General features: G+C 56.5%; 212 protein-coding genes, 3 tRNA genes and 6 pseudogenes (1 of these 221 cut by a window edge). 113 read left to right on the top strand and 108 right to left on the bottom strand.

The window, feature by feature from the left end; translation table 11 throughout:
- Positions 1-18: 18 nt before the first annotated feature.
- From nifK to RRF56_RS04795, 17 genes and pseudogenes are all read left to right on the top strand, one after another.
- On the top strand, positions 19-1,596 hold the full coding sequence (nifK, locus tag RRF56_RS04875; RefSeq protein WP_317036505.1) for a nitrogenase molybdenum-iron protein subunit beta: 1,578 nt from the start codon (positions 19-21) through the stop codon (positions 1,594-1,596).
- A gap of 62 nt (positions 1,597-1,658) precedes the next feature.
- Complete coding sequence (locus RRF56_RS04870; protein ID WP_317036504.1) at positions 1,659-1,961, top strand: nitrogen fixation protein NifZ; 303 nt, start codon at positions 1,659-1,661, stop codon at positions 1,959-1,961.
- A 291-nt stretch (positions 1,962-2,252) separates the two neighbouring features.
- Complete coding sequence (locus RRF56_RS04865; protein WP_317036503.1) at positions 2,253-5,129, top strand: bifunctional nitrogenase iron-molybdenum cofactor biosynthesis protein NifEN; 2,877 nt, start codon at positions 2,253-2,255, stop codon at positions 5,127-5,129.
- A 188-nt stretch (positions 5,130-5,317) separates the two neighbouring features.
- Positions 5,318-5,743 (top strand): nitrogen fixation protein NifX, encoded by a 426-nt coding sequence (gene nifX, locus RRF56_RS04860; protein ID WP_317036502.1) that lies wholly within the window; start codon positions 5,318-5,320, stop codon positions 5,741-5,743.
- Positions 5,740-6,210 carry a NifX-associated nitrogen fixation protein gene (locus RRF56_RS04855; protein ID WP_317036501.1) on the top strand — a complete coding sequence of 157 codons (471 nt, stop codon included), beginning with the start codon at positions 5,740-5,742 and terminating at the stop codon, positions 6,208-6,210. The genes nifX and RRF56_RS04855 overlap by 4 nt, the downstream gene beginning before the upstream one ends.
- A 4-nt stretch (positions 6,211-6,214) precedes the next feature.
- Positions 6,215-6,436, top strand: a complete 222-nt coding sequence (locus RRF56_RS04850; protein ID WP_317036500.1) for a CCE_0567 family metalloprotein — start codon at positions 6,215-6,217, stop codon at positions 6,434-6,436.
- A complete protein-coding gene (gene nifW, locus RRF56_RS04845; protein WP_317036499.1) occupies positions 6,433-6,750 on the top strand; it encodes a nitrogenase-stabilizing/protective protein NifW in 318 nt (105 codons plus the stop codon). The genes RRF56_RS04850 and nifW overlap by 4 nt, the downstream gene beginning before the upstream one ends.
- A gap of 111 nt (positions 6,751-6,861) precedes the next feature.
- Complete coding sequence (locus tag RRF56_RS04840) at positions 6,862-7,647, top strand: HesA/MoeB/ThiF family protein (RefSeq protein ID WP_317036498.1); 786 nt, start codon at positions 6,862-6,864, stop codon at positions 7,645-7,647.
- Positions 7,648-7,876: 229 nt separating this feature from the next.
- A complete protein-coding gene (locus RRF56_RS04835) occupies positions 7,877-8,851 on the top strand; it encodes an IS110 family transposase (protein WP_317033747.1) in 975 nt (324 codons plus the stop codon).
- Positions 8,852-9,101: 250 nt separating this feature from the next.
- On the top strand, positions 9,102-9,470 hold the full coding sequence (locus RRF56_RS04830; protein WP_317036497.1) for an iron-sulfur cluster assembly accessory protein: 369 nt from the start codon (positions 9,102-9,104) through the stop codon (positions 9,468-9,470).
- A gap of 109 nt (positions 9,471-9,579) precedes the next feature.
- A complete protein-coding gene (locus tag RRF56_RS04825) occupies positions 9,580-9,882 on the top strand; it encodes a 2Fe-2S iron-sulfur cluster-binding protein (protein WP_317036496.1) in 303 nt (100 codons plus the stop codon).
- A gap of 95 nt (positions 9,883-9,977) precedes the next feature.
- A complete protein-coding gene (locus RRF56_RS04820) occupies positions 9,978-10,232 on the top strand; it encodes a ferrous iron transport protein A (RefSeq protein WP_317036495.1) in 255 nt (84 codons plus the stop codon).
- Between the two features lie 166 nt (positions 10,233-10,398).
- Positions 10,399-10,926: a flavodoxin gene (locus RRF56_RS04815; protein WP_317036494.1), complete on the top strand. Its 528-nt coding sequence runs from the start codon at positions 10,399-10,401 to the stop codon at positions 10,924-10,926.
- Positions 10,927-11,256: 330 nt separating this feature from the next.
- The gene (locus tag RRF56_RS04810; RefSeq protein ID WP_317036493.1) at positions 11,257-12,231 is read left to right on the top strand and encodes an IS110 family transposase; all 975 of its coding nucleotides are present in this window, start codon (positions 11,257-11,259) and stop codon (positions 12,229-12,231) included.
- A gap of 400 nt (positions 12,232-12,631) precedes the next feature.
- A pseudogene (locus tag RRF56_RS04805) lies at positions 12,632-12,799 on the top strand (cysteine synthase A); the annotation flags it as partial.
- A gap of 99 nt (positions 12,800-12,898) precedes the next feature.
- Positions 12,899-13,312 carry a hypothetical protein gene (locus tag RRF56_RS04800; RefSeq protein WP_317036491.1) on the top strand — a complete coding sequence of 138 codons (414 nt, stop codon included), beginning with the start codon at positions 12,899-12,901 and terminating at the stop codon, positions 13,310-13,312.
- Positions 13,313-13,409: 97 nt separating this feature from the next.
- Positions 13,410-14,009 (top strand): class I SAM-dependent methyltransferase, encoded by a 600-nt coding sequence (locus tag RRF56_RS04795; RefSeq protein WP_317036490.1) that lies wholly within the window; start codon positions 13,410-13,412, stop codon positions 14,007-14,009.
- Between the two features lie 7 nt (positions 14,010-14,016).
- Here RRF56_RS04795 and modB read toward each other — a convergent pair whose 3' ends face one another.
- Together modB and modA are read right to left on the bottom strand one after the other, a co-directional pair.
- A complete protein-coding gene (modB, locus tag RRF56_RS04790; RefSeq protein WP_317036489.1) occupies positions 14,017-16,107 on the bottom strand; it encodes a molybdate ABC transporter permease subunit in 2,091 nt (696 codons plus the stop codon).
- 4 nt (positions 16,108-16,111) lie between these two features.
- Positions 16,112-16,903 carry a molybdate ABC transporter substrate-binding protein gene (gene modA / locus RRF56_RS04785; RefSeq protein ID WP_317036488.1) on the bottom strand — a complete coding sequence of 264 codons (792 nt, stop codon included), beginning with the start codon at positions 16,901-16,903 and terminating at the stop codon, positions 16,112-16,114.
- Positions 16,904-17,025: 122 nt separating this feature from the next.
- On the opposite strand from modA, the gene RRF56_RS04780 reads away from it, so the two are divergent.
- Positions 17,026-17,463: a molybdopterin-binding protein gene (locus RRF56_RS04780; protein WP_317036487.1), complete on the top strand. Its 438-nt coding sequence runs from the start codon at positions 17,026-17,028 to the stop codon at positions 17,461-17,463.
- 94 nt (positions 17,464-17,557) lie between these two features.
- Here the strand turns inward: RRF56_RS04780 and RRF56_RS04775 are convergent, their stop codons facing one another.
- The 8 genes from RRF56_RS04775 to RRF56_RS04740 form a co-directional block, all read right to left on the bottom strand.
- Positions 17,558-17,890 carry a P-II family nitrogen regulator gene (locus tag RRF56_RS04775; protein ID WP_317036486.1) on the bottom strand — a complete coding sequence of 111 codons (333 nt, stop codon included), beginning with the start codon at positions 17,888-17,890 and terminating at the stop codon, positions 17,558-17,560.
- 187 nt (positions 17,891-18,077) lie between these two features.
- On the bottom strand, positions 18,078-19,280 hold the full coding sequence (locus tag RRF56_RS04770; protein WP_317036485.1) for a sodium-dependent bicarbonate transport family permease: 1,203 nt from the start codon (positions 19,278-19,280) through the stop codon (positions 18,078-18,080).
- A 549-nt stretch (positions 19,281-19,829) separates the two neighbouring features.
- On the bottom strand, positions 19,830-20,075 hold the full coding sequence (locus tag RRF56_RS04765) for a hypothetical protein (protein WP_317036484.1): 246 nt from the start codon (positions 20,073-20,075) through the stop codon (positions 19,830-19,832).
- Positions 20,076-20,547: 472 nt separating this feature from the next.
- Positions 20,548-21,243: an ABC transporter ATP-binding protein gene (locus RRF56_RS04760; RefSeq protein ID WP_317036483.1), complete on the bottom strand. Its 696-nt coding sequence runs from the start codon at positions 21,241-21,243 to the stop codon at positions 20,548-20,550.
- Positions 21,230-22,159 carry an ABC transporter ATP-binding protein gene (locus RRF56_RS04755; protein ID WP_317036482.1) on the bottom strand — a complete coding sequence of 310 codons (930 nt, stop codon included), beginning with the start codon at positions 22,157-22,159 and terminating at the stop codon, positions 21,230-21,232. Before RRF56_RS04755 ends, RRF56_RS04760 begins: the two co-directional genes overlap by 14 nt.
- Before the next feature lie 180 nt (positions 22,160-22,339).
- Positions 22,340-23,200 (bottom strand): ABC transporter permease, encoded by an 861-nt coding sequence (locus RRF56_RS04750; RefSeq protein WP_317036481.1) that lies wholly within the window; start codon positions 23,198-23,200, stop codon positions 22,340-22,342.
- The gene (locus RRF56_RS04745) at positions 23,197-24,198 is read right to left on the bottom strand and encodes an ABC transporter permease (RefSeq protein WP_410510535.1); all 1,002 of its coding nucleotides are present in this window, start codon (positions 24,196-24,198) and stop codon (positions 23,197-23,199) included. Before RRF56_RS04745 ends, RRF56_RS04750 begins: the two co-directional genes overlap by 4 nt.
- Positions 24,183-25,823, bottom strand: a complete 1,641-nt coding sequence (locus RRF56_RS04740; RefSeq protein WP_317036479.1) for an ABC transporter substrate-binding protein — start codon at positions 25,821-25,823, stop codon at positions 24,183-24,185. Before RRF56_RS04740 ends, RRF56_RS04745 begins: the two co-directional genes overlap by 16 nt.
- 621 nt (positions 25,824-26,444) lie before the next feature.
- Between RRF56_RS04740 and RRF56_RS04735 the strand changes: the two genes are divergently transcribed.
- Positions 26,445-27,569 (top strand): fatty acid desaturase, encoded by a 1,125-nt coding sequence (locus tag RRF56_RS04735; RefSeq protein WP_317036478.1) that lies wholly within the window; start codon positions 26,445-26,447, stop codon positions 27,567-27,569.
- Positions 27,570-27,702: 133 nt separating this feature from the next.
- On the opposite strand, the gene RRF56_RS04730 is transcribed toward RRF56_RS04735, so the two are convergent.
- The 6 genes from RRF56_RS04730 to RRF56_RS04705 all read right to left on the bottom strand — a co-directional run bounded on the left by RRF56_RS04730 (position 27,703) and on the right by RRF56_RS04705 (position 34,087).
- Positions 27,703-28,095: an SCO5389 family protein gene (locus tag RRF56_RS04730; protein ID WP_317036477.1), complete on the bottom strand. Its 393-nt coding sequence runs from the start codon at positions 28,093-28,095 to the stop codon at positions 27,703-27,705.
- A gap of 185 nt (positions 28,096-28,280) precedes the next feature.
- On the bottom strand, positions 28,281-29,126 hold the full coding sequence (locus RRF56_RS04725) for an ABC transporter substrate-binding protein (RefSeq protein ID WP_317036476.1): 846 nt from the start codon (positions 29,124-29,126) through the stop codon (positions 28,281-28,283).
- 111 nt (positions 29,127-29,237) lie between these two features.
- Positions 29,238-31,781, bottom strand: a complete 2,544-nt coding sequence (locus RRF56_RS04720; protein WP_317036475.1) for a TonB-dependent hemoglobin/transferrin/lactoferrin family receptor — start codon at positions 31,779-31,781, stop codon at positions 29,238-29,240.
- Between the two features lie 296 nt (positions 31,782-32,077).
- Positions 32,078-32,911 (bottom strand): ABC transporter ATP-binding protein, encoded by an 834-nt coding sequence (locus RRF56_RS04715; protein WP_317036474.1) that lies wholly within the window; start codon positions 32,909-32,911, stop codon positions 32,078-32,080.
- Position 32,912: 1 nt separating this feature from the next.
- Entirely contained in the window at positions 32,913-33,959 is a 1,047-nt protein-coding gene (locus RRF56_RS04710) for an iron ABC transporter permease (RefSeq protein WP_317036473.1), read from the bottom strand.
- Positions 33,953-34,087, bottom strand: coding sequence for a hypothetical protein (locus RRF56_RS04705; protein WP_317036472.1), 135 nt, complete (start codon positions 34,085-34,087; stop codon positions 33,953-33,955). Before RRF56_RS04705 ends, RRF56_RS04710 begins: the two co-directional genes overlap by 7 nt.
- 340 nt (positions 34,088-34,427) lie before the next feature.
- Here RRF56_RS04705 and RRF56_RS04700 point away from each other — a divergent pair, with 340 nt between their 5' ends.
- Positions 34,428-35,102, top strand: a complete 675-nt coding sequence (locus RRF56_RS04700) for a Fe2+-dependent dioxygenase (protein ID WP_317036471.1) — start codon at positions 34,428-34,430, stop codon at positions 35,100-35,102.
- A gap of 254 nt (positions 35,103-35,356) precedes the next feature.
- Here the strand turns inward: RRF56_RS04700 and RRF56_RS04695 are convergent, their stop codons facing one another.
- From RRF56_RS04695 to RRF56_RS04680, 4 genes are all read right to left on the bottom strand, one after another.
- Positions 35,357-36,199, bottom strand: coding sequence for a DUF3598 family protein (locus RRF56_RS04695; RefSeq protein WP_317036470.1), 843 nt, complete (start codon positions 36,197-36,199; stop codon positions 35,357-35,359).
- Positions 36,200-36,287: 88 nt separating this feature from the next.
- Positions 36,288-36,782: a MogA/MoaB family molybdenum cofactor biosynthesis protein gene (locus tag RRF56_RS04690; RefSeq protein ID WP_317036469.1), complete on the bottom strand. Its 495-nt coding sequence runs from the start codon at positions 36,780-36,782 to the stop codon at positions 36,288-36,290.
- Between the two features lie 11 nt (positions 36,783-36,793).
- A complete protein-coding gene (gene psb28, locus RRF56_RS04685; RefSeq protein WP_317036468.1) occupies positions 36,794-37,129 on the bottom strand; it encodes a photosystem II reaction center protein Psb28 in 336 nt (111 codons plus the stop codon).
- Between the two features lie 86 nt (positions 37,130-37,215).
- Positions 37,216-37,863 carry a hypothetical protein gene (locus RRF56_RS04680; RefSeq protein ID WP_317036467.1) on the bottom strand — a complete coding sequence of 216 codons (648 nt, stop codon included), beginning with the start codon at positions 37,861-37,863 and terminating at the stop codon, positions 37,216-37,218.
- Between the two features lie 133 nt (positions 37,864-37,996).
- On the opposite strand from RRF56_RS04680, the gene RRF56_RS04675 reads away from it, so the two are divergent.
- Positions 37,997-39,424, top strand: a complete 1,428-nt coding sequence (locus RRF56_RS04675; protein ID WP_317036466.1) for an MFS transporter — start codon at positions 37,997-37,999, stop codon at positions 39,422-39,424.
- 232 nt (positions 39,425-39,656) lie between these two features.
- Positions 39,657-40,241: a fasciclin domain-containing protein gene (locus tag RRF56_RS04670; RefSeq protein ID WP_317036465.1), complete on the top strand. Its 585-nt coding sequence runs from the start codon at positions 39,657-39,659 to the stop codon at positions 40,239-40,241.
- Positions 40,242-40,340: 99 nt separating this feature from the next.
- Here RRF56_RS04670 and plsY read toward each other — a convergent pair whose 3' ends face one another.
- Positions 40,341-40,988: a glycerol-3-phosphate 1-O-acyltransferase PlsY gene (plsY, locus tag RRF56_RS04665; protein ID WP_317036464.1), complete on the bottom strand. Its 648-nt coding sequence runs from the start codon at positions 40,986-40,988 to the stop codon at positions 40,341-40,343.
- A 226-nt stretch (positions 40,989-41,214) separates the two neighbouring features.
- On the bottom strand, positions 41,215-41,532 hold the full coding sequence (locus RRF56_RS04660) for a hypothetical protein (protein ID WP_317036463.1): 318 nt from the start codon (positions 41,530-41,532) through the stop codon (positions 41,215-41,217).
- Between the two features lie 297 nt (positions 41,533-41,829).
- On the opposite strand from RRF56_RS04660, the gene RRF56_RS04655 reads away from it, so the two are divergent.
- Entirely contained in the window at positions 41,830-42,900 is a 1,071-nt protein-coding gene (locus tag RRF56_RS04655) for a D-alanine--D-alanine ligase family protein (RefSeq protein ID WP_317036462.1), read from the top strand.
- Between the two features lie 8 nt (positions 42,901-42,908).
- On the opposite strand, the gene RRF56_RS04650 is transcribed toward RRF56_RS04655, so the two are convergent.
- The gene (locus tag RRF56_RS04650) at positions 42,909-43,319 is read right to left on the bottom strand and encodes a tellurite resistance TerB family protein (protein ID WP_317036461.1); all 411 of its coding nucleotides are present in this window, start codon (positions 43,317-43,319) and stop codon (positions 42,909-42,911) included.
- A 513-nt stretch (positions 43,320-43,832) separates the two neighbouring features.
- Positions 43,833-45,338: a S10 family serine carboxypeptidase-like protein gene (locus RRF56_RS04645; RefSeq protein ID WP_317036460.1), complete on the bottom strand. Its 1,506-nt coding sequence runs from the start codon at positions 45,336-45,338 to the stop codon at positions 43,833-43,835.
- 240 nt (positions 45,339-45,578) lie between these two features.
- On the opposite strand from RRF56_RS04645, the gene RRF56_RS04640 reads away from it, so the two are divergent.
- From RRF56_RS04640 to RRF56_RS04630, 3 genes are all read left to right on the top strand, one after another.
- Positions 45,579-46,055 carry a DUF411 domain-containing protein gene (locus RRF56_RS04640; RefSeq protein WP_317036459.1) on the top strand — a complete coding sequence of 159 codons (477 nt, stop codon included), beginning with the start codon at positions 45,579-45,581 and terminating at the stop codon, positions 46,053-46,055.
- A gap of 79 nt (positions 46,056-46,134) precedes the next feature.
- Positions 46,135-46,743, top strand: coding sequence for a 2OG-Fe(II) oxygenase (locus RRF56_RS04635; RefSeq protein WP_317036458.1), 609 nt, complete (start codon positions 46,135-46,137; stop codon positions 46,741-46,743).
- A gap of 115 nt (positions 46,744-46,858) precedes the next feature.
- Complete coding sequence (locus RRF56_RS04630) at positions 46,859-47,107, top strand: hypothetical protein (RefSeq protein WP_317036457.1); 249 nt, start codon at positions 46,859-46,861, stop codon at positions 47,105-47,107.
- A 22-nt stretch (positions 47,108-47,129) separates the two neighbouring features.
- Here RRF56_RS04630 and RRF56_RS04625 read toward each other — a convergent pair whose 3' ends face one another.
- A complete protein-coding gene (locus tag RRF56_RS04625; RefSeq protein WP_317036456.1) occupies positions 47,130-48,731 on the bottom strand; it encodes an NAD(P)/FAD-dependent oxidoreductase in 1,602 nt (533 codons plus the stop codon).
- 443 nt (positions 48,732-49,174) lie between these two features.
- On the opposite strand from RRF56_RS04625, the gene RRF56_RS04620 reads away from it, so the two are divergent.
- A complete protein-coding gene (locus tag RRF56_RS04620; protein WP_317036455.1) occupies positions 49,175-50,404 on the top strand; it encodes a sodium:proton antiporter in 1,230 nt (409 codons plus the stop codon).
- Positions 50,405-50,610: 206 nt separating this feature from the next.
- Here the strand turns inward: RRF56_RS04620 and RRF56_RS04615 are convergent, their stop codons facing one another.
- Entirely contained in the window at positions 50,611-54,600 is a 3,990-nt protein-coding gene (locus RRF56_RS04615) for a PAS domain S-box protein (RefSeq protein WP_317036454.1), read from the bottom strand.
- Between the two features lie 419 nt (positions 54,601-55,019).
- Between RRF56_RS04615 and RRF56_RS04610 the strand changes: the two genes are divergently transcribed.
- Positions 55,020-55,604, top strand: coding sequence for a DUF1176 domain-containing protein (locus RRF56_RS04610; RefSeq protein ID WP_317036453.1), 585 nt, complete (start codon positions 55,020-55,022; stop codon positions 55,602-55,604).
- Positions 55,605-55,757: 153 nt separating this feature from the next.
- Here RRF56_RS04610 and RRF56_RS04605 read toward each other — a convergent pair whose 3' ends face one another.
- Positions 55,758-56,504 carry a methyltransferase domain-containing protein gene (locus RRF56_RS04605; RefSeq protein ID WP_317036452.1) on the bottom strand — a complete coding sequence of 249 codons (747 nt, stop codon included), beginning with the start codon at positions 56,502-56,504 and terminating at the stop codon, positions 55,758-55,760.
- 133 nt (positions 56,505-56,637) lie between these two features.
- Between RRF56_RS04605 and RRF56_RS04600 the strand changes: the two genes are divergently transcribed.
- Together RRF56_RS04600 and RRF56_RS04595 are read left to right on the top strand one after the other, a co-directional pair.
- A complete protein-coding gene (locus RRF56_RS04600) occupies positions 56,638-58,281 on the top strand; it encodes an ArnT family glycosyltransferase (protein ID WP_317036451.1) in 1,644 nt (547 codons plus the stop codon).
- Between the two features lie 361 nt (positions 58,282-58,642).
- Positions 58,643-59,020, top strand: coding sequence for a hypothetical protein (locus RRF56_RS04595; protein WP_317036450.1), 378 nt, complete (start codon positions 58,643-58,645; stop codon positions 59,018-59,020).
- A 179-nt stretch (positions 59,021-59,199) separates the two neighbouring features.
- On the opposite strand, the gene arsB is transcribed toward RRF56_RS04595, so the two are convergent.
- The 3 genes from arsB to thrC all read right to left on the bottom strand — a co-directional run bounded on the left by arsB (position 59,200) and on the right by thrC (position 62,573).
- Positions 59,200-60,360, bottom strand: coding sequence for an ACR3 family arsenite efflux transporter (arsB, locus tag RRF56_RS04590; protein ID WP_317036449.1), 1,161 nt, complete (start codon positions 60,358-60,360; stop codon positions 59,200-59,202).
- A 497-nt stretch (positions 60,361-60,857) separates the two neighbouring features.
- Positions 60,858-61,133, bottom strand: a complete 276-nt coding sequence (locus RRF56_RS04585) for a MoaD/ThiS family protein (RefSeq protein ID WP_317036448.1) — start codon at positions 61,131-61,133, stop codon at positions 60,858-60,860.
- Between the two features lie 135 nt (positions 61,134-61,268).
- A complete protein-coding gene (gene thrC / locus RRF56_RS04580; RefSeq protein ID WP_317036447.1) occupies positions 61,269-62,573 on the bottom strand; it encodes a threonine synthase in 1,305 nt (434 codons plus the stop codon).
- A gap of 361 nt (positions 62,574-62,934) precedes the next feature.
- Here thrC and ntcA point away from each other — a divergent pair, with 361 nt between their 5' ends.
- The 4 genes from ntcA (at position 62,935) to RRF56_RS04560 (ending at position 66,379) form a co-directional block, all read left to right on the top strand.
- Positions 62,935-63,606, top strand: a complete 672-nt coding sequence (ntcA, locus tag RRF56_RS04575) for a global nitrogen regulator NtcA (RefSeq protein WP_073607508.1) — start codon at positions 62,935-62,937, stop codon at positions 63,604-63,606.
- Between the two features lie 157 nt (positions 63,607-63,763).
- Complete coding sequence (locus RRF56_RS04570; protein ID WP_317036446.1) at positions 63,764-65,176, top strand: DUF3084 domain-containing protein; 1,413 nt, start codon at positions 63,764-63,766, stop codon at positions 65,174-65,176.
- 208 nt (positions 65,177-65,384) lie between these two features.
- Entirely contained in the window at positions 65,385-65,774 is a 390-nt protein-coding gene (locus RRF56_RS04565) for a PadR family transcriptional regulator (RefSeq protein WP_317036445.1), read from the top strand.
- Between the two features lie 74 nt (positions 65,775-65,848).
- Positions 65,849-66,379, top strand: coding sequence for a cofactor assembly of complex C subunit B (locus RRF56_RS04560; RefSeq protein WP_317036444.1), 531 nt, complete (start codon positions 65,849-65,851; stop codon positions 66,377-66,379).
- A 106-nt stretch (positions 66,380-66,485) separates the two neighbouring features.
- On the opposite strand, the gene RRF56_RS04555 is transcribed toward RRF56_RS04560, so the two are convergent.
- The gene (locus tag RRF56_RS04555) at positions 66,486-66,809 is read right to left on the bottom strand and encodes a DUF3155 domain-containing protein (protein ID WP_317036443.1); all 324 of its coding nucleotides are present in this window, start codon (positions 66,807-66,809) and stop codon (positions 66,486-66,488) included.
- A gap of 243 nt (positions 66,810-67,052) precedes the next feature.
- Here RRF56_RS04555 and RRF56_RS04550 point away from each other — a divergent pair, with 243 nt between their 5' ends.
- Together RRF56_RS04550 and RRF56_RS04545 are read left to right on the top strand one after the other, a co-directional pair.
- Complete coding sequence (locus tag RRF56_RS04550) at positions 67,053-68,588, top strand: HAMP domain-containing sensor histidine kinase (protein WP_317036442.1); 1,536 nt, start codon at positions 67,053-67,055, stop codon at positions 68,586-68,588.
- Between the two features lie 214 nt (positions 68,589-68,802).
- Positions 68,803-69,969, top strand: coding sequence for an alanine--glyoxylate aminotransferase family protein (locus RRF56_RS04545; RefSeq protein ID WP_317036441.1), 1,167 nt, complete (start codon positions 68,803-68,805; stop codon positions 69,967-69,969).
- A gap of 205 nt (positions 69,970-70,174) precedes the next feature.
- Here RRF56_RS04545 and glyQ read toward each other — a convergent pair whose 3' ends face one another.
- Positions 70,175-71,062 carry a glycine--tRNA ligase subunit alpha gene (gene glyQ, locus RRF56_RS04540; RefSeq protein ID WP_317036440.1) on the bottom strand — a complete coding sequence of 296 codons (888 nt, stop codon included), beginning with the start codon at positions 71,060-71,062 and terminating at the stop codon, positions 70,175-70,177.
- A gap of 1,205 nt (positions 71,063-72,267) precedes the next feature.
- Between glyQ and RRF56_RS04535 the strand changes: the two genes are divergently transcribed.
- Positions 72,268-74,346 (top strand): ATP-binding protein, encoded by a 2,079-nt coding sequence (locus RRF56_RS04535; RefSeq protein WP_317036439.1) that lies wholly within the window; start codon positions 72,268-72,270, stop codon positions 74,344-74,346.
- Positions 74,347-74,565: 219 nt separating this feature from the next.
- Entirely contained in the window at positions 74,566-75,864 is a 1,299-nt protein-coding gene (locus RRF56_RS04530) for a hybrid sensor histidine kinase/response regulator (RefSeq protein WP_317036438.1), read from the top strand.
- A 183-nt stretch (positions 75,865-76,047) separates the two neighbouring features.
- Here RRF56_RS04530 and RRF56_RS04525 read toward each other — a convergent pair whose 3' ends face one another.
- The 3 genes from RRF56_RS04525 to RRF56_RS04515 form a co-directional block, all read right to left on the bottom strand.
- A complete protein-coding gene (locus RRF56_RS04525; protein WP_317036437.1) occupies positions 76,048-77,172 on the bottom strand; it encodes a sensor domain-containing diguanylate cyclase in 1,125 nt (374 codons plus the stop codon).
- A complete protein-coding gene (locus tag RRF56_RS04520; protein WP_317036436.1) occupies positions 77,169-77,852 on the bottom strand; it encodes a PAS domain-containing protein in 684 nt (227 codons plus the stop codon). The genes RRF56_RS04525 and RRF56_RS04520 overlap by 4 nt, the downstream gene beginning before the upstream one ends.
- A gap of 549 nt (positions 77,853-78,401) precedes the next feature.
- Positions 78,402-81,398, bottom strand: a complete 2,997-nt coding sequence (locus RRF56_RS04515; protein ID WP_317036435.1) for a chemotaxis protein CheB — start codon at positions 81,396-81,398, stop codon at positions 78,402-78,404.
- A gap of 466 nt (positions 81,399-81,864) precedes the next feature.
- Here RRF56_RS04515 and RRF56_RS04510 point away from each other — a divergent pair, with 466 nt between their 5' ends.
- A complete protein-coding gene (locus RRF56_RS04510; RefSeq protein ID WP_317036434.1) occupies positions 81,865-82,164 on the top strand; it encodes a P-II family nitrogen regulator in 300 nt (99 codons plus the stop codon).
- Positions 82,165-82,462: 298 nt separating this feature from the next.
- On the opposite strand, the gene RRF56_RS04505 is transcribed toward RRF56_RS04510, so the two are convergent.
- Positions 82,463-82,855: a YidH family protein gene (locus tag RRF56_RS04505; RefSeq protein WP_317036433.1), complete on the bottom strand. Its 393-nt coding sequence runs from the start codon at positions 82,853-82,855 to the stop codon at positions 82,463-82,465.
- Positions 82,856-82,932: 77 nt separating this feature from the next.
- Between RRF56_RS04505 and RRF56_RS04500 the strand changes: the two genes are divergently transcribed.
- On the top strand, positions 82,933-83,364 hold the full coding sequence (locus RRF56_RS04500; RefSeq protein ID WP_317036432.1) for a YidH family protein: 432 nt from the start codon (positions 82,933-82,935) through the stop codon (positions 83,362-83,364).
- Between the two features lie 92 nt (positions 83,365-83,456).
- Here RRF56_RS04500 and RRF56_RS04495 read toward each other — a convergent pair whose 3' ends face one another.
- The 5 genes from RRF56_RS04495 to RRF56_RS04475 form a co-directional block, all read right to left on the bottom strand.
- A complete protein-coding gene (locus RRF56_RS04495; RefSeq protein ID WP_317036431.1) occupies positions 83,457-83,828 on the bottom strand; it encodes a YidH family protein in 372 nt (123 codons plus the stop codon).
- 144 nt (positions 83,829-83,972) lie between these two features.
- Positions 83,973-85,439 (bottom strand): MFS transporter, encoded by a 1,467-nt coding sequence (locus RRF56_RS04490; protein ID WP_317036430.1) that lies wholly within the window; start codon positions 85,437-85,439, stop codon positions 83,973-83,975.
- 484 nt (positions 85,440-85,923) lie between these two features.
- Positions 85,924-85,995, bottom strand: a tRNA-Thr gene (locus RRF56_RS04485).
- A gap of 141 nt (positions 85,996-86,136) precedes the next feature.
- Positions 86,137-86,658 (bottom strand): NYN domain-containing protein, encoded by a 522-nt coding sequence (locus tag RRF56_RS04480; protein ID WP_317036429.1) that lies wholly within the window; start codon positions 86,656-86,658, stop codon positions 86,137-86,139.
- Positions 86,659-87,279: 621 nt separating this feature from the next.
- A complete protein-coding gene (locus RRF56_RS04475; RefSeq protein WP_317036428.1) occupies positions 87,280-88,302 on the bottom strand; it encodes a DNA/RNA non-specific endonuclease in 1,023 nt (340 codons plus the stop codon).
- Between the two features lie 402 nt (positions 88,303-88,704).
- On the opposite strand from RRF56_RS04475, the gene sodN reads away from it, so the two are divergent.
- From sodN to RRF56_RS04460, 3 genes are all read left to right on the top strand, one after another.
- Entirely contained in the window at positions 88,705-89,178 is a 474-nt protein-coding gene (sodN, locus tag RRF56_RS04470; RefSeq protein ID WP_317036427.1) for a superoxide dismutase, Ni, read from the top strand.
- A 108-nt stretch (positions 89,179-89,286) separates the two neighbouring features.
- A complete protein-coding gene (gene sodX / locus RRF56_RS04465; protein ID WP_317036426.1) occupies positions 89,287-89,661 on the top strand; it encodes a nickel-type superoxide dismutase maturation protease in 375 nt (124 codons plus the stop codon).
- A gap of 610 nt (positions 89,662-90,271) precedes the next feature.
- Positions 90,272-90,805, top strand: coding sequence for a DUF4149 domain-containing protein (locus RRF56_RS04460; RefSeq protein WP_317036425.1), 534 nt, complete (start codon positions 90,272-90,274; stop codon positions 90,803-90,805).
- 183 nt (positions 90,806-90,988) lie between these two features.
- Here the strand turns inward: RRF56_RS04460 and RRF56_RS04455 are convergent, their stop codons facing one another.
- The 3 genes from RRF56_RS04455 to mdh all read right to left on the bottom strand — a co-directional run bounded on the left by RRF56_RS04455 (position 90,989) and on the right by mdh (position 94,742).
- Positions 90,989-91,969: a DnaJ C-terminal domain-containing protein gene (locus RRF56_RS04455; protein ID WP_317036424.1), complete on the bottom strand. Its 981-nt coding sequence runs from the start codon at positions 91,967-91,969 to the stop codon at positions 90,989-90,991.
- A gap of 328 nt (positions 91,970-92,297) precedes the next feature.
- Positions 92,298-93,650 (bottom strand): cytosine deaminase, encoded by a 1,353-nt coding sequence (locus RRF56_RS04450; RefSeq protein WP_317036423.1) that lies wholly within the window; start codon positions 93,648-93,650, stop codon positions 92,298-92,300.
- A gap of 126 nt (positions 93,651-93,776) precedes the next feature.
- Positions 93,777-94,742, bottom strand: coding sequence for a malate dehydrogenase (mdh, locus tag RRF56_RS04445; RefSeq protein ID WP_317036422.1), 966 nt, complete (start codon positions 94,740-94,742; stop codon positions 93,777-93,779).
- A 327-nt stretch (positions 94,743-95,069) separates the two neighbouring features.
- Here mdh and RRF56_RS04440 point away from each other — a divergent pair, with 327 nt between their 5' ends.
- On the top strand, positions 95,070-96,371 hold the full coding sequence (locus RRF56_RS04440; RefSeq protein WP_317036421.1) for an EAL domain-containing protein: 1,302 nt from the start codon (positions 95,070-95,072) through the stop codon (positions 96,369-96,371).
- Positions 96,372-96,454: 83 nt separating this feature from the next.
- Here RRF56_RS04440 and RRF56_RS04435 read toward each other — a convergent pair whose 3' ends face one another.
- The 3 genes from RRF56_RS04435 to RRF56_RS04425 form a co-directional block, all read right to left on the bottom strand.
- Positions 96,455-96,970, bottom strand: coding sequence for a host attachment protein (locus RRF56_RS04435; protein ID WP_317036420.1), 516 nt, complete (start codon positions 96,968-96,970; stop codon positions 96,455-96,457).
- 602 nt (positions 96,971-97,572) lie between these two features.
- Positions 97,573-98,442: a hypothetical protein gene (locus tag RRF56_RS04430; protein ID WP_317036419.1), complete on the bottom strand. Its 870-nt coding sequence runs from the start codon at positions 98,440-98,442 to the stop codon at positions 97,573-97,575.
- Between the two features lie 100 nt (positions 98,443-98,542).
- Positions 98,543-98,782, bottom strand: a complete 240-nt coding sequence (locus tag RRF56_RS04425) for a helix-turn-helix transcriptional regulator (protein WP_317036418.1) — start codon at positions 98,780-98,782, stop codon at positions 98,543-98,545.
- Positions 98,783-99,166: 384 nt separating this feature from the next.
- Here RRF56_RS04425 and RRF56_RS04420 point away from each other — a divergent pair, with 384 nt between their 5' ends.
- The 3 genes from RRF56_RS04420 to RRF56_RS04410 all read left to right on the top strand — a co-directional run bounded on the left by RRF56_RS04420 (position 99,167) and on the right by RRF56_RS04410 (position 100,698).
- Positions 99,167-99,415: a hypothetical protein gene (locus RRF56_RS04420; RefSeq protein ID WP_317036417.1), complete on the top strand. Its 249-nt coding sequence runs from the start codon at positions 99,167-99,169 to the stop codon at positions 99,413-99,415.
- Between the two features lie 136 nt (positions 99,416-99,551).
- Positions 99,552-100,253 (top strand): DUF5671 domain-containing protein, encoded by a 702-nt coding sequence (locus RRF56_RS04415; RefSeq protein WP_317036416.1) that lies wholly within the window; start codon positions 99,552-99,554, stop codon positions 100,251-100,253.
- Positions 100,246-100,698, top strand: a complete 453-nt coding sequence (locus tag RRF56_RS04410; RefSeq protein WP_317036415.1) for a hypothetical protein — start codon at positions 100,246-100,248, stop codon at positions 100,696-100,698. Before RRF56_RS04415 ends, RRF56_RS04410 begins: the two co-directional genes overlap by 8 nt.
- Positions 100,699-100,705: 7 nt before the next feature.
- Here RRF56_RS04410 and RRF56_RS04405 read toward each other — a convergent pair whose 3' ends face one another.
- From RRF56_RS04405 to bchD, 4 genes are all read right to left on the bottom strand, one after another.
- Positions 100,706-101,827, bottom strand: a complete 1,122-nt coding sequence (locus RRF56_RS04405) for a DUF389 domain-containing protein (RefSeq protein WP_317036414.1) — start codon at positions 101,825-101,827, stop codon at positions 100,706-100,708.
- Positions 101,828-101,864: 37 nt separating this feature from the next.
- The gene (locus RRF56_RS04400) at positions 101,865-102,857 is read right to left on the bottom strand and encodes a pentapeptide repeat-containing protein (RefSeq protein WP_317036413.1); all 993 of its coding nucleotides are present in this window, start codon (positions 102,855-102,857) and stop codon (positions 101,865-101,867) included.
- A 16-nt stretch (positions 102,858-102,873) separates the two neighbouring features.
- Positions 102,874-104,832 (bottom strand): adenylate/guanylate cyclase domain-containing protein, encoded by a 1,959-nt coding sequence (locus RRF56_RS04395; RefSeq protein WP_317036412.1) that lies wholly within the window; start codon positions 104,830-104,832, stop codon positions 102,874-102,876.
- A 128-nt stretch (positions 104,833-104,960) separates the two neighbouring features.
- Positions 104,961-107,015 (bottom strand): magnesium chelatase ATPase subunit D, encoded by a 2,055-nt coding sequence (bchD, locus tag RRF56_RS04390; protein ID WP_317036411.1) that lies wholly within the window; start codon positions 107,013-107,015, stop codon positions 104,961-104,963.
- 313 nt (positions 107,016-107,328) lie between these two features.
- On the opposite strand from bchD, the gene RRF56_RS04385 reads away from it, so the two are divergent.
- Positions 107,329-107,937, top strand: a complete 609-nt coding sequence (locus tag RRF56_RS04385; RefSeq protein ID WP_317036410.1) for a hypothetical protein — start codon at positions 107,329-107,331, stop codon at positions 107,935-107,937.
- A 114-nt stretch (positions 107,938-108,051) separates the two neighbouring features.
- A complete protein-coding gene (locus RRF56_RS04380) occupies positions 108,052-108,450 on the top strand; it encodes a gamma-glutamylcyclotransferase (RefSeq protein ID WP_317036409.1) in 399 nt (132 codons plus the stop codon).
- A 261-nt stretch (positions 108,451-108,711) separates the two neighbouring features.
- On the opposite strand, the gene selD is transcribed toward RRF56_RS04380, so the two are convergent.
- Positions 108,712-111,048: a selenide, water dikinase SelD gene (gene selD / locus RRF56_RS04375; protein WP_317036408.1), complete on the bottom strand. Its 2,337-nt coding sequence runs from the start codon at positions 111,046-111,048 to the stop codon at positions 108,712-108,714.
- A 200-nt stretch (positions 111,049-111,248) separates the two neighbouring features.
- Here selD and RRF56_RS04370 point away from each other — a divergent pair, with 200 nt between their 5' ends.
- Positions 111,249-111,926, top strand: coding sequence for a PRC-barrel domain-containing protein (locus tag RRF56_RS04370; protein ID WP_317036407.1), 678 nt, complete (start codon positions 111,249-111,251; stop codon positions 111,924-111,926).
- Positions 111,927-111,932: 6 nt separating this feature from the next.
- Here the strand turns inward: RRF56_RS04370 and RRF56_RS04365 are convergent, their stop codons facing one another.
- Positions 111,933-113,063, bottom strand: a complete 1,131-nt coding sequence (locus RRF56_RS04365; protein WP_317036406.1) for a cob(I)yrinic acid a,c-diamide adenosyltransferase — start codon at positions 113,061-113,063, stop codon at positions 111,933-111,935.
- Between the two features lie 186 nt (positions 113,064-113,249).
- Between RRF56_RS04365 and fraC the strand changes: the two genes are divergently transcribed.
- The 3 genes from fraC to RRF56_RS04350 are packed head-to-tail and all read left to right on the top strand — an operon-like array spanning position 113,250 to position 115,656.
- Positions 113,250-113,840, top strand: a complete 591-nt coding sequence (gene fraC, locus RRF56_RS04360; RefSeq protein WP_317036405.1) for a filament integrity protein FraC — start codon at positions 113,250-113,252, stop codon at positions 113,838-113,840.
- Positions 113,834-114,847, top strand: coding sequence for a DUF5357 family protein (locus RRF56_RS04355; protein WP_317036404.1), 1,014 nt, complete (start codon positions 113,834-113,836; stop codon positions 114,845-114,847). Before fraC ends, RRF56_RS04355 begins: the two co-directional genes overlap by 7 nt.
- A 29-nt stretch (positions 114,848-114,876) precedes the next feature.
- Positions 114,877-115,656, top strand: coding sequence for an ABC transporter permease (locus tag RRF56_RS04350; protein WP_317036403.1), 780 nt, complete (start codon positions 114,877-114,879; stop codon positions 115,654-115,656).
- Positions 115,657-115,839: 183 nt separating this feature from the next.
- On the opposite strand, the gene RRF56_RS04345 is transcribed toward RRF56_RS04350, so the two are convergent.
- The 6 genes from RRF56_RS04345 to RRF56_RS04320 all read right to left on the bottom strand — a co-directional run bounded on the left by RRF56_RS04345 (position 115,840) and on the right by RRF56_RS04320 (position 121,314).
- On the bottom strand, positions 115,840-116,418 hold the full coding sequence (locus RRF56_RS04345; RefSeq protein ID WP_317036402.1) for an HdeD family acid-resistance protein: 579 nt from the start codon (positions 116,416-116,418) through the stop codon (positions 115,840-115,842).
- 477 nt (positions 116,419-116,895) lie between these two features.
- The gene (locus tag RRF56_RS04340; protein ID WP_317036401.1) at positions 116,896-117,984 is read right to left on the bottom strand and encodes a succinylglutamate desuccinylase/aspartoacylase family protein; all 1,089 of its coding nucleotides are present in this window, start codon (positions 117,982-117,984) and stop codon (positions 116,896-116,898) included.
- Positions 117,985-118,003: 19 nt separating this feature from the next.
- Complete coding sequence (locus RRF56_RS04335; protein WP_317036400.1) at positions 118,004-118,807, bottom strand: cyanophycinase; 804 nt, start codon at positions 118,805-118,807, stop codon at positions 118,004-118,006.
- Between the two features lie 107 nt (positions 118,808-118,914).
- The gene (gene glsA, locus RRF56_RS04330; RefSeq protein ID WP_410510569.1) at positions 118,915-119,898 is read right to left on the bottom strand and encodes a glutaminase A; all 984 of its coding nucleotides are present in this window, start codon (positions 119,896-119,898) and stop codon (positions 118,915-118,917) included.
- An 88-nt stretch (positions 119,899-119,986) separates the two neighbouring features.
- Complete coding sequence (locus RRF56_RS04325) at positions 119,987-120,151, bottom strand: hypothetical protein (RefSeq protein ID WP_317036398.1); 165 nt, start codon at positions 120,149-120,151, stop codon at positions 119,987-119,989.
- An 86-nt stretch (positions 120,152-120,237) separates the two neighbouring features.
- Complete coding sequence (locus tag RRF56_RS04320) at positions 120,238-121,314, bottom strand: hypothetical protein (protein ID WP_317036397.1); 1,077 nt, start codon at positions 121,312-121,314, stop codon at positions 120,238-120,240.
- A 560-nt stretch (positions 121,315-121,874) separates the two neighbouring features.
- Between RRF56_RS04320 and RRF56_RS04315 the strand changes: the two genes are divergently transcribed.
- On the top strand, positions 121,875-122,552 hold the full coding sequence (locus RRF56_RS04315) for a hypothetical protein (protein WP_317036396.1): 678 nt from the start codon (positions 121,875-121,877) through the stop codon (positions 122,550-122,552).
- A 22-nt stretch (positions 122,553-122,574) separates the two neighbouring features.
- On the opposite strand, the gene RRF56_RS04310 is transcribed toward RRF56_RS04315, so the two are convergent.
- The 7 genes from RRF56_RS04310 to RRF56_RS04280 form a co-directional block, all read right to left on the bottom strand.
- Positions 122,575-123,132, bottom strand: a complete 558-nt coding sequence (locus RRF56_RS04310; protein WP_317036395.1) for an LURP-one-related/scramblase family protein — start codon at positions 123,130-123,132, stop codon at positions 122,575-122,577.
- 154 nt (positions 123,133-123,286) lie between these two features.
- Complete coding sequence (locus tag RRF56_RS04305) at positions 123,287-123,784, bottom strand: hypothetical protein (protein WP_317036394.1); 498 nt, start codon at positions 123,782-123,784, stop codon at positions 123,287-123,289.
- A 217-nt stretch (positions 123,785-124,001) separates the two neighbouring features.
- Complete coding sequence (locus RRF56_RS04300; protein WP_317036393.1) at positions 124,002-124,496, bottom strand: DUF1269 domain-containing protein; 495 nt, start codon at positions 124,494-124,496, stop codon at positions 124,002-124,004.
- 118 nt (positions 124,497-124,614) lie between these two features.
- Positions 124,615-125,004: a response regulator gene (locus RRF56_RS04295; RefSeq protein ID WP_317036392.1), complete on the bottom strand. Its 390-nt coding sequence runs from the start codon at positions 125,002-125,004 to the stop codon at positions 124,615-124,617.
- Between the two features lie 219 nt (positions 125,005-125,223).
- Positions 125,224-125,595 (bottom strand): response regulator, encoded by a 372-nt coding sequence (locus tag RRF56_RS04290; RefSeq protein WP_317036391.1) that lies wholly within the window; start codon positions 125,593-125,595, stop codon positions 125,224-125,226.
- Positions 125,588-128,242, bottom strand: a complete 2,655-nt coding sequence (locus RRF56_RS04285) for a PAS domain S-box protein (RefSeq protein ID WP_317036390.1) — start codon at positions 128,240-128,242, stop codon at positions 125,588-125,590. Before RRF56_RS04285 ends, RRF56_RS04290 begins: the two co-directional genes overlap by 8 nt.
- A 50-nt stretch (positions 128,243-128,292) precedes the next feature.
- The gene (locus RRF56_RS04280) at positions 128,293-129,390 is read right to left on the bottom strand and encodes a response regulator transcription factor (protein ID WP_317036389.1); all 1,098 of its coding nucleotides are present in this window, start codon (positions 129,388-129,390) and stop codon (positions 128,293-128,295) included.
- Positions 129,391-129,797: 407 nt separating this feature from the next.
- Between RRF56_RS04280 and RRF56_RS26365 the strand changes: the two genes are divergently transcribed.
- Positions 129,798-130,046: a transposase gene (locus RRF56_RS26365; RefSeq protein ID WP_410510534.1), complete on the top strand. Its 249-nt coding sequence runs from the start codon at positions 129,798-129,800 to the stop codon at positions 130,044-130,046.
- 68 nt (positions 130,047-130,114) lie between these two features.
- Here the strand turns inward: RRF56_RS26365 and RRF56_RS04275 are convergent.
- Positions 130,115-130,201, bottom strand: a tRNA-Ser gene (locus RRF56_RS04275).
- A 173-nt stretch (positions 130,202-130,374) separates the two neighbouring features.
- Here RRF56_RS04275 and RRF56_RS04270 point away from each other — a divergent pair.
- Entirely contained in the window at positions 130,375-131,679 is a 1,305-nt protein-coding gene (locus tag RRF56_RS04270; RefSeq protein ID WP_317036388.1) for a TldD/PmbA family protein, read from the top strand.
- On the opposite strand, the gene nei is transcribed toward RRF56_RS04270, so the two are convergent.
- The gene (gene nei, locus RRF56_RS04265; protein ID WP_317036387.1) at positions 131,669-132,496 is read right to left on the bottom strand and encodes an endonuclease VIII; all 828 of its coding nucleotides are present in this window, start codon (positions 132,494-132,496) and stop codon (positions 131,669-131,671) included. The genes RRF56_RS04270 and nei overlap by 11 nt on opposite strands.
- A 3-nt stretch (positions 132,497-132,499) precedes the next feature.
- Positions 132,500-133,666: a tetratricopeptide repeat protein gene (locus RRF56_RS04260; RefSeq protein WP_317036386.1), complete on the bottom strand. Its 1,167-nt coding sequence runs from the start codon at positions 133,664-133,666 to the stop codon at positions 132,500-132,502.
- 219 nt (positions 133,667-133,885) lie between these two features.
- Here RRF56_RS04260 and RRF56_RS04255 point away from each other — a divergent pair, with 219 nt between their 5' ends.
- On the top strand, positions 133,886-134,053 hold the full coding sequence (locus RRF56_RS04255; protein WP_317036385.1) for a hypothetical protein: 168 nt from the start codon (positions 133,886-133,888) through the stop codon (positions 134,051-134,053).
- Between the two features lie 342 nt (positions 134,054-134,395).
- Here RRF56_RS04255 and RRF56_RS04250 read toward each other — a convergent pair whose 3' ends face one another.
- From RRF56_RS04250 to RRF56_RS04210, 8 genes and pseudogenes are all read right to left on the bottom strand, one after another.
- Positions 134,396-134,722 carry an RNA-binding protein gene (locus RRF56_RS04250; RefSeq protein WP_317036384.1) on the bottom strand — a complete coding sequence of 109 codons (327 nt, stop codon included), beginning with the start codon at positions 134,720-134,722 and terminating at the stop codon, positions 134,396-134,398.
- 443 nt (positions 134,723-135,165) lie between these two features.
- The gene (locus tag RRF56_RS04245) at positions 135,166-135,645 is read right to left on the bottom strand and encodes a T3SS (YopN, CesT) and YbjN peptide-binding chaperone 1 (protein WP_317036383.1); all 480 of its coding nucleotides are present in this window, start codon (positions 135,643-135,645) and stop codon (positions 135,166-135,168) included.
- Between the two features lie 139 nt (positions 135,646-135,784).
- Positions 135,785-136,564 carry an ATP-binding cassette domain-containing protein gene (locus tag RRF56_RS04240; protein WP_317036382.1) on the bottom strand — a complete coding sequence of 260 codons (780 nt, stop codon included), beginning with the start codon at positions 136,562-136,564 and terminating at the stop codon, positions 135,785-135,787.
- Entirely contained in the window at positions 136,561-137,733 is a 1,173-nt protein-coding gene (gene devC / locus RRF56_RS04235) for an ABC transporter permease DevC (protein WP_317036381.1), read from the bottom strand. Before devC (RRF56_RS04235) ends, RRF56_RS04240 begins: the two co-directional genes overlap by 4 nt.
- Before the next feature lie 224 nt (positions 137,734-137,957).
- Positions 137,958-139,121 (bottom strand): ABC transporter permease DevC, encoded by a 1,164-nt coding sequence (gene devC / locus RRF56_RS04230; protein ID WP_317036380.1) that lies wholly within the window; start codon positions 139,119-139,121, stop codon positions 137,958-137,960.
- 9 nt (positions 139,122-139,130) lie between these two features.
- Positions 139,131-140,303, bottom strand: coding sequence for an efflux RND transporter periplasmic adaptor subunit (locus RRF56_RS04225; RefSeq protein WP_317036379.1), 1,173 nt, complete (start codon positions 140,301-140,303; stop codon positions 139,131-139,133).
- Positions 140,304-140,430: 127 nt separating this feature from the next.
- Positions 140,431-140,922 (bottom strand): annotated as a pseudogene (locus tag RRF56_RS26360) (WD40 repeat domain-containing protein).
- A gap of 48 nt (positions 140,923-140,970) precedes the next feature.
- Positions 140,971-141,945 (bottom strand): hypothetical protein, encoded by a 975-nt coding sequence (locus RRF56_RS04210; RefSeq protein WP_317036377.1) that lies wholly within the window; start codon positions 141,943-141,945, stop codon positions 140,971-140,973.
- A gap of 123 nt (positions 141,946-142,068) precedes the next feature.
- Here RRF56_RS04210 and RRF56_RS04205 point away from each other — a divergent pair, with 123 nt between their 5' ends.
- Positions 142,069-142,269, top strand: coding sequence for a hypothetical protein (locus tag RRF56_RS04205; protein ID WP_317036376.1), 201 nt, complete (start codon positions 142,069-142,071; stop codon positions 142,267-142,269).
- Between the two features lie 147 nt (positions 142,270-142,416).
- Entirely contained in the window at positions 142,417-143,907 is a 1,491-nt protein-coding gene (locus RRF56_RS04200) for a sodium-dependent transporter (RefSeq protein WP_317036375.1), read from the top strand.
- A gap of 37 nt (positions 143,908-143,944) precedes the next feature.
- Here RRF56_RS04200 and RRF56_RS04195 read toward each other — a convergent pair whose 3' ends face one another.
- The 3 genes from RRF56_RS04195 to RRF56_RS04185 all read right to left on the bottom strand — a co-directional run bounded on the left by RRF56_RS04195 (position 143,945) and on the right by RRF56_RS04185 (position 147,882).
- Entirely contained in the window at positions 143,945-145,231 is a 1,287-nt protein-coding gene (locus tag RRF56_RS04195; protein ID WP_317036374.1) for a HAMP domain-containing sensor histidine kinase, read from the bottom strand.
- Positions 145,232-145,710: 479 nt separating this feature from the next.
- Positions 145,711-146,718, bottom strand: coding sequence for a thiamine-phosphate kinase (thiL, locus tag RRF56_RS04190; RefSeq protein ID WP_317036373.1), 1,008 nt, complete (start codon positions 146,716-146,718; stop codon positions 145,711-145,713).
- A gap of 21 nt (positions 146,719-146,739) precedes the next feature.
- Positions 146,740-147,882, bottom strand: coding sequence for a peptidylprolyl isomerase (locus RRF56_RS04185; protein WP_317036372.1), 1,143 nt, complete (start codon positions 147,880-147,882; stop codon positions 146,740-146,742).
- 275 nt (positions 147,883-148,157) lie between these two features.
- On the opposite strand from RRF56_RS04185, the gene efp reads away from it, so the two are divergent.
- The 3 genes from efp to pyrF all read left to right on the top strand — a co-directional run bounded on the left by efp (position 148,158) and on the right by pyrF (position 150,069).
- Positions 148,158-148,715, top strand: a complete 558-nt coding sequence (efp, locus tag RRF56_RS04180; RefSeq protein WP_317036371.1) for an elongation factor P — start codon at positions 148,158-148,160, stop codon at positions 148,713-148,715.
- Between the two features lie 110 nt (positions 148,716-148,825).
- Positions 148,826-149,317, top strand: a complete 492-nt coding sequence (accB, locus tag RRF56_RS04175; RefSeq protein ID WP_317036370.1) for an acetyl-CoA carboxylase biotin carboxyl carrier protein — start codon at positions 148,826-148,828, stop codon at positions 149,315-149,317.
- A gap of 20 nt (positions 149,318-149,337) precedes the next feature.
- On the top strand, positions 149,338-150,069 hold the full coding sequence (pyrF, locus tag RRF56_RS04170) for an orotidine-5'-phosphate decarboxylase (protein ID WP_317036369.1): 732 nt from the start codon (positions 149,338-149,340) through the stop codon (positions 150,067-150,069).
- 574 nt (positions 150,070-150,643) lie between these two features.
- On the opposite strand, the gene cofH is transcribed toward pyrF, so the two are convergent.
- Positions 150,644-151,900, bottom strand: a complete 1,257-nt coding sequence (gene cofH, locus RRF56_RS04165; RefSeq protein ID WP_317036368.1) for a 7,8-didemethyl-8-hydroxy-5-deazariboflavin synthase subunit CofH — start codon at positions 151,898-151,900, stop codon at positions 150,644-150,646.
- Positions 151,901-152,153: 253 nt separating this feature from the next.
- On the opposite strand from cofH, the gene RRF56_RS04160 reads away from it, so the two are divergent.
- A complete protein-coding gene (locus RRF56_RS04160; protein ID WP_410510533.1) occupies positions 152,154-154,154 on the top strand; it encodes a protein-arginine deiminase family protein in 2,001 nt (666 codons plus the stop codon).
- Positions 154,155-154,332: 178 nt separating this feature from the next.
- Here the strand turns inward: RRF56_RS04160 and RRF56_RS04155 are convergent, their stop codons facing one another.
- Positions 154,333-155,748, bottom strand: a complete 1,416-nt coding sequence (locus tag RRF56_RS04155; protein WP_317036366.1) for a NupC/NupG family nucleoside CNT transporter — start codon at positions 155,746-155,748, stop codon at positions 154,333-154,335.
- Positions 155,749-155,990: 242 nt separating this feature from the next.
- Here RRF56_RS04155 and RRF56_RS04150 point away from each other — a divergent pair, with 242 nt between their 5' ends.
- The 4 genes from RRF56_RS04150 (at position 155,991) to RRF56_RS04135 (ending at position 158,672) form a co-directional block, all read left to right on the top strand.
- Positions 155,991-156,269, top strand: a complete 279-nt coding sequence (locus tag RRF56_RS04150) for a hypothetical protein (RefSeq protein WP_317036365.1) — start codon at positions 155,991-155,993, stop codon at positions 156,267-156,269.
- A gap of 97 nt (positions 156,270-156,366) precedes the next feature.
- Positions 156,367-157,302 carry a ribokinase gene (gene rbsK / locus RRF56_RS04145; RefSeq protein ID WP_317036364.1) on the top strand — a complete coding sequence of 312 codons (936 nt, stop codon included), beginning with the start codon at positions 156,367-156,369 and terminating at the stop codon, positions 157,300-157,302.
- A gap of 83 nt (positions 157,303-157,385) precedes the next feature.
- Positions 157,386-158,237, top strand: coding sequence for a TIGR02587 family membrane protein (locus RRF56_RS04140; protein ID WP_317036363.1), 852 nt, complete (start codon positions 157,386-157,388; stop codon positions 158,235-158,237).
- 60 nt (positions 158,238-158,297) lie between these two features.
- Positions 158,298-158,672, top strand: a complete 375-nt coding sequence (locus tag RRF56_RS04135) for a hypothetical protein (RefSeq protein WP_317036362.1) — start codon at positions 158,298-158,300, stop codon at positions 158,670-158,672.
- Between the two features lie 12 nt (positions 158,673-158,684).
- On the opposite strand, the gene RRF56_RS04130 is transcribed toward RRF56_RS04135, so the two are convergent.
- The 3 genes from RRF56_RS04130 to RRF56_RS04120 all read right to left on the bottom strand — a co-directional run bounded on the left by RRF56_RS04130 (position 158,685) and on the right by RRF56_RS04120 (position 164,503).
- Positions 158,685-161,204, bottom strand: coding sequence for a hypothetical protein (locus RRF56_RS04130; protein WP_317036361.1), 2,520 nt, complete (start codon positions 161,202-161,204; stop codon positions 158,685-158,687).
- Positions 161,205-161,889: 685 nt separating this feature from the next.
- Positions 161,890-162,447: a sugar O-acetyltransferase gene (locus RRF56_RS04125; RefSeq protein ID WP_317036360.1), complete on the bottom strand. Its 558-nt coding sequence runs from the start codon at positions 162,445-162,447 to the stop codon at positions 161,890-161,892.
- Positions 162,448-162,601: 154 nt separating this feature from the next.
- Positions 162,602-164,503: a transketolase C-terminal domain-containing protein gene (locus RRF56_RS04120; protein WP_317036359.1), complete on the bottom strand. Its 1,902-nt coding sequence runs from the start codon at positions 164,501-164,503 to the stop codon at positions 162,602-162,604.
- Positions 164,504-164,899: 396 nt separating this feature from the next.
- Here RRF56_RS04120 and RRF56_RS04115 point away from each other — a divergent pair, with 396 nt between their 5' ends.
- Positions 164,900-166,132 (top strand): glycoside hydrolase family 10 protein, encoded by a 1,233-nt coding sequence (locus RRF56_RS04115; RefSeq protein WP_317036358.1) that lies wholly within the window; start codon positions 164,900-164,902, stop codon positions 166,130-166,132.
- 33 nt (positions 166,133-166,165) lie between these two features.
- Here the strand turns inward: RRF56_RS04115 and RRF56_RS04110 are convergent, their stop codons facing one another.
- A complete protein-coding gene (locus RRF56_RS04110; protein ID WP_317036357.1) occupies positions 166,166-166,387 on the bottom strand; it encodes a hypothetical protein in 222 nt (73 codons plus the stop codon).
- Between the two features lie 416 nt (positions 166,388-166,803).
- Positions 166,804-167,103: a hypothetical protein gene (locus RRF56_RS04105; RefSeq protein ID WP_317036356.1), complete on the bottom strand. Its 300-nt coding sequence runs from the start codon at positions 167,101-167,103 to the stop codon at positions 166,804-166,806.
- 367 nt (positions 167,104-167,470) lie between these two features.
- Between RRF56_RS04105 and fusA the strand changes: the two genes are divergently transcribed.
- Positions 167,471-169,564 (top strand): elongation factor G, encoded by a 2,094-nt coding sequence (gene fusA / locus RRF56_RS04100; RefSeq protein ID WP_317036355.1) that lies wholly within the window; start codon positions 167,471-167,473, stop codon positions 169,562-169,564.
- Between the two features lie 113 nt (positions 169,565-169,677).
- Here fusA and fni read toward each other — a convergent pair whose 3' ends face one another.
- Together fni and pyrR are read right to left on the bottom strand one after the other, a co-directional pair.
- A complete protein-coding gene (fni, locus tag RRF56_RS04095; RefSeq protein WP_317036354.1) occupies positions 169,678-170,721 on the bottom strand; it encodes a type 2 isopentenyl-diphosphate Delta-isomerase in 1,044 nt (347 codons plus the stop codon).
- Positions 170,722-170,830: 109 nt separating this feature from the next.
- Entirely contained in the window at positions 170,831-171,376 is a 546-nt protein-coding gene (gene pyrR / locus RRF56_RS04090) for a bifunctional pyr operon transcriptional regulator/uracil phosphoribosyltransferase PyrR (protein ID WP_317036353.1), read from the bottom strand.
- 81 nt (positions 171,377-171,457) lie between these two features.
- Between pyrR and RRF56_RS26355 the strand changes: the two are divergent.
- Positions 171,458-171,601: pseudogene (locus RRF56_RS26355) on the top strand (response regulator); the annotation flags it as partial.
- 459 nt (positions 171,602-172,060) lie between these two features.
- Here RRF56_RS26355 and infC read toward each other — a convergent pair.
- The 5 genes from infC to RRF56_RS04065 form a co-directional block, all read right to left on the bottom strand.
- The gene (gene infC / locus RRF56_RS04085; RefSeq protein WP_317036352.1) at positions 172,061-172,588 is read right to left on the bottom strand and encodes a translation initiation factor IF-3; all 528 of its coding nucleotides are present in this window, start codon (positions 172,586-172,588) and stop codon (positions 172,061-172,063) included.
- 385 nt (positions 172,589-172,973) lie between these two features.
- Positions 172,974-173,927: a BsuBI/PstI family type II restriction endonuclease gene (locus tag RRF56_RS04080; protein WP_317036351.1), complete on the bottom strand. Its 954-nt coding sequence runs from the start codon at positions 173,925-173,927 to the stop codon at positions 172,974-172,976.
- The gene (locus RRF56_RS04075; protein ID WP_410510568.1) at positions 173,924-175,303 is read right to left on the bottom strand and encodes an Eco57I restriction-modification methylase domain-containing protein; all 1,380 of its coding nucleotides are present in this window, start codon (positions 175,301-175,303) and stop codon (positions 173,924-173,926) included. Before RRF56_RS04075 ends, RRF56_RS04080 begins: the two co-directional genes overlap by 4 nt.
- A gap of 135 nt (positions 175,304-175,438) precedes the next feature.
- Positions 175,439-176,467 carry an adenosylcobinamide-phosphate synthase CbiB gene (gene cbiB, locus RRF56_RS04070; RefSeq protein WP_317036349.1) on the bottom strand — a complete coding sequence of 343 codons (1,029 nt, stop codon included), beginning with the start codon at positions 176,465-176,467 and terminating at the stop codon, positions 175,439-175,441.
- On the bottom strand, positions 176,445-176,888 hold the full coding sequence (locus tag RRF56_RS04065; protein WP_317036348.1) for an RrF2 family transcriptional regulator: 444 nt from the start codon (positions 176,886-176,888) through the stop codon (positions 176,445-176,447). Before RRF56_RS04065 ends, cbiB begins: the two co-directional genes overlap by 23 nt.
- 492 nt (positions 176,889-177,380) lie before the next feature.
- Here RRF56_RS04065 and RRF56_RS04060 point away from each other — a divergent pair, with 492 nt between their 5' ends.
- From RRF56_RS04060 to RRF56_RS04045, 4 genes are all read left to right on the top strand, one after another.
- Positions 177,381-177,785, top strand: coding sequence for an AbrB family transcriptional regulator (locus tag RRF56_RS04060; protein ID WP_317036347.1), 405 nt, complete (start codon positions 177,381-177,383; stop codon positions 177,783-177,785).
- Between the two features lie 283 nt (positions 177,786-178,068).
- The gene (locus RRF56_RS04055; protein WP_317036346.1) at positions 178,069-179,538 is read left to right on the top strand and encodes a hypothetical protein; all 1,470 of its coding nucleotides are present in this window, start codon (positions 178,069-178,071) and stop codon (positions 179,536-179,538) included.
- A gap of 88 nt (positions 179,539-179,626) precedes the next feature.
- Positions 179,627-180,322, top strand: a complete 696-nt coding sequence (locus RRF56_RS04050) for a C40 family peptidase (protein ID WP_317036345.1) — start codon at positions 179,627-179,629, stop codon at positions 180,320-180,322.
- Positions 180,323-180,413: 91 nt separating this feature from the next.
- Complete coding sequence (locus RRF56_RS04045) at positions 180,414-181,445, top strand: glycosyltransferase family 2 protein (protein WP_317036344.1); 1,032 nt, start codon at positions 180,414-180,416, stop codon at positions 181,443-181,445.
- A gap of 8 nt (positions 181,446-181,453) precedes the next feature.
- Here RRF56_RS04045 and RRF56_RS04040 read toward each other — a convergent pair whose 3' ends face one another.
- Positions 181,454-183,073: a cation:proton antiporter gene (locus RRF56_RS04040; RefSeq protein WP_317036343.1), complete on the bottom strand. Its 1,620-nt coding sequence runs from the start codon at positions 183,071-183,073 to the stop codon at positions 181,454-181,456.
- 274 nt (positions 183,074-183,347) lie between these two features.
- On the opposite strand from RRF56_RS04040, the gene RRF56_RS04035 reads away from it, so the two are divergent.
- From RRF56_RS04035 to RRF56_RS04025, 3 genes and pseudogenes are all read left to right on the top strand, one after another.
- Positions 183,348-184,721, top strand: a complete 1,374-nt coding sequence (locus RRF56_RS04035; protein ID WP_317036342.1) for an AAA family ATPase — start codon at positions 183,348-183,350, stop codon at positions 184,719-184,721.
- The gene (locus RRF56_RS04030; protein WP_317036341.1) at positions 184,714-189,741 is read left to right on the top strand and encodes a hypothetical protein; all 5,028 of its coding nucleotides are present in this window, start codon (positions 184,714-184,716) and stop codon (positions 189,739-189,741) included. The genes RRF56_RS04035 and RRF56_RS04030 overlap by 8 nt, the downstream gene beginning before the upstream one ends.
- Positions 189,742-189,906: 165 nt before the next feature.
- Positions 189,907-190,190, top strand: a pseudogene (locus RRF56_RS04025) (hypothetical protein).
- A gap of 187 nt (positions 190,191-190,377) precedes the next feature.
- On the opposite strand, the gene mtnC reads toward RRF56_RS04025, so the two are convergent.
- The 4 genes from mtnC to RRF56_RS04005 form a co-directional block, all read right to left on the bottom strand.
- A complete protein-coding gene (mtnC, locus tag RRF56_RS04020) occupies positions 190,378-191,085 on the bottom strand; it encodes an acireductone synthase (protein ID WP_317036339.1) in 708 nt (235 codons plus the stop codon).
- Positions 191,086-191,191: 106 nt separating this feature from the next.
- Positions 191,192-191,743 (bottom strand): cupin domain-containing protein, encoded by a 552-nt coding sequence (locus RRF56_RS04015; protein WP_317036338.1) that lies wholly within the window; start codon positions 191,741-191,743, stop codon positions 191,192-191,194.
- Positions 191,744-191,808: 65 nt separating this feature from the next.
- Positions 191,809-192,426 (bottom strand): methylthioribulose 1-phosphate dehydratase, encoded by a 618-nt coding sequence (locus RRF56_RS04010; protein ID WP_317036337.1) that lies wholly within the window; start codon positions 192,424-192,426, stop codon positions 191,809-191,811.
- A gap of 243 nt (positions 192,427-192,669) precedes the next feature.
- Complete coding sequence (locus RRF56_RS04005) at positions 192,670-192,819, bottom strand: hypothetical protein (protein WP_317036336.1); 150 nt, start codon at positions 192,817-192,819, stop codon at positions 192,670-192,672.
- A 151-nt stretch (positions 192,820-192,970) separates the two neighbouring features.
- On the opposite strand from RRF56_RS04005, the gene RRF56_RS04000 reads away from it, so the two are divergent.
- Positions 192,971-193,327, top strand: coding sequence for a rhodanese-like domain-containing protein (locus tag RRF56_RS04000; protein ID WP_317036335.1), 357 nt, complete (start codon positions 192,971-192,973; stop codon positions 193,325-193,327).
- 358 nt (positions 193,328-193,685) lie between these two features.
- Here the strand turns inward: RRF56_RS04000 and RRF56_RS03995 are convergent, their stop codons facing one another.
- The 7 genes from RRF56_RS03995 to RRF56_RS03965 form a co-directional block, all read right to left on the bottom strand.
- Entirely contained in the window at positions 193,686-194,075 is a 390-nt protein-coding gene (locus tag RRF56_RS03995) for an AbrB family transcriptional regulator (RefSeq protein ID WP_317036334.1), read from the bottom strand.
- 429 nt (positions 194,076-194,504) lie between these two features.
- Positions 194,505-195,209, bottom strand: coding sequence for a DNA alkylation repair protein (locus RRF56_RS03990; RefSeq protein WP_317036333.1), 705 nt, complete (start codon positions 195,207-195,209; stop codon positions 194,505-194,507).
- Entirely contained in the window at positions 195,209-196,825 is a 1,617-nt protein-coding gene (gene abc-f, locus RRF56_RS03985; RefSeq protein WP_317036332.1) for a ribosomal protection-like ABC-F family protein, read from the bottom strand. Before abc-f ends, RRF56_RS03990 begins: the two co-directional genes overlap by 1 nt.
- 466 nt (positions 196,826-197,291) lie before the next feature.
- A tRNA-Ser gene (locus RRF56_RS03980) sits at positions 197,292-197,414 on the bottom strand.
- A gap of 114 nt (positions 197,415-197,528) precedes the next feature.
- On the bottom strand, positions 197,529-198,080 hold the full coding sequence (locus RRF56_RS03975) for a hypothetical protein (protein ID WP_317036331.1): 552 nt from the start codon (positions 198,078-198,080) through the stop codon (positions 197,529-197,531).
- Positions 198,041-198,589 (bottom strand): hypothetical protein, encoded by a 549-nt coding sequence (locus tag RRF56_RS03970; protein WP_317036330.1) that lies wholly within the window; start codon positions 198,587-198,589, stop codon positions 198,041-198,043. The genes RRF56_RS03975 and RRF56_RS03970 overlap by 40 nt, the downstream gene beginning before the upstream one ends.
- A 732-nt stretch (positions 198,590-199,321) precedes the next feature.
- The gene (locus RRF56_RS03965; RefSeq protein WP_317036329.1) at positions 199,322-199,714 is read right to left on the bottom strand and encodes a monooxygenase family protein; all 393 of its coding nucleotides are present in this window, start codon (positions 199,712-199,714) and stop codon (positions 199,322-199,324) included.
- Positions 199,715-199,939: 225 nt separating this feature from the next.
- Here RRF56_RS03965 and RRF56_RS03960 point away from each other — a divergent pair, with 225 nt between their 5' ends.
- The 35 genes and pseudogenes from RRF56_RS03960 (at position 199,940) to RRF56_RS03785 (ending at position 230,128) form a co-directional block, all read left to right on the top strand.
- Positions 199,940-200,581: a TetR/AcrR family transcriptional regulator gene (locus RRF56_RS03960; protein WP_317036328.1), complete on the top strand. Its 642-nt coding sequence runs from the start codon at positions 199,940-199,942 to the stop codon at positions 200,579-200,581.
- A gap of 433 nt (positions 200,582-201,014) precedes the next feature.
- A complete protein-coding gene (locus RRF56_RS03955; protein WP_317036327.1) occupies positions 201,015-201,623 on the top strand; it encodes a GNAT family N-acetyltransferase in 609 nt (202 codons plus the stop codon).
- A 56-nt stretch (positions 201,624-201,679) separates the two neighbouring features.
- On the top strand, positions 201,680-202,255 hold the full coding sequence (locus RRF56_RS03950) for a dihydrofolate reductase family protein (protein WP_317036326.1): 576 nt from the start codon (positions 201,680-201,682) through the stop codon (positions 202,253-202,255).
- A gap of 95 nt (positions 202,256-202,350) precedes the next feature.
- Positions 202,351-202,827 carry a GNAT family N-acetyltransferase gene (locus tag RRF56_RS03945; protein ID WP_317036325.1) on the top strand — a complete coding sequence of 159 codons (477 nt, stop codon included), beginning with the start codon at positions 202,351-202,353 and terminating at the stop codon, positions 202,825-202,827.
- Between the two features lie 156 nt (positions 202,828-202,983).
- Positions 202,984-203,385: a VOC family protein gene (locus RRF56_RS03940; protein ID WP_317036324.1), complete on the top strand. Its 402-nt coding sequence runs from the start codon at positions 202,984-202,986 to the stop codon at positions 203,383-203,385.
- 246 nt (positions 203,386-203,631) lie between these two features.
- Positions 203,632-204,144 carry a DUF1579 domain-containing protein gene (locus tag RRF56_RS03935; protein WP_317036323.1) on the top strand — a complete coding sequence of 171 codons (513 nt, stop codon included), beginning with the start codon at positions 203,632-203,634 and terminating at the stop codon, positions 204,142-204,144.
- A 169-nt stretch (positions 204,145-204,313) separates the two neighbouring features.
- Positions 204,314-204,817 (top strand): AAA family ATPase, encoded by a 504-nt coding sequence (locus tag RRF56_RS03930; RefSeq protein WP_317036322.1) that lies wholly within the window; start codon positions 204,314-204,316, stop codon positions 204,815-204,817.
- A 228-nt stretch (positions 204,818-205,045) separates the two neighbouring features.
- Positions 205,046-205,825, top strand: a complete 780-nt coding sequence (locus RRF56_RS03925; protein WP_317036321.1) for a helix-turn-helix domain-containing protein — start codon at positions 205,046-205,048, stop codon at positions 205,823-205,825.
- A 34-nt stretch (positions 205,826-205,859) separates the two neighbouring features.
- Positions 205,860-206,270 (top strand): VOC family protein, encoded by a 411-nt coding sequence (locus RRF56_RS03920; protein ID WP_317036320.1) that lies wholly within the window; start codon positions 205,860-205,862, stop codon positions 206,268-206,270.
- An 18-nt stretch (positions 206,271-206,288) separates the two neighbouring features.
- Positions 206,289-206,432 (top strand): annotated as a pseudogene (locus RRF56_RS03915) (glyoxalase); the annotation flags it as partial.
- A 109-nt stretch (positions 206,433-206,541) separates the two neighbouring features.
- Positions 206,542-207,729 carry a transposase gene (locus RRF56_RS03910; protein ID WP_317033614.1) on the top strand — a complete coding sequence of 396 codons (1,188 nt, stop codon included), beginning with the start codon at positions 206,542-206,544 and terminating at the stop codon, positions 207,727-207,729.
- A gap of 15 nt (positions 207,730-207,744) precedes the next feature.
- A pseudogene (locus RRF56_RS03905) lies at positions 207,745-208,005 on the top strand (VOC family protein); the annotation flags it as partial.
- Between the two features lie 61 nt (positions 208,006-208,066).
- Positions 208,067-208,462 (top strand): VOC family protein, encoded by a 396-nt coding sequence (locus RRF56_RS03900; protein ID WP_317036317.1) that lies wholly within the window; start codon positions 208,067-208,069, stop codon positions 208,460-208,462.
- A gap of 193 nt (positions 208,463-208,655) precedes the next feature.
- The gene (locus tag RRF56_RS03895) at positions 208,656-209,531 is read left to right on the top strand and encodes a DUF4037 domain-containing protein (protein ID WP_317036316.1); all 876 of its coding nucleotides are present in this window, start codon (positions 208,656-208,658) and stop codon (positions 209,529-209,531) included.
- Positions 209,532-209,964: 433 nt separating this feature from the next.
- Positions 209,965-210,141 (top strand): hypothetical protein, encoded by a 177-nt coding sequence (locus tag RRF56_RS03890; RefSeq protein ID WP_317036315.1) that lies wholly within the window; start codon positions 209,965-209,967, stop codon positions 210,139-210,141.
- A gap of 210 nt (positions 210,142-210,351) precedes the next feature.
- Positions 210,352-210,849 carry a DUF1772 domain-containing protein gene (locus tag RRF56_RS03885; RefSeq protein ID WP_317036314.1) on the top strand — a complete coding sequence of 166 codons (498 nt, stop codon included), beginning with the start codon at positions 210,352-210,354 and terminating at the stop codon, positions 210,847-210,849.
- 48 nt (positions 210,850-210,897) lie between these two features.
- On the top strand, positions 210,898-213,654 hold the full coding sequence (locus tag RRF56_RS03880) for a LuxR C-terminal-related transcriptional regulator (protein ID WP_317036313.1): 2,757 nt from the start codon (positions 210,898-210,900) through the stop codon (positions 213,652-213,654).
- Between the two features lie 103 nt (positions 213,655-213,757).
- Positions 213,758-214,141, top strand: a complete 384-nt coding sequence (locus tag RRF56_RS03875; RefSeq protein WP_317036312.1) for a VOC family protein — start codon at positions 213,758-213,760, stop codon at positions 214,139-214,141.
- Between the two features lie 45 nt (positions 214,142-214,186).
- Positions 214,187-214,813 (top strand): type 1 glutamine amidotransferase family protein, encoded by a 627-nt coding sequence (locus RRF56_RS03870; RefSeq protein WP_317036311.1) that lies wholly within the window; start codon positions 214,187-214,189, stop codon positions 214,811-214,813.
- Between the two features lie 11 nt (positions 214,814-214,824).
- The gene (locus tag RRF56_RS03865; RefSeq protein WP_317036310.1) at positions 214,825-215,169 is read left to right on the top strand and encodes a DUF3703 domain-containing protein; all 345 of its coding nucleotides are present in this window, start codon (positions 214,825-214,827) and stop codon (positions 215,167-215,169) included.
- 539 nt (positions 215,170-215,708) lie between these two features.
- Complete coding sequence (locus RRF56_RS03860) at positions 215,709-216,188, top strand: VOC family protein (protein ID WP_317036309.1); 480 nt, start codon at positions 215,709-215,711, stop codon at positions 216,186-216,188.
- 78 nt (positions 216,189-216,266) lie between these two features.
- On the top strand, positions 216,267-216,695 hold the full coding sequence (locus RRF56_RS03855) for a VOC family protein (RefSeq protein ID WP_317036308.1): 429 nt from the start codon (positions 216,267-216,269) through the stop codon (positions 216,693-216,695).
- Positions 216,696-216,744: 49 nt separating this feature from the next.
- The gene (locus tag RRF56_RS03850; protein ID WP_317036307.1) at positions 216,745-217,437 is read left to right on the top strand and encodes a dihydrofolate reductase family protein; all 693 of its coding nucleotides are present in this window, start codon (positions 216,745-216,747) and stop codon (positions 217,435-217,437) included.
- 18 nt (positions 217,438-217,455) lie between these two features.
- Positions 217,456-218,193, top strand: a complete 738-nt coding sequence (gene arr, locus RRF56_RS26350) for an NAD(+)--rifampin ADP-ribosyltransferase (RefSeq protein WP_410510532.1) — start codon at positions 217,456-217,458, stop codon at positions 218,191-218,193.
- Between the two features lie 136 nt (positions 218,194-218,329).
- Entirely contained in the window at positions 218,330-218,752 is a 423-nt protein-coding gene (locus RRF56_RS03835) for a YciI family protein (RefSeq protein WP_317036306.1), read from the top strand.
- A 30-nt stretch (positions 218,753-218,782) separates the two neighbouring features.
- Positions 218,783-219,586, top strand: coding sequence for a phytanoyl-CoA dioxygenase (locus RRF56_RS03830; protein ID WP_317036305.1), 804 nt, complete (start codon positions 218,783-218,785; stop codon positions 219,584-219,586).
- Positions 219,587-219,678: 92 nt separating this feature from the next.
- Positions 219,679-220,068 (top strand): hypothetical protein, encoded by a 390-nt coding sequence (locus RRF56_RS03825; protein ID WP_317036304.1) that lies wholly within the window; start codon positions 219,679-219,681, stop codon positions 220,066-220,068.
- A 20-nt stretch (positions 220,069-220,088) separates the two neighbouring features.
- Positions 220,089-221,021 carry a hypothetical protein gene (locus RRF56_RS03820; protein ID WP_317036303.1) on the top strand — a complete coding sequence of 311 codons (933 nt, stop codon included), beginning with the start codon at positions 220,089-220,091 and terminating at the stop codon, positions 221,019-221,021.
- A gap of 88 nt (positions 221,022-221,109) precedes the next feature.
- Positions 221,110-221,583, top strand: coding sequence for a cupin domain-containing protein (locus tag RRF56_RS03815; RefSeq protein WP_317036302.1), 474 nt, complete (start codon positions 221,110-221,112; stop codon positions 221,581-221,583).
- 8 nt (positions 221,584-221,591) lie between these two features.
- The gene (locus RRF56_RS03810; protein ID WP_410510531.1) at positions 221,592-222,497 is read left to right on the top strand and encodes a helix-turn-helix transcriptional regulator; all 906 of its coding nucleotides are present in this window, start codon (positions 221,592-221,594) and stop codon (positions 222,495-222,497) included.
- Positions 222,498-222,661: 164 nt separating this feature from the next.
- Entirely contained in the window at positions 222,662-223,402 is a 741-nt protein-coding gene (locus RRF56_RS03805; RefSeq protein ID WP_317036300.1) for a dienelactone hydrolase family protein, read from the top strand.
- A gap of 565 nt (positions 223,403-223,967) precedes the next feature.
- On the top strand, positions 223,968-224,510 hold the full coding sequence (locus RRF56_RS03800; RefSeq protein ID WP_317036299.1) for a hypothetical protein: 543 nt from the start codon (positions 223,968-223,970) through the stop codon (positions 224,508-224,510).
- Between the two features lie 15 nt (positions 224,511-224,525).
- Positions 224,526-225,071: a hypothetical protein gene (locus tag RRF56_RS03795; RefSeq protein ID WP_317036298.1), complete on the top strand. Its 546-nt coding sequence runs from the start codon at positions 224,526-224,528 to the stop codon at positions 225,069-225,071.
- A gap of 877 nt (positions 225,072-225,948) precedes the next feature.
- Positions 225,949-226,380: a hypothetical protein gene (locus RRF56_RS03790; RefSeq protein WP_317036297.1), complete on the top strand. Its 432-nt coding sequence runs from the start codon at positions 225,949-225,951 to the stop codon at positions 226,378-226,380.
- 10 nt (positions 226,381-226,390) lie between these two features.
- Positions 226,391-230,128, top strand: coding sequence for a tetratricopeptide repeat protein (locus tag RRF56_RS03785; RefSeq protein WP_317036296.1), 3,738 nt, complete (start codon positions 226,391-226,393; stop codon positions 230,126-230,128).
- Positions 230,129-230,212: 84 nt separating this feature from the next.
- Here the strand turns inward: RRF56_RS03785 and RRF56_RS03780 are convergent, their stop codons facing one another.
- Positions 230,213-230,668 (bottom strand): hypothetical protein, encoded by a 456-nt coding sequence (locus RRF56_RS03780; RefSeq protein WP_317036295.1) that lies wholly within the window; start codon positions 230,666-230,668, stop codon positions 230,213-230,215.
- A gap of 5 nt (positions 230,669-230,673) precedes the next feature.
- A protein-coding gene (locus RRF56_RS03775; protein ID WP_317036294.1) for a hypothetical protein crosses the window boundary here: on the bottom strand, positions 230,674-230,686 show its end. It continues 992 nt past the right edge of the window; 13 of the gene's 1,005 nt are visible here — the last part of the coding sequence; its start codon lies beyond the right edge, outside the window; the stop codon is at positions 230,674-230,676.

Genomic DNA, 230,686 nt, shown 5'->3' with positions numbered 1-230,686 from the left:
TCCCCCAAGGAGAGCACCATGACTGACAATCTCGACAACACCATCCCCACCCCCTCCTGCGGGGGCGAAGACCTGGGCCAGGTCAAGGACCACTTTGAACTGTTCCACACCGCTCCCTATCAAGACCTGTTTGAGTACAAGCGCCAGTTTGAAGGAGCCCACAGCCGCGACCTGGTGGCCGAAACCGCCGAATGGACCAAAGGCTGGGAATACCGGGAAAAGAACTTTGCCCGCGAAGCCCTGACCATTAACCCCGCCAAAGCCTGCCAACCTCTGGGGGCGCTATTTGTGGCCGCCGGGTTTGAAGATACGCTGCCCTACAGTCATGGTTCCCAGGGCTGCGTGGCCTACTTCCGCAGCCACCTCACCCGTAACTACAAAGAGCCCTTCCAGGCGGTGTCCTCGTCGATGACTGAAGATGCGGCGGTGTTTGGCGGCCTCAGCAACCTGAAGTCGGGTCTGGAAAACTCCTACACCCTCTACAAGCCCAAGATGATCGCCCTCTGCACCACCTGTATGGCCGAGGTGATTGGGGATGACATTGGCGCGTACATTACCACCGCCAAGAATGAAGGGCACATTCCCGAAGACCTGCCGGTGCCGGCGGCCCACACCCCTAGCTTTGTGGGCTCCCACATCACCGGCTACGACAACATGCTGAAAAGCATTCTCAAAACCCTGACCAAGGACGAAAGGTCGGAAACCACCAACGGCAAGTTCAACTTCAACCTGGGTTTTGACCCCTACATCGGCAATATTCGCGAACTGAAGCGGATCTTGGGCCTGTTTGGCATCGACTACACCGTCCTGTCAGACAACTCGGACACCTTTGACTCTCCCAACACGGGCGAATTTAAGATGTACAACGGTCTCACCACTTTGGCTGAGACCGCCGACAGCATCAACGCCGAGGGCACGGTGTTCTTCCAGAAGTACACGACGCCCAAGACCCAGGAGTACATCGCCAAGGAGTGGGGGCAAAAGACCTACAATTTCCGGCCCTTTGGCATTAAGGGCACCGATGAGTTCTTGATGACCCTGTCGGCGATTACCGGCAAGCCGATTCCGCTGGAACTACAGCAGGAGCGGGGCCGGGCGGTGGATGCTCTGACCGACTCTCAAGCCTGGATCCACGGCAAGAAGATCGCCCTCTACGGCGACCCCGACCATGTGCTGAGCCTGATCCAGTTCCTGCTGGAGATGGGGGCGGAGCCCACCCACATTGTGGTCACCAACAGCAACGACGAGTTTGAGGCCGAAGCCCGCGAGCTGCTGACCAACAGCCCCTACGGCCAAAACGGCACCGTCTGGGGCGGCAAGGACCTGTGGCACCTGCGATCGCTGATGTTCACCGAGCCCGTGGATCTGCTGATTGGCAACAGCTACGGCAAGTACCTGTGGCGCGACACCGGCACCCCCCTGGTGCGGATTGGCTACCCGATCTTCGATCGCCACCACATGCACCGCTACGCCACCCTGGGCTACCAGGGCGCGATCAACCAGTTCAACTGGATTGTGAACACCATTCTGGAAGAACTCGATCGCAAGACCATCGTGCCTTCGAAGACGGACATCTCCTTTGACCTGATTCGCTAGGTTCCCCCTGGGGGCGCACCGCAGTGCGCCCCTACCCCTCGACCCTTCACCCCCCAGTTCCCATGCGCCTTTCTGAAGAGATCGAAATCGATTCCCCCCCTGTGTTTGAGATGGGCGATCGCGTCCGAGTGCTGAAGCTAATCCGCAACGATGGCACCTTCCCCGGCCAGGAGGTGGGGGCTCACCTGGCGAAGAAGGGCGACATCGGCTACATCGTCGGCCTCGGCACCTACCTGCAACGGGCCTACATTTACTCAGTGCATTTTTTGGAGAGCAACTACGTCGTCGGCTGCCTCAGCCGCGAACTGGAACTCACCGAACCCCGCCCACCCCTCATTCCCCAAGACGACGACGACACCTGGTAATCCTCCTGTAGGGTGGGCACCGCCCACCATCACCCTTTGCCGTTGCCCTCAACCTCAACCCCGTAGGGGGGCACTGCCCACCATTCACCTCGGCCCAAGAGTAATGGTGCATTGCTTCGCGAATGCACCCTACGGCCCTCACCAACCAAGAAAAGACCATCATCCCCTCCTGGGAGGGGTAGGGGTGGGTCTCCCCAAACCCTGCAACCCACCCCGCCCTCCGGGCACCCCTCCCAGGAGGGGACGACACCCTTCACTCTTCACTCCCCACCCCTTCACCCCCTCCCTGCCATGCCTTCCACCAAAGCCACCATGACAGACCTCCTGACCCAGCCGGGTTGCGAGCACAACCACAAGAAAAGTGGCAAAGGTCACAACAAGGTGTGCCAGCAGCAAGCTAAGCCTGGTGCCGCCCAGGGGGGCTGTGCCTTTGATGGGGCCAGCATTGCCCTGGTGCCGATTACCGATGTCGCCCACCTGGTGCACGGGCCGATCGCCTGTGCGGGAAACTCCTGGGGCGGGCGGGGTAGCCTGTCATCGGGCGACACGCTCTACAAAATGGGCTTCACCACCGACCTGAGCGAAAACGACATTATCTTTGGCGGCGAGAAAAAGCTGTACAAGGCGATTCAGGATGTGCAGGAGCGCTACAGCCCCGCCGCCGTGTTTGTCTACTCCACTTGCGTGACGGCGCTGATTGGCGATGACCTGGAGGCGGTGTGCAAGGCGGCAGGGGAGGCTCTGGGACTGCCCGTGGTGCCGATCCAATCCCCCGGCTTTGTCGGCAGCAAGAACCTGGGCAACCGCCTGGCCGGGGAAGCCCTGCTGGAGCATGTGATCGGCACGGCAGAGCCCGAAACCACCACCCCCTACGACATTAATCTGATTGGCGAGTACAACATCGCCGGGGAGCTGTGGGGCGTGCTGCCCCTGTTCGAGAAAGTGGGCATTCGGGTGCTCTCCAAAATTACCGGCGACGCCCGCTACCAGGAGGTGGCCTACGCCCACCGGGCCAAGCTCAACGTGATGATCTGCTCCAAGGCGCTGATCAACCTGGCCCACAAGATGCAGGACCGCTACGGCATTCCTTATATAGAGGAGTCGTTCTACGGGGTGGCAGATATGAACCACTGCCTGCGGGCGATCGCAGCCAAACTCGGCGCCGCCGCCATGCAGGCCCGCGTGGAAACCGTGATTGCCGAAGAAACCGCCAAATTAAACGAACAGCTCGCGCCCTACCGGGAAAGACTTCTGGGCAAGCGCGTTGTCCTCTACACCGGTGGCGTCAAAAGCTGGTCGATCATCTCGGCGGCCCAAGATTTGGGCATTAAAGTGGTCGCCACCAGCAGCAAAAAGAGCACCGAAGAAGACAAAGCCCGGATCAAAACCCTGCTGGGCCAGGACGGCATCATGCTGGAAAAAGGCGGAGCCGCCGAACTGCTGAAGGTGATCGAAAAAACCAACGCCGACATGCTGATCGCCGGAGGCCGCAACCAGTACACCGCCCTTAAAGCCCGCATTCCCTTTCTGCACATCAACCAGGAACGCCACAACCCCTACTCTGGCTACGGCGGCCTGCTGGAGATGGCGAAGGAACTGGATGAGAGTCTGCACAGCCCGGTGTGGGCGGAGGTGCGGCGGGAAGCGCCTTGGGAAGGTGAAGGGGTGAAGGTTAAAGAAGTGAAGGGTGAAGAAGTGAAGGGTGAAGAAGTAAAGGGTGAAGAAGTAAAGGGTGACGGCGATAACTTACCTCAGCACCTCTTTACCTCTTTACCTCTTCACGCATCCACCCATCCACGCATCCACGCATCCACCCACCTACCCGCCGACCCTCCCACCAAAATCATCGCTCGCCGCAAGGCGGTGGCTGTCAACCCGCTGAAGCAGAGTCAACCCCTGGGGGCGGCCCTGGCCTTCCTCGGTATTCAGGGGGCGATGCCGCTATTCCACGGGTCCCAGGGCTGTACCGCCTTTGCCAAGGTGATGCTGGTCAACCACTTTCAGGAGGCAATTCCTCTGGCCACCACGGCGATGAGCGAGGTCAGCACCGTGCTGGGGGGCGATGACAATGTGCACAGCGGTCTGTTGACGGTGATTAAGACCTCTCAGCCGGAGCTAGTGGGCCTGTTTACCACCGGCCTGACGGAAACCCGAGGCGATGATATGCAGGGCATTCTGCGCGACTTCCACCAGGCGAATCCTGAAGTCACCGTGCCGATCGTGTTGGCCTCCACCCCCGACTACAAGGGCAGCTTGGAGGATGGCTTTGCGGCGGCGGTGGAGAGCCTGGTGCAGACCCTGCCGGAACCAGGGGACGTGAACCCCAAGCAGGTAACCCTGCTGGCCAGTGCCGCCTTTGGCCCTGGGGATGTGGCGGAGCTGAAGGAGATTGTTGAGGCGTTTGGTTTGAGGGCGATCGCAGTCCCCGATCTTTCCACCTCCCTAGACGGCCACCTAGAAGATGCCGACTTCGCCACCACCGCCACGGGCGGCACCACCGTGGCCGAACTCAAGGCCGTAGGCCGCTCCGCTCTCACCCTGGCCCTGGGCGGCAGCATGACCAAAGCCGCAGAAATCCTCACCGATCGCTTCGGCACCCCCGCCCAGACCTTCCCTCAGCTCAGCGGCCTTGGTGCCGTGGATGAATTCCTCCACACCCTCGCCCAAATCAGTGGCCAGCCCGTACCCGCCAAGTACCTGCGCCAGCGTCGCCAGGTGCAGGATGCCATGCTTGACACTCACTTTTTCTTTGGCCGCAAAAAGGTGGCGATCGCCCTCGAACCCGACCTGCTGCACAACGTCGCCTGGTGGCTGCACAGCACCGGAGCCGAAATTCAGGCCGCCGTCACCGCTGCCCCCTCGCCCCTACTGAAGGATCTCCCCATCGAGCAGGTTTACATCGGCGACTTTGAAGACCTCACGGATATGGCCGCCACCGCCGATCTGTGGATCACCAACTCCAAAGCCCGCCCGATCGCCCGTCGCCTGGGCATTCCCCTCTACCTGCACGGCTTCCCGATGCTAGGGCACTTGGGCAACGGCCACCGCTGCACCGTCGGCTATCGCGGCACCCTGGATCTGCTGTTTGCGATCGGTAACCTGCTGCTTGAAGCCGACGAAGAACGCACCCATGCACTGGTGCATCAGTGGCGGGAGGGGAAGGGATAGAGGGGATTGGGTGTCGGGTTTCAGGTTCACGGGGCACGGTTTACGGTTCACGGGGCAGCCCAAAACCTAGACCCAAAACCCAAAACCGTTAGCTGCAAACCGCAAACCGTAGACCGCAAACCGCAAACCGTAGACCGCAAACCGTAAACCGCAAACCGTAAACCGCAAACCGTAAAAGGAGCCTACCCATGAAAATAGCCTTCGCAACCAAAGACAACGTTCATATCAACGCCCACTTTGGCTGGGCCAGCCAGATCGACGTTTACGACCTCACCCTCGACGGGTACACCTTCCTCGAAACCCTCACCTTTGGCGGTGAGCTCAAGGAAGACGGCAACGAGGACAAGCTAGAACCCAAGCTCAAGGCGCTGGCGGGCTGCACCATCGTCTACGTAGCCGACATTGGTGGCAGTGCGGCAGCCCGGTTAATCAACCACCGCATTACCCCAATGAAATCCAACTCCGAAGAAGACGAAATTGAGGCCATGCTGGCCCAGCTCATGCGGACCCTCCAGGGCAGCCCGCCGCCCTGGCTACGCAAAGCCCTGGGCCAAAAGACCACCCCCAACTTTACCGACGCCTACGTTGAAACCGAAGAGGAAGTAACCCTATGACTACCGCCGCTACCCTTGACTCTGCCCTGGTGATAGATAGCTCGCCCTTTCTCAAGGCCATGGTGCAGCAGATCCGCGCCAACGACCCCTACGGCACCTTTCGCCACTGGGCCGATGGGCTACTGCTCAAGCCCTACGTCCTCACCAAGGCCCAAAAGCGCCAAATTTCTGTAGAAGGCGAGGTAGACCCTATCACCCAGAGCCGAATTATGGCGTTCTATCGGGCGATCGCCTACCGCATTGAAGCCGAAACCGGCCAACTCTCCCAGGTGGTAATCGACCTCAGCCACGAAGGCTTTGGCTGGGCGCTGATCTTCTCAGGACGACTAATTTTGGTCAGCAAAACGCTGCGCGATGCCCAGCGTTTTGGCTTCGATTCCCTCGAAACACTCAGCGCCGAAGGCGAAAAACTCGTCGCCAAAGGCATTGATTTAGCCCGCCAATACCCCACCGTCTGCGACCTGTAATGCCATGCCTCCCATCACCGATCCGATCACTATTGATGCCCTCAAAACCCAGATTAAGCGGCTCAACAGCAAAGCCGGTCAACTCAAGATGGATCTCCACGACGTTGCCGAAGGCCTACCCGCCGACCTGGATTTGTTACCCGATATAGCGGCCCACACCTACGAGATTTACTGCCAACTCCGCGACCTCAGAGCACAGTTAACCACCCTGGAGCAAGCCCCATGAAATCCACCATCACTAACTTCAACCAAATCACCCAGGCCGAAGACTACTTTGCCTTTTTTGGCCTCCCCTACGACCCCCAATTTCTCAACGTTAACCGGCTGCACATTCTGCAAAAGTTCTCCCGGTTAATGAAAGAAACGGGCGTTGATTCCCCAGATATGGATGACACCGCCACCTTCAACCAGTATCGGGAACTGCTGCAAGAGGCCTACAGCCTGTTTCAGTCGTCGTCACCCCAGGCTCAAAAGTTGTTCAAAGTGTTCAACCAAAAGCCCAGCAATGTAGTGCTGATGTCTGAAATTGAGGTGGAGTAGGAAGGTTTTGAATTTTGAACTTTGAATTCAAAGTTCAAAATTGAAAGTTCAAAATTGGTTCCCTTCATCCACCCTCCAACCCATCCACCCATCCACCCCCCCCCATTTCCCATGCCCCTCTCCCCCACAGAACTCGATCGCTACCGCCGCCAAATGCAGCTCCCTGGCTTCGGCCCGGCGGCGCAGGAACGGCTAAAGGCGACCACCGCCCTGGTGACGGGGGTGGGGGGGCTGGGGGGCACCGCTGCGCTGTACCTGGCGGCGGCGGGGGTGGGGCGACTGATCCTGGTGCGGGGCGGCGACCTGCTGCGGGAGGACATGAACCGCCAGATTCTGATGACCGATGACTGGGTGGGCCAGCCCCGGGTGTTTAAGGCCCAGCAGACTCTGGCGGCGTTTAACCCGGATATTCGCATCGATACGGTGTGCGACTACGTCACCGCCGAGAATATCGACGCTCTAGTACAGCAGGCCGACATTGCCCTCGATTGCGCCTTTGATTTCAAAGAGCGGGATCTGCTGAATGCGGCCTGTGTGCGATCGCGCAAGCCCATGGTCGAATCTGCCATGAATGCCATGGAGGCCTACCTGATCACCGTGGTTCCGGGCGAAACGCCCTGTCTGTCGTGCCTGTTTCCCGAAAAACCCGAGTGGGATCGCTGGGGGTTTGGAGTGCTGGGGGCGGTGTCGGGCACCCTGGCCTGTCTGGCGGCTCTGGAGGCGATCAAGGTGATCACGGGCCTGGGCGAACCCCTGCTGGGGCAATTGTTGACCATGGATTTGGCTCGGGCGGAGTTTGCCAAACGTCGCGCCTACCACGACCCCGATTGCCCAGTGTGCAGCGGGGTGAAAGTGGGGGGCGATCGCACCCTGTCTCTAACCCTAGCCCGGAGGTGAACCATGCTCTATCCTCGCTATCCCCCCTGAGATGGTGGTGGGCAATGCCCACCCTTGTATCTTTAGAGGTGTGTGGCAGACCGTCCCACCCTAGGTTGTCCAAAACCGAACGTAGCATGGGTCGCTGCACACCTCTGAAGTTAACTCGCAAAATCGCCAGGAGCTTAGACTCCGTATCGAGCAAGGACGAGTGATGTCAGATTAACCTCCTACACGGGTGGATACAACCATGACTGAACTATCACAAGCGCATCAATGGGTTGGCATTGACGTATCCAAGCGCACCTTAGATGTGTACGTCCGTCCACTTGGATTAAGCGTTCAGGTGGCCAACAGTGACTCTGGTTTAAGAGAGTTGCTACAGGCGTTAACGGCGTTTCGTCGCGAGACGAGTCTGATTGTGCTGGAAGCGACCGGGGGCTATCAAGCCCTGGCGGCGCGAACGTTGATGGCGGAGGGCTGGCCCGCCGTTGTGGTGAATCCACGTCAAGTGCGTGATTTTGCCCGGGCCACGGGGCGCATGGCTAAAACAGACAAAATTGATGCCGAGGTGTTGGCTCACTTTGCCGATGCCATCCGTCCAGAGGTACGGGCGATGGCGAGTGAGGCCAGTCAACACCTTCAAGACCTCGTCACGCGACGGCAGCAACTCGTCGAGATGATGAGTGCCGAAAAAGCCCGGCAACGCTCAGCACGAGCCAGGACGGGTCAGAGCATTGAGCAGCATATTGACTGGCTCAAGCAACAGATCCAAGACCTCGATACCCAGATTGAGCAGCTCATCGCCCAGAGCGATCAGTGGCAGCGCACCCGCGAGATCCTCACCAGTGTGCCGGGTATTGGGGCTGTGACGACGGGGCTCCTCTTGGCCTCACTCCCCGAGTTAGGACAGATCTCAGCGAAGCGCCTAGCCAGCTTGTGTGGCCTCGCCCCGTTCAACCGCGATAGCGGCCAGATGCGGGGTAAGCGGATGATTAGCGGCGGTCGAGCCACCGTGCGCACAGGCCTCTACATGGCCGCGTTAGTCGCCACTCGCCATAATCCGGTCATTCGCGATTACTACCAGCGCCTGCTGCAGCGGGGAAAACTCAAAAAGGTTGCCCTGGTGGCCTGCATGCACAAACTGGTGATTATTCTCAATGCCATGGTAGAACATGACACCCTCTGGCAGGCTCCGGCTTGCTCCCTGCCCGCCGCCACATAAGGAACAGCAAGACTCTGTCTGATGCAGGCAGGGCTCCTGGCTTGATTTCCGCTGCCATCCCGCCGAGGCTAATCGCATAGCAGGATGAGCTTGACAAAGAAGATAATCGCTACGGGATAGACCCACCCCTGCCCCTCCCAGGAGGGGATGACGTCCTTCACAATCGCTAACTCATCCCTATCCACCCCCTACCCATCCACCCCCTACCCATCCACCCCCTACCCATCCACCCCTTACCCATCCACCCGCCATGACCATCACCATTACCGAACTCGCCGAACTGCGCCTGCGGACCTTCATTCGCGGCACCCCAGACTATACCCCTAGCCGGGGCGTGCGCCTGGCGGTGAAAGATGGCGGCTGCAACGGCTACGAGTACGACATCAAAATTGCCAACGCCCCTAAACCCGACGATGAAGTTGTGGAGTCGGGCAGTCTCAAAGTTTTTATTGACCCCAAAAGTGCCCCCCTGCTGGAAGGCATTGTGGTGGACTACATCGAGAGCCTACTAGAGAGCGGCTTTAAGTTCACCAACCCCAACGCCACTGACACCTGCGGCTGCGGCAAATCCTTCCAGGCGGCGGGCGATTGCAGCCCAGCCGGAGTGCCCTGTTCTTAGGAAAGAGGTGATAGGGAAGGGGGAAGAGGAATATCCCTGCTACCTGTTACCTGTCACCTATTCCCTGTCCCCTATCCCATTCACCTCTCCACGCCAAAGGAGTCCCACCATGACTACAACCTATCAAGTTCGACTGATCAACAAAAAGCGCAATATCGACATCACCATTCCGGTGGATGAAGACACCTACATCATTGATGCGGCGGAAGAAAATGATATTGAGTTGCCCTTCTCCTGCCGGTCGGGGGCTTGCTCTAGCTGCGTCGGCAAGCTGGTGGAAGGCGAGATTAATCAAGACGATCAATCCTTCTTAGACGATGACCAAATTGCTAAGGGTTTCATTGTGTTGTGTTCGTCCTATCCGCGATCGGATTGCACGATTAAGACCCATATGGAAGCGTATTTGGTGTAATTGATACTTGCCACAATGGCTTTGGTGCATCGCTGCGCGGATGCACCCTACGGTTAGCTTCTGGTTGGCTAAATCTTCTCTTTTGGAGTGGTGTTATGTTTAGCGGTTTTACGATTTCGGGAGCGTCGTTGCAGGTGCTCAATGTGGGCGATCGCGGCACCATTTCCCGCTTCACCCGTACCGATCCATCGACCCTTTCCCATCTGCAATCTCTGGGGTTGGATCAGGGCAAAGCGATCGCTGTCACCCAGCGCTACCCCAATTTTATGGTCAGTACCGAAGATGGCCATTTGACCCTACCGCCATCGCTGGTTAGCGTGATCTATGTGCGTTTGACAGGCCCAACCTGAGATGCCAGAGAGCATCTAGTTTCTGTAAAACAGTTTTCTCATGGTGGGCAGTGCCCACCTTACCCTGGACACCCGGAATCACCCACCCCTACCCCTCCCAGGAGGGGATGCCGACACCTGGTACCTGACACCTAAAACCTGACACCTATTTCCTAGGAGTAAACCCATGGCAACCATTGGACTGTTCTACGGCAGCACCTCCGGCGTCACCGAAGAAATTGCTGAAAAAATCCGGGATGCGATCGGTGAAGACAATTGCGATCTCTACAGCATGGAAGCTGATTTTGACGATGTAGATGATCTGCTCAAGTACGACTACCTGATTTTGGGTTGCTCTACTTGGGGCGCGGGCGAGTTGCAAAACGACTGGCGCGAACCGATGTTTGACATGGAAATGGACAAGCCCGACTTTTCGGGTAAAACCATTGCCCTGTTTGGCCCCGGCGACTGCGAAGGCCATAGCAAGCATTTTGTCGGGGCTCTGGGCCTGATGTACGACCAGTTCAAAGCGCTGGGTGCCACCATCGTGGGGGCCGTTTCGGCGGATGATTACTCCTTTGAAAAATCCACCGCCATTCGCGATGGCAAATTTGTCGGCCTGCCCCTCGATGAGGTGAACGAAAGCGAGAAAACCGACGATCGCATTGCCAATTGGCTAGAGATTCTGAAGGCGGATTTTCCGGCGATCGCCTAACCCGTAGGGTGGGCATTGCCCACCTTAACCTCTCGCCAGTAAGCAGACTATCCTGCCATGGGAGACTGAGCTGCTTCTTACCTCAGAGCCGTCTAACCAGATCGGCAGACGCAACTCGCTTGATTGCCCGAGCAGGCGGTGGGCAGTGCCCACCCTTGTATCTTTAGAGGTGTGTGGCAGACCGTCCCACCCTAGGTTGTCCAAAACCGAACGTAGCATGGGTCGCTGCACACCTCTGAAGTTAACTCGCAAAATCGCCAGGAGCTTAGACTCCGTATCGAGCAAGGACGAGTAATGTCAGATTAACCTCCTACACGGGTGGATACAACCATGACTGAACTATCACAAGCGCATCAATGGGTTGGCATTGACGTATCCAAGCGCACCTTAGATGTGTACGTCCGTCCACTTGGATTAAGCGTTCAGGTGGCCAACAGTGACTCTGGTTTAAGAGAGTTGCTACAGGCGTTAACGGCGTTTCGTTGCGAGACGAGTCTGATTGTGCTGGAAGCGACCGGGGGCTATCAAGCCCTGGCGGCGCGAACGTTGATGGCGGAGGGCTGGCCCGCCGTTGTGGTGAATCCACGTCAAGTGCGTGATTTTGCCCGGGCCACGGGGCGCATGGCTAAAACAGACAAAATTGATGCCGAGGTGTTGGCTCACTTTGCCGATGCCATCCGTCCAGAGGTACGGGCGATGGCGAGTGAGGCCAGTCAACACCTTCAAGACCTCGTCACGCGACGGCAGCAACTCGTCGAGATGATGAGTGCCGAAAAAGCCCGGCAACGCTCAGCACGAGCCAGGACGGGTCAGAGCATTGAGCAGCATATTGACTGGCTCAAGCAACAGATCCAAGACCTCGATACCCAGATTGAGCAGCTCATCGCCCAGAGCGATCAGTGGCAGCGCACCCGCGAGATCCTCACCAGTGTGCCGGGTATTGGGGCTGTGACGACGGGGCTCCTCTTGGCCTCACTCCCCGAGTTAGGACAGATCTCAGCGAAGCGCCTAGCCAGCTTGTGTGGCCTCGCCCCGTTCAACCGCGATAGCGGCCAGATGCGGGGTAAGCGGATGATTAGCGGCGGTCGAGCCACCGTGCGCACAGGCCTCTACATGGCCGCGTTAGTCGCCACTCGCCATAATCCGGTCATTCGCGATTACTACCAGCGCCTGCTGCAGCGGGGAAAACTCAAAAAGGTTGCCCTGGTGGCCTGCATGCACAAACTGGTGATTATTCTCAATGCCATGGTAGAACATGACACCCTCTGGCAGGCTCCGGCTTGCTCCCTGCCCGCCGCCACATAAGGAACAGCAAGACTCTGTCTGATGCAGGCAGGGCTCCTGGCTTGATTTCCGCTGCCATCCCGCCGAGGCTAATCGCATAGCAGGATGAGCTTGACAAAGAAGATAATCGCTACCAATGCTTAATCATTTAATCGATTTATCGCTTTATAGATATAGATAGGTGATACTCTTGAGCTAGCGATCGCCGTTCGGCCCTTAGATTGTCCCAAGCTGTCTAGGCCTGTCCTGCAAAAGGGCATTGGTGGGCACTGCCCACCCTTCACCCCTTCACCCCTTCACCCCTTCACCCCTTCACCCCTTCACCCCTTCACCCCTTCACCCCTTCACCCCTTCACCCCTTCACCCCCATGACCATCGCCCACGACATCACCGATCTAATTGGCCGCACCCCCCTGGTGCAGCTGCCATCCAGGTGGGCAAACGGCCTGAGAATGCTGACAAGCTAATTGTCGCCATTCAGCCCAGCTATGGCGAACGCTACCTCAGCACCGTTCTGTTCAAAGACTTGGACCCCCCGGCTCCCTCGTTGTTGGCCGATCTAGGGCCAGTGGCTCTTCAACCGGTGTAGGAATCGCGGCTATGCCCAGTCCCAGTCCCGCTACCCGTTTGAGTCCGATCCGTTCTTGCTTAGCCGTTTTAGTGTCAAGCCCTTCAAGGAGGTTGCCCCATGGCCACCGTCACGTTCTACGAAAAGCCCGACTGCATCAACAACACCCGCCAAAAGCGGCTGCTAGAGGCCGCCGGGCACCAGGTGATAGCCCGCAACTTGCTGCTAGAACCCTGGACCTGCGATCGCCTCCGTCCCTTCTTTGCTGGGCTGCCGGTGCCCCAGTGGTTTAACACTACTGCCCCGGCCATCACCATCGGCCTAGTGGTACCGGGCTGGCTCGACGCCGATATGGCCCTAGAGCTGATGGTGCTCGACCGCTGCTTAATTCGTCGCCCGCTGCTAGAGGTGGGTGACCAGCGCTGTGCAGGGTTTGACCTCGCTTTGATTGACCAGTGGCTTGGGTTAACGCCTGGGGCATTGTCCCCAACAATTCCCCTCGATCTAGAAACCTGCCCCGCCACCATCCGCTAAACTTTCGCTACGGAGGGGCTAGCCTAGCCCAAACCCCATGTGTGATTTTTTGAACCGCTGGCCTCTGTCTGACCCACCTCCACCAGCGCGCCTAGCCATGAACTTTGAACCTAAGTGGAATCAGTACTATCAGGCGGTAGAAGGCCGCCCCCCCCGCGACACCCTACTCCAAGCGTTAGGGTTTTATGCCCAGGCCACATCTCTACCGCCGTTTGCAGTCGATCTGGGCTGTGGCGATGGCCGCGACACCGCCGAACTGCTGCGTCAGGGGTGGCGGGTGCTGGCCATTGATGGCGAACCCGAGGCGATCGCCCGCCTACGACAGCGATCGGATATCGATCGCACCGGGCTTGAAACTCGGGTGCAGCGGTTTGAGACGCTCACCCTACCGCCCGATGTCAGCCTGATTAACGCCAGCTTTTGCCTGCCGTTCTGTCCACCGGAGCATTTCCCCCGCCTGTGGGAAGAAATTGTGCTGGCCCTGGCCCCCGGCGGGCGCTTCTGCGGCCATCTTTTTGGCGATCAAGACTCTTGGGCCGTCTATGGGGATATGAACCACCACCGTCGAGATCAGGTAGACCAACTGCTAGCCCCTTTCGAGGTGGAATGGCTAGAAGAAGAAAATCACCCCGGCAGAACTGCCCTGGGTGAAGAGAAACACTGGCATATTTTCAATATTGTCGCCCGCAAGCGGTAGCCTACGCTTAGTCCGTAGCCACGATGAGTTCGTCATCACTGAGTAGTAGAAGCTTCTCAGGGGCTAAGTAGACATACCAGGGCATCGGGTTTTGCTCTAGAGCTTGCCACTTCTCTCTGAATAACTCTGCTTGTAGCGGGTATACCTGGTCACAGGGGATATTGACGGAGGAGTGAGGATTGCGATCGCCATTACTGGATGGCGGCTGGAGCCTGAGAAACAGGGTGATGCGGTGGGGCGTTTCGCTGGCGGCCATTACCCAGGCAGGAAAGGTATTGGGGCGATCGCAACCCTCTACTAGCTCAATGTGGTGAGCGCGAAACCCCACATGGGTGAGGTTTTGGGGGATGGGGCCAGATGCCTCAAGGGTGCAGCCCCAGGCGGGTACGTCAATTGTGGTTGCCGAAGCTGGAGTAGCCCTAGCGATATTTTTGCAGCCGGTGATCTGAGCTGCGATCGCACTCCCCGGCTGCTCAAACACCTGGTGGCGATTGCCTGCCGCCACCGCTCGGCCCGCCGCCATCACCATGATCTGGGGGCACACCCGAAACACCTCCTCCAGGTTGTGGGTGACGAACAGCGTCACCCCCTGGTACCCCGCTAGGGTGGCGATCAACTGCTGCTCCACCTGGCTGCGCAGGTAGGTATCGAGGGCCGAGAGGGGTTCATCCAGTAGTAGCACCTCTGGTTCTGGGGCCAGGGCGCGGGCCAGGGCCACCCGCTGCTGCTGCCCACCACTGAGCTGCTGCGGGTAGCGATCGCCCAGCCCCTGCAACTGCATCGCCCCCAGCCAGATGCTCACTCGCTGCGATCGCTCCACCCTAGGCAAATGCTGCAAGCCAAAGCCAATATTCTCAGCAATGGTGAGGTGGGGAAACAGCGCGTAGGTCTGAAACAACAACCCCACCCGCCGCTGGTAACTGGGCAGGTTAATGCCGCGATCGCTGTCAAACAGCACCCGTCCATTCAGCACAATCTGCCCCCGCTCGGGCGTCTCTACCCCGGCAATGCACCGCAGCGTCATCGACTTGCCCGACCCAGAGGAGCCGAGAAGGCCCAAGGCGTCAGCGCCAGCGGTGAAGGCTGTATCCAGCGGGAAGGTGGCGAGGGGCTTGTGGATCGTGACGGAGAGGGAAGGGGAAAGGGGTGGATGGGTGGATGGGTGGATGAGTAGGGGGTGTTCGGTGTTCGGTGTTCGGTGTCCGGTGTTCGGTGTTCGGTTCCCCTCATGGGAGGGACTAGGGGTGGGTCTATGGGAGTTGTAGATTGGCGATTGCGGATTTGGGATTGTCCAATTCCCCTCTTGGGAGGGGCTAGGGGTGGGTCTGTAAGGTGCATTAGCGAAGCAATGCACCGCTGGTAAGCCATGTTCCTCAACCAACTGACCCGCAGACAGGGAACCTTCGTTTTTTGTTTTTTGTTTTTCGCTCTTGCCTCCCCGCCGCTGCTGTCCCTGCCAGACATTTGCGGCCAAAATTCCCGACAGCGACACCGTCAGAATGATCGCCACCCAGCCCCAGGCTTCGGCCATCGCTCCCGCCTCCACCGCAAAATAGATCGCCATTGGCATAGTCTGGGTGCGGCCCGGAATATTCCCCGCCACCATCAGCGTCGCGCCAAACTCCCCCAGGGCGCGGGCAAAGGAGAGCGTCAGCCCCGCCAGCAGCCCCGGCCCCGCCAGCGGCAGCAAAATTCGCCAGAAAATCCGCCCCTCCCTGGCCCCCAGGGTGCGCGCCACCTGTAGCAAGGCCGGGTCAATCTGCTCAAAGGCTCCCAACGCGGTGCGATACATCAGCGGAAACGCTACCACCGTCGCTGCGATCGCCGCCCCGTACCAGGTAAAGATGATCCGCATTCCCAGAGATTGCAGCAGCTGCCCCAGGGGACCATTGCGGCCAAACACCAGCAGCAGTAAAAACCCCACCACCGTCGGCGGCAGCACCAGCGGCGCAACAAAGATGCCTTCCAGTAACGATTTGCCAGGGCCGCGATCGCCCAGCATCCAGTAGGCGACGGCAACGCCGGTGAAGAAGGCAATCAAGGTCGCCAGGCTGGCAACCCTGAGGGAGATCCAGAGAGGAGAGAGGTCGGTGGGCATGGGGTTACTCCCAAACCGTAAAGCCAAAGTCGGCGAATACTGCCTGGGCCGCCTCGCTGGCCAGGTAGTGGGCAAAGGTCTGGGCTGCCTCGGGGTGGGTGGCCTGCTGTAATTGGGCGATCGGGTAGGTAATGGGTTTGTGCCACTCGGGGGCAGCGGTGGCCACTAGTCTGACCCCAGGGGCTAGGGCCGCATCGGTGGCGTAGACCAGGCCCGCCTCCGCATGGCCCGCCTCGACGGCGGCCAGCACCGCCCGCACGTTGTTGGCATACACCAGCTTGGGCTGCACTGTGGGCAACAGGCCTAGATAGTTGAGCACCTGTTCGGCGTACTGTCCAGCGGGCACACTGCGAAATTCCCCAACGGCGATCTGCTTAAAAGCATCGGCGGACAGATCTTGAAACGTCTTAAGCTCCGGGGCCGACCCGGCGGGGGCAATCAGCACCAAGCGATTGCCAATCAGGGTTTGGCGGCTGTCGGGCACCAGCAGCCCCTTAGTCGCCAGGGCATCCATCTGGGCGACCCCCGCCGAAATGAATAGGTCCACGGGGGCACCCTGTTCGATCTGCTGTTGCAAGGCCCCGGAGGAGCCGAAGGTGAAAGTGACATCAATGGTGGGATGCTGGGCCTCAAAGTCGGTTGCTACCGCCTGGAGGGCTTCTTGGAGACTAGCCGCTGCCGCGACCAGCACGGGGGAGGGGCTGGGGCTGGGGTCTGGCAGGGCCTGAAGGGCTCTAACCATAGCCAGGCTGAGCCCGACTGTGCCAGCCAGGAGCAAAAAGTTTCGTCTTTTCATGATCTTTAGGGAGAATTGGGGATGGGTTTACCGTTCTGCAGCGTGGGTAAACCTTGTGCCCAAGCATAACCCAACTATACCAACTGGGTTGGTATAGTCAATTACCCTACTCTGGTTTTGTCATGCCGCGAAAAAGCCAAGGCTGGATCACGTTTCAAGCCTCTGAGGACGAGCGCAAAATTCTTGACGACTATTGCCAGCGCACCCAGCGCAGCAAAACCGATATTCTGCGGGAGCTAGTACGCAGTCTGGAGCAGCGACAGTCTGATACCGCCGTGCCAGAGAGTCCTGCGCCGTTTGCCAGCGATCGCGAAGCCCAAGAGTTTTTGCAGGTGCAGCGCGATTTTGCCATCAGCGCCCGCAACCTGCTGCGGGGCAAGATCGCTGCGATCGCCATCGATGGCGTCAACGCCGAACTCACCCTGGCCGTCGCCCCCGGTGTGGAGCTAGTGGCAATCATCACCGTGTCGTCGGTGGAACGCATGAGGCTGGCCGTGGGCAAGGAGGTCTATGCCGTGGTCAAGTCTAACAGCGTGATGATCGCGGCGATCGCGCCCTAGAAAAATTCCTACAGTCTCACGAACCGTGTTCCAACATCAGGCAGACAAAAAAGCGGGGGCATGCCCCCGCTTTTTCGGTTTTCGTCATCTCAATTCAACAGCCGTCTGGGCCACAGAACTGGTGCGCGTACAGTACCTCCGCATCACAGATATAGGCGATGCCCGCATAGTCGTTGAAAAACTCGGCGGCTACTCGATCCGAAATCTTCATGGCCATATCCTGATTTTCGGTGAGCACCTCGAACTTTATATTTGAGGTCGTGTCGGAAACGCTGGGTTGCCCCGACGATCGCACGCTGCGGCTGCCTTTACCGCCAGTTTCTAACACTGTATAACCGGTAGCTCCGGCTTCGTCGATGATTTGGGCGACCTTTTTCAGCAGCAATTTCTCTGTGATGATCACGAGCTTTTTGGCTGGCTTGGCCATATTGATTACCTCCTTACAACTGTATTCATTGAACTACTTAGACCGTTTCTCGAAAAGAACGTCTCTGCATTGGGCAAACAACCGTTTTCCCCTACGGTAAGAACGTCTCTGTATTGGCAAACAACCGTTTGCCCCTACGGGTGTTTGCCGGGTTAGGAGAGCACCGGCAGACCGAAGCCGTTTGGACTTAGCCACCTGTCATGGCCTGGGCCAGCCCAACGAAGAGCGGTATGCAGAGGGCGATCGCAACGGGTGTGCCAATGGCCGTAGACGCACCGATGTAGGCGGATGGATTAGCCGACGGGATGCCAGCCCGCAGGGTGGGCGGCCCTGAGATGTCTGAACTGGAGGCAGCAATGATGGCCAAGAGTGCGACGCCGCCAGCACTGAACCCCGTTGCATAGTGGGCAACCATGCCAAGACCGAAGGCAATAAACCCATGCAGAAAGGGTGCCACAAAGGCGTAGAGGGCGTACCACTGAGCTACCTTGCGCAGCTCGTTGGCCCTTGCCCAGGCCTCCATACCCATGATCAGCATCAGAATCGAAAGCAGACCACGGAAGAGGGGATCGTAGAAGCTCTCGTAGACACTTTCAGGCCGGGTGAGAATGCCGAGGGCGAGACCGAGCAGCAGTGCCGACAGGGCAGATCCCTGGAGGCTTTCCTTCACGATGGGCCAAATTTTGACTCGGTTACTAGAGGCACCGCCTGGCCCCTTGGCATACCCGCCTGAGCTACCGCCCGACTCGCCTGAGTACCCGCCAGAACTGCGTTGATCGCTGGTGGAATACCCACCGGCGGCAACCGGTTGGTCGATGGCAGCCCCGCCTGCGGCAACCGGCTGCATCCCGATATACTCCTCTTTGCCGAGATATTTCTCGTTTTTGAGATACTTTTCGCGCTTCTGCCGGCTGGTATAGATGCTGGCTACGACGATCGCCGTCACCAGCGCCGGAATGTCCATGAAAGGATAGAGGGCACCGGCCCAGGCTTCGTATTCGAGGCCTTGCCCTTCCAGTACCGTGATGCCGGCGACCATGGTAGAACCACTCACGGCACCGAACAAGCCTCCGGTCGCAACGGCATCCACGACTCGGATGCCCGGCAGTTTGGCAAACACGTAGCGCCCAATTAGCACGATCACGATTCCCGTCACCATGGCGAACAGCGCGGGCAGCAGCATTTCCGCCAGGCTAGCATTGCGAATGGCCATGCCGCCGGTCAGACCGACTTTGATCAGCAGCATGAAAACGATGAACTTATAGATTGCATCGGGAATGGCCAGTTCGCTACCGAGAGCGGCAATGACGATACCGCCAATCAAAAAGCCGAGCGTCGGCGACTGCAACTGCGCCCCAAATCTCGCTAAAAAATCAGACAAGAAATCCACGAATACCTCCTTCCGCCCCCTCTAACAAGGGGTGATTACTGGGATAGGTGAGCTTTAAAAAGTTGGAGAAAGTGGGGATGTAGCGCTTCATCCCCACAGCACAGGTGTTACGGGAGAACCTGTCGACAGGGTGCCTAGAGATTACCGCTGACCGAATGGAGCTTGAGGGTGTCGCTGGCCTGCACCACCCTTCATAGACCCCTTTCTATCAGTAACCGAATCTCTATGTGCTTAAGTCTATCCTGAAAATTTTAGGATTTTTCGCTCTGCAACATGGATTTCCAATGCAATGTCAAATCCATGTCATAAGTTTTTCTTTTTAATGAGCAATTTCGGCATAGACATGGCTAATGTAAATCGCGATCGCAGAGTTTCCTCAATGCACCTGTCGTTGGCCCCAATCGCATCCGCAACCGCTTGTCCCTGGACAATCGGAGGCCGATCCAGGGTTTGTGTGTATTGGGTAATGGGAGGATCGCCGTAGGAGCAAACGGCCGTTTGCTCCTACCCAAATTCATGCGTCAAGTCAGCAGCGTCACCAATTGAGAACTAATCAATCCACATCTCGGCAGGCGTTGACGCCGGTACATGGGTTGTGGACGCACTGGCAGTGGCGAGGTTAAACCACCCCACCGCCAACAGGAGCCCGAACCCACAGCCCAACAAAAAAGTCCAGGCGTGGGACGGCTCCAGCACGCAGAGCAGGCGGCGATCGCCGCTATAGACCTGCACTAACCAGCCTTCGCTGGTGTTGTTAAATCTGGTTTGCAATTGAGTTGAGTCAAACTTGTTCATGGTGTCCGCTCCATGCTGATCGAATGTGTGTGATGGTGGCAGGCCAGAGCCCGCCGCTACGAAAACACCTGTTAGCAATTCATCCCGAATCCGAGTTCCATACCCCCGATACCCAACCGGTCAACCTGTAGGGGCGTTGGCATAGCCTGGCCAGAGGCCTTACCGCCGTTCGCCCAGTGGACTTGGGGGTAGCCAAGTAGAATTTAGCATCACCTGTAATAGAGCCTGTCTCAAGGAGAGAGACTGATCGCTCAAGCCTGCCATTGATGGCGAGCAAAAGATAGAAGTCTATGCTTTTGCCTTGAGCGATATTATTAAGTCTATATGTAGATTTACGGGTTGAGGGGTGGTGATCGCGCCAGAGGGATAAGTGTTTTTTATGGCAGCCTTCCAAGAATCTGCGCCAGGCTTTCTCAGCCGAGGGTGGTGATTCACCGACCCTCGGCATAAAGAGGTGGGGTAAGGCCAACGGTTAAAGCACCCTTTCCAGGCTAGTGTCATGGGTTTGGACCGGGTCGCCAGCCAGGTCTAGAATGCGATGATTTAAGCCCGGCTTGGCGGGGCCACGGTCTACTTGAGTGCTTTGATCGCCGTGGCACAACCGCTCTAGTAGGGGTTTGTCGTGGCTAATGGCGATCACCCCCACCTGATTTTGGCGGGCAAACTCTAGAATCACCTGCCAGATCAAAGCCTGGGTATTGGCGTCTAGCATCGCCGTCATTTCGTCGGCAATCAGGTAGCGGGTCTGGCGGTTGAGCACCCGGGCGATCGCGACTCGCTGCAACTCTCCCCCGCTCAGCTCGTGGGGGTAGCGGGTTAGCCAGCCGGGGTGAATGCCCAGGGCATCGAGGTGGTGCATCTGGGGCGGGTGCCCTTCGCGCAAGATGCGATCGATGCGCCAGCGGGGGTTCACTGCCAGTTCTGGGTTCTGAAAAACAAGCTGCACCGGGCAATAGCCACGGGTGGGGAGTGGCTGTTCATCCAGGGTGATCTGGCCGCGTGTGGGGGCCAAATAGCCTGCCAGCAGCTTGCCCAGGGTGGTTTTGCCGTAGCCCGATGGGGCCATCAGCCCCACGACCTGCCCTGGGGCCACCGACAGCGAACGATCTTGCACCACCCAGGGCAAATGAGCCCCGTAGCGAAACCAAAGCCCATTACCCTTCAGCATGAATACACCTCACCCAACCTTGACGGACTAATCGTGATGCAGGACGATCCTGCCTGCACTCAGCGGTGACCCAGGGGCAGCGATCGCTAAACAGACACCCCCCGGGCAACTGCTCTGGACTTGGCTGATTTCCTGGCACCGGCACAAACTCGTTCTGCGGTAGCGATCGCCATAGCGCCTGAGTATAAGGGTGGCGCAGATTGCCGGTAGCGAAGTCTTTAGCCGCCGCAATCTCCACCGTAGTGCCCGCATAGAACACCGCCACCCGATCGGCCACCTGAAGCGCTGCTTCAATATCGTGGGTAATCAAAATCACTCCCCGCCCACCCTGGGCCAGTTCCCGCAGGTGGTTGAGGGTCTCGGTCACCACATCAGGGTGCAGCCCTGGCGTCGGCTCATCGGCAATTACCAAGTCGGCCTGGGTCACCACCGCCGTTGAGACCAGCACCCGCCGCGCCATTCCCCCCGATAGCTGAAACGGGTAGCGCTGCCGGGTCGTGGCGGGCAACTCGTAGCGGGCAAAGGTGCGATCGACCGCCACCCGAGCCGCCCCTGCTGACAGCCCATTCAATCGCCCCACCCGCTGCACCTGCTGACCCACCGTCATCAATGGGTCTAAGTAACCCACCGACTGAGGCACCAGCGCGATCGCCTTGCCCCGCAGCGCTCGACACCGCTCTGGGGTCAGGGGTGCCCCCTGAAACTGCATCGTCCCGCTCAGGTGAGCGTTCTCCGGCAAGATCCCCAGTAGGGCATGGGCCAAGAGGCTCTTCCCCGACCCGCTGGCCCCGACCACCGCCACCACTTCCCCGGCCTCTACGGTCAAATCTAGATCAGTAATCACCGTCAACTGCTTGCGGCGCAGCCCCTGGTCGTACTGGGTGAAGGTGATGCTGAGGTTGGCGATGGAGAGCATGGGGGAGTGAAGGAGTGAAGGAGTGAAGGAGTGAAGAAGCGAAGGAGTGAAGGAGTGGATGGGTTTCGGGTATCAGCAGCCGTAGGGTGGGCATTGCCCACCAGCAACTTTGGTACGATGCACCGTTTCCGGTAACCGGAATGCCCACGAGCGTTGCATCCGGCAGCACAGGTTCTCTCGCTACCCCTGACTCGTCTTCGGATCGAGCAGCGATCGCACATTTTCCCCCAGCCAGTCGAAGGCTTTGACCGAGAGCAATAGCAGCAGCCCCGGCATTACCCCCAGCCACCAGTAGCCGGTCGAGAGGTGGCGCATTGACTCGGCCAAAATAATGCCGATCGCCGGAATGTGGGGCGACAGGCCAATGCCAATAAACGACAGCGCTGCCTCGTGCAAAATCGCGTGGGGGAACAGCAAAATTAGCCCCACCAGCAGCTGTGGGATCACGTGGGGCACCATGTGGTGGCGGGCAATCCACAGCGACGACTGGCCAAAGCGGCGAGACAGGTGCACATAGTCAGAACTGGTCACCTGCAATACTTCGGCGCGAATCACCCGCGCCAGGCTGGTCCAGTGGGTCAGGGCCACGGCGATAATCACACCCTGGGTGCCGCCCCCCACCGCAAAGGCGATCAAAATCAGCAGCACCAGGTGGGGCAAGCTGAAGAAAACATCGACAATCCAGGTGATGACGGCATCGATCCAGCCGCCGAGGGTGCCCGCCGCCAAGCCCAGACCGGTGCCAATCAGGGCGCTGATGCCCGCCGCCAGCAGGCCCACCTGCAAACTCAGCGACATGCCGTGGAGCGAACGGCTGAGCATATCTCGACCCAGCCAGTCGGTACCGAAGGGATGAGCAAAAGACGGCGGCTGGTTGCGCTGAATCAGCACCGGGCTGAGGCCACTGTCGCCGATTACCCAGGGGCTGACGATGATGGCCAGCAGCACCAGGGCACAGAGGGCAATGCCCCAGAGGGTCCGTTGTCGCCGACTGCCTTGGGAGCGTAGAACCGGGGTTGAAACCGGAGCTGTAGTAGTCATGATTGCCAACCTCCTAGCCGAATACGGGGATCGACGAGGGGGTAGGCCAGATCGGCCAGGGTGTTGCCGGTGTAGACAAACAGGGCACTAAAGAACACAATGCCCACCAGCAACGGCACATCGCTACGCAGGGCCGCCTGTACCGTTGCTGCCCCCAGCCCTGGGTAGGCAAACACCTGTTCCACCAGTACCGAGCCGCCAAACAGTTCGCTCAAAGAGGCAAATTGCAGGGTCAGCGCCGGCAGAATAATGTTGCGGAGGCCGTGGTGGCGAATGATGCCCCCCAGGCTCTCGCCCTGGGCGCGGGCAAACAGCACGTAGTCACTATTTAAGATGTCAATCAGCTTTTGTCGGGTGTGCAGAGCAATGTTGGCAATGCCGATGATGCTGAGGGTAATGGCGGGCAGCAGTAGATGGTGCAAGTGCTGCCCGAGGGTAATGTCTGCGGCCAGCACACCGGGGGGGGCGGCGCAGCAGATCGGGGTCAGCCTGAGCGATACCGAGAAGGTAATCAGCAGCAGCAGCGCTACCCAAAAGGTGGGGGCCGAGGCCAGGGTGTAGGCATAGAGGCGAATGGCGCGATCGCACCAACTCCCCGCTAGCGCCCCGGCTAAAATACCCATGCCTAGCCCTAACAGGCCCGAGAGCAACCAGGCGATCGCCAGCATCTGCAACGACGCCTGAAACCGGGTAGCAATCACGGTGGCCACCGGCTGATTAAACACCAGCGAGGTGCCCCAGTTGCCCTGCATCAGCTGCCCCAGCCAGTCCCAAAACCGCACGATCATCGGCTGGTCTAGCCCCCAGCGCTCAGCGATCAGCTCGCGCTGCTCGGGGCTAATTTGCATCATGTCGGCCCCAATGTAGGCTTGCAGGGGGTCGATGGGCGACAGGCTGAGCAGCACAAAGGTAAACACCGCCACCGCCAGCAGCAGCAGCCCCAGCCGCAGTAACTTTTGCAGAGCGAAGAGCAAAATGGCTCTTAATTGCATGTCCATCTCCACTCGGCAATGTTGGCGGTAATCGGCCAGCCGTGGCCGTGGGGTTCAACCTGGGGTTGGCCAATATCTAGACAATCGCTGACGAAGTAGGTGTGGTCGAGGTTGACCAGCCAGGCCCAGGCGGCATCGCCCTGAGCTGTAAAGCCCTGGTTGCCATCCCACTGAGCGGCTTGCCAAAATGCGATCGCCTCTGCCTCCGTCGGTGCGCCCATGGCCAAATCTAGGGTGCTGTCAATGACCGAGTTGGCGTAGTACCCCGCGTTGTTAAAATCTCCCTGGGCAGATTGGCTGTGGTAGAGGTTGTAGATTTCGGTCTGGTCGTGGCTGCCCCAGCCAAACAACACCACATTGCTGTGCATCGCCGGGGTAATTTCACTCCAGCCCTTGCCCTCCACATTGGCTTGAATGCCGATGGGCTTGATCATTTCTGCCGCAGACAGGGCCAGGGCCTGCCGGGTGCTGTCGTTGGCCGGGTAGAGAATGGTGAACTCAGCTCTGAGCCCCTCTTTCTCTAGCACACCGTCGCCATTGCTATCGGCCCAGCCCGCTGCCGCTAAAATCTCCTTGGCCCGGTCTGGGTCACCATCCTTAATGGCGGCCTTGGGTTCGTCCCAGGCCAGCCCGCTCACCGGTCCGTAGGCGGGCGAGCCGTAGCCTTCTAGCACGCCGTCTACCAGCGCCTGGCGGTCAATGGCAAAGTTTATCGCCTGCCGAATCGCCAGATCGGCGGTGACGTCGTTACCAATCGGGTCGCCGTTGGGGGTCGTGCGGCCTGTGGCCGGTTCGTAGGGAAACATCAGCCCCCGGTTATCGACGCTGGTCACGTTGTATAGGGTCATGCCCTCAATGCTTTGCACTGCTAGCGACTGCGGCACACTTGCCACCTGAGACTGCCCCGAGCGCGCTGCCGCAAAGGCCCCATCTTCTTCCACAAACAAAAACACCAGCCGCTGAATGCCTGGGGCATCGCCGTAGTAGTTGGGGTTGGCTTCAACAATCAGCTGCTGCCCCTCACTCCACTGCACTAGTTGGTAGGGGCCAGACCCAATGGGGTTGCGGGCGTAGTCGGGGCCGTGGGCGTGCTCGGGCACAATGCCCAGGGTAATCAGCCGATTCACAAAGGTGCTCTGGGGCTGCCTGAGCCGGAGTTCAACGGTGGTGTCGTCGGTGGCAACGGCCTCCTCTAGCATGGTCACATCGGTCAGACCGCCGCTTTCGGCGGCTTTGTTAAAGGTATAGGCGACATCGGCGGCAGTCAGCGGTTCGCCATCAGAAAACACCACGTCATCGCGAATTGTCACTGTCCAGGTCAACCGATCCTCGCTGACGGTGTAGTCGGTCGCCAGGTCATTGACAATGTCGAGGTTTTCGTCGCGTCTCAGCAGCGTGCTCTGAAATAGGGGCGACCCGTAGCGGCCCCAGCCCAAGGTCGGGTCATAGCCCTCGTCGCTTTCGCCGCCAATGGTCAGCACAATTTGCTCGGCTGAGCCGGTCTGCGATCGCCCGGCAGTGTTTGAAACCTCAGCGGATTCCTGAGAGCCAGAGCCGCACCCGACTAACATCTGACCCAGCAAGACGGCTCCTAAGGATAGCCTTGACAGGCTCAGTCTTCGATTCATCATGGTTCAAGATCCACTCGGTGCAAGTGCTTTACTGGCACTTTGAGACCCGGAGCCTACCACTTGTCTTGGAATCAGAGCAATGCGGGGGAGAGGGATAGCCGCCACCGCAATTGGCTCTTGCCGGAGCTGTTTACCCCCCGTTTACCCGTGGGGCCGACCCGGTACCCGGCTGGGTCGTTTCGGTCACCCTATCCTTGCAAGGCTGCAGATCGCCAGCACCCAGAAACCAACTCGATCTTGCTGTTAGAATCGGATGACTATGCCCTATCGCCTAACCCCACAAACTTGCCAATCACACCTTCCTACAGCCATGCTTGTCTTTTTCAAAAACAGGCCCCAAAACGGGAGGAGTTCTCCATTGCAGAGGCATAGCACGTCAAAGCTAAGCGCTTTCAAGGCGATCTACAGCATTTTTGAAGTTAGTCGGGTACGTGGCTCGCCGCAAAACCACTAATTTCTAAGCATCGAACTGTACCTCACGCAGCAAGATACTGCTGCAATCTCTCATCGGCGATCGCAGATACCCTCTAGCGGCTCGCTGACCGGGGTTCCTGGAGATTTACTTAGGGACAGGTATTTAGATGCCCAACAAAAATGCCATCCATAGCAGAATTTTACCTAATGAAAACCCAAATCAAAAAATCTGATTTTATCCTCAAGCCCTACATGGAGAGCAATGACTGGCTGGCAACCTGGCAAATTCTCAATACCCTAGTTCCTTATCTGGTTCTGTGGGTATTAGCCATCAAAGCAGCCTCCATTTCTCTGTGGTTGCTGCCGCCGATTGTGGGTTTAATTGTGCTTTTTGCCCTCCGCAGCTTTTCGCTGATGCACGACTGCGGCCACTACTCGCTCTTTCGGTCAAAACGAGCCAACCGAATTGTTGGTTTTATGCTGGGCCTAATCAACGCTATTCCCCAGTACGGTTGGTCTAGGGATCACGCCTATCATCACAAAACGAATGGAGACTGGGAGCGATATCGGGGCGTTGCCGATTTTCTCTCTACTGATGAGTTTTCTAAGCTCAGCCCATCAGACCAAAAGCTCTATGAAAGGCTACGGCAGCCCCTCATGGCTATTCCTGGAGGGTTTTTCTATCTGGCCATTAAGCCGAGACTCACCCTGGTGGCTGGCATCTATGAATTTGTGAGCTATGCCTGGACGACCTGGCGGCAAAACCCTGACCTTAGCTGGTCAGACATTGTCGCCAAGCATCGATCGCGACACTGGCTGTCAGCCGCAGAATTTTGGGATTTGCTGCTGAACAATGTCTGCGTCATTGGGGGTTGCCTGATGTTGGGATATTGGCTAGGGTTTGGGCTCTTTTTGGGCCTATATTCCATTGTCCTAACGCTCTCTGCCACTATTTTCATTTGGATCTTTTTTGTTCAGCATATTTTTGAAGATGCCTATGCCCATAAAACTGAAACCTGGGACTATGTTTTGGGGGCCGTTGAAGGCAGCACGTATCTTCAACTGCCACCTGTTCTAAACTGGTTTACCGCAGATATTGGCTATCACAACATTCACCATCTCTCAGAGAGAATTCCTAACTATTACATCAAGGCCTGCTACCACAAAAATAGTCACCTCCTGACGCAGGTTAAAACGCTCCGTCTGGTGGATATGCCCAACTGTGCAAGGTTCATTCTTTGGGATGCTGCTGCCAGCCGTTTAGTCTCCGTTGACTCTTTTCGCGCCGCTGCCCTGGCGGAACCCGTGGGGGCTAAGTCGGTGACCGTCTAATGCCAAGCAGGTGCTCTCGCTCGACCAGCTAGACGATCCCCTGAGGGTACCGTCTAGAAGCTCTACCTAATCTGAACTACAGAACCCCGATTCCCAACAGGAACCCCCTAGGGGGTTCCTGTTGGGAATCGATCTAGCAGTCTCGCATCTCGGGGGTTTGGTTCAAAATTTGGCTACGAACAGAGACAAAGTCGCGGTAGATCTCAGACTCAAGGGCCTCCGGGCGAAAGACCGCTAGCCGATGGCAATTTTGGAATGCGAGTTTGAGCTGGAAGTGACGCTCTACGGCTCCCCGAATGGCGTCTCCGCCAACCATCCGCAGCAGTTGCCCCCGTGCCTGTTCACTGGGTGGAGCCACGGCATGATCGGCCCAGTCTGCCCCTTGGCTATCGACGGTGTGCGCTAGTTGCTCAACAATGCCCCAGGCGTAGGGCAGAGACTGACGAATGCTCTCTACAAAGGCGGCCTCATCAATTTGATTACGCTCAGCCTGATCAATCAACAATGCACCAACCATTAAAGACATAGAGGTTTTACAAATCACTACCCCAGCAAGATAAAATACTAAATCGCTTAGAAATGATAATCATTATCAAACTTAGTAATCGTCCCACTGGCCGTCTCCTCGGTGGGCTCTAGCGGTTTGTGCCGTTATGGCAGCAGGCCTAGCGCCATAGGCGACCCATCATCGCTTGTGACAGAGGTACCACTCTAAAATAGTGCGCCGAGCTGGGTGCAGGTCTGCTCAATGCTGGCCAGGCTGCCGGGGTTGACCAGGCCAAAGTAGTCAAAGCTGTACACCTGGTCTTGCTGGGTGGCCTTGAGCTGGCTCCAGAAGGGTTCACCCTTGAGCTGATCGAGCAGGTTTTCGCCCGCATCGACCACAAGTAAAACCTCTGGATTGGCATCTAGCACCTTTTCTTCGGGTAGCGTGATGTAGCCCTGGAAGGGGCTGTCGCCCTGGAGGTCGGCGGCGACGTTAGTCACGTTGAACTGGGCTAAAAAATCGCCGGCCCAGCTGCTGTTGTTGGGCGTGAGCAGGGGCTGACGGCTGACCAACACTAAGGTGGTGGGGCTGGTGTCTGGGGCCATGGCCAAGCAGGCATCGTAGCGATCGCGCAGGGGTTGGGGGTCAGCTTCCACCAGGGCGGATAGGGATTCGGTCAGCGATCGCAGATCGTCCCAGCTATTTACTTCGGTGGTGAGGGTGGCAATGCCCAGTTCGTCGAGTCGTTGCAGGGTGCGATCGTGAAACCCTGCGGCACCGATCACCAGGGTGGGCTCTAGGGCCACAATCTGCTCCAGGTCAGGTTCGGTGCGCCCCTCGCTGACGGTAGGCAGGCCCTCAAACCGGGCATCATCCCGCAGCAGGGTGTTGCCAGGAATGCCCACCAGGGCATCGTCATCCAGGGTCTGTATCAGATCGGCACTGAGAGAGGTAAGGGCGACAATCCGATTGTCAGTGGTCTCGGGTGCAACCGCCGCTGAGGGAGCGTTTTGACCGCTACAGGCAGCGAGGGGGAAGAGGATGAGGGGGAGGAGAAAGGGATGTTTCATGGGTGGATGGGTAGGGGGTAGATGGGTAGGGGGCATTTGCGGCTATGGACGAGGCTTTGGCGGCCAATCCTGCGCCGCAATGCACCCTAGTTCTCCTAGGCAAAATAATTTTTAAAACCGGTAATTTAACCCCAGGCGCACATTGGTGCCTGCCTGGCTAAATTGAGAGATCGCTTCGTTGTTGGGGCGATCGCGCACTTCAGAATACTGGTAGTACTCGGTATTCAGCAGGTTGTAGAGGCCGAGATTGAGGCCCAGGGCCGGGGTGACATTGTAGGCGGCGATCGCATCTACCAGGGCGTAGGCATCGGGCACAAAGTTAGTGTTACCATCGGGCACTCGGGCACGACCGACAAAGGTGCCGATCAGCTCGGCCCGCCAGCGGTCTTCGGGGGCCTGGTAGCGCAGCCCCGCTACAGCGCTGAAGGGGTCCACCGTGGTCAGAGGCCGATTTGTGGTGAGGTCATCGCCCTGGGCAAAGGCGAGGCTGGCCAGCAGGCTAAAGCCGCTGGGGTCAGGGCTAAAGCGATATTCGCCACCAAACTCGACGCCGTAGATGCGAGCGCTGCCAATGTTGATCGCCTGAAACTGGCTGACTCGCTGGGTGGGCGGGCAGAAGGCGGCGGCAATTAGGCAGCGGGTGCCCACCTGCTGTTCGGCGGCGATGAAGTTGTTGTAGGTGTTGTAAAAGCCGGTCAAGCGAGCATTCCACTGAGGGAAGTTGCCCCGCACCCCCACTTCAAAGCTGTTGCTCGACTCGGGCTGGAGATTGGGGTTGGAGAGGGTTTCATACTTAAAGAAGGCCCCGGCCAGGTTGGTAAAGCTGCCGGTAATCTCGCTGTAGAGCGGTGCCCGAAAGCCCCGTGCATACTGACCGTAGAAGGAAATTTCGGGGGTAGCTTCGTACAGCACCGCCACTCGCGGCGACAGGGCCGAGGCGGTCAGGTCTACGGTTTGGCCACGAAAGATGCCGTCGTCAATGGTTTGCAGGTCGTAGTGGTCAAAGCGCAGCCCAGCGATCACATTCAGCGGCCCGATCGCCATCTCATCCTGCACGTAAAAGCCCAGGCGCAGGGTGTTGGCATCGGCAAAGTCTTTAATTGGAAAAATTTGGTCGGCCCCGGTGCCAAAGACGTTGGTGACGGCTCCCGTCACTAGGTTGGTCTGGATGCGATCGCGCGGCCTAGAGTTAAAGGTCTGTGACACATCGACCCCGTAGGTAAGGCGGTGATCGACATTGCCCGTGGCAAAGTCACTGCGCAACTGCACCTCGCCGCCGTAGGTGTTGGTGATGAACTGGTTGTTGCTGTTGCGCCGTACCGGCGAACCGGCAAACCCCGGCCCGGTGCCTGTGGGCCGTAGCTCCTGCACCACTTCGGTCGTGTTGGCCACCTGGTAGTAGAGTTGTCCCCGAGCAAATTGTAAGAATGACTCGCTGTCAAGGTCGTCAAACTCGTAGGACAGACTGAGGCGGGTGCGATCGATCCGGTTTTCGCCGCTAGAACTCAGGGCCAGGGGGTCGACATTGCCGGGGGCCAGCCCGTAGGCGGTGCGACGGTTCACGTCTTCGAAAATCAGGCTGAGGGAGCTGACCTCATCGGGGAAATAGACCACGTTGCCGTAGAAGTTGGTATCACCAATGTCGATGCTATCGGTGAACCGGGAGGGGGCAAAGTTGCTCAGTTCGCGCCCGTCGCGGCGGCTCAGCACAAACACGCTTTCTACGTCCTCATTTCTAAAGGCGATGCGCGCTGCCGACTCTAGGCCGCCCACGGCGCTGCTGTAGGTGCTAAACACATCCCCGGCCACGCTGTCGTCTGGCCCCAGCAGATCGCTGGGTTGCAGCGAGCGAAAGCTGATCACCCCGCCGAGGGCATCGCTGCCGTAGAGGGTGGAGGCCGGACCGCGCAGCACTTCTACGGCTTGTAGGGTGGCAAAATCGACATAGTCACCCCGTCCTACCCGAAAGCCGCGCGGCGGCGCATTGCCGAAAGAAAACTGGTCAGGCAGGCGAATGCCGTCGAGCTGAAACAGAATGCGGTTGCCCCCAATGCCGCGAATGGTCACGTCTTGGGTGCCGTAGCGCTGGAGCGCCCCCGCCGCCGACACCCCCGGCTCGTAGCGCAGCAGGTCGTCGAGGCCCTGAATTTGGTAGAACTCAAAGTCTTCCAGTTCAAACACGGTGACAGTCGCGGGCAGCGCGTCCACAGCGCGAGGGGTACGGGTGCCGGTGACAGTAATGCGCAGGGTGCCGCCGGGGGTGAACTCGACCTCGGGTAGATCGTTGGCGGTTTGGGCGAGGGTGTCGGGTGTTTGGGGCAGGGTGTCGGGTATCGGGTATCGGGTGTCAGGGGCAGGTAGTAGGGCAGCGCTGGTGACCTCCGAGGTTTCGACTTCTGAGAGCAGCGGGGGGAGCGCGGGCTGGGCCGCGAGGGGGGCTGGGCTAGGCTCAGCGGCAGCAACCGGTGCATGTTCGGCTAGGGGTTGGGCCAGAGACTGATAGGAAGAGTCGTCATTAGCTAAGTGAGAGAGTTCGCCCGACTCCTGGGCTCCCTTAGGTTCGACAGACGCTGCATGGGCTACATCCCAGAGCAGCACTAGTAACAGTGGCGTACTACAAACAAGAAAAATTCTCAATAAAAATTGCTTAAACATCTCTACACTCCTCACGGAAAAACAAAAGCTAGGGCTTGAAAGGGAAACTCAGGGGCCAGAAACCGGGCTTCTAAAGCGACATCTGCATCCCCTCCTCGGAGGGGCAGGGGTGGGTTGCATCCCCTCCCAGGAGGGGTAGGGGTGGGTTATATCCCCTCCTGGGAGGGGCAGGGGTGGGTTTATATCCCCTCCTGGGAGGGGCAGGGGTGGGTTCGTCCAGATTCCGCAACCCACCCCGCCCTCCGGGCACCCCTCCGAGGCGGGGATGGGTTTGGGGGAGAAACCAGGTGTTTGGCCTAGGGCTGAGCTAAAGACGGCGGGCGATCGCTGCAAAAACCGGGTTCTGCACTCCGATCGCTAGCGGCGACAGGAAACACCTGCTGGCCGAAGGGGGTCGCCAAAATCTCCACCTCTACCTGAAACACCTGTCGCAGGTTCTCAGGCGTCAGCACTTCAGGGGGCGGGCCGATCGCCCAGAGAAAACCCTGGCGCAGCATTGCCATGCGATCGCAGTACCGCGCCGCCAAATTAATGTCGTGCAGCACGGTGATGATTGAGAGCGATCGCTCTCGGTTCAACCGCTTCAGCAGTTCCAGCAGCTGAAGCTGGTAGTGAATATCTAAAAACGTAGTCGGCTCATCTAGCAGCAGCACCTGGGGGTTTTGGGCCAGGGCCAGGGCGAGAAAGGCCCGCTGGCGTTCGCCGCCAGAAAGCTCGGCCACGGGGCGATCGCGATACTGCTCGATCTCTGTCCAGGCCAGCGCCTGGGCCACCTGGTGCTGGCCTTTGGCATCGAGATCCCACTGCCACCAGGGCTGGTGGGGCGATCGCCCCAGGCTGACCAACTGCTGTACGGTCAACCCCTCGGGTAGAGTTTGCTGCTGGGGCAGCAGGGCTAGCCGCTGGGCCACCGCCGTGGGCGACAGACTGTGCAGGTCTCGACCTGCCAGAATAACGCTACCCCCCTGGGGTTTAAGCACTCGGCTGAGCAGCCGCAGCAGGGTAGACTTGCCCGAGCCGTTGGCCCCCACCAGGCATAGCCATTCCCCCGGCTCCACCGCCAAATTAACGCTGTGGACTATAGGGCGCTGGTCGTAGCCACCAGACAAATTACGGGATTCTAAAGGCATCTCAGCGTCCTCCTGCCAGGTTATTGCGGCGAGATAGCAGCCAAATAAATACGGGTGCCCCCAGAAAGGCCGTCACCACCCCCACCGGCAGTTCTACCGGGCCAGAGCGCGCCGCCAGGTCTGCCGCCGCCAGCACCAGGGCACCCCCGAGCGCCGAAAACGGCAGCACCAGCCGGTAGTCGGTGCCCACCAGCAGCCGCACGCCGTGGGGCACAATCAGTCCTACAAAGCCCACCAGCCCGGCAATGCTGGCGGCCCCGGCGGCCAGAAAGGTAGCGGCAGCCCCGATTAACAGGCGCGATCGCACCAGCGACGTACCCAAGCCCACCGCCAGGTCATCCCCCAGGTTCAACAGGTTCACCTGGCGGGCCAGCAGACAGCCGGCTACCAGAGCCACCACCAGCCCCGGCCCCACCAGTCGCACCTCTGCCCAGCCCCGGCCGTTAAAGCTGCCGATCAGCCAGTTCAGCGCCGCCTGAATGCGGCTATCCTGCGCCATCAGCAGCATCAGTGACTGAATGGCCCCAAAGAATGAGCTAAAGGCGACCCCGCCCAAAATTAACCGCTCCACTGACAGCCTGCCTCGGCGGTAGGCCAGCAGGTAGACCAGGGCCGTGGTGGCGATCGCCCCTAGCCAGGCCCCCAGGGGCACCCACACCTGCCACAGACCCAGGGTGACCACCAGCACCACCACCAGCCCCGCCCCCGACGATATCCCCAGCAAAAACGGACTGGCCAACCCATTGCGCAGCATGCCCTGAAGCAATGCCCCCGAAACGCCCAGGGCCGCCCCCACCAGCAGTGCCGCCACTAGCCGAGGCAGCCGCAGATCCCACAAAATCACTTGGTGAGTAGCATTGCCCTGGCGCAGCAGTGCCGCCCACAGCTCTGGCCCCGTCATGGCCACCGAACCCTGAGTCAGGGACAGCCCTACCACCAGGGCCAACCCCAGCAGCAGCAGCCCCAGGGCCAGAGTTAGCCGGTATGGCCCCTGCGCCGCTCGAACAGTCTGTATAGAAGGTTTGGAAGGTTTTTCCAGCGTCACCATTCGCTCAAGTCCCGCAGCATTGGCTCGATTTTCAAGGTATGCAACGCCGCCTGGCCAATGGTGGCGTGAGCATAGTTTTTCAGGTAAAGGTTTGCCTGTTCCACCAGGCCCAACCGGCGATCGCCCATCGCTAACCCCTTGCGTCCCAGGGTGAGGCGCTGTTATTGCCAGTCACACAAGCGGTGCCGGTGGGTTGTTTTAATCGAGTACCCATAGGTCTTTATTGCAAAACACTATCAAGAAGCATTCACTCGTATTTGCGATCCATTGTCAAGCTTAAGCGGGAGCAAATTATACAAAGCCTGGTTTGGTGAGGGTTGACTCACCGCTGGTCAGTGCCGTCTGGTATGGCTTATGCTAATCATTCCTGATATCTATAGCCCTGTGGGCACGCCCTAACCCACTGGTTTCTGAAACCCAGTCCCCAAAACCCAGTCCCCTTCCCCCACGCTTGTTTGTTAACCCCCTATGATTCTCTGCATTGGCGACGTTCTCTCTGCTGATGATCTGCAAACTATCGCCGCTAGCCTAGCCAAGGCGGCCTTCGTAGACGGTAAAACCACCGCAGGCTGGCATGCCCAAGCGGTCAAGCACAACCGCCAACTGCCCAGAGAGGCCCCAGAACTAGAGCCGATTCGAGCGCTGATTTTGGCTGCCCTCCAACGCCATCCCCTATTTCAAATTGCCGTGCGGCCCCGGCTCATTCACCCAATGTTGATCAGCCGCTACGACCCGGGGATGGCCTATGGAACCCATACCGACAATGCTCTGATGGTTGCTCAGGGCCAACCGATGCGATCGGACGTATCGTTGACCCTCTTTCTCAGTGACCCAGCCACCTACGACGGTGGCGAACTGGTGATCGATAGCCCCCAGGGGGAGCAGGCGTTTAAGCTCGATGCTGGAGCTATGGTGGTGTATCCGTCCTCCACCCTGCACCGGGTCGAGACCGTGACCAGAGGCGTGCGCCTAGCCGCCGTGAGCTGGGTGCAGAGTCTAGTGCGCGACCCCGCCGAGCGGGAAATCTTGTTTGATCTAGATACCGTCTGCCAAACGCTGTTTGAGCGCTGTGGTAAAACCCGCGAGTTTGACCTGCTGGCAAAGACTCGGGCTAATTTGCTGCGGCAGTGGGCGGAGGTTTAGCGGGGCCGGTGTCAGGATCAGGATGTCACAGCAAGCTATCATTCCCACGGAAGTGGGCATCCATGGTGGATACGTGACTCCAGGATGGATTTTCGTCTCTGCGGGAACGACAGGCAGGCCGTTTTCTGTAAGTTATAGCCATGATCACCTGGGTTAGGACATCCAGAAGCCCAAAAAACGTTTGAACGTTCAAACGTTCTTAAGGGAGATGTCTTAACCAGGCTGGCCACAGCTATAAGTAATCGGACTTCAGATTACGGGAGTTTCTGCTCAATGACTAGGGTGAGGCTTTCCCAGGTACCTTGGGCATTGTAGGTGCGGATTAGTCGCTGCCGCAGGGTGGAACTAATCAGCCAGCCCACTTCTAGAAAAAACGGCTGACCCGACTGAAGAGAGGAGGGAAAGGTGGCTGAGGCCCCGCCCGGCAATAGCAGCACCGTGACAGGCTGGCGGCCCTGGTCAAAGCGCAGGGTAGCCCCCACCGCCTGCCCCTGGGTTTGCAGCGGTGGGCTGTCACCAAAAGTGAGCTGTTGGATGATGCCATTGCCCCCGGCTGGCTGAATCTCTAGGCGAGTCGCCATGGTCTGCGGAGGTTGCCAGTCGGGAAACACGGTTTCTGCCTGGCCCACCCAAGTCCCCAACAGCTGATTTACCGATAGATCGGGGCGCATAGTCGGGGCGCTGCCCTGACACTGTTCACGAATTAGCGTCAGGCTGCCCAGGGTAGGCTGTTTAGGAAAAATCTGAGCTAGCCGCAGCCGCTCGGTTCCGTGGATGAGGCCCAGCTCGGCTCCAAACTCGCTCACCGGGCTGCGCTGAATCGAGCCCTGGGAAAAGGCCCCGGTTTCACAAAACAAGACCCCTCGCCCCAGGGAGCTATACTCCAGGACGGTTTCGCTTAGGGGCTGGTCGGGGGGATATTTGCGAATAGTTTGGCGCAGGGTGTTGCCTCCGTTGAGGGGCAGCAGAGCCACCTCCGACGGGATATCTTGCTGCACCTCGCCAGTGGGAGAAAGCTGGGTAAACGACCCCACCCAGGTACCCTGATTTTTGAGCAGGCGCGCCCACTGGGATGAGGGAGCCGAGGCAGAGGTCATAGCGTTGGGTAAAAAAGGGACAGGGGGTGTAAAGGCTCGGAGTCTGACCCTCTACACCAAAATCTTGCTCTTTGGATTGACCGCCCCCTTAGGTTTGCAGCACACTCACCAGATGGGGAAGCTCTGGCAAAATCAGCGCCTCCATGGCCAGGGTGACGGCTTTGCTAGAACCAGGCAAAGAAAACAGCAGTTTGGCCTGATAAACCCCCGCCACCGCGCGGGAGGCCATGGCGCGAGAACCAATTTCGGCAAAGCTGAGCTGACGAAACAGTTCGCCAAACCCCGGCAGGGTTTTTTCTAGCAGGGCCGCGACGGCATCGTAGGTGGTGTCGCGGGAGGCAATGCCGGTACCGCCTGTGAGCAAGATGCAGTCTATGTCGGCCCGCTGGGCCAGGGTTTGGCAGAGTGCAGCAATGCGATCGGGCTCGTCGGGCACGATGCGGTAGTCGTGGACCAAATGCCCCGCCGTGGTGAGCAGGGTTTGCAAGATCTGCCCGCTGCGATCGCTCTCGACTGTACGGGTGTCGCTCACTGTGACGACCGCACAACCCACCGGTCGCGATAAAGGCTGGGGATGGGCCATAGTCAGGGCAACTAGCTCTTGGTGAAACCCAGACCGTTTTGTTCAGCGTAGCGGTTCATAAACCGCATAAAGCGATCCCAATCGGCTTCGCTTTTCATCACGTAGATCGCTTCAATGCCTGCGGGTTCGCCATTGATGAACTTGCCGTTGACGTCTCGGGTCACCAGTTCCCCTTCTTCGTCAACGAGATACATGCCGGTGATCTCCACCCCTTCCTGCTGCGAGAGCGCCTGGGGATAGTCGAAATAAAAGGTGGCCGTACCGTCTGAACCATCCTTAGCGCGGGTGAGGCGAACATCGGGAATTACGGGTTCTGCAATGCCACGGGCAAACTGAATTTCGGCCATGCCAAACGTCCTAAGCTGAGAGTGCAATTTATAAAGATTTATTCTCTCACGATACCGGGATCAGCGCAGGGGACTGGCGCTGTCTCCTAGTCGGCCCCCATCGGGTCAGCACTCAGCACCGTAAACGATTCGGCCAGGGCCACGGCCACCTCGGGGCTGACGTCTTCGCAGTTGCCCAGAGACTCAAACAGGTCGCCAATGTAGGTGGCCCCAATCAAGCGGTAGGCACCGGAGGGGCCTAGCATCCAGTCGGTGAAGAGGTTGGGTTCAGGGAACTGGCTCTGCATATCGGCTTCGGCAAAGGGGCCGTAGTTGAGGCCGTAGCCCTGATCGCCAAACAGCGGCGGCTGAAGGGGAAGGCGGTTTTCGGTGGGTAGCGGGTCACCAATGCCATCGGCGGCAAATTCGACGGCAAAGCACTGGTTAAGATCATTTTGGTAGACCACTAGGTAGGCGGGGCCAGGGTCGCCCTGGTCAATCCGCATTTCTACGATCGCAAAGGCGGGCGGCACCTCGCCGGGCACCACCACATCTACCCCCAGGCTAGTGAGCTGGCTGGTTTGGTCGGGGGCCATTTGCGCTAGAAACGCTCCGTCTGGGGGCGGTGGCGGGCCGGGAGCATTAAGGGGAGCAGAGGGGGGCGGGTCACCCGTTAAACTCTGGCGATCGCAGGCGACCCCGGTAGCTAGCACTAACCCAATGATCAGCAATTTGAGTCCTATTGCCCTGGCCAAGGTGAGCCTCTCCACTTGGTATCGCCGCTATCTTATCGCGGCGACTGGCCAACGATTCTAAAGCCCTACATCTGGATGAAACCTGTGGGATGATGAGGCCCTAATGCTCTTAGTCTCTCCTGGAGTTACCCCGTTGTCTAAGCTACCGCCGCTGCCGTTTTCGGTAAAAGTGTTCTACGGCGTAGGTGAGCTGGCGGCGGCGGTGCCGGCCAGCCTGTCTGCGTTTTTTGTGCTGTATTTTTTTACTACGGTGGCGGGGTTAAGCCCGGCTCTGGCGGGGGCAGTGCTGCTGTTTGGCCGCTTTTGGGATGCGATTAATGATCCGTTAATTGGCTGGCTGAGCGATCGCACCGTGTCGCCGTGGGGCCGCCGCTACCCCTGGATGCTGGGGGGGGTGATTCCGCTGGCGATCTCGTCGGTGCTGCTGTGGACGGTGCCGCCCTTTGCCAGTCAGTGGGGCATTTTTGCCTACTATATTGTGCTGTCGCTCTTTGCCTTTGCCGCCTTTACTACCGTGCAGTTGCCTTATACGGCCCTGGCGGCAGAACTGGCCGACGACTACGACGAGCGCACCGATCTGATCGGCATGAAGTCGGCCTTTAGCATTGGCGGCAGCATTGTGGCGCTGCTGATGGCCCAGGCGGTATTTGCCCGAGTGGCCGACCCGGCCCGCCAGTACATTATTTTGGGGGCGCTGTCGGCGAGTTTGGCGGTGGTGATTATTGGCCTGTGCGTGGCGGGCACCTACCGCCGCTACTGGCAGGTGCAGGCTGGACGGCCTCGGCTGGCTACCGACACCCAGAGCCCAGCCCTGCTGCCCCAGCTGCGCAGCGTGTTTAGCAACTCGGCCTTTCGCCAGGTTTTGGGCCTCTATCTCTGCGGCTGGATGAGTGTGCAGGTGACCGCCGCCATGCTGCCCTACTTTGTCGGGGCCTGGATGGGGTTGCCCGCCACCCACTTTGCCCAGATGGCGCTGGCTGTGCAGGGTACTGCGATCGCCATGCTCTGGGGCTGGGACTGGGTGGCCAAGCGCACCGGTAAGCGTACCGTGTTTCTGATGGGGGCTCCCCTGGCGGCTTTGGCCCTGGGCGGGTTGGCCACGGTGCAGCCGGGGCAGGTGGTCTGGATGTATAGTCTCGGCGTGATTGCCGGGATTGGGGTGGCCACGTTGTATATGGTGCCCTTTGCCATGCTGCCCGACGTGGTTGACCTAGACGAACTCAACACCGGCCTGCGGCGGGAGGGGCTGTACTTTAGCGCCCTGGTGTTCTTGCAAAAGCTGGGGCTGGCGATCGCTCTGTTTATCTCGGGGCAGGTGCTGGGCTGGACTGGCTATGTCGCCAACGCCGACAGTCAGCCTGCCGCTGCGCTCAACGCCATCCGTCTATTGATTGGTCCGCTGCCCGCACTGCTGCTAGTAGTAGGGCTGTGGTTTTGCTACCGTTACCCGATTAGCCGCGATCGCCACCAGCAGATCTTGCTAGCTCTGCAAACCCAGCGCCAGCAGCGGATAGCCGCCGAAGCGGGGCCAGAGTTAGACAGCACCGCTTCAGACCTGTGAGGCTGGTTGTCAGAAACTGTGCGACACCCCTCCCTCCACCCTAGGGTAGATTGTTGCCCCCTGCGGGAACAAGCGGGTTCTAACTTTGGGGGGAGGGACGCTTTAGGCGCGATCGTTAAGGTACGTTAAGTGCTCTTGCGGGGTGACTCCCGACTTAGTTTTGTACTTTGCACCCTGGTGCATGCAGTTTCGAGTGTAAGGACTATTCCCGATGATTAATAAGCGTTCGTCCATGGCTAAGCGTTGGGCTGTTGGGTTTGCCAGCGTTGGTGCTGCGGCTCTGCTAGCAGCCTGCGGTACCGACACCACCGACACCACCGCCGGTACTACGCCTGCTCAGGATTCAGCCACGACCGAAGCGCCTGCTGCTGGCTACGAGACCGCTGGTGACGGCAACAGTGTTCTTGACGTGGCTGCCAGCGAAAGCGACTTTAGCACCCTAGTCGAGGCTGTTGAGGCTGCCGGGCTGACCGAAGCCCTGGCCACCAGTGGCCCGATTACTCTGTTTGCGCCCACCAACGCCGCCTTTGACGCGCTACCCGACGGTACCCTAGACCAGCTGCTGCTGCCTGAGAACCAAGACGTGCTGCGCCAAGTCTTGACCTACCACGTAGTCGATGGGGAAGTGCCTGCCTCTGCGGTGACCACTGGGGATGTACCCAGTGCTTCGGGTGAAACTATTGCCCTGCAAGTTGACGACGCTACGGGCGATGTGATGGTCAACCAGGCCATGGTGACTGAAGCCGACATTCAAGCTAGCAACGGCATCATCCACGCCATTGACCAGGTGATTTTACCCCCCGGCTTGGCGCTCTAGGCCTGACTCGGCTCTGAGAGTTTTTCGACACCTTCGGAATTCCTGACTTCTCTTAAACCTCCAGAGCTTAGCCCTGGAGGTTTTTTTGTGGCTTAGCCCCTAGCTGAGGTTAGAGGGCTGCTGCCCAAGGCGGGGTTCGGTGCCGGCCAGCATGCGATCGATGTTGCTGCGGTGGCGCAGAATTACATAGACCGCGCCCAGGGTGCCCAACACGGCGTAGGGCAGCGGCTGGCCGGTGACTACCATCAGCACTACGGTGGCGATCGCGGCCGCGATCGACCCCAAAGACACCATGCGGCTAAGGGCTAGGGTAATTGCAAAGGCTGCCGCTGCCCCTAGGGCTACCGGCCAGGCCAGGCCGATTAAGACTCCCAGCCCCGAGGCAGCCGACTTACCGCCGGTAAAGTTAATCCAGACCGATTTGCTGTGGCCCACCAGGGCCATGAGGCCAGCCAGCATGGTGAGCCAGGGTTGCCATGCTGCCGCCTCGGGGAGTAGGGCGGCGAACGTCGGCCACACGGCGGCCACTAACAGCACCGCCAGTAGCCCCTTGAGCAGATCGATCGCCAGCACGGCGATCGCCGCCCCTTTGCCGACCGTTCTCAGCACGTTGGTGGCCCCGGTGCCTCCCGACCCGTGCTGGCGAATGTCGATGCCTTTGAGCCACTTGGCTACCAAATAACCAGTGGGAATGGAACCTAAGAGGTAAGCTGCCACCAGCAGCAGCACAATTGCTAATACCGCCAACGCCCTATGTCCTTAACTACGGTGAGAGATAAATGAGGTGAAATGGGTGATGCAAATAGTTTGGTGCAAACGGAGGGTATGCAACCGACCGACAAGCGATCGCCCCAGCTTGTCATGCCTAGGGCGATCGCTTGTCGGTATCTAGTTGCTATATCTAGTCTAGGAGGATTGGGGCCTCAGGTTAGCAAAGACGTTAGCAATCCTCACCTAGCTATGGAGACCAGCCCTAGGCCTTTTCGTGCAAATTTTCGTTGGCCATGTCGCTGTTGGCGGCGCAGAGGCGATCAATCACCTGCTCGGCCGTGATCAGCCGTTTGAGCACCACCTGCCCAATGGGGCTACCGATTTCATTTTCGGGTTTAACCTCGACCATTAGCACGGTCTCTTCGACCTGATAGAGCCAAAGGGTTTCGCCCTGTTCTTGAATCGACAGATTTAGGCGACGCATGTGGGGCTTGCGCTGCCAGCCGATCTCATTCCACAGACCACCAAACTCCCACACTCGGCCTGTCACCCAACCGTCAGAAAGAAAAAAGTATTTCACCGCTCACTCTGCCACACCTTGTATCAATGGCATTATGCACTGTGATGACCGATCGACCGCAGCCCTGGACCATTTAATTCTTCCCGGAGCAAACCTAGCGACCCAAAAAATAAATAACTGTCCGGATGGTTAGCTTCCTCAACGTATTAAGGAAAGGTAGATGCACCCTGATTGTTAAGCCTTGAGATACCTGGAGGGATCTCAAGGCTTTTTTTTGCGCCGGGATGGCTTGGGCCATGGGGCAGGCGATCGCTTCTGTGATACCTTATCCGCAATTGGCGCGAAGGTAGGCAAGCTATGGCAACCGTAACGGTAGGGTTAGTGTTTGGCGGCTGTTCGGGGGAGCATGAGGTGTCGATTTGTTCGGCGATGGCGATCGCCCGCGCCCTGGCCAGCGGCACCAACGCCGACAAGTACACTGTGCTGCCCGTCTACATTCGCAAAGATGGTGTTTGGCAGGCCGGGGCTGAGGCGGCAGCGGTGTTGGCCGCCGGAGTGCCCCCCCAGGCCACGACCCCAGCCGCAACGCCTCGCCTGCGCCTGCCCCAGTTTGACCAGGTCGATGCGATCGACATTTGGTTTCCGGTACTCCACGGCCCCAACGGTGAAGATGGTACGGTGCAGGGCCTGTTTACCCTAATGCAGCAGCCCTTTGTTGGCTCTGGGGTGCTGGGCTCGGCAGTCGGCATGGACAAAATTGCCATGAAAACGGCCTTTGCCCAGGCCGGTCTGCCCCAGGTCAAGTACCTGGCCGTAGATCGGGCTGAGGTGTGGTCAAACCCCTGCGTATTTCCAAAATTGTGCGATCGCATCGAAACCGAGCTGGGCTACCCCTGCTTTGTCAAACCTGCCAACCTGGGTTCGTCGGTGGGCATTGCTAAGGCTACCAGCCGCAAAGAACTCGAAGCGGCCCTCGACAGCGCCGCCAGCTACGATCGCCGCATCATTGTCGAAACTGGGGTGGTGGCCCGCGAAGTTGAGTGCGCCGTGCTGGGCAACCACAATCCCCAAGCCTCTCTGGTGGGCGAAATTACCTTTCAGAGCAGCTTCTACGACTACGAGACCAAATACACCAGCGGCCAGTCTCAGCACACCATCCCGGCCCAGGTGCCCGAGGCGATCGCCCAGCGCATTCAGTCGATGGCGGTAACGGCCTTTCAGGCGGTAGATGCCACCGGCATCTCTCGGGTAGATTTTTTCTACGTGGAGGCCACCGGGGAGGTGCTGATCAACGAGATCAATACGTTCCCCGGCTTCACCGCCACCAGCATGTACCCCATGATGTGGGAGGCCAGCGGGGTTTCCTTTGAGGCGTTAGTAGACAGGCTGATTCAGCTGGGGTTTGAGCGGGCTGAGGCGGCAACTTAGGGTGCCATCTAACCGCGATTTTTGATCGTCATGACCTGCACTATCTGCTGGGCCAGGGCACTGGGAATATCTAGAATGCGGTAGAGGTCTTCTAAAAAGGCCTGCTCTTGGGGGGTGACGGTGCGATCGGAGAGCACCAGATCGGTGGCGATCGCAAAGGCTGTCTCTCGCAAATCTTGGGGCAGGGCGGCCTTGGCCTCGTTGACTAGCACCCCTGGCCCCTCTTGCTTGAGGCGGTTGAGCACCAAATTAAACAGACGCTGGAGGGCATCGGCGGAGTAGCTGCTAAACAGCGCCATGCGCGACAGCAACATAGTCATGTCTTGCCCTTCCTGGTGGGCCAGGTAGCCATCGGCGGCGATCGCCACCATGGCGATACTGGCTAGGGCTTCGGCTGGCTCCATGGGTAATTTGGTCATGGTAGTGTTTCCCTTCGACTTAGCGTTTGCCCCTCTATGCCCTATTTTTGCTTCAAAGTCGCTACGGTGCAATCGAGTCATGGGGCGGCGCTACTATGTATTGAATTAATTGGGGTATTGGCATCAGTTAAATTGCTGAACTTTGTGATCAATCTCACCGCCGCACGTGACAAATTGGCTAGGTTTCCGGGAACCTTCCAGCAATACTGAGGTTGACTCAACTTTAGCCGAGTCATCTACAGGGAACACACAACCAAACCGACAAGCCCGCCAGGGTCTGTCGGTTTTTTTTGGCAACTTCCATAGTTAATAGGCAATCTCACCCACAAAACCCTGATTTGAAACCGATACCTCGTGGGGGCATTGCCCCTACAAATCGAGGGTATACAGATAGGATTGGGTATAAGCGGGTTAAGGAGACTTTTGGAAAACTTTCTCCCTAATGGTGGGCACCGCCCACCATTAGGGAGCTAAATTCGGTTTGATGACTGCAAGTGTTCAGCCGAGGGATGTCTATTTGCCCATTGCCTGGTGATAAAACCTCTGCATGTTGTCAAACCACTGTCGCCGCGACTCCTCCCAGGTATAGAACATGTGGCCCCCCTGAAAATGGCGCAAAGTGAGGTTGGGGCGCAGCTCATCGTTGAGGTTCATCAAATCCTTCAGGTGCTCTGAGGAAAAATAGGGCGTTACCAGGTCGTAGATGCCGTGGGTAATGTAGACCTGGAGGTAGGGGTTGAGGGCCATGCCCACCCGCAGGTCATCCACAGAGCCAGCAAAGCCCTGGCGGTAGTCGCTCTCGGGCAAAAACTCCCAGGCTTTGAACACCTCAAAGCTGAGCAAGTTGTAGGTAAGGCTGGTATCGACCCCCAGGGTAGAGCGCAGATGGCTGTTGATCGCGCCGGTAAACATGCGATCGATCCCCTCCAGGGTGGGGTCGGTGCCTTCGCTCAGCAGGCGATCGGGGAAGGGGTCAATGGCGGTGACTGAGCCATCGTAGAGGCCCAAAATTCGCTGTTGTTCTCTCAGCAGCTCGCGGGCAAATATAGTAATGTCGATGCGGCCCCGGTGGCGCTGTACGATCTCAGGCGCGAGGCCAATTAGGGCAGCCAGTTCGCCAAACACGCGTTGCTGGTCTTCGGCGGGGGCTGTGCTGCCCAGGGCCAGCAGAGGAATTAAAGTCTTGCGGGCAAAGTCGGCGGCTTTAGCCCCGTGGGCGGCGGGGCTGTCGGTAGTGTTGACCCGCCCGTGGTAAGCTGCCGTCGCGGCCATCGACGGAATCACCGTTGCCCAGCCGCTGAGGCTGTAGTCATTGCCCTCCAGCAGCATAAATTCCATCACTGGTGAAATCAGAATGGCCCCACACAGACCCACGCCGTAGTCTTGCTGAAGCTTGCGACAGAGTTTAGCCACCCGAAACCCGCCGTAGCTTTCGCCAGCAATGAATACGGGCGACAGCCAGCGGTGGTGGGCTGACAGGTAGGTCTGAATAAATTCGCCCAGGCTATTGAGGTCGCGATCGACCGCCCAGAATTTTTTGGCTTTTTCGTCGGGCTTGTCGTCTGATTTGTCAGCCTCTTTGTCGGCCTTGGCCGATTTTTCGTCAGACGCATCGGCTTTTTCACCCTCCTTGGGCAAGGTGCGGCTGAAGCCAGTACCCAGGGGATCGATAAACACCAGGTCGCTAAAGCTGAGCCAGCTCTCGGCGTTGTCGGCCACTTGCACCGGGGGGCGAGGCAGGCTGCCGTCGGGGTTAAACACTACCCGCCGTGGCCCCAGAGCGCCCATGTGCAAGTAGGCCGAGGCCGCCCCAGGACCACCGTTGAACACAAAGGTAATGGGGCGCTTGGCCGGGTCTTGCTCGGCAATGGTGTAGGCCACATGGAATAGCTCAGCCACCGGCTTATCGTTTTCGTAAAGGGTTTGCCACTGGGCGGAGGCGGTGTAGGGGTGACTGCCTTGGGGGGTGGTCAGTAGGTGCTCAGTGGTGTTGCCCTGACGTTGAAATGAATCTGCCATGGAAGTAAAGCCGAGATGAAGACTCCCTTGTTATAGCGCGGAGTTATCCGGCGGAGACCGTCGCTTGAGACGACCAGCACCACGCGTTCCCCTGCAGATCGGCTTGCCCCAGGGCCGGGTGAGGCCCCTTTGGTGAGCTGGCGCTGAGCCTGCGATCGCTCAATGATGACGACCGTAGCGATGGGCTAAGCTAGTACTCTTCAGACCCTTAATTCAGGCGACTTAGGTGGGGAGAGCAATGTGGTAAGGACTTGGCGTGGCTGGCTGACTCGATTGCTAACAGTGGCGCTGGTGGGGGCGATCGCGCTTTTGCTGTGGCCAAGCAGCCCGGCCCTAGCGGCAGAGTCAGCGCTGACGGTGTACCGTAGCCCCAGCTGTCGCTGCTGCGGTCACTGGGTCGAGCACATGGAAGCAGCTGGGTTTGAGGTGCAGTCGATCGTCACCGACGACATGGCGGTGATCAAAGCCCAGTACGGTGTACCGGAGGAGTTGGCCTCTTGCCACACGGCCATCTTAGAGAACTACCGGATTGAAGGCCATGTGCCAGCGGCAGACGTGCAGCGCTTGCTCCGGGAGCGCCCCGACATTCTCGGCATTGCCGCCCCCGGCATGCCCGTGGGCGCACCGGGGATGGAAATGGGCAACCGGGTAGACCCCTACACCGTGGTTACCTTTGCCGCCGACACTCCGCCCACCCCCTTTGCCGAACATCCCTGAGCAATCTAGATTCAGATCCGAAACCAGATAAGACCGAAAAACCTGTGACTTCGATGCTCGCCGCTGGCGATCGCCAGCCATGACCTACTACCGCTGCCAGCCCGACGCCTTTGCCCAACCCTACCTGCACAACCTGCGGGGGGCAATTCAGGCCTGCCGCTACTTTGCCACCAATAATCTCAACCGTGATTTTGTGGGTACCAAAGGGTTCTCGGTCGTGTTTACCCCAGCGGGGCGGGCCGAGGTCGATCGCCAGTTTCCCTTGTTTAAGCCCTACCTCGACCGGGCGTTGCTGCCCGACTGCAACGCCTTTTATCTCAACCCGCTGCTGCTGAAGCAGGGGTCACGGGTTGATCCCCATATCGATCGATCGCTCAGGTCGTACTGCAAAACCATTGACCCGCCTCAGCAGGTGAGCGTGCTCTACGTGCAGGTGCCCGCCGACTTGGACAGCGGCGAACTGGTGTTGCAGCGAGGGCGGCAGCGAGTGGCGCAGATCAAACCCCAAGCGGGCATGCTGCTGCACTTTCAGGGTGATCTGACCCACTCGGTCAACGCCATGGCCAGTGGCGGCAACCGCCTCAGCCTGGTGTGTGAACAGTACGCCCTTGAGGCGGCGGCCCTCGACGATATTCCCGAGTTTTTGATCGAGTCGCGGGCGGTGGCCTCGGCCAAACCCAAGCGTTAGGGTGCAGGTCAATGGCGGCTGGAGCCGGTCTAAGCTGGGCAAAAACCACCTATTTCTCGGCCATAGCACCCATTTAAGGTCAGAATCAGTACAGTGGATGTCGTTGAGCGAACCTATGAGTTTGATCCAGGAAATATTTCTCGAAACCGACTGGGAAGAAGTGGAACAGGCCGAGGCCGCCTGCACCGAACGGGCTACCGAACTGAGGGCTGAGGGGCACACCTGCACCTGCACCACCCTCTACCGCATCACCGATGGGCGGCGGGTCTTTTTGCTAGAGGCTCAGCACCCCGATACGCTAGAGCCTGAGCACCGCCCCTCTCGCCGCAAGCCTCCCTCACGGCGTTCTACCCCCAGAACCTAAGTGCCGCCTCTCGATGCCCACCTCACCCGTTAACTAAGCTCAGGGCGACGGCCTCCGCCACCCGAATGCCGTCGATGCCCGCCGACAAAATGCCCCCCGCATAGCCTGCCCCCTCGCCCGCCGGGTAGAGCCCAGCGGTATTGAGGCTCTCAAAGCGGTCGTTGCGCTTGATGCGAATGGGCGACGAGGTGCGGGTTTCGATGCCGGTGAGCACCGCGTCGGCCATCGCAAATCCACGAATTTTGTGATCAAAGGCGGGAATGGCTTCGCGTAGAGCGGCGATCGCATAGTCGGGCAAACTCGCGCTCAAATCCCCCAGCTTTACCCCCGGCTTGTAGGAGGGCGTCACCTGGCCAAAGGCGGTAGACGGACGGTTCGCCAAAAAGTCGCCCACTAACTGCCCCGGTGCCTCGTAAGTGCCGCCCCCCAGGGCAAAGGCCCGTTCTTCGATCTGCCGCTGGAGGGCAATGCCCCCTAACGGCCCCGGTGGGTAGTCTTCAGGGGTAATGCCAACCACGATCGCACTATTGGCGTTGGATTCATCGCGGGCGTATTCGCTCATACCGTTGGTCACTAGCCGCCCTGGCTCGGAGGCTGCCGCCACCACCTTGCCGCCGGGGCACATGCAGAAGCTATAGACCGATCGCCCATTTTCGCAGTGGTGCACCAGCTTATAGTCGGCGGCCCCCAGTCGGGGGTGCCCGGCCTGGTCACCCAGACGGCAGCGATCGATCAGCGATTGGGGATGCTCGACCCGAAAGCCGATGGAAAAGGGCTTGGCCTCAAGGTAGACCCCTCGCTCGTGCAGCATCTGAAACGTGTCGCGGGCGCTGTGGCCCACCGCCAGCACCACATGGTCGCTGGCCAGGTAGTCGCCATTCTCTAGCCGCACGCCGCGCACCTGGCCCTGGTCGATGTCCAGATCGACCACCCGCGTTTGAAAGCGGATCTCGCCGCCCAAGGCTTCGATATTCGCGCGCATGGTCTGCACGATTTTGACCAGGCGGTAGGTGCCAATGTGGGGCTTATTGATATAGAGAATTTCGGGGTTGGCCCCAGCATTCACCAACTCGGTGAGCACCTTGTGGCCATAGTGCTGAGGGTCGCTCACCTGGCTGTAGAGCTTGCCGTCGGAGAAGGTGCCCGCGCCACCTTCGCCAAACTGCGCGTTTGACTCGGGGTTGAGAGTTTTCTTCAGCCAAAAGCCAAAGGTGTCAACGCTGCGATCGCGCACCGACTTACCTCGCTCTAGAATAATCGGCCTAAACCCCATTTGCGCTAGCATCAACCCCGCAAACATGCCGCAAGGCCCCATGCCAATCACAATCGGGCGGTGCTCAAACCCTTCGGGAGCGTGGGCCACCGGGCGGTAGGTTGTATCGGGCGTGGGCACCACGGTGGCGTCTTGCCTAAACCGCTTGAGCAGGGCTTTTTCCTTGGGCGTGTCTACATCCACAATGTAGACCAGGGTGATGTTGCCTTTTTTGCGGGCATCGTAGCTGCGCTTAACGATAGTGAAGCCGCTCAGGTCTGCCGCTGCTAGATGCAGCTTTTTAAGAATTGCCTTTTCTAGGGCAGCTTCAGGGTGGTCGAGGGGCAGTTTGATTTGGCTAAGGCGCAGCATAGGGTAGGGTGAGGCCAGGGCTCAAGGGGCACAGACGATCAATCATGACATATGGGCCTGCCCGATGGGCTGAGGGCTTACCCTGCCGGTAGACCGTCCCCCAGCGGCGATCGCACTGAGGTCGCCGCCGTAAATCACCTTGCGATTTACGGCGGCTGGGCAAAGATCTACCGGAAGTGGCTGTTAAGCCCTAAGGCTAGCTTTTAGAGTGAAGAAACGAAGATTTATGGGTCTTATACCAAATCCGATTTGGTAAACCCCGGTTCATAGTCAGGAACCTCGTAGGGGCGTAGCATGCTACGTCCCTACAAATCGGGGGTATTCATTCAGGATTCAGTATTAGACCAAGCCCATGTTGAGCACTTATAGTCTTGCCTCTCACCCCGTCGGGCTGCACTTAAATCGGGGTTTTTGCACTTAAATTAATTGGGTACTCAACACCTGTGGATATTTATATTCTCGATCTGCTGGTAATTGGCATATTGCTACTGGCGGTAACTCTGGGATCTGGGTGGATCGAAAAGTTGCCCCTATCCTACGCCTTGATTTATTTGATTGTGGGGGTTTTGCTCAGCCCCTACGGTTTTAATCTGGTGCAGGTGCGGCCCGATACTGAGCTTTTAGAACGCTTGACAGAGTTTGTGGTCTTAGTTTCTCTGTTTAGCTGTGGCCTTAAAATGAACCGCCCGCTCAATGCCTTAGCCTGGAACTCTACCATTCGATTGATTGGCTTTTTGATGCCGATTTCCATTTTTGCGATCGCGGCCATCGGCCATTTCTTCTTAGCTCTAGACTGGGGAGCCAGCATTTTGCTAGGGGCAATTTTGGCCCCCACCGACCCGGTTTTAGCCTCTGAAGTGCAGCTCGACGACCCCCAAGACTACAACGAATTGCGCTTTGGACTTACCTCCGAGGGTGGCCTCAACGATGCCCTGGCTTTTCCGTTTGTCTACTTTGGGCTGCACTGGATAGAAAACGACAACTGGCAAAGCTGGTTTGGGCAATGGGTGGCCGTCGATCTGATCTGGGCGATCGCGGCTGGTTTGGTGGTGGGCATTGGTGTAGCCCGAGGCATTTGCTGGCTAGAGCAGCATTTTGCCAAACACCACACCGTTGACGAGCTCATGGAAGACTTTGTCGGCCTCAGCACCATTTTGATCAGCTATGCTCTGGCTGAGCTAGCGCACGGCTACGGGTTTTTAGCGGTGTTTGTTGCCGGGGTGGTGATGTATCGCCAGGGTCTTAGCCCAGAGCAATCAGCCTCCCGGCTGCGGTTTATGGAGCGACTCGAAAAACTGACCGAAGTCGGCACTATCTTACTGCTAGGGTCGCTGCTGCGCATTGAGCCCATCCTGCGGTTCGCGGCTCCAGCGTTGCTGATTGCCGGTTCACTGCTGTTTGTAATTCGTCCGCTGGGAGCCTGGGTGAGCACCCTGGGGTCGTCGCTCCACCCCTCCACCCGGTGGTTCTTTGGCTGGTTTGGCATTCGCGGTGTGGGGTCGCTCTACTACTTAACCTATGCCCTGGGGCAGGGGCTTGAGGGCGAGACGGGAGAACTGATCGCCTGGGTTACCTTTATAACCGTGGCCATTTCGGTCACGCTGCACGGTATTAGCTCAACCCCGTTGCTGAATTGGTATGAGCACCATGTTGAAAACAGTAACGCCCGCTAACGGCACTATACCGAATGCGAATTCCATACCCCCGATACCCAAAAGGCCAATCTGTAGGGGTGCACCGCTGTGCGACTGGCTGAACCAGGGGTATAGCTGTAGCCAGTCTGGTTAAGACATTTTCCCTAAAAACGTTTGAACATTCGAACGTTTCTAAGGTATCTGGATGTCCTAACCCAAGTGACTATGGTTATATCTAATGTAATTCAGGCTAGGTCAGCCACAGCCCTGAGCAGCTGATCGGGTTCAATCGGCTTGGAGAGATGCTTTTGAAAGCCATAGTCTAGGGCGCGTTGCTGATCGTCTGCTCGGGCATAGGCGGTGACGGCGATCGCCGGTATTTGTCCCCCTTGCTCCGTGGGCAAGCGGCGAATCTGCTGGATCAGCGTATAGCCATCCATATCGGGCATGCCAATATCACACACCAGCACATCGGGCCTCCAGCGGGTGAGCTGGGGTAAGGCCGCCGAGGCCCCGGCCTCGGCTCTGACCTCCGCGCCATACTGTTCGAGCAGGGTGACGAGCAAGTCGCGGGTGTCGGGGCTGTCGTCAACGGTGAGCACCTTAATGCCGCTCAGATCAATGGTCCTAGGAGCATTCGGGGCCACTAGCGGTCCCTGGGCAGAGTCTTCCATTAGCGGTAGCTGGAGGGTAAAGGTGGCCCCGAGCCCCTCGCCTGGGCTGCTGGCAACAATGTTGCCGCCGTGGGCTTCGACCAGATATTTAACAATCGAGAGGCCCAGGCCCAGACCGCCGTACTGGCGAGTAATCGACACATCTTCCTGGCGAAAGGAGTCAAATAGCTGCGGCAAAAACCCTGGACTGATACCTTTGCCGGTATCGGTAATGGTGATCTGGGCACAGTAGTCGACCGGTTCTAGCTGAATGTCGATCTGTCCCCCCTGGGGGGTGAACTTGACCGCATTCGACAGCAAATTCCAAATGATCTGCTGTAGGCGAACGCTGTCGCCCCGCACCAGACAGTCCTCGTTGAGGGTAGTCTTTAACCGAATGGCCTTGGCCTGAATCGCGGTTCTTACCACGTCGATGGCCGCTTCGATCACCGAGGCAAGATTGATCGAGCGATCGCTGATTTCGAGCTTCCCTCGCAGAATTTTGGCCACATCTAACAGGTCGTCGATCAACTCTGCCTGAAGTTTGGCATTGCGCTCGATAGTAGCCAAGGCCCGATTGGTTTTGGCCTCGTCGAGGGTTTTAGTCTGGAGCAGCTTAGCCCAGCCTAAAATTGGGTTGAGGGGCGATCGCAACTCGTGGGACAGAATCGCCAAAAACTCATCCTTAGTGCGATTGGCCCGCTCTGCCTGTTGCCGAGCGGCCTGTTCGCGTTCTAGCAACTGTTTGCGCTCGGTGACATCGCTTGCCGCCCCAAACCATTCCACAATCTCGTTGTACTCATTTAGCAGCGGCACAGCCCGCGACAGCGTCCACCCCACGGTGCCATCTGTCCGCTTGATCCGGTGTTCTAACTCAAAGGAGCATTTAGCGCGAATCGCGTGGTCAATGGCCGCCATCACCTGGGGCTGGTCATCAGCAGGAACCCACTGCTCCAGCCAGGTTCGCTGGGACTGGTCAGGGACGGCCAAAAAATCTTGACCGTCGAGGGTGCATCGCTTGCTCCAGTCGGCACTCATCTTGTACAGCGTATCGGAACTGGTGGTGACCAGTAGCCGAAACTGGGCTTCGCTGTTGCTCAAGCGCGTCTCAGCCCGTGCCCGCGCCACGGCGGCCCAGGTGCGTTCTGCCGTCTCTTGAATGAAGGCAATTTCTAAAGGAGTCCAATCGCGGGGTGACGACTGCCCAACATTGAAGACCGCCACCAGGCGGCGGCGCTTGACCAGGGGCACACTGGCCAGGGCGGCCAACCCCAACTGGTGGAGCCGGGCGCGCTCCTGAGAAGGCAAGACTGCTGCATTGGCAATGTCAGGCAAAACCAGCAGCTGGCCGGTGTTGAGCAACGTATGGGTAGCGGGGAAATCTGCAAACTGGTATGCCCCCACCAGGGAATTTTCACCGGCTTGTTGATAGGTATCTTGCACAATGCCTGAGCCAGCGTCTTCGTTGTACTCGTAGTAATAGACTTGACTGGCGTTCAACGCTTCTCCCAACAGTCGACAAGCCGTCGCCTGCACGCTAATGGGGTCGCTCAGCACTCGTAGGGCATCGAATAGGGTGACGCGAAAGGCATCGAGTTGGGCAGAGCGATGCAGCTGCTCAGCGGTCTGCTTGGTCTCAGTAATATCGTTGAAGAGAACGGCGACCCGCCGCTCGTAGGGCTTGCCAATGCGGAAGGCATTGACGTCAAACCACCGCCCCATCGACTCGGCATAATCTTCAAACCGGGTGGGTTCTCCTGTGAGGGCTACCTGACCGTAGGTGTCAAACCAAAACGGCTCTATATTGGGCACCAGCTCGCGAACAGATTTACCCAAGGCATTGCTCAACCCAGTCTGGTGCTCAAAGGCGGGGTTAATTTCGACATAGCGATAGTCGATCGCCTGTTGCTGCTCATCAAAGATGACTTCCAAAATACAAAAACCTTCGTCCATAGAGTTGAACAGCGATCGATATTTAGCTTCTGACGTGCGTAGGGCCGCCTCGGCTAGCTTCAGATCGTGAATATCGACTAAAGTGCCAAACCATCGCCGAATTTCGCCTCCCTGGGGATCGCGATAGGGCTCGGCCTGCACCAAAAACCAGCGATAGAAGCCCGCCGCCGATCGCAGCCGGTGTTCAACCCGAAACAACTCCCCGGTCTGAAGTGCTTGATTGAAGGCGTCCAGGGTCAGGGGCACATCGTCAGGATGCACAAAACTGACTAGAGCTTCCACTGCGGTGGTTGGTTCGTAGGCCGCGCCCGTGTAGGCACTCCACTGCTGATTGACAAACTCAACCTGCCCACGGTGGTCGGTAATCCAAATGATTTCTGGCACGGTGTTAGCCGTCAGCCGAAACCGTTCTTCACTGGCTTGCAGCGCCGCTTCATCGCGTTTGCGATCGGTAATGTTGCGGGTCGAACCTACCACGGCCTGAACGACCCCCGCTGGTTCGATCAGGGGCATAAAAATATACTCGTAAATGCCACCGACGCCCGTGGGGCTGGTATAGGCTGTTTCATCTTTGACGATCTCAGCGGTGGCAAACACCCGCTCAATCTCCGCCTGATGTTTGGCCGCTAGCATCTCGGGGTAATGGAGGTCGTAGAAGTTCTTGCCGACGACATCGGCTAGGGTGAGGCCCCACAAGTCGAGCAAAGGTTGGTTGGCAAAAACAAAGCGGCCCTCGCGGTCAAACAGGTAAACAAAGTCGCTAATAGTTGACAGCATGGCTTCGAACCGGTGGGATTGCTCTTCTAGAAGGTGGTGGCTTTCGTTGAGGGCGACTTCCGATTGTTTGAGCGCGCTAATGTCTACGGCGGTGCCATAGCTGACCTGCTGATCGATGTCCCACTGGCAGCGCCACAGCAGCCAACGATAGGTGCCGTCTTTGTGGCGATAGCGGTTTTCAAAGGCCAACACTTCACGGCCCGCCAGCAGACGTTCTGCCTCAATCACCGAGAGTTGTATGTCGTCGGGGTGCAGAAACTCCACCCAGGGACGAGCCGTCATTTCGGCCGGTGTCCAGCCCAAAATACGCTCAAAGGTAGGGCTTACCCAGTGAAAATAGCCGTCGCGGCCTGCGATCGCCTCTAGATCTGACCCTACCGCCAAAAACCGGTCTCGCTTATAGTGCTCTTGCTCGTAATACTCGGGCTCGCTCGGTTGATCAGCCGCCTCCGGTGCCGGTCGCAGCGCCTGCCGGAGTTGGTCAGCCGTAAACTGGCCTCTGACGAGATAATCGGTCGCTCCCGCCTTGATGGCCGCCATGGCTAGGTAGGCGTCGTTGCTGTCGATGGCAATCAGGGGTGGGCACTGGTCGCCCAGCTGGGTGTTGATGTGGCGAATCAACTCCAGACCTCGGCGATCGGGGGCATAGCACTCGACTAAAATGCCCTCTACTACTTGAGTCTGACAATGCTCTAGGATGGGGCCATCGTAAGACTCGCTCACCACCCCAGCGGTCATCCCCGCTAACTGCAAGAGCGATTCGTAGTGTTCGCCTTCGCCATTAACCCGATTGACAATGAGAATGATGCCAGGGTAATTGGTCGTCCCTTGCAGACTATCGGAATTTGCCATAATCAACATTGCTGACCCCGGCGATCGCAGGTAAGACTGCTCGCATCCGGGCTGAGCTGTCCATAGAGCAATGTTTGCCTAAAGGGGCCACCGAACCAAGGATGACTGATCTGAGGCTGATGTCGAATCGTAGAGCAGGAAGACTGCCTGAACAGCATGGGCTCAGCCGTTGATAACGTTAGCTTTGGCTCAAACTCTAAGGCCTCTTAACTCCCAATCAATCCATCTATAGCAGTACTTTAGAACCGTTTTTGCTGTGCAGGAGGAGGGTTTAGCAAGGCAAGCGTGGGCCTTTAAGGACAGTTCTGGTTTCGTCTACAAAGCCTGGCCCAAAAGTCAGGGTCGTAGGATGATGGCAAAATAATGGCTAGCCCACCAGAGGCGGCCCCAACTGGCGATCGCACCCCGGAGATCTACCCGTGAACCACACCCAGCGCCTGACCCTTGCGACCTTGGCTATGTTTGCGATCGCCGCCTGCAATGCCCCGGCCCCCCCCGCCCCCGCCGAGCCCGAGTCGGGCCAACTGCCCGCCGATGAGGTGATCTTTCAGACCGTCTACGACCAGGTCGAAAGCCTCGATTTGTGCGACGGCTTCTTTCAGCCCGAGGTCACCCAAGCCGAGTCTCAGGTCTATGCCCTGGGCGATTGGGCCTTGGTCGAACTGGTCTGCGCCCAAGCGGCCTACCAGCTGGTCTATGCCTACGTCGCCTACCAGGCCGATGGCTCGTGGCAACCGCTGAGCCTAGACGGCTTCGCCCCCGACGAAACTGGAGCCTTTGGGCGCACCAGCGAAACCACCGTGGGAGGATTGGCTACCTTTGATCCTGAGCCGGGGGTCTTGACCATCTTTAGCAAGGCGCGCGGCCTAGGAGACTGTGGCTCTCTCGCCGACTATCGCTGGTCTGAGGGCAGGCTAGAGCTAGAAACCTTTCGCTATCAAGCATGCAGCGCCACCGCAGAGGAGTTTGTCGAACCCGGCGACTATCCGCAGATTTACCCCTAATACCAAATGGTGATGGTTACCCCAGCCTGGGCGACTCGCTGGGCATTGATGTCGTTTGCCCTCGTCATCGTTGGGTTTGCCCAGGTCATAGAAGGCGGGCCAATAGCCTTTGGCCATCACACAGTCTTACCCTCACCCATTGGCGATCAGGGGCTAGACGGGCTTCTCTAGAACGACCAGCAGGCGGGTAGCCAAGATCCAGGGGACATGGTTACAGAGGCGATCGATCGCCGCCATCAGCGGCATCCAATCGTTGGGATACAGCTGGGGTTTGGAGTAACCACCCGAGGCCACATAGGAAATTGCCGCATAGCGCTGGGTTTTGATCAGGTGAAAACCTTGCAGATCGAACTTTAGATGTGCTCGAAGAAAAATTCGGCTGGCGTTGCCCTGGGCAGCATAGTAGTCGAGCTGATTGGCTTGCCAGGCTGGGGGAGCCTGCCACTCAATCGCCTGGTTCAGCGCCAGCGGCTCGGGATGCAGTACGCCGTAGACCAATAGCCCGAGCAGGCTGACGCAGGGTTCAAACAAAATTACTCGCCCGCCGGGGGCCAGCACCCGCCAAAATTCTTGCAGAGCAGTGCCAGGGTAGCGCAGGTGATGAAACACATCAAAGAGAATCAGGTTGGCCAGGCTATCTGCGGCAAAGGAGAGCGCGTAGGCATTTTCCACTCGATCAATCCAGGGGTTCGGAAAAATGTCAGTGCGGATACAGCCCGGAATCACCCGTTGAATGTCGGCTACGCCCGAGCCCAGTTCGACAGTGGGCTGGGAAATCGGGGCCAGGTGGGCAGCGATCGCCCGGTGGAAGGTCTGGTAGATGGCCCTGAGGGCTGGCTTTTGCTGCCAAGCCTCAGCATTCTTGAGCATTTCTTGATTGTGCCGATCGATGCTTGCCAACCCTATATCTCCCTCTGAGCTGTAGCCTGGGCCTAATTTTAGGCAGTCATTGCCGCTGGCGAAACCGCTGGGGCAGCCCCTGGCCCCGACTCACCCGTCCATAGTATGGGATATGGGAGGATGGGGGTTAACGTTGTCCAGCCTATCTATGCGATCGCTCCCCAACCCCCCAACCCAGCGGTTTAGCGCCACCTTGAGTAAATCGGCGCTGGCCCCCTACCTGGTGCTCAGCCTGTGGGTGGGTCTGCTGCTGCTGCTGCGCAGCCCCTTGCAAAGCCTGATGCCCCACGATGAGGGGTGGTATGCCCAGCAGGCCCGGTGGATCGTGACGACGGGGGATTGGGTTACTCAACAGTGGTGGGGCGAACCGATACACGATCGCATGATGGGCATTCAGTGGCTGATTGCAGCCTCCTACAAGCTGTTTGGGGTCAGTGAATGGGCGGCGCGACTGCCCGGCGCGATCGCCTGCTGGGGGGCGGTGATGCTCACCTACCGCATTGGGCGGCAGTGCCTGACGGCATCGATTGGGTTTTGGGGGGCCGCCATTCTTGCCGCCACCCCGATCTGGATGCAGGCCTCGCGGTTGGCCATTCAAGATGTGCCCCTGACCGCTCTCGAACTGCTGGGCATTTGGGCTTTGCTGCAAGCCGAAGCCAGCCCCCGCCGGCGCTTTGGCTGGGGGCTGCTGGCGGGCACCACCGTGGGCCTGGGCTTTATGCTCAAGAGCATTATGGTAATTCCGGTGGTGGCAGCCCTGGTGCCCTACCTGGTGTTAGACCATCGCCGCCACCGTCATTTGCTTAACCCCGGCCTCTATCTAGGCTTGGGGTTGGGTCTGGTACCGGCGATCGCCTGGCTAGCCCTCAGTGTTCAGCGCTACGGTTCCCTCCCCCTAGAGCGCACCTTTGGTCTGTTGCTCAACCTCGCCCAGGAAGCGTTTCACGACGCTGGGCCTTTGTATTATTTCTGGAATATTCCAGCCAATGCTTTTCCCTGGCCATTTTTGGCGGTGCCGGGGGTGTGGCTGGGGTGGCGATCGCCCTACCGGCGCAAGGGGCTGTGGCTGGGCTATCCCCTAGTGCTATTTGGGCTGCTGACCCTGTTTAAAACCCGCACCTGGTACTATCCCCTGCAACTGCTGCCCTTTGTCGCTCTGCTGGCCGCCTTGACCCTAACCACCCTGGGGCAGAGCTATGCTGCGCGCCCTCAGCCCCAGTGGGTTAAGGGGTTGAGCCTAGGTTTGGGTGGCCTGGGCGCGGTGCTCGTAGGGGCTGCTGGGGTGGCCCTGCTATGGCCCCAAAGGTTTCCCTTAGATCACCTCAGCAGCTATGCCCTGTTAGCCCTGGCTGGGGGGTTGGGCTGGCTGGTGCCCCTGGGGGTCTACTGGCGCGATCGCCGCACTGATCAGCGCCATCCGGCCCGCTGGCAGGGGGGCTGGCTACTGGGGCCGTGGGGGGTAATTGCTATGCTCTATGCCACCGGGCTGTGGGGCAACTACAACCCCGATGTCAAACTGGCGATGATCACGCCACCGCTGCAAGCGATTGTGGCAGAACACCCCATTAATGCGGTGTTTCGCTCGGTCAGCGGAGCCGATGAAGATGCGGTGCTGCTCACGTTTTACACCCCCCAGCCCGGCGTCGCGACCGACGACTGGCGCACGCTGCCCTCTGGCAGCTACGCCTGGGTAGCCTCGATCGATTTGGCCGAGCTGCCTGCCGACACGGCCCGCCTGGGGCAGGTGCGCGGCTGGGTGTTGGTGCAACTGCCTTAGCCTGCATGGTTTATAACCCTAGGGCAATGCCCATTATTCCCGCGAAAACGGGCATCTATGCAAAGCAACCCACTCCTGGCTAGAGTCCCGTCCTACGCTTTCGCGGGAATGACTCTACGCAGCAATGACTCTACGCAGCAATGACGGCCTTTAACGTCTGTTCTCGAGAATAATTCGGGCTAGAGCACTCCCCTAGAGCACCTAAGGACAATTTTTCTAAAGCTAATTGTAAATACTCTGTAGAGATTGGTCATTTTAGGGTTCTATTCGCTGCTTTTGAGGGAAATTTAGCTCTATAGCCTCAGAGCGATAGGTGACATCTTGCTCTGGCGCACACCTTGATCAATTGGAGAGACACACTATGGCGCATGAACGGGCTCAGTATGGAGTAAAGCTGGCGGCAGCCATGACCCTAGGGGCGATCGCGATCGCCAGCACAGCACCTTTGGCCCAGGCCCAATCTCGAGTAGATTGGCTGAGCAGTGGTGAAGAGATTGTCTACGACGGCTACCTGCTAGCCGATGAAGTGGTCCATGCCATCTGCGACGACGACTGCTACGACCTAGACATGTTTCTCTACGATGCTGTCTCTGGCGAACTCGTGGCGTCAGACACTTTAGACGATGCTATTCCTGTAGTCGTCGCCCCCTACGAGGGCGAGTTTTTAATTCAGCTGGTGATGGTGGGCTGTAGCATAGAGCCCTGCGAAATCTGGACCGACTCCGACGCTGGGTTTTAACCTCACGAGCTAGTAGTCTGCCAAGCCAGAGGTAATAGGCTATAGGGTTCAAGGTGTCAGATGTCGGGTCTGCCATGAACCTGATACCTGACGCCTGACACCCCACGTTTAGTGAATCTGCACCTGAAAGTGGACACCCACTAACTGTCCCCGATAGGTGCGCCCAGAGGAACTCAGGTTTACCCGAGGGGTCTGAGGCAGCGGGGATCGGGGAGAGTAGCCTTTTCAGGCTCTCGGGGAAACCAAAAGGCGGTACGCTTGCACACCTCCACCAGCATGAGCATGACCGGCACTTCGATCAGTACGCCAACGACGGTGGCCAGGGCGGCTCCAGAGTTGAGACCAAACAGGGTAACGGCGGTGGCGATCGCCACCTCAAAGTGGTTACTCGCCCCAATCAATGCCGCTGGGGCTGCATCCTCATAGACCAGCCCGAGCTTTTGCCCAGTCACATAGGTGATCAGAAAAATGAAGTTGGTCTGAATAAACAAGGGCACTGCGATCAGCAGAATATGCAGCGGGTGACGAACAATCAAATCGCCCTTAAAGGCAAACAGCAGCACCAGGGTGGTCAACAGCGCGATCGTCGCCACTGGGCTCAGGTATTTGAGAAACACCTGGTCAAACCAGGCCCTTCCCCGGTGGCGCAAAATCCAGCTGCGGGAGACCGCCCCCGCCAGCAGGGGCAACCCCACATAAATCAGCACCGATAGCACAATGGTCTGCCAGGGTACCGCCAGATTGTTGGCGGCCAACAGCCACCGTCCCAAGGGCGCATAGAGAAACAGCATAGCCAGAGAGTTGATGGCTACCATCACCAAGGTCAGCCCCTGGTTGCTAAACGAGAGATAGCCCCACATCAGCACCATGGCGGTGCAGGGGGCAATGCCTAACAAAATTGTCCCGGCAATGTAGGAATCGGCTAAGGCAATTTCGCCACCGCGAATCATTTCGGTGCTCGTTAGTAGAGGACGAAAGATCCCCCCCAAAAAGAACTGAGCAAACAGCACCATAGTGAAGGGCTTAATCAGCCAGTTCACCACCAGGGTCAATAGCACCGGTTTGGGGGTTTGGGCGGCCCGCTGCGCTTGAGAAAAATCGATCTTCACCATGATGGGGTACATCATGAAAAAGAGACAGACGGCAATGGGCACCGACACCTGGTAGACGCTCATTCGATCCAGGGCGACGGCTACCCCCGGAAACAGGCGTCCGAGGGCGATGCCTGCCAGAATGCAAAGCGCCACCCACACCGTCAGGTAACGTTCAAAAAAGCTCAACTGTCCCCCAGCGTTATAGGCTTTTGGGTTGGGGGTGGCATGGGGTTGATTCGTTGACATGGTTCACGTCGAAGCAAGGGACGGCGGATGGCTGTAACCCGTCTGGCTAAGGCATTGCCAAAATCAGCGTTTAAATGTTTGGACGATTTTGGGACTGCTTGATGCCTAACCAACCTAACGACAGCTATCCTGAAAACACTATATTTCAAATAAAGTTGATACGTTAATCATAGGGGGTTTCAGCAGTCCTAGAGTAAGCACTCTGGGGCAATTACCTGGCGATCGCCGCGATCCAGGCCAGTCCGATCCACCTATTTCCCAGGCCAGATCGCCATAGATATAGCCGTAGTCACTTGGGTTTAGGACCTCCAGATACCTTAGAAACGTTCGAACGTTCAAACGTTTTTAGGGAAAATGTCTTCACCAGACCGGCTACAGCTATAGATCACCAGCGATCGCAAGCCCAAAAAAATCCTACAAAAACCCCCAAGAGATTGATTCTCTTGGGGGTTTACAATGCAGTCCAACTTAAGTTGCCATCGGTCTAGTCAGGGAGATCAGCCGCCCGCCACAGCAGGTACGATGCTGACCTCGTCTCCATCGCTCAGGGCGGTGTCTTTGCCGTCGAGAAAACGAATATCTTCGCTGTTGACGTAGAAGTTGACAAACCGGCGCAACTCGCCAGAGTCGTCGCAGAGCCGGGCCTTAATGCCAGGACAGTTGCTCTCTAGGTGATCGAGTAGCTCAACAATATTGCCGCCATCGCACTCGATGGTGGCCTGCTCTTTAGTGAACTTTTGCAGCGGGGTAGGAATGAGTACTTTTACAGCCATAGGTGTGAATGAATGAATCGGGAAAAACTAATTTGCGGTGGCGCTCAGGGCTTTAGGTGCAGGGTCTGACGGGAGGTACAGCCCCCACCTTAAACCCTAGACCTAAAGCCTGAGACCTTTATAGGTGGACGGCACCTAAACGGACACTTGCTGCCATTCCAGGCGCTCAAGGGTGCGCGAACGCTCTAGGGCACGCTCAAAGCTGTCGAGCTTGGGCTCAATGGTGAACGGTTCGCCAATATAGCCCTGCACCGCCTCCTGCGTCTTCAGACCGTTGCCGGTAATGTAGACAACAGTCGATTCGTCGGGATCAATCTTACCGGCTTCTACGAGCTTTTGTAGCACCGCAATGGTTGTGCCCCCGGCGGTTTCGGTAAAGATGCCTTCGGTTTCGGCCAGTAGCTTCATGCCAGCGATCACTTCGGCATCGGTGACCGACTCAATATTGCCGTTGGTCTTGCGGGCAATATCGAGGGCATAGATGCCGTCGGCGGGGTTGCCAATGGCGATCGATTTAGCAATGGTGTTGGGCTTCACCGGGGTGACAAAATCTCGACCTTCTTTAAAGGCTTGGGCAATGGGCGAGCAGCCTTCAGCCTGGGCACCGCTAAAACGCACGGGCTTGTCATCGACTAGGCCCACCTTGACGAACTCCTGGAAGCCCTTGTAAATCTTGGTGAACAGCGACCCTGAGGCCAGGGGAGCCACAATGTGGTCAGGCAAGCGCCAGCCCAACTGTTCGGCCACTTCATAGCCCAAGGTCTTAGAGCCTTCAGAGTAGTAGGGGCGCAGATTAATGTTTACAAACCCCCAGCCGTGGGTGTTGGCCACCTCAGAGCAGAGCCGGTTGACCTGGTCATAGTTGCCCTGCACGGCCATTACCGTGGGGTTGTAGATCAGGGTGCCCAGCACTTTACCGGCTTCTAGATCGGAGGGGATGAAGACACAGCAGTCGAGACCAGCATGGGCAGCGATCGCCGCAGTAGAGTTGGCCAGGTTACCGGTGCTAGCGCAAGAGACCGTGGTAAAGCCCAGTTCCCGAGCCCGAGTCAACGCCACCGACACCACCCGATCTTTAAAGCTCAGGGTGGGCATGTTGACAGCGTCATTCTTTATATAGAGTTCTTTGAGCCCTAGGCGTCGCGCCAGACGGTTGGCCCGCACCAAGGGCGTCATGCCCGTACCGACATCGATGGGGTTGCTGCCCTCAACCGGTAGAAAGTCTTTGTAGCGCCAGATCGACAAAGGACCCGCCTGAATCGTTTCGCGGGTAACCCGCTGGCGAATCGCGTCGTAGTCATAGGCTACTTCTAGGGGACCAAAGCACACGTCTTCGCACACGTGCCTGGCACCTAGATCGTAAGTTTCACCGCACTCACGGCATTTGAGGGCTGAAAAAGTGGGCTTTGCAGCGATGGAGCGTTCAATGGACTGCGTCATGGCGTTTTCTCTAGGGCTTCTCGATGGACAGTAGTTGGTCTGCTTAAGTTATTCAGAACGTAACACTGGTGACAAGCGTTGGTCAAATATACCCGACTTTTTTGGTCGGGTATAGGGATGAGCGCAAATTCTGGCTCAGAGGTCAACAAAGTAGTGTGTTATACAAACGCGCCCCGGGGAGTTGAGGTTAAGTGTTTTAAAGTCATGGAACGTTTGCATTATTTAGATGTCCCAGACCGCTCAAACTGCTCTATGCTTGGTGCCCAAGTAGCGCTCTGTAATTGGGGCCTGGCGCTCGGTTTAGGGCTGTAGTTGTCTGGTTCAGTACAGGTGATTTCTGTGACGCTCTTAGCAGAACAATATGGTAGTGACTCAAGATAAGCCCCTTGCCAATGTTTTTCGCCAGCTATCTGGGGGAGCCTTTCCTCCGGTGGTTGAGTCCTACGAACGGGGCAAAACGATTTTTTTCCCCGGCGACCCGGCAGAACGGGTTTACTTTTTGTTGAAAGGGGCGGTTAAGCTGTCGCGGGTGTATGAGGCTGGCGAAGAAATCACCGTGGCTCTCCTGCGTGAAAATAGCGTGTTTGGGGTGCTGTCGTTGATTACGGGCAACCGTTCCGATCGCTTCTATCACTCCGTTGCCTTTACACCGGTTGAGCTGCTGTCGGTGCCCATCGAGCAGGTTGAGCAGGCCCTAGAAGAAAACCCTGAACTGGCGCTGCTGATGCTGCGAGGTCTCTCGTCTCGCATTTTGCAGACTGAAATGATGATTGAGACCCTGGCCCACCGCGACATGGGCTCTCGCCTGGTCAGCTTTCTGCTGATTCTATGCCGTGACTTTGGGGTGCCTAGCCAGGATGGCATTACCATCGATCTCAAGCTGTCTCACCAGGCGATCGCCGAGGCCATTGGCTCTACCCGTGTGACCGTAACCCGCCTGCTGGGCGATCTGCGCCAGGAGGGCATGATCTCCATATATAAGAAGAAGATCACCGTCCACGACCCCGTCAACCTCAGTCAGCAGTTTACTTAAGCTCCGTTTGAGCTTGCAGCTGCCGGTCTAAGCCGGCGGCTCAGACCGGCAGCTTAGGTAAACCGATTAGGTAGACAGGTCGCCGTTGACACGATTAAGGCGTACAAGGCCTTAACCCATGCAGTAGAGTAAATGCAAACTCCCCTGTGGCAGGTGCATGGTTTCTGGTTACGTACTAATTTTGGCGGTGTTAATGCTGGGGGGCATGATTGCGACCATTGGCGATCGCGTGGGCACCCGGGTTGGTAAAGCCCGCCTGAGTCTATTTAACCTGCGTCCCAGGCAAACCGCTACCCTTGTCAGCATCGCGACCGGCAGCGTCATCTCAGCATCTACCCTAGCGCTGCTGTTTGGGGTGAGTAGTCAACTGCGCACCGGGGTGTTTGAGCTGGGTAGAATTCAGGCCGACCTGGCCAATGCCGAAGCTGATCTGGCCCAAGCCCAGGCCACCCAATCAAGCGTTGAGGCCGATCTGGAGTCGGCGACCGACGAGCGACAGCGGGCCTTGAGCCGGCTGCAAGAGATTAACCAGTCGCTCAATCAGGCCGTAGCTCAGCAGGAAGCCACCGAGGGCCAACTGCGCCAGACCCAGAGCCAACTCGACGCGGTTTCGCAGCAGGCCGCCACCCTGCGCCAGTCTACCGATGTGCTGCGGGTGCAGCGCGATAACCTGCTCCAGCAGCAGGCCGCCATTGGTAGCCAGATTGCCCAGCGCGATCGCGCGATCTCTGAACTAGACCAACAGATTGCCCAGCGCGATCAGCAAATCGCCCAGCGAGAGCAACTCCTGGCCGATCTCGAAGTTGAACAAGACTTTTTAGAGCAGCAGGTTGCCGATCTGCAAAACCAATTTCAGGGCCTCTTTCGCGGCAACATTGCCCTCAATCGCAACCAAGAAATTTTGGTAGGCCAGGGGCGGGCTGAAAATCGAGCCCAGGCCGAGGAGTTTGTCGCCAGTTTTCTAATCGAGGCCAATCGGCTGGTGGCTCGGGCCATTGCCCCCGGAGCCTTTATCGACCAGCAAATTTTGTTGATTGGCAATCGGGAAGTAGAGGCGCTGATTAGCCGTTTGGCCAGTGGTGAAGATTATGTGGTGCGCCTGCTGTCTGCGGCCAACTATATTACGGGTGAACCCTGTGTAGTGCAGGGGGGCGAGCCCTGTGTCCAGGTGTTTATTGACGCTACGCCCAATCAGCAGGTTTACGCCCAGGGAGAGCGGTTAGCCACCGTCGCTCTAGAGTCGCCGCCCTTTGGCGATCGCCAGCTAGTCGAGCGGCTCAACCTGCTGCTGGCCGCCGCCCAGTTTCGGGCCCGTCAAGACGGTGTGGTCAGCGATACCCTGCAAGTGGCTGACAATCGCCCTGAAACTATTCTGAGCTTTCTCGAAACTGTCCAGCAGCTGGGCCAGACCGTAGACCTACAGGCCATTGCCGCGACCGATATTTTTACCGCCGGGCCGGTGCAAATTCACCTGGCGGCGGTGAGCGATGGCCGTATTCTATTTCAAACCAATCGTCCTGCCTTGCCCTTAGAAAACAGTACTGGATTGCGCGATCGCGATCGCCGCTAGGCCTTTGAGGATCCAGTCCAAATTATCCTTGGTGGCGAATATTTAATAATGTCTAAAAAAATTTGCAGATAGTTACCATATGGCCCTACTTCGATACCGTGGGGATCACCTGTGTTTAGAATTAGCCTATTCGTTGGCGGCTAAATCGGTTGCTTTTAACCCTGGCCTGCATAAAGCAGGCAAAATTTAACATATCTGGAGCGATCCCATGAAATTTGAGGATATTTATCAGTTCTTCGAGGATCCACCGCCCATCTATCTAAATAAAGAGCTTGCTGTTTGCTATGTGCTATCGGTGTTGCTCCAGCAAGACTCCTACGGCACCGAGCTGATCCAGTGGTTAACCCTGCACTACCCTCATTATCGTCTATCTGACACAGTGCTTTACGGGGCGCTTAAGTTTCTGGAGGACGAAAAGGCCATTGATGGCTACTGGAAAAAAGTAGAGGGTCGAGGCCGCCCCCGCCGTATGTATCGCCTGAACCCCGACTGGCGACTACAGGCTGAAGAACTGGCCGAATTCTGGAAAACCTATATGGGCGATCCAGTGCGGCCAGCCTACAACCAAAGCCCAGCCTTTTCATCTCCTAGGCTCTAAGTTCGGCTGGCCAGGCCGATCGGAATGTCTCAAGATTCCGTACCCTAGAAAGGTACCTCTGCTTTGGCCCAGCCGTGACCGAAACCGTAACCTATTCCACCTTAGTTCTAACCCTGCTGATGATGGTGGGGTTAGTCTTTTTTATTCGGGCCTCTACCAAAGCTCGCCTCGAAACGCGAACGCTGGTGAAACCTATGGAGCCTTTGGCATTACTCCAAGAGTTAACCACCTATTTTGAGGGGCGGTCCTACGCAGTTGCTGCTGCTGAGGCCGAGGCCCAGCGCATTGTGTTGCGAGGGCGGGTTCGCCCCAGCCTCTTCCTTGCAGGGTTCTTAACGCTGTTAGCCGCCGTCGGTGCCCTGTGCTTTGCCCTGGTGCTGACCAATCTGTGGCCGGCTTACAGTACGGGGTTTCTCGCGTTGTTAGGGCTGGCCCCAGCGGCAGGATGGTTTTACTGGCGTGGCTCCGATCGCGATGAAGAGATTATTTTAGCGGTGCAGCCCAACGCGGCCTCAGCGTCACCGGTACCAACAGCCACGGTGACGATTACGGCCCACCGCGACGAACTCATTGCCCTAGAGCAGACCCTAGGTCGCCAAGGCTAAAAAAAAGCCAGCCTACTATAGGCTGGCTTTTGTCCTATTTAGACTACTTTAGACTGCGGGTTTTGCTGACGTCGTTAGCGTCGGTGTTCCCTGCAACCCGTGCAATCTAGTGAGTCAAGGTCTCCAGGGCTGAGGCATCCTCTTCCTCTTCGCCCAGCAGCACCCTCAGACTGGGAAAGAGAAAATGATTCTCTTCCACATACTGGGCACCAAACAAACCCTTTTCGGCCCAAAAGTACCGGTCGGTAGTATGCTCATTCCGTTTGACCAGCAGCAGGGCTGGGGGGGCGATGCCCTCGGAATGAATAAAATTCCGAGCTGCGGTAACGGGTTTTTCGTTGCCGCTCTCAATACTATACTGAGGAACAGCTTCTAAAATTCGACGGCCTTCTAAGCGACGACGACTCTTACGCTTGCGTCTCCTTGCCAAGTTGCCTACCTCCCTCTCAGTGGATATTTGGATGTAGTTTCGGTTACAAAATTTGTTAACCAGGCCAAGTATATAGGCTCAAAATAAGAATTTCAACTTCTCTTAAAAAACTGGCTAAAGGCCCTACACACCAGGGCTTGTAAAGGATACAAGGGTATTTGCAGGCGATCGCCCTGAACAGAATTGTTAAAAAATTGACAAAACTTTAATTTTTATTCCGTCAGACTCTTATGTTGCTCCGCCATGCTTGGCTCTCCTAGTTCCGAATTTATCACCCTGTGCCAATCCCAGGTGCTCTTGCTAACTCAGGCCTTGGGGGCCGTTTCGACGGTGGTATACCTGGCTGAGGCCACGGCAGAATCCCTCAGCCCTACCCTGGTGCCCCTGGTGGCTTACCCAGAGAACGCCGACCTGTGGATCGGCCTGAGAGATGGGCTGGCGGCGGTTTCCGAAATTGGCGATGAGCCTAAAGATGGCTTATCGTCGCCTCAGGCGGCTGTACAGCCCCAAGGTTGGCTCCACCGGGCGTCAGGTCTAGATCAGGCGTTACCGGTTTACCCCCCTCAGCTCTACGAGGCCTTTGGGGATGTTGAGGTGTCACTGTCCCCAGGGTTGGATCCGGCCCCCGCTTCGGAGTTAGACTCTGAACCAGCGGCGTACCCGCTGGTCTTGCCCCTGGCCCACGAAGGGGTGGTGCTAGGTATGCTGGTCAGCACCCGTGAATCTAGCCCCTGGACCCCCGACGACTACCAGCAGGCGGAGCAGGTGGCCAGCACCCTGGCGATCGCCTGCGTGATGGACCAGCGCAGTCAGTGGCTCCAGCGCCAGCTCAACCAGCGCCAGCTCAGCCAGGCCGATCAGTCAGAAACCTTCCACGATCTGCTCCACCAGTTTCGCAATCCGCTGACGGCGCTGCAAACCTTTGGCAAGCTGATGGTCAAACGCCTCCCCGCCGAAGACACCAACCGCCCCATTGCCGAGGGCATTGTGCGCGAGAGTCGCCGATTGCAAGATCTGGCTGAGCACTTTGACGCCGCCGTGGCTGAGGGCGATGAAGCTCTGGGTAAGGCAACCATGCCCCCGGTTAGTGGGTTGCTTTTGCCGGGAGAGGCGGCTGCGAATGCGGCGTCGGGCGAGGGAAAAAATTGGTCAGGCTCAGCCGAAGTGCTGGCGATCGCCCCTGCCCAGGGCCATGGTCTAGGGCGATCGCTCATCGTCAAACCAGGGGCGATCGCCGATGTCGCTCTACCGCTGATGCAGTCTACGCTGCCCTTGGCCCAGGAGCGGGGCCTGCACCTGGTGCACCACATTCCAACCCCCTTGCCCCAGGTTTGGCTTGACCCCGCCGCCCTGGGCGAAGTGCTCCATAACCTGCTCGACAACGCCCTTAAATATTCGCCGCCGGGGGCGTTGATTTGGGTGACAGCGGGGTTGTTGCAGCGTTTAGATGACCAGGTTTTCCAAGGCATTGCTGTCGGCGATACGGGAGCGGGCATTCCGGCAGCAGATCAGCCCCAGCTCTTTACCCGTCACTTTCGCGGCATTCAGGCCCTGGGCGATATTCCCGGTACGGGTCTGGGGTTGGCGATCGTGCAAGACCTAGTGTTGAGCATGGGCGGTCACCTCGATTTGATCAGCCCTGTGCAGGGTACTCCCTGGGTGCCACCCGAGGCCGCCGCCTACCCCCCTGGCCCTGGAGCATTGTTTGTGGTGTGGCTGCAAGTTTCTCCCGGAGAAGCCCTGTCAACCCTAGAGGCTACGCCCAAACCGTTAGGGTAAGGGTAACCCAGCGCTCGTCAGCCACTGTAGGGTGGGCAGTGCCCACCATTAGTGAGAAGTTGTTCGGAAGTCCCCTTAGGGTAAAGCAGCCCATCAGTGATGCTGACCGCCACCAGCGGTGTTTGACGCTACAGAATACCGCATCCATAGGAGAATGAAACCAGGCTAGCCCCGCCGACCAACCCCTTTGTCCTATTCATGTTCAGTGTTACTCATGGCAACCACCCTTTCCCCCAATGGCTCTGTCCGCCTGGCTCCACCAGCCTCTATTGCTCCCTTAGCCGTACCCCGGCGACTGTTGCTTGGGCCTGGCCCCTCCAATGCCGACCCCCAGGTGATCGCCGCTATGAACCAGCAGCCGATTGGCCACCTCGACACGGCCTACTTAGCCATGATGGATGAGGTGCAAGACCTTTTGCGCTATACCTGGCAGACCGCCAACCCGCTCACCTACGCGGTAGCTGGCACCGGGTCGGCGGCTATGGAAGCTACCCTGGCCAATGCGGTGGAACCGGGCGATCGCGTTCTTGTCTGCGTTAAGGGCTATTTTGGCCATCGCCTCGTCGATATGGCCCAGCGCTACGGGGCTGACGTTGTCACTATTCACCGCCCCTGGGGCGAAGCCTTTACCTTAGAGGAGTTGACCGCTGCCCTAGACCAACATCGGCCCGCCGTACTGGCGATCGTCCATGCTGAAACCTCGACCGGTGTGCGCCAACCCCTCGAAGGGCTAGGGGCCGCCTGCGCCGCCCACGACTGTCTGCTGGTGGTCGATACCGTCACTAGCTTAGGCGGCGTGCCTATTTTTCTAGACGACTGGCAGGTCGACCTTGCCTACAGCTGTAGCCAAAAGGGCCTGAGCTGTGCCCCTGGCATTTCTCCCTTTACCATGAGCCCCCGCGCTGTCGCCAAACTAGAGCGGCGGCGTCAGCCTGTCGCCAACTGGTACCTCGATGCCGCTCTGCTGCGCAAATATTGGGGGCCAGAGCGCGTCTACCATCACACTGCTCCGGTTAATCTCACCTATGCCCTGCGTGAAGCCCTCCGCCTGGTGGCCGAAGAAGGGTTAGAAGCCCGTTGGCAGCGCCACCAGCAGACCGCCACCTACTTCTGGGCTGGGCTCGCCGACCTCGGCCTCACCTGTCACGTCGAAGAATCACTGCGCTTACCCACGCTAACCACCGTGCGGGTGCCCGATGGCGTTGATGCCAAGGCCGTAGGTCGCCAGCTCATGGCCGACTACAACATTGAAGTCGGCGGCGGCCTCGGAGAACTGGGCGGCAAAGTGTGGCGTATTGGCCTGATGGGCTACAACAGTCAGCCAGAGCATGTCGATACGCTATTGCAAGCCCTAGGCACAGTGCTGCGTCAAGCCGCCTAAGGAATGGGGGTTTATTCAAAGGGCTCATAGGTTGGTGGGATAGGCCTCTTGCCTGTCTAGTCTAGACAGGCAAGAGGCCTATCCCACAAGGCGTACAGAAGAGGGCCATTCACCGATCGCAACCGTGGTTAGCCAACGGTGCCTGAAACCCGACACCTAGCACCTGAAGCCCTCAGTCAGAGTCCCTGTACGCTACCAACCATGGCTAAGCCACGTTCTGCTGGCTGCCTTCCAGCAGTGGGAACCCCAGCTTTTCGCGCTGCTCTAGGTACAGCTGGGCTACCCGCCGCGCTAACCCTCGCACTTGGCGAATGTATCGGGTCCGCTCGGTGACCGAAATGACCCCCCGCGCATCTAGCAGGTTGAAGGTGTGAGAGCACTTCAGCACGTAGTCGTAACTCGGCAGCACCAGCCCCCGATCCATCAGTTGCTCGGCCTCCTGCTGGTATAGGTCAAACAGCGTGAATAACAGCTCAGGGTTAGAGGCCTCAAAGTTGTAGGTTGAGTTCTCAATTTCTGCTTGCATATAGATGTCGCCGTAGGTCAGCTGGTCATTCCACTGAATTTTGGCGATCGCATCTACCTCCTGCAAATACATGGTCAATCGCTCCAACCCGTAGGTCAGCTCGATGGAGACCGGGCGGCAGTCAATTCCTCCGCACTGCTGAAAATAGGTGAACTGGGTAATCTCCATACCGTCTAGCCACACCTCCCAGCCCACGCCCCAGGCACCGACCGCCGCATCTTCCCAGTTATCCTCTACAAACCGAATGTCATGGTCTTCGGGCTTAATACCTAGCGCCCGCAACGACTCTATATAGGTCTCCTGAATATCATCAGGGGACGGCTTGATCAAAACCTGGTACTGAAAGTAATGCTGATAGCGGTTCGGGTTCTCGCCATAGCGCCCATCTGCGGGTCGTCGGCAGGGCTCTGCGTAGGCCACCGCCCACGGCTCTGGGCCTAGCGCCCGCAAAAACGTATGAGGACTCTTGGTGCCCGCACCCTTCTCTGTATCGTAGGGCTGCATAATTACGCAACCCTGCTTGGCCCAAAAGTCATTCAGCGTTGCTATCACAGACTGAAAGTGCACAGCTTTCCCCCAGTTACTAACCCAGACGTATTACCTTTACTAGTATTCAACAGACTTGGCCCCGATCGGCGAGCGATCTGCTCCTCTTCCAGCGCTTCTATCCCAAAACCTCAGGCCCAAGACATCAAAACCAGCGCTTCAGACGGCGATCGCGCACTAGCGATGCCCCCTCAGGTTCAACATCAGTGTTGTCCCGGAGCTGTCACCTAAGTAGGTTTACTGGCGTGGTCATACCGAAGCCGACTTGGCTACCCCCGATTTTGCTGAGCGAACGGTGGTAAGGCCTCCGGCCAGGCTATGCCAACGCCCCTACCGGTTGACCGGTTGGGAATTGGGGGTATGTAATTCGAATTTGGTCTCAGAGGCCGCTGGGGCCGGTGAGTTAGGACTGTTGGCCCCAATTGCAACTTTGACCCGATCGCTGAGGGATGGTTGGGCGCAGGACGGGTTGGCGAGCTCCGTAGAAACCCGTGCAAACTGGGTGGTTAGTTTGGGCCAATGTGGGGTAAATCTACGGAATTCAAGAACCGTCGTATTTGCTGATTCGCGCACTTTGCAATTGAGACACAATTTAAACATCTCAACCCGCTGTTCAGCGCACTGTCTTTTAATCTCATCAAACGTGATTGTCTGTCTCTGAGGTGCTTACTATGCAGTGTCAACCGCTGATCACCCGCTGCCCCGACTGTGGGTGCGAAAGTCTGCGTAATTTTTCCCTTCAATCGTCAGCCGAGCCAATCTTGTGTCCGCGCCGGGAAATTATCGAGACGGAATGTCCTAGATGTGACTATTTGATGCGGATGTGCTCTCTCAATGGTCGGGTGATCGAATCCCACTCATCGGGCATTTCGCTCAGGCCTCGGCCCCTATGACTATCTAGGTGCTGCTACGCAAGTAAAGCCACCCTGTCTGCGTGATTATACGGTTTGATCTAAAACCGGTCAGGATGGCACTGGGACGTTGATGGCTCCGGCTATCGGCGGGGTGGGGAACAGAATCCTCTAATTGCCAGCCTTTAAACCCTACCCTCAATGCATTCCCCGCCCAATGGGGCCTCAATTTCTCCGTGAATATCGCTAGGTTTACCCAGACAAGCATCAGTATTTTTGCGTAGTCAGCCGCAACGAAACTCCCTCAGGGTTGCGGATGTCAAGGGGTGACAGGAACGAGAAGCTAGATCTATGCGAATACTTTAGAGATCCCTGATGGCTGCTGAGCACGCGTCTGCCCCCCTGTCTCCCAGCGATCGCCTGCTCCAGGGCATTGCGATCGCCACCAACCGACTGCTGACGGTCAAAGACGCCAATGCCGCTGTACAACTGGCGCTGGCGGCCCTAGGCCAAGCCACCGACGTCGATCGCATCTACGTTTTTGAAAACCATCTCCACGCAGAAACCAAGGGTATGGCTAGCAGCCAGCGCTGGGAGTGGGTGGCCCCCGGAGTGACGCCAGAGATCGACAATCCAGAGCTGCAAAATTTGCCATATCAGCAAATTTTGCCCCGCTGGTACGACACCCTGCGCCAGGAGCAGCCTATTTTGGGGGTGATCAAAGACTTCCCTGCCACCGAGCGCCAGCTGTTAGAGCCCCAGGGCATTCAGTCAATTTTGGTGGTGCCTATCTTCATTCGCGACTATTTTTGGGGCTTTGCTGGCTTTGACGACTGCCACCAACCCCGCCAGTGGAACCCCAACACCCAGGCGGCTTTAATGGCGATCGCAGGCAGCATCGGCGGTGCAATTTCCCAGCGGCAGACCGAGACCGCCCTCACCCAGCTCAACGAGACCTTAGAACACCGGGTTCAAACCCGCACGATCGAACTACAGCAGGCCAAAGAGTCGGCAGAGCAGGCCAATCGCGCCAAAAGCGACTTTCTAGCCAGTATGAGCCATGAGCTGCGTACCCCCTTGAATGCCATTCTCGGTTTTTCTCAGGTCATGCTGCGAGACTTGAACCGCGCCCAAGTGCAGAGCCAGCTGAGTCGTCTGACTGAGCAGCGGGAAACCCTGAGCATTATTCACCGCAGCGGCGAACATCTGCTGTCGCTAATCAACGACGTGCTCGACATGGCCAAAATTGAGGCGGGTCAGCTCACCCTGAGCGAAGCCCCCTTTGACCTCCATGCCATGCTCGAAGCCCTGATCGAAATGCAGGGTTTGCGGGCCGAAGACAAGCGGCTGACCCTGGAGTACCACTGCGCTGCCGAAGTGCCCCAGTGGATAACCGGCGATGAACGCAAGCTGCGTCAGGTGTTGCTCAACTTGCTGGGCAATGCGATTAAGTTTACCCAAGCCGGATCAGTGACCCTGCGGGTGACGACAGCTGAGGCCCAGCCGGGGGCTCAGCCGCTGAGGTTTGAGGTGGTGGATACCGGGGCGGGCATTGCGGCGGACGAAATCGGTACTCTGTTTACCCCGTTTGTACAGAGTGAAACCGGGCGTAACGCCCAGGAAGGCACGGGGCTAGGACTGGCCATCAGCCGCCAGTTCGTTGAGCTGATGGGGGGACGGCTGGAGGTAGAGAGCACCGTTGGCCAGGGTAGCTGTTTTCAAGTTGCGATCGCCGTTGCCCCAGCCTCAGCTATTGTTTCTGAGCCGGCCCCCAAACGGCAGGTGGTGGGGGTCGTGCCCGGTTCTCCCACCTATCGCCTGCTGGTTGTCGATGATCACTGGGAGAACCGCCAGTTTTTGCGTCAGCTCTTAAACCCCCTGGGCTTTGAAATTGACGAAGCTGAAAATGGTGAACAGGCCATTGTGCAATGGCAACAGCGGCAGCCCCACCTGATCTTGATGGACATTCGTATGCCGGTGATGAATGGCTATGCGGCGACACGGGCGATTAAGGCCATGGCCGGGGGCGAGAAGACCCCCATTATTGCTGTTACCGCCAGCGTGTTTGAAGACGAGCGGGCCAATATTTTCAGCGCAGGCTGTAATGACCTGGTGCGCAAACCCATCGACGAAGTGGTGCTGCTCGATCGCCTCGCCCAGTATCTGGCCCTAGAGTATATCTACACCGATACCGTTACCTCGACGGCAGTGGTTCCTAGCCCTAGTCAGGCGGCGATCGCTACGGCCTTGGCCCGTCAGTCTCAGTCCTGGATTGCCCAGCTTCACCTGGCGGCGCGGGGCGCAGACGAAGATCACATCTATGCCCTGGTGGCTCAACTCGACAGCCAGGAGGACACCCTGGCTCGGGGGCTGACTGAACTAGTCAATGACTTTCGCCTAGACGAGATTGTGCGGCTCACCGCTGCTGAGCCAGCGCTAATCTCTCAACCCTAGAGGCTTGCGATCGTGTCTGTCCCCGCCGTATTCTCTATCCCCTCATTCCTATCCCCTCATTGAACTCTGAGGTTTTATGGCTGCTTGTTCCTGTATTCACCTCCACCGGGTCTTGTGTCTAGGGCTGGCCCCCTGTGCCGTCGCTTTTTCTATCGTCAGCAGAGGCACTAACCTCGCTGGTCTGGAGCCTGTACCTAAGTCCCCCACCTAGCTGCTGCTATGCCCTACGACCACGATTCATTCCCCAAAGGCGATATTTTAGTCGTCGATGACCGTGCCGATAACTTGAGGCTGCTGGCCAATTTACTGAACGACCAGGGGTACAAAGTTCGTAAGGTGATCAAGGGCGAACTCACCTTTGATGTGGCCGTGGTCAACCCCCCCGACCTGATTCTGCTCGACATCATTATGCCGGATATAACCGGCTTTGAGATTTGTCAACAGCTCAAGGCCGATGGGCGCACCCAGGCTATTCCAGTAATTTTTCTCAGCGCCCTTGACGAACCTCTCGACAAGGTGAGGGCGTTTGCCGTAGGAGGCGAAGATTACATTACCAAACCCTTTGAAATTGAAGAGGTAGTGGTCCGCATTGAGCACCAGCTGCGCCTGGTTCGCATGCAGCGGCAGCTCCATGCGCAAAATCAGCAGCTACAGAGCGAGATCGCTGATCGCGAAAAGGCTGAAACTGCTCTGCAGCAGATCAACCAGGAGCTAGAAACCCGCATTGCCCAGCGCACGACCGAAATTACCCAGGCCAACCGGCAATTGCAAACCTTGGGTCAGCAGCTCAAGCAAGCCCTCGATCAAGAACAGGCGCTCAGTCAGCTTAAGTCTCAAATTATCACCGCTATTTCCCACGAATATCGCACGCCGATGGCGATTATTAGTAGCTCGGTGGGGGTGCTAGAAAACTACGCCGATCAGCTGACTGTGCCACTGCGGCAAAAGCATTTTTTCCGTATTCAAGCGGCTATTCAGCGGATGACTGACTTGATCGACGATGTGATTTTTTTGAACTATTTGGAGTTTGGCAATCGCAACCCGGAGTTGGGTGTAGTCGATCTGAAGGCGATCGCCCAAGGTGCAATCGCTAGTCTGTCCCCAAGCCAATCGCCTAGCCATGACATTCAGGTTCTCTTAGCGGCTGACTGCCAGTTCCAAACTACCGATGCTCGATTGATTACCAAAATATTACTCAATCTATTGAGCAATGCGATTAAATTTTCCCCTGCTAATCCAAACATCAAACTTCAGATTGGCTGTGACTCTAAGTGCTTTTTCTTTATCATCCAAGATCAGGGAATTGGCATTCCAGAGGCCGATCAAGATCGCATACTAGAGTCATTTTATCGGGCCGCCAATGCTGAAAATATCCAGGGTGTAGGCCTGGGTCTAACCATCGTCAAAAAATGTGTAGATCTGCTCGGGGGGCAGATTTCCATCGTCAGCACGCTAAACCAAGAAACTACGGTAACAGTCAGCTTCCCCATCGGTATCAACGCCAGCCTTGACGCCTGAGGTCCACCCCCGTTACCTAGAGCTCACCGGCTAAGTCAATGTCTAAGGTTAACTCTATTAGTAATCTGCTAAGCCAAAGGTGGCAGGTTGTTGGGTTTCGGGTTTCAGAGCTGCCATAAACCTGAGAGCTGGAAGCTGACCCCCTCACCGTTTAGAGCCTGTCACAATCAGCTTGCTTAAGGCCTAGCTTGGTTCGCTATCGCCAATGCAGTTGACGTTTAACTCCGACTGGTAAAAACGGTAGGTATTGCGGCCCTGGTTTTTGGCCTGATACAGAGCTTGGTCGGCGTGGCGCAGCAGGGTGGTTGGGTCGGTGCCATTTTGAGGAAAGAGGGCGATGCCAATGCTGGTGCCAATGTGCAGTTGGTGGGCATTGACCGCGAAGGAGGGTTGCAGGCTCTCTAAAATGCGATCGCAGGTGTGCTCCACCGACTCTGTCGCTGTCAGCCGAGAGATCACTAAAATAAACTCATCACCGCCCCAGCGCACCAGCAAATCTTCCTCGCGCAGGCAGCGGGCCAGGCGCTGGGCCACTTGGTGCAGCATTTGGTCGCCTACGCCGTGGCCCAGGCTGTCGTTGATGGCTTTGAATCGGTCAAGGTCTAAAAAAGCTACTGCCACCTGGGTCTGTTGACGATTGGCCTGGGCCAGCACCTTGGGCAAATAGGTATCGAGAAAGGCGCGGTTGGGTAGACCGGTAAGCAGGTCGTAGAAGGCCTGACGGTGAATTTTAGCTTCGGCCTGCTTTTTTTGGGTGATGTCTCGCACCAACCAGCGCAGGCGGGCTTCGCCATTCTCGTGGCTGATGGAAACGGTCATGGCCACATTGATGGCTGTACCCTCTCGGGGTGCAATCTGGGTTTCCCAAGTTTTGGTGGGTAAGGGCTGGCTGGAACGGTTGATCTGGGCCAGCAGGGCATAGAAGGCACGACGGTGCTGGACCGGGAAAAATAGCACCATGGGTTTGCCTACCAGTGACGTCTGGGGCAGTCGCAGCAGGGCGGCGATCGCCACATTCCCCGCCTGAATAAGGCCCTTGGCATTGGTCACCAGGTAGCCGTCGGGGGCGAGGTTAAACAGGTCTTGGTAGCGTTGCCGCTCGGTTTCTAGCTGCTGGCGGTAGTCGGCCAGGGCCTGATTTTGCTGAAGCAGATCCTCGTGGGCGGTGCGCAATTCTTCAAGCACCAGGTTGAGGTCTTCTAGGGCTAAGGCCACTAGCTCAGGCCGAATGGGCGACGCGCTGGCCTGCTGGTGCAGCAGCAGCGCCCGTTGCTGCACGGCATCAATGCGCTCAAACATTGTGCTCATTGCGATCTGCCCTGACGACAGTTGTTGAGGTCTTGACGTAGTTGGGCATTGGCCTGGGTGAGTTCTGCGATGCGGGCAGCGATTAGATCGTCGAGATCGGTGTGGGCTGTCGGTTGCTGCTGCTCTAGGCGGCGCTGCTGAGAAACGTCTCGCAGCAACCAAAGAATAGTGGTCACCCCTTGGCGGCTGTCTTTGAGGAAATTGGTGGTGATCGCCACCGTAACTGGCTCCTGCTGCCGCGATTTGAGCATGACTTCCCAGGGTGTAGCGGGGTGGGGCTGAGCCAGCCGCCGCTGAAACTCTGGCCAGTCGCCCTGCTCGATCAGCACCACTAGGGGTTTGCCCACCAGCCCCGTCTGGGGGAGGGCAAATAAACTCTCTGCTGCTCGGTTGGCGTGATAGATTTTTCCTTTGCTGTCGGTGACTAAGTAGCCATCGGGAGCTAGCTCAAACAGGGTGCGATAGCGCTGGCGTTCGAGGTCTACCTCGCCTCGGGTGGCGCTGAGTCTTTGGTTTTGCTGGTGCAGCTCGGCATCTACCGCCTGGAGCTCTTCGAGCACGAGGTAGAGGTTGTCAAGGGCCAAATTTAGCAGCGATGGATCGACAGGGTTGGTAGTGGCCTGCTCGCGCAGCCGCAGAGCACGTTGGTAGACAGCCTCAATTTGATGCGAGATACCCATTGGGTCAGCTTCCCAGGATGGTTGATCATCCAAAAAAAATGCGGCTAGCAGCACCTGCCTTAAAAGTTTGATTTCAGCTTAAAAAGCGCTTACTTCTTAGTCTCTTTATTATATCAATATATTTCGCCAAGTATAGCCATCGGCGGACTTAGGGGATTTTTAAAGAAGCAGATACCTCCATTTAGGGGCGTAGGCCCTGCACTCTGGGAATGATGCAAAAATCTGGGTATTTTTGTGCCAGAGTTATCCTAGCTCTTTCTTCGCCAGTTGTACCAAACCAAACCCAACCCCCCCCGATTCGAAACATATACCTCGTAGGGGCATTGCACTGCAATACCCCTACGAGGTATATGGGGTAGATGTCAGCCTGCAGCCAGGTTGGTTTTTTGCTGTTGATTTCACCTTGTAGCTGTAGCCAGGCCGGTTAAGATATTTTCTCCAAGAACGTTTGAACATTCGAACGTTTCTAGGGTTTCTGGATGTCCTAACCCAAGTGACTATGGCTATACTTTTCATACATTAAATCAAACTATTTTTTGGGAATATCTTTTATCCGCCGTTAGCGGTGCGATCGCCCCCGGTTTCAATCGCCAGCAGCACCAAATCGTCGCCGTTGACCTGGGTCATTTTGCGGGCATTGAGCCGCATGGTCTGGGGGCCAATGGTTTCAAAGCTGTGCACCACTTCAAAGTCGTTGACCTGCAAGTCTTGGGGCAGCAGGTCGTAGAGCAGCGATCGCAGCTGAGGAATATCCCACTGGCCGTTGCCCAGCGCAAAGATCGATCGCCCCTCGGTGTCGCTGGGGCTGACCTGAAAGGTCTGATAAAACTGCCGATTGGCCGTCACCACCTGCAGATCGTGGTCGAGCACCACCAGAGCTTCGCGCACGGTCTGCACAATGGCGTCGGCGTAGTCGCGGGCCTGGCGCAGCTGGTCAGCGGCGCGCCGCAGGCTGTCGATATCCACCAGCACCACTACGGCACCGTCAATGCGGTTGTCGAGGGTACGGTAGGGGCGAATCCGCAGGTCGTACCAGTGGCCCGACCGATCCTGCACCTCCTGGCTGCTCTGCTCCAGGGTGGTGATCACGTTCAAAATTCTGGCTTCCAGGTCACTCACCATCAGGCGGTGGTTGATGTCTCCCAGGGGGCGGCCCACATCGCCGGGAATCAGGTTAAATAGGGCGGCGGCGGTGGGGGTGAAGCGGCGAATGCGCAGGTCATCTTCCAGCATCAGAATGGGAATATGAATGCTGCTGAGCAGGTTTTGAAAGTCGTCGCTGATCCGGGTGGTCTCGGCGTTGCGGCGGTAGAGTTCGTCGTTGATGGTGCTGAGTTCTTCGTTGGTAGCCTGAATTTCTTCCTTGGCGGTTTGCAGCTCTTCGTTAGTGCTTTGCAGCTCTTCGTTGCTGGAGAGAATTTCTTCGTTGGCGGCCCGCAAATCCTGGTTGGTGGCCTCCTGCTCTTGGATGATCGATTGCAGGTGCGATCGGGTGGTGTCGAGATCCTGCTGGAGCGCGAGGTTTTCCTGCAAATACTGCTTGATCTCTAGGGTCGCGGCGGGGTCGCCATCTGCGGCAGGAACCTCGCTAACGCCCCCCTCCAGACCATCAGTAAACAGCACCAGGTAGTAGGCCTTGCCCGCAGGCTGGGGCTCTAGGGGCACAATCTCGATCTGCACCGCGTGGGGGCGATCGCCCGTCGTCAGCTGCAGCGATCGCCGCTGCACCGCCTGGCCCGTTTGCTGAGCCTCGTAGAGAGCCGTGCGCAGGTCGAGCCGCAGCCCTCCTTTGGCCATGGTGAGCAAATTGAGGCTGGCGCGACCGGGGGCCGGCTCCAGATAGGCCCCGGTCTGCCCCCGAAACTGCAAAATCTCCAGCCGGTCGTTCACCAGCACCCCTGCCGGGCCATAGCGATTGAGCACCGTTTGGTCGGCCAGAGCGTAGAGGTCAATGTCTTGACTGCGATCGCGAGGTGGGTCGGGTCGGGGGGGCTGGGGGTTGGGGGTGTAGGCAGTGGGGTCAAAGTCAAAGCTCAAGGGCAGCGATGACGACTGCTTGGCGTAGAGTTTATAGCGGCTGTCCACTAGCGAAAATAGGGCGCTAAACTCCCCCACCGTCTCCGATGACCCCAGCAGCAAAAAACCGTCGGGCTTAAGCCCGTAGTGAAACATGGGCAGCACCTTGCTTTGCAACGCCGCCCCAAAGTAAATCAACACATTGCGGCAGCTAATTAAATCCAGCCGCGAAAAGGGCGGGTCGGTGATTAAATTTTGGCAGGCAAAAACGCACAGCTCCCGCACCACTTTGTTGATTTGGTAGCCACCGTCAGCGGGCACAAAAAACCGCTGCAACCGCTCCGGCGACACATCGCTGACCTGGCTGGGCGAGTACCAGCCAAAGCGGGCCACCTCAATGGCCAACTCGCTGACATCGGTGGCAAAAATTTGAATCGGCGGGCTAGCGCTGTGGCGACCCAGGTACTCCAGCAGGCAAATGGCAATGGAGTAGGCCTCTTCGCCGGTCGAGCAGCCCGCTACCCAAATGCGCAGGGGTTGGTCGGGGTTGCGTTGGCCCTCTTGGGCCACTCGTTGAGTATCGCGCAGTAGAGCCGGAAACACCATTTGCTCCAGAGCCGTAAACACCTCCCGATCGCGGAAAAAACTGGTCACACCAATCAAAATTTCCTGGTGCAGCGCCTGCACCTCTTTGGGGTTAGCCCGCAGGTACTGACCGTAGCTCTCTAGGCTTTCTAGATGGTGCAGGGCCATACGGCGAAAGATGCGCCGTTTCACGGTGGTGGGCTTGTATTGGGCAAAGTCGACCTTGGTGGCTCGCTTCATCTGGGCGAGAATGGCGGCTAGGGCGTCGGTGCTAGGGTTGCTTTCCTGGGGTGCTGCTGGCTCCGCCGGGCTGGAGATGCTGACATAGGGGTGCTCGCTGAGGCTAGCCAGGGTGTGGGCAATCTCCTCCGGCGGTTGAATGAAATCGACTTGCCCAGTGGCGATCGCCATATGGGGCATGCTGCTAAATTTGGCCGACGCCTCCGACTGCGAAAAGGTGATGCCCCCCGCCGCCTTGATCGCCTCCAGGCCCAGGGTGCCATCGCCATCGGCCCCCGAGAGCACCACGCCAATGGCTTTGGTGCCCCGCTCCTGGGCCAGGGCGCTAAAGAATCTGTCGATGGTGTGGCTGCCGGTGCGCGATCGCGGTCGGGGTTGCAGCCGCAGCTCGCCCGCCACAATGGTCATCGCCGCATTGGGGGGAATAACGTAGACCTGGTTGGGGGCGATCGCCACCCCATCGGTCACCTCCAGCACTGGCATCTCGGTGGTGCGGCCCATGATTTCGCTCAGCAGGCTGGGCTGGCTGGGGTCGAGGTGCTGCACCAGCACAAAGGCCATTCCCGTGGTGGCGGGCAGATGGCTAATCAGTTGGGTAAAGGCCTCTAGCCCTCCCGCCGATGCCCCAATCGCCACCACCGGGAACAACTCTTCTGACTGGATAGAGACTGGTGGGGCGTCATCGGCGGGAGGCGGGAGAAGCATACTTAGGGTGAGCTGTGGCTAAAACTAATTGTGCTGAGCACCGATCTGAGTCATTTTAGATACAAACAGTTTGAGACAAACAGTTAGATACAAACAGTATGACGACTCAGCTCCCCATTGCGATCGCGACGTTTGTCTAGCTGGGCTGGACTCTCTCTGTTGCAGCCGCTAGCCAATTGAGACCGGTGAGCTAACCCAAACAACGCTAAACTGGTCAGTAGATTGCCTGCTTGAAACGTCGGCATCATTTTCCACCCATTTAAACTAAAGATTAAACATCAGTCTGTCATCCTAAAAGAGACTCTCGCTCCATGGTCAGATCATAAAATACCCAGCCAAGATCAGCTGATATTGCCAAAGATTCGCCTCTTCAACAATATTTTCTGATCTTGGGCGTCGTATTTCTGGCTGAGGCTAGTTTTTAGAAAATCCATTTCAACACAACTTAGCCTGGAGGCTTTTAACTATGTCATCTTCTCTAACCAAAGGCACTCTCGTTACGATCATTGGTGAAGCTGTTCTGCAAAATCGGCTGATCAATCTACTCACCGAACTGCAAGTCTCGGGCTACACCCTGGTACCCGCCCAGGGCGCTGGCAGCCATGGTAGACGCATGGGTGATATTGCTGGCTATAACACCAATATTGAGCTTAAAACCCTAGTCTCCGCCGACCTCTCCAACCAGCTCATTGAAGCCTTAAAACCCTTTCAAGACACCCATGCCCTGATTGTCTTTCGCCAAACTGTAGAAGGCTTGTTTGATTGAAAACTGGGCTTGCGTCTCCTGTAGCAAGCTTAGTTTTCACCCCTGTCTCGGCCCGCAGTGGCTCTAATATCCAATCCGAGTTCCATACCCCCGAGACCAACCGGTTAACCCGTAGGGGCGTTGGCATAGCCTGGCCGGAGGCCTTACTGCCCTTCGCCCAGTAGAATCGGGGGTAGCCAAGTAGGATTGGGGAGCTGTGGAAGGTTTTGGCTCTCGTTACCACAATGCTGATGCCCAGAACAAACACCAACAGCGCGGCAAATAGGGTGTTGGCCAGGGGGAGGTGGAGAGATGAGGGTTAGGTCAGTAGGGGGCTGATCAGCACGCCGAGGAAGGCGATCGCCCCGAGTCCGGTGAGGATGTAGGCTACCACCAGGGCAGGGGATTGGCGGGATTGGTAAACCAGGTCGTTGCGCTGGATGCGTTTGAGTTGGCGTTGGTGGTCGAGGGCGGCAAACAGCATGGCAAAGGTGCCTAGAGCTACGAAGGACAGGCCCAAAATGCGCGACAGCCGTAGCGGGTTAACGGCATCGCCCAGGGCTTGGTAGATGGCGGCCACAATGCGTTCAATTCCAAAGCCAAACCCAATGAGCGCGAGGGATGTGCGAATCCAGGCCATTAGGGTGCGTTCTTCGGCGGCGCGGTTGCGTTCTTTGGCGAGTTCGGTGGCGGGGTTGTTGGGTGGGGTCATGGGGAATAGGGGGTAAGGGGGTAGGAGCAGACCGGTGGGTCTGCCCTCTATTCTCGGAACAAATGGGGATTATGATCATGCCACCCCAAAAAGCTGCGATCGCCATGACAGATTCAAGGCCTCAAAACCCGATTAATACGACTAATGAATTGGCGAAGGAACGCAATCGGGCGGCGGCGGAACGAACCATTAATGCCTGGTTGGGAATCTGCCTCAGTTTGATCGGTTTTGGGGTTGCCTTTGACCAAATTTTTCGCAGTTTGCGACGGCGATTTCCTAATCTGGAACCGGCCATCACCAAGGAGACAGCCACGCTGATTGGCATGGGATTTGTAGGGTTGGGGCTGGTGTTGTTGGGCATAGCGTTGATTCAACATCGGTTAGCCGTAAACAGTATTGAGCGGCCCGACTATTTGATGCTGTCGGTGGGGGCTTTGAACCGGGTGGTGGTAGTCGGCATTGTGATGTTGGGGCTAGCTGGTCTGGTAGCCACGCTGTTTTTGATTTAAAAGCACTTGATTCAGGATGACTGGCGGGGAAGCCCCTCTCCTCTGGTGGGCGGTACCCACCCGCCAACGGAATCATCGCAGCACCTCCAAGGTCATAGTTGTAGCCCCAACCAAAGGAAGGCCAGGGTGCCTACGACCAGCACCGCCAGGCCGGTCGTGCTCCCTAGGGCTGGACGGGGGGTATAGCGATACACCGGAGCCTGCAGCCGCTGCATTTCTCCTTGATAATCGCGGATGGCGAGGGCCAGGGTGACAACGCCCAGGCCCACCAACAGCAGGCTGAGGCCGTAGGCCCAAAGGTCGATAAAGCGTCCAGCCGGAGCAATGGCGCTGACCACTTGATCAATCCCTACCCCGAAGCCGATTAGGGTGAGACTGCTGCGCGCAAAGGATAGCAGGGAGCGATCGGCGGCCAGGTGGTTGCGATCGCGAGCAAGTTCGTCTTGGGGGTTAAAATCAGGCATCGGACCGATTAGGGCTGAGAAAAGTGGGATTTGGCATCATCTTGAGGAATTTCCGTCAATTCCGTGGGGCAGGCTAGCCAAATAGTAGGGAATAGTTGGAGGCGATCGCCCGTTCGCGCAACTCCAGTGGAGCCTCCATAGGGTTTAGCCGCCTTGGGAGGGTGGGGTGAGAGATAGCGATCGCTCCCAGTCCTGCACCGCCTCTAGGGATTGGCCCGTGGTTTCAATGCGGAAGCGGTAGGTAAGTGCTGCCGCCAGCCCACAGATCACCGCCAAGCCCATCAGTAAGGGCGAAATCCCCCAGGATTTGGCCGCAATGGGCAGCACAAAGGTGCCCAGCACCGCCCCCGCCTTGGCAAAGGCCGCCGCAAACCCGGCCCCCGTGGCCCGCAGGTGAGTCGGAAACACCTCTCCCGAGAGTAAAAAGGTGGTGGCATTGGGGCCAGCATTCATCATCAGGTTGAACACTACAAACCCAGCCAACACCAGCCCTGTTGCGGCCCCCTGATCTGGCGAGACTAACCCCGAAGCGGCCAGCAGCAGCAGCCCCACCGCCATGCCCCCAAAGCCGATGATTTGAAGGCGAATGCGCCCCAGGCGATCCACTAGGGCCACGGCACCGAGAAACCCGACGATCAAAAACACATCCACCAGCGCCGCCCCTTTGGCCGCATTCATCTCCTGCACCATGAAATTAGTTTCCGTAGACAGGGCCAGCATGGCGATAATGGCCGGGGTAAAAATGCCGATGCCGTAGGTGGCAATATCTTGCAAAAACCATGGCAGGGAGGCCAGCAGCGTACTGCGCCGATGGAGCGGGGTAAACAGCGTGGCCAGGGTTGTGGGCTCGGTCTCTGGGGGCGGTTCACCCTCAGCTGTAATGACGATCGCGTCTCCCAAAAGTTGGCTGGCGGCTGCCGAAGCCTTGTCATACTCACCCCGGCTAATGTAGTACCGTGGGCTTTCTAGCTGAACGCTCAGCCGCACCGCCGCCACTAGAACTGCCAAGAGTACCCCCACCCCTAGCATCCAGCGCCAGGCATACTGCACCGCCATGGGTTCCGGATCGGGATAGAACACCTGGTACAGAGATATGACCACCACTCCGGTCAGCGCCCCCAGCATGGCCCCCACCGCCTGAAAGGTAAAGGCTCCAATCACCAATCGCCCCCGGTAGCGGGCGGGGACATTTTCGGTGATGTAGGCGACGCTGATCGGGTAGTCGGCCCCGATCGCCACCCCTACCAGAAAGCGAAACGCAATCAGCGAAGCGACATTCCAGGCCAGGGCCGTGCCTGCCGTCGCCACCACAAACAGCAGCACATCGACAATTAGCATCGGTTTGCGCCCCACCCGGTCAGTAATTGGCCCCAGGGTGAGGGAACCCACCAGGGAACCCACCACCGCTGCCGTAGCCACCGCCCCCAGGGTGGTGGCATCCAGGCCAAAATCTCGCTTCAGGAAGGGAAGGGCGACCCCGATCACAAAAAAATCAAACCCGTCTAGAGCAATCAGCCCCGCCGAGAGCACCCAGAGCAACGCCATAGCGCGGGTCAGGGAGGCGTTATCCAACCGCTGTTCAAAGGAACCGGGAGATACCGTTGCGGTCATCGCTCAATAGTTCCTCAAATCAAAAACTCTACGAGTTTATCGCTCACGTCGAGGGGGCGTCTCGCAGCCTTGTGGATTAACAGCAATGTCAGCGCTCGGCAGACCGTGGCCCGCTAGCCCTGGGTCTGATACCAAATCCAACTCACAAAACCCCGATTCCCAAAAGGCCAACCCCTAGGGGCGCGTGGCATGCGTCCTGCTGAACCGGGGGTGGCTCACTACCGCCAGAGTTCACCCCCGCGCCCGCAACGGCAACGACTGAGCCCAACTCCAAACCTACCGCCCCGCCAACTCAATCTGTTGGCACCGTTGAGTCAGCGATCGCGGAGTAGACACAGAGCAAGGCTGAACTTGTAGTCGGATCAACTCAATCTTCGGGAAACGTTAGGCGGCAGATATTCTACCTAGCGGTTCCAAAGCGGCAGCAGCCTTGACCCAGATTTGGCCCCATTGTCAAATGGGCAAAATGCCTATTGCCACTAAAAGCCGATGGCGGGATTTGAACCCGCGACCGCTCGATTACGAATCGAGTGCTCTACCACTGAGCCACATCGGCAAGCAAGAGATATTCACAGTCAATTAGTATAGCAGCGCAGGGCGATCGCAGGACCGAGCCCTTTTCAACTTTGTTTGAAGAAAGGGCTCAAAACACCTGCCGGCTAAATCCTGTGGGGTTTGAGCTTGGCTGCTTAGCCCCTCAGTCTTTTTCAATGTATTTGCGGACGCTGTTGAGATCGATGTAGCGATCTGTGGCATTCCGCAGTTCGCGGGCAATCATCCCTTCCGTCGAGACCACTGTGATGTGGGTATTTTTCGATCGCAGTAGTTCAATGGCTCGTTCGAAGTCGCCATCCCCACTAAATAAAACCACTTCATCGTATTGATCGACCGTGTTAAACATGTCGATGGCAATTTCAATATCAAGGTTGGCTTTTTGGGAATATCGTCCTGAAGTATCGTCGTAGTATTCTTTGAGGATTTTAGTACGAACGGTATAGCCTAAGCTGATCAGGGCATCTCGAAAGCCTCGCTGGTCTTGGGGGTCTTTGAGGCCGGTATACCAAAAGGCATTGACTAGGGTAGCGCCTCCGTCTAATCCTAGGAAATACTCCAATACTCGTTTGGGGTCAAAAAACCAGCCATTTTTTTGCTGAGCATAGAACATATTATTGCCGTCTACAAATATAGACAGCCGCTTTAAACCGTACCTGTTAGACATAAAAAAACTAAGAGTAATTAAATTGATCAGTTTTCTATAGACATTTGAGATGAAGCTGGTTTCTTAACCCAAACCAGCCAACGAACTAATGATGAAGCAGACTAACCTCCTCAGGTAAGCATCAAGGGTAAGAGTTTAGCGGGTTCTCTTTGAAAAAGCTAGAGAGTGGCCTTAGCTAGCCGATGCTGCCTGACAACGCCTTGCCCTAAACACCACTAGCACCCGAGGCCAAGGATAAATGCAACAGCTGAAAACTGATGAGCGATCTAGGGGACGAGCTAGCCTTAGAGCTGATAGGAGCAATGTTTAGATCAGGGCTCTAGCCCGTGAACTCAGATGAACCTAATGTCAAAGGTAGGCCTAAGTAAGCTTAAGACTTAGCGGACAACATCAGCCAAAGACCATTGGATTAACCACAAAAATAGATGTCCCAGACTTTTATAGCTGTTTTAGTCAAAAATAAAATAATCAATTAACCCATACTTTAAATATCTGCTACCTCGCAAAATTTGAAATGGTAATCCACTAAATCAACTATCTTACATATTAAGAACCCAATAACATAGGGATCTCCTTGCCATTATAGGCGATCATCATCACTCCTGGAATGCAGTGTCTGAGCTACTGGCCAGCGTTCGCTTTTAGCGTAGTCTGGAGCGCTGGGGGCAGGTTTTCTAGAAAGGTGTAGCCCGTTGCTATCTCAATGCGCTGGATCGAGGTTTGATAATGACGCCAGTCTGACACCACTTGATTTGTGTTGGGCAGATCTACAGCAATGATTTGGGTGTCGCCACTGACCTCTAGGCTGCCATCGCTAAGCTGATCGTAGACCACCACGATTTTCCATAGACGCGAGGGGATGGCGATCGCCCGGTTGCCCACATCACCTTGGCTACCATAGGCCCCGGCAAAGACATGCAGGCTGCGATCGTATTGATAGACGAGCGATCGCCCGTATTCTTCCAGTTCTCGCCAGGGGCCACGGTTGTTTTCGGGGGCCTGGGGCATGATATTGGTCATTAAAAATGTGGCGGCGTTATCGGCCACGGTGCGGGTGCGATCGCCTGAGGGCACCACATGGCCACGATCGTAGCCACTGCCCCGGTAGTCGTTAGGGGTAACCTGATAAAATCCGGCGGGCAGTCCACCGTCGGGGCGAAAGTTGTCTTGACGCCCCACAGAGCCAAGCCAGGCGGCATCGACCTCCCAACTGGCCCAGTTCAACCCGTTGCGATCGCGGTTATAGCTGAGAACATACTGATCCCGCTGAATTAAGTAATTGTTGGGGTTGGTAGTAGCCGCCTGGCTAGGATTGCCCAGCGCCAGGTGCGGGTTAGTTGAGGCTGGCGCTGGCGGATCGGAGGGTGGCAGCACCGTGGGCAGTCGCTCACAGGCCTGACCATTGCCGTCACCATCGAGGCCGTAGGGGTCGCCTGCAAAGGCGTCTAGCACCGCTTGCGCCTGGGCCTGGGCGGCAAAATCGCCGCAGTTGCAGTCATCGTCGACGCAGGGGGGTAAGGTCGAGAGGTCGACAGGGGTGCGCCAACGAGTGACGAGCAGTAGATCACCACAGCCAGCCAGACCGAGGCCCAGGGCCAATAACGCGAGCGATCGCCGCCAAAAACGCAGTCGATAAACAGCCATAGCTCTCCAACCGGTAAAACAGCCCAGCAACTTAATCCGAAGTCGTACAAAAGTACTGCAAAGCAGGCGCGATCGCAACTCTCAAGCCGCTAGACCTGGAGTTATAGCCATAGTCACCGGGTTAGGACATCCAGAAACCGAATGTTCGAATGTTCAAACGTTCTTAGGAGAAATGTCTTAACCGGACTGGCTACAGCGATAAATCTGCCGACCAAAGCCAGGGCAAAGGTTGCGGAAGGGCTCAATAGCGTTAACAATGTGAAACGTGGCCCGACCAATCCCCCTGCCTGGCATAGGGATGCTTAATCCAGAGCGGGTGAGGGGGCAAGTGAGGCCAGAGGCCATAGAAATCGCGGAAAGTTTCGGTTTCAACGCTTTTACCCATTCACTACCAGGATGATTATGCTCAATCAAGCAATTGCCAAGCTACAGGCATGGTTCCCCGCTGCTGAGGTACACGCCCACTGCGATGGCCCCTGCGGCGTTTACGACCCGTCTTCGGCTCGGGTAGCCGCCGAAGCGGTGCTGTCAATGACCAAAAAACTAGTCGATCTAGAGCAGCCCACCAGCGGCGACAAGGCGGCTTCTGTGGCTTACCACAACACCTTTGCCCGCTTTACTGCCATTAAAGAAGAGCAGGCCCAAATCGCCAAAGACGAACTGCTGGTTCTCTGGACCGACTACTTTAAGCCTGTACACCTAGAGCAGTTCCCCGACCTGCACGACACCTTCTGGAAAGCCGCCAAGCTCTGCTCGGCCTGCAAAGTAGAGGTCAGCGTACAGCACGCGACCGAACTGATGGAAGCGGTGCAGAAGGTCCACACAATGTTTTGGGCTACCAAGAACCGCGATGTCTCTTGGTACACCGCTAGCTAGTTAAGCTTAGCTGGAGGAGAAGGGATAGAGCCATCCAAGCTTAGGTGGCTCTATCCCTTCTCCGTTTTGTACCTCAACGTTGTGGCTTAACGTTCCGGTTCGTTGCTAGTGAATCATGCTTTTGCCGTTACTCCGCCGTCGCAGTTGCGCCGCAGTCAGGTCACCGATGTAGTGCTGTGGCTACTGCGTCAGCGGCGGCGGTTGCGCGTAGTTGGCGAGTCCATGCTGCCTTTGCTAGAGGCGGGCAGCGAAGTTTTGATCGATCCCACCGCCTATCGTCAACAAGTACCCCAACCGGGAGACTTGGTGGTGGCCCGCCATCCCCGCCAACCAGAGCTATGGCTGATCAAATGGGTGGTGTATGTGGATGCTGACGGCTGTTTCTTAAAGGGGCTCAACGCAGCAGCCAGCACCGACAGCCGTGACTTTGGCCTGGTTGCCCAGACCAATATTTTGGGTCGGGTAGTCTGTCGATTTCCGTGAGAACAGCGAGGGTGGGTGAATGGTAGTCAAAGATAGCCATCGTCTTTGTATGGCCATAGTCACCTAGGTTAGAACATCCAAAACCTGCAGAACGTTTGAACGTTTGAACGTTCTAGAGATAAATGTCTTAACCAGACTGGCTACAGCTATACCACGGCCAACATTCCCAGCCTTAGGCGGTTTCCAGGAAAGAAGATACCAGCCTCAATCCAGTGACTGTAGCCGCTGTATGATGGGCACTGCCCACCCTTAAAGAAACCATTTTTCAAAAGTCCCTTAGCTTAGTGGGCATTGCTGAGAGACTCACCAATGCGGCTCCGCCCCAGGGAACAGAGGCGACTCAACCGGCGTTTATAACAGCACGTTACGATTTTTCTCGCGCTGATTCACCTAACTCTCCCTACACTGCCCCTAGAGCCCTATTCTGCAACGCTCTCAGCCTTTGTATCGCAACATTACAACGGCGAAAAAATAGCGTCGCTGAAAGAATAGTTCACACCAGTAGCCAGCAAAGTTAGCTAGGCTGAAATCATTGATAAATAAAGAACTCAGCTGAATAGCGAGTGCTTCATCCCGCTTCACTCATCATCATTTCACAAGGCATACATTGATGAATACCCTGTCTAACCCTGCCGCTGCTCGGCCCACCCGCTGGGTGGGAGCGGTTTTGTTTGCGCTGATGTTTTGGTTCAGCAGCAGTCTGCTGATGGATTTTGTCATTATGCCCGGTTTGTTTGTGGGGGGCATGATGAGCCAGCCTGACTTTGGCTCGACGGGCTACGCCATGTTTTGGGTGTTTAACCGTTTAGAACTACTGTGTGCCGGAGTCATTTTGACCGGGCTGTTGGTAGCTCGCCAGTCTCGCCCCCAGCGGCCTGTTGTCGCTAGCGGCCTACGCAGCCGCTGGGCCATGGAGCTAGGCCTAGGCCTACTGGCAGTGACCCTAGTGCTCACCTACGCCGTGGCCCCGGCCATGGGTGCCCTGGGCACCGCCCTAGACCCCTTTGCCACCACCCTTGAAGTGCCCGCCGCCATGAACCAAATGCACGGCCTCTACTTTGGCCTTGAAGCCCTAAAACTGCTGGGCTGCGGTGCCCTGCTGAGCCTACTCTACGGCGACCTCAGCCGGGCTGAGGAGATTTAAGCGCTCAGTCCTGTCTCGGCTAAGCCAGCCCTAGGATGCTTCTCTAAGGAAGCCCCTGGGGCTTTTTGTTGCTGGGTTCTATACTAAATCCTGTTTGGTTAACCCCCGGTTCGGCAGGGCGCATGCCATGCGCCCCTACGGTTGGCTGGTTGGATATTGGGGGTATGGAATTCGGATTCGGTATTAGAGATGGTTGTTGACCAAGCTTTGGCGGGGGCTAACGGTGCGGCTCTGGCGAATTTGCTCGTAGAGCTGACGCTCGCTGTCGCTGAGGCTAGCGGGTGGGGTGATCACAACTTTGATCAGCAGGTCGCCGCGATCGCCCTTGGGGCGAGGCCAGCCCTTCCCCCGCAGCCGCAGGCTCTGGCCCGAGCGAGTGCCTGCCGGTAGGTTCATAGTCACGCTGCCATCGGGGGTGGGCACATCAATTTTGCCGCCCAACACGGCTTCGTCGGGGGCAATGGGCACCTCAGCGGTGAGGCTATCGCCTTCTAGCTTAAAGAAGCTGTGAGTATCGAGCTGCACGACTAGATAAATATCGGCGGGCTGCTTGGTGTAAGGGTTGAGGGGGCCTTTGCCCTTGAGTCGAATTTTGCTGCCCTGTTTTGCCCCTGGGGGAATGCGCACCTCAACATTGTCATTGCCAATGCGTAGTCGCTTTTGGGCTCCGTGGAAGGCTTCACTAAAGGTGAGGCGAATGGAGGCCTCCTGATCAAAGGATTGACCGACACTGGGGTCATAGCCAAACCCTGCCCCGCTCGGCCCGCCTGCCGGGGTGCCGTAGGGGTAAGTGCGGCCACTGCCGCCAGAGGTGGCAAAGCGGCCCAGCAGTTCGTTGATAAACTCATCGAAGCTGCCATAGTTGCTAAAGTCAAAACCGCCCATGTCGCCCGGGCTACCGTAGGGGGTGCCGGCCCCAGCCCGGCTGGCCTGCTGCCAGTATTGCCCATACTGGTCATACTTCTTCCGCTTGTCGGGGTCAGAGAGCACCTCGTAGGCTTCACTGACCTCCTTAAACTTGGCCTCGGCGGTTTTGTCGTTGGGGTTAACGTCGGGGTGGTACTTGCGGGCTAGTTTGCGAAACGACTGCTTAATATCGTCGGCATCCGCGGTGCGGCTAACCCCCAACACGGCGTAATAGTCTTTAAAGCCCGTAGCAGCCATTCCCGTCCTCCTATAAACCTGCGCCTAATCTTGCTCTGCAGAGCGATTTTATTGTAGTCAACTCTGGCCCTGAGGGTCGCAGCGGGTGCGGCTAAAGCCAGGGCAGACAACGCTCAATCTAGTTGTGGCTCAAGCCTAGCAAACCTAGGGTTAGAGCGGGGTTCGGTTTTCCAGGTTGTTGGGGGTAAGGTTCCCCGCGGCTAAGTAGGAAGGCTCAATTAAATATAAACCCCGCGTAGGATGGGCAAAGCATCGCGTGCCCATCATCAGGGCGATGGGCACGGGTATGGCCCTTTGCCCCATCCTACGTTTAATTGCAACCACCGATTTAGCTTAGACCCATCAGGGCATCGAGTTCGGCGTAGTCGGGCGGGGTGGTGTCGATGGCGGTACCCTGGCGCAGCACCCTGCGATCGCCCTGGGGCCGCGACAGCAGCTCGCTAAAGCTGCGAGCTTTGAACAGAACTAAATCGGCGGGGCGACCTACCCCGATCAACCCAGCCTCTAGACCCATAATTTTTGCTGGGGTGCGGGTTACCGCCAGGGGCCAGTCGCCGATGGGGCGATCGAGCTGGCCAATACGAACCGAATGGGTAAACACCTCCACCATGTCGTGGTCGCCGTAGGCAAAAAAGGCATCGCGGCAGTTGTCGCTGGCTAGGGCGACGGCCACCTCAAACTGGCGCAGCTCGGGCAGTAGGGTAACCCCTCGGTAGCGGGGCATGGTGCCGGGCTGTCGGTCTTGCAGATAGAGATTGCACAGGGGTAGGCTGACGACGCTAATGTCGGCGGCTTTGAGCCGAGCGAGGGTAGATTGGGCGCGATCGCTGGCCTGTACCGACAGACTACAGCAGTGACCGCAGTTAACCCGGCCCCTAAACCCTCGCCGCAGCTTGGTTTCGGCTACGATGCGCAACCCCTCGGCCTCGGGGTCAAGGCTCTCATCGACATGAAAGTCGAGGTCTAGCCCCCGAGCTTCAGCCAGGGCAAAGGCGCGATCGATCTGGGCTTCAATACCGGGTTGGGGGTAGATTACGCCGCCTAGAATACCGCCGTAGCGGGCAACGGTATCGGCCAAGGTCTCGGCGGCGGGGTCATCGTAGTAGTCCATCGACACCAGGGACACGGCTTGGAGGGCAATTTTGCCTGCCCACTCCTGCCGCAGCCGATCAAACACCGCAAAGCTAATGTCGGCCTGCCCATTGAGGGCATCTAAATGGGTGCGCACCGCCTGGGTGCCGTGGGCATAGCTACACCGCAGCCCAAAGTCCATGCGAGGGTAGAGGTCGGCGGCGCTCCAGTGGCGCTGGTCGGCGCTGGCGGCCGCTAGGGCTGAGTCAAAGGTGCCGTCGGGGTTGGGGTGGCGAAACCAGGTTTGGCCTTTGTCAAGGTGGGTATGGCAGTCGACAAAGCAGGGCCATACTAGACCCTGGCGCAGGTCCCAGGCCGGTTGCGCTGGGTTCAGGGCCTGACTGGCGGGCACAATCGCCGCAATGCGTCCATGCTCAATTTCTATATGGGCAGCCACTAGATCTTCGGAAACGGGTGGGGCGGCTAAGGCTGCGATCGCCGTCTTCCAGGGCACCGAGTCATCTAAGCAGACCAGGGGCAATCGGGCGTTTTTTAGCCAGTAGTGATCGGCAGAATAACGCAAGAACTCGGGCAAGGCAGTGGAGGTCATGGGGTTTAGATCAACAGGTGTTTAGGGTAACTCAGGTTGAGCCTCAGGCTCCCTAGATGGGTTAGGCACATTACCCCCTGGCCCAGAGCCAAAGCTAAGCCCCTAGCCGTGGCTAAATGGCATAGATCACGATTCTAAGAGCGCCAGGGCCTGCTGCAGCTGCTCTTTAACCGCCGCTGCCGATCGCTCTAGGGCCGCCTGCTCTGTCGGGGTAAGCGACAGTTCTAGAATTGCTTCAATGCCGGTCTGGCCTAGACGACAGGGCACTCCCAGACAGAGATCTTCTAGGCCGTACTGGCCCGTGAGGTGGGCAGCCAGGGGCAAAATTCGCCGCTGATTGCGCAAGATGGCCTCGACCATCACACAGGCAGAAGAGGCTGGGGCATAGTAAGCCCCTCCCTGCTTGAGCAGTTGCACAATTTCAGCGCCACCGTTGCGAGTGCGATCGATTAACGCCTGCAAGCGGGAGGCCGGCATCAGCTCAGCCACCGGAATGCCGCTGACGGTGGTGTAGCTGGGCAGAGGCACCATCAGGTCGCCGTGGCCACCCAACACCATCGCCGAGACATCCTGGGGAGGCACCCCCAACTCCCAGGCAATGAAGGTTTGGAACCGGGCCGAGTCGAGCACCCCGGCCATGCCCATGACCTGCTGAGGCGGCAAGCCGCTAACCCGCCAGGCTAAGTAAGTCATCACATCGAGCGGATTGGTAACTACAATTACGCTGGCCCCAGGTGATACGGCCAGCGCCTGGCGCAGAGTATCGACCACAATCTTGCCGTTGACCTGGGTAAGGTCGTCGCGGGTCATGCCGGGGCGGCGGGGCAGCCCAGCGGTAATTACCACAATGTCTGAGTTGGCGGTGTCTTGGTAGTCGTTGGTGCCCACAATGGTGCGGTTGTGGCCCTCGCTGCCCGCCGCCTGGGAGAGGTCAAGGGCTACCCCCTGGGGGCGCCCAGCCACAATATCGACCAGCACGACATCGGCCAGGTTACGTTCGAGCAAGCGCTGGGCTAATGTGCTACCCACGTTGCCAGCCCCGACTACGGTGACCTGGCTAGAACGGCGGGGCAGAGGCAAGGCATTGGTCATGGCGGTACGGGGTCTAGGTGGGTGCTTTGGGTGCCCTTAGCCTACCAGGGAACCTGGATCAGGCCGAGCGATATTGCCGATCGCCGGTTAAGTGCTAGACAATTCAGCCTTAAGCTGTTGTGATATAGATCACAGCGAGGTGTGACAGCTCTACGATAATCCTGTGATTGACTACAACTTTTCACAATAAACACTGACACTTCATAGTTGGTCTATGAACGACCTCAGATAAATAAGGGATGCTAGAGTAAGGCTCCCAAACTTGTTCCTGTTATGAAAAAAGTCACGGCTTTATCCAGTTCTTTACCCTCTGGGGTACCGGCCACTATGGAAACCAACCCAACGGTTAATGAGCACAATGCCCTAATAACCGATATTGCTGTATTTCCAGATTGTAATACTCGTCTTTTTAATGCTGGTGAAACTATTTTTTCAGAGGGCAATTCTGCCGATAAAGCCTATATCATTGAGTCTGGCTATGTCGAAATTTTTGTTGGCACCGGCCATGATTCTCTTCAACTCAATGTGTTAGGTCCCGGCGATTTTTTTGGAGAGATGGGCATTATTGATGCCTCGACTCGCTCTGCCTCGGCCAAGGCCATTGGCCCCTGCCGTTGCATTGTGGTGTCAGCCGCCCAGGTGGCAGAGCGCATTGAGTCATCATCGCCCATGGTGCGGTTGCTCCTTGCGGTGTCCCTTCACCGCAATCGTGCCTACAACGCCTATCTCAAGACCTTGACCAATCCCCATATTGGCTTGCCCAGACCAGCTGTACCTGAGACGGCCTACGTGAGAAGCCAGCAGTACCAGCAAATTTTAGACGACATTAAGCTAGAGTCGGACCTACAAAGTGCGGTGCGGAATGACGAACTCTCGCTGGTGTATCAGCCCCTTTTAGATTTAAACACGCGCAAAATTGTTGGGTTCGAATCGCTGCTACGATGGCCCTGCCCCCAACGCGGTATGGTGGCCCCTCAACAGTTCGTTGCCTTGGCCGAAGAGACCTCGCTAATTTTGCCCATGGGCGACTGGATTTTAGAGCATTCCTGCGCCGATCTGCGTCACTTTCAACATCAGTTTGATTACTTAGGTTTAGAGCACAGCGACTTTTTTATTAGTATCAATATTTCAGCTAGACAGTTTCAACAGGCCAATTTCTTTGATCGACTTCTGGCCTGTACCCACCGCCATGGAGTAAATGCCCAACAGATTAAGTTAGAGGTCACAGAGCGGATCTTTTTAAACGAGATTGAGGCCATTGATGCGATCGGAAAATGCCGCGCCGCTGGCTTTGAGGTCTCGCTCGACGATTTTGGCACGGGCTACTCTAGCCTCAATTACCTAGAGCGCTGTGAGATTGACTGTTTGAAAATTGATCGATCGTTTATTCACAAGCTGTGCACCAGCGATCGCGCCAAAATCTTGGTCGGCTCAATTATCGACATTGCCCACCAGCTAGGCTTACCCACCGTGGCCGAGGGCATAGAAACCCCGGCCCAGATGGCGACCCTGCAAACTATGGGCTGCGACATTGGCCAGGGCTTTTTGTTTAGCCACCCCCTACCGCTGGCCGAGGCCTTGGCTCTGGTCAGTCAACCCCTGGCCTTAGGTGGCTTTGATCAGGCCTAGCTATCGCAAAGATTGAGTCTCAGCTCAATCTGCTATAGCCAGCGATATAGACCGTTCCCGTCTACAGAGGCAGGAGACTTGGCTCAGCGCTGGGGCGTTCGCCCAACGGCTAGGGCTACCTGGCGGGTAGGCAGCACCCCTCGTTGGGCCAAGTATTCCTGTAGCTGGCGGGGTTTCATCCAGCACAGGTCTTTGGCTAGTTCTTGCACCTGGTGAGATCGCCCATAGGTGCCCGCCGCGCATTCGCGCAAAAGACCCAAAATTTGGGGCTCTGCCACCAGCACTAGGGTGTTTAGATCGTAGTGGACCATGAGATGGTCTATCTGAGCCCCAATGGCCAGGGCAAAGCGGCGTTCAAACTCAACCAAGTGATTGCTCCGGTGATCGTCGTAGCTGTGGCCACGGCTGCCGTTCCCCCGATTGCGACCGGTTTTGGTGTTGGCCCACAGATCTTGCCCGGCCATTTCAATGGCGGGGTTGAGCAATTCACCGCGCTCCATCAAATCGGGGCCAGATTCTAGCTCCGGTGCCGCTAGGGGTTCTAAGCTGAAGAAGCAAGCCCTGGCACCATCGACTACGGCTACGAGAAAGCGAGTCATAGAATCTCCCATTGCTATGGATGTGCTATCGATCCTAACAAGCTGGCGATCGCTCTGGCAGGACACCCATAAAGGTTAATTTCTATTCAAAAAGGGTTAAAAAGCGGTGCTACAAGGGTGGCTGTCGGTGATTGTCAATGCCGTTTGGTGTTGATTTGAGTGGTGTTTTACGACTGAATGTAACGTCGAAGTTTTGCCATGGAGGGTAACCCAGGTCATTCTGAACGCTTTTGTCGGCCCAGGGCCTTAGGAAACAACCCATGGTTAACCCGGATTCCCGTAAAAACGGAAATGCCTGCCGCTAGAGCCATAGCCGATATCTTTAGGACGTTTGGTTTGCAATGATCCCTATCTGTCATTCCTGTGGCAATGGGAATCTATTTGAGGTGCATCTGGGGGCATAACCTTATATCGCCGATGGGGCCACAACCTTACAGCGCGTGACACACTGCAATGCCCCTACAGGGATGTGTTGGCGATCGCGACAATCGACCGCCTGGGGCGATCGTCCCTCTAGTCTTCAGCCACATCTAGGTCGTAGTTTCAAAGGTCGGTTGGGTGGCACGGTAGTAGAGCCCAATGTTCTGCGCTCTAGACAAAAATTAATGCAGCCGAAATACAGAACGAGACAGACTCTTTCCGAAAACAGACTCTCCGGCATCATCAGGCCAATGAACGATTCCCAGATACTTCTCCCCAACCCCATCAAGGAAAGCGTTGTATTTTCCAAATGGAAAGTTCTGGCAGATAATTGCAAAAATGACAAAGGGAAGAAGACAAACAATCAAAAAATACAAAGTGTAGAAATTGAAAAATATAGAGTCAACTACGAAGACGGGGAAATTATTGATAAAAAATTTAGAAACCCTCATGAAGTTAGAATGCAACAAAATAGAAGTAAGCAAAGGAATATAGATCCATACTATTCTTGCTAGTGAAATCACTAAAGAACTCCCAGGCTGTTTTCTGATGGGTTCATCAAAAGATCCTATTATTGAGCCTTTTAGATCTGTCAGGCCTGAGTGAAAAACTTGAATCACGGCTTTGTCGCCGCGAGAAAGATATTCAAAGCTTAGTAGAAGTTCATTGCTAGATTTCAACCTCATCTTGATTTGATTTCTTTCTTCAGAATGAGACAGCAAAGCCTTATCAATAAATTCCCCATGATATAAACACAGTCTAATAGGATCCCCTTCAGCTAAATCACTCTTTCTTATTACTTCCTTTCCATCATTCCAGATTAGTATCAGAGACACTGAAAGGTTTTTGATTTCTTTGTCTTTATACAATATTTTTAGCTCATTAATTTGATATTGAAAATCTTTTATGAGATGCACGGTTTTAATGTCATAGGCCAGTGCTTTTCTTTTTTGTGAATTTTCAATAGTTAAAAACGTTGCAATGAGGCCAATAATTCCTAAGAGAGAGCCAACCCATCCTTGATTAAGAAGCTCTAGTAATTGGTTTATCACAATTTTTGAGTCAAGAGACTATGATTTATACTTTAGCCTTCAATTTGGCTAGAGGATAGTTACTATTTTATGAATCCTTTCATTCCAATAACAATTTATATTAACCTGATGGCCCAAACTCATCAGGTAAATCCTCGATCGCAACCCCCAATTCCCTACACAGTGCCTTCACCTGCGGAATCGTCGGCCTTGGCGTAGCTTCTCCAGTCTCCCAGCGCACATAGGTTCGCAGCGGTATTCCACAGCGGCGAGACAACTCTTCCTGCGTCAGGCCTAGGCGGTCTCTCAGTTGCTTCAGGGCTGACTCTGGCTTGGGCTCTTTTGGGCTGCTTTCTGGCATGTCGAGACATTTCGCCACGACAACAAAACATCTTGACTAAGACAAAATGACATGTCACGATGGCATATAAGTTTTGCGGCTGATTCGTTAGCTCAGTTTCTCACCTTGCAAGGGGATTTTTCTCCCTTTGTTGGCTTCTTGCAGCAAAAGATCCCAGGGTTTTGCAAAAACCCTGGGATCTGGATCCCATCTCGTGGGGGTTTCGCACCCTTCGTGGAGATTCTTGCAGCAAAAGATCCCAGGGTTTTGCAAAAACCCTGGGATCTGGATCCTATCTTGCGGAGGGTTTCGCACCCTTCGTGGAGATGCTTGCGGCAAAAGACCTCCGAGTTTTGCAAAAACTCGGAGGTCTGGATCCCTTTCGTCCCTTATTTACCGATCGCCATGTCGGACTTCATCCCCAACAGCGAAATTTACAGCCAGCCCCCTTCCGACAACCCACCCGGCCCAGAGCCCATTGACCCACGCGAACCCGTGCGCGTCATGCTGATCGGCACCGCCAGCGGCATGGAACTCGTCATCGCCCATCTCCACAGCATCGGCTTTGCCGAACCCCGTGCCTGGAGCAAGCCCCAGCTTGATCCCATCACCGGCCAACCTATCCGCATACTCACCAAATGGATTCGCCGCTGAGCAGGGCAAACACCGCTTTCCCTAAGCATTCTGGCTATAACCAGGCGAATCTATGCGTTTTTGGGTTTTATAGGCCAGTTAAACAGGTGGATCGCTGAGTATAGTGAGGTCATTCGCCGCGTATTACCGTAGGCCCATGAGTACAGACCTTCCCGCACCCCCCGATCGCCGCAGTGAGCTAGTGCAGTTCATTTTGCTGGCGCGCGATCGCGGCACCTCCGACGAGTTCATTAGCAAACTCTTGCGCGACTACGGCTGGCCCTCCCGCGAGGTCGAGCGGGCCTTTTTTGAAGTTTACGAAGGGCTGCTGGGTCGCCCGCTGCCCACACCCCAGGGCGCATCAGCCGAACTGGCGCGCGATGCGTTTTTTTATCTGCTGGCATTTGTCACCCTGGGCATTTGGCTGCAAGCCCTGGGAGAGATGGCGTTTATCTTTATCAACCATCTCATTCCCGACCGTTTGAACAACTACTACAACGACCCGTCGTGGCAGGTGGCCTTTGCTTTGGCTCGCCTGATCGTGGCCTATCCGGTGTATCTGGGGCTAATGCGGCAGATCAACTACGACCTGGCAGCCCACCGCGAAAAGTATTTTTCGGGGGTGCGCAAATGGTTGACGTATCTCACGCTGCTAATCGCCACCATCATTGCCATTGGCGCGGTGATTGCGTTTTTGACCTCGTTTTTGCGGGGCGAGCTGACGCCGCGCTTTTTGCTCAAGGTGCTGGTGGTGCTGGTGCTCGATGGCGGCGTGCTGTGGTACTACTTCGACTGGATTCGGCGCAAGCCTGCCCCTAAGGTTCTCCGGTTAAACCAAGAGAGTTTGGCCCATGAATAGCGAACGTGTGAGTCACAAGACCTTTGATCGAATGTTTACTGGGGCGGCTACGGTGGCGGTAGGGCTAGCGATCGCCGCTGGGTTTTGGGTGCTGGGCACGCCAGGACGGCAGCGCGACATTGCCGCCGATCGCCAGCGATTGCAGGATGTGGCCGCGATCGCCCAGCGCCTTCACGACCGCTACCTAGCGGAGACCAACAGCTTTGAGCTGCCCACGACTCTAGATCCAAACGAACTGAGGAATGACCCGCTGACCAACCAGCCCTACGAGTATGAGCGGCTGGGCGATCGCACCTTTGAACTGTGCGCCACCTTCGACACCGACAGCAGCACCCACCGGCTGAGAAATACCAACTTCAACCCCGACGCCGCCCGTTGGCAGCATCCCCAGGGGCGGCACTGCTTTGAGTTTGAGGTGACCGAGTACCCGGACTTAGCCAATTAAGGCAGCCCTACTCGACCACATCGGTCTCATCGGGTGGGCTACTGGTGACCGCTGCCACCTGGCTAACCAAAAAAACGAGCCGATAGTCGCGCCCCATCTCCCGCGCCAAAAATTCTTCTAATAGCTGTACTTGCGTCGGCGACACCGGCTCTGAGGCCCGTACCGTGAGCGAGATTTCTGGCGGAGTGGTTAGCCAGTTGGTGCTCATATCCACCAGCGTCAGGCGTTGAAAGGTGACGGTGCGATCGAGCAGGGCCGTTCTGACGTTGGCTTCGAGTTGGTTTTGCTGAAGCAGCCGCAGGGTACTTGCTCCCAACGGCAGCACCAGCAAGGCCGTAAACATCAGGGTAATGCCCAGGGGGCGGCGAGCCTGGTGCATCATCGAATAGCCAAACAGAACAAAGGCCACCATGCAGGCCAGGGTAATACCAAACAGGTTGGTCATGTAGAGCAGCAGCGCTCCCAGGCTCAGCTCTAGATTGCCCTGGCCCAGCCATAGGCCAACTACGCAAATCGGCGGCATCAAGGCCACGGCGATCGCCGTACCTGCCACGGTACCTGCGATTTTTGGTTCAACCTTGGCCACCCCAGCCAGCGCCCCAGCCGCCACGGCAATGCCTAGATCTAGCAGCGTTGGCTGAGTGCGGGCCATCACCTCACTGCCAAACTGCACCACCCCGGTCAACCTGCCTAGCGTTGCCGAAATCGTCACCGACAACACCGAGCCGACGATCAGGGCCAAAATGCTCGATCGCATCAATACCCGGTCGGCCTCAATGATGCCAAAGGCGGCCCCCCGAATCGGCAACATCAGCGGGGCAATCAGCATTGCGCCGATAATCACGGCAGTACTGTTGGCCAGCAAACCCAGCGTCGCAATAATGCAAGACCCCACCACCAGCACCAGGTAGTGCCAGCTTAGCTGAGATTCTTCTAGCAGATCGTGCCGCAGTCGACTGAGATCACCCGCCGCTACCACCCGCCGCAGGGGGGCAGCGGTTTGCTCAATCCAGGCCGCAGTGGTCAGCAGTGTATCCCACAGCCACACCTGGGCCATGAGACAGCAGCGGTAGGCCTGTTGCTTGAGTAGCTGTGCCCACCGTTGTAGCTTCGATGAGTTAAATTTCAAAGCTCAGACCTCAAACCACCGGGGCGATCGCCCCTGTTCAACCATAAATACTACCATCGGGCATGGTGGCCCCCGTCAGCGTCACATTGACTAGGGTGGTGCTGCTAATTTCGGCCCGATCTAGAATCGCCTCGGTCAGGTCGGCATCGGTGAGGTCGGCCCGGCCCAGGTAGGCTTCTACCAGAAGGGCTTTGGTGAGAATAGACCGACGGAAGGTGACGCGAGCCAGGTCGGCCCGACTAAAGCGAGCATCGGCCAGAAGACAGTCATCCAGTTGGGCCTGGGCCATGACGGCTCCGGTAAAGTCAGCCCCCTTGGCGCTGACGCCATTGAGGTTGGCCTGGCTGAGGTTGCTGCGGGGAAAGCGGCAGTGGGTAAGATCGGCAGACTCTAGGCAACTGTTGCTGAGGTCGACGTCGCTGAGATTGGCGTTGCGCAGCAGTGCTCCTTTTAGGTTTGCCCCCTTGAGGTTGGCATCGCGCAGCACTGCTTCGCTGAGGTTGGCCCCACTGAGATCGACGTAGGCCAGGTCAGCGCCCGATAAGTTGGTGCCCCGTAGGTCAGCCCGATGCAGCTTGGCCCCCCGCAGGATGGTCGAGTATTTGCGGTTTTCCTGGCGCAGGTTGGCTCCCCGCAGGCAGGCTCCGGTGAGGTTGGCCCCGCTGAGATCGGCGTTGCGCAGGTCGGCTCCGGTGAGGTTGGCGTCGAGCAGGTCGGCCAGGGTCATATTAGCGCTGCGCAGGTCGGCCCCCTGCAAGCTAGCACCGTGCAGGTCGGCATCGCACAGCATCGCCGCCGACAGGTCGGCCTGGTTAAGGTTGGCCCCTCCCAGCCGCGCCCGCGACAAATTGGCTTGGCGAAACCGTACTCGGGTCAAAAAGGCCAGCATCAGGTTGGCGTTTTCTAGATCGACCTGCACCATGTTGGCCCCAATCAGATCTGCCCCGGCTAGGTCAATTCCTACCAAAGTTTTACCCTTAAAATCCATATCGCCACGGGCATAGGCATCGAGCAGTTCGCGGGCGTTCATAGCGAGAACCAGGGGCTTAGGCAGAAGATCGGGAAGAAGCACGGGCCACAATAGCGGGGCGATCGCCAGGGCTAAATGGCTCAGGAGTGACGTCAGGATTGGCTTCAGCTAGAGGCGGCGTTTGGGCTGCGGCCCCCTCAGGGGCGAGAGGGGCAAGGACGTCATTGGGGTCTTGGGGGTAGTAGGCGCGCATGGCCTGGCTAATGGCGCTAGCCACCTGCCCGCCGTCGCCAGCCCGGCCCAGGCAATGGGCAATAATACTGAGCTTGCTGTCTAAATCAGCATAGGTGGGGCAGTAATCAAAGGTTTTCTGGAGCAGATCATCGAGGGTTTGGCGGCTGAGACTTGACCAGTCTTGGGCGGTGTAGCCAAAGGGGCCGTTTAGGCAAGAATAGAGCAAAATCTTGGCTCGCAGGGGATTGGCGTACTGAATAATATCGCCCCGGAGGTCAAATAGAAAAGCGCGATCGCGCCGTGGTCCTCGGTCGTCAGCCTCCCCTCCTAGGGGGTTATCCAGGGTGCCTTGGAGGGTGGTCATGTCGGGTGATTGGTTGGCATGGGCCCCTGGGCTAGCCAGACTGGTGAGGGTGGTGTAGCTGCCCTCGGCGCTGTTGTTCCCGGCACTGTTGCTCCCGGCACTGTTACTCCCGGCATTATTGCCTGAGGGGCCAGAGGCGTCGGCTACAGGATTCGCCTCGTCTCTCGGCGAGGCCTCCGCTAGGGCAATGGCATCGGCTTGGCTTTGATACAGCCCCTGAAAGTTGACCACAATTTGGTTGGCCAATTGCGCGTACTGCTGTCGGCGGTTGAGATGCTTCACAATGCGGTCTAGGCGATAGCGCAGATCCTGGGGTTTAGGGGCCACGGTCAAAATCTGCTGAATCAGCCCCGGCAGGTACAGTTCGCTGAGGCGGCTGGGGTCATTTTCCCAATTGTTGTAGCAGAGACAGTAGATCAGCTTGCGCAAGCGCAGGGATTCGGGGTTTTGATCAAGTTGTTCGGCAATGGTGTGGCAGCGTTCTTCCACAGAACGCACGGTGAGTTGGGTAAAGTCGCCCGTGCCCTCAGGGTTCTGAAACAGCGATCGCCCGTACCAGGGTTGCAGCTGCTTCACCACTATTTTTGCCATCTCAGTATAGAGATCTTGACGGTTGAGCCCATCGACTATCCGCTGAAGCTGCTCTTCTAGATCGTGAATCGCGGGGTAGCGATCGCGCAGTGACAGCAGCAGCGATTGCAGATCGAACTGCTCCAGCACCGTCGGATCGTTTTCCCAAGTTTTTTGATAGGCGGCAAACACCAGCTTTTTAATGCGCAGGCTGTGGGTGTGGGTGCTGAGCGTGCGCACGGCGTTGGCCAGCAGCGCCTCGGTGGTCATGGGTAGGGTGCAGGTGTGGTCTTCTGAGCCGTGGGGGCTAGTCTCAGTGTCTTCCGCCTGGAGGGCAAGCTGGTAGGCGGGCACGGGCTCTTCGATATTTTTGAGGTGCAGCGGCCCTAAAAACGTGGCATGAAGATTAAGCCGCGCTTTGACGACATCGTAAATGGTGCGCGAGACACACAGCCCTCTGGGCTTGGAGTAGGTCTGCAAGCGAGCGGTGACATTGACGCCGTTGCCCATCACGTCTTGTTCGCTGACCAAAATATCACCCAGGTGCACCCCAATGCGGTGGTCAAGGTACTGATCCGGCTCTAGCCCCTCCGCTAGATCGACCAACCGCCGCTGCATTTCTAGGCCGCACGATACCGCCTCTACGGCACTGAGAAAGTAAATCAGTAGACCATCGCCAGTCGATTTGAGCACCGTGCCGCCGAATTCTCGGCAGATGTCGCTAATTAGGGTCAAGTCGCGGTCAATCAGCCGCAGAGTGCGTTCTTCCTCTACCGACATACGGGTGCTGAAACCTACCGCATCGGTAATCATAATGGCGGCTAGCAGGCGCTGCCCCTGGGATAAGGATGACACTCGACGTTCCATGGCGACTCGCAATGGTACACAGTAGGGATAGGCAGCCTCTTGACAAGGGGCACAAGTCCCGATGCTCCCCTACATATTGCCCAACTGACGCCAACGATGACCTATACAGGGAATACAATTAGCGCCATTTACCCAGTCTTCATATCGGCGATCGCGCCCCGAGCCATAGAGGCAATCGCCTGATCTGTTGCCTTGGGTAACTGATAATAGCGACCGCCAGCCGTCTTGGCTAGCTCTTTGCCAAAGCCGGTGGAGACAAACTTGCGCTCAGTATCAATAATTAGCAGCTGATAGCCAACTCCACGGATGCGCCCAGCAATCTCCAGCAGTTCTTGTTTAATGTCAGGCTTAGGGGCTTCAGGGTCGGGCACCTCACCTAGGGATCGAGCCAGAGGAACGTTGCCCCGGCCATCGGTGATCGCAATAATCACCACGCTACCCACATCGCCAGACTGCTGGGCATTGGTGCCCACTCTTACCGCTTGGGTAAGGCCGTGGGCCAGGGGTGATCCGCCGCCGCAGGGCATGCGTTCGAGCCGTCGTCGGGCCATGGCGATAGACCGGGTAGGCGGCAGCAGCACCTCCGCCTGCTCCCCCCGAAAGGGAATCAGCGCTACCTGATCGCGGTTTTGATAGGCCTCGGTCAGCAGCTCAAGCACGGCACCCTTGGCGCTCTGCATGCGGTTGAGGGCCATCGAGCCTGAGGCATCGACTACAAAGATAATCAGCGACCCAGCCTTGCGGGCCAGGCGCTTAGCGCGAATGTCGCCCTGCTCGACGATCACCTTGCGGTTGGGCTCGCGCTCGCGCCGCGATTTTTGGTAAGGGGCAGCGGCTCTCAGGGTGGCATCGACGGCAATGCGACGCACTGGCCCCTGGGGCAGAAAGGGCTTGATGTAGCGGCCTCGCTCCTCAGAAAAAATTAGGTTGGCATTGCCCGACTTACCCTGGCGGCCCATCGTCTGGGCAAACAGCAGCATAGAGGGGTCGAGAATCACTCCCTCGGGGTCAAACACAAACTCCTCAGGAATGGTGGGAGGGCTGTCGTCTTCGTCGGGGGTGTCGTCCTCCTGGTCGTCTTCCTTATCTTGGTCTTCGGTGTTGTCCTGGGGCTCGTCTTGGTCTTCGTTGGTGGGTGGCGGCGGCGGTGGCGGCGGCGGTTCTTCGGGTAGGTCTTGGGGCAGCTGCGATCGCGGCACAATCACCAGTTCGACCGCCACGCGCAGGTCATCGGCAGTCACGGCCGCCCGGCCCTCTAGCGCGGCGTGGGCCTTGGCCACCCGCACCGCAAACAGCTCGGCCCGGTGGCCCTGAATGCCTCCCCGCAGGGCCTCAGTCACCAGGTACTGAATCTGCTCACGGCTGATGGTGACCTCTTTGAGCCACTCGCGGGCCAGAATGATTTGGGTTTTGAGGGCATCAATTTCGTCGGCGTAGGCGGCAATGACGGCCTGGGGATCGTTGGCGAACTGGGTCGACTGCTCAACGGCTGTGACGCGATCGGCCAGGGTCATGGCGCTGTCTGCCGACAGGGCAATGGCGATGCGATCGAGCAGGTGCTCACGCAGGGGGCCAGCCTCGGGGTTATAGGTGGCAATCAGCAGCGGTTCACAGGGATGTTGAAAGCTTAGACCCTCCCGCTCGATCTGGTTGCGGCGGGCGGTGAGAGCCGCCAGCAGCAGGTTCGCCACCTGGTCATCTAGCAGGTTGATGTCATCGACGTACAGCACGCCCCGGTTAGACGCCGCCAGCAGCCCCGGTTGAAACACGCTTTCCCCCGCCTGAATGGAGCGGGCCACGTCTACCGAACCCAGCAGGCGGTCTTCGGTCACCCCCAGGGGAATCTGCACAAAGGGGGCCGGTACCACGCGGGTCGGCACCTCGCCTGGCGTGGGTTGTTCAGGGCTCTGACCAAAGCGATCGCGGGTTTGATCGTCCCACAGGCGCGGGTCGATGGGGTCAGCATTGCAGCACGAGTCTTCAACCACCTCAATGGGGGGCAGCAGCTGGTGCAGCGCCCGCGCCATCACCGACTTAGCCGTTCCCCGCCGCCCTGCGATCACCACTCCGCCAAGGTTGGGGTCTACCGCCGCCAACAGCAGCGCCATTTTGATCGCTCCCTGTTCGACTACCGCCGCCAGGGGAAAGACAACTGGAATTGGGGAATCTACTGTGGCCGTCATAACAAAGGGTGTGGTCTAGCTTTTACACCCTATCAGGAATCGTTGGGCCATAACCCTTGTCCTGCCCTTGGATTCTAGCTTTGCCCTTGACCTGGACGGCAGTGGCGATAGACTGGGTTGAGGTTGCGCTTTGTTACGAAATCGCCGCCGCCTCCGTAATTTCCCTTGCCTAAGAAATTATGTGGCAGGTAAAGCTCCGTTATTTCAACATTGGGAAATTACTGAAAATCCCCGATTCTGTTAAATAAACCTACATATTGTCCGGGTTTTCACCCCAATTAACTGCCTCACTTACCGCACTTTCTTCTACCCTATGAGCGTCTCTCCTCTCCTCAATGCCCACGATTCTCTGGTGACTATGCCCACGCCAGCCCTCTCTTGCAAGCTGCTATTTGACCGCGATCTCTATACTCCCTGTCACATTCAGGTGCCGGATGTTGACCATCGACTGTCGGCTATCTATGTAGACAATCAGTTCTACAGCTTTTTCAAAACTGTGCCCGAGGCCAAAAAAGCTCTGGAGATCATGACGCGCTTAAGCAAGCGCGATCACACCGCTGCTCTCACCCGAACGCCCCGAGGCTTTTCTATCTGGGCCTACGAGCCAGAGGCCCGCTATGCTCCCCCCAAGCGTCATCCAGGCTACAGCATTCGACCTGTCTTTGGCCCCCACCCCTGCCTTTTGGTAGCCGATGAAACCGCCTACCAGACCTGCCGGCTGCTGGTGCCCGATGTGACTAAACCCCTGATGGCATTGACCCACAACAATCGCTACTACAGCTTTTTTAAGCAAGATATTGACGCAGCTAAGGTGTTGGACATTGCCGCTAAGCTGGCCCGCCGTGGCGATGAAACGCTGCTGGTGATCGAACCCTCTAACTACACCCTGGCACTGCTAGAACCCAATGGCCGCCTCGCTTAGGTCAGGGGATGATTGGATTCTGAAGTGATCAAACGTGTGTTTGAAGTAGCGTGATCCTTTAAGGTGATGTATTGAAAACCTCTTAATGCTATCTCCGGCACTGGAACGCTCGCCATGACTGATACCCCAGGAAACGTTACGGTCTTTATCTGCGGCTCGGCCCTGCGCGGTCAGCCCGACAACCAGAACCTGCAAGGTGCAGAGTTTGTGAGTGCAGCCCAGACGGCCCCAATGTACCGCTTACATGCGGTCAAAGATGGCTGGCACCCTGGTATTTACGAGGTTGAGTCGGGTGGGATTTCGATTCCGGGTGAACTCTATGCCATGACGCCGGAGCAATACACCTATCTGAAAGACAATGAGCCCCCCCACATGTATCCCCACGAGGTGAAGCTGGTGGATGGGGGCACGGCGATCGCATTCCTGTATCCCAAAGAGCTAATTGACGAGCACGGCTGGCCCGATATTTCGAGCTACGGCGGCTGGGCTGCCTACAAAGCGGCGGCGGTCTAGTCGTCTGCCCAGCCAAAAATGACGGCTGAGTGAGGGCTCAGGGGTTGCGGTGCATGGTTCAAGGCTGGTTGTATAGCTGTAGCCAGTCCGGTTAAGACATGTCTCCTAAGAACGTTTGAACGTTCGAACGTTTCTAGGGTTTCTAGATGTCCTAACCCAAGGGACTATGGCTATAAACCTGAAACCTTGACCCTTGAACCCCAGACCCTTGAACCCCAGACCGTTGAGCCTTTCACTATTCGGTTGGCAAAATATTAGGGTCTACTGGTCTAATCCTAAATTCTGCTGGGTTGTCCCCGATTCCCCTGAGTCTAGAGCTAGGCGGTAGGCCGAGGTTTGAGGCTTGACCTCTCCGATTAGCGCGGCGGCAGGATAGCCGTGGCGGCGAAGTTCGCCTAGACAGGATTGAGCTACAGCGGCGGGCACAGCGGCTAGCAGCCCGCCTGCGGTTTGGGGATCGAATAACAGCGGGTAGAGGGGATGATTGGCCCCTGCCGGTTCGATCGACGCGGCGGCCTGAAGATTTTGGGGATGGAGAGTGCTGAGGAATCCTGCGGCCAGGGTATCGGCGGCTCCAGCCAGCACGGGGAGCGCATTGAGGGTTAGGGTCGCGGCAACCCCAGAGGCGCGCGCCATTTCGAGCAGGTGCCCGGCCAGGCCAAAGCCGGTGACATCGGTGCAGGCGGTGACCCCGTGGGCGCGAAAGATGTTGGCGGCAGCCCGGTTGGGGGTGAGCATAGAGGCGATCGCCCCCTCCATCCATCGCCCCTTGGCGTTGCCCTGCATATCGGCCGCAAACAGCGTTCCTGTGCCCAGGGGCTGGGTGAGAATTAGGGCGTCACCGGGCTGCATGCCGCTTTTACGCAGCAGTTGAGCCGGGTCGGCCACCCCGTTGCAGGCAAACCCCAGGGCCATCTGGGGGCCAACGGTGCTGTGGCCGCCCACTAAGGGAGTGTCGCTGGCCAGCAGTCCTTTAGTGGTGCCGGCCAGAATTTGGTAGAGCATCTCGGCCTGCTTGGGGGGGGTGGCGTAGGGCACCTGCACCAGGGCCAGCACGCTGTGGGGCTGGGCACCCATGGCATAGAGATCTCCCAGGCAGTGCTTGAGGCAAATCTGAGCAAAGATAAACGGGTCATCGACCAGGGCGGCGAAATAATCGACGGTGTGCACCATCACCTGCCCTGGCGGCACGGTGACTACGGCTGCATCGTCGGGGGCCTCCAGACCAATCAGTACGGCGTCGCTAACCACCTCAGGCCAGTCTTGACGCACCCGGCGGAGCGCTTCGGCCAGGGCGGTGCTGCCAACCTTCGAGCCGCAGCCGGCGCAAGGGGGGTGGGCGGGTGGGTGAGGGGGTGAAGGGGTGAGGAAGTGAAGAGGGGAAGGGGTGGGCGGGTGGGGGGTGGACATTTCGCCCACAGGCAGGTCGCGGAAGCGGGCCATGAATTTGCGATCGATGTGGTCTTTCCAGCGGTGGGCCAGGGATGTTTCTAGGGCAAAAGGGCCGCGGGAGGCGATCGCCCGCCCTTCCCCCGTCTCGATCAGGGTGAGAAACTGCTTTTGGGGCCTAAACGATTTGAGCGTTTGGCCCTGCACGTAGCGGCGCAGGTTGTCGGTCAGGGGTGGCCCCTGGCGCACGGCAAACACCCCAGCCTTGGGGCGGGGATGGTGCACCATGGTGGCCACATCGCCAGCGGCAAACACATTGGGGTGGGAGAGGGTTTGCAGGGTGTCGCCCACGGCAATAAACCCCTGGTCGGTCAGCGAGAGGCCAGCGGTCTGAAGCCAATCGGGGGCGCTGGCGCTGGTCACCCAAAAGACGCGATCGCACTCAACCGACAGCCCCGAGGCGGCTTGCACCAGGCGCTGCCCGGTCGTGGCATCCTCAGTAATGGCCTGTACCGGGTCGCTGAGGTGTACCTGAATGCCGCGCGATCGCAGCCGCCGCTCCAGCCGTCGGCGGGTCCATCGGTTGCGTTCGGGAGCTAATTCTGCGCCTCGGTGAAACAGGTGTAGGGATAGGTTAGATAGCGGTTGATGCAACTCTGTCAGCAGTGCCCCTAGCCGCTCGTGCAGGCCAATGGTGAGCTCTACACCCCCCACCCCGCCACCGACCACCGCCAGGGTAATCGGCCTAGCGGGCTCGGCTCTCACCGCTGCTAAAAACTGTTGCCACTGGTGGAGCAGGGCAGGTACGGGTTTGGCGGCGATCGCATATTCTGCCGCGCCGGGTACCGTCAGTGTGGCCGGAGTGCTGCCCGTGTCGATTGACAGTACATCGTAGGCCAAGGGCGGATGGTGGGCGCAGTGCACCCGCTGCTGGGCCAGGTCAAGCCCCGTGGCGCGATCGACCACCAGGCGGCACTGGGCAAAGCGGGTTAGCGGTCGCAAGTCAATATGAGCTTCGTCAAAGCTGTAGCGGCCAGCAACGTAGCTGGGCAGCATTCCTGAGTAGGGCGTATCTACCAGGTCAGTAATCAAGGTTAGCCGTACCCCAGGAATAGGAGCCATGCCCCACCGCCGCAGCACCAGGGCATGGGTGTGACCGCCGCCCACCAGCACCACATCCGTCTCAAGGGTTGGTTCAGTCTGCATCATGGCTCAGATCGATCGATTCCCACTTCCCACCCGTTAACGCTTCAATCATCCAATCAACTCCCACCCGATAAGGTTCCTTGAGCCGCCTAGAGCATGAATCCCTGCCCTCTGACGGTAGAGTCGTCCGTCCCATGGGCGATGGCGCTGAAAACCACGCTCATTACCATTGAGCTCAATAACCAATTTTAAGGAAGCGCCCTATGGCCCTACATCACCTCAAAGATTACTATCCTAGCTACCGGGAGACCGTGGCAGACGGGCAGATGGATAAAATTGACTCCTATTCTGTCTATGCTCAGGGTGACGATAAGGTCGGTACAGCCAAGGATCTGCTGGTAGATGATGGGGGAAGCTTTCGCTATTTGGTTGTAGATACAGGACCGTGGATTTTTGGCAAAACCGTATTGCTGCCCATTGGCCTAGCTCAGTTTGACTACAGCCAAACCCGTATTTATGTGGATGGTCTAAGCAAGTCTCAGGTAGAGCACCTGCCTGAATATGACGATGATATGGTCGTCGACCAGCATTACGAAGAGCAAGTGCGCAGTGTGTATCAGCCGATTGCTCAGGGTCGCTCTAATCGTCAATTTTTAGGCCACAATTACATTCCCTCGAACAGCGGTTATGCCTCTACCGATAGCGGCGTACAGACAGCGGCCATCCCCGGTGATCTGCGCCGTATGGAACCCATAGAAGGCCACGATCGCCCTGCCGAAGGGGCCTACCGCACCGCCACCCATCCCGACCGACCCCAGCAGGGTGCCACGATCTACGACCAAGAAACCGGCTTTTATGGGTTGAGTGAAGCCGACAATCACGGGCTGCTGCGATCCTATGAAGAACGCTTAGCAGCTCACCACCGCCGTGGCCAAGGTTAAATCGGTTTAGAAATCTACGCCGCGCTTGAGGTCTATGCCTTTTTCGGCATAGTGCTTGTGGTTAAACACTTCAGAATGGGTGCTGGCCAGCTCAAAGTAGGCTGGCCGGTTTTTGCAGCGTCCGGTGATGATAATCTCAGTGCCGCGCGGTTTGCGCAGCAGCGCTTGCAGAATGGGTTCTTCAGGCAGCAGTTCTAGATCAACGGTGGGATTAAGCTCATCGAGAATGATGGTTTTGTAGAGGCCTGAAGCGATCGCAGTGCGAGCAATTTCCCAACCGCGCTCGGCTTCGACGTAGTCAATTTCTTGCTGCTGACCGCGCCAGACAATGGCATCGCGGCCACAGCGCTGGTGGTCTACCAGGTTGGGATAAATTTTGTGCAGAGCGGCGATCGCTGCGTCTTCGGTATAGCCATTGCCCCCCTTTAGCCACTGGATAATCAGTACTCGGTGGGAGAGATCTTGGCTGATGCCGCGACCAATTGCCTGGAGTGCTTTGCCCAGAGCGCTGGTCGATTTGCCCTTTCCCGAGCCGGTGTAGATCTCAATCCCTTCAATCCCTTCAATGCCCTGGGGTTTGGGTTGGGGCTTCATTTCCGAGTGCAGGTTGGCCACATCGAGCAGGGGCTGGGGTGCACCGCGCCCGGTGGCAATAATCTCTAAGTGGTCGGGCTTGTTGCGCAGGGTTTTGGCGACTTCATCAATGTCGAGCAAGCCCAGGTCGAGCACCGGGTTAATTTCGTCGAGCACCACGACCGAGTAAAGGCCCGATGCGATCGCCCCCTTGGCCACATCCCAGCCCCGCTGAGCCTCCTGCTTGTCGAACTTAGTAATTTCTTCTGGGCCAAAAAACTCGGCCCGCCCGGTGCGCACCTGATCGATCAGGTGAGGAAAGCCTCGCTGCAGCGCCTCGATGGCAGCATCTTCATCGTAGGTGCGCCCCGGCCCTTTGAGAAACCGCAGCAGCAGCACCCGGCTTTCTAAAAAGTTCTGAATGCCCAGACCAATAGAGCGCAATACAACGCCGAGGGCGACCTGCGACTTGCCTTTGCCCTCGCCGTCGTAGACGTGAATTTGCCCTGTGAGCCGCTCGTTGCCCTGCTGAGCCGTCCGAATGCCAATGCCGGTTCTAACCATGGGTGATGAGTGTATGGGTGATGAGTATTGAGTGTTGCGTTTTGTGGGTTACAGCCGGTCAGTGCGTTTTCTGAAGATGGCCCGGCCTAAAATCTTAGCGAAAGCCGGGCCAAGGTTATACCCTTGAGAGTGCACCGGCCTATCCCTGGTTAGGGGTCGGCTGCTACGACCCACCTTCAGCGCCCCATGCCAACCACCAACCTGCTGTCAGAACTGGGCATTATGCCCCTGCGGGCGATCGCCTTTCAGAGCCTGCTGCTCATGATGGCCATTGTGCTCGAAGCGATGGTGCTACGCCAACAGCTGCGCCTCGGCTACCGCACCAGTATGCAGTACTCAGCCACCCTTAACCTGTTGGCCACCAGCCTAGGCTGGATCGTGTTCTTGGCCCTTGAAGCCTTGCTGCCCCTGTCGCTGCGTAGTCAAGTGATTAGCTATGTGCTGTTTAATCGGTTTTACCCCAACGGCTGGCAGGATGTGCTGCCGGTGGTGGTGGTGGTAGTGGCGATCGCCGCGTTTTTTGCCACCTATTGGATTAAGCTTCAGGGGTTAATCTGGCTCCTACGGCTGCTGGGCCAGGCCCCCCCAGAGAATACTCCTGAGGTGATTGAAAGCAACCGCACCCAGCGCTACGAACGAGCCAGGCGCGCCCAAATTGAAGGCCAGCGCGGCCACTCGCCCCGCGCCCTCGCCGTACTAGAGGCCAATGCCGTCAGCTTTACCGCTATTTTGGTTGTGCTACTGCTGGTAACCCAGATTGGAGTGATCGGATGGTAGCTCTACTGCGTCAATTTCTAGAGTCGCTCAAAGATCTGCTGCTGCCGCCGCGCTATTTTGCCTGGCAGACCGTGATTTACCTCAGCCTGTTTTCGTGGCTGGTGTCGCTGCTGGCCCGAGCCCTGGGGGCCACGGCCTTTACCGTGGGGCTGACCGCCACCCTGAGCTGGATCTGCCTGGCGTTGGGAATTGGGTGGGCTCTAGAGGCCAACAAAATTCGCCCCTTTGGGATACCGATCGCCCCCTGGGTGTCGGGAGCTATTTTGTGCATGTTTTTGTTTGGTTCCTGGGGCGGTCGGTGGCTTCAGCCCGCCCTGGTAGTCTGGCCTCTGGTCTCCTTTGCGGTGATGGCCATTCCTCAGTTAGTCAGCTGGGATCTCGAGCTTAAAACACCATCGCCGCCGGTACGGCAGCAGCTAGTGCTGCTGTTTTGTCTCAGCCTGTTGTTTAGCAGCTGGTTTCAGTTTTACTTTCGTATTCAGTCTTGGGTGCGCGACTACCCTAGCCTGGTGGCCGACAGCGTTGAGAATAGTGCCTTTGTCTACCGCCTACCGGGGCAGACCATTGCCCTGCCGGCGGGGGTGACCCATCTCACTGTGGCCGAAGAGCTGCTGCGAGAGGAGGTCAATAATAAACCCTGGCCCTCGGTAGAGCGCTGGTTGCTTAACCTAGATGGCCAGCGGCAGGCGATCCAGCGGCGAGTCCAAACCCAGATGGGTCGTGATCCCTCCCTCGAAGATTCGCTGTGGCGGCTCGACCTACAACCTCTGACGAATGGAGAGGGCTACACCCTAAAGCTGTGGGCGATTTGGTCAGGGCCTGCCGCCAACCAAAACGGCTACTACCTAGAAAAAACCTGTCAATTGATGCCCGTCAGCCGGGGCACCCTGGCCAATGTTGAAGGTGCACCACCGGGGTATAGCACAACCCAGTGGGCCAGCCTTACCTGCAACCTAGAAACACCGCGCCAGGCTGGGCACCCTAGACAGACACAACGGAGAAGCTAGTCGTGAGGTTAACAGGAGGCTCAACATCAATGGTGCTATCTCGCATCGGCGTCATTGCTCGCACGGTATTTCTAGAGGTCATTCGCGATCGCATTCTCTATCTAGTGGCTCTGTTTGCCCTGTTGATGGTGATTGCCGCCGTGCTGCTGCCCGACATCGCCGCCGGGGCCGAGCACAAAATTTTGATCGACCTGGGGCTGGCGGGTATTCATCTGCTCAGCGTGATTGTGGCTGTGTTTGTGGGCACCGGCTTAATCAACAAAGAGATTGAGAAGCGCACGGTGCTAGTGCTGATTGCCAAGCCCGTGAGTCGGGCCGAGTTTATTATTGGTAAACACCTGGGCCTAACGGCGGTGCTGGCGGTGTTGATTGCGGCGCTGGGACTCATTTTTGTGGTGGTGCTAGGGGCTACCGGGGTGTCGTTCTCTTTGGGCAGCACGGTGTTGGCCCTAGTCTTTATGACTTTAGAGGCGGCCTTGCTGGTGGCAGTGGCCATTGTGTTTGGCGTGTTTACTAGCTCGCTGCTGGCCACCCTACTCACCTTTGCGGTGTACCTGATGGGGCACCTCAGCCAAGACCTGGTGGCCTTTGGCGAACTCAGCGAAACCCCAGCGGTGCAGCGCTTGACCAACGCGCTCTACCTAGTCTTGCCCGACCTAGAGCGCCTCAACCTGCGTAACGAAGCCGCCTACGGCCTAGGGTTGCTGCCCACCCCCCTAGAACTAGGGGGGCATGCGCTCTACGGGGTGCTCTACACAGCACTGCTGCTCACGGTGGCGATCGCCATTTTTTCGCGCCGCCAGTTCTAGGGGTTATAGCTGTAGCCAGCCTGGCTAAGACATCTCCCTTAAGCACGTTTGAACGTTCAAACGTGCTTAGGACTTCCGGATGTCAGGTGATCATGGCTATAAAACCCGCGTCGGCCGCAAGGGCGTGAGACCGCCTAGGGGCATTGCACTGCAATGCCCCTAAACGTTGAGGGTATGCAGGGTTTAGACCTCGGCTACGGGCGGGGTGTCAGTGATGAGCTTGCGGGCAGCCAGGGCGGCGGCTAGCAGGCTAATGCCGCTGAAGAATAGGCTAATGCCTACGTATAGGCCAATCAGCCACAGGGCGCTAACGGGCCAACGGTTGAGCACCATGATGCCAAGAATCAGCGTCACCACGCCGTTGAGCACCACTAGCCACGACATACTGCGCCCTGCCTTTTGGGTAAAGCCCATGATGATGGTAAAAACCCCCTCAACCACGAACAAAACCCCAAAGGCCAGGGTCAGTGCCAGTATGGCTGCCCCGAGGTTAAACAGAATATAAAGCCCCGCCACGGCGTAAAAAATACCAACAATCAGGTTGAGCCAAAACCCTCGAACGGGGTGCGATCGAAAGGATTGGATAATCATTACCCCACCGCTGAATAGGGCAATCCACCCCATCATGGCGGTGAAGAAAGCAGAGGCGACCATCGGTGAAATAATCGCCAACAGGCCCAGCACAATGAGCACGATGCTCAAGAAAATGATCCAATTAGTTGACTTTTTAAGGTCTTCAGTTGCCATAAAGTCGGTTGTCATTTTGCCAGCCTCATTACTTAAATGTTCTTTCGCAGGTTCAAAAATGCAATGGTTTAATACCAAATCCTGATTGGTTACCCCGGATTCAGTAGGGCGAATGCTATTTGCCCCTACAGGTTGACTGTTTAGGAATCGGAGTTATGCAATTCGGATTTTGTATAAAAATGCACTGATGCACAAGCTGTGATCATTGCTGATAGTACAGTAATGATCACAGCAAGCCTGCTGGCAACAGAATTTTCTAAGCTTAGGTAACGTAACTTTAAGGTTAAACCTTCCTATGATTTTCCTATAATTTGAAGGAGCAACTTGGGAGCCATTTGATGCCCAAAAAGCCCTTTTATACTGAATCCGAGTTCCATACCCCCGAGACCGAACCGGTCAACCTGTAGGGGCGTTGGTATAGCCTGGCCGGAGGTCTTACGGCGGTTCGCCCAGTGAAATTGGGGGTAGCCCAATAAATTTAGTCGTCGTGAATCAAAGCCCACTGCCCCGACTGTAGAGAATCTGCACCACCCGTGCGCCGGGTTCGCAGAGGGCGTCGCGGGCCACCACCGCCACCTCGCCAGCGACGGTAGCGCGGTATTCGGCCACTACATCGCCAAAGGCATTGCGCTGGAGCGCTAGGAGCTGGCCGGGAATGACGCGATCGCGCAGCCCCACCAGCAATTCTAAAAACCCGCCCACCGTCGCTCGAATGGTCTCTAGGGTATCGCCAAACACGGTGCCGACGTCGGCGGCGGTGCGCCCTAGGGGGCCATCTACCATGCCGTAGTGTTTCAGCACGTTGAGGCTGCCCTCTACCGCCAGGGCAATTTTGTTGGGTTCAAAGCGACGGCCCTCACCAATTTCAATGGTCAGCGCCGGAATACCCGCTTCGATAAAGGCCGTCTCTAGGGTGCCGCCTAGGCCTGGGTCATCTTTAATGTGCTCTACGGGGAAAAGTTCGGCCATCTGACGCACCGCTGGCTGGCGCATATCGGCAAACAAAAATACCGTAAACGCACTACCTGTCGTGATTGTGTGGTAGTCGAGCACCGCTTCTACATTGGGCATAAACAGCCGATGCCACAGCAGCCCGGCGTGGCGGGCTGCGGCATTGTCGGCGGCTTCATCGCCGGGCCACACCCGGTTCATGTCGATACCCACCCCCCCCTGCTGGGCGCTGGGCCATAGTGAGCGCGTATATTCTAGGGCCGGGCGCGATACGCCCAGCACCGCAATCACCGTCCCGGTCATCGCCGCCGGATCGATCTGGGCCATCACTCGCTGCACGGCGTCGATGCCGCTGACTTCATCGCCGTGCACCCCTGCCACCAGAGCAATACAGGGACCAGCCCCAGGTTTCCCAGGGGAGGTGCCGATGCCCTTAGCCACCAGCACCGGCACATACCAGTGCTGCCCCGTGCCCATCTGCACCCCCTGAAAGAAGAACCGATGGGTCTGGCCCGCCGGTAGATCGGCCACCCCCAGATGACTGATCACGGGTACCCCCTGAACAACATCGCCGGTATAGATCGTTTTGACGGGAGTCGAGATGGGGGCGGGGTTGATCAGGGTGGTCATGGTTAGTTGCGATGGGGACTTACACCAGTGGCTGGTGAGTCTTTAGATTAAACCGATAGCCCTGGGGTAAAATGTGCAGCTTAACACCACACAGTGCGATCGGTTCATCGTGGAGCAGACCTTCCAGGTTGTTGTGGGTAGCACTGGTTTCATCCACCACCGTAACTGCCCCGCGTCCAATCACGGTAAACTCATCGCCTTCTACGATAATGCCCGTATCTTCGTCAATTCCTAACCCCAGCACTGCCGGTTGTAGCACCAGGCCCGCCAGCAGGCGACCCAATCGCCCCCGCTGGGCAAAGTGCTGATCGACCACAATGCCCGGCAAAAAGCCCATGCCTGGCCCCATCTCGACCGCATCGACGCTGGGGTTAGACACTGACAAACCGCCCACAATCATCTCGTCGGGCATCATGGCGGCCCCGGCGCTGGTGCCGCCAATCACGGCCCCTTCTCGGTGGCGCTGGTGAATGACTTCGTCTAGGGGAGTGTCCTTAATCAAGTCAACAATCCGTGACTGATCGCCCCCGGTGAAAAAGATGCCGGTGGCCTCTGACACTTTGCGAATGCCATCTTCGCGTTCAGAGTCTTCGCGGCGTTCGGTATTGACGATCTCTACCGACTCGGCCCCGATGCGCTCAAACACACGAATATACTCGTCGCCAACTTCGCCGGGCAGGCTAGTGGCCGCAGTCATAACCGCAATCCGGGCTTTGATACCGCCGGCGGCGCGGACGAATTCGCGCAGTACGGTGCAGTCGCCTTCTTTATCTTCTGCGCCGCCAATGATAACTAGCGCGCCGGGTTGTTGATCGGTACCCATGGAGATGTTCCTAAAGTATCTGTTTTTACAGACTTCAAGTATCCCAGATGCATGAGCTAGTTATGCTATGCCTAACGGCTAGACATTCAGCGGTTTGAACGTTTTAGTTAGGGAATGGTTTCAGCTGAGTTGAGGGGGGCTTTGGCTGGCGTCAGGGGACGGGAGGCAAACAGGTTAAGACCGAGCCGTTCTGACAAAAACTGCGTTACCAACTGCCCTTTAATGCTGGTGCCTGCCTCATCTAGCGGTGGAGCGAAGGTGGCGAGGCCACCCTTGCCGGGGGCGACGGTCAGCAACCCGCCGCTGACGCCGCTTTTGCCGGGTAGTCCGGTTTCGTAGAGCCAGTCGCCAGAGTTTTCGTAGAGTCCGGCGGTGACCATGACGGCAAGTACGTGCTGGCAGTGAATCGGGTCGATGATGGCATCGTGGGTGACGGGGTTGACGCCGCCGTTGGCTAAGGTTGCGGCCATCACCGCCAGATCTTGCGCGGTGACGTTGAGGGAGCATTGCCTGGTGTAAATATCGGTGGCTTCTACCGGGTCGAAGAAGATGCGATCGTAGGCCTGTAGCAGCTTGGCAATGTCGGTGTTTCGCTGATTATTGGCAGCTTCGGATGCGTAGACCGCCTGGTTGAGGCTGAGGGAGCGGCCCGCAAACCGCGACAGCTGCTCCTGAATGAACCGCCACTTGGCCTCAGCGGTGTTGCCAGGGGCCAGGCTGGTGGTGGCGATCGCCCCCGCATTGACCATGGGGTTATTGGTGCCCTCGCCGATGCGCTCTAGGGCGATGACCGAGTTGAAGGATTGGCCGGTGCTGTTGACCCCCAGGGTTTCCTGGGCGGCATCTTCACCAATTGCCTGACAGATCAGGGCAAACACAAAGGGCTTCGACACACTCTGAATCGAAAACTCATAGTCGATGTCCCCTATGCTGTGGATCGCGCCGTTGGTACCCACCACACAGAGGCCAAATAGGTCACGGGGCACCTGGGCTAGGGCAGGAATATAGTCGGCGATCGCGCCTTCGTCGATAGTTTTGAAGCGATCATAGGCGTCGTGCACCAGGGCCTTGATGCGATCGGGAGCGGGCAACTGGCCGGTGGAGATGGGTGGGGTGGCCTCACCGGCTAGGGTAGACGAACTCGCGGGAGCATTCTGATTTCGCTGAGAAAACCGCCATCTATTCAGCAGCATCAACCGTACCCAGTAGTTTGGCTTTAGCAGTTTGCAACTTGTGATCAGTCAGGGCACCGACAGCGTTAAGCGGAGCGAGTGAGGCTCCCCCATCGGTGGAGACGGCGGCGGGACGAAGCCGAGTGGGTTGGTGGCGGCGGTTTCTATGCATGGTGTTTAAGAGAATTAAGGCTTAACTTTTGGGTTATGAGGTTTGAATGGGGGGCCACAACTCAAACCTCATAACTCAGCGCTCATTTAGTAGCGCAGCGTCAGGGCAATGCGATCGTAGTCGGCCAGGACACCGTCGTCCATCAGCATGACTTCACCGCCCTTGGCGAGAACCGCTTCGATGATTTCGTCGATGGCGTCGTCCATCACGTCGGTGCCGCCTTTTTCATCGACAACCTGAAGACCGCCCTTGTCATCGACTACGGCGGGGATGCGGTAGCCGTTTTCGACCAGCAGCAGTTGACCGCGCCCTTCGTGGGCGGCCTGCCAGATTTCCTCTAGAGCAGAGGCCACTTTTTTCTCGCCCATGGCGGTGTCGAGGGCGGCTAGAGCGTCGGTGCGCTGCTTGGCGCGTACTTCCTGCACAATTGGCCACACCTGAGGCATGAGCTCAGCCTCGGTGGCACTGTCAAAGTTGCCGGTGATGGTGCCGGCAATCTGCGAGGTGTACTGCGACACCTCTTGAAAGAAGGAGATCTGACGAATCACACCGCCCACAATAATTGGTAGCGAGTCGTTGTCGGCGTAGGCCGTAAAGGCGCGATCGACCGATTGAAAGAAGCGACGATGGCGATCGTCAACGTAGGCCGAGTCGGCCAAATCAGGCGGGGCCGTGGTGGCTCCAGGCCCATCCATTTGCAATGGAAAGTCTTTGTTGTTGACCTCTTCTAGGGTTTCACCGGTGCCTGCCAGCAGACGGCTGGCGTTTTGGCTGAGCAAAAACACCCAGTAGCGCTGGGCGCGGTGCAGGCCGTAGACCAGGTCGCGGGTGGCGAAGCTCTGGTCAATAATTACCCGCTTGGGCACGGTGAAGGGCAAATAAAACTTTTTGGCAAAATCGTGGGCGACAAATAGGGCCAGCCCGTCGAGGGCATAATCGTAGTCGATGTCCTCCACCAGCTCGTCGAGATTCTTCAGCAGCGGTTCTAGCTCACGGGTCGAGAACTCTTCAGAGAGGCGATCGGTAGCCTCTTTGACCAGGTTTTTAACCCGGATGGGGTCTTGCTTGTTGTCGGGGGAGGTGCGGTGAGTGGGCAACAGCAGCGATAGGGCAGGCACCTTGGTGAGGCCTTGCAGTTCCTTAAGGTCTTGGCGAGTAATCATTAGCGTTTCCTATTGAATTGTCGGAGGGGATACTCAGGGCCACCCCTGTCTCGTTATAAGGGATGAATTGGTTAGGGTGGGCACTGCCCACCGTTAACCTCGGCGCGTAGCTATCCCTTCCAGCAGGCCATTTCACAGTTGGATCTGGGGACAACTCTGGGTGGATGGTGGGCACTGTCGCCTACCACCCGATACTTTGCGGCTATCTTCGTCGATGGTGTATTCGTAGTCGAGCACGTTGCCCTTCAAGCCAAAAGTTATTGCTGAAGGCAAAGAAGCTTACCCCGCCCCCGGTACTGGGTGGCGGTAGTCCGGCGGCTAGGCCGATCTTTGCTAGACAGGGACGCAGCTTGGCTGGCAGACGCACTTTGAGATTCAAATGCTTGTTTGAATCTCCCTGACGAAAACTCACGAAACCTTTACAAACTCTTCGCCTTCTAGTTGCCACATTAAGGCTTGGCTGAATTAAGGTTAAACCCAGATTAAGCAAACGAATGAGCGGCGACCTAGCTTAGCAGGTTGTTTTTCCGACCTTCACAATTAAATCGGCCCAAAAAGTCATGCCACGATTATCTGACCTATACTCACAGATTCACAAGAACCTATTTTCCCTAGCTCTAGTTATCGCCATCTCGTCTATTCCTATTGGTTTAGTTGTATTTTTACGCGTATGGAAAGATATTCCTCCTGAAGCTTTACTGAGAGATCCAGTAATGTTTTTAGGAGGTGAAGTTTATGTTGGCATGGCATCTCAATTCGGGATTTTTTTGTGGGCAGCAGCGGCAGCAATTCCCCTGTTTGCAGGCTATTTAGTAGGATGTCATGGCGAGAGTTCTAAACTGCGAAATTTTCTTGTAGCTTCAGGCTTCTTGTCTCTTTTGTTAGGGTTTGACGATGTCTTCATGCTCCATGATGAAGTCTTTCCGGACTCGGTTGAGAAAATAGTTTATTTGGTTTATGCGAGTGCTGTACTAGCTTTCTTAGTCCGGTTTCAGTCAATTATTCGCCGTACAGACTACCTGTTGTTAGTTATGGCGTTTGTGTTCTTTGCTATATCTATTGGTCTAGATCAACTTCATTTGCCGGATATAAACGGATTCTTTTGGGAAGACAGCGCTAAGATTGTGGGTATCGCAGCTTGGCTAGTGTATTTCTTTCAAGCGTCCGCCTTCTCAATCAACGTTATGCTGCTAAAACAGCGCACTGCACCGATACCTCAGGTGGCACTCAAAAGATAATTGTCAGATTAACAACATGGACCTAGGGGTGGGCCATGCGATCCAGGGCCACGGTGACAGCCAAAATTAAAATGTCGTTCTGGGAGGGCTCGATCTGCACGCCGTAGGTGTTGGCGATCCTAAACCAGCGTTTGGAAATTTCGGCCACTTTGCGCCCGTCTTCGCCAATGGTGTATTCGTAGTCGAGCACGTTGCCTCGCACGGCGAGATCGGGGCCGTTGCCGACTTTGACCGTCCAGCGATCGCGCAGGGGCGATATCAGCGCTTTCTTCACCGTAGCCAGGGGTTCATCGTTGGCCCCTTCAATGGTCATGGTGTCTTTGATGGTGAGTAACTTTTCTTGGATTTTGCACACCCGGTTACCCTGCATGTCTTCAAAGAAGAGAGTGTTGCGAATGCGCAGCAGCTTGCCGTCTACTTTGAAAACCCGCTGACCCTGGCTGTCTTCAATCCAAAAATCGTCGCCGATGGAAAACAGACTCTCCCGCAGGCGGTACTGGGTGGCGCTGCCCCGGCGACCAAATACCTCCCGCTCCTCTTTGCGCTGCTCCCGGCGGCTCGGTCGATCTTTGTTAAACATGGTATGTCTTTCGGTAGGGCGGGCTTTGCCCACCATTAATAGGATCGGTAGGGCGGGCAGTACCCACTCTATGGCTGGAATTGAGTAAGTTTTGACGGTTGAGGTTTGAATTGTGGGGTTGATTCAAGCCTCAAAACTTAAAATTAACAACTATCTAAAACTGCTCTAGCCCTAAAAACTCGGTCTTGCTGTTGTCGGCGATCGTGCTGCAATCGCTGGAGAGCACCCGCGAGTTAAACACCTCAATCCGGCAGGTGCCGGTGGTGTTGGTGATAATCCGCAGGTTGGCCGAAGAGTCAAAGCTGCGTACTCGGGTGAACAGGCTAAAGCTGTTGGCATTGGTCGGGTCATTGGTGCGCCGGGTAATGGCCCCACGATACTGCACCCGCGCTGGCGACTGACCGCGCACGTTCGACGGCAAAATCTCGGTCAGCTCTAGGCCAAAGTTTTCGCCATCGAGGTTGAGCGTCACATTGGCATTGCGGCCTCGGTTAAAGGAGGCCCCCTGAGCCACGCCGCGACCCTGAGATAGGTTGGTCGGGGCGGGGCGATTGGGAATCTGAGCCTGGGTCGTTGCCGGAGCGATGAGGGCTAATCCCAAAGCTGCAAAGACGGCACGAGCCCTCAACAACGAGTAAACGGATTTAATCATCGAAATTCTCAAAAGACGGTGCGGTGCATCGGTAGACAGGTTGCCAAGAACTATCGACTCAGACCACCCTTGAAGCCAGGCTCTACCTACTTGCAGACTGCGATCGAGCGATTGCAAAAGCTGCCGTTGATGCCGCCAGCGGGGGGACAATGGATTAGGGAGGGCGATCGCTGCGGGGGGTGGGCTAGCCCACCCAGCCCCCGGAAGATGAGAGTACTTACAGCTCAGCGCCGAAGTCTTCGCGCAGTTTGGCCTCTTGCTCTGTACTGAGGTTGGATTGAATCAGTTCACCTACCTCGTCGGGGGCAAAGGCTTCGCTGACCTTATCCACCGTCACCTGGCCGGTGAGGAGGAACAGGGCCGAGGTACCCTCGGTGACCTTTTCGCGGAGGTCTTTAATGAAGTCGTCGTTGATGCCGTAGTCGGTAAACTTGCCTGACAGCGCACCTGCTGCCGCACCCACTAGCATGCCAAACACCGGCACCAAAAAAATGAGGCCAAACAGCATGCCCCAAAAGGCACCACCTAGGGCACCAACACCTACCGTGCTGACGGCCTGGTTGGTCTTGGGCTTTTTGCGCCCCACGGGCCAAGTGACGATCGCTGCATCAAGCACCTTGACAATCTCTTGCTTTTGCAAGTCTCCCAGCTTGGCCAGGGCTTTTTCGGCTCCATCGGGAGTTTGAAATTTCCAAACGGTTAACGTAGACATTAATGTTCTCCTAATAAGATTCAGTCAGACTTGAGCATCGAGTTCGAGGCAGACGACAGCTAGAGTTGTCTTTAGCTGCTGTCCGCCAAAAACTCAACTAAAAACCTGTTGAGCAAAGCTAACGTTTCGCGCTTTTGAGGCTCGCTAAGTGAAAAATCTGGGCCGATAGAGTAGATGGGTTAAAAGGCTTGCCGATAGCTCCCCCAAAACCCATCTGATGGAACTCTTTAGGCGTAAGCCAGTTAGCCAACGCACTAATCAACACAATCGGCACGGCCTGGGTAGACGAATACTGTTTGAGTTTCTCAATTAGGATCAACGCCTCTGGTTCAGGGGCCGATGCATCCATCAAGATAACGTCGGGCCGCTTTTTTTCACATAGCTGAATACCCTCCTGAATAGAGGTTGAAGGAGTCACTTCCCAGCCGCCAAGCTCACTCAGGCAGTCGCTCAAAATATATCTCAGATGGGTCTCATGCTCAATCAGAAGAATAGACTGTTTGGGCATGGCGGTACCCTCTGATGTGCTATGAAAGGAACGACCTAGTCCTAAAAGGTTGATCCATTTTAGGACCAGGAAAGTTGAGATGACTGAGCCTAACAGTAGTAGAAGACTATAGGAAAGTCATAGGATTAGAAACTCACCGGATGGTGTGGGTCTATTGGGTCAGTACAGACGTTTCTCTAAAAGCATGAATCCTGCAAGCTAGAGGCCAGCGCTATTGCCCTACCACCCCAGTAAACCAGCGATCTGCTGAGCCAGGGTGAGTGGGTTGAAGGGTTTGGTGATCACCCCGGCGATCGCTAGGGTAGAAAAGCGATCGCGATCGCGGGCCAGCACCTTAGAGGTCAGCACCACCACTGGAATGCCTTGGGTGGCTGGGTGGTTTTGCACCCGATCGTACAGCTCAAAGCCATCCATATCGGGCATGGAAATATCCAGCAAAATCGCGTCAATGGCCTGTTCTTGGGCTAGCTTGAGCCCTTCAGCCCCCGAGGCGGCCCCTAGGGTCTGCCATCCGCCCAGTTCGGCTAGGGCGACTTGAACGATCAATCGAATGTCTTCCTCGTCGTCGATTACCAAAACGCATTTAGGCATGGGGTTGCTCCCGTTTGAGGGGCAGCGCAACGTAGAAGGTGCTGCCCTGGCCCACCTGGCTTTCGACCCAAATGCGGCCCTGGTGCTGTTCGACAATGCGCTTACAGATGGCTAGACCTAGCCCCGTACCGCCCCGCCGCCGTGAGTCAGAGGCATCGACCTGCTGAAACTGGCCGAAGATCGCCGTCAGTTTCTCAGGGGGAATGCCCCGGCCGCGATCGCAAACGGAGAAGATCACTGCGGGATTTTGGGTAGGCGCAAGGGCTCCTGCATTCGATATCGTCGCCTGCAATTGCACCGTTTCCCCCGCTGCCGAAAACTTGATCGCGTTACTGAGCAGATTGGTGAGCACCTGAATGATCGCGTCGGGGGCAGCCCAAAGCACGGCGCTCAGCGGGCTAGTCACCAGGGTAATGCCCGACTGATCGGCCAGGGCCTGCACACTGTCGATCGCCTGGTGTATCAGGTCTCTGATCTGGCAAAACTCTGGTTCGAGTTGCACCCGGCCCGACTCTAGACGCTCAAAACTCAAGATGTCGTCTACCAGACGCACCAGGCGATCGCTGTTGCTGATGGCAATGTTGAGCATGCGCTGAGCTTTTTCGGGGCGATCGGTGTAGATGCCGGCCCCCAGCAATACCAGCGCTCCTTGAATGGAGGTAATGGGTGTGCGCAACTCGTGGCTGACGACGGAGATAAACTCGTCTTTCATGCGGTCGATGGCGAGGCGATCGCGACTGTCTTGGACATGGCCCACCGCATACAGCAGCTGCCCGGCAGCATCGTAGATGGGCGCAGCGTTGACCACCACTGGAATCACCGTTCCCTGCTTGGTGAGGTAGCGCTTTTCGAGCCGGTAGGTGTGGGTTTCTCCGGCCATCATGCGCTGAAACTCGGCCCAGTCGGCGGCCCAGTCGTCGGGGTGAGTGATGTCTTTAAAGGTAAGGGTGAGTAGCTCGGCTTCGCTATAGCCCAAGAGGTTGCAGTAGCAGGGGTTAGCCTGCACAAACTGACCGGTGGCCGACACCAGATAAATCCCGTAGGGGGCATTGTCAAAGGCACGGCGAAAACGATCTTCGCTCTCTTGCAGGGCGATTTCAGTCTGTTTGCGATCGCTGATGTCTTCCACCGTGCCGACAATGCGCACCACATTGCCCGTCTGATCGCGCAGCGGAAAGGCCTTGGATCGTAGCCAGCGCAGTTGGCCATCGGGGCGCAGGTAGCGATATTCTTCGTCAAAGTTCTCGCCCTGGCGCTCTCGCTGGAGGGCGGCAAGGAGGCGATCGCGATCGCCTTCATGCACCCGATCGAGCCAGTAGTTTGTGCCCTTGTAGAACGGTTGCGGCGCAGTAATGCCCAACACCACCCCATAGGACGGGTTGGTATAGGAGTATAGGTCGGCTTGAATTTCGTAGATAAAAAAGCCCTCCCGCACGGTTTCCGCCAGCTGTCGGAAGCGGGCCTCGCTTTGGTGCAGAGCAGTCTCTGACCGCTGGTGAGAACTAATATCGACCATCACACCATGCCACGCCAACTGCCCCTGGGTCCGCCGTTCTGGCTGCGCCTGAATGTGCACCCATTTGAGCGTGCCCGAGGGAGTCAAAATGCGACACTGGTGGGAAAAGGGCTGGAGGAACTGCTCGCTCTCTGCCTCGGTCGCGCAACAGTCAGCCCGATCTTCAGGGTGAATGAGACCTCTGACTAAATCGGCATCCTGGAGGGCTTGTTCGACGGTGATTTCGCCGATAACTTCGACGGCAGCGCTGATGTACTCAAACCAGCCCTCTCCCTCAGGTGTTTTGACAAAGGTATAAATCATGCTGGGAGACACCTGGCTATACTGCTCCAGCCATTGTTCGGTTTTACGCAACTGAGCGGCAGCCTGGCGGCGTTCGGTTTCCAGCCGCTCTCGTTCGCTAATGTCTTTTAGCACCGAAATTACGCAGTTTTGCCCCTCTAGCAGCTGCACCTCGCAGGAAAGCAGCCCAGTTTTGATCTGTCCGGTTTTGGTGCGCAACTGTACCTCAACATTGTTCAGATGGCCCTGAGCGTTCAACTGCGATCGGTAGTGACTGCGCGCGTCTGGGCTGTGCCAGAGGTTAAGTTCTAGGGCGGTGTGGCCAATCAACTCTGAGCGGCTGTAGCCCAATAGTCTTGTTAAACTGTCGTTGACCTCTAGCAGGCGGCCGTCGGCCAGGGTGGCAATGGCGATGGGGTCGGGGCTGGTGCGAAAGATAGTTGCAAACTTGGCTTCAGACTCATTGAGGGTTGTCTGGAGGCACGCTAGGGACTGCTGGAGATGATCGGCCATCTGGTTCCATGACTCGGCCAGATCGTTTAGCTCACGGATAGAGCCATGGGTGGGCAACCGTTGGTCAAAATTGCCCGCCGCCAGCTGGCGACTGATCTGGTTAAAGGTTCGCAATTGGGCCAGGAGTGCCTGGGTAAACAGCAGACCCAGGGCGATCGCACCTCCCAGCAGCGCCAGCAGGAGCAAGTGACGCCGACTATCGGCCAGATTTTGGTAAGCCAGGTAGCCCCCTAGCGCCATGAGGCCTAGCCCAACCCCGATCAGCCCTGTGTTTAGGCCCCAGGGTCGCGATCGACTCGGGTTGGGCTGGGGGTGGCAAGATAGGGGAATGGGCATAGTGCTAAACCCCAAAAGATGGATGTGATGCCAGTTAGATTAGGCGATCGCTAGCAGGGAGACAATGGTTCGGCCCCTACCCCCGCCGTCAGTTCCGCTTGGGAGGAGAGCGTTAGACATTGTTTGAGAGCTTCGAGCTGCTGGGGTAACTGAGAGCAGGGCTGGGTCGATTGCAGCAGCGCCTCCATGGCTTCGGCCACCGCCGCCGCTTCGGTATAGCCAAACAGCCCCAGCCCCCCCGCCAGTTTGTGGGCTTCGAGGCAGGCTAGCTGCCGCTGCTGGGCATCGAAGGTACTATGCTCTAGGGCCTGAGCGGCCTCTTCTAATACCGTTAGCCGTTGGGTTAGGGACGCCCGAAACCGCTGGGTAGCCTGCTGAATGATGCGATCGAGGGGGAGTGAGACGTCACCGGGGGCCGCTGCGACGGGGTTAGCTGCGCCAGGATCAGCTGCGATCGCTGGGGTCTCTACCGCCGGGGCTAGCTTCAGCCGATACCCTAGCCCATGTACTGTCTCAATGGGGTTGGCGGTCAGCCCGTTGCGCTTGAGTCGCTGGCGCAGGTCTTTGATCAGGTTGGTTACCGAACCCTCTACCGGAGGATCATCCATGGGCCACAGGTGGTCGATAATGGCGCTGCGGGTCAGCAACCGCTGGGGAGAGCGCAAAAATAGCTCTAGCAGTTCGTATTCCTTGGGGCGGCAGGGCACGGGCTGCCCCTGGTAGGTGACCTGGGTGAGGGCGGGGTCGAGGCATAGCTCACCCCACTCTAGAACCGGGGTGGTCGTGCGATCGCGGCGGCGTAGTAAGGCCCGCACTCGGGCTAGCAGTTGGGTGGCATCGCTGCTTTTCGCCAGGTAGTCATCGGCTCCGGCATCTAACCCCGCCACAATATCGGCATTGGCCCCTCGCACGGTCAGCATCAGCACCGGGGTGCGAACCCCCTGCGATCGCAGGCGACGGCAGACCTCAATCCCATCAAGCGAGGGTAGCACCCAGTCTAAAATCACCAGGTCGTAGGGCCAACCCAGGGCCATGGTTAACCCAGCGGCCCCATCGGCGATCGCATCGACGGCATAGCGATGGGCACTGAGGGTTTCTACCAACCATTCACTAACCGACAGATCATCTTCGATCAACAGAATTTTCATTCTAGGCTGTGTTAATTGGGGCTGTGTTAATTGGGGCTGTGTTAATTGGGGCTGTGTTAATTGGGGCTGTGTTATTGGGCTGGTGTGACAGTTACTACATGATGTTTGCTTTGATTGTGTCTACTACGATACCTGGGCACCTTCAAAAACTTCAATCCCCCCCGATTGCCAAATCAGTGCTTAGAGAATTGACCAGGCTGAAAACTTTTGAGAATACCAAATCCTATCTGTCTACCCCCGATTTGTCAGGACATGGCACTGCAATGCCTCGACGAGGTAAGTAGGTGAGCGGAATTAACCGTAGGGATCGAGGTACGCTGAAAGACCGCGCATCACGGTGGTTTCAACCATGTCAATCGGTGGCAGCAAGAGGGTCTGTATGGGCTGTGGGATGGGCGTCCACCGCAATGCCTATCGGTGGTGATGGCTGCATTGGAGCAGCACCGATAGGCGGAGGAGCGCACCATTTGTTTCAGCGCACCGGTATCGCTACCGTAATTGTTCAGGATAATGCCTTAATCCATACCAGTAAGGCGGTGCAAGAGCGGCTGCCCATCTGGCAGGCTCAAGGTCTGGATTTCTTTCAACGGCCCCCATACTGGCCGGAGATGAATCAGATTGAGACCCAATGGCATCAACTCAAAAGGCATTTCTAGCATAAAAAGCTGCTTTAACTGCTGTCTAGTTAGTGAGCAACCGCAAGGCAGAAAGCCTTTCAAATCAACGGAGAGGGGGGGATTCGAACCCCCGTGAGGTTTGACCCTCAAACAGTTTTCGAGACTGCCGCATTCAACCACTCTGCCACCTCTCCAAAGGGGCTTAGCTATTCTAGCGTTGAATAGCACCTGCTAGCGAATCTAGACAAAAAACTGAGAAAAATGGGAGGTTTGTCGCCCAGGATCTCTAACTGCGCTCTTTGCAGGGGGGCCGCAATCCGGGAAGATGAAGAGGCTCTGTGTACGCTCCTGCCAACTGACGACTGCTATGGTGCTTGGTCTAAACGACAATTCGCTAGCTGAAAAACTGATCGACTTGGCCCTACAGCATGGTGCTGAAGCCGCAGAGGTGCTGCAATCGCGATCGCGATCGCGCCCGGTTTTTTTTGAAGCCAACCGGCTCAAGCAGCTCGAAAGTTCTGCGGCCTTAGGTACGGCCCTGCGGCTATGGGTGAATGGACGCCCAGGGCTAGCGGTGGCCTACGGCAACGTGGACCCCATTTCTATCGTTGAAAAAGCCCTGGCCATTAGCGCCCTCAATGACCCGGAAACCGTTGATCTGGTTGCGGGCACCAGCCACCACTATCCCGATATGGGCCAAGAGGTGCCGGTAGAGCAGCTGATTGAGTGGGGGCAAGCCATGATTGATCGCATCCGCAGCGTCTACCCGGAGGTCATCTGTGGCGTAGATGTAGAGTGCGATGTAGAAACCACACGCATTCTCAATACCCAGGGGCTCGACTGCCGCTACAGCGATGCCACCCTCAGCAGTTATCTGTCGGCAGACTGGGTACGGGGCGACGATTTTTTGAGCGTTAGCGACGGCCAAACCCAGCGCAACAGTCTAGATAGTGATGCCTTGGTCGATCAGGTCTTGCAGCGACTAGCCTGGGCCGAATCAGCGGCGGCGGTTGATACGGGGCGAATGCCGGTGGTATTCACGGCTAAAGCCGCCGATATGGTGTGGGGTACGCTGCAGTCGGCGCTGAGTGGTAAACGGGTGGTGGAGCGATCGTCGCCCTGGAGCAATGCCTTGGGGGAGCAGATGGTCTCCCCTCGGATCACGCTATTTCAAGACCCAGAGGCGGGGCCGTTTAGCTGTCCCTTTGATGACGAGGGTGCACCCACTCAAAAACTGGTGTTTATTGAGCATGGGGTAGTCAAGTTGTTTTACTGCGATCGCGCCGTTGGCCGCACCCTGGGGGCTGGTTCTACAGGCAATGGCTTTCGCCCCGGCCTGGGCAGTTATCCCACCCCTGGCCTGTACAACAGTCTGGTGCAGCCGGGCACCCAATCCCTAGCTGAGCTGATCGCTACCATTGACAATGGCATTTTGGTTGATCAAATTTTGGGCGGTGGCCCTGGCATTGCCGGTGACTTTTCGGTCAATGTTGACCTGGGCTACCGCATTCACCGGGGCGAACTGGTGGGCCGCATTAAAGACACGATGGTGGCCGGCAATATCTATAGCGCGCTCAAGGATAGCGTTGAGCTGGGCAGCGATGCTGAATGGAACGGTTCTTGCTACACCCCTTCGGTATTGCTAGATGGGTTGTCGGTGACTAGCGGTTAACCGGCTGGCAACTCGGGCAGACATAGCAGCGCCTGCCGCCAATCGTAATCTTAGTGATGGTGTCACCGCAGCGATGACAGGGCTGGCCCAGTCGGCCAAAGGCCCAATGGCGATACTCGCGACGACGGTAGCCGGTCTGCTTAAGCTGAGCGGCTAGGGCCAGGTCGTTGGTAATGCCACTGTGACGGTAAGACTGCTGGGGCAAGGCCAGGGCTGCCTTGGCAAAGGCGGCAATCTGCACGGCGCTACAGTCTATCGGGCGCTGGCTAGGGTGAATGCCCGCCACATATAAAATTTCGGTGCGGAGATAGTTGCCGATTCCGCCCAAAAAGCTCTGATCGAGCAGCAGGGTGGCAAACTGGCGACGGTGAAATGGCTGGCTGAGGGTACGTTCTGCCACCCGATCGGGGGTGAGGTTGACATCGAGGGTATCGGGGCCGAGTTTAACGATGTAGGGATGGCTGGGCACTGCCTCGGCGGTCAGCACCTCAATCTCTGAGGCGCTGTAGAGCAGTGCCCAACGGCGAGGGGTATGAACCGCGAACCGCAGCTGACGACCGGTGAGTGTAGTGGCGTTAGGTTTGCAAGTGACCCATTTACCGTAGAGCTGGTTGTGGCTGTAGACCGCCCACCCACTGTCAAAGTAGGTGACCATGGCTTTGCCGTAGGGTTTGACTGCCACCACCGTACTGCCGACCAGTTCAGCCTCAAAGGGTTTGAGGTGGTCGAAGGCGAAAAACACATCGCAGGCAATATTGCCTGCGATCGCCCGATGGATGTTATCGGCAGCCCGACGAATTTCTGGGCCTTCAGGCATGGGTTACCGCCCAAAGCCCCAAAAGGCCATGAGTTCGCGGGCTCGGGCGGCCCCTGCCGTATCCCCCTGGCGCGCGTATAGAATGGCGGCCAACTCAAGGTTTGAGAGGGCCTGAGCCTCTAACCCCTGGCCATGGAGCGCCAGGCTGAGATTATAGAAGGCCGCTGGATCGTCGGGCAGCGCATCGACCACCTTGCGGTAGGAGAGCACCGCTTGCAGGTATTGGCCACGTTCCAGCAGCAACTCGCCCAGCAGGGCGTGGGCGGCCACGAGGTCGGGGTTGAGGCGCACTGCCCGCACCAAGTAGTCATAGGCGGCCTCGCGATCGCCCGCCTGGTAGAGCAAATACCCAGTCTGGTGTTGAGCCTGGGCATTTTGGGGGGCGACCCGCAGGGCCTGGCGCAGGTTTTCAGCGGCCTCAGTCCGGCGATCCTGCCTCAGGTAAATATTGGCTACGCTGACGTACAGGTCACCGTTGTTAGGGTTAGCCCGCAGTCCCTGATTTAAGTAGGTGAGTGCCTGGTCGTAGTTTTCTTGCTGCAGGTACAGCGCGCCTAGGGCTTCATACGCCTGGGCGTTGCCCGGGGCAATGCGGGCCAAGGTTTGGTAGGTGGCGAGGGCACCGTCGTAGTCGTTACGCTCCAGCTGAATGCCGCCAATGCCCAAATGAGCATTTACCTCTCGCGGGTTGGTCGAAAGAATGCCCTGGTAGGTTGCCAGAGCCTCATCAAACTGGTTATTTTTGTACTGGCTATGGGCCAGGCCATAGCGAAAGGCCAGGTTGTTACCGTCTAGAGCGATCGCCCGGCGGTAGGCCTCAATCGCCTCGCTATAGTTGCCCTGCTGCACATGAAGGTAGCCAATGCCCGAAAATAAGCGTGGGTTTTGGCGATCGATCGCTGCCGCCTGCTGATAGATTGCGATCGCCCCAGCATAGTCTCGCGCCGACACCTTGGTTTGCCCCTGGCGCAGCAGGTCATCAACTTGATCTTGCTGGGCCGTGCTCAACCCGTTGCCGCTGTTTTGAGCTATCCATAGAGTCGCCTCAGGCTGGAGTAAGAAGCCCGCCCCAACCTGAGGCTCTGCAACCGCCCCTTGGGCACTGGGCACCACCGTCCAGCCGCCAATTACTCCGCACAAGATAGCGATTGCTGCGTAACTGCGTCTCACAGAATAATCTCCTTACTGCTTAGTCTGATCATCAACTAGTGCAATCCATATATTACAACTTGCCAACCGCTGTAAAGAATGGTCACCATCAGGGTGAAGGCTGCCGTTGATCCCATAGCATTTAAGTATCAGGTTACACCAAACAAAACCTGATTGTCGCTACACCGCATTGCTACAGACTCTGCCTAAATTTATTCCTTTAGCCGCGAGGTGCCAGTCATGAAAGGTCTGAAGCTCTCTGTTTTTGGCTACTTTTTTGATGGGTTAATGCAATATTTTGCCGAGCCGATCGGTAGAATATTTGGCCCCGACGATAACAGCTACCCCGAAATTGGGGTTCAGCCCTTTGATGGCGATGCCTACGCTGAAACGGTCGAAACCCTCTAAATCAAGCCCTACTTCTGATGACTTTCACTAACTTGTCCCGCCCCCTTCATCAAGGGGGCTTTTTGCCATGACTGTGTATAAAATCACCTAAAGATCTCAGTAATAGTAAATCCTGTTGGGTTACCCTCAGTTCAGCAGGGCGAATGCCGTAGAGTCTCTGGCCCGGCTACGCCTACGCTCCTACAGTTTTGTCTGGCGGCAATTGGATCGACCTCCAGATGCACCCAAGCCACAGGACGACTAAAAAGGGTTCGAGCCTGTGGCTTGAACCCTTTCCAGTTATTAGGTTAAGCACCTAGTCTCTACAACTAGGCTCTCACAACCCTAAAGTAGCTTCAGAGCTTAGTAACCGCCACGAGAGAAGCTGTCACCGCCACCTCTGCGGCCACCGCCACCACCACCAAAGGAGCCGCCACCGCTGCGATCTTCGCGGGGCTTGGCTTTGTTGACTTTAAGGTCACGACCCATCCACTCAGCTCCGTCAAGAGCTTCAATAGCGGTCGCTTCCTCAGAGTCAGCGCTCATTTCCACAAAACCAAAGCCGCGCATGCGACCGGTTTCGCGATCGGTGGGAAGCTGAACTCGCTTAACCGAGCCATACTCCGCAAAGATCGAGGTTAGATCTTCGCTGGTAACGTCGTAAGACAGATTGCCTACGTAGATTGACATAATTGGTCTCCAAAAATTAAAGGGCTTGTAGAGCAAAATTTCGGAGAGGAATCTGTCAATGGAAAAACGGAAAAACGCGTTAATACTAGAAACAAATGCTGCAAACCGATCTCTATATCTCTGGAGTAACGGTAGCACGTTTGGAAAGGTTGTGGGAGGCTCACGTTCAAAATAACCGCTCAACCCAGACTCAAAGCCAAGGGGCACGGCAAAATCGCGCGATTCACCAACTTTGCATAAAGTTATATTAAGAGCAGTCTGGCTCTTCAACAGAACGAGGCATGGTGGGACAGGCCACGGATCTCCTTCACAGCGTCAAGGAGTGCCTTCAAACAAAGTACCGGCTAAATCAACTACTCCATAGCAGATTCCCGTCTTCGCGGGAATGGCGCTGGACCTGGATTAATTGGCGAGGCTCTTGCTGAGGATCGACTGAGCCCAGGTCAGACTGTGACTCGATCGATCGCCCGCTGGCCACCAAAGCGCTGGGCAATAATGTCGTCGTAGGTGTCGGCGATGGTGACTACCGAGAGAATGCAGGTCTGTAGCTCCCGCAGATCCATATGTTCGCCGCCGAGGACGCTTTCAGCAAACAGCACCTGGTTGGCGTCGTCGAGATGAAAGGCCCCAAAGCGCATACGACGGTTTTCGGTGAGCAAAAAGTGCATCAGGTCTTTGTCAATGGTGCTGCCGATGGTGACGCAGCTGGTGGCCCTTACCGTGGCCAGGTCGGCTTTTTCCCAGGGGTGCACTTCCCAGGGCAGCACCTCAACTTCGATCAGGGTAGAGCCGTAGAGAATGTCAAAGCGAGGGATGTCGGCGTAGGCCCGCAGGCTTTCTCTAAATAGATCGGCGGTTTGTAGGTAGTCGGCGACTTTGGTGTAGGTAAGGGCTTGGACGGTGCTGGCGAAGGAGATGGGCATGGGAGTGGGGAGTGAAGAGTGAAGGGGTGGGGAGTGGATGGGTGGGTGGGTGGATGAACCTTAGTGTCGTAGGGTGGGCAGTACCCACCATCTCCTTTGGGTGGAGCAGATGGGTGGAGCAGCTCACTTTCAGATTGCCCTACATAATGAACATCTTCTGGTCGAGGGTTTTGGGGGCGTGGCTATCGACAAACTGCTGGGGGCTTTCGTCTGACTCCAGCCGCCCATCCACCAGGTTAATGATGCGATCGGCCACGTCGAGAATGCGGTTGTCGTGGGTGACCATGAGAATGGTGCAGCCTTTTTCTTGGGCCAGGTGCTGCATCAGCGTCACCACGTCGCGGCCCGACTGTTTGTCGAGGGCGGCGGTGGGTTCGTCAGCCAGAATTAGCTGGGGCTGGTTGACCAGGGCGCGGGCGATCGCCACCCGCTGCTTTTGCCCGCCGCTCAGTGCTGCCGGTTTATAGTCGGCCCGCTCGGCCAGCCCCACCTGGCTGAGAATATCCACCGCCTGCTGGCGCTTGCCGCGAAAGTTGCCGGTCAGCTCCACCGCCATTTCTACATTTTGGGCGGCCGTTAGAGACTCAAACAGGTTGTGGGCCTGAAAGATAAAGCCGATATTGCGGCGAATCTCGACCAGCCGGCGATCGCCCAACCCCACCAGTTCTTGGCCCAGCACCTGCAAACTGCCGTCGGTGGCCGATCGCAGTGCCCCAATTAAGGTCAGCAGGGTAGTTTTGCCCGAGCCGGAGGGGCCGGTCATAATTACAATCTGACCGGGGTGCAGATCGAGGCTGATATCAAACAGCACCTGCTTGCGCAGATCGCCCTTGCCAAAGAAATAATTGAGGTGGCGCACCTGAATCGACGCCTCGACGGCGGCGGGCAGCGAATCAGGGGACAAGGATGGTGCAGTCATAGCCCAAATACCTCCGCAGGGTCAGTGCGCTGCACCTTGCGTACCGCAATGGCACCGGAAATCAGGCACATAATAAAGGTCATGATGTAAATGTTAGCGACTCGCTGTAGGGTCAACTGAAATAGCAGACCGGTGACTGCTGCCCCCAGGTTGTAGAACAGGGCACTAATCAGCAGGCCAGGAATAAACCCCAGCACTGAAAGAATAATTGCCTCTTGAATCACCACCCCAAACAGGTAGGTATTGTCGTAGCCGATCGCCTTCAGGGTGGCGTACTCCGACCAGTGGTCAGCCACGTCGGTGTAGAGAATTTGGTAGACCAAAATAATGCCGACCACAAACCCCATGGTGGTCAACAGCGAAAACACAAAGCCGATGTTGGTGTTTTCTTCCCAGTAGGTGCGCTCGCGGGCGATAAACCCTTCGGGGCCAGCCATGGGCAAAATCAGCACGTCCTGGGGCAAGCTGTCGCGCAGAGTTTGCACCAGAGTATCGATATCGGCACCAGGGGCAACCCGCAGCAGGCCAATATCGGCAGTGGCAAAGCTGCGCTCAGTTTCTTCGGGGCCACGATTGGCAAAAAAGCGGAGGAAGTTTTGGTCGCTCATGATCAAGTTGCCGTTGCCCGAGGCGAAGTCGGTGCCCAGGCTAAAGGTGCCGACAATGCAAATTTCGCGATCGGCCAGTTCGGTGATGACACCGGTTTCGCGGGGGCCAACCTCGTCGCGGGAGCGGCTGTCAATCATCGCCGTATTGGGCAGGCGCAGCTCCTGCTGCCGGGCCAAGACCTCGGCCATGGGCAACACTGGGTCGGAGGGGTTGTAGGCAATCACGCGTACCGGACGGGTTCTGCGGGTCTCAGGATTCTTCCAGCGGGCGTCGCTAAGGTAGAGGGCGTAGGCCCCCTCCACGCCGTCGAAGGCCTGGGCCTGATACAGGCGACGGCGGGCAAAGGCGCGGGGCACAAACATATTTTCTTTGAGCCGATTAATGATCACAATTTCACCATTGAGTCGGCTGAGCAACTGGGTCTGGCTGTCGTAGAGAGCGTTTTTAAACCCGGTAAACAGAAACATCAGCAGCACCGCAAAGGCTACCCCCGCCATCGAAGTGAGAAACTTTTTGCGATCGTGCACCAGGTTGAGCAGGGCTAGCGGAGTTCGCGTCATGGGTCATGGGTGGATGGGTAGGGTGGGCAATGCCCACCATTAGCCTTTGAAACTAAACGGGGTATTTGCTGGGGTGTTCTAGCTGGGCGAGGGTGGGTGGTGGGCATTGCCCACCCTACGGGGAGCGTCTTTGACCGCAAGGGATTGGGGGGATTGGGTCTGCGCTGTGATGCTCCCTACTCGCCTAAGAATTCTGCCAACATTCCAAATCCAAAATCTAAACTTCATGCGAATACCTCGGCTGGGTCGGCGGTAACGGCTTTACGGACAGAAATTAGCCCCGATAGCGCGCACATCAGCACCGTCAGGGTAAAGACAAAAAACACGCGAAAGAGGGTCATCTGCATAGGCAGCGTGCCCGCCGTAGCGTTGTAGGCCATGGTGTAGAGCCCCAGCGCCAAAATTAGCCCCGGCACATAACCCATCAGAGCTAGCAAAATGGCCTCTTGAATAACGGTTTTAAACAGGTAGCCACCGCTGTAACCGATCGCCTTTAGGGTCGCGTATTCTCTTAGATGATCGCGAATGTCGGTGTAGAGAATTTGGTAGACAATCACCGTGCCGACGATGAACGAGACCAGCACCCCCAGGCCAAAAATAAAGCCAATGGAGGTGGTCTGAATCCAAAATTGGCTCTCTTTGCGAATAATTTCGGGCTTAGTGTAGACCTCAACATCGGCGGGCAACTGGCTTTGCAGAGTGGCTTTGACCCGCTGGGCATCGGCCCCTGGCTCCAGCAGCACCAAGCCCAGGTTGATCTGATTGAGGGAGCGAGGCGCAAAGTAGCGACGAAAGTTTTGATCACTCATGATCAAGGTGCCGTCGGCGGCAAAGCCACCACCTAGGTCATACTGGCCGACGATGGTAATGCGGCGGCGATCGGCTTCAGTTTCGAGCCCCACGGTTTGGAGGCCAAACTCAGGGCGCGATCGCCGGTCAATAAAAGCACTGTTCGGTTGCTGAAGAGCCCGTCGCCCCTCTTCAGTGTTGAGCTCGGGCATCAGAAACACCGGGTCGGTGGGGTTAAAGGCGTAAACAAATAGCGCCCGGCTGAGACTCGTTTCGGGGTTTTTCCAGAGGGCGTACTCAGCGTAGAGAGGCATCGTCTGCTGCACCCCCTCAATGCCCGCCGCCTGGTACAGCCGCTCGCGGGGGAAGGCCTTGGTGGAGCTGATTTCTAGCGACTGCGGCGAGATCAGAAAAATATCGCCGTTGAACTGGTCATAGAAATTGGTGGTGGTGCTGACCAGAGCACCCAAAAAGCCCAGGTTCATAAACATCAGCAGCACCGCAAAGGTGACGCCAGCGACAGCCACCAGTAGGCGAGGGCGATCGTGGCGCAGGTTGTACCAAGCCAGGGGAATGCGGGGCAGAGCAGGGAGTTTCATCGCCGCCCCCTACTGCTCAATGTCAATGGCAACATCAACCTGGAGATTGGTGAGCGCAGCCACCGCCTCGCTTTGGTCAACCGCCACCCGCACTTCCACAACGCGGGCGTCGGCGTTGGCGGCGGGGTCGTCGTCAAGCACGTCGTTTTTGGCGATTTGCAGACCGATTTCGCTGACAGTGCCGGTGAGGATGTCGCTAAAGGCCCCATTGCGGCTGGTGATGGTGACAGGCTGCCCCAAACGCACCAGGCCGATATCGGTTTCGTAGACCTCGGCCACTACCACCATTTGGCGGGTATCCCCCAGGGCGAGAATTGGCCCGCCGGATTGCGATACCGCTTCACCGGGGTAGGCAAAGATATCGAGCACCTGCCCGGCCTGGGGCGATCGCACTACCGTGCGGGCCAACTGGGCCTCGGCCAGAGCCAGGTTTTGGGCGGCGGAGTCAACCCGGCTGGCCACCTGAGCGCGGCTGGTGGTGGCGCGGGCCGAGACCACCTGGGCCTGGGCGTTTTGAATGTCACTGAGACGGGTCTGCTCTAGGCGCTGGCGAGTGGCGGTGGCGTTGCCCAGATCGGCCCGCAGACGCTCGACAGTGGCCCGCTGGCGGTCTAGTTCTTGGCGGGAAATCGCCCCCGATTCATTGAGCTGCTGAAACCGGGCCAGGTCAATTTCGGCTACGTCTAGCTCGGCCTGAAGGCTAGCAATAGCGGATGTTTGGGCAGCGATCGCGGCCTGCTGCGGCCCGTCGATCTGCCCCACTCGGGTGCTGGCCTCCTGCACCTGGGAGTTGCCCAGGGTGGTCTCAGCGGCAAGCTGGGCGCGGGCCTCGGCGAGCTGGCTGGCCGCAAAGTCGCGCTCGGCCCGGCGCACGTCGTACAGGTCGAGGTAGGCAAGAATTTGGCCCTGCTCCACGCGATCGCCCTTTTGCACCTCTAGGCGATCAATGCGACCTGCCTCAGAGGCCGCTACATTCACCACTCGACTGGCGGGCTCGACTCGGCCCAGGGCCACCACCTTGACCTGGCGAGGCGGCGGTAGCTCGGCCTGCTCTCGGGCCGCCTGACGAGTCTGCATGATGTTGCGGACGGCCAGAGTAGAGCCGGTGCCCACAATCAGCAGAGCACCAATCAAAAGCCAAAAACTCGGCTTTCGCCAGGGTTGATCAGAGTCGATAGACATAGGCGTTGCCGGGGCAAAGATAGCGAAGGGAAGCAAAATGCAGTGTCAGCCAATCGCCCGAAACAGGGTAGATGCATTGCTACCCTGAATTTAACTGAACGGTGTAGTTTAGTCAATTCCTGTTCCCTCACCCCTCACCCGCCCCCAGGGCCTTGAGGATTCGTTTCTGGGCGTCGGTCAGCCCTGTGACCCCGGTGATGTCTAATCCTTTGTAGGGGCGATCGCCCCGCAGCACCCGCAGACAAGCTCCGGTGGTGGTATTCCAGAGGCGGATGGTGGCGTCGGCACTGCCGCTGACCAAGCGATTGCCCTGGGGAGCAAAGGCCACCGCCCACACTCAACCGCTGTGCTCAGTGAGAATGCGATCGCACTGGTGGATCTGCAGATTCCAAATTCGCACGGTGCCATCCATGCTGGTGCTGGCCAGGCGGCTGCCGTCGCCGCTAAAGCTGACCGAGCAGACGCCGTTGGTGTGGCCTCCCAGGTTGGCGAGCAAACGGCCCGAGGGCAACTCCCACAGGTTGATGCTGCCATCGGCGCTGGCGCTGGCCAGCAGTCGACCTGTGGGATCAAAGGTGACCGCTAGCACCCGGTTGTCGTGGCCGTGCAGGGTGAGCAGGGGCTGGGTGCCCTCGGCACGCCACAGGTCAGCAAAGTTAGCTCAGAATTACGACTTTGAGGAGGGGATTGCAGACACGATAAAAGGAGAAGAACCTGGATACATCTTTGAATATTTAGTATCAAAATGGCCTACTTCCAGATAATTCAAATTTTGAGGATGCGGCTTATAAATCGTAAAACACTCCATCAAGCAGAAGGTCGCAGCACTTTCTAATGGACCAACCATGATCGTTTGGTTGTTCCATGATCGTCCTGATTTTATCCAGAATTCTAACTGCGATCGCGACAGGCAGTACATACCCGAGTGAGGATTAGTACATTGAGAAAACTTTACACCGTCTAGCTGAATAGCTGATGTGCGATCCCAAGCGATATCGTGGTCAATTGTAAGGTCAATATAGCTTTTTCTGCTCTCATCCATCTCGTAGCGATTTGGAAATAGTAAATACTTATTTCTGCCACTAAATTGATTAAATTTTTCGATTTTATTTAGAAACCACCCGTCTGAAATTACAATGTCATCTTCAATCAACATAAACCAGTCATATTCATTAACATGAGTGACCAGTTCATCCTGAATTCTGTATCCCACATACATCGGATCACAGTTAGGCGAGCTAATAGTATCAATACATTCTTGCTGGTATAGAGGCAAGCCGCTGACAATATTTCTGTCGGGCAAAGTATGTACAGTGATTTTTAAGTCGCAATGGGCAAAGCTGCTTAATAAACCATCCAGGGTGCGCCGAAGGCGCTCAACTTTATCAGCTCCAACACCTAAGAAATCCTTGGATTCTTGAGGAGAGGTAATATGTGCAATTCCTATTAGAACTTTGGGTCTATTTTGTGGCTTTAGGTCAATTAGTGGATCTGCGAAAGTTTCAGTAATTTTTCGGTTTTGATAAAATAATATTCTTTTGAATTTTCCGATTAAAGAGTCTAAAGCTCTTGTGGTGGCTCCATAACCAAATACTATGGAGTTGATAAATTTTTGCTTCTTTGAGAGTGACTGAGATGACAAAAGCATTCTCCCGTTAATCTCTGTATTCTTGCGCCGTACACATGACGTATGCATTGCACGTATAGATTATATTCAAAAAAACTGTGCTGTGTGCCTCAGCTCTTGGTCCTGCTTGCTACTTCTGTGCCCACCACACCTGAGAACTTTGGCCAGGTGCCACGGGTGCATATCGAGGGTTTGCGCGATCGCACCATTAGCTCAGCGCCCCAGCGGCGCATGACCACCGCCCTGCCCTGTGCTTCGGTCATCACCTTAGATACCCGTCACAACCCTTACCTCTCGGCTCCCGAAGTGCTGGCTAACCATTTGCTGGCGCTGCTGTAGCAGATGGCTCTAACGAGTAATTCTTAACAGATTGCGGTCCTGGTTAAAGATTGTTTTCGCGATTTTGTTGAGGGTTGAGCCCGCATTTTATGGTGCATAAACCCATTTGGCAGACCTGATTTAAGGAGACCCGATTGAGGAAAAGCTATGGCGCACGACAATAAATGGTCGTCACAGACCGTGTTTATTTTGGCCGCTGTCGGTTCGGCGGTGGGCCTGGGGAACGTGTGGCGGTTCCCCTACCTGGCGGGGCAGTACGGCGGTGGGGCCTTCCTCATCCCCTACCTAATTGCCTTTGTGGTGATGGCGACCCCAATTTTGATATTAGAGTTGGCCATTGGCCAGCGCATGCAGCGGGGGCCGATTAAATCGCTGCGCCACATGCACCCGGCCTTTGGAGGTGTGGGGCTGTTGGGGGTAATTTCAGCCTTTTTGGTGGTGGCCTACTACGCGGTAGTGATGGCCTGGTGTTTGCTCTACCTGCTGCGATCGTTTGCGGTTGCATGGGCCGACGACCCCGAGGGCTATTTCTTTGGCAATGTGTTGCAAATTAGCGACGGGGTGGGCCAACTGGGGGGCTTTAACTGGCCCGTGGTGGCAGCCCTGGCGGTGATCTGGCTGATGATCTATTTCTGCATTTGGCAGGGGCCGAAGAGCGTGGGCAAAGTTGTGCTCTATACGGTGCCGATTCCGGTGGCAGTGCTGGGGGTATTGTTTGTGCGATCGGTAATGCTGCCGGGGTTTTGGCCCGGTTGGCAGCTCTATATCACCCCGGTATGGAGTGCCATGCTGTCACCGGAGGTGTGGACGGCGGCGGCTTCCCAGGCGTTTCTCACCCTGTCGGTGGCCTTTGCAATCATGCTTACCTACGCCAGCTACAAAAACCCTGACGAAGATATCGTTCAGTCATCGTGGATTACAGCCCTGGCGGATATGGCAATTAGCTTGTTTGCTGGGTTTGTGGTGTTTGCGGTGCTGGGCTATATGGCCTGGAGCGCTAATACCTCGGTGGCAGAGGTCACCACGTCGGGGCCGGGGTTGGCCTTTGTGGTGTTTCCCCAGGCGCTCAGTCTGATGCCGCTGCCGGGGCTGTTTAGTGCGTTGTTTTTCTTTATGCTGCTGACCCTGGGCATCGACAGCGCCTTTTCTCTGGTCGAACCGGCGATCGCCACCATTCTCGACATCAAGCCAGAGCTTAAAAACACCCAGGTGGCCGGGTGGGTCTGCCTGGCGGCCTTTGGCGTCGGTCTGCTCTACACAACCCGGGCGGGGCTCTACTTCCTCGACATCGTCGATCACTTTGTAGTGAGCTACAACGCCATGCTGATGGCCCTGGGAATGGCTATTTTAGGTGGCTGGGTGTTTGGGGCCGAACTGCTGCGGCGCTACATCAATGAGGTTAGCCAGTGGCAGATCGGGCGCTGGTGGAACTGGTCAATTAAGTGGCTGGTGCCCGGTGTGCTCGCCATTCTGCTGGCTACCCAGCTCTCGACCGATCTGCGCACCCCCTACGAAGGCTACCCTGCCTGGGCGCTGGCTTTGGGCTGGGCTACGGTGGTGGTGCCAGTGGGGCTAGGGCTCTGGATGGTGCGAGGCTTTGGGGCCGCAGCGGGCGATCGCAAGGCGACCCCTGAGTGATCTGTGGCGAGTCACCATGGCGAGCTGAGGCCCCAAGCTAGAGCGACAGCATCCGCTCTAGCTTGGGGATCGTGAGCGGCAGCTGAATGCAGGCATCGACAATGTAGGCCTCGGTTGCCAGTTTGGGAGCCTGCTCTGCATAGAGAATGGCCACTTTGATCGGTTGGGGTAGCCGGGGTGGCCTGATCTGTTGCAACTGCTCCAGCAGTGCCGGGTTGTCGGCTTCGCGATCGCCCACCACCAGCAGTTGGGGCAATAGGTGGAGCGGGAGCTGACGCAGGTGGTGATGCACCTCTGGCCAGCTCTGGTAGCCGTCGACCTGCCAACCGCAGGCCCTGACGTAGGCAAAGAGCGGCTGGTGGTGGTCAAGGTCGCAATCGATCACCATTAACCGTTGGACATCTCTGTGCTGGGTGGTTGGGGCTGATGTAGTTGAAACCATTGTGCCCGCCCTATCCCCCCCCTGCCGGGGCAAGTACAGCAAGAACTGGCTCCCCTGGCCCTCCGCCGACTCAACCCGCAGATGGCCCCCATGGAGCTGGGCCAACTGACGGGTCAGGGCTAGCCCCAAGCCAGCGCCGTCATACTGGCGATCGAGGTCGCGATCGATCTGAGTAAAGGGCTGAAAAATGTGTTCTAGCTGGTTGGCCGGAATGCCAATGCCGGTGTCTTCGACCCGAAACTCGATCAGGGCGTCGCAGCGCTGCACAGTCAGAGTCACCTGGCCCTGGGACGTAAACTTGATGGCATTGGTCAACAGATTCAGCAGCATTTGGCGCAGGCGGCGCTCATCGGCGGTGCAGGTAGTGGCATCGGCGGCTACCTGGTGAGTCAGCGTGAGAGTTTTCTCGGTGGCGCGGGGCTGCACCATGGCCAAACAAGACTGACACAGATCGGGCAGCGATACCTCGGTCAGCCGCAGGTGCTCTTGGCCCGCCTCCACCTTAGAGAGGTCAAGAATATCGCTAATGATCGCCAGTAGATGTTCACCGCTGCCGTTGATGTAGTTGAGGTATTCAAGCTGCTTGGCGTTGAGCGGACCCACCACCTGCCGCGACAGCAAAGCTGAAAGGCCCAAAATTGAGTTGAGCGGGGTACGAAGCTCGTGGCTGATCATGGCGAGAAAGCGGCTCTTCGCCTGACTGGCCGCTTCAGCCGCCTGGCGCTGGGCTTCTAGGGCCTGGGTCTGCTGGGTTTGCTGAGCCATGGTTTGCAGGTACTGCTCTCGAGTCATCTCGCGCTGGCTCAGCACCTGCTGGAGTTGAGCAAAAGCCTCGTCGTCGCGGCAGAAGACCCGGAGATCTTCCTGATCGGGGGCAGTCATGGGTAATAGTGGATCCAAGCAGCGGTCAATCTCTCCCCATTAAACCTCACCAGTGGGTAGGGCAGAGCGTCCTGACACTATTGTTTATTGCAAACATCTATTGGGTTTAGAACAGGTTTGACCTAGGGGGATTGCACTGCACTGCCCCTACCAGAAGATTCCGCCTGTCAACGTGTCCTCACTCAAGCAACTGCTGCAATTATCAGCCTGCTTCAGGAAATACAGCGGTAGAGTCGGCTTGGGTAGCAGGCCGTTAGAGCCTCGCTCCAGGACGATCTAATACCCGTTGTCCATACCGCTGACGCGGCACCCCCAACGATAAAAATCTATTTTTAGAGCAAATCCGATTTGGTAAACCCCGGTTCATAATTAGGAACCCCGTAGGGGCGTAGCATGCTACGCCCCTACAAATCGGGGGTATTCATTCAGGATTTAGCATAATCCCCAAACGTTCTAGCCGGATTTCCATTGCCCACCCCTCAGGCAAAGTGTTGAAACCCTTGACTAAAGCTGAGCACGGTCGGGGCTGTGCCCTCGGCAGGCCAGAGTTCGACGGCAGGAGCGGTGGTGGTTTTGCCGACAATACGGCACGGGTGCCCTAGCCGATCGCATAGGGCCTCGGCCAGGGGCCAGGGCAAACACAGTACCAGCTCAAAGTCTTCGCCGCCGTAAAGGCACCAGTCTATGGCCTGGGCCTGGCCCACCCAAGCCCCCAGGGCCGGATCGATCGGCAGGTCGGTCTCGTTAAGCTGAGCCCCCACACCGCTGGCCTGACACAGGTGCAGCACCGCGTTGGCCAAACCATCGCTAGAATCCATAGCGGCGATCGCAGCGGTATTGCCTTCGCCCAGCAGGTCGTCTAGGACGGCGATCGCATCAAACCGGGGCTGAGGTCGTTGATGGGCTGCTACCCAGCGATCGCCATCGGTCGCGGCAGGAGGAGTGCCTGGTTCAGACTTTAATAACAGCGCTAGCCCTGCCCGCGACAGCCCGTGGTAGCCCGTGACCACAATCGCCTGCCCTGGCTGGGCGCGGTGACGGTAAAGCGCCCGCTGAGGCACCACGTTCCCTAGAGCGGTAATGGCCACGCTGACCGTATCGGCCCGGCACAGGTCACCCCCCAGCACCACCCCACCCCAGCGCTCTAGGCAGTCGGCCATTCCCTGGTAAAGCCCTTCGACCCAGGCCAGCGGCGTAGCCCCCGGTAAGCTCAGGCCCACGGTAATGCCCTCCGGCACCGCCCCCATCGCCGCCAAGTCTGAGAGATTAGCTGCCACAGCTCGCCAGCCCACATCAGCCGGGGAGGTGGTGCGATCGCTAAAGTGCACCCCATCCACCAGCACATCGGTGGTGACCACCAACTGCCGGTCGGGAGGCAGGGTCACCACTGCTCCGTCATCGCCCACCACCGACCCAGGGCAGTAGCGAAACAGCCGCTTCAGCAGCCCCAACTCTCCCAGCTCAGCCACGGTTTGCGAATTTGCCATAGGAAATTCAGTACCACTTCCCTAGGTCGGCTGCACCAAGTTATCGCCCCCAGAAACCACCCGAATCGACTCAATGCGATCGCCCTGGGTGAGTTGCTCCAGGAGTTCTTTGTTTTCGACTACATAGCCAAAGACCGAGTAGCGGCCATCGAGCAGGTTGAGGCCAGCGGGGGTCATCTCGGGCTCAAACAAGAAGAAGAAAAACTGCGAAGAACCGCCGTTGGGGTCAGTGTTGGGGCGGGCCATACCCAGGGTGCCAAAGGCCGAAAATGGCAGCACGGGCGCGTCTAAAAAGCGCCCAATCTCCTCTAGGGTGGTGCCGTAGACGGGGGCCTCATCACCCTTCACCAAAATCTCCAGGGGCACCGCTCGATAGGCTTTGGTCTTGGGATCAACAAAGCCATCTTCGGGACCAGCAGGGTCGCCGGTTTGCAGTACGTAGTTGTCTTCAGCGCGGGTAAACTCCATGCCGTCGTAGAAGCCGCGCTGCACTAGGTCAACAAAATTGCCGCCGGTCACCGGGGCGCTATAGCCATCGATCACCGCTTGCAGGCTACCTTTGTTGGTCGTCACCTCGACCGTGGCCCGCCCTTTGAGCTGGGGCAAACTGCTGTACTCTTCGGGCACCTCGTAGGGAAACTCTTTGACCATCAGCTCTTCAATGCGGCTGACATCTTCTAGCATGGCCGCTCGCTTGAGCCATACGGTTTCGCGATCGCGCAGATCAACGGCCTCTTGCAGGGGCAGGAGCTGGGCCTGAATGTCATCGAGGTAGCTGATCGCGGCCGCTCGTTTGCCCGCAGGCACCGCCGCCAGCATCGTCTCACGACTGCGGGTCAAGGTGCGCTCGATCTTAGTAATATCTTTGCTGATCGGTCCCCAGCGTTTGCTGCGCAGCCACTGCGACAACCCCTCCAGGGTGCCCTGCACCGCCCGAATCTCAGGATTGTCGATGGGCAGCGAGTAGCGCAACAGCGCCTTACCATCGGTAATGGCATTGCCCGGTGGCAGGTAGGCTAGCGGCCCCACAGGCATAGCCTGGGCCGGAGACAGGCTGCTCAGCCACACTCCTGCGGTAATCACCAGCCCCAGGCCCAGCTGCATCAGCCGTGGCCAGATTAACCTCTGCTGTTTACCCATCATTGCGCTTGTTTGCTTAGCCATAATTCCTTTATCTCCGCCCGGACGACCGGTCTCCGTGTGACGCACTGCGCCCCTACAATCTTGTCATACTCTGGAACGCCCCAGGCCATTGCCCAGGGTCAGCCAGTCAGAACTTCCCGGATCCGCCTCTATTCCTCTATTATTTAGACGCTCCGGCCATTCGCTTTAGGTCCTTCTACAGATTGGCCAGGGTTGAGGGTAAAATCTGTGGGAAATGGCCGCAGGGGGGTAAAATGAAGTGCCAAAACTTAGACTGCCTACCGTAAGCTAGCGCCATGATTTCCAGTAATGATTTTCGCACCGGTACTTCAATTGAGCTAGACGGATCGGTCTGGCGCGTGGTCGAATTTCTCCACGTCAAGCCCGGTAAGGGATCGGCCTTTGTGCGCACCAAACTAAAAAATGTCAAAAGCGGCAACACCGTTGAGAAAACCTTTCGGGCTGGTGAAACCGTGCCCCAGGCGGTGATCGAGAAGAAAGACATGCAGCACACCTACCGCGACGGCGAAGACCTGGTGTTCATGGATATGGAAACCTATGAGGAAGTGCGCCTCACAACCGATGAAATCGGTAGCCAGGTGAAATATCTCAAAGAAGAAATGAGCGTCAGCGTGATCAGCTGGAACGGTCAAATTCTAGAGGTAGAATTGCCCAACTCCATTGTGCTTGAGGTCACCCAAACCGATCCGGGGGTGAAGGGCGACACCGCCACTGGCGGCACCAAGCCCGCCATCCTCGAAACTGGAGCCCAGGTCATGGTGCCTCTGTTCATTTCGATTGGCGAAAAAATTAAGGTAGACACCCGCACCGATGCCTACCTAGGTCGTGAGTAAGCGGCGGCCCTGCCCGTTACCCTCTCTAGGGACGTCAGCCGTACTGCCGCTGACACCCGAGCCCTTGGCCCCTTAATCTGAGGCCCATTACCCCCTACGAGACTTTCGCCGTGGAACTAAGCGTCACCGATCTAAGAGAGTTAGTCACCGCCCTCAACCAGAGCGACATTGTCGAACTCACCCTCAAAAGCACCGATTTTGAGCTTACCCTGCGCAAACCAGGGGCTATCGCTCTAGGTTCAGTCATGGCAGCGGTGGCTCCGGCCGTAGAGGCTACTACCGCCAGCGCTCCGCCGCCTGCCGAGCCGTCGCCTGCCGCCCCAGCGGCTCCCCCCGCTACTCCCCCCGGCAAGGGCAGCGATTTGGTCTCCATCAATTCGCCCATGGTGGGGACGTTTTACCGTTCTCCCGCCCCAGAGGAGCCAGCTTTTGTCGGGATCGGCGATCGCATCACCAGCGGGCAGACCGTGTGCATCATCGAAGCGATGAAGCTAATGAACGAACTAGAGGCCGAAGTCAGCGGCGAAATCGTCGAAATTATGGTTGAAAACGGTCAACCCGTAGAGTTTGGCCAAACCCTAATGCTGGTACGCCCGGCGTAATTGTTGCCCTAGGTGCTGCCATGACCCCTGACCCCAGCTTTATCGACCAGCGCATTATTGTGCCCCTCGATGTGCCCTCGGCCCAGATGGCACTGGCCTGGGTAGACGCCATGCCCCAGGTCAGCTTTTGGAAGGTGGGGCTAGAGCTATTTGTCAGCGCCGGGCCAGGGTTACTGGCCGAACTCAAGGCTCGGCAAAAGCGCATCTTTCTCGATCTCAAATTTCACGATATTCCCAACACCATGGCCGGGGCCTGTGCCGCAGCGGGGCGCTACGGGGTTGACCTGATGACTGTCCATGTAGCGGCGGGCCAGGAGGCCTTAATGGCTGCCCAGGAAGCGGCGATGGCGGGGGCCGAATCTGCCGGGGTCTACCCGCCGATGCTGCTGGGAGTCACCCTGCTAACCAGCATTTCTCCCAGTACCCTAGCCGTAGAACTCAAAATTCCGCTCGAAGCGACCAACTACGCGCTGCAAATGTCTCTGCTGGCCAAAGACAGCGGCCTGGGGGGCGTGGTGTGCTCGCCCCAGGAAGCCAGTCAGCTACGGCGGTTTTTGCCCGCTGACTTTACTCTGGTGTGCCCTGGCGTGCGCCCTAGCTGGGCCAGCAGCCAAGACCAGCGCCGCACCCTCACCCCTGCCCAGGCTCTGCAAGCCGGGGCCGACTACCTGGTGATTGGCCGACCGATTACCGCCGACCCCGACCCGGTTACTGCGTTTCAGCGCATCTGTGACGAATGCGCTGCCCTGTAGCGTCAGTGTCGCGGGGTAAGTCTTGCCCTGCGGTCTACCTGAGGGCTTGGTCTATATGTCTCGGCATCACCTGGCTGGTGGTTTTACCTGGCTTGGGGCAGGCCCAGGTCTCGGCCCCCGCCCCTGAGAATCCGGTCTATCTCAGGCGCGACAACCTTTGCCCCACCGAACTTCAGCCGTTGGCCACCCGGCTGCTTCAAGATTTACCCAGCTATGCCAACCGGGTGGCTAGCCGCAACCTCAATCTATCGCGTCGCCCGGCGGAGGCCACCACCCTGATGCTGGTGGCTAGTCTCCCCGACCTCACGCCCCTCGACCTAGAGGCGCTCGTGCCCGACGGTAGCACCCAACCTGACTCCACCCTACAGCAGGTGTTTTTTACCACCCTAGAGCGGCAGTATCGGCAAAATCGTTCGGTTTCGCTGCAACACTACCACTGGTTATTTTTGGCCCAGACCCCTGAGGGCTGGCGGCTGGCGCTGCTGTACTCTAGCCTGGGTAGCTACACCGGCAGCGATCGCCCCTTAGGGCGGCCCCCCACCCCACCCCAAGAGAGTAGCGACGGCATTATTGGTCAGGCGGTGAGGCTCTGGCTGCGCGACTGCCGAGCTGGGTCGGTGTTTCCCGCCGAGCCTGATTTGCCCGCCGGGCCTAGGGTTCCTGCTGAGCCTGAGCGGCTGCCCACCGAGGACGCATCTCCTCTGTAATTGACCCGGCCATAGAGGGTGTCGCGGGGCTGGGCCGGGCGATTGAGCGATGCGATCGCCCCCCGCAACTCATCCACGGTCATCCCGGTTCCTCCCTGGGCACCGGCCATAGTGGTGATGTGCTCTTCCATCAGGGTGCCGCCGATGTCATTGCAGCCCCAGGTAAGCGCCTCGGTGGCCCCAGCCAGCCCCAGCTTTACCCAACTGGGCTGGTGGTTGACAATCCAGTTGCCCAGGTAGATGCGGGCCACCGCCATCAGCAACAGCGCATCGGCCAGCACCGGCTGGTCGCGGCCCACCCGACGGCGCAGTGGTTTAGGGGCCTCTTGCCCCACAAAGGGCAGCACAATAAATTCGGTAATCGCCGCACTGTAACCAGCCTCTAAAGCACGGCACTGGAGCTGGCGTAGATGCTCTAGGTGGGCGATCTGCTGGGCCGGGGTTTCGATGTGGCCCGAGAGCATCGTGCTGGTGGTGGGCAGGCCCACCGAGTGGGCCAAACCGACAATCTCAAGCCAGGTGGCGGTATTGATTTTCTCGGGGCAGAGCACCCGACGCACGGCGTCGTCTAGCACCTCGGCGGCGGTGCCCGGCAGCGACCCTACCCCCGCGTCTCGCAGAGCCAGCAGCACATTGCGGTAGCTGAGACCGTCCTGGCGGGCGATAAACTCAACCTCCTGGGGCGAGAAGGCATGCAGGTGCAGCGCCGGGAATGCCCCTTTGATGGTGTCGACCAGCTTGAGGTAATAATTCAGCGAGGTGCCGTCGATTTTGGCGTAGGGGTTGAGTCCCCCCTGCATACAGATTTCGGTGGCCCCCAGCGCTACAGCCTCGGTGGCCTTTTCGAGAATGGGGGCAAAGTCGAGCCAGTAGGCCCCTTCGTCGTTGCGATCGCGGCGAAAGGCGCAGAAGCTACAGTGCTGCTCGCAAATGTTGGTGTAGTTGATGTTGCGGTTAACCACGTAGGTGACGGTATCGCCTACCTGGCGCTGGCGCAGGGTGTCTGCGGTGCGGCGAATGGCCTCTAGGGCGGCTGGCTCGCGCTGGTGCAACAGGGTCACCCCCTCAGCCGGGGCGAGGTCGCCTCCCGCCAAAGCCTCTGCCAGAATGCGTTCAAGTTCCATAGAAATAAGCCAGCTATCGACGACATCGCCTTTCTATTTTGGCGGGTATCGGGCTGATTGGCCTACTCGCTGTACCCAGACCGGCCCAAGCCCCTAGTCCGTTTGGGCGAATGCTAGCCCGCCCCTACCCCATTCTGCTTGGGCTTACCAACTTGTCCCAAAAGGGCAAAGGTCTCTCCATTAGGGAGGATATAACGCCAAAGCCCCTATGAGAAGCTAAAAGCGTATGGGTTATATAAATCAACAATCAATAATGAGAAATCTGTCTCTGCCTGAAGCGTTTAGCGAACCTTCCTTGCGATCTCAGGCAAAGACCAGAAGTCATGCGGATGTCTTAGTAGTGGGTCAGCCGCTGCAAATTGTCTTGGCCGATCTGGCTCCGGCTGAAGCCATAACCGCCAGCCTTAAAACCCAGGGAGAAATTGAAATTTACGCTGAGTCAAACCAGCTACTTGATCCACCCGCGCTGGTTTCCCTTCAACAAGTTTCCAAAATTGCCCTCTTAGCGAGAACCTTTAGCGATCGCCCCCAAGACCGCTGCCTAGAGATCACATTTCAGGCTGAGGGGGGTGCTCAACTGAGTCGAGTTTGCCTCAAGTTTACTTGCCTGCGAATTTGTTTAGATGTGGATGCCGACCGCGACGGCGTTGTGGACGAAAATAACCCCGCCAAGGGAGATTGGCAGTGGGGAACTAACGGTCAGGGAGCCATTCTGCTGGTCCATACCGATCGCGACCACGTTCACTCTGACAGTGAGTACACCGATAGAGATCAGGGAACAGCCCTGCTAAATCTCAAAGATGCGAGCTTTATGATTGCGCGCCGAGCTGGGCCGAGCGACCTACCACCGGGCTGTGAAATGTATCTGTCGGTGAGTCAAGATCAGGCCCAACGCCTCTGCATCTACGACGAACTCAATCAAATTGGCGATGAGCTGATTGGCCCTAAACAAGCCCAGGCAAAACTGGAGCGCACCGATCAAGATATTCTCTTTTTTGTGAAGGGGATTAGTTTTCCCGATATTGATTTCGATGGCCTGATTGAGATCACGCTGAGTCTGCTCAAAGATGGAGAGATTCTTTACAGCGATCGCGTAGTTTTTCGCGTCGCGCCCTGGATGATGACGCCAAACACCCTATCGCCGACTATGGTTTTTGTCTCTCGTCTCTCTAAGGGCGACAACGAAGACTTCATCGAAGACCTGAGAAAAGTGGTCAGTCAGGCGGGTGCTCAGCTAGATCCGGTACCCTTTGAGTTCCACGACGATGATCCGTGGATGCGAGATGAAATTGAAATTGGCTATACCCAAGCGCCAGGCCAATCCGTTCACGTCATCTTTGATTCGCCCCGCGATCGCGGCCTAGACCACCTAGCTAAGCGCCAGGTGATCAGCAGCCGGTTTGGCTATGTGATTCGCAAGAGCCGCCATGAGGCAACAAAACTAGGCTCCTTTGGCAATTTAGAGGTTTCTCCACCCGTGACTGCCAATGGCGTCACCTACCCCTTTGGCCGCCTCATGTTTGGGGGTACGCGTCCAGAAATTATGGAAAAACCGCGCCGCAAGCTGAAAGTTTTACGAGATTTTTTCTATGCCCAAAAAATCCAGGCTCCCTTTGAGCTTTTCTCTGACTGGTTAAGCGTGGGGCATATCGACGAGTTTATGAACTTCGTCGCTGCGCCCAATTCTAAAGGGTTTAAACTACTTTTGGCCAGCCCTGATAAATGCTATGACCTACTTAACGCATTGCACCATCAAGGGCATGACCAGGCACTGCTGCGGCAGGGTAAGCAACTTGATCAAAAGCCGGCTGCCATTAGCGTGGCAGAGGTTCTAGCTGATAAGGACCTAGCCGCTCACAATCAGCGGTTTCAATCCTACATTAACTGGAATCGGGAGGTTTTAAAGCAAGAGCTGGGTTTAGACGAAGCAGATATCATCGAGTTGCCAGCACTGTTCGAAAACGAAGGCGATCGCGCCATCTCGTTCTTTCCCAATATGGTCAATATGCTGGTTCTCAATCAGCACTTGGCTATTCCTAAACCCTTTGGTCCCAGGGTGAATGAGCAATGCTACTTTGAAGCCTACGTGAGAGAAGTCTTAAACCCGCTGGGTTTAGTCTGTCACTTTATCGACGACTGGGACACGTATTTTCGCGAAGGCGGAGAAATCCACTGCGGCACCAATACAAGTCGGCAACCATACCAGCAAAAATGGTGGGAGAGTGAACCAACGTTTCTTAAGCATTGCTCATAAAAACGCTAAGGCGATTTCTGGAAAATAGTTTCTTCAATGGTGGGCACTGCCTACCCTACCACTTGGGTTAGGACATCCAGATACCTTAGAAATGTTCGAGCGTTCAAACGTTTTTAGGGAAAATGTCTTAACCAGACTGGCTACAGCTATAAAAGTGGGATGCACTCGGTGCAAGGGGCTACCGACCCAGCACCGCCGCCCCGTCGTAGAAAAATAGACCCGCCACACAGCCGGTCATCAGCGTCGCCAGAGTGCCCGCCCACAGTGCCTTCCAAGCCAGCTCACTGATGTCTTTGCGCCGCGAGGGCACAATGCCCGCCAGCCCGCCGACAAAAATGCCCACCGAGGGCAGGTGAGCGAAGCCACAGAGCACGTAGCTGACGATCACCAGGGCGCGATCGCTCAATGTTCCAGCCGCCGCCGCGTTGGCCAGACCAATGTAGGGCGGAATCGCGGTTTCGAGCAGTCGCCGCCCAATTAGCTGCGACGACAGCCACAGCTCGGGCCAATCGAGCGACACCCCGGTGAGAAAGGTGAGGGGCAAAAACAGCGCCCCCATGATGTTTTGCAGCGTGATCACGCTAAACACCTGGCCGATCGCCCGCCAGAGGGCAAAGTCGTTGGTGGCCAGGTTGGCCAGATTGGCAAACACCAGATCGAGTAGGGCAATCAGGCCCAGAATGGCAATCAGCGCCGCGACAATACCCACCGCCATTTTCACCCCGTCGAGGGCACCTAAGATCAGGCTATCCATGGGGCTGCGGCGTTCTTCTTCCACCAGCTCTAGCTCAGGCACTTTGCCCAGGGTGTCGGGCACCGCCTGCTCGGGCACCAAAATTTTGGCCAGCACAAAGGCTGCCGGAATTGTCAGCACCGAGGCCGACATTAGGTGCCCGGCAATGGATGGGAAAATGGGCCGCAGGTACCCGGCGTAGAGGCCCAGCACCGTGGAGGCAATCGAGCCAAACATGGAGGCCAAAATGGCGCACAGCTCGCTGCGGGTCATGCGCTCGAGGAAGGGTTTGATGGCGATCGCAGACTCAATGCCAACAAAAATATTTGCTGCTCCCGCCAAGGCCTCGGCCCCGCTGAGGCGCATCGCCCAGCGAAAAAACCGGGCAAACACCCGCACAATCGGCTGTACAACGCCCAGACCGTAGAGCAGCGAGAAGATCGCCGCAAAGAACACCACCTGGGGCAGCGAACGAAAGGCAAAGATATAGCCCAAATTGAGATTGTCGGCCCCCAGGCGATCGCCCGGTACGGCAGTAAAAGCAGGCGTCAGCGCCCGCGCAATCCATCGCCCTGCCCCGGCGGGGCCAACCGGCTGGTTAAAGTCGGGCACAAAAATCGGGCCAAACAAAAACCGCGCCCCGGCATCAGAGGCATCAATTAAGGCATTGAGAATAGAACTCAGCCACACCACCGCCTCCCGCGTTACGGGCAGCAAGAAAATCAGCAGCCCCACTACCAGCTGAATGCCAATGCCCCACACTATCAACCGCCAGGGCACCCGCCGCCGATCCTCAGAGCCTAGCCAGGCGATAAAGCAAAACCCAAATATTCCCAGCAGCGAAATTAAACGCAGTGCCATCGTGTGCCCATGCTCCTTATGGCCCAAAAATCACGAGCCTGCCACCGATTATGCCGAAGAACACCTCCGACGAAGCGCCTCGTTCTAGAACTTAATTGAGGGAAGGGGTATCAGGTGTCAGGTCGCGACCCGAAACCCGGATAACCTACCCCTGCCCCTCCCAGGAGGGGATGCCGAAACCTGAAACCCAAAACCTTCCCTCCAGCCTGCCCCATAATAGATGTGACCCCCCGCCCTGCGCTATGGAAGCTTTTTCTCCTATTCCGCCCGACTGGGCCGAGTCTGCTAGCCACGCTACCCAATTTTGTTGCCCCCAGTGTGGGGCCGAGAGTCGCCAGGCCAAAGCGGTCTGGATCAATCGGCGATCGCCCGTTTATGGTCTTGACCATCGCCGCAAATGGCAAGAGTTTTATCACTGTGGCGAGTGTGAAATGCCCTGGTGGGCCTGGAGCAGCGATCGCCCCCCGTCGCCCTACGGTCGCCCCGATGACGATGGGGGTGATGGGGAGGATCTGTTTTAGAATCCGTTGACCCTCTTTAAACGCTCTATCTAAACCCGCTTAAACCTGTAAACGTTCGAACGTTCAAACGTTCCAAACGTTCCAAACGCCTTTACCAATGTCCCTCAACCCATCACCCAAAACCATCCACGTCTTCGGTAGCCTGAATATGGATCTGGTCTGCCGCACGCCGCGCCTGCCCCAGTTGGGGGAGACCATTCTGGGCAGCGACTTTGCTACTCTACCCGGCGGTAAAGGGGCCAACCAGGCAGTGGCGGCGGCGCGGTTGGGGGCCGCCACGACGATGGTGGGTCGGGTGGGAGACGATGCCTTTGGCCGTCAGCTCATCGAAGGGTTGCAGGCGGCAGGGGTCGAGACCCGTGGGGTAGCGACGGCGGCGGCGGGGCCGACGGGGGTAGCGGCGATCGCCGTAGATGACGCCGGCCACAACACCATCGTGGTCGTGCCCGGTGCCAACGGCCAGGTAGATGGCGAGGATTGCGATCGCCTCGTGGCCCAACTACAGCCAGGGGATATGCTTCTGCTTCAGTTTGAAGTGCCCCTGCCAGCGGTGATCGCTGCTGCCCAAGCGGCCCAGGCCCAGGGGGCAACGGTAATTGTGGACCCCGCTCCGGCCCGCGACGATGTGCCGCCCGAGTTCTTTGAAACCGTAGATATTCTCACCCCCAACCAGACCGAGGCCAGTCAACTCACGGGGCTACAGGTAACCGACCTGCCCTCGGCCACTGAAGCGGCTCGTCAGCTAGTGCAGCGAGGCATTGATCTGGTAATCGTGAAGCTGGGCGACCAGGGGGCAGTAGTTGCCACGGCAGACCGCACCTGGCACCAGCCCGCCCTGGCGGTCAACGCAGTGGATACGGTGGCGGCGGGGGATGCCTTTAACGGCGGCCTGGCTGTGGCTCTGTCTGAAGGCATGGCCCTGGAGGACGCCGTCGAGTTTGCCACCGCCGTCGCCGCTGCCTCGGTGAGGGTGCCGGGGGCGCAGGCGTCGATGCCGATGCGATCGCAGGTTGCTGCCCTGCAAACTACCTAAAGCATGTCTAGCAGAGGGATTCGGCCTTGGGCTATGCTGAATCTTGCCCCAATGCTTTCAACCTAAGTACTGCGCCACAATTCATGGCCCGACCCCACGCCCAAGATTGGCAGACCGAATTTAACGACCTGATGCGCGGCATTGCGGGGGCGTTTTTGTTTGGTGCCCCCTTTCTCTACACCATGGAGGTGTGGTGGAAGGGCAACTTTACCGCGCCGCCGCGCATGATGCTGATATTGGGCATTGCCTATCTAGCTCTGGTGCTGCTGAATATTAAAGGCGGGTTTCGTGCTGAACAACCCCGCAGCCGACTGCAAATTTTGGCCGAGAGTGTCGAGGGGCTGGCGATCGCGCTGTTTACCGCCGCCCTGAGTTTGGCGCTGCTTGGCATCCTGCGGCTTGAAACCGGGGTAGACGCGGTATTGGGTCGAGTGATTACCCTATCGCTGCCCTTTGCCATTGGCGTGGGCATTGCCAATAACCTGTTGCTGAGAGCTGACGGCAACGATGACGACTCACCTAAACGGCCCGACCCCTGGCGCAGCACCCTATCCGATGCCGGGGCGGCCCTGCTGGGGGCCATCGTCGTGGGGTCTTCCATTGCCCCCACCGATGAGATTCCGATGATTGCCAGTTCGCTCTCGCCCACCCGACTGCTGTTGATTATGGCCAGCTCGCTGCTGCTGTCGTACATCATTGTGTTTCAGGCCAATTTTGGTGCTCAGCGGCAGCGGCGATCGCAGCCTGGTTTTTTCCAAAGCCCGATCAGCGAAACCCTGGCTGCCTACCTGATCTCCCTGGCAATCTCAATGCTGATGCTGTGGTTGTTTCAGGTGATTCGGGTGGGTGACCCCGTCAACCAGTGGGTGAGCTATGTCATCGTCTTGGGCTTGCCCTCCACCATCGGTGGTGCGGCGGGCCGTTTGGCCGTATAACCCCGTTACGCTCTTTACCGCATCTCGTTACACCCCTCTTCATTGCCCCCGTCACCCCCTATGTCTGAACCGATCCGCAATCGCGCCGAATGGTTTTCCCTGGGCATTTCCCTAGCGCTGCTGGCGGGGGTGGTGGCCACGGTGGTGTCGGTATGGCTCAACCCATCCCTCAAACCCGCTGAATTTACCGTAGAGCGTGGCCCAGTGCGCACCGCCAACGGTCACTACTATTTGCCCGTCACCATCAAAAATGAAGGCGACGCCACCGCCGCTGAGGTCACCGTCGAAGGCAGCCTTGATACGGCTCCCGACGATGAGATCGCCACCACCACCTTCGACTTTGTGCCCGCCCGCTCCGATGCCGCAGGTGTGCTGATTTTTAGCCAAGAGCCTTCAGGAGCCACCGTGCGCGTGGTCAGCTATCAAGAACCTTAGCTAGCCTAGAGCCTACAGGTCGAACTTAATGCCGCCAAAGACCGATAGCCCACCATCCCGATTAAATTCATCTTCAACCCTTAGGTAGATGCCAGGGCCAACCGGCCGCCCTGTCCCTACGGTTTCAAGGATGCGATCGCCAGCCTCATCGTAGACAAATTGATAGGTCCCTACTGGTAGCGGTTGACCGTCGGCATTAGCCAGCTGCGTCATCACTTGATCACCGCTTTCATCCAGCAATGGCACGGTTTGATAAATGGGGGTTAGGCGATTAGCTAAGTTGTAGTAGTAAGCAGGGCGCTGCTGTTCCCCAAAGGGGTTGAACAAGGCTTCAACGCGCCAGCCAGTGGCAGCCCCGCCCTGCCCCTGCCCGATTACAGTTCCCTGGGTAAAGAGTTCAGCCCGTAGAACGTTAGCCGCTGGCGTCCATGGCGTATTGCCTATATTGAGCACTCCACCGATCGCTAGCTCACCGCGCAGGGGAGTTAGATTCGGGTAGGTCTCTCTCTCGGTGACGCTCTGGCGATCGATCAGACTGGTGCTGTCAACTAAGACCTCCTCCGAGGAGATCTCAGTGGTCGATGCGACCAGGTACTCTGGCCCAGAACGGAGCGTCGTATCAGCCATGGTTGGGCCTTCAATGGTCTCAACCAGGGTTGATGTTTCAGCCTCATTGAGGCGAGAGTTAATGTTGCTCAGTATGCCGTCGGCATCGATATCAAACTCTGCGTCTCCGGTTTGGCGAGTTGTTTCTATCTGCCGAGAGGTAAGTTCAGTGGTGTGGGTGTTTACCTGCGTTTGGGGAATCGCTAAAACATTGGTTGTTGTTTGCCTGTAGGTCATGTCGAGCTGACGCCGATAGGTCGATGCCGTAGTGGTGGCAACATCTTCTTGGTTTCCCAACCCCAGAGCCAGCTCACCTCTCACGTATAGCCCCCCCGCAAAGGTCGTCTTTGAATAGCCTGCCTGCCCCCCGCTGCCGGGCAGCAGCCTGTCTGGGGTAGAGATCTGATTACCCACTCGAGCATCAACCTGATCGGGCTGAGAGATATCGAAGGTAGAGATTAATGGACCATCCGGAACCTGACGGTAAAGGCCTCGCAATCCGCTGAAGCGGGCTGTTTCCGCGTTTTCTCCCGGCAATGTATCTTCGACCGCATAAACATTAGGCTGTTCTTGCTGAAAATTTTCTGGATGTTGGTTGGCCGCAATCACTTCAAACCCGCCGTCAGTCGTACGATACCTCTGCCCATCTGGGTTTGAAAGGACATACTCTTGCCCCAATTGCAGGTCTTGGCCCGCTTGCTGGGGCACCAAGGCATAGATCAGTTGACGGGCCATGCCTGCCTCCAGCCTGGTGGATTCGGTTACATATCCCTGCTCATTCCACTGGGGCAAAAACGTGGCGGTGCCATCGGTTCGTTCAACAATCAGCCCCCCTACATTGCGCGTGTAGGCAGCATTGCCTGGACCTACTAGGGTTTGGTCGGGAGGTTCAATCACAATAGCTTGATCGCCAGGCAACTCATAAATACCTGCCGATGAGGAAAGCCGTTGACCAGGAACCGCCTGAAATGGAGTGGGTGGTACAAACCCCACGATCTGAGTATTGTTGATTAGCCCCGTCGGCTGTATGAGGCGCGGCCCATCGGGGTCGGGGTTAACCACCTGACGGCCATACCGATCAACAGCATCGCGATGAGTCGGGGTAAAGAACTGAGTTACCCCCACCGTGGCGCTAAGACCAGCTTGGTTTGCCACTACCCCAGGATTGAAATTTAGGCTTCCGGTTATCAGCGTTGGCGGAGCCGCAGGATTGTCGGCTAAGGGAGATAGTTGCCCCGTTAGACTGGCTCCATCGGTGCCCAACCGCACTTGGGCTGCCGCATAATAGCGATCGTAAATCAGCGGGGTGCCATCGGCGGTACTGGCTCCAGTCGCGTGGGGCAAAAGGTTAGCCTCTGAGTTAACTAGTTCAACTCGTCCGGGTAGCCGATCCTCAGTTGTTTCGGTAAACGTTTGGTCCAGTTGCAAACGGCTGACTTCGCTCACCTGTTCCTGCCGAGTCAGAGGGGAAAGGGGTGTCTCAATGACTTCGGTGCGGTAGCTCACCGTGCTGCTAATCGATTGAGACTCGGAGATAAGATCTGCTTCGCCTCGCCCCATAGAGAGTTCAAAATATTGGCCGTCGTTAAAGTCTAAATCACTCCCGTTAGCTGGAGACTGGTCTTCGACAGCAAACTTCCCATCGGTAGTGAAATAAAGACCCGATTGTTGAGGCTCATCACCATCCCGTACTAAATTCAAAACCCTGAGCTCAACCGTATCTTCCGAACCATAAACTACATTAAGTTGAGCCGCTTCGGGCAGGGTTCGTCCATCCGGGCCCGTCTGAACTCTATCGCCTCGAACAAAGGCACTCTCAGTCGACTTGACGGTGCCATCGGGGCCGTAGACCGTCAGTTGAATGCCCTCTCCATAGTCGTGCTGGCCAGGGAGATAAAGCAGATTAAACTCGGTCGACAGCTGCAAAGAGTCGTCTACTATAACAAATCCTGGAACTACGGGCTCTAGCTGCTGGTTTATGTTATCGGTATCAACTCTAATTTCTACTGAATTGGGTGCTAGTTGGTCTGACCTGACCGGTTGAGCAACCCGCTCTTGTCTCTGCTCAATTAGACCCCTTGGCATTGGAATGTTTGAGGTATTTTGGTTAGGCCCTGTCCTCAACTGAAAGGCATTATTATCGACCTCGACCGAGCCGTCACTTTCTACCTGGATTTCAGGCATGGCGTTAGCTACAGACGCTATACCCAAAGTTAGAAAACTTATACTGGTCGTTGCCAACAGTAGGGTAGATGAAAAATGAGTATTTTTAAACATAGGAAAGTTGACAGTTTTCATTACAGAAACTGAGCGAGATGGGCAGGAACTGTTACTAGCAGTGTAATGACCCAGCTTGGTGCCCTAAACTGTCAAACGGAAGAGAGTGACAAACTTTGGTTGACAAAAATATGGCTTTATTAACGCTAAAGCTGAGGTGGGAAGAAAAAGCTAATGTTTTTAAAAAAGCTGTGGCAAGTTCGACAGAACCTGTGGATAGAAGCCGAGCTGCTAAAGTGAAAAGAGTGTAAAAAAAATTATGCAAACAGCTGTCTGTTTCAGTTAACTTGAAACCTGGTGTTCCCCTCGCCCTAAGGCAATCCTTGTGAAGGTTTCAAACGCGGCGAACAATCCGACAGGGGTTACCCGCCGCCACCACGTTGGCAGGGATCGCTTTCGTCACCACGCTGCCTGCGCCAATCGTGGTGTTGTCGCCAATGGTCACCCCAGGGCAGACGATCGCACCGCCGCCCAGCCACACATTGTTGCCGATGGTGATCGGGGCCGCCAACTCTAGACCCGTCAGCCGCACCGCCGGGTCGGTGGGGTGGTAGGCCGCATAGATCTGTACATTGGGCGCAATCAGTACGTCGTCGCCAAGGGTGACCCAGTTGCAGTCGAGAATAGTGCAGTGGGCGTTGATGTAGAGGTTTTTGCCCGCACGAATGTGGCCACCGTAGTCGCAGAAGAAGGGCGGCGTAATCTCGAAATTGGGGCCAATGGTGTGAAAGAGCGATCGCACCACCCCCTCCCGCACCTCTACCTCCTCCGGCAGAGCGTGGTTAAATCGACACAGCTGAGTCTGAGCCAGCCGCCGCAGCGCCACCAACTCCGCATCTGCCGCCCGGTACAGCTCATTGGCCAGCATCTTCTCCCGCTCTGTCTTCGCCATTGAGGAAATCTCCTATAGCAAAAGATCCCAGGGTTCTTTAAGAACCCTGGGATCTTGACCAAATCCCCTCCTGGGAGGGGTAGGGGTGGGTCAACCTAGTCTCTGGAACCCACCCCGCCCTGCGGGCACCCCTCCCAGGAGGGGATGCATGAATCTAGCCCACCAGTTCTTTCACCTTGGCCATGATGCCATCGGGGTCAATGCCCTGGTGAATGAACTGCTCCCATAGGCCGCCGCTGCCTTCGTGGTGGGTGCCCATGAAGGCAAACTTGGGCGTGTAGCCCCGCTCCAGCAGCCAAGAGCCAAAGCGGCTGCCCAGGCCGGTCTTGCGGTTGAAGGCTTCCGTCACCAGCACAAAGGGCGCTTTGCCCACCTTGGCCATAGTCTCCTCATCGATCACGTTGAGGGTGGACTTGTTAATCAGGCCCACGTCGATGCCTTCCTGCTTCAGCCGCTCTACCGCATCGAGGGCGCGGTAGAGGGAGTCGCCAAAGGTGACGATATAGCCGGCGGTGCCCTCGCGGATCACCTCATCTTTACCGGGGGTAAAGGTGTAGTCGCCGCCAAAGAACTCGTTGCCGTCGGTGTCGAGAATCATCGGCACCTTCGAGCGGGTCGAGAAGATGAAGCGCAAACCAGGGTCGTGGAACACCGTCTTAACGCAGGCCTTCATCTGGTTGGGGTCGGCGGGGAAGTAGAGCTTGGTGTCGTAGCCGTCATCGAGGCCGTTGTCGGCAAAGAAGTTGTTGAGGCCGAAGTGGCAGGTGTTGTCGGCCATGTCGTCGATGCCCGAGTGGGAGAAGTGGCACAGCAGGTTGGAGTAGTTCAACCGCGCCATGGTGATTTCAGAGATGCACATCTCTAAAAAGGCCGCGAAGGTGGCGAATACACCCTGCTTGCCCTCGGCCATGCCGAAGCCCGCCGCCGCCGACAGGTTGCCCCGCTCCATAATGCCGCCGCTGATGAAGATCTCGGGGTAGGCCTTGCGAATCTGGGCCAGACCACAGGAGCCCTCCAGGTCGCTATCGACTACCAGCACGCTCTCTTTACGGGCCATTTCATCCATCTCACCCAGCACTTCGACCATGGCGTCGCCAAACACGTTGCGGTTCGCGCCCACGTTTTTGCTGGAGCCCATGAACTCGTAGGTGTTCTTGGGGGTCTCGATGCCTTCAAGAATTTCGACCGCTGCGGTGTGGCCCTTGGCGGTCAGGTAGGCGATCGCCGCTTTTACCGAGATCACATCGTGGCCGTGGGTGCTGCCCTCAATGCCCTCAATGCCCACCGCCATCGCCCGCTTGTTGATCACCGCCACCGGGCCGGGGGTGTTGATCGCCTTGCAGATGTTGGCGTAGAGGCCGTCGATATCTTCGCCGTCGCCTTCCAGCACCGTCAGACCGTGGCCCTCCAGGGTTTTCTTGACGCTGTAGCCGCCCATGTACTGGGAGGGGTGACCGGCAATGGTGACATCGTTGTCATCCACCAAAATCTTGACGTTGACGTGGTTGGCCACCGCAAAGCGGGCCGCCTCAGCGTCGTCGCCCTCCTGCTGGGCACCGTCAGAACCCAGGCAGAAAGCAACTTTGCCGGGGTTGGCCAGAGCCACACCGTTGACGTAGGGCCACATGTGGCCCAGGCGACCCGAGCTAAACTTGACGCCGGGGGTCAGCCCTAGCTCGGGGTGACCGGGCAGCTTTTCGTTGGCGGCGCGGTACTGCATCAGCTGCTCGGCGGGCATGTCGCCGTTGAGCACCGACATCAGGTACTGAGTCGCCACCCGGTGACCCGCTTCGTCAAAGAAAATTGGCACATACTTGTCGCCCGCGCCGCGAAACAGGGCATCGAGAATCATCACCTCGGGCACGGTGTCGTAGGGGCCGCCAGTGTGACCGCCCACACCCCGCGCCGCACCGGTCGCAGTGAAGAACACGATCGCATCCCGACACAGCTGAATGTTGGCCTTCAGGGCGCTGCGCTGCTCGTCGGTGAGGGTGGGATTAGACGCATCTAACGAAATTCGCTGGTATGCGCCTAGGTCAATGGGAAAGCTGGTCATAGAGTTTCGTCCTATAGGCTGGTGACAGGGAAGCGTGGAGCAAAGCAAGGTTTTTTATAGAGAGCAAGTCCACTGCTCAAGTTTGGATAGCAAAAATCCACTACCTCCATCATTCAATACTCTGGCAAGGCTGTGAAGTTAATTCAGTAAGAGATGGTTAAGTAGTGGGCCAGGGGGCCCGTGCCAGCAGACTTAGCGATTCAAGGCGGACAACGAAAACTCCCTAGGCCTAGCGATCGCGCCCCCTGTTATTATCGATTGTGCAACTTTTGAGTTTGATTAATCGTCCGGGTTTTCGGCATAGAGATATGTCTTGAGTAATAGGACGGGATCAAGGCGATCGCGTCCAAAGCCAAAGCCGATAGAATAGCCCACAGCCAATCGCCACTCTCCCCTATGCCGTCTCAGCTCAAGCGCAAGCTCAAACCCTGGATTCTGCTATTTTGGACCGCGCTGCTGGCGGTGGTGATGCTGGGGGGGCCTGCGATCGCATTTTCGCCACCGGCAGTGCCTTGGGGAGATACTCCGTGGGAGACTGCGCCGATTCCCCAGAGCTTCCAGAAAATTCGGGGGGTGTGGCTGACCACCAACGATATCAATGTCCTGCGGGATTCCGCTCGGGTGCAGAGCGCCATGGCTGAGTTGTCTCAGCTCAACTTCAATACGGTCTATCCCGTGGTCTGGAATTCGGGCTATGCTCTCTTCCCCAGTGTGGTAGCCCAGCGAGCCGGGATACCCTACATTCACCGAGGCGCTGCGGGGCAGGATATTCTGGCGGACGTGATTAACCAAGCTCACCGTCAGGGCTTGTTGGCCATCCCCTGGTTTGAGTTTGGCTTTATGGCCCCGCCGTCGTCCGAGTTGGTGATGGCTCACCCCGACTGGCTGACCCAGCGCCAGAACGGCAGCCAGACCTCGGGCAGTGCGGCTGGGGAAGTGGTGTGGCTCAACCCGTTTAAGCCAGAAGTGCAGCAATTCATCACCAATCTGGTGGCCGAAATTGCCGTCCGCTACGACATTGACGGCATTCAGTTCGATGACCACACGGCCCTGCCCAGCGACTTTGGTTATGACCCTTACACCGTGGCCCTATACCGGCAAGAAACCAGACAGGCGGTACCGAGTAACCCTCGAGATCCGGCCTGGATGCGCTGGCGGGCGGACAAGATTACGGACTTTGTGGCTCAGCTCAACCAGACCGTGAAACAGCATCGTCCCCAGGCGATCTTTTCGGTGTCGCCCAATCCCTATGACACGGCCTACAACTCGTTTTTGCAAGATTGGGTCGGCTGGATCAACCGTGGCCTGGTGGATGAGCTGCTGGTGCAGATCTACCGCTGGGATATAAACAGCTTTACAGATCAAATGCTGCGGCCCGAAATCCAGACGGCCCAAACTCAAATTCCGGTGGGCATTGGCATTTTGACTGGGTTACGCAATCGGCCTATGCCGATGTCGATGATTCAAGCTCAGGTGATGCGATCGACGGCCCAGGGGTTAGGAGTGGCCTTTTTCTACTACGAAAGCCTCTGGTACGATGCGCCCGAGCCTGTGGAAGAGCGCCAGGCCCGTTTCCGGGATTTGTTTAGCGTTCCTGCGTCCCGGTTTAGCCTACGTCGCCAGGTTTAAGCACGGCTTTGAGACAAAGACCACCGCCAAGCGCTAGTGCAACTCTTCCTCACTGCGCTCTCGCAGGTTGTCGGCAGCATGGTGTGCGTGGCGAACCTGGTTCGCCATCGCTTGGCGGGCCTTAGCCTCTACCGACGACTCAGAGTCCTCGTGAAGTTCGTCATCGGCACGGGTGCGCATCGCGTCGTGGCTATGCTCATCGTGCTGGCGCTGCTGGGTCAGGCGTTCGCGGGCCTGGTCGTCTTGCTTATCCATAGCGTTGGGTCTCCCTCAGGGCGTGGTTTGCTGGTGGTGGAAAGTGCGATCGCACCCCTACAGTTAATTTGCCAAAAGAGTCAGCCGCCTGCGATCGTATCCGACACGATTGTTTAGCCTTCTCAAGGGTCTGCAACCTGGAGTCGACCCTCTTTTCGCAACGCTCCTACGATCATCTCAACGCCTCTACTACTAAATCAGAATCCCATAATCCCGATTCCAAACAGGCGGATTGCGTAGGGGCAAACGGTGTTTGTCCAGCCCAACCGGGGCTAGCTAAGTCGGCTTCGGTATTAAGATCAAGTGAGGTCTTAGGACGACTTCTGGAAAATAGTTTCCCCAATGGTGGGCTCTGCCCACCCTACAGTGGCGACAGCCTCTGGGTTAAAGCTGGTAGCTTCTTTTCTCAAAATCCTCTAAGGCACCGATGCCGTTGCCACCGGGTCTTCAGAGCCCACTGGGCAAATCACCACCGTATTAAACAGACTAATATCCGTCCCCTCTGGCACCGAGAGGTCGAAGGCCCCGCTGGTGGCGGGCAGCAGTCCTAGAGCCATGGGGCGCTTGGTCATATTGCCATTGATAGTCAAAAACGCTTCCAGCGCCTCGCCCTCGGCGGTGAAATCTTTAAATGACAGCGTAATGCTGCTGCCCACAATCGCCGCTCCCACGTAGCCGCTGGCGGTGTGGCTATCTGTACCGGCAACGCTGCCCATAGTCTTAATCCCCCCTAACCTCGTCACTGCATCGGCCACCATTGTAAAAAAAGAAGGGTCATCTTTCCGAGCGGTTTTCTACTGTCGGCGAATGATGGGTTTTCACCACTCATTCCCGCCCCGCTGACCGCTATGCTAGGAACAATAAACCTAAGTAATAAGCTGCCCCCTGTCACGGATGCGTCCGGGGGTTTTACAATAGTTCATACTTAGGTGTTGTTGCCGCGGCTCCAGCTCAGACTCCCCGTCATGGTCTCGTGATAGAGTTTTCTGTTGTCAAGGCTACCAACGACAACCCAGACCCCGTCTGAGTAACCCATGAAGATGGTCACCAGCGGCCCATCGCCCAGAATCCGGAGAAGCAGTTATGGCTAAAGACATCACCCGTTATCGCAATATTGGTATTTTTGCCCACGTAGACGCAGGCAAAACCACCACCACCGAGCGCATCCTCGCCCTCACCGGTCGCATCCACAAGATCGGTGAGGTTCACGACGGTGCCGCTACCACCGACTTTATGGAGCAAGAGCAAGAACGGGGGATCACGATTCAGTCGGCAGCCACCACCTGCTTTTGGAAAGATCACCAGCTCAACATCATCGACACCCCTGGCCACGTTGACTTCACCATTGAGGTCTATCGTTCCCTCAAGGTGCTCGACGGCGGCATTGGTGTGTTCTGCGGTTCGGGCGGGGTAGAGCCTCAGTCAGAGACTAACTGGCGCTACGCCAACGACTCCAAGGTGTCTCGTGTCATCTACGTCAACAAGCTCGATCGCATTGGGGCCGACTTCTTCCGCGTGGTCAAACAGGTAGACCAAGTCCTGGCCGCCAAGCCTCTGGTGATGGTGCTGCCCATTGGTACTGAGAATGACTTCATCGGCGTTGTCGATCTGCTCACCCGCAAAGCCTGGGTGTGGGATGACTCGGGCAAGCCTGAAAACTACGAGATCACAGATGTCCCCGAAGACATGAAAGATCAGGTCGAAGAGTACCGCGAGGCGCTGATCGAACTGGCTGTCGAGCAAGACGACGACATTCTCAATAAGTACCTCGAAGGTGAAGAGATCACCCTCGATGAGATCAAGACCTGCATTCGCAAGGGCACCCGTGATCTGGCCTTCTTCCCCACCTACTGTGGTTCCTCCTTTAAGAACAAAGGAGTACAGCTGGTGCTGGATGCGGTGGTTGACTACCTGCCCAACCCCCTCGAAGTGCCTGCTCAACCCGAGATCGACCTCGAGGGCAACCCCACTGGCAAGCTGGCCCACGCCGATGCCGACAAGCCCCTGCGGGCGCTGGCCTTTAAGATCATGGACGATCGCTTTGGGGCGCTCACCTTTACCCGCATCTACTCGGGTCAGCTCAAAAAAGGTGACACCATCCTCGACACCTTCACCGGCAAGACCGAGCGCATTAGCCGCCTGGTCGAAATGCACGCCAACGATCGCGAAGAGGTTGAGTCAGCCCAGGCTGGCGACATTGTCGCCCTAATCGGCATGAAAAACGTGCAGACCGGCCACACCCTCTGCGATCCCAAAGATCCCGCCACCCTGGAACCGATGGTCTTCCCCGACCCGGTGATCTCCATTGCGGTGTATCCCAAGAAAAAGGGTGACAACGAGAAAATGGGCATGGCGATCAGCAAGATGGTGGCCGAAGACCCCTCCTTCCAGGTGGAAACCGACGAAGAGAGCGGCGAAGTCATCCTGAAAGGGATGGGCGAACTGCACCTCGACATTAAAGTCGACATCCTCAAGCGCACCCACGGCGTCGAAGTCGAAGTAGGCAAGCCCCAGGTAGCCTACCGCGAGGCGATCACCAAGCGCTTGGTCGATAGCTACACCCACAAGAAGCAGTCGGGTGGTTCGGGTCAGTACGCCAAGATCGACTACGTGATCGAGCCGGGTGAAGTCGGCACCAACTTCCAGTTCGAGTCGGCGGTGACCGGCGGCAACGTGCCCCGCGAATTTTGGCCAGCGGTGCAAAAAGGCTTTGCCACCAGCATTGACCGAGGGCCGTTGGCGGGCTACCCGGTGGTTGACCTCAAGGTCACCCTCACCGACGGTGGCTTCCACGCCGTAGACTCGTCGGCGATCGCCTTCGAAATTGCGGCCAAGGCTGCCTACCGTCAGTCGCTGCCCAAGGCTGGCCCTCAGCTGCTAGAGCCGATCATGAAAGTCGACGTGTTTACCCCCGACGACTACATGGGCGATGTGATTGGCGACCTCAACCGCCGCCGAGGCATGATCAAGTCTCAAGATCCTGCCGCTACCGGCGTTCGCGTCAAAGCCGATGTGCCCCTGAGCGAAATGTTTGGCTACATTGGCGACCTGCGCACCATGACCTCCGGTCGGGGCCAGTTCTCCATGGAGTTCTCTCATTACGCCCCCTGCCCCAGCAATGTGGCTGAGGAAGTGATCAAGGAAGCCAAGGAGCGCCAGGCTGCCGCTGCCAAGTAAGCAGCCCATTCTCCTGTAGGGGCACAGTATGCTGTGCCCCTACTATAGTTTTGCTGACACAAAGCGCCCCGGTCAGGATTTGGCCGGGGCGCTTTGTGTCACAGTGGTTTGGGTTACACCGGCTCTAAAACCCCCGGCTGCCGCAGCCCGGCCACATTCTCCTGCCCGGTGCAAAATAGCACCGTCGTGATCTCTGCCGTGAGCACATCCGCTAGAGCCGCCACCGCCGCTTCTGACTCGCTGGCCGCCCGCAAAAAAGGCATGGCCAGCCCGGCCAAATCGGCTCCCAGGGCCAGCGTCTTCGCCACATCGAGCCCGTGGCGTAGCCCGCCTGAGGCAATCAACGGCAATGTCGAAGAGACAGCCCTGGCCCGTACAAGGCAGTCAGCGGTTGGCAATCCCCACTCCCCAAAGGTTTGCCCCAGCCGTCGCTGGTGGGCATCGATCGCCCGCTCACTTTCTACCCTGGCCCAGGAGGTGCCCCCGGCCCCAGCCACATCTACCGCAGCTACGCCAGCCTCGACCAGTCGCCGCACGAGAGGCGCTGAAATGCCATTGCCTACCTCTTTGACGATTACCGGCACCGGCAGGGCCGCACAGAGCTGCTCAATCTTGCTGAGCAGCCCCTTGAAGTTGGTGTCGCCTCGGGTCTGCACCGCCTCCTGGAGGGGGTTAAGGTGCAAAATCAGGGCATTGGCCGCCAGCTGATCGACCACTCGGCGGCACTGGTCGAGACCGTAGCCATAGTTGAGTTGCACAGCCCCCAGATTGGCCAGCAATAAGATATCGGGCGCTAGAGACCTCACCGCAAACGTACTCATTAGGTCAGGGTTTTCTACCCCCACCCGCTGAGAGCCAACCCCCATGGCCAGCCCGTAGTGCTGAGCCACTACCGCTAACCGCCGGTTGATCTGATGGGCCTCCTCGGTGCCTCCGGTCATTGAGGAGATCAACAGCGGTGCCCCTAACCGGTGGCCCAAAAAGGTGGTGCTAATGTCAATATCGTGCCAATCTAGCTCGGGCAGGCAGCAGTGGGTAAACCGGTAGTGCTCTAACCCAGTAGTGATCTGGGCACATTGCACTGGCCCCTCTAGGCAAATGCGTAGATGGTCGGCCTTGCGGGTCTGGGTCTCGTGGGCAACGGGCAGTACAGTCACGGTGGCTATGGCGAAAATCAGTGCTCCCTATCGTAGGAAAGAATGGGCCGCTTTAGACGCGATCGCACAACAGATGTAACACCCTGGAGCCATCCCGCTGTTGCCGCCGTTAATCTGGCTTCAACAGCTGCACCCCATCCTGCCCATCGGAGGCTTGCAAAAACACCTTCACCGACTCATCCTTCGCCGTCGGCAGCGCCTTGCCAACAAAATCGGGGTGAATTGGCAGCTCCCGATGGCCCCGGTCGATCAACACCGCTAGGCGAATGGCGCTGGGTCGCCCATAGTCAATGACCGCATTCAAGGCCGCACGAATGGTGCGCCCGCTAAAGATGACGTCATCTACCAGCACCACTACCTTATTGGTGATATCAAAGGGAATCTCGGTGCGGGCCGGGGTGCGGGTGCTAATTTTGTCGAGGTCGTCGCGGTATAGGGTGATATCGATCGACCCCACCGGTAGCGCTACCCCCTCCAACCGCTGAATTTGCTGGGCCAATAGGTCAGCCAGCGGCACCCCTCGGGTATGAATACCCAACAGCACGAGGCGATCGAGATCGCCCCCCCGCTCGACAATTTCTGAGGACAGCCGGTTCAGGGTGCGGCGCAATTCCTCAGCGGTAAGAATTTCTACAACCGTGCTGCTCACAGTCATCGGCAGGCCTCCTGACACCGGTAAAGACACACTATAACTCGACCCCAAAGCCTGTGAACCATGCCTAAAGGGCTCGGTTAGGATGTCACCCTGCTTAAGCTCGACGGCATCGGGCTATGTCGGCGAGTGCGCGATCGCGGCCTCACCCCCCCCGTACTTATGCTGACCGCCCGCGATACCAGCTCCGACAAGGTGGTGGGCCTTGACGCCGGGGCCGACGCCTACCCTGCCATTGCACCCCCTGACCCTAGCTTGGGTTTCAGGTGCTAGGTTTCGGGTGTTAGGGATATGTGGTCGAAGTGCCGCTGTCTCCTTCCAATGCGGGGTGCCCAGAGGGTGAGGTGGGTAAAAACTACGGCAGCATATGTAAGTCTCTAGATGCGATGAGTTGCCATATTTGCGTCAACTAACCCACCCCTACCCCTCCCAAGGAGGGGACGGTGAGACTGTTGTTCCAAAGACTTTTCTTCTCTCCGGCTCGAGGGTAATACTAAATTCGCATCATATAACTCCGATTCCAAACAGGCGGCTTGTGTAGGGGCAAACGGTGTTTGCCCAGCCTCACCGGGGATAGCCAAGGTAGATTCAGTACGCAACAGTCTTCCAAAGAAAAGCAGGGGTCAAGCGACCCCTGCTTTTCTTTGGAAACAGGTTATGCCAGCGATAGATTGTACTGGCGACCGGTTATGACGGTGAGAGGAACAGGGTGAGGGCGCGGTGGTCGAAGGATTGCACCTTACCGGCGGTGTTCAGATCCTCTACAACCCGGTTCAGCAGATCGGTGGCGCGATCGCGGTGCTGGTGCTCTCGGCCCCGCAGCCGCACTAAAAACTTGACCGAATCTCCTTTGCTCAACCACTCAGTGGCTCGGTTGATGCGCAAGGTGTAGTCAGACTCGCCAATGTTGGGACGAAACTTGACCTCTTTAACGGAGGGGCGAGAAGTCTGCTTCTGACGCTTATTCTGCTGATACTGAAGCTTGCCATAGTCCATGATCTTGGCCACGGAGGGGCCATCTTCACTTGGGGAGACGACTACCAGATCGAGCTTGCTCTCTTTGGCCATCCTGAGAGCTTCTCTAGTGTCGGTGATGCCCAGATTTTCACCTGTCTGGGTGATCAGCAGCACTTCAGGGTCTCTAATGTCGCGGTTGACAATGGCTTTCTGTTTTTTAGCGATAGGACAAATCTCCAAATTCTGCAGGAAGTACATAGCGAGCTTCCCTGGGATTAGGCCTATCCCAACAGTCCTCATGATCCTCCTGTGAGGAGGCCAAATAGACGTGAGACAGTCAAATCCTGGGATACTCTCAGAGCTTAGCCTGTAGGCATCTCAGTCGGCCCAGGGCTAATGTATTCTTAATGTCTACATTACGCTGGGTCGATCACAGCCACATCCCCCCGTCGATGGGTTCCTTCACTCTAGGGGCAGCTGCACGGTGACGGTGGTGCCCTGGCCCTCGCTGCTATCGATGTGTCAATGCTGAAACTGGGTCTGTCGTCGCGCCGCCTCCCACTGGTCCACAAACCAAGCGGCCCCCACCAACAGGCCAACGCCTAGAGTCAGGCCCAAAATGGCGGCGTAGCGCCGGGACACCTTAGGGTTCAGCGTATGGCCCTAAGAAGCGTTCGCCGTTGAAGTGAATTAAGTGAGAAGGGGCATCGGCCACCCAAACCTCAGTTTCCCAAGCAATTTCGGCGAGATAGCGGGCCATTATGGAGCGACTGAGAAAGGCCGTGACATAGACCAATCCAGCGATAGAGGCCGAAAATGACTGGGTTAACTCACTGCGGCGCTTGCCATCTACTGGCCCGTGGCTGGTAACGGCTTCCACCAGCAGTAGCCAATTTTTGGCCGGATAGTGCAGCACAACGTCTGGCATTTTGCCGTGGCTATCAACCACAACACCAAGCTCTGCTAATAGAACGGCGTCAAAATAGCCCCACTTATCCCCTGGATCTCCGGCATAGACCAGCACACTGCCTGGAGCAAAGCGAGGGGCAAAGGCTTCAATCACTTGCTTAATAAGTTCGCTGTGGTCACCGGGGCTGAGGCTAATCCGCTTTCCAGGAGCAATTTGCACTGGCACCTGGTGATGCACTCGCTCCTTGGCATAGCGGGCTAGCAGGGTTTCGCGATCGCTCAGGTAATTTATGAGTGCGTCATGCCAAGCTGCTTGACCAAACGTGCGCAACAAAGTCAACGCAGCAGGTTCAATCTGATAAACGGCCTTGGGGCTATTGACCGGGCGATTAGGCTGGTCTGGGTTGTACAGGGCAATACCTGCATCCACAAACTGATGCATGGTCTGACGACGCACCGTTTCTCGGGTATTAGGCGCGTAGTCTTTACCGTAGTGTTGCCTCACCCAATCCATAATGGGCGTGATTCCCAGGAGTGGATTTTCCGCATCGCACCAGGCTTTACCCGGAGTCAGGTTGAGTAACGCCAGTAGAGCTAGGGCAGACCGCTCGTTTTGCTGTGCTCTTGGTAGCCCTAGAGAAACCAAAATTTGTTTCGCCGCCAGAATGTAATCAGCCTGATCGGTCATGCCATTTCAGCCTCAAACTGCCGATCAATGGTGGTCTGAGTTAACTTGGGTTGAGCGATCGCCCATTCTCCCAGTCTGGTAAGCATGGCTAGGCTGGGGTATTTAATCAGCCTTAGATCAGTGGCATTGACTTGAGTATGACCGTTGAATCGCCGAAAGTGATCGTCTATGGCAGTGGTATTGAGAAATAGCGCTAGACCATAGGCCAGTGGCCGAGGCAGACCTGCCCGATTGACATGAAAGACATTGAGATGATTTTCAAAGCCCAACATCGCGGCATTGCCAAAGGTCGCAGGGTCAATTACGCAGGCCATAACGCGCCGCCTCTCTTCCTTAGCAGAAAACCGCCGCACGACACAGTAGAAGCCGCTGGCATAGAGCCACTTGTCTGTGTCAACGTGGCGCTGAATGGCATTGGGCTTTTTGGCATTGGGAATCGGCCATACCACACCGCCATCAACACAGTGCATGGGGTAGATCAGCGGTACCGTGTTGGTCTCGGGCATGGCCCGCAGGTAGGGCTTAACGCGAAAATCAACCACTGGTCCGGTGGAAACCTTGAGACCCAGTTGTGCCAGCGAGTGCTGCACCGCCATGGCAGTGGTCAGAACATCGTTGTCGGGAGAAGTGGGTACATGAATAAATTGCTCCAGATCTCCAGGTAAGACAATTTGGCCAAAGGGATATTGGTGGGTCACTAAATCGGCAAAGGTGTCATCGGTGGAAGTAGACACGCTAACTGGCCCCTGGGAACCGCCACGTTCTAGCCGGATGATGATATTTTCTTGCAGTACGGCATCGTCTTTGAATGCCTGGGTACGCGACTCAAATAGATGAATGTGGTGAATTGCCGCCTGGCCCAGCACCAACTGGCGAAACGGGCGATAGTAGGGGCCGTTGCAAAAGCTGCGCGGGATGATAGCCACCAGTTGCCCTCCGTCGCCCAGCAGCGCCAGCGCTAGGGCCACAAACGCTGAATAGAGATTGACGGTCTCAACCCCAGCCCGCCGCAGAGCCAGACGGTGGGGCGAGTCGCTTCTAATTTTTTTGTAGGGCGGATTTAGAATAGCGTGGGTGTACTGAGGCAGCGCCGTAGCAAACAAATTGCCAGAGAGCCAGTCAGCCGCCGCATGAATGAAGTCATTGGGATGAATGGTCGGGCAAAAATTGGGGTGCTGCTGGTAGTTGGTTAGGGTTTGAGCCAGAGCACTGTGCAGGGTTTGATCGATTTCAAAAGCATCTAGCTCAACCCGATTGAAGGTGAGGTCGCCAGATACCCAACGATCTAAAAACGCTGAGGATAGCGATCCAACCCCAGCTCCTGCATCTAAGAGGCGGCAACAGTCTGTTGAGCCTGGGGTAAATAGACTGGCCATAAATTGGGCGATCGCCGGGGGAGTAAAAAACTGGCCCAGCTGCGCCTTACGCTGCCGCTCAGCAGCTTTTTCGGTAGTTAGCTGCAAGTTCTCAACTCCTGCGACCAAAATGACGTCTCCCCGAGAGATCTTGACTCAAAAACTAATGTACTGATTATTCCATAACGCTACCGTGACCATAGCACTGACACCCAGCCCCAGCCACAGTAAAAAGGCGCGGCGGGTGAGGGCCAGGGCGGCAAGAATGCGATCGCGCCCAATCTCTACCACTGCATCTCCCAGCAGCGGCTTCTCTTTGATCTGGCCTCGATATATATTCTGGCCCCCCAGCTGTACCCCCAGGGCAGCGGCGTAGGCGCACTCGCTCCAACCCGCATTGGGGCTAGGGTCAGCGGGGGCATCGCGGCGGCACAGGCGCACCACCTGGCGGGGGTGCCCTGACAGCAGGGCAATGGTGAGCACCGTCAGTCGGCAGGGTAGCCAGGTGAGGCGATCCTCTAGCTGAGCGCTAAACCAGCCCAGGTGGGTGTAGGGGGCTTCCCGGTAGCCCACCATCGAATCGAGGGTGCTAGCGGCTTTGTAGGCTAAGGCCACTGGCACGCTGCCCATAGGCAGAAACGCCCCCACCAGCGCGTAAAACAGTGGGGCCAACACGCCGTCGGTGGCATTCTCGCTAACGGTTTCGAGCACTGCCCGCAAGATTTCTGGCTCGTCTAGGTGCTCCGTGTCGCGGCCCACGTAGAGCGCCAGCTGCTGCCGCGCGGTGGGGATGTCTCTGGCGGCCAGCGGCTTGAGCACATCCTCTGCGGCCTGTCGCAGGCTGCGCCCCGCAAAGCAGCTAGCCAAAAGCACGACTTCGCAGACTAACCCAATCCCAGGATGAAGCATCCCCGCCAGATGCACAGCTCCCCAGCCCACTAGCCCACTGGCAAAAATCACGCTTAGACCGAGGATCACGCCCAACCCCCGCTCGCCACTGGGAGGCAGTTTGAGCCGCTGAATCGCGATCGCCCCCCAGCTAATCACCCGCCCGATCGCTTGCACCGGATGGGGCCAGCCCCAAGGGTCGCCCACAACGCGATCGAGGGCGGCGGCCAGCCCCAGCACCATTGCTCGCACCCCCACGCTAAGGCCCAGGTCGCTAAACCACAAAGCTGACATCATCCCCCTGGGCAGCTTGCCAACTGCGGGCATCAAAGTACAAATCTTCTAAAGAAATACTATAGAGAGCTTCTTGAAGTTTTTTAGATAGCCGGTTCCATACTGCAAACGTGACCCAGTCTTCAGCTTGGTCGGACTGAGGGCTGTGGCGTGGCAGCGGGTCGACCTGTTCGCCTACCGCCGCTAAAATTTGGCCCAAGGAAATCTGGTCGGCGGGTTTGGCCAACCGGTAGCCGCCCTGGGGGCCGCGCACCGACTCTAAAATACCTGCCCGCCGTAGGTCAATCAACAGTTTTTCGAGGTAGGGCGGCGGCAACCCCTGGCGATCGGCAATAGTACTGACAGACACGGGCTGCCGAGAGGGGTGCAGAGCCAAGTCAAGCAACGCCTTAACGCTGTAGTGGCCGCGAGTGGTCAATTTCATAGCCCAATTTGGCTCCTTGGGAAAGTTAGCCTTTGAAGACGCTGGTGCGATCGCGGTGGTGGCTTAAGGACTGGGCTTTCGCCTCTTTAAGTGTAAGTTAGGGGCCGCCTCCAGCCTACGCTTAGACCGGGTTAATCTAGCTTGGTTAGACGGCTGGTTAATAGCAGCAGCCCTCCAAATCATTTGACAAATACGGCACATGAACGGTCTCTGCGCCCCTCTTAAAAGCAGGGGTCGGGAAGCCTTCAGCCCCAACCAAGGGACTAAATCATTGAAAAAGCTCATCTTTTTGAGCGGTATTAAGTAGAGGAAAAGGGGGTTTATTTTAGGCTAAGCCGAGGCAATGTTATAGAGTTAAAAAAAAGAGTGCAAAAACCTATTTCGCTGTAGTATGATTTTGCCTATTGTCATTAAAGTAGAGCCAGGCAGAACCGTCTTGCTGCCTCTGCTCAAAACGTCTGGAGCAAACCGTTGTGAACGAGAAGAGAGTTAATGGCTAACGCAACTCAGATAGAACCCCTGATCGGCAAAGAGCTACTGCAAAAGGTCAAAGAACTTGATAATCTCAGCAAAGAAGATAAGGCCAAGGCCTGCGGCTACTACACCTTGACTAAGGGGGGCAACCCCAGGGTCAATATGATGAAATTTCTCAATGCCCTGATCGAAGCAGAGGGCATTCAGCTTGATAGCAGTCAAAACGGCAACGGACGCGGGGGCCGCAGCGCTAGCTTTCGCATCACAGTGCAGTCTAACGGCAACCTGTTAATTGGTTCTGCCTACACTAAGCAGATGGGCCTAAGGCCCGGCGACGAGTTTGAAATCACCTTAGGCCGTAAGCACATTCGGCTGAAGCAACTGGGAGAAAACGGTTCGCTGATAGGTGATGAAGATGAATAGGTGACTGTATCGTTAAGCAGGCTTAAACGGGTTTAGAGCGGGTTTATAGACTGTATGATCCGTTTTTAAGACGCTTGAGTACAATGGGCAAACCAAGTCTGTGATAGGCTGGCTTGCCCATTTTTCGGTGCTTGATTGGGCTTGATTGGACTTGGTTTTAGCTGTCTTCAAGCGTCTTTAAGGACTGGGAGAGCTAATTTTCTAGACTTGGGGTAGGGCCTTGGCTAGCGCCCCGACACTAGATAGGCTGGGTGTTGAAAATACGGGATTGTACGGTTAGTCTATGAACTTTCCTATAGTTTTAGACATTGCTCTGGGGCTGGTCTTTATCTTTTTTGTTTTAAGTTTACTAGCGAGTGAAGCGCAAGAAATTATTGGCACACTTTTGCAGTGGCGAGCCGAGCACCTCAAGCAGTCGATCGAGGTGCTGCTGGCGGGTAACGAGCGGGATAAAGAAGCATCGGCCCAGGCACTGGCCGATGCCCTCTACGAAAGCCCTTGGATTCGCAGCCTAGATCAAGAGGCCAAGGGGTCGATCGCGCGATCGTTTCGCCGTATTTCCCATTTAATAGGTCGCATCTACCGTACACTAACGGGCCAACGCAATGTGTTTGGCGTCGGCAAAACCAGCGGCCCTTCCTACATCCCGCCGGAGGCCTTTGCCAACAGCTTGCTGGAGCGCATGCAGTTAGGCAATCTGTGGCAGGTGCTGGCCAACGATCGCATTGATAGGTTTGGCCGCGATCGCGTCCTCACTCCCGTGGCCAGCATTCTCAGCGACCTCAAGGCCAACACCGGCAACGAGTTTTTGCTCAACACTGAACTGCAACAGCTAGAGCAGGGGGTCCAGCACATTGTGGCCGATTTTCGGGCGGGGATTGTCTCCATGCCTGAGAGTTTAGACCGCCTGGTCAACCGGCTCGATGAGTTTGGCCTGATGGCCAGGGATATTTTGCCTGACAATCATCCCCTGACCGAGACCTTTTTGCGCCGTCTCGACTACATCAGGCGCGGGTTGGCCAGCAACCCCACCGAAAAGTCGGCTTTAATCAGCAAACTGCGGCCCAACGTGGCCCAGTTGCTCGATATTTTTGATCAAAACAGCCCTGCCTACAACGAGCTGAGACATTTGGCCCAGGGGGGAAACGTCGAGGCCCAGGCCCTGATCGATCGGTTGCGCCAGGCCCCCATTACTCCGGCTCTGCACGACAGTTTAACGGCGATCGCCCGGCGGGTAGAAGCCACTGCCGACGCCACCCGCGACGATGTCAAGCTGTTTGGCCTGGAGCTCGAAAAATGGTTTGACCGCGGCATGGAGCGGGCCACCGGCGTCTACAAGCGCAATGCCAAAGCCGTTGCCCTGCTGATTGGCATCGCCACCGCCGTATCGATCAACGCCGACTCCTTTCACATCGCCAGTCGCCTGGCCGTAGACCCGATTCTACGCAGCTCCATTACCCAGACCGCCGACCAACTGGCAGCCCAATCTCCGGGCAACTTCAACGAGAGCATTGGCCAGGTGCAAGCGGCGGTCAACCAAGCTCTAGACGACATCCCGTTTCCCCTGGGGTACAACGAGGTGGTGGTGCAGCAGCAGTTAGCCGCCGAGCAAAATTGGCCAATTCCATTTATTCCCCGCAGGCTACTGGGCTGGCTGGTGAGCGGTTTTGCCATCTCGATGGGGTCAACCTTCTGGTTTGGCGTGCTAAAACGGGTGATCAATGTACGCAATACTGGCGATAAGCCCACTTAGGGCTTCAGCGTAGCGTTTCCCCCTAGCGCCCCGATGAGTGCCCGAGACAAAGTGAGTGCCCCAGGCAAAAAGAGTGCCGACTGCAAATATGGTTGTATTGTCTTCTGGCCTAGAATACCGCTGTAGCCAGCCGCTAAATCTGTACAAAACCGCCGCTCTAGAGGGATTGGTGACTCAGGCGGCGGTGGGACGGCAGCTGCGCCTGGCCCCAGCGCAACCTACTGCCACTGCCTGGGCCGTGGCGCTTTGCGAAGACGACTACCCCGGCTGGATTAGCGCTGCCGATGGCGTCACCCTCACCCCCGCAAAGCATGCTTATCAGCCCATTTGCCTCGATCGCCAAGCCCTAGCGCCCCGCCTGCCAGCGGTGATTGCCTTTACCCAGCGAGCCATGGCGACCCCGAATACCTACCTATGGGGCGGCACCGTCGGCCCTAACTTTGATTGCTCGGGGCTCATGCAAGCCGCCTTCGCCTCGGTGGGCATTCGGTTGCCCCGTGACTCGTACCAGCAAGAAGCCTTTACGCAGCCCATCGGCTGGGATGAGCTGATACCGGGAGATTTAGTCTTTTTTGGTAGCCCTGAGCGCACCCAGCACGTTGCCCTCTACCTGGGCGAGGGTCGCTATATTCACAGCTCAGGAAAAGACCAGGGCCGCAATGGCATCGGCATCGATTCTTTAGAGGACTTATCGCACCCCGTCAGTGCTGCCTATCACCGCCAACTGCGTCGCCCTGGGCGAATTGTAGCGAGCTACTGCCCCCGGCCCGTCGACCAGGGGTAAGCTGGGCATGAGTACCCCATTGGGGTCTCCCCTGTAGGCTCAAAAAAACCGGCGTGTGTCTTGTCGGCCTGACCCTTTACCTTGACCTGCTATGCCCCCTTCTACTCAAGCCTTGCCTCGGTCCGTTGCCTCTAGTCAGCTTGATTCGGTAGAGATTTCGGTGGTGGTGCCCATATACAACGAGTACGACAGTCTGCCTGCCCTGGTGACCGCCATTACTGATGTGCTCAATGGCTTGGGCCAAACCTACGAGCTGCTTGGCGTCGATGACGGCTCGACCGATGGGTCGAGCGATCGCCTGCGTGACCTGGCCCAGCAGTACCCGCAGCTGCGGGCAGTGATTTTGCGCCGCAACTACGGCCAAACCGCTGCCATGGCGGCGGGGTTTGACTACGCCCGTGGCCGAGTGGTGATCACCATGGATGGCGACCTGCAGAATGACCCCGCTGACATTCCCCGCCTGCTCGATCGCCTCGACGAGGGCTATGACCTGGTCAGCGGCTGGCGCAAACACCGCCAGGACAACACCCTCACCCGGCTGATTCCGTCTAAGATTGCCAACTGGCTGATCGGTGGGGTGACTGGTGTTGAGCTGCACGACTACGGCTGCTCCCTCAAGGCCTACCGGGCCGAGGTAATTCACGATCTCAACCTCTACGGCGAACTGCACCGCTTTTTGCCTGCCCTAGCCTTTATCGAAGGAGCCCGAATTACCGAAATGCCCGTTAGCCACCATGCCCGCCGCTTTGGCACCAGCAAGTATGGCCTGGGCCGCACCCTGCGGGTGGTGATGGATATGCTCACGGTCTACTTTATGAAAAAGTTTCTCACCCGGCCCATGCATGTCTTTGGCAGTTTGGGGCTGTTGTCGATGACGGTGGGAATTGCCCTAGGCGTCTACCTCACCCTGGTGAAGATTTTAGCTGATCAAGATATCGGCGATCGCCCCCTGTTGGTCCTTGCCGTTGTGCTGCTGCTGGCGGGTATTCAGTTGTTTAGCTTTGGCCTGCTGGCCGAATTGCTAATGCGCACCTACCACGAGTCGCAGCAGCGCCCCATCTACCGTGTGCGGGAAGTGGTGGGCAGCCTTGCCCCTGATCACCAACTGGGTTCAAAGGCTTGATCGGGTGATTAGCTGAAGGCATCGACCACCAGCACCGGTAGCGGGCTAGTGGTTAGCACCGTGTGCGACACAGAGCCCAGCAACACCTCGTCTAGCGGGCGATCGCCCCGTTTACCCACCACAATTTCTGCCACAGCGTGGGTTTGGGCGGTGGTCAAAATGGTTTCGGCGATCGCCCCCGGTTGCACAATGACCTGGTGGCGAATGTCGGCCAGCAGCTTCTCAGCTAGGGTTTGCAGTCTCGTCACGGCCTTAGGATCGTCTACCTGCACCACGTGGAGCACTACCACCTCGCCGTCGCTGCGGCGGGCCAGGTCGGCAGCCTTGGTCAGCACCAGAGCCGCCATCGGGGAGGTATCCACCGCCGCCAAAATGACAATTTGCCGGGCCACGGTCACTTTAGTGGGGTCTACTTCGCCCCGCTCCAGCAGTCGCGGCGCAAAGGTGGGAATCGCCCAGGCTCCCAAGGGGGCGGTAACTAGAATGGAGAGGGCGGCGATCGCCAGAATTTCTTCTCCCCCGGCAATGCCCTGGGCCAGGGGCAAGGCCCCAATCGCCGCCTGCACCGTGGCCTTGGCCGAGTTGCCCGGCAGCAAAAACAGCCGCTCGGGCCAGGTCCAGTTGCTACCCACCGTCGAGAGGTACCAGCCCAGGCCCCGCCCCAGCAGCGTGCCGATCGCCAAAATCAGCAGCCCTACGGCGATCGTATCGCCCAGCACCGTGAGCTGAATACTGGCCCCCAGCAGCACAAACAGCACAATCTGGGCGACCACCCACAGGCCATCGAAGCCGCCCCGCAGCCGCCGGGCCAGAGGCGCGTCAAACTCAATCAGAAAAAAGCCCGTGGCCATCACCGCCAGATAGCCCGAAAACACTGGCACCGCCGCCGCCGCTACCACTAGCAACAGCGCTAAGCTAGCGGCCACCAGGGCATCCTGCACTGCGTTTTGAGTCCAGTTTTGCTTTGCCAGCACCAGCACCAACAGCCGTGCCAGCAGCCAGCCCAGGGCCAAGCCGAGCCCAATCTGGCTCACTATTTGAAAGGGCAACAGCTGCCAGGGGCTCAGGGTGATGCCCCCCAAGCTAAGGCCGCCAGCGCCCCCCTGACCCAAAAACGCCAGCAGCAGGCTAAACACCAGCAGCAGCAGCACATCTGATAGGGCGCTGCCGGTCAAGATTGCGTCGGGAATGCCCTTGGCCACTCCCCAGCCCAGGCTCTTGAGCCGCAGCATGGCAGGCACAATTACCGCTGGCGACTCGGCCCCGACAATGCAGCCCAGCAGCAACCCTGTGGTGAAGTCAAACTTGAGCAGCCAAATCGCCGCCAGGGCCACCGCTACAGCCTCGCAGGTGGCGGGCAAAAACCCCAGCCGCAGGGCCACTGTGCCTTGCTGGGCCAGTTTTTCGCGATCGAGCCCCAGCCCGGCTTTCATGAGAATGACCATGACGGCGATCGTGCGCAGACCGTCAGCAGCGCCTAGCACACCAGGGCTCAGTAGGTTTTGCCCCTGGGGGCCGAGGGCAATGCCCGCCAGCACCATGCCGACGAGAGCCGGAGCCTTGAGTCGCCCGGCTATCTGTCCGGCAAAAAAGCCCACTAGCAAAATCAAGATGAGGCTTTCTAGCATGGCGGTTTGGGCGGTGAACTCGCCCCAGACTATAGCGTAGTTGGGGTTTGGAATTCACGTTTCACGGTTGAATTCTGCCTGCTGCTTGCCTGAGTTGTTTTAATGAATGAAACAGGCACAGGCGACCGCCATTGCCCTTTTGTGGTCATTAGCGCTACAAAAGTAGCGCTACACCTGATATCCGTTAATTTTCAACGGCTTCTTGTGCCTATTTTTGAGAAAATACGCCATAGTTTGGGCAGTTAGCCTATAGCGACGGGGCATCGGCAAACCCATGACATTTGACGCAGGGCGGTTTTTTCGGGCCTGTAACCCTAGCAAAACCCTAAACCTTACTTCCCCAGCTGACAAGCAGTACTACATCGACTTCTCGACTGTACGAGGGAGCGATTTGGTGCAGGAACTGAAGCGCACCATTATTTTGTCGGGGCAAGAGCCGACCTGCCAATTGTTTACCGGCCACATTGGCTGCGGCAAATCAACCGAGCTTTCTCGACTCCAGCGCGATTTAGAGGCGGCGGGCTATCAGGTGGTCTATTTTGAGTCCACCGATGATTTAGATATGGGGGATGTCGATATCAGCGACATTCTGCTGGCGATCGCCAAGCAGGTGAGCAAAAGTTTGGAAGCGGCCAAGCTGCGTCTGTCCCCCAGCCGCTTTCAGCAGCTAATCAAAAGCACCGCCGATCTGCTCAATTCTGAGGTGACCGGACTAAAGATCAAGTCTCCAGAGATGGGTGGCCTCAAGGTCGGCGGTGACCTCGGCTTTAGCGCTGAGGATGGCACCTATTCGCTCTCGATTGGCATTGGCGAAATTACCACCAAGGCCAAAGACAGCAAGGATGTGCGAGCCCTACTGCGCCAGCACCTAGAGCCGCGCATTAAGACCATTCTCGACATCATCAACGGTGAGCTAATCGACACTGCCAACCGGCAGCTACTTGACCAGGGCAAGGCCGGGCTAGTGGTAATTGTCGATAACCTCGATCGCATCGACAACAAGCCCCGTGTGCAAGATCGTCGCCAGCCCGAGTACCTATTTGTTGACCGGGGCGACCAGCTCAAGCAGCTGAGGTGCCACGTGATCTACACCATCCCGCTGGTGCTGTCGTTTTCTAACGAAAAGGAAAACCTCACCAATCGGTTTGGCGCTAGCCCCCAGGTGCTGCCCATAGTGCGCACCCAAAACCGCGACGGCAGCCCCTGCGAACCGGGGCTAGAGGCTCTGCGTCAGATGATTTTGGCCCGCGCCTTTCCTGACCTACCGACTGACCAGCGCCTGGAACAGCTGGGACAAATATTTGGCTCTATGGAAACCCTCGATCGCCTGTGTTTGGCTAGCGGTGGCCACGTCAGAAACCTGCTAGTGCTGGTCAACGACTGCCTCAAGAAAGCCGACCCGCCACTCTCCCAGGCACTGCTCAACCAGGTAATTAGCCTGAGGCTGAGCGATCTAACCAAGGCGATCGAGGTTGAAGAATGGGGCCTGCTGCGGGAGGTGCATCGCACCAAGGCGGTACGGGGCGAGGGGGAATATCAAACCCTGCTGCGGAGTTTGTTTGTGTTTGAATATCGGGATGCGGGACAAACCTGGTTTGACCTCAACCCCGTGCTGCTGGCTGCTAAGGAACTCACGCCCGATGCCTGACGTTTCGCCTTCTGAGATCGATCGCCACAACCAACAAGCACTGGATGAGCTTTGTCGCCTGCTGCGATTTTCGCAGGGGGAGTTTGAGCTAATTTTGGCAGTCTGCAACTCGACCCAGCAGCGGCACGAACTGGTCGAGCAGCTGCGGCAGCAGTGCAGTGTTGCCTTTGCCGAAATGACCCTCGACCCCAGCACCACCACTCTCTTCACCACCGTTCGCAACGCCATCGGCAGCCCACCCCCCGAGGCCCTGATGGTCTACGGGCTGGATGGGGTGCACGACCGGCGGCAGCTACTCACCGCCACCAACCAGATTCGCGAAGAGTTTCGCCAGTTTCCGTTTCCGCTGGTGCTGTGGCTCACCGACGATGGCCTCAAGCAACTGATTCGCACCGCGCCAGACTTCTACACCTGGGCCAACTCGGTTACCTTTGCCACGCCGCCCGAGTTTTTTCTCGCCTTTTTAGATCAGCTGATTGCCGACGTGGGGCGGCAGGTGGTGGAATCGCGGGAGAACCGCTTTCTTAGCAATCAGGAGCTGGGCCTCACCCCCGGCTCGGCCCGCTGCCAAGAGCTAGAGACCAGCCTGGCGGCTCTGGCAGAGCACAACATTGCTCTAACTCCAGCCCAGGCTGCCGCTCTGGAGTTTGTGCAGGGCCGCATTGCCGACCACAATACCCCCGCCGCCCGCGAGCACTATGAGCGCAGCCTGGCCCAGTGGCAAGTGCTGCTCAGCCAGAATGGCTCAGCAGAATCTATCGCCCAATGGCAAGAAAACGTGGGCCATGGGCAGTTTTACCTGGGCCTGTGGTGGCGCAATTACTCGGTGCGCCACCGCCGCGAGTTTGAACCGGCCTGCCAGCAGGCGTGCCGCTATTTTGAACAGGCCGTACAAACCTTTGACCAGGCCCAGCGGCCAGAGCTAATAGCTCGCTACATCAACTACTGGGCCGAAGCCCTGCACCGTCTGGAAGCGTGGGAACCTCTGGAGACCGTTGCCGCCAGGGCGCGGTTGCTGCATCAGGCCCAGGCCAACCCAGTTCGTCAGGCGCGAGCCGAGGGCTTTTTGGCAGAGGTTGACCTGGCCCATGAGAACTATGGTGCCGCCCAGCGCCACGCCGAAGCAGCCCTGGCGTTGATTCAGCCGGTTGCTGATAGCCACGCCGAAACCTCGGCGGCGGATCGCGATTTCTATGCCTGGGTGCATAGTTTTCATCGCAGTTGGTATGTGTTTTCGCTGGGCAAGGCCCAGATGGGGCAGGGGCAGGTAGATGCGGCGGTGCAAACCCTGGAGCAGGTGCAGCGCATTACCCAACCCGAGTACGACCCGCAGCTCTACAGCCAAACACTGGAGTATCTGCGCCGAGGCTATTTTGAGCAGGGCCACTACCTGCAAGCGTTTGAGACGCGGCGAGAGAAAGAGGCGATCGAGAGTCGGTTTAACTTTCGCGCCTTTGTGGGGGCGGGGCGGCTACAGCCCAAGCAGCAGATTACGAATCCGGCGCTGCCCACGGGCGACCACGGCCCCGATTTGATTATGGCCTCGGGCCGCAAGCACGACGTGCAACGGCTGACGACCCGGCTGGAGCAAGATGAATTTGTGCTCACCGTTGTCTACGGGCCGTCGGGGGTGGGCAAAAGCTCGCTGATTGAGGCGGGGCTGGTGCCTACCCTGGAGCAGCAGCGGTTTGGCGGGCGGCAGGTGGTACCGGTGCGGCTGTGGAGCTATAGCAATTGGGTGGAGGATTTGCTCGCTACGCTCCCCTCCTGGGAGGGGCCAGGGGTGGGGCAAACCCTGGATGCCGAGAACGCTACTGATACCGAAGACTTACCCACCCCGCCCTTCGGGCACCCCTCCCAAGAGGGGACGGGGGACGACTTTCCCCTCCTCGGAGGGGCTAGGGGTGGGTCGGCCCAGTCGTTACCCACCCCAATCAACTTGTCAGTGCAACCAGAGCACCCCTCCGAGGAGGGGATGGTGTTAGACCGGCTGCGGCGGCAGACCCAGCGAAATCGGGCGATAGTGCTGATATTTGACCAGTTTGAGGAGTTCTTTTTTGCCTGCGATCAGCCAGCGGATCGTCTGCGTTTTTACAGGTTTTTGGGCGACTGTTTGACGATGCCGTTTATTAAGGTGGTGCTGTCGCTGCGCGAAGACTATACCCACTACCTGCTAGAGTGCAATCGCCTGACGGACCTGGCGATTATTGACAACAACATTCTCGATAAAAAGTGGATCTACTACCTGGGCAACTTTAGCCCTGACGATGCCAGGGGGGTGATTAATGACCTAACCCAGCCCACGCCCTACGCCCCGGCCCCCGACCTGGTGGAGCGGGTGGTGGCCGACCTGGGGGCCGAGGCGGGGGAAGTGCGCCCGATTGAGCTGCAAATTGTGGGCTCTCAGCTACAGGCGGAGGGGATTGATACGTTGGCGGCCTACCAGGGCTGGCCCCATACCGAAACCAGCATTAAAGCGGCCCTGGTGCAGCAGTACCTGAACGATGTGGTGCAAGACTGTGGCCCAGTGACCCACCACCAGCAGTTGGCGAACCTGGTGCTGTATCTGCTGACGGATGATAAGGGCACGCGCCCGCGCAAAAGCAAGTCTGAGCTGGCCAATGAGTTGCAGGCATTGACGGCCCAGGCGGCGGTGGATGTGGCCCCCTTTGGGCTGGTGCTGCAAGTGCTGACGGAGTCGGGGCTGGTGGTGCAGTTGCCGGAAGCGCCGGAAGATCGGTACCAGCTGGTGCATGACTATTTGGCGGCGTTTATTCACCAGCAGCAAACGCCCCAGCTAGAGGCGCTAATGGCCGAGCTGGAGGAAGAAAAGCGACAGCGGCGGTTAGCAGAAGCCGAGAAAGAAGAGCTGGCTGTGGCTAACCAAAAGGCGCGGCGGCGTCTGCTGTTTAGCTCGGGGTTGTTGGCCGCGTCTTTGGTGGGGGTGTTGATTGCTGTGCCGAGTGCTATATCGGCCCTGCGTGTTGCTCGGGCAGCAAATGCCCAGGCAGACCAGGCCCAGCAAGACGTTGAGGGTGCCCGCCAGGCCCAGGCAGAAGCTGATTTAGCTAGAGAAGAAGCCGACAAGGCTGCTAAAGAGGCCGTAGAACGGCAGCGCCAGGCCGACCAGGCGGCAAAAGAAGCTCTGGAACAGGTCAAACTGGCTCAGGCAGCCGTAGAGGCGGCAAAGAATGCCGAAGGCATAGCGGTAGAACAACAGCAAGCGGCGCAACAGCAGGCCGCCGCCGCCCAAAAAGCGGCAACAGCAGCTGAGCAGCTCAGGGCCTCGGCAGCCCAGGAGGCTCAAGCCGCGGCAGTACAGGCAAAGGCGGCAGCGCGACAGCAGCAAATTGCCCGTGAGGGCACCCAGCTTGAGCAGCGGGGCAATGCCTTGCTGCGGCTGGGAGATATTCGCTTTAGGCAAGCAGCAGGATTAATTGAAGCCTTGCAGATAGGATACGAACTAAAATCTAAGCTGCCCGAGGCCAATGCGAAAAGCAGCCTGGCCACGCTGGCCAACTACCCCGCCTATAGCCCTCTATTGGCCCTGCGAGTTACCACCAATACTCTCACCGAGGGGGGGAGCTATGAGGGCTTTTTCCTAGGCTTTACCCCGGATGAGCAAGGGCTGGTGACCGATTCCAATAGCGATGGCAAGAGCCGCCTGTGGAGCCTCAGCGGCACCGAGCAGGCCAGCTATGAGGGCGTTTTCCTAGGCTTTACCCCGGATGAGCAAGGGCTGGTGACCGATTCCAATAGCGATGGCAAGAGCCGCCTGTGGAGCCTCAGCGGCACCGAGCAGGCCAGCTATGAGGGCGTTTTCCTAGGCTTTACCCCGGATGAGCAAGGGCTGGTGACCGTTTCCTATAGCGATGGCAAGAGCCGCCTGTGGAGCCTCAGCGGCACCGAGCAGGCCAGCTATGAGGGCGTTTTCCTAGGCTTTACCCCGGATGAGCAAGGGCTGGTGACCGATTCCAATAGCGATGGCAAGAGCCGCCTGTGGAGCCTCAGCGGCACCGAGCAGGCCAGCTATGAGGGCGTTTTCCTAGGCTTTACCCCGGATGAGCAAGGGCTGGTGACCGATTCCAATAGCGATGGCAAGAGCCGCCTGTGGAGCCTCAGCGGCACCGAGCAGGCCAGCTATGAGGGCGTTTTCCTAGGCTTTACCCCGGATGAGCAAGGGCTGGTGACCGTTTCCTATAGCGATGGCAAGAGCCGCCTGTGGAGCCTCAGCGGCACCGAGCAGGCCAGCTATGAGGGCGTTTTCCTAGGCTTTACCCCGGATGAGCAAGGGCTGGTGACCGATTCCAATAGCGATGGCAAGAGCCGCCTGTGGAGCCTCAGCGGCACCGAGCAGGCCAGCTATGAGGGCGTTTTCCTAGGCTTTACCCCGGATGAGCAAGGGCTGGTGACCGATTCCAATAGCGATGGCAAGAGCCGCCTGTGGAGCCTCAGCGGCACCGAGCAGGCCAGCTATGAGGGCGTTTTCCTAGGCTTTACCCCGGATGAGCAAGGGCTGGTGACCGATTCCAATAGCGATGGCAAGAGCCGCCTGTGGAGCCTCAGCGGCACCGAGCAGGCCAGCTATGAGGGCGTTTTCCTAGGCTTTACCCCGGATGAGCAAGGGCTGGTGACCGATTCCAATAGCGATGGCAAGAGCCGCCTGTGGAGCCTCAGCGGCACCGAGCAGGCCAGCTATGAGGGCGTTTTCCGAGGCTTTACCCCGGATGAGCAAGGGCTTTACACTGACTCAGAATATGGCACCACTACCCTCTGGAACCTAGCAGGTGAGTTGTTGGCAGAGTTTACGGGCCGCATGACCACTAACTTTGACAAAGACTTTGATCGCTTCAGCGACGACGGCCAGTACCTTATTACCTCCTTAGACAACACTACCCACCGCATTTGGCGATTAGACAATGGCCTAGACGACCTGCTAGCTCGTGGGTGCAACCTGCTAGAGAGCTACTTCACCGCCAACCCCGGCCAGCGCGAAGCTCTGGGTATTTGCTTAGAGTAATCGGCTCATCGTCCCGACGCTAGCGCGTCGAGACCTGCCCCCCAGACGCTCCAGCGTCATCTACTCCAGGGCGCTGGAGCGCCACGGGCGGCGTTCCCACGCTCCGCGTGGAAACGAGGGGAGGGATGGAGGGCAACCTAGGGCAGCAGAATTAGAGCACTTGCTATCGGTCGCAGTCGCTACGTCATTACCGAACCCGATGCCCCTCACTTTCTTACCTGTACCGTAGTGGAGTGGCTGCCAGTCTTTACCCGGCCCGAAGCCGTCGAGATACTGTTGAACAGCTGGGGCTATTGTTCAATGAGGCCATGATGCGGCAAAAGCTAGAGTACATTCACAACAATCCAGTCAAGCGGGGTTATGTAGATAGCCCCAAGCATTGGCGTTATTCTAGTGCCCGCAACTATCTCGGTGAACCAGGCCTAATCGCCGTTGACCCCTGGTACTGAAACAATCGTCCTGACGCTAAAGCGTCGAGACGTGCCCCCAGACGCTCTAGCGTCGTCTATACCCTGGGCGCTGGAGCGCCAGAAGTGGCGTCTCCACGCGGAGCGTGGGAACGATGGGGGGTACGGTCTTGTTTGGCACCTTGGACCTGACTCCGTGTACTCAACACCCGACACCTCTTTCCACTGCCTAACTGAAGGTCAGCGGCAGTTGGCTAAAATCGGTCACTACCCGGAGGCTCTCGGCAAAATCTGGCGTGCCGGGGCGCTGCACCGCGCACACCTGCCAGCCCGCCTGCCTCGCCGCCGCTAGCTCACCGGGATGGTCAGACAAAAACAGCAGTTCTGCGGCCACAATGCCCAGGGTCTCGGCGATGTTTTGGTAAGAAGTCGCCTCTAGTTTAGAGCCGGTAGTGGTGTCAAAATAGCCCCGAAAGCAGGGAGTTAGGTCGCCCTTAATGGTGTGAGCAAACAGCAGTTTTTGGGCTGCGATCGAGCCAGACGAATAGATATAGAGCGGCACTTCCCGCCGATGCCACTCTTGAATGTAGGCGGCGGCATCGTCGTATAGGTGACTGTAGTAGGCTTTGTCACGGTAACCCTCGTCCCAGATCAGGCCCTGTACGGCCTTGAGCGGGGTCACCTTTTGGTCGGCTTTGGCCCAGGCCAGCAGTTGGGCTACGCAGGCCTCCTGGCTAAGGTCTGGGTCGCCCACCTCAGCGCGCACCTGGTCGAGCACTGCCTGCCCCTCGGCAGTGGGGGCAAACTCAGCCATAAACCCCTCTAGTCGCTTCTCGGCGTAGGGGAACAGCGTATTTTTAACGAAGGCAATGTCGGTGGTGGTGCCTTCGATATCGAGCACGATCGCCCCGATGGGCCGCCCCTCAAGTAAAAGCATAGTTAAGAGATTTCTAGAGAAGAAGACACCAGCTTGCAGCCAGCGACTGTAGCCGCTGTGGGATGGACACTGCCCACCACCTGGGAATTATTTCCCAGAAACCGCCTTACACGAACGCAGAGTACTCAGGAAACCCTTGGGCGATGGGGCTATCAGTAAAATGGGCCACCCATCCCTCGGGGTTGCAAAACAGGCGAATGGCAGCAAACTGGGGGGCCTCGCCCATGTCAAACCAGTGGGGAGTGTTGGCGGGCACGCCGATCAGATCGCCAGCAGTGCAGAGGGTGGCGTAGATTTTGTTGCCCAAGTGCAGGTAAAACACCGCCTGCCCCTCGACAAAAAAGCGCACCTCGTCTTCTTTGTGAATGTGCTCAGCCAGAAATTTTTGCCGCAACTCGGCCCTTTGGGGGTGCTCGGGGTGCATGCGAATTACGTCGGCGGTGACGTAGCCGCCCTCGGCCTTAATGCGATCGATATCTTTGGCGTAGGCGGCGAGGATCGCTTCTGGCTCAGCCGCCTGGGGCAAAGGAGCCTGGGTTTGCCACTGCTCAAAGCGCACACCAGCGCTGGCAAGGGCCGATGCGATCGCATCGGCATCGCGGTATTCATCGAGTAGAGTTGCGCTATCCTGGTCGCTAAAAATGCGGAGTAAGGTCATTGATTGGTGTCCTCTTAGGGGTGGAAATTAGGGGTGGGAAAAAGGAACGGGCTGGCGGTTTGGCGCTAACCGAGACGGGCCTCTTGTAGGGCACAGCTGATCAATACCTCCAGGGCTTCGGTCGCCATCTGCGCCTGGGCAATGGTAGGCCCCCAGCTATACAGCCCGTGGCCGGCAATCAGGTAGCCCACCCGGCAGGTCAACGGTTGCAACCGCCCCAGCACTGCGTCACTCAAGGCCACCATATCCTGGCTATTGGCCACGATCGGCAGGGCAACTTCTCCATCATGGGTGGTAATTCCCGGCAGTGCCTTGAGCAGTTCATAGTTTGTTAACACCAGGGTGTCTTGCCCCCGGCCCAGCAGCCAGCGCGATAGGCTGACGCAGTCGATCGAGTGGGTGTGCAGTACCGCCCCCACCGCTGGATAGGCCTGGTACAAACTGGTGTGCAGCAAGGTTTCGGCAGACGATCGCAGCCCTGGGCTCAGGGGTCGCCCAGCGGCATCAACCACCATGATATCGGCGGTGGTGAGCTGCCCCTTGTCGCGCCCCGAGACGGTGATGGCCACCTGGCCCTCGGCCAGCCGGGCCGAATAGTTGCCGCTGGTAGCCGGTGCCCAGCCTTGGCTGGCCAAAAAGCGGCCTGCTGCGGCTAAAGATTGCGCGATCGCCTGAAACTCCATGGTTGTAGATGGCCCGAGCGGCCTGGCTGACTGTTTTAGACTTCGCACTATAGCACCAATAAACCCAGCTATTGCTAGAGCCAATCGCGCCAGCCTAGCCCAAATGATTTACGAGAACAGATGGTAAAGCCGGGCATTCCTAGCGTAGTGCCTGCCCTCGCGAAGGCGTGAGGCGGGAACCTATGCGCAACTCCCCTGGGCCAGGGGTGGCCAGTGAGGTTGTTTGCAGCAGGGAATAACAGGTCACGGCTGGGCTAGGCGAGAGGATGCCCCAACGAGATAGTCTTGCCGAACAGAGGCGATCGCCATGATCGGCGGGGAATCTTCCTCGGGCACCAGGCGATTGTAAATAGGGTTGATGATGACCGCTATGGCCATGATGAGTGCCAGCACGATGCTGATTTTGAGAGGGCCAAACCAAAGGCAATTTCTACAGGCTGCCTGAGTAAAATCAAACAGAGATATAGTCAAGAAAACTTTATAAAATTCAAAAGTTCGTTACATTAAGGGGGTTAGTCTTTACATTCTTAACTAAGGCTCCTCTATGAACGCTTTTGCCACTGCATTTCCTCCTACCCTCAAGCCTCAGGCAACAGCTCAGGAGCTCAAGTCTCGTCTTGACTGGGGTGAGCCTGCATTGACCATCATTGATGTGCGAGATCGGGCAGATTTCAATGAAACTCGGATTCAGGGTTCAGTCTCTATGCCTTTGCTGACTCTGACCGCTGCGATTGGTGGCAGTCTTGAGAAAGAGCGCGATATTTATATTTATGGCAATTCTGAGGCTGTGACCGCTGAGGCGGCCAACCAATTGAGGACGGCTGGATACCAGCGTGTTGCTGAGCTAAAGGGTGGCTTGCCAGCCTGGAAAGCAGCTAAATACCCTTTTGAAGGTGTGTAAACACTCCTCCAAAAGGGTGGCGTGACATTACAGTCGTAGGTCGTTGAATACCTCACAAGCTCTGTAGTCTAGTGAGGCAGGGGGAAGCTAACCCAATCACCTTCTGCGGCAGCGTCTGTCTTGGCAATGGCCCTTAACAACAAAACCTCCTAGGCTAATGAATGTCCTAGGAGATTTTGCTGTTTAAGGTAGATGCTTGTAACTCGGTGAACAGGAAGCCTTCAATAGAAAAAATTGCATGCGATCGCAAGGGCCAATGACATTTAGCAGCATAGCCTTCAGAACTATACCGAAGGCGCTCAGTCATTCACCCTACGCTGGCAACGCCACTCCCCCGGAGTGTCGAATCACCTACCCATTAAGCTTCGTCTTCGTTGCCATCTTCGCCTAGCTTGACCAATCGCATGTGCTTGTAGCCCAGCTTGATCTGAAACTCATCCCCAGACTTGAGGCCCATTTCTTTCGTATAGGCCGCCCCAATCACAATTTGACCATTCTTGTGAACAGTGACGGTATAGGATGCTTCCCGACCTCTACCATCTTTGCTTTTCTCAGGTTCAAGCTGAATCCCCTTTGCCGACAGCAACGCATCATAGAACTCGGCTAGCGTTACCCTAGTCTGTCCATCCTTGCCTACGGTGTAGTAGCCGCACTCTCTAGCGAGTTCTCGCTTGCTCAACCCGTCATTCTCTTTGACCTTGGCCAGAAGCTCTTTGCCAACCAACGCTTCTTTCTCTTTCACTGCCATAATTTTGACTATCCACAGAAAACAGGGCAAAATGCTAAATGACCCACAGAAAAATATTCTGGAGTCTTTTAGGACTTCTTTTCTACTCTATCTAATAATTTGAAAGTGGTGATAGAAAATTTCACTGGAATGCTAACTTTATAGAGTCATGGTTCACTCATGCGAACTTGCCACGCTATGAAAAGTACCACTGACTAGAATTTCGCGATTCGATCTACTAACCTCACTACCTGGTGAGTTCTTGTAGAACAAGCACGGTCTACGCTAGAAGATGTGATCTCAGTCGTTGAGACGGCCAATGATACTGAAGATGCCTGGTTCTATGAGGTGATGCTCTGCTCTGATTAGAGAAATGCCCATCGGTAATGAGTAAAAGCGAAAGGGCGCTCTGCCCTGAGCGGCTGCCCCAAAGCCAGATGCTCTGCTATCTCAAAAGCCATGAATAGTTTCCTTTGACTTCATCCACTTCAAAGCTTCCCGTTTGCTCAGTGCTGCTAAGTGTTCCTGCTCAACAAACGCCAGCACAGCATCAGGAGCTGTCTTGGAATATTCCCGAAGTGCCCAGCCAATCGCCTTTTGAATGAAAAATTCGGTATCAGCCTGGTTTTCCCGAATCAAAGAGAATAGTAAACTTTCGTCAGTATCACCCTTGTATCCAAGCTGAAACAGAATCGTAGTGCGGCGTAACCAGAGGTTGTCGGATTTTCGCCATTGATCAATTACATCATCTCTAATGTCAGGATACTGCTTCAACAGTTTTCCCACATGATGGCTGGCGATAGAGTCTACTGTGTCCCACCAAGACTTCGTCACAATCAAGTGATGCAGCAGAGGAATCACATCTGGGGCAAGTTGTTTTTGTAACTTGTCCAGAAACGTAAGAGCTGCATATTGGTACTCTCTTGCCGGCCAATCCCAGAGTTCCCGCACGACAGAGTCTAGTCGTTCACGTTCAGGCAATCCATAGTCTGAGATGAACTGCTTCAGGAGAACCTTTTGCTGAGGGCTCTGGATACCCAAATACTCAAACTGGTTCCGCATGTATTGCTTCATCGGCAAGGCTCTGTCAGGGTTTGCCTGCGACTCAAAAAGTCTTCTGAGGTTATGAAGATAGGTATCCATTGCTAAAGACATCAGGAATCGCCAGGGCACCCCGGTATTGAACACGCATCATTGGTGGCCTGGGGCAGAGCGTTCATGAGCTGAAGGGTTTGGTGCTTGAGCTGAAACGCTCGGTCGATCTCAATTTGGCTTAAAAAATCCAGATCGTGAGAAATCACCCACAGCGCACCCCGGTAGTCATTGATGGCCCCAATCATCGTCTCAACCGTTTCAATATCTAAATTGTTGGTGGGCTCATCTAAAATTAGCAGGTCAAGGTTGGCAATGCTGATCATGGCCAGGGCTAGTCGGGCCAGTTCTCCCCCGCTCAGGGCCGAGGCGGGTTTGTCTACCGCCTGGTCAAAGAATAGGAAATGCCCCAGCTGCTGGCGCAGGTGTTGGTAGGGCAGAGCCGGGTTAGTGGCTTGCATGTTGCCCAACACGCTGTCGTGGCGATCAATCAACTCATAGGTCTGATCGAGGTACACCACCTCGAGAGGGTCGGCCAGGCGCAGGTCAGCCGCATCGAGCCGGATTGACTCGGTTTCAACCGTGGCAAAGATGGCTTTAACCAAGCTGGACTTGCCAGAGCCGTTGGCCCCGGCGATCGCCATCCGATCGCCCACAACCACTTGCAGCTGAAGCTCCCGGACCAGCACGCTCTCCCCGACCCTGAGGTGGCCATCGCGAATCTCTAGTAACGTGCGGCGCTTTTGACTGGTTTCCGCCAGGTGAATGGTGGTGGCCTTGGTAGTTCTCACCTTGGTCTGGGCCACCTGTCGAACCGCTTGCTCCACGGCCGCTTGATTGCGCTTAGCCGCCGTGCCTGCCGTGCCCGAGGCCCGATTGGCAAAATAATGCTGGGCCATCTTGCCCATGCCACTACTCTCAGCTTTTTGCTTACCCCCTCGTTGGGATTGGGCCGCTCGTTTTTGCTCGGCTTGGGCTGTCGCCTGGGCACGTTTTAGGGCTTTTCTGGCCACCTCATGGGAGCGTTCTGCTGCTCGTTGGCAGGCTTGCTTTTGCTCGCGGTAGTGGGTGTAGTTGCCGCCGTATTCATTCAGCCCTTGAGGCGTGAGTTCCCAGGTAGTGGAGGCCACCTGGTCGAGAAAGTGAGGCTTGTGGGAGACCAACACCACCGCTCCCTGAAACCGCTCCAGGCAGAGGCGGAGGTGATCTAAAGCCAGTAGATCTAGATGATTGGTGGGTTCATCGAGCAACAGAATATCTGGGGCGGGCGCGAGGGCGATCGCCAGCAGCAGCTTGGTCAGTTCGCCACCGCTCAAGCTAGCGGTGGGCAGCGATAAATCTAAATGGGTCTCGAACTGAGTCCGCAAGCACTCGTCGATAAACCACCAGTCTTCTGAGGCAGCACTAAGGGTGTCTAGAATGGTCTCCGTCGGCTCCGTCGGCCCCAGGGTGCTGGCTTGGGGTACGTAGGCTAGCGATCCGTACCGCGAAACGGTTCCTAGCGTAGGTTGTAGGTGCCCTGCCAGAATTTTTATTAAGGTAGATTTGCCACTGCCGTTGCGCCCTACCAGGGCGACGCGATCGCCGACCTGAATACTGAGGTTAATGGGCTCAAACAGCAAAGATGCCGGGTCAAACCCGTAGCTGAGATTCTGCGCAGATAAGAGTGTTTTGGCCATGCTGACGTCTAAGGCTAATCACCGAAACGTGGGGACAGGGTGAAGGGGTGTAGCTTAGAAAAAACTTCATGGCGCTGGCAGGGATAACTAATGGGGGTCTGGGCCTGAGGTCAAATAAACTCTTACAGGCATGCTACATGATAATACATCGGTAACCATTGGAGCGATCGCATAACTTTGGAATCAGGCAAGCCAACAGCTATGGTGTGGCGTATGCCTCCATCGGTAAAGCGTAATCTCAGCCTGCCTTTATCGCTTTCTCCCTTGATAAGGCTTTTATCGAGGTCGTAGCTCAGCGTCGGGCGTGCCGCTACCGGGGGGTGTATTGTGGTCATCTTCCTACCACTCAGACGTCCAAAAGCGTCCAAAAGTAGCCAACCTCACCCTCCCTATTGACAATATGTTAGGGTCATCAAAAGGTTGATGCGTCGGCTACAAGGCGCTTCCGCAGTAGGTTTCAAAAGAATCGGGATGGCGGGATTCGAACCCACGGCCCCTTCGTCCCGAACGAAGTTCAGAAAATCTTCTAATCCCTTCTGTCCCTCGATTATAGCCGTTCTCAATAAACCGTCCTACCAATTTCCTACCGCAATTTGCTCAAAGGGGTACCCGACGATGGGGATGAACAAGCAAAAGCAGACAGTTCGTTCGGGATTGCTCCTGAAAGCTGGTTCCAGGATCGCAGCGCGTGCCGGTTAGCTATCTACTGATTTACAGAACTGGCCGCTAGGGCTTGCACCATTTCCAACGGTACCTGTTCAGCCCGAATCAATGACAGGTTTGCCTTCAGGCTGGTGACCTCCCCAGCACGGATCGCGAAGAACTCACCGACCTGTTGGTTGGCGAGTTTGCTGGTAACATCTGTCTTGGCTTTGCTGAGCATAGGCCTCAGCTTATTGAGGGCGGTGTTTTCCTTCACTTTGCCGACAAACCAGGAGGAGATTTGCTCTCGACACCGGTAGTCCAGATCGCCAGGGCTCTGTGTAGCGAGCAAAATACCCAGCCCAGCGGAGCGGGCTCGCTTCAACAAGCTTTCCATCGGCTCTTTGGTCGAAGGTTTACCCTGGGCAGGCAGGTACAGATCGGCCTCATCAAACAAAACCACCGCCTGGAGCTGGCCCGAGGGATGCCGCTGGGCATAGCGGTTGAGGTTGAGCAAAAACTGCGATACCCAAAACAGAATGCTGGCGTTGTCGCCTAGGCTGCCCAGATTGATCACCGATAGCTGAGTTTTTTGGGGGTGAGACGAGGCCAACAGCTACTCGGTGGACAGTTGTTCGCACTGAGATTGAAGAGGTGCCTAGCCATCAAGCTAGGGGTCTGGAGGTCTTCCGCCAGCTTTTTGTAGTGCTTCGGGTCTAACACCCCGATCGCATTCACCAGTAGTGGATCCTGCTCGGCAGTGAATGAAATCAGCCGGTCGATGCTCAGGGGGTTATCGGTTTGAAGGGTGCTGAGTACGGCGATCGCCTGCCCCAAAACTGCTATCCGGGTTTTGTCCAGCCCCGCCGCCTTGTAGCCCATGATGCCGCCCTGAGCGGCGGCGCAGTAGTTGGCCATTTGCTGCCGTTCAGCGCCGGGTAGTTGCCCCAGGCCCGGCGGGGTGACGGCAATGCTCAGCGGTCGCCCGGCGTTGCCCAGGGTGCCAGGGGTGATGGCAATGCTCAGCGGTCGCCCGGCGTTGCCCAGGGTGCCAGGGGTGTAGCGGGCGATTCGCGAAGCAATCCCTGCGGGAATCGCGGTTGATTGCTGCTCAAAGGTCAAAATTTAGAACCGTCGTTTCACTGAAGGCCGGATTTCCTTGAGTGTCAGTGTCCAACACTGAGGCAGCAAACCACGTATAGCCATCACCCTTAGACTGTTTGAGAGAACGTCCTAGCCCGGTTGTCAATGGCTATGGTAGCCAAAATTTAAAGGGCTTTTCCCAAGATAGCTCTGCTTAGCCAAAACTCAATCGATGTGTGGAGGTATATTTCCAATTGTCCTTCTAACAGGTTGCTGATTGCGATTCGACTCTGGCGTCGGTTCTAGCGCCAGTGCCGTCCTCAGCCTTCACCAACGTGCAATGGGTTATCTCATCAGCGATTACTCAGCTGTGATGGAAGAGCGACACTCCCATCGCTTTCAAATGAACATTTCTCCATTTCCTTGGGAGTAAGCAGGTGCTGGGTAGAAGTGGATCAAACCCAGTGGTGTGGTGAGGATGTCAACCGTGTATGGCCACCTGGCTAGTGTCGCCACCAGGAGCCACAACCGTGAGCCCGCCGCTGTAGCTGCAATAGGGGGTGCGATCGCCTGAAATACTCCATGCTCTCCCGGCAGTGCTGGAATTGCCGCACTCCCTCCTTTGGCGTCCTGAAGCAAGACGGTTTTGCCTGGAAAGAGGCTCGTAATGCCTAACGGGCTACCGTTAACTGGCAATTCTCAGCCGCCAGTGCCCGCTCCCGATTAGCAAGGCTTTATCCCACTACAGCCTGTTTTAAGAATCTTGGCAGACTACTGGAAACGCCTATACATAGTCGCTATTCCTTGTGGCTCATTAATGTACTTGCCGCTCTTCAAAGGGCTGTAGGTCTCATTGTACAAGCACAAACTCTGAGGATTTTTAGAAATAAATTGCATCATTTTTCGATGGGCTTCACCTCTAAAAAAGCCTTTCAAGCTGCTGCCGGAACTCCAGTAGCTGACCATGACAACTTCATTCAAACCACAAATACCTGCTTTAACTTGTACACAGCCTTCTGCCTGTGCCGTAACGGTTCGAATCCACAGCAGGCTTTTCCAGAGCCAGAAAAAGCCTGGGCGATCGCGAGCAATAAACCCGTTCACAAAAACAACGACCTCAGGATGTTCGGGAAGATCAAGGTGGTAGACAGAATAATTCATCATGCCTCCTAAACAAGTCTTTAATTAGCAAAAAAGCCATACACTTTTCTGGTGGGATACGCCCACTCATGCATGAGCCAATGTATCGACGACTTATTGATATGGCACAGAGATTTTGCCAGATTTCCATGGAGTGTTATCGTCGCTAACATTAGATTAGCGCATGCGTGTTAACAGCGTCAACATTTTGTGGTAATGTTGACGCTGAAGCGATTTCAGGTGCTTTTAATGGCTAAAGCCCAGGCAAAACCGGCTTACCACCATGGCGACTTGCGCCAGGCTCTAGTCGATGCCGCCCTGGCCATCGTTGCCGAGCGGCAAGATGCCAGGGGTGTATCGCTGCGAGAGGTGGCGCGCCGAGTGGGGGTGTCTCAGGCCGCCCCCTATCGCCACTTTGCCGATAAGGAAGCCCTCTTAGCAGCGGTGGCCGAAGAGGGCTTTCAGCGGCTATTGGAAGATCTACAAGCGAATGGGTTGGCGGCGATCGCTGACCCGTTGCAGCGCCTGCGAGCTAGCGGGGTAGCCTATGTGGCGTTTGCGATCGCCCACCCGGCCCATTACAGAGTGATGTTTGGCGCGTTTCAGGCCGATAACCCGGCCTATCCCACGCTCAACGCCGTCGGTCGCGAGGCATTTACGGTGATGGTCGAGGCCATAGTGGCCGGGCAATCGGCGGGGCTGGTTAAGGCGGGCGACCCGCGTCAGCTGGCCTGGGTGACCTGGTCGCTGGTGCACGGTCTGGCTATGCTGCTGATTGAGCACCAGTTGCCCATTACTGAGCAGGCAGAGATCTTGTCGTTGGCTCAACTGGCCACTGCCACCCTGGTTGGCGGTCTACAACCCAGCGATCCAAGGCTGGGGCAACAGTAACTCTCCCGGTCATAGCCTGGGCCACAAGAACAAAGAGTGTTCCCGCCAGCACTCTTGGAGGCCCATCCTTTCGGTTAGGTACATCTCAGCCATACATTAGGAGAATAAACCAATCAGCAAATTCAAACTAAATCCGATGATGCCCCTCAAGCTTTAGCAACAGTTTGCACAATATCGCAGGTAGCTGCTTGGTACTCGCCGACCAGCAGCTAAATGAGGTCTTCTAACCTAAATAGGCCATTTACTTGAGGATATGCGGCTTACCTTTCACCCTCAACATCAGAACAATACAACTAAACATTTAGTACTTTGAGTCTGAAGTAATCCACCTATTTGCTGGGGCAAAAATCTTGATTGTCTTGAAATCTCCTCCCATACTTTTGCCTGCTGCCTTGCGGTACGAGCTACCTACGAAATGACCACGGAAGGTTTTATGATCCCTTACGTAACGTTAAACACCGAGCGTCTGCTGCTGCGTCCCCTCGTCGAGACCGATGCTGAGATGCTCTACACCATCTTTTCTGATACCGCCGTTATGCGCTATTGGAATACCGCACCCTGGGAACATGTAGGGGAGGCGAGGGATGCGATCGCTAACGATTTCGAAGCGCGTCGTATCGGCAGCTATTTGCAGCTCGGTATCGAGAAAAATGCCGATGCCCAGCTAATTGGCACCTGTACCCTATTTAACTTCAACCATCAGTGTCGGCGGGCGGAGTTGGGCTATGCCCTAGGACGCTCGGCCTGGGGGCGAGGTTTTATGCACGAGGCGCTATCGGTATTGATTGACTATGCCTTTGGCGAACTCAATCTGCATCGAATAGAGGCCGAAATTGATCCCAGGAACCAAGCCTCTGCCAAGACTTTAGAGCGCCTAGGCTTTCTCAAAGAGGGGCATCTGCGCGATCGCTGGATAGTCAGCGGTGAAGTGTCAGATTCTGACCTGTATGGTTTGCTGGTGAGCAATCGCCTCGGCTCAGTCTGTGGAGAACGGACATCAGGTCGCGCGGTGAGTGGTCTACGTACTAGATGGGTTGCTTAACCCTGCCATCTAGAAGAGAAAGAACATGTCTAGTTCAATTTAGAAAGAGTAGCAGCATGAAAGAATTGACCTACTTTGTCGCCTGTAGTGTCGATGGGTTCATTGCCCACCACGACGGCTCCCACGACGGCTTTTCTCAAGATGAAGCCTATCTAAACGACTTATTTAGCGACTTTCCTGAGACGGTGCCGACTCACTTTCGTGATGCTCTGGGTATCTCCAGTCAGAACAAGTGGTTTGACACGGTGCTGATGGGCCGCAAGACCTATGACGTCGGCCTTAAGGAAGGTGTGACTAGTCCTTACACCCACCTCAATCAGTTTGTGTTTTCGCGCAGTCTGCCCACTAGTCCCGATAAAAACGTGGAGCTAATCTCCAACGATGCCGTTGGATTTATATCTCGCTTAAAAGATCAGCCAGGCCAGGGGATTTGGCTCTGCGGTGGGGCAAATCTAGCGGCTACACTCTTTGCCCATCACCTAATCGATCGCCTGATCCTGAAGGTCAACCCATTTTTGATGGGGGCAGGTATTCCCCTGTTTGGGGGCGAGATTCAGCAAACGGCGCTGACGCTGTGCGATCGCAAGATCTACGACAACGGCGTGGTGCGACTTCACTACCGCCTGACGTAATGCCTTTGAAGATTTATTTCGTCTGCCCGCAAAATAGTACAAAAGAACTAAACTGTTTGGGCGGTTAGCCAATGTTGAACCAGCCGGTACCCACCATGTCTGAGTCAAGCAACCTTGCCCTGCGGCCCGCCATCCTGGCTGATGTGAGCCTACTTCGTCGTTGGGAGAAGCAGCCACACATCGCTGCCGCTGGTATTGATGACTGGGGCTGGGATGTCGAGCTAGCCCGCACCCCCGCCTGGCGCGAGCAGCTGATTGCTGAGCTAGATGGTCGCCCCATCGGCTTTATTCAAATTATTGACCCGGACCAAGAAGACAGCCACTACTGGGGGGATGTGGCCGATCACCTGCGGGCGATCGACATTTGGATTGGCGAACCCACCGAGTTGGGCAAAGGCTACGGTACCACCATGATGCGGCTGGCCCTGGCTCGCTGCTTTGCCGACCCCCAGGTCACGGCGGTGCTCATTGACCCGCTGACCAGCAACACCCGCGCCCACCGCTTTTACCAGCGCCTGGGGTTCACATTTTTGGAGCACCGCCGCTTTGGCGACGACGACTGCTCGGTCTAGGCGATAGACCGAGCCACCTGGTCTGAGTTCAACGTCCAGTCTCCCTAGCTGGGCAATACGTTGTTTGGGGTAAATATTGGTCGCCCTGTCGATTTTGCGTCCCGGCGTTCGACTAGTGGGTAGAGCCAGAGATGTCATTCATTCAAGGAGACCGTTATGCAAGTTAACCCTTACCTGATGTTCGATGGTCAGTGCGAAGCTGCTTTCAAGTTTTACCACCAGGTCTTAGGTGGAGAGCTTGGTGACATGATGACCTTTGCCGGTTCCCCCGCCGAGGCCGAAGTGCCCCCCGAGTTTGCCAACAAAATTATGCACACCCAGCTGACCTTTGGCGACTGGGCGATCATGGGGTCTGACTGTCCTCCGGGGCAGTACGATGCGCCCAAAGGCTTCTCGGTTTCCCTGCAAATTCCCGACCCCGATAAGGCCGAGCACATCTTTCAAGCCCTGGCCGAAGGCGGCACCATTCAAATGCCCCTTGAAAAAACCTTCTGGGCACAGCGGTTTGGCATGGCAATCGATAAATTTGGCATTCCCTGGATGATCAACTGCGAATAGACCCCGGTCGAGAAACCAGCTCGCTGACGGTCCATTGAGGAGATTTCTAAGCAAGCAACCCCCGATTTAGCTCAAACATTCTGGACGCTGTAGGGTGGGCAATGCCCACCATCAGAGAATCAGTTCTCTCAAAAGAATCTACGCAGCGCTTAACTTTTCACCGCATAAACCAGATGTCTGCATGTCATCGCTGGCTATGACACACAGGCATTCACCCTCAAAAGCGATCACTCAAGGAGAAACCCCATGACTACTACAACTGATCTACAACAAACCGAACCCGCAGTAGAACAGCCCACAAAAGCACACCAGTGGCTTCAACAACTTGTCGGCGATTGGACCTATGAAGTTGACGGCATGGCAGGCCCCGACCAGCCTATGGAAACCTCCACTGGAACTGAGAGCGTCAAGTCTGTGGGTGGCCTCTGGGTGGTCGCCGAAGGCCAGGGTGAAATGTGCGGTAGCCCCGCCACCACTATTATGACCCTTGGCTACAACCCTCAAACACAGCGCTTTGTCGGCACCTGGATGGGGTCGATGATGACCCACCTCTGGATTTACGACGGCGAACTTGACGCTGGTGAGCGGATGCTCACCCTGCATTCTGAAGGTCCATCTATGGCTGGTGAAGGTCAAATGGCCCAGTACAAGGACGTGATCGAATTCAAAAGCCCCGATCACCGGGTGCTGACCTCCTTTTGCCTGGGCGATGACGGCCAGTGGCAGCAGTTTATGACGGCCAACTACCACCGTCAGTAGCGGTTGCCTAAACAGTTCATCGAGTGCGTCACCCTCCGCGATGACGCACCCGATGAATCCCTTGCTTAGCCTTCATTAATTTTAGGTTTCTTGCTTTGCAATTCAGCGATCAGTAGTGGTTGCTTCTAGCTGCGGTTTGAACCAGGGCTCATCACCGTCAGGAGGTGTCATGCTTTATATATTTGCAGGTCTTCCAGGCACCGGAAAATCGTCCCTATCGTCTAGGTTGGCGGGCCAGCGGGGGGCGGTTTACCTACACATCGATACTATTGAGCAGTCGATGCGGCGGGCGGGCATCGACGATATTGGCCCTAAGGGCTACGGAGTGGCCTATGGCGTAGCGTTGGATAACCTGCGTCTAGGGGCAACGGTGGTGGCAGATTCCGTCAATCCTTTAGACATCACGCGAAGGGCCTGGCGCGAAACTGCCGATTTGGCCAACAGCCCTTTTGTGGAGATCGAGATCGTTTGCTCAGATACCAAGGAGCACCAGGCCCGAATCGAATCTCGAACGACCGACATTGCTGGTTTAAAACTCCCGACATGGCAGGATGTGCTCTGTCGAACCTATGCGCCGTGGCAGCCAGCCCCAATTGTGATTGACACCGCAGGCCGGTCAATTAAGCAGAGCATGGCCGAAATGATTGAATCATTGCGCCTCAAAGGGTACTGACTTTTCGTTCAGTAGAGTGCGCTATGGGGTTAAAGATTTGGCATTTTATTACCCTGCTGCTGTCGGCTCCTCCAAGCAAGCACTACACTGAATTATTTTTGCGCTGAGACAGAAAAAACTGATCGCAAGATTTTGACAGCAGCCCAGAAACTTGATAGCCGCAGATGAGGTGTTTACCTAAATTGAACTATTGAACAGCGTTGAATGTCCCCACTTTACTGATCTGCTATGGTCTTTAATGCACAAGAGATGATTGTTCCGCCGTCACCAGCGCTGCGGGGGGTGGTTAACCACTACTGGCTATGTTTAAATAACTCTAGCCCGGCCTACGTTGCGGTGCCTGATGGAGCCATAGATATCGCCTTTAGAGTTGACCGCACATCGATCGATAGCTGGGTCTACGGCACCACAACAGCCAGGGTAGATATTCCCTTAGATCAGCAGTGTCATTATTTTGGTATTCGCTTTAGGCCGGGGCAGAGCCGTCATTTTATTCAAGCTAGTGCTTATGAGTTGACCAACACCTATGAGGCTACTCAGGGGCTGCTCAAGTTTTCGCTGGAACGGTTCACTGAGGCGGTGCTGATGGGCAATATTGTGCAACATTTTAATCGGGTTTTAGAGGCCTATGTGGCCCAGCTGTCGCCCCGTCTGCAACCGATTGATCATGCCATTCGTTTGATTGAAGCAGCCCGCGGTGCGGTGCCCATTGGGGAAGCAGCAGAGATATTTGGGCAAAGTCATCGACAATTTGAGCGGGTTTTTCTAGAGACCGTCGGGATGCCTGCCAAGACGTTTGCCAGAATTATGCGCTTTCAACATACGGCTCAACGGCTGGCTTCTTCAGGTGAATTATCGTTGGCCCACATTGCTGCTGAGCTGAATTACTCTGACCAAAGTCATATGAGCCATGACTTTAAGCGCCTGGCAGGGCTATCGCCGAGGCAATTTTTTCAAACTCATGTCGCTTTTTTACAAGACCCTGACCGTGAACGGGTTCTAAACTAGGGCCTGCGTTTAGTCATTATGAGGAGACCCGTCTGTGAAACTGTGGTCTGGCATCATTACCGAAAAACTTGAAGCATCGAAAGCATTCTACAGTCGCCTGTTTAATTGTGAGGTGATTTACGATAGCGACTGGTTTGTTTTACTGCGTCTGGGACAAAGCGAGTTGGGGTTTATGCTGCCTAACCTCGAAGCCCAGACTCCCATCTTTCGGCCACCGTTTTTGGGCCAAGGGGTGTGGATAACAATTGATGTTAAAGATGCGAATGCCGAATATCAGCGTATTGCGGCAATGGAGGTACCAATTGAGGTGGAACTGCGGGATGAACCTTGGGGCGATCGCCATTTTGTCGTTATCGACCCCAACGGCATTGGGGTTGATATTGTGCAGCACCAGCCGCCCCCAGCATCGGCTCCTGAGAGTGCTGAACTTGTCCTCAACCATTAACCCATTTGAGGAGAATCTATGGAAATTACGGCTTCAGCTATTTCGCTCAACGTGAATGATGTAGCCGCATCGGCGGCCTTTGCAAAAGACCATTTTGGCTTTAAAGAAGACATGTCAGCCGATGGCTTTGTATCGCTCTCGCGGCCCGATGCTGGATTTAACCCTGACTGCCTGACAGAAGTAGGTGAAAGGCTTGAAACCTCGTGACGCGAGGGGAAAAGGGTGAGGTGACATGAGACGCTGAAATTTGCGTCATCTCAGGGTCTGTACCATGTCAGCCACCACCTGCCTCTATGATCAAGTGCTGCCACTGCTGCGTCAATATAGCCATCGCCGTGACCTGCGGCACCTCAAGGCGCTGGCTTGGATGGTGACCGCGCTGGTGTGCAGTGGTCAGTTGAGCCTACCGGAGTGGGAATCGTATGTACCCAGTCGCGCCCGCCAGGCGCAAAGCACCGAACGACGATGGCAGCGCTTCATGGGCAATCGTCGGGTCCGGGTCAAAAGTCTGTACGTGCCGTTGGTGCTAGCGGCCATCCATCGGTGGAAAGGGCGACGACTCTACTTGGCGCTCGATACCACGGTGCTGTGGAATCGCTACTGCATGATTCACTTGTCGGTGACCTGCTGCGGACGAGCGGTGCCCCTGCTGTGGCGGGTTTTGGAGCATTCGAGTGCCACCGTCAGTACGGAGCGATATCTCCCCCTGTTGCGGTTGGCCCATCGGCTGTTGCAGCCCTACCCTGATGTGATGCTGTTAGCCGACCGAGGGTTTGCCAACCATGACCTGCTGGAGTGGTTAAGCCAAAGTCGTTGGCACTATTGTTTGCGCTTACCCAGTGATGTGGTGGTCCATGGCCCCCGCCGTCATCCCATTGAAGTCGGCTATCTGTGGCCCCCCAAGGGCGAAGCCCGTTTCTATGAGGGCATTGGTCTGTGGACGGATGGTCGCTGGCGCTGCAACCTGGTGCTGGCTAACGTCAAAGGCGTCAAGGAGCCCTGGGCTGTCATCACCGATGAGCCGCCGTCCCTCAATACCCTGTGGCAGTATGCCCTTCGGTTTCGAGTCGAGGAGCTTTTCCTCGATTCAAAATCCGGGGTCTTTGAGCTAGAAGCCTCCGGCATTCGCTCGGCTCCAGCCCTCGAACGACTCTATCTCGTAGCGGCTGTCGCCATCCTCTATGGCACCACCCAGGGCATGGCCGTTCAGCTCGATGGCCTCCGCACTCAGGTTGACCCTCATTGGACTCGGGGCATCAGTTACCTCAAAATTGGCCTGCGCTGGCTCAAAGGAGCCGTCAACAAAGGGCGTTCGTTGCTCAAACCCATCCCCCTATTCACCGTTGACCCTGAACCCTGCTTTGCCTCTAAAAAAGCTGAAGTCCGGTACTATGACCGCATCTGGTTCTCTAGAATCCAGTCCTTGTGCTGCCAACTACCACCCTGGGAGGCCGTATAAAGATGTGTCAGGCAGTCAGGATTTAACCTGATCTTTTTGCACACCGAGCTAACCACCTTTAAACCAGTCTCTATGCGCGGGCATCGGGCCGATGGACTGCTGGTTGTTTTTGTTGTAGACGATATTGATCGCCAATACGCCCGACTACAAACCGAAGGAGTGACGATTACCACCCCCATTGAGACCGAAGCCTGGGGCGAACGATTCTTTCAGGTAACCGACCCCAACGGGGTGGTGATTCAGCTAGTGCAGTGGATGACACCTTCAACACAATGATTTGATCGACAGAAAGTTTGTTAGGCATAGATAACCACAATCCATCAGCAGGAGAAACTCGATGAAAAACAATCCGGTTGTTCATTTCGAAATTTACGTGCAAGACATGACGCGCGCCAAAGCGTTTTATGAAGCCGTGCTCGAAACCAAGCTTGAGCAAATGCCAAATTCGACTCCTGAGATAGAGATGGATATGTGGTTTTTTCCCATGGACAAAGAGCTTGGGATGACCCACTACGGCGCAGGCGGCATGCTGGTTAAGATGGATGGCTTTGCTCCTGGCGGCGGCGGCACTCTGGTTTATTTTGGCTGTGATGACTGTGCGGTGCAGGCCGACCGTGCTGCCGCACAGGGCGGCAGTATATTTCAGGCAAAAACATCTATCGGTGAACATGGTTTCTGCGCACTGGCTCATGATACTGAAGGTAATCTGATTGGATTTCACTCGATGAAATAATGCTTAATACGAAATCCGGCGTGGTCAACCCCGATTCGTAATTAGGAACCCCGTAGGGGCGTAGCATGCTACGCCCCTACAAACCGGGGGTATTCAATCAGGATTTGGCATAACAACAGCATTTAGTGGGCGGCGCTGCACGTCAGCCTGCTGCGTACTTCATTGTTGCGTTAGAGGGACTGTAGTCTTCACCATGAATGAACACAGCGTATGGCGAATTTCCTTAGCCCATAAAATTGCTCCTGCCTTTACTGCTAATCCAAAAGTTGAAGCGTGTTTCATCTTTGGCTCAGCAGTATTAGGGATTTCAGACCAGTATTCTGACCTTGAGTTGGCGTTTATCTGGTCACAACTGCCGTCTGACAAAGAATTACGAGCAAAAGCCCAAAGTGTTGGTGTCGCAGGCTGGGAAATTGAACCGTATGGGGAAGCGACACAGGGGTGGTTAGAGCAGTTCTATCTGTCTGGCATGAAAGTCGAAGCAGGTCATTGGGCGCGAGATACAATCGACAACATCGTGATTGATTTGGTTGAGCGTTACGATGTGTCACAAAACGGGCTTGTGTTTGAGAAGCAAGCGATCGCATTTCATCTTCAACGCGCAGTGGTTCTTCATGGCGAAGACAGCATCAAACAGTGGCAAACTCAGCTTTCTCCTTATCCTGAAGAACTTGCAGTTGCGATGGTTCAAAAGCATCTGAAGTTTCGCCCGTTTGATGGTCAACACATCTTGACAGATCGTCTTGAGATTCCGATGCTATACGAGAACAAGTGCGCCATTGTGCGAAGGCTGCTCAACATCCTGTTCGGGCTGAACCGCATTTATCATCCCGGCTTCAAGTGGACACGCTACTGGGCTGAAGAAATGAGCATCAAACCGTCTAATTTTTTCAACCGACTAGAGCGTGTTTTTCAAGCTGAAGCTGTAAGCGAAATTTATGAACTACGCCAACTGATTGAGGAAGTTCTCGATCTTGTAGAAAGGACATTGCCGCAAATTGATCTCAAGCAGCAGCGCGAGATATTGGATCGGACTTACCCCAGGTGGACGTTGCCCGTCGATGATTAAACTTCAAACGCTCAATAAACAGGCTAACAATCCCCATGCATCGGAACAAAGTCCAGTGATTGGTGAGTTGCAAAGTTTATCTGTGTCCGGTAATTGGGACCGTTGGACGGCACAGCGCCGACGCACCGTAATTGAGCCAAAGGCTGTTGCACAGAGTCGCTAATCTTCTAGCTGTATCAAGTTGAGTGCTGAAAAATTAACAAAAGGAGTTCCCAAGATGCAAGGGATTTGCCACTGCGGGCGCGTCGCTTGGACGCTCGATACACCACCCGAATCCGTCACGGCATGCAACTGCACGATTTGCCGCCGTTATGGCGTCCTCTGGGCCTACGGCTACATTGGCCATGACATCCGCACATCCGGCGAAACGACCAGTTATCGTCGGCCAGATGGTGGCACAATCGACTTCCACTTTTGCAAAACTTGCGGTTGCGTGACGCACTATGTCGCAACCGTTCCAAAGGAGGACGGACGACACTGGACAGCCGTCAATCTGCGGTTGACCGAGCCGGAGCCCATTGCTGATCTACCGATCGATCACTTCGATGGTCTTGACAGTTTCGCTGATTTGCCCCGCGACAGCCGTCGCGTTTCAGACATGTGGTTCTGAAACACCTTGTGTTTCTTTACTAGCCTGTCAGCAATTGTCATTCCTGGCTCTAAGCAGACAAAAGTGACGGAGGCAGAGTGCCGTCCAATCGGGATAGGGAGAATCCTTACGAATCCCCCCTCCCACCATCAGTTCAAAAAGCCGAAACAACATCATTCTAGGCACAATATTGCTGAGCTAATTACTGCATAAAGGAGTGGAATTCGACCCATGGTGATGATTGCATATCTGTATATCCTGAAAGTAATGGCAGCCCTTGGCTGTGGGTTAATTGCTGGAATATTCTTTGCCTTTTCAACTTTTGTGATGAAAGCTTTGGCGCAACAACCACCCGCCCAGGGTATTGCCGCGATGCAATCTATTAACGTTACGGTCATTGACCCCTGGTTTATGACTGCGTTTCTGGGTACAGGTGTTGTTTGTTTAATTTTAATTGTCTCTTCAATCTTCCGGTGGCAACAGCCTGGTGCGGCTTACTTGCTTGTCAGCGCTTTGTTCTATTTAATTGGTTGTTTTGGTGTCACAATGGTGTTCAATGTACCGCTAAATAATGCGCTAGCCGTTGCCAATCCCAACAGTCCTGAAGGGGCAAATCTCTGGACTAGCTATCTAACAAACTGGACATTCTGGAACCATGTTCGAACCCTTGCCGCATTCATAGCAGCAGCCTTATTTACGCTAGCGATCGGGACTCCATCACAACTGTAGTGTTCGCTGCGGTGAATTTGTGAATTTCACTACTTGAAAGGATAGGCGATGGGCAACTCCATTCGTTACCGTAATAATGTTCTGGCGTTGACCCAGGCTGAATGCGTGGCTACCCCGCTTCTACTGACCAAGCTGCACCAACCGTCGCCGCGATCGCACCTGGTGAGGCGCGATCGCATTCTGCAAACCCTTCAGCAGGGGTTGGGCAGCCGATTGATTTTGGTATCTGCCCCGGCCGGTTTTGGTAAGACGACAGCCCTGGGCGAGTGGGCGCAGCAGGTCCAACAGCCGGTAAGCTGGCTGGCCCTAGACGAGCGAGATAACGACCCTACTCGCTTCTGGAGCTATGTTGTAGCAGCGCTGCAAAAGGCGGATGGGCCGCTGGGGGAGGCCACGCTGTCGATGGTGCGATCGCCCGAACCAATTCCCTTTGAGGCGTTTTTGACGCCGCTCTTGAACGAGCTAGCCCAGCTGCAGAGTGAGCTAATTCTGGTGCTGGATGACTACCACGTGATCACAACTCCAGCTATCCACGAGGGACTGGGGTTTTTGCTGGAGCATTTGCCTGCGGGGTTGCGAGTGGCGATCGCCACTCGCACCGATCCACCCCTGCCCCTGGCCCGCTGGCGGGTGCGCTCGCAGCTGACGGAGTTGCGGGCCGCTGACCTCCGCTTTACCGAGGCCGAAGCCACCACTTTTTTGCAACAGTCTCTTCCGCAATCCCTCACCGAAGCCGAGGTGGCGACCCTCCAGCAGCAGACCGAGGGCTGGATTGCAGGACTACAGTTGGCCATGCTATCGCTCCGGGAATCGGCTAGACCAACGGCACTGCTAAAAACCTTTGGCGGCACCCAGCGATACGTTCTGGACTATCTGGTGGAGGAGGTGTTAGACCGTCAACCGCCCCCAGTGCGGCAATTTCTGCTGCGAACGGCAATTCTGGAGCAGCTGTGCGGTAGCCTCTGTGCCGCCGTGATGGATACAGCTACCGTCAGCGGCACTCAGGCCCTGGAGCAGCTAGAGCGGCAAAACCTGTTTGTGGTGCCGCTGGATGACGAGCGCACCTGGTATCGCTACCATCACCTGTTTGCCGAGGCCCTGCGCCACCAGCTCCAGCGGGAGGAACCGGATCTGGTTTTGGACTATCACCGCCGCGCGGCCCAGTGGTATGAGCGCCAGGGCTACATCGCCGATGCCCTGCACCATGGGATCGCCGCCCGTGCCTTTGACTACGCCGCCCAGCTGATCGAGCAGGAAATGCAGACCAGCGAAAACCCGCGACTGGATGCCATCGTGCTAAGTGATGCCCTGGCGGCGTTACCCTCCGACCTGGTTCAGGCCCGTCCCTGGCTGCTGGCGGCAAAGTCCTGGGTGGGGTTTACCGCTTCCCAGTTCGCCGAGGCGGTTGCTGTGATTGAACAGATGGAGCAACTGCTGGAGGAGAACACATCCGAGACGGAAAACCCTGATCAGCTCTGGGGATTGGTGGTCGCTCTAAAGGGAATGAAGGCCCGGCAGCAGGGGAATAATATTGAGTCAGTCGCCTTGATGGAAAAGGCACTGCAACTGTTACCCCAAAACTATTCCTGGTTGCGATCGCTCATCCTTCTCAATCTGGGCGTCACCTATTTTGTCGATGACAACTACAATGCCGCCCGACGGTTGCTGCCGGAGGTCAGTCGAATTGGTCGTGTGCGGGGGGCGGCAGATCCGGCGATCGCGGGGCTCTACCTGCAGGCCCAGTTTCTCGCCCTGCGCGGACAGCTCGCTAAAGCTACCGCCCTCTGCCAGCAGGGCCTGGACCTGGCCACCGAACGGCGCTGGCTCGCCACCTATGCCGGAGTCCTGGTTCAGGTGGCTTTAGCCGATCTGCTGCGGCAGCAAAACCAGCTAGAGGCCGCCGCCGACCATCTCAGCCAAAGCATCGATCGCGCCATTGAAAACCAGCAGCCCGGCCTGATGATGGGCTACATCACCCTGGCGCGGGTGCGTCAGGCCCAGGGAGATTTGGCGGCGGCCTGGGCAGCGATTCGTCAGGCCGAACGCTGTCAGGTCTGGCTTTGGCCAACCATTCCTCCTGTCGCAGCCTGCAAAGCTCGGCTGTATGTAGCTGAGGGCAATGTCAGTGCCGCGATCGCCTGGGTGGAGAGTTGCGGACTGACTGTAGACGATGACCTGCACTACAACACCACCAAGAGATGTCCTACCGCCGCTGAACTGATCTACTTAACCTATGCCAGGGTGCTGCTGGCCCAGGGCCGGCAGACCGCATCGGCCCCGCTACAAGCAGCCCTGCGATTGCTCACCCGCCTGCAAGCCCAGGCCCAAGCGGGCGGGCGCACCCTGCGCCTGATAGAGACGCTGCTGTTGCAGGCGCTGATTTGGCAGGTACAGGATGAGCGATCGCGCGCATTAGACTGCCTGCAACAGGCACTAGCTATCCCCCATCAGGACAGCGATATTCGTCTGTTTTTAGATGAAGGCAAAGCGATGGCAGACCTGCTTTCCTGCGCTGCTTCCAAACGGGTTGAGACTAAGGAAGTAGCGAGATTGCTGGCAATCTTTGAGATGCAGGCAGCCCAGGAACCTGCTGCGGTTCAGCCGTTGGTGGAACCCCTAAGCGATCGCGAACTGGAGGTATTAACCTATCTAGCGACGGGCATGACCAACCAGGCGATCGCCGATAAGCTATACGTCAGCCTCGCCGCCGTCAAATGGCACGCCCGCAACATCTACGGCAAATTAGAAGTGGCCAATCGCACCCAGGCCGTCGCCAGAGCCAGGGATCTAGGGTTGCTGCCCTAGCTTCAGTTTCTATCCTTTTGGTTAGGGTCGTTCAGGGGCGACCTCGATAGACTAAATTTACTCCACAAACTGACTCCTACAAGCGAGATAGACCGCGAAAGTGATGATTGATCATGTTGGCATCAACGTTAGCAATTTTGAGAAAAGTAAAGCGTTTTATGCGAAGGCTTTAGCCCCCCTGGGTTATCAATTTTTAAGCGAGTTTAGTGCCTCTCCTACTAACTCTGCCGCAGGTCTTTTTGGTGTAGAAGGGAATCCAGATTTTTGGGTTGGCCAAGGAGATGTCAATACCCCTCGACTTCATATTGCTTTTCGGGCCGAAAGCCATGAGGTAGTGCAGGCATTTTACACCGCTGCGTTAGAAGCAGGGGGACAAGATAACGGTGCTCCGGGTCTACGAACTCACTACCACCCCAATTATTATGGTGCCTTTGTCTTAGATCCCGATGGACACAACATTGAGGCTGTGTGCCATGGGCCTAGTTGATCACAACGCTGGTGATCTGGGCCAAAGTACAGCAGGCATTTCTCTATGGAAAAACAGATTGTTTATCTTTTTGTGTTCGATACCCTGGCCGATTGGGAGACGGGTTATGCGATCGCAGCCATCAACAACCCAGCCCACCAAAAACATCCCGGACGCTACGGCGTACAAACGTTGGGGCTAACCAGTGACCCCATCACCACCATCGGCGGCATGACTATTCTGCCCGATGTATCCCTAGATGAAGTGGAGGCCGGTGCCATGCTGATTTTGCCCGGTGGGGAAGCCTGGGATGAGGGCAAAAATACCCAGATCTTAGAAACAGCCAAGGCTTTTCTACAAGCAGGCATCCCTATCGCAGCAATCTGTGGAGCGACCGCCGGACTGGCCCGCGCCGGGCTTCTAGATGACAGACCCCATACCAGCAATGCTGCCGAATACCTGCAAGCCACCGGCTATCGAGGTGCAGCCCATTACCAAAGCCAGCCTGTCGTCACCGCCGACAACGTGATTACAGCCAATTCAACGGCTCCCATCGAATTTGCCTACCACATCTTTAAAGCGCTCGATCTGTACGACGAGCCCGTTTTAGACGCCTGGTTTGGCCTCTTTAAGACCGGTGATCCGGCTTACTATTTCACGCTACAGCAGCTCACCACCCCACCTCAACCTTAGCGGAGGAACCGATGAAAGCAATTATCCGGCAACACTTTGAATCAGAACTTGCTAGGGCAAAATCGGCCACGGCAGAGCAAGACTTTGAAGCGGCTTGGACGGCTCTCCAGCGGGCTCACCTGCTGGGTCAGAGAGATGCGATCGCTCACACCATTGCCCACTGGCACATGTTCACCCTGGCCTGGCAACAACAGGATTTCAAGGAAATAAAAGGACAACTCATGCCGACCTTGCTGGCTTTTCCTCTCACACTTCTGCTTGGGCAAGTAAGACAGTTAAGAGGCGGTAAGGCTAATCCTAATTATGTGGACAATAGTTCAATTCCTGAGGACATTCAGCAGCTTCTACAGCAGTAAACAGGTCATTTATGTCTGGCCAACTATCCTCCTGACTATCCATTAGATCAGGGATTTAATTGAGATAGAGAGCGACTTTGTAATTACAGTCGCACTACTCGGAGATTGATCAATGGAATGGACAGTTGGTTGGTGGCAAGTCTCAGTTCAACGGGTTTATCCCACTAACTTAGGACTCGCCAAAACCTACAATCAGGCTGCGGGATGGTGGCACCAGCACCTTCAACTTCTGGGCTATGGTCGGGCGTACCGACAGCTTTGGCGATCGCTACGCAAAGGAGGTTATTTGCCCCATGGATTTGAACCTAAAATTCTCTGCGATTGCGGTATTGGCACCGCCGCCTTCAGCCTGGCTGCTCATAGTCAAACTCGACGAGGGGTATATCTTCGCCGCTCAATGTACTTGTGGTAGAACCTGCCGAAAAAAATATGGTTGACCTGTCGATTTGATGACTCCCGGTTCGACTACTTCATACAGCAGAACATTATCGTTGAACAGATTTACAAACCTGTTAACCCACTCAATTAGATTGACCATTATGCAGAAAGTTGTTCCCTGTCTATGGTTTAGTGGCGACGCCGAAGACGCCGCACAGTTTTATGTTTCGCTGCTTCCCGGTTCGAGCATCGACCGAGTCTTGAAATCGCCGACTGACACACCGAGCGGGCCTGCCGATACCGTGCTGACCGTCGAATTTACGTTGGCAGGGGTGAAATATATGGGGCTAAACGGCGGCCCGCAGGTTCCATTTACTGAAGCCGTGTCGTTCCAGATCTACTGCGACGATCAGGCTGAAGTTGACAGGCTATGGGCTGCCCTTGCGGATGGTGGCTCAGAAGTTGCCTGTGGCTGGATCGAAGATCGCTGGGGGCTTTCCTGGCAGATCGTTCCAACCCGACTGATCGAATTGCTTAATGATTCTGACCGGGAACGCGCTCGACGAGCCCAGGAGGCCATGATGCAGATGGTCAAGATTGACATCGCCGAGATTGAGCGGGCTGCCGACGAGCAGAATTAGTCGGAATACGGCCTCCGATCACGCTTCAAAACGGTAATGAGCACGGTCTCTGGCAGTTGTAATCGATAGGAGCAGGACATGGAAACTCAGGAAGTGTATCGCGGTCGTTTGATCGACCACATTCAGCTAGTCGTGCAAGACCTTGCCGCCAGTCAGACATTCTACACAGCGATCTTCGATGCCCTGAATATTCCGATGGGCGGCACCGGTGATGGATTCTTTTGGGCGGATGAGCTGTTCGTTTCAACCTCCAACAGTGAAGCTGCGCAGGGGATACTCACCGGACGCCATCACTTAGCGTTTCAGGCCCGCGATCGCGCCATGGTAGACGCGTTTTATCAAGCGGCTCTGGCTCACGGCGGTAGAGATAACGGTGCCCCTGGAGAGCGCGGGTACCACCCAGGCTATTACGCCGCCTTTGTTCTAGATCCTGACGGTAACAACATTGAAGCTGTTTACCATGGCGAAGCGAATCGCAGCACACCTGCCGTACGCATCACGTTCTAGGCCGTTGGGCTAGTTTGCAAATCAGTTTAGCAACGACGGGAGTGCTCCCATGAGAAGGCTGATTGTATCTACGTTTGTGTCGCTTGACGGCGTCATGCAGGCACCCGGTGGCCCAGAAGAAGATCCAACGGGTGGTTTTACCCTGGGCGGCTGGATGTGGAATTTATCGGACGAGAGCATGGACCTCTCAGCAGCGGGTTTCGACGGTAGCGATCGGGAACTGGTGCTCGGTCGTAGAACCTATGAGATATTCGAAGCGTACTGGCCCTACCAGCCCGACGACCACCCGATCGCAAAGACGTTCAATGCCACCAAAAAGTACGTGGCTTCGCGCACCTTGACGACGCTCCATTGGCACAACTCGACCCTGCTTTCCGGCGATGTCGTCTCGGCCATCATTGCGCTCAAAGCCCAACCCGGCCCTGACCTGCAAATTATCGGCAGCAGCCATTTGATTCAAACACTACAGCCCGCATCCCTGATAGACGAGTACAACCTGTGGACTTTCCCAGTGGTGCTGGGGCGAGGCAAGCGTCTCTTGGGCGAGACGGCCAAGCCCTTTGCGCTGCGACTCGTGCGCTCTCAGGTTTCGACCACTGGCGTGGTGATGAGCACCTATGTACCCGATGGTGATATCCAGCCCGATGCGATGGCCCTGGGCCAGTCTTTGACCAGCGCGAGTACCGGGCCGAGTGAGAAAGAGTTAACTCGACGCCAAAAGATGGCGAATGAAACGTGGTGATATTAGGAGAAGACAGACATGAACCCAGGCATTCTTAGCACCACCGGCACCCCGCAGACGCAGCGGTTTTACCATGGCACACGGGCTGAGCTGAAGCTAGGAGATCTGATCAAGCCCAGCCATCTTCCAGACGTTGGTGAGCGGGACAGGATGACGCCCTATGTCTACCTGACTCCAAATCTGGATGCAGCTATATGGGAGGCAGAACTTGCGATCGGCGACGGTCCCGGCAGAGTTTACAGAGTAGAGCCGACTGGTCAAATTGAAGATACCTCCAACCTGATCGATTACCAGTCTCCTGGACATCCGTCGATGTCATGGCGCTCCCCCGAGCCGTTGCGGGTTACAGGCGAGGTTACGGATTGGCCGCTTTACCACGGCACTCGGGCTAATCTAAAACCAGGGGATTTGATTCAGCCAGGTTACGTCCCCAACTTCGGCAATAGGGACAGGACCACCCCCCATGTCTATCTTACCCGCACGCTGGATGCCGCCACCTGGGGAGCGGAGCTAGCGGTCGGTGAAGGTCCCGGCAGAATTTACCTCGTGGAACCGACCGGCCCAATTGAAGAAGACCCCAACCTGACCAATCAGAAGTTTCGGGGCAATCCGACCAAGTCATTTCGATCGCGTGAGCCGCTGAGGGTTACAGGCGAGATCACCGATTGGCAGGGGCACTCGCCGGAAGCGGTAAACGCTATGAAGGATGGTCTAGCACGGCTTGAGCGCCTGGGGGTTGAGCCGATAGACGACTGAACAATTTTCTAATACCCCAAAAACCATTGACCTGTCGATTTAGACGTTCTCTGTTCGACTAAGCAATAGAGCCAGGGTTGAGGCTCTGTTCACTCTGGCGCTAAGCACCAAAAAACATTCAACAGGAGACTTCACCATGAAAGTTATGGTTCTCGTCAAAGCCACCTCCGACTCTGAAGCGGGGGTTATGCCCACCGAAGCGATGCTGACCGAAATGGGCCAGTTCAACGAAGAACTGGTCAACGCCGGAATAATGCTGGCTGGTGAAGGACTACATCCCAGTTCTAAGGGAGTGCGGGTGCAGTTTTCTGGCAAAAACCGCACTGTTACCGATGGCCCCTTTACCGAAACCAAGGAACTGATTGCTGGCTTCTGGATTTGGCAGGTGCCGTCGATGGCAGACGCGATCGCCTGGGTCAAGCGCAGCCCCTTTCAGGACGGCGAAGTCGAAACTCGCCCCGTTTTTGCCGATGAAGACTTTGGCGAAGCGTTTACCCCAGAACTGCGGGAGCAGGAAAACCGCCTGCGGGTCGAAATGGAACGGCAGAGTTCAAGCTAGACGATTAACCTTTGACCATTACATTGACCGATGAGCCTAACAAATCAGCAAATTGAACAATTTATCAACGATGGCTACGTGAAGGTCGAGCAGGCGTTCCCTCGTCAACTCGCCGACCAGTGCCGAGAAATTCTTTGGGCCGATGTTGGCTGCGCTCCTGAGGACAAGTCGACCTGGCAGAAGCCCGTAGTCTGGCTGGGGGAATATGCTCAGGCACCGTTTGTAGAGGCCGCTAACACCCCTCAACTGCATCGGGCTTTCGATCAACTGGTGGGTGAGGGAAACTGGCAGCCGAGGCGCAGTTTAGGGTCTTTTCCGGTGCGATTTCCGACGAACGAAGACACTGGGGATACCGGTTGGCATGTGGATGCCAGCTTTGCGGGTAAAGACTCAGACCCTAACGATTTTATGTCGTACCGCATCAACGTGTATTCCCGCGATCGCGCCCTTTTAATGCTGTTTCTGTTTTCAGATGTGGGTGAGCAGAGTGCCCCCACCCGAATCCGAGCTAGCTCGCATCGTGAAGTAGCTCAGATTCTCGCACCTGCTGGAGAAGAAGGGTTATCGTTTGCCCAGCTGAGTGCCCAACTGAGTGCTACGACGCAGTGCCCTGAAGTATTCGCCACAGGGGAAGCAGGGATAGTCTACCTCTGCCACCCGTTCCTAGTTCATGCTGCTCAGATCAACCGTGAATCTCAACCTCGATTCATGGCTCAACCACCTCTTTTTGCAGCTAGACCATTTGAGCTTACGGGTAAATCGCCCTCCTCCTATGTTCCCGTTGAGCGAGCTATTCGCAACGCTCTGGAAACATTAGGTGACGAAAATAGCTGAGGGTCTGATCATCAGCATTGATTCAACGACACTTAACGCTACATTAGGAAAATTATGATGAAGACCACTCGTTGTTTCGTGGCAACTCAATTATGAATAATCTTTTTAGCATTAATTCAACGTATGTTGTGATGGATGAAAATGGCAGCGCCATTCCTGTTCCGGTGAATGCCACTTTCTTTGAAGACTTAGAACGGCAATTCGGTGACTTTAAAGGAAAGCAGCTAATTTCCCACTATACCTTTACCCAAGATTGGGACACCTGGGAAATGCACCCGGCTGGCGATGAATTTGTTTGTCTGCTCTCAGGCCAGGTCGAATTTATCTTAGAGCAAGATTCTGGGGAAACAAAGGTACAGATGAGCATACCTGGGGAATTTGTGATTGTACCCCAGGAGGTATGGCACACGGCCAAGGTTCATGCTCCCAGTTCAGTGCTGTTTGTCACTCCTGGCGAAGGCACTCAGAACCGTCCGCTTTAATTACTTTTGAGGTTTGACTCATGCGTCTTGACCGATTCATGGTGCCGCTTACTCTAACTGCTGCACTGCTTAACAGTGCCCAACTCCCGGTGTTAGGACAGATTCAGGAAAATGATGATGATGTTATACCAGCCGAAATTGTTTTACGTTTGCTAAGTTCAGATTTTCTAGAGGTCCAACAAATACTCCTTTATGAGTTGCCCAACGACCTTCCTATACAACTTCCATTGCCCGACCAGGCTACCGTACTTGCCAGTATGGTCTACCGCGTTGAAGGATTCGATGTTGATCTCTATAGAGTCTTATTAAATGTTCCTCAACCTCCTGAGGTTGTAGCTGCTCAGTATAGACAGCAACTGAAATCGCAGGGTTGGCAGGAGCCCACGCCTATCGCAGGAGACCTGGCTGGATTTATCCCAAGCGCTGCGCGGCTGGATAATCAGCTTGTTTTTTGCAGCGCAGATAAGACTCAGGGCATTTTTGTATCGGCATCTTCTCAAGCAGACAACTCAACCGACTTAGATCTTAATTTAGTTCCTATTACCGACGATCATTCAAGCTGTCGATCAGACCGCGCCAGTGATCAACCGCCAGACTTTAAATCGCCGATGCCGTTGCTGAGTCCTCCAGTGGGAGCTATTGTCACTCCGCAAGGCAGCTCCGCTAGCGGCAGTAAACCTAATGAGTATTCTTTTGTGGAAGTTGACGCCACAATTGAATCTGAACTCAGCGCAGAGGCGATCGCTCAACACTATGCTGCTCAATGGGAATCAGCGGGATGGAGTCCTTACGGGGAAGAGACTAATGGCAGCGTTAAAAAAGTTTGGAGGTTAGAGGACGAAGCTAGCCAACCATGGCAGGGTACCTTGACCATTGAGCCATCAGCAGAGCAGTCTGGAGTTTACAGGGCTATAGCGACAGTGGAAGTGCTACAAGAAAATTCCCATGAATAAATAGGAGTAGGCAAATCCGTCAGCGCAACAGCAATCGTTACTCTATGTCACCAGGAAATTTATGCCAGATACCCCTAAGATTGTGAACATGAACGAACTAGAGTGGAAAGAGGCCCACCACTCCGAACATTACACCGGCTGGTCTAAACGGCTAACGCCCTCAATGAATAGCCGACAGGGTCACATTGGGGTTGTGGTTGAACGGCTCAAACCCAAAAGCCTATCCTGTCCACTTCATTACCATGTCCATGAAGACGAATTTTGCCTAATTCTTAAAGGCAAGGCCCTGTTGCGGTACGGCGAGACTACCGTTGAAATGAACGAAGGTGACGCCATCTCATTCCCTCGCGGAGAGCGGATCGCCCATCAGTTTTACAACCACACCAACGAGACAGTTGATATTTTGATGATGGGTGAGAATCTTCCCTATGATGCTTGCTATTACCCTGATTCCGACAAATGGCTGTCGCGGTCTATTCCTGGGGTTGGTAAGTTCGAAGCCACTGACTACTGGACCGATGAGCCCGATATTCCAGTCATGAAAGCTCCTTCATCACCATAGACCAAAGGATGGCGCGCGTGTCAGAGTCCGTTACTGTGCTCAATCACCGAGAGGCTAACCCAGCTGAAGGGTTGCTGCCTCGACCAGCGGTGTGGTCTAGCAGGGGATGGGACGACATTCACCTGGAGCTATACCAACAGCCCAAATTCGCTACGGCAGAGCATCAGCATACCCTGCACGCGATCGCGATCGGTCTCCCCAATGCTGCTACCAACCCCACGGGCTATCGCTGGCTCGACGGCCAGCGCCAGCGGGAAGAACGCCCCCAACACGGCCTCGCCATCATTCCCGCTGGCGTTGCTCACCGCTGTAGCTGGGATAGTGAAGCTCAGTTCATGGTGCTGGCGCTGGAACCAGCTCTGCTTCAGCACGTGGGGCAAGATTGGGTGAACCCCGATCGCATTCAGCTTCTGCCTCAGTTTATGGATACGGCAGACAGCTTCATTCAAAGCCTGGTCTTAGCGCTGAAGGCGGAAGTGGTATCGGGAGGGCTGGGCAGTTCCTTGCTGGTGGATAATCTGAAAACTTCGCTGGCCATTCATCTGCTGCGTGACTACTGTGTGACTCAGCCCCGGCTCTCTAGCATTGCCGGTGGACTCTCCAAAACAAAGCGAAAGCAGGTCAAGGAGTATGTTGATGCCAATCTGCATCAGGAGTTGAAACTGGTGGAATTGGCTGCGATCGCCCAAATTAGTCCGGCTTACTTTGCCCGTTCGTTCAAGCAAAGTGAAGGGCTCTCACCCCATCAATACATCTTGCAGCGGCGGGTAGAACAGGCCCAGGTTTTGCTGCGCCACAGCGAACTCAGCCTGGCAGAAATTGCCGTCAGGGTCGGCTTTTGCGATCAGAGCCATCTGACACGGTGCTTTAAGCGCTTAGTGGGTGTCACTCCAACTCAGTTTCGTCAACGTTAATCAACCTCATTCAAGTCCAGAAGTGGAGTTCTGCCGGTAGAAAAACCACAGATCCCGAGCTGGACTTGGGATGGCAGGAATATCCCAAGGGTGGGCGGTTTTGTTCTAGCCGCTGGCCCAGTCCAATTTCTAGGCTGACAACAGGTTTTGTGGGAGAACCAACCATGCCTGTTGAATGTGCCGAAGTGATCGTTACCACCTCAGACGGACAAATGCCTGCCTTTTTGTGCCAGCCAGCCGAGAGCGATCGCCCTTCAGGGCCGGTCTTTGACCAACGCCTGCCCGCTGTTTTGCTCCTAATGGAAGCCTTTGGCTTGACCCGTCATATTCGCAATATTGCCCTTCGCCTGGCCCAGCAGGGCTATGCGGTGCTGGCTCCCAACCTGTACTACCGAGAGGGCGAAGACATCACCTTTGGCTATGACGAGGTCGATCAGGCGATGGCCACTATGTATCGCCTGGATTTTGGTCAGCCCGTTGAGCAGGATCTGAAGGCCGCGATCGCCTATCTCAAAGCTTTGCCTACAGTAGATGCTGAACGCATTGGTGTGACTGGATTTTGCCTGGGGGGTGGACTCACCTTTCTAACCGCCTGCCGCTTTTCCTCAGAGATTGCCGCCGCTGCCCCCTTCTACGGCATGGTGCTGGACGAGTGGATCGAGGCCGTGAAAGATATCACTGTGCCGATGCTGCTGGTCTTTGGGGGGCAAGATCCGTTCATTGGGCGCGATCGCATCCAGCAGATCGAGGCCCGCTTTCAGCAACTCGACAAAGCCTACACGCTGAAGCTTTACCCCGAAGCCACTCACGGCTTCTTCTGCCACGAGCGCGAGTCTTACCACGCCGCTGCTGCTATCGATGCATGGCACAAATTAACGCTGTTTCTTCAGGCTGAGTTGTGCTAGTTGCTGGTGTATGGAGGGGGAAAGAAGGTCGTTCCTTTTGATGAAGGAGGAACCGGGGACAGCGTGCGATCGCATACAACAGACCAACAGATGACCATAACCCACAACGACGGTTAGTGTAGATCGGTCGGTAGCTCGCTACTCAGAGTAGCTCTCGCCCATTCTCTGGTTGAAATGTCCGTTTGGCTACATTACCTCATTCCCACAATAACGTCGGTGTCTATACCAGCGGCCAGCGGTTTATCTTATACTGTGACACCTGCTGTGCGGTGGTAGATATCTGAACTCTAAAGTCTATGTTCTAAAAGGGTTGTAGACTTTGCAAAAAAGCCTTCGATCCATTTTCGATCCAAAATTGCTCAATGCTGGCCAGAAACTCACCGCTGGAAAGCAGGCCTTGAGATCAATGCTCTTGCTTTATTGGATCCATGGCTCGCATTGGATGCGGTCTTTTCAGCTTGGTTTCCCCACCGAGACGAGCCATGGGGGAGAGGTTATCTCGTTCCCCGCTGATGGAGTTGGGAACAGGCCTTGATAAGCTTTAGGGCATTCCGATGTGATGCCCATGAACCGTCCCATTCGATTAACGAAACCCCCAGACGATATCGTCACGGCGACAATAGGCCTGTTAACTCAGGAGCACGCCGGGCAAATCGATGACATCTGGGAAGGCATTCTGCGGGAGACACAGCAGTCTGACGCCAGTTGGGACTGGGCCTATAAGCTACGACTGGCTGTCAATGATGATCGCTACGAGGCCTACGGCATCGAGTTTGAGGCGCTACTTCAAGGCGTCATTTTGCTCGAAACGCAATGGCACCGTTCCTGGTTGCCGCAACGGTTTCCTCTGGTCTATGTCGAATACTTAGCCTCTGCGCCGTGGAATCGCCGGTTACTCGAAGATCCTCCCTATCTAATTGGGGTCGGACGGGCACTTGTACTCTTTGCCCGTCAGCGCAGTGTGGAGTTAGGTTACGGTGGTCGCATCGGTCTCCATGCGCTACCGGGCGCGGAAGCTTTTTATCGACGTTACAATATGCCGGACTACGGCCCTGACTCGGACAAAGACGGATTGGTATACTTCGAGTACGCCGCTTTAACGCTCTAACTCATCCAATCACTTATGAATGATGCAATCCTGGCTGAGCAACTGAGAAAAACGGGCAACCTGATGGACTTGCTCAATGACGAGGCTTGGGTTCGAGAAGCAGATGCGGAGCACGCCAGTGAGGAAGGGCCGGTTGAGGCTGGTCTGGGCCTACAACCTTATGTGGAGTTACTCAAGGATGCTTCGCCGGAAGCTTTGCAGCGGCAGCGGTGGTATGTGCGCGTGCTATCCATCTTGTTGCCGGAGTTGAAGAGGTGGTTAGAGTCGTGGCAGCTTGGGCGGAGTCTAGAAGCTGTCTACATGGAGGCGCAAAAATGCTTATATGGTCACCTAAGGCATCTCACCCCCGAACAAGCGGCCTGGATTGAGATGCTGTTGGCAGAGGGAGAGCAGGCGGTACCCAACGAACAGAAGGTGATTCAGGCTGAGGCGATCGCTATGCTCGCCCAGATGTTTACTACAGAGGACTGGCAGGCGATCGCGAATGTGGCCTCTCAAACAATGGCGAAAGACATTCTACAGATGGGGCAAGAAGCGGCAGTTCCCACGCTCGCTATCTAAACTTAGCCATTCAATAGGGTTGGGAACGGCTTGATGCTTTTCTATCCCCTCAAGCAAACACCTCCCCCTGCCCCTCGTGAGTGAAGCCGGGGACAGATGGAGCTGGATCAAACATACAAACATAACGGTGTACTACTGAGCCGAGGGACTCAGCCGCCGCAGGGCCTTCAAATGAGCACCAGCATCATTGCGCCGTCGAAACCGGGCTACGGTGCGTCGCTGTATGTGGGGGAGGAGTTGAACAACACACCAGGGATGGAGCAGCGCCTATCTCGATCAGGCCTACCTTCTGCACCATAGGCAGCCCGCAGATACACTTCTCCATTGTCGATGAAGCTAGACTGTAGTCTCCAATTGGCTGAGCATTGCAACCTGATAACCAAGTTCACCAGACATAGACAATCTTTGAAAATCAATTGACCAGCTTCAGCATTCCAGTGCGGCGACTTGTTAGCTAGCGGTAGAGGGATGGGTGGCAGGTTAAGACAAGAACACACTTGTCAACTAGGTTTCAGGTTTTTCTGAATACCCCCGCCGATAAAGCATTGAGCTTTATTGAGTGTAAATACTTACTAAAGCGTCCTGATCATCCAGATGCACATCTAGAGTTTGATGCTTTTGTATCCACCATATCTAGCGCTTGACAGAATCTAGAAAAGCTTAACCTGCCACTCATCAGTAAAGGTATAAAAACAAACACCTTAGCCTCGTCTGCCTCAACCTAAAAGATTCGGATGGCTCAGGCTGCACAAACTGGGCTAGAAGTTAAAAGAGTTAGTTCGCCCGACAATGTTGCCTAATTCTAAGTGTAAAGGCTTCAATAGTATTAATGATACTCTCGTAAAAATTATACAGCCCTAGCCTTGGAGTTTGACCAATGACTGACCCTTTATCATTGACTGCTGCCACAATCGCTACCCTTGCCTTCCAAAAGTTTATCGAGTCTGGTGCGGGTGAGCTAGCTAAAAAGTTTACTACAGAGGCGATCACCCAAATGGACACTCTCCGTCAAAGGATCGTGACAAGGTTGCAAGGGAAATCGAAAAAACTGGATGAGGCACTTGTCAAAGCAGAGGAAGGCGATAAAGCAGCCGTGGAGGCTATTGGTAAAAACCTGGATGTGGTGATGGATGAATCGCCCGAGTTTGCTGAAGAGATTCGAGTGATCGCCCGTGAGATTACGTTAAACCAGATTCAAGACAATAGCAGCATAAGCCAAACCAACTACGGTGGCACTAACTACCAAACTAAAACCGGACCGGACAACACCAACTTTTTTGGCGGTACCCATACCCACGGCTCGAAATAGCAATCGAATTATGCAACAAATCAATCAAAGTGGCGAAAATTACTCTGTCGAGACGGGCGACAATAATCAAAATTTCTTTGGTGGAGTTCATTATCATGCTGCCTCACAGCGTTCTGCGACAGGAATTCCCCACAACTTACCCTATGGAACTTCTAGGTTCGTCGGGCGCGATTCCGATTTGAAAAGGTTGCATGAAAAGGTACAACGGGAAACAAAGGTGCCGATTTCGGCGATTGCTGGTATGGGAGGGGTGGGTAAGACAGAATTAGCATTGCAGTATGCCTACTGTCATCTTGACAAAGAGACTTATCCGGGGGGTATTTGTTGGTTGCGAGCAGGGGAAAAACAAGACTTGAGTACACAAATTGTCTCCTTTGCTCGGACAGCCTTAGATTTATTACCGCCAGATGAGTTGGAATTAGACGACAAGGTGCGGTGGTGCTGGCGACATTGGCGTGAGGGAAACGTACTCGTCATTTTTGATGATGTCTGGAATTATGATGAGAGCACTGAGCAGGATCAGAACTATCCCAAAGTGAAACCTGTTTTGCCACCTGCAGAACCCCGATTTCGGGTACTACTAACAACCCGTTTAAAGTTGGGATCTCCAGTGAAAACAATTCTATTGGAGGTGCTGACAGAGGCATCAGCACTGGAGTTACTCCATTCGCTAGTGATGGATGAACGCATTAACCAGCAGATTGATGAAACTAAACGTGTCTGTGAGTGGCTGGGCTATTTGCCCTTGGGTTTAGAGTTGGTAGGGCGGTACTTGGCACGTAAATCAGATATATCTTTAGCAACACTGTGGAAACGGTTACAGGCTAAAAGCTTAGAGGCGAAAGCCTTGAAGGAAGCGGCACCAGAAATGACTGTTTCTCGGAATGTGGTCACTGCCTTTGAGTTAAGTTGGGGCACTTTGAATACTGCAGGGCAGTCTTTGGCGGGATTGCTGAGTCTGTTTGCTCTGGCAGAGATTCCGTGGGTGGTGGTGGAAGCCTGTCTACCGAACTGGGAGGAGGAAGACCTGGAAGATCTGCGGGATGAGCAATTATTAGGGAGACACTTGTTACAGCAGACTGGGGTAGGGATGTATCAACTCCACCAGCTGCTTCGGGAGTTTTTTGTGGCGAAGCGGGAGCAGATAGCAGAGATGGACGAGATTAAACAATCTCTATGTCAGGTTCTAGCTAAAGTGGCAAAAGTGATTCCATCCGCGCCCACGCTAACTCAGATTCAGGAGGTGGCACCAGGGCTTCCCCATTTGGTAGAAGCCGCAACCGCATTGTCTCCCTGGGTGGAAGATTTTGATTTGCCTTGGCTCTTCATTGGAATTGCCCGTTTCTATGAAGGACAAGGAGACTATGCTCAGGCTTTACCATGGTTACAACAATGCTGTACTGCTACAGAAGCTCGACTAGGATCTGAGCACCTTGCTTTTGCCGCTAGTCTGGGCTGTCTGGGAAGTCTCTATAAAGAGCAGGGACGTTACAGCGAAGCAGAATCTCTTCTCCTGCGATCACTTTCTATTCGAGAGCAACAGTTAGGCATTGACGATTCCTCTGTCGCTAATAGCCTCAACGTGCTGGGAATTCTCTACCGAGAGCAAGGACGTTATAGCGAAGCAGAATCTCTTCTCCTACGTTCGCTCTCTATCCGCGAACAGCAGGGCAATGATCCCTCCGATTTTACTTATACTCTCAGTAATTTAGCAGCAGTTTACCTAGATCAGGGGCGCCATAACGAAGCAGAATCTCTCTTCCTTCGATCACTTTCTGTCGAAGAACAGCAAGTAGGCAGTGACGATCCCTTTGTCGCCACTAGCGTCAACAATCTAGCAATGCTCTACTTCAAGCAAGGACGCTACGACGAAGCAGAACAGTTTTGCCGACGAGCACTAACTATTTACGAGCAACAGTTAGATAAAGATCATCCTAACGTGGCTCTAAGTCTCAACAATTTAGCAAACATTTATCGAGAACAGGGGCGCTATGGTGAGGCAGAACCTCTCTTTCTCCAATCGCTAACTATTTGGGAACAGCAGTTAGGTCAAGACCATCCTAATGTGGCCTTAAATCTCAGCAATCTGGCAACACTTTACCTGGCTCAAAGTCGCTACAGTGAAGCAGAGCCTCTCTTGCTACGCTCACTGGCTATCTCGAAGCAGCAACTGGGTCAAGATCATCCTAATGTGGCTCTAAGTCTCAACAATTTGGCAAATTTTTATCGAGAACAGGGGCGCTATGGTGAGGCAGAACCTCTCTTTCTCCAATCGCTAACTATTTGGGAACAGCAATTAGGTCAAGACCATCCTAATGTGGCCTTAAATCTCAATAATCTGGCAGCACTTTACCTGGCTCAAAGTCGCTACAGTGAAGCAGAGTCTCTCTTGCTACGCTCACTGGCTATTTCGGAGCAGCAACTGGGTCAAGATCATCCTAATGTGGCTCTAATCCTTAACAATTTGGCAAATTTTTATCGAGAACAGGGGCGTTACAGCAAGGCAGAACCTCTCTTGCTACGCTCGCTGGCTATCTGGGAGCAGCAACTGGGTCAAGACCATCCTCATATTGTTTCAAGCCTTAACAATCTAGCAGTGATCTACCAGGCTCAAGGACGCTACAGCGAGACAGAACAGTTATTACAGCGGGCAATGATTATTTGTGAGCAGTTCGGCCAAGACTACCCCCATATTGCTACAAGCCTCAACAATTTGGCACAACTTTACCAGATACAAGAGCGATACAGCGAGGCAGAACAGTTTGTTCAGCGGACAATGACTATCTGGGAGAAACAGTTAGGGGATGACCATCCTAATATAGCTATCTGCCTTAATAATTTGGCGGGAATTTATCGAGAGCAAGGGCGACTAATTGAAGCAGAAGAGCTTTATTGGCGCTCACTTATTATCTGGGAGCAGAAGTTAGGCTCAAATCATCCCAATGTCGCCACCAGTCTAAGTAATTTAGCAGTGTTATGCGAAGCTCAGGGGCGCTATGAGGAGGCAGAACCTCTTTATGTGCGATCACTCCAGATTCGAGAAGCACAATTGGGCGATCACCCCGATACTGCAATCAGTTTGGCAAATTTGGCATATTTCTATCGTACTCAGGCTCGTTACCGGGAAGCGGAGTCTCTCTATCTAAAAGCACTTAAAATTCGAGAAACAGAATTAGGAAATCATCCTGATACTGCAAGCACTTTGAACAGTTTAGCAATGTTGTCTCAAGATCAAGGCGATTACCCGAAGGCAGAAACTTTCTACCTACAAGCAATCCAGATTCATGAAACGCAATTGGAGGATCATGTTGATAAGGCTATTATTCTGGGGAACTTGGCATATTTGTACCGCATCCAAGAGCGTTACGCAGAGGCAGAAACATTGTACCTACGAGCAATCCAAATTCGTGAAATACAATTAGGCAAAGATCATCCTGACACAGCTGCTAGTCACAATAGCCTAGCCCTTTTGTATGATTCTCAAGGGCGTTATGAAGAAGCAGAGATGCTCTATTTGAAAGTAATTCAAATTCGTAAAATGCAATTTGGGGCTGACCACTTAGACACTACTAGTGGCTTAAACAATCTGGCTGTTTTGTACTATTCCCAGGAACGCTATGCAGACGTAGAACCTCTTTTGCAAAAGGTACTTCAAGTTCGTGAAGTACAATTGGGGGCTGAACATCCCGATACAATAGATACTCGACAGAGGTTAGAGTGGGTGAGGCAAGCTCTTACCCACCCATGAATTACAATAATCTTCAGTCTTTAAATCAGTCGAATGACAGCACCTTTCAGAAGCAGCAAGTAACCTCGAAATCAGCAATACCTACTAACCTTCAGCAGTGTAAAACGTTACTTGTCCGTCAGGATTATTTTGATTGTACTTACCAGCAGCAATGCTTGCTCGACCTGAAAGCATACTAATAACACGCTCATGTATAATCATAGCCGCATCAACTAACCCATTTTGAACCATCCACTCAAAGACTCTCATGCTATCGTCAATAACTTTTTTACTGCTTTCCAAATCTGCGCTTAATTCGGCGTCCAACTGATCCATTCGGCGCTCAATTATTATTCGTTGATTCTCAGCATTCTCTCGAATTAACTGTCGGGTTGTTTTTTCGTCATCAAGTTGCTTGACTAAATCTAGAGATTTATCAACCAATCCTAATGTCTGATGGGCAATCGGAGCGATCTGCATAGCGAGTTGAACGTACTCACGGAGTTGTGGATTATCAATAAGCTCTAGATATTGATTACCTTGCACAATTTGGTCATCCATATTTATTAGTTGCTCCTG

The organism is Nodosilinea sp. E11 (genome assembly GCF_032813545.1).
Lineage (GTDB): Bacteria > Cyanobacteriota > Cyanobacteriia > Phormidesmidales > Phormidesmidaceae > Nodosilinea.
Note: the sequence above shows the minus strand (reverse complement) of the source record. Positions and strands in the feature narration are given on the sequence as shown.

Coding starts and splice junctions, on each gene's coding strand:
- nifK (WP_317036505.1), top strand. CDS start 19: ATGACTGACAATCTCGACAACACCATCCCCACCCCCTCCTGCGGGGGC.
- RRF56_RS04870 (WP_317036504.1), top strand. CDS start 1,659: ATGCGCCTTTCTGAAGAGATCGAAATCGATTCCCCCCCTGTGTTTGAG.
- RRF56_RS04865 (WP_317036503.1), top strand. CDS start 2,253: ATGCCTTCCACCAAAGCCACCATGACAGACCTCCTGACCCAGCCGGGT.
- nifX (WP_317036502.1), top strand. CDS start 5,318: ATGAAAATAGCCTTCGCAACCAAAGACAACGTTCATATCAACGCCCAC.
- RRF56_RS04855 (WP_317036501.1), top strand. CDS start 5,740: ATGACTACCGCCGCTACCCTTGACTCTGCCCTGGTGATAGATAGCTCG.
- RRF56_RS04850 (WP_317036500.1), top strand. CDS start 6,215: ATGCCTCCCATCACCGATCCGATCACTATTGATGCCCTCAAAACCCAG.
- nifW (WP_317036499.1), top strand. CDS start 6,433: ATGAAATCCACCATCACTAACTTCAACCAAATCACCCAGGCCGAAGAC.
- RRF56_RS04840 (WP_317036498.1), top strand. CDS start 6,862: ATGCCCCTCTCCCCCACAGAACTCGATCGCTACCGCCGCCAAATGCAG.
- RRF56_RS04835 (WP_317033747.1), top strand. CDS start 7,877: ATGACTGAACTATCACAAGCGCATCAATGGGTTGGCATTGACGTATCC.
- RRF56_RS04830 (WP_317036497.1), top strand. CDS start 9,102: ATGACCATCACCATTACCGAACTCGCCGAACTGCGCCTGCGGACCTTC.
- RRF56_RS04825 (WP_317036496.1), top strand. CDS start 9,580: ATGACTACAACCTATCAAGTTCGACTGATCAACAAAAAGCGCAATATC.
- RRF56_RS04820 (WP_317036495.1), top strand. CDS start 9,978: ATGTTTAGCGGTTTTACGATTTCGGGAGCGTCGTTGCAGGTGCTCAAT.
- RRF56_RS04815 (WP_317036494.1), top strand. CDS start 10,399: ATGGCAACCATTGGACTGTTCTACGGCAGCACCTCCGGCGTCACCGAA.
- RRF56_RS04810 (WP_317036493.1), top strand. CDS start 11,257: ATGACTGAACTATCACAAGCGCATCAATGGGTTGGCATTGACGTATCC.
- RRF56_RS04800 (WP_317036491.1), top strand. CDS start 12,899: ATGGCCACCGTCACGTTCTACGAAAAGCCCGACTGCATCAACAACACC.
- RRF56_RS04795 (WP_317036490.1), top strand. CDS start 13,410: ATGAACTTTGAACCTAAGTGGAATCAGTACTATCAGGCGGTAGAAGGC.
- modB (WP_317036489.1), bottom strand. CDS start 16,107: ATGCCCACCGACCTCTCTCCTCTCTGGATCTCCCTCAGGGTTGCCAGC.
- modA (WP_317036488.1), bottom strand. CDS start 16,903: ATGAAAAGACGAAACTTTTTGCTCCTGGCTGGCACAGTCGGGCTCAGC.
- RRF56_RS04780 (WP_317036487.1), top strand. CDS start 17,026: ATGCCGCGAAAAAGCCAAGGCTGGATCACGTTTCAAGCCTCTGAGGAC.
- RRF56_RS04775 (WP_317036486.1), bottom strand. CDS start 17,890: ATGGCCAAGCCAGCCAAAAAGCTCGTGATCATCACAGAGAAATTGCTG.
- RRF56_RS04765 (WP_317036484.1), bottom strand. CDS start 20,075: ATGAACAAGTTTGACTCAACTCAATTGCAAACCAGATTTAACAACACC.
- RRF56_RS04760 (WP_317036483.1), bottom strand. CDS start 21,243: ATGCTGAAGGGTAATGGGCTTTGGTTTCGCTACGGGGCTCATTTGCCC.
- RRF56_RS04755 (WP_317036482.1), bottom strand. CDS start 22,159: ATGCTCTCCATCGCCAACCTCAGCATCACCTTCACCCAGTACGACCAG.
- RRF56_RS04750 (WP_317036481.1), bottom strand. CDS start 23,200: ATGACTACTACAGCTCCGGTTTCAACCCCGGTTCTACGCTCCCAAGGC.
- RRF56_RS04745 (WP_410510535.1), bottom strand. CDS start 24,198: ATGGACATGCAATTAAGAGCCATTTTGCTCTTCGCTCTGCAAAAGTTA.
- RRF56_RS04740 (WP_317036479.1), bottom strand. CDS start 25,823: ATGATGAATCGAAGACTGAGCCTGTCAAGGCTATCCTTAGGAGCCGTC.
- RRF56_RS04735 (WP_317036478.1), top strand. CDS start 26,445: ATGAAAACCCAAATCAAAAAATCTGATTTTATCCTCAAGCCCTACATG.
- RRF56_RS04730 (WP_317036477.1), bottom strand. CDS start 28,095: ATGTCTTTAATGGTTGGTGCATTGTTGATTGATCAGGCTGAGCGTAAT.
- RRF56_RS04725 (WP_317036476.1), bottom strand. CDS start 29,126: ATGAAACATCCCTTTCTCCTCCCCCTCATCCTCTTCCCCCTCGCTGCC.
- RRF56_RS04720 (WP_317036475.1), bottom strand. CDS start 31,781: ATGTTTAAGCAATTTTTATTGAGAATTTTTCTTGTTTGTAGTACGCCA.
- RRF56_RS04715 (WP_317036474.1), bottom strand. CDS start 32,911: ATGCCTTTAGAATCCCGTAATTTGTCTGGTGGCTACGACCAGCGCCCT.
- RRF56_RS04710 (WP_317036473.1), bottom strand. CDS start 33,959: ATGGTGACGCTGGAAAAACCTTCCAAACCTTCTATACAGACTGTTCGA.
- RRF56_RS04705 (WP_317036472.1), bottom strand. CDS start 34,087: ATGGGCGATCGCCGGTTGGGCCTGGTGGAACAGGCAAACCTTTACCTG.
- RRF56_RS04700 (WP_317036471.1), top strand. CDS start 34,428: ATGATTCTCTGCATTGGCGACGTTCTCTCTGCTGATGATCTGCAAACT.
- RRF56_RS04695 (WP_317036470.1), bottom strand. CDS start 36,199: ATGACCTCTGCCTCGGCTCCCTCATCCCAGTGGGCGCGCCTGCTCAAA.
- RRF56_RS04690 (WP_317036469.1), bottom strand. CDS start 36,782: ATGGCCCATCCCCAGCCTTTATCGCGACCGGTGGGTTGTGCGGTCGTC.
- psb28 (WP_317036468.1), bottom strand. CDS start 37,129: ATGGCCGAAATTCAGTTTGCCCGTGGCATTGCAGAACCCGTAATTCCC.
- RRF56_RS04670 (WP_317036465.1), top strand. CDS start 39,657: ATGGCTAAGCGTTGGGCTGTTGGGTTTGCCAGCGTTGGTGCTGCGGCT.
- RRF56_RS04655 (WP_317036462.1), top strand. CDS start 41,830: ATGGCAACCGTAACGGTAGGGTTAGTGTTTGGCGGCTGTTCGGGGGAG.
- RRF56_RS04650 (WP_317036461.1), bottom strand. CDS start 43,319: ATGACCAAATTACCCATGGAGCCAGCCGAAGCCCTAGCCAGTATCGCC.
- RRF56_RS04645 (WP_317036460.1), bottom strand. CDS start 45,338: ATGGCAGATTCATTTCAACGTCAGGGCAACACCACTGAGCACCTACTG.
- RRF56_RS04635 (WP_317036458.1), top strand. CDS start 46,135: ATGACCTACTACCGCTGCCAGCCCGACGCCTTTGCCCAACCCTACCTG.
- RRF56_RS04630 (WP_317036457.1), top strand. CDS start 46,859: ATGAGTTTGATCCAGGAAATATTTCTCGAAACCGACTGGGAAGAAGTG.
- RRF56_RS04625 (WP_317036456.1), bottom strand. CDS start 48,731: ATGCTGCGCCTTAGCCAAATCAAACTGCCCCTCGACCACCCTGAAGCT.
- RRF56_RS04615 (WP_317036454.1), bottom strand. CDS start 54,600: ATGGCAAATTCCGATAGTCTGCAAGGGACGACCAATTACCCTGGCATC.
- RRF56_RS04595 (WP_317036450.1), top strand. CDS start 58,643: ATGGCGCATGAACGGGCTCAGTATGGAGTAAAGCTGGCGGCAGCCATG.
- arsB (WP_317036449.1), bottom strand. CDS start 60,360: ATGTCAACGAATCAACCCCATGCCACCCCCAACCCAAAAGCCTATAAC.
- RRF56_RS04585 (WP_317036448.1), bottom strand. CDS start 61,133: ATGGCTGTAAAAGTACTCATTCCTACCCCGCTGCAAAAGTTCACTAAA.
- thrC (WP_317036447.1), bottom strand. CDS start 62,573: ATGACGCAGTCCATTGAACGCTCCATCGCTGCAAAGCCCACTTTTTCA.
- ntcA (WP_073607508.1), top strand. CDS start 62,935: ATGGTAGTGACTCAAGATAAGCCCCTTGCCAATGTTTTTCGCCAGCTA.
- RRF56_RS04570 (WP_317036446.1), top strand. CDS start 63,764: ATGGTTTCTGGTTACGTACTAATTTTGGCGGTGTTAATGCTGGGGGGC.
- RRF56_RS04565 (WP_317036445.1), top strand. CDS start 65,385: ATGAAATTTGAGGATATTTATCAGTTCTTCGAGGATCCACCGCCCATC.
- RRF56_RS04550 (WP_317036442.1), top strand. CDS start 67,053: ATGCTTGGCTCTCCTAGTTCCGAATTTATCACCCTGTGCCAATCCCAG.
- RRF56_RS04545 (WP_317036441.1), top strand. CDS start 68,803: ATGGCAACCACCCTTTCCCCCAATGGCTCTGTCCGCCTGGCTCCACCA.
- RRF56_RS04535 (WP_317036439.1), top strand. CDS start 72,268: ATGGCTGCTGAGCACGCGTCTGCCCCCCTGTCTCCCAGCGATCGCCTG.
- RRF56_RS04530 (WP_317036438.1), top strand. CDS start 74,566: ATGCCCTACGACCACGATTCATTCCCCAAAGGCGATATTTTAGTCGTC.
- RRF56_RS04525 (WP_317036437.1), bottom strand. CDS start 77,172: ATGAGCACAATGTTTGAGCGCATTGATGCCGTGCAGCAACGGGCGCTG.
- RRF56_RS04520 (WP_317036436.1), bottom strand. CDS start 77,852: ATGGGTATCTCGCATCAAATTGAGGCTGTCTACCAACGTGCTCTGCGG.
- RRF56_RS04515 (WP_317036435.1), bottom strand. CDS start 81,398: ATGCTTCTCCCGCCTCCCGCCGATGACGCCCCACCAGTCTCTATCCAG.
- RRF56_RS04510 (WP_317036434.1), top strand. CDS start 81,865: ATGTCATCTTCTCTAACCAAAGGCACTCTCGTTACGATCATTGGTGAA.
- RRF56_RS04505 (WP_317036433.1), bottom strand. CDS start 82,855: ATGACCCCACCCAACAACCCCGCCACCGAACTCGCCAAAGAACGCAAC.
- RRF56_RS04500 (WP_317036432.1), top strand. CDS start 82,933: ATGCCACCCCAAAAAGCTGCGATCGCCATGACAGATTCAAGGCCTCAA.
- RRF56_RS04495 (WP_317036431.1), bottom strand. CDS start 83,828: ATGCCTGATTTTAACCCCCAAGACGAACTTGCTCGCGATCGCAACCAC.
- RRF56_RS04490 (WP_317036430.1), bottom strand. CDS start 85,439: ATGACCGCAACGGTATCTCCCGGTTCCTTTGAACAGCGGTTGGATAAC.
- RRF56_RS04480 (WP_317036429.1), bottom strand. CDS start 86,658: ATGTCTAACAGGTACGGTTTAAAGCGGCTGTCTATATTTGTAGACGGC.
- RRF56_RS04475 (WP_317036428.1), bottom strand. CDS start 88,302: ATGGCTGTTTATCGACTGCGTTTTTGGCGGCGATCGCTCGCGTTATTG.
- sodN (WP_317036427.1), top strand. CDS start 88,705: ATGCTCAATCAAGCAATTGCCAAGCTACAGGCATGGTTCCCCGCTGCT.
- RRF56_RS04460 (WP_317036425.1), top strand. CDS start 90,272: ATGAATACCCTGTCTAACCCTGCCGCTGCTCGGCCCACCCGCTGGGTG.
- RRF56_RS04455 (WP_317036424.1), bottom strand. CDS start 91,969: ATGGCTGCTACGGGCTTTAAAGACTATTACGCCGTGTTGGGGGTTAGC.
- RRF56_RS04450 (WP_317036423.1), bottom strand. CDS start 93,650: ATGACCTCCACTGCCTTGCCCGAGTTCTTGCGTTATTCTGCCGATCAC.
- mdh (WP_317036422.1), bottom strand. CDS start 94,742: ATGACCAATGCCTTGCCTCTGCCCCGCCGTTCTAGCCAGGTCACCGTA.
- RRF56_RS04440 (WP_317036421.1), top strand. CDS start 95,070: ATGGAAACCAACCCAACGGTTAATGAGCACAATGCCCTAATAACCGAT.
- RRF56_RS04435 (WP_317036420.1), bottom strand. CDS start 96,970: ATGACTCGCTTTCTCGTAGCCGTAGTCGATGGTGCCAGGGCTTGCTTC.
- RRF56_RS04425 (WP_317036418.1), bottom strand. CDS start 98,782: ATGCCAGAAAGCAGCCCAAAAGAGCCCAAGCCAGAGTCAGCCCTGAAG.
- RRF56_RS04420 (WP_317036417.1), top strand. CDS start 99,167: ATGTCGGACTTCATCCCCAACAGCGAAATTTACAGCCAGCCCCCTTCC.
- RRF56_RS04415 (WP_317036416.1), top strand. CDS start 99,552: ATGAGTACAGACCTTCCCGCACCCCCCGATCGCCGCAGTGAGCTAGTG.
- RRF56_RS04410 (WP_317036415.1), top strand. CDS start 100,246: ATGAATAGCGAACGTGTGAGTCACAAGACCTTTGATCGAATGTTTACT.
- RRF56_RS04400 (WP_317036413.1), bottom strand. CDS start 102,857: ATGAACGCCCGCGAACTGCTCGATGCCTATGCCCGTGGCGATATGGAT.
- RRF56_RS04395 (WP_317036412.1), bottom strand. CDS start 104,832: ATGGAACGTCGAGTGTCATCCTTATCCCAGGGGCAGCGCCTGCTAGCC.
- bchD (WP_317036411.1), bottom strand. CDS start 107,015: ATGACGGCCACAGTAGATTCCCCAATTCCAGTTGTCTTTCCCCTGGCG.
- RRF56_RS04385 (WP_317036410.1), top strand. CDS start 107,329: ATGAGCGTCTCTCCTCTCCTCAATGCCCACGATTCTCTGGTGACTATG.
- RRF56_RS04380 (WP_317036409.1), top strand. CDS start 108,052: ATGACTGATACCCCAGGAAACGTTACGGTCTTTATCTGCGGCTCGGCC.
- selD (WP_317036408.1), bottom strand. CDS start 111,048: ATGATGCAGACTGAACCAACCCTTGAGACGGATGTGGTGCTGGTGGGC.
- RRF56_RS04370 (WP_317036407.1), top strand. CDS start 111,249: ATGGCCCTACATCACCTCAAAGATTACTATCCTAGCTACCGGGAGACC.
- RRF56_RS04365 (WP_317036406.1), bottom strand. CDS start 113,063: ATGGTTAGAACCGGCATTGGCATTCGGACGGCTCAGCAGGGCAACGAG.
- fraC (WP_317036405.1), top strand. CDS start 113,250: ATGCCAACCACCAACCTGCTGTCAGAACTGGGCATTATGCCCCTGCGG.
- RRF56_RS04355 (WP_317036404.1), top strand. CDS start 113,834: ATGGTAGCTCTACTGCGTCAATTTCTAGAGTCGCTCAAAGATCTGCTG.
- RRF56_RS04350 (WP_317036403.1), top strand. CDS start 114,877: ATGGTGCTATCTCGCATCGGCGTCATTGCTCGCACGGTATTTCTAGAG.
- RRF56_RS04345 (WP_317036402.1), bottom strand. CDS start 116,418: ATGACAACCGACTTTATGGCAACTGAAGACCTTAAAAAGTCAACTAAT.
- RRF56_RS04340 (WP_317036401.1), bottom strand. CDS start 117,984: ATGACCACCCTGATCAACCCCGCCCCCATCTCGACTCCCGTCAAAACG.
- RRF56_RS04335 (WP_317036400.1), bottom strand. CDS start 118,807: ATGGGTACCGATCAACAACCCGGCGCGCTAGTTATCATTGGCGGCGCA.
- RRF56_RS04325 (WP_317036398.1), bottom strand. CDS start 120,151: ATGCATAGAAACCGCCGCCACCAACCCACTCGGCTTCGTCCCGCCGCC.
- RRF56_RS04320 (WP_317036397.1), bottom strand. CDS start 121,314: ATGATTACTCGCCAAGACCTTAAGGAACTGCAAGGCCTCACCAAGGTG.
- RRF56_RS04315 (WP_317036396.1), top strand. CDS start 121,875: ATGCCACGATTATCTGACCTATACTCACAGATTCACAAGAACCTATTT.
- RRF56_RS04310 (WP_317036395.1), bottom strand. CDS start 123,132: ATGTTTAACAAAGATCGACCGAGCCGCCGGGAGCAGCGCAAAGAGGAG.
- RRF56_RS04305 (WP_317036394.1), bottom strand. CDS start 123,784: ATGATTAAATCCGTTTACTCGTTGTTGAGGGCTCGTGCCGTCTTTGCA.
- RRF56_RS04300 (WP_317036393.1), bottom strand. CDS start 124,496: ATGTCTACGTTAACCGTTTGGAAATTTCAAACTCCCGATGGAGCCGAA.
- RRF56_RS04295 (WP_317036392.1), bottom strand. CDS start 125,004: ATGCCCAAACAGTCTATTCTTCTGATTGAGCATGAGACCCATCTGAGA.
- RRF56_RS04290 (WP_317036391.1), bottom strand. CDS start 125,595: ATGCCTAAATGCGTTTTGGTAATCGACGACGAGGAAGACATTCGATTG.
- RRF56_RS04285 (WP_317036390.1), bottom strand. CDS start 128,242: ATGCCCATTCCCCTATCTTGCCACCCCCAGCCCAACCCGAGTCGATCG.
- RRF56_RS04280 (WP_317036389.1), bottom strand. CDS start 129,390: ATGAAAATTCTGTTGATCGAAGATGATCTGTCGGTTAGTGAATGGTTG.
- RRF56_RS26365 (WP_410510534.1), top strand. CDS start 129,798: ATGCCTATCGGTGGTGATGGCTGCATTGGAGCAGCACCGATAGGCGGA.
- RRF56_RS04270 (WP_317036388.1), top strand. CDS start 130,375: ATGGTGCTTGGTCTAAACGACAATTCGCTAGCTGAAAAACTGATCGAC.
- nei (WP_317036387.1), bottom strand. CDS start 132,496: ATGCCTGAAGGCCCAGAAATTCGTCGGGCTGCCGATAACATCCATCGG.
- RRF56_RS04255 (WP_317036385.1), top strand. CDS start 133,886: ATGAAAGGTCTGAAGCTCTCTGTTTTTGGCTACTTTTTTGATGGGTTA.
- RRF56_RS04250 (WP_317036384.1), bottom strand. CDS start 134,722: ATGTCAATCTACGTAGGCAATCTGTCTTACGACGTTACCAGCGAAGAT.
- RRF56_RS04245 (WP_317036383.1), bottom strand. CDS start 135,645: ATGCCCATCTCCTTCGCCAGCACCGTCCAAGCCCTTACCTACACCAAA.
- RRF56_RS04240 (WP_317036382.1), bottom strand. CDS start 136,564: ATGACTGCACCATCCTTGTCCCCTGATTCGCTGCCCGCCGCCGTCGAG.
- devC (WP_317036381.1), bottom strand. CDS start 137,733: ATGACGCGAACTCCGCTAGCCCTGCTCAACCTGGTGCACGATCGCAAA.
- devC (WP_317036380.1), bottom strand. CDS start 139,121: ATGAAACTCCCTGCTCTGCCCCGCATTCCCCTGGCTTGGTACAACCTG.
- RRF56_RS04225 (WP_317036379.1), bottom strand. CDS start 140,303: ATGTCTATCGACTCTGATCAACCCTGGCGAAAGCCGAGTTTTTGGCTT.
- RRF56_RS04200 (WP_317036375.1), top strand. CDS start 142,417: ATGGCGCACGACAATAAATGGTCGTCACAGACCGTGTTTATTTTGGCC.
- RRF56_RS04195 (WP_317036374.1), bottom strand. CDS start 145,231: ATGACTGCCCCCGATCAGGAAGATCTCCGGGTCTTCTGCCGCGACGAC.
- thiL (WP_317036373.1), bottom strand. CDS start 146,718: ATGGCAAATTCGCAAACCGTGGCTGAGCTGGGAGAGTTGGGGCTGCTG.
- RRF56_RS04185 (WP_317036372.1), bottom strand. CDS start 147,882: ATGGCTAAGCAAACAAGCGCAATGATGGGTAAACAGCAGAGGTTAATC.
- efp (WP_317036371.1), top strand. CDS start 148,158: ATGATTTCCAGTAATGATTTTCGCACCGGTACTTCAATTGAGCTAGAC.
- pyrF (WP_317036369.1), top strand. CDS start 149,338: ATGACCCCTGACCCCAGCTTTATCGACCAGCGCATTATTGTGCCCCTC.
- cofH (WP_317036368.1), bottom strand. CDS start 151,900: ATGGAACTTGAACGCATTCTGGCAGAGGCTTTGGCGGGAGGCGACCTC.
- RRF56_RS04160 (WP_410510533.1), top strand. CDS start 152,154: ATGAGAAATCTGTCTCTGCCTGAAGCGTTTAGCGAACCTTCCTTGCGA.
- RRF56_RS04155 (WP_317036366.1), bottom strand. CDS start 155,748: ATGGCACTGCGTTTAATTTCGCTGCTGGGAATATTTGGGTTTTGCTTT.
- RRF56_RS04150 (WP_317036365.1), top strand. CDS start 155,991: ATGGAAGCTTTTTCTCCTATTCCGCCCGACTGGGCCGAGTCTGCTAGC.
- rbsK (WP_317036364.1), top strand. CDS start 156,367: ATGTCCCTCAACCCATCACCCAAAACCATCCACGTCTTCGGTAGCCTG.
- RRF56_RS04140 (WP_317036363.1), top strand. CDS start 157,386: ATGGCCCGACCCCACGCCCAAGATTGGCAGACCGAATTTAACGACCTG.
- RRF56_RS04135 (WP_317036362.1), top strand. CDS start 158,298: ATGTCTGAACCGATCCGCAATCGCGCCGAATGGTTTTCCCTGGGCATT.
- RRF56_RS04125 (WP_317036360.1), bottom strand. CDS start 162,447: ATGGCGAAGACAGAGCGGGAGAAGATGCTGGCCAATGAGCTGTACCGG.
- RRF56_RS04120 (WP_317036359.1), bottom strand. CDS start 164,503: ATGACCAGCTTTCCCATTGACCTAGGCGCATACCAGCGAATTTCGTTA.
- RRF56_RS04115 (WP_317036358.1), top strand. CDS start 164,900: ATGCCGTCTCAGCTCAAGCGCAAGCTCAAACCCTGGATTCTGCTATTT.
- RRF56_RS04110 (WP_317036357.1), bottom strand. CDS start 166,387: ATGGATAAGCAAGACGACCAGGCCCGCGAACGCCTGACCCAGCAGCGC.
- RRF56_RS04105 (WP_317036356.1), bottom strand. CDS start 167,103: ATGGGCAGCGTTGCCGGTACAGATAGCCACACCGCCAGCGGCTACGTG.
- fusA (WP_317036355.1), top strand. CDS start 167,471: ATGGCTAAAGACATCACCCGTTATCGCAATATTGGTATTTTTGCCCAC.
- pyrR (WP_317036353.1), bottom strand. CDS start 171,376: ATGACTGTGAGCAGCACGGTTGTAGAAATTCTTACCGCTGAGGAATTG.
- infC (WP_317036352.1), bottom strand. CDS start 172,588: ATGTACTTCCTGCAGAATTTGGAGATTTGTCCTATCGCTAAAAAACAG.
- RRF56_RS04080 (WP_317036351.1), bottom strand. CDS start 173,927: ATGACCGATCAGGCTGATTACATTCTGGCGGCGAAACAAATTTTGGTT.
- RRF56_RS04075 (WP_410510568.1), bottom strand. CDS start 175,303: ATGGCCAGTCTATTTACCCCAGGCTCAACAGACTGTTGCCGCCTCTTA.
- cbiB (WP_317036349.1), bottom strand. CDS start 176,467: ATGATGTCAGCTTTGTGGTTTAGCGACCTGGGCCTTAGCGTGGGGGTG.
- RRF56_RS04065 (WP_317036348.1), bottom strand. CDS start 176,888: ATGAAATTGACCACTCGCGGCCACTACAGCGTTAAGGCGTTGCTTGAC.
- RRF56_RS04060 (WP_317036347.1), top strand. CDS start 177,381: ATGGCTAACGCAACTCAGATAGAACCCCTGATCGGCAAAGAGCTACTG.
- RRF56_RS04055 (WP_317036346.1), top strand. CDS start 178,069: ATGAACTTTCCTATAGTTTTAGACATTGCTCTGGGGCTGGTCTTTATC.
- RRF56_RS04050 (WP_317036345.1), top strand. CDS start 179,627: ATGGTTGTATTGTCTTCTGGCCTAGAATACCGCTGTAGCCAGCCGCTA.
- RRF56_RS04045 (WP_317036344.1), top strand. CDS start 180,414: ATGCCCCCTTCTACTCAAGCCTTGCCTCGGTCCGTTGCCTCTAGTCAG.
- RRF56_RS04040 (WP_317036343.1), bottom strand. CDS start 183,073: ATGCTAGAAAGCCTCATCTTGATTTTGCTAGTGGGCTTTTTTGCCGGA.
- RRF56_RS04035 (WP_317036342.1), top strand. CDS start 183,348: ATGACATTTGACGCAGGGCGGTTTTTTCGGGCCTGTAACCCTAGCAAA.
- RRF56_RS04030 (WP_317036341.1), top strand. CDS start 184,714: ATGCCTGACGTTTCGCCTTCTGAGATCGATCGCCACAACCAACAAGCA.
- mtnC (WP_317036339.1), bottom strand. CDS start 191,085: ATGCTTTTACTTGAGGGGCGGCCCATCGGGGCGATCGTGCTCGATATC.
- RRF56_RS04015 (WP_317036338.1), bottom strand. CDS start 191,743: ATGACCTTACTCCGCATTTTTAGCGACCAGGATAGCGCAACTCTACTC.
- RRF56_RS04010 (WP_317036337.1), bottom strand. CDS start 192,426: ATGGAGTTTCAGGCGATCGCGCAATCTTTAGCCGCAGCAGGCCGCTTT.
- RRF56_RS04000 (WP_317036335.1), top strand. CDS start 192,971: ATGAACGCTTTTGCCACTGCATTTCCTCCTACCCTCAAGCCTCAGGCA.
- RRF56_RS03995 (WP_317036334.1), bottom strand. CDS start 194,075: ATGGCAGTGAAAGAGAAAGAAGCGTTGGTTGGCAAAGAGCTTCTGGCC.
- RRF56_RS03990 (WP_317036333.1), bottom strand. CDS start 195,209: ATGTCTTTAGCAATGGATACCTATCTTCATAACCTCAGAAGACTTTTT.
- abc-f (WP_317036332.1), bottom strand. CDS start 196,825: ATGGCCAAAACACTCTTATCTGCGCAGAATCTCAGCTACGGGTTTGAC.
- RRF56_RS03965 (WP_317036329.1), bottom strand. CDS start 199,714: ATGATGAATTATTCTGTCTACCACCTTGATCTTCCCGAACATCCTGAG.
- RRF56_RS03960 (WP_317036328.1), top strand. CDS start 199,940: ATGGCTAAAGCCCAGGCAAAACCGGCTTACCACCATGGCGACTTGCGC.
- RRF56_RS03955 (WP_317036327.1), top strand. CDS start 201,015: ATGATCCCTTACGTAACGTTAAACACCGAGCGTCTGCTGCTGCGTCCC.
- RRF56_RS03950 (WP_317036326.1), top strand. CDS start 201,680: ATGAAAGAATTGACCTACTTTGTCGCCTGTAGTGTCGATGGGTTCATT.
- RRF56_RS03945 (WP_317036325.1), top strand. CDS start 202,351: ATGTCTGAGTCAAGCAACCTTGCCCTGCGGCCCGCCATCCTGGCTGAT.
- RRF56_RS03940 (WP_317036324.1), top strand. CDS start 202,984: ATGCAAGTTAACCCTTACCTGATGTTCGATGGTCAGTGCGAAGCTGCT.
- RRF56_RS03935 (WP_317036323.1), top strand. CDS start 203,632: ATGACTACTACAACTGATCTACAACAAACCGAACCCGCAGTAGAACAG.
- RRF56_RS03930 (WP_317036322.1), top strand. CDS start 204,314: ATGCTTTATATATTTGCAGGTCTTCCAGGCACCGGAAAATCGTCCCTA.
- RRF56_RS03925 (WP_317036321.1), top strand. CDS start 205,046: ATGGTCTTTAATGCACAAGAGATGATTGTTCCGCCGTCACCAGCGCTG.
- RRF56_RS03910 (WP_317033614.1), top strand. CDS start 206,542: ATGTCAGCCACCACCTGCCTCTATGATCAAGTGCTGCCACTGCTGCGT.
- RRF56_RS03900 (WP_317036317.1), top strand. CDS start 208,067: ATGAAAAACAATCCGGTTGTTCATTTCGAAATTTACGTGCAAGACATG.
- RRF56_RS03895 (WP_317036316.1), top strand. CDS start 208,656: ATGAATGAACACAGCGTATGGCGAATTTCCTTAGCCCATAAAATTGCT.
- RRF56_RS03885 (WP_317036314.1), top strand. CDS start 210,352: ATGGTGATGATTGCATATCTGTATATCCTGAAAGTAATGGCAGCCCTT.
- RRF56_RS03880 (WP_317036313.1), top strand. CDS start 210,898: ATGGGCAACTCCATTCGTTACCGTAATAATGTTCTGGCGTTGACCCAG.
- RRF56_RS03875 (WP_317036312.1), top strand. CDS start 213,758: ATGATTGATCATGTTGGCATCAACGTTAGCAATTTTGAGAAAAGTAAA.
- RRF56_RS03870 (WP_317036311.1), top strand. CDS start 214,187: ATGGAAAAACAGATTGTTTATCTTTTTGTGTTCGATACCCTGGCCGAT.
- RRF56_RS03865 (WP_317036310.1), top strand. CDS start 214,825: ATGAAAGCAATTATCCGGCAACACTTTGAATCAGAACTTGCTAGGGCA.
- RRF56_RS03860 (WP_317036309.1), top strand. CDS start 215,709: ATGCAGAAAGTTGTTCCCTGTCTATGGTTTAGTGGCGACGCCGAAGAC.
- RRF56_RS03855 (WP_317036308.1), top strand. CDS start 216,267: ATGGAAACTCAGGAAGTGTATCGCGGTCGTTTGATCGACCACATTCAG.
- RRF56_RS03850 (WP_317036307.1), top strand. CDS start 216,745: ATGAGAAGGCTGATTGTATCTACGTTTGTGTCGCTTGACGGCGTCATG.
- arr (WP_410510532.1), top strand. CDS start 217,456: ATGAACCCAGGCATTCTTAGCACCACCGGCACCCCGCAGACGCAGCGG.
- RRF56_RS03835 (WP_317036306.1), top strand. CDS start 218,330: ATGAAAGTTATGGTTCTCGTCAAAGCCACCTCCGACTCTGAAGCGGGG.
- RRF56_RS03830 (WP_317036305.1), top strand. CDS start 218,783: ATGAGCCTAACAAATCAGCAAATTGAACAATTTATCAACGATGGCTAC.
- RRF56_RS03825 (WP_317036304.1), top strand. CDS start 219,679: ATGAATAATCTTTTTAGCATTAATTCAACGTATGTTGTGATGGATGAA.
- RRF56_RS03820 (WP_317036303.1), top strand. CDS start 220,089: ATGCGTCTTGACCGATTCATGGTGCCGCTTACTCTAACTGCTGCACTG.
- RRF56_RS03815 (WP_317036302.1), top strand. CDS start 221,110: ATGAACGAACTAGAGTGGAAAGAGGCCCACCACTCCGAACATTACACC.
- RRF56_RS03810 (WP_410510531.1), top strand. CDS start 221,592: ATGGCGCGCGTGTCAGAGTCCGTTACTGTGCTCAATCACCGAGAGGCT.
- RRF56_RS03805 (WP_317036300.1), top strand. CDS start 222,662: ATGCCTGTTGAATGTGCCGAAGTGATCGTTACCACCTCAGACGGACAA.
- RRF56_RS03800 (WP_317036299.1), top strand. CDS start 223,968: ATGAACCGTCCCATTCGATTAACGAAACCCCCAGACGATATCGTCACG.
- RRF56_RS03795 (WP_317036298.1), top strand. CDS start 224,526: ATGAATGATGCAATCCTGGCTGAGCAACTGAGAAAAACGGGCAACCTG.
- RRF56_RS03790 (WP_317036297.1), top strand. CDS start 225,949: ATGACTGACCCTTTATCATTGACTGCTGCCACAATCGCTACCCTTGCC.
- RRF56_RS03785 (WP_317036296.1), top strand. CDS start 226,391: ATGCAACAAATCAATCAAAGTGGCGAAAATTACTCTGTCGAGACGGGC.
- RRF56_RS03780 (WP_317036295.1), bottom strand. CDS start 230,668: ATGGATGACCAAATTGTGCAAGGTAATCAATATCTAGAGCTTATTGAT.